The sequence below is a fragment of the Rhizobium sp. Leaf384 genome (assembly GCF_001424065.1).
GTDB lineage: Bacteria > Pseudomonadota > Alphaproteobacteria > Rhizobiales > Rhizobiaceae > Ferranicluibacter.
Window position 1 is genome coordinate 114694 of sequence record NZ_LMQE01000009.1, and the last position, 197152, is coordinate 311845.

At 63.1% G+C, this 197152-nt stretch carries 165 protein-coding genes and 5 pseudogenes (1 of these 170 cut by a window edge); 90 read left to right on the forward strand and 80 right to left on the reverse strand.

Features of this window, described 5'->3' with window-relative positions; all coding sequences use genetic code 11:
* Positions 1 to 129: the 3' end of a GAF domain-containing protein gene (locus ASG25_RS19915; RefSeq protein ID WP_062478414.1), read on the forward strand. Its footprint begins 387 nt before the window's first position; only the last 129 of its 516 coding nucleotides appear in the window; the start codon falls outside the window, past its left edge; it ends in the stop codon at positions 127 to 129.
* A 26-nt stretch (positions 130 to 155) separates the two neighbouring features.
* On the opposite strand, the gene ASG25_RS19920 is transcribed toward ASG25_RS19915, so the two are convergent.
* The gene (locus tag ASG25_RS19920; protein WP_062478868.1) at positions 156 to 1310 is read right to left on the reverse strand and encodes a fumarylacetoacetate hydrolase family protein; all 1155 of its coding nucleotides are present in this window, start codon (positions 1308 to 1310) and stop codon (positions 156 to 158) included.
* Between the two features lie 34 nt (positions 1311 to 1344).
* A complete protein-coding gene (locus ASG25_RS19925) occupies positions 1345 to 2235 on the reverse strand; it encodes a GntR family transcriptional regulator (RefSeq protein ID WP_062478417.1) in 891 nt (296 codons plus the stop codon).
* A 240-nt stretch (positions 2236 to 2475) separates the two neighbouring features.
* On the opposite strand from ASG25_RS19925, the gene ASG25_RS19930 reads away from it, so the two are divergent.
* The 4 genes from ASG25_RS19930 (at position 2476) to ASG25_RS19945 (ending at position 7432) form a co-directional block, all read left to right on the forward strand.
* On the forward strand, positions 2476 to 3495 hold the full coding sequence (locus tag ASG25_RS19930; RefSeq protein ID WP_062478871.1) for an aldo/keto reductase: 1020 nt from the start codon (positions 2476 to 2478) through the stop codon (positions 3493 to 3495).
* A 169-nt stretch (positions 3496 to 3664) separates the two neighbouring features.
* A complete protein-coding gene (locus tag ASG25_RS19935) occupies positions 3665 to 4669 on the forward strand; it encodes an ABC transporter substrate-binding protein (RefSeq protein WP_062478873.1) in 1005 nt (334 codons plus the stop codon).
* A gap of 119 nt (positions 4670 to 4788) precedes the next feature.
* A complete protein-coding gene (locus ASG25_RS19940; RefSeq protein WP_062478420.1) occupies positions 4789 to 6342 on the forward strand; it encodes a sugar ABC transporter ATP-binding protein in 1554 nt (517 codons plus the stop codon).
* A gap of 115 nt (positions 6343 to 6457) precedes the next feature.
* Entirely contained in the window at positions 6458 to 7432 is a 975-nt protein-coding gene (locus ASG25_RS19945) for an ABC transporter permease (RefSeq protein WP_062478423.1), read from the forward strand.
* A 537-nt stretch (positions 7433 to 7969) separates the two neighbouring features.
* Here ASG25_RS19945 and ASG25_RS19950 read toward each other — a convergent pair.
* From ASG25_RS19950 to ASG25_RS20000, 11 genes are all read right to left on the reverse strand, one after another.
* Positions 7970 to 9877 (reverse strand): hypothetical protein, encoded by a 1908-nt coding sequence (locus ASG25_RS19950; RefSeq protein WP_062478426.1) that lies wholly within the window; start codon positions 9875 to 9877, stop codon positions 7970 to 7972.
* Positions 9856 to 10980: a glycosyl hydrolase family 8 gene (locus ASG25_RS19955; RefSeq protein WP_162242210.1), complete on the reverse strand. Its 1125-nt coding sequence runs from the start codon at positions 10978 to 10980 to the stop codon at positions 9856 to 9858. The genes ASG25_RS19950 and ASG25_RS19955 overlap by 22 nt, the downstream gene beginning before the upstream one ends.
* On the reverse strand, positions 10973 to 13405 hold the full coding sequence (locus tag ASG25_RS19960) for a cellulose biosynthesis cyclic di-GMP-binding regulatory protein BcsB (RefSeq protein WP_062478432.1): 2433 nt from the start codon (positions 13403 to 13405) through the stop codon (positions 10973 to 10975). The genes ASG25_RS19955 and ASG25_RS19960 overlap by 8 nt, the downstream gene beginning before the upstream one ends.
* 23 nt (positions 13406 to 13428) lie before the next feature.
* Positions 13429 to 15639 (reverse strand): UDP-forming cellulose synthase catalytic subunit, encoded by a 2211-nt coding sequence (gene bcsA, locus ASG25_RS19965; RefSeq protein ID WP_082475713.1) that lies wholly within the window; start codon positions 15637 to 15639, stop codon positions 13429 to 13431.
* Positions 15640 to 16372: 733 nt separating this feature from the next.
* Positions 16373 to 17800, reverse strand: coding sequence for a gamma-aminobutyraldehyde dehydrogenase (locus ASG25_RS19970; RefSeq protein WP_062478439.1), 1428 nt, complete (start codon positions 17798 to 17800; stop codon positions 16373 to 16375).
* Between the two features lie 25 nt (positions 17801 to 17825).
* On the reverse strand, positions 17826 to 18641 hold the full coding sequence (locus tag ASG25_RS19975; protein ID WP_062478442.1) for an ABC transporter permease: 816 nt from the start codon (positions 18639 to 18641) through the stop codon (positions 17826 to 17828).
* A complete protein-coding gene (locus tag ASG25_RS19980; RefSeq protein WP_156379880.1) occupies positions 18631 to 19557 on the reverse strand; it encodes an ABC transporter permease in 927 nt (308 codons plus the stop codon). Before ASG25_RS19980 ends, ASG25_RS19975 begins: the two co-directional genes overlap by 11 nt.
* Before the next feature lie 32 nt (positions 19558 to 19589).
* Positions 19590 to 20588 carry an ABC transporter ATP-binding protein gene (locus tag ASG25_RS19985; RefSeq protein WP_062478445.1) on the reverse strand — a complete coding sequence of 333 codons (999 nt, stop codon included), beginning with the start codon at positions 20586 to 20588 and terminating at the stop codon, positions 19590 to 19592.
* Positions 20589 to 20736: 148 nt separating this feature from the next.
* A complete protein-coding gene (locus ASG25_RS19990) occupies positions 20737 to 21897 on the reverse strand; it encodes an ABC transporter substrate-binding protein (RefSeq protein ID WP_062478448.1) in 1161 nt (386 codons plus the stop codon).
* Between the two features lie 118 nt (positions 21898 to 22015).
* The gene (locus tag ASG25_RS19995; RefSeq protein WP_062478451.1) at positions 22016 to 22927 is read right to left on the reverse strand and encodes a LysR substrate-binding domain-containing protein; all 912 of its coding nucleotides are present in this window, start codon (positions 22925 to 22927) and stop codon (positions 22016 to 22018) included.
* Positions 22928 to 23006: 79 nt separating this feature from the next.
* The gene (locus ASG25_RS20000) at positions 23007 to 23504 is read right to left on the reverse strand and encodes a metallophosphoesterase family protein (protein ID WP_062478454.1); all 498 of its coding nucleotides are present in this window, start codon (positions 23502 to 23504) and stop codon (positions 23007 to 23009) included.
* Between the two features lie 121 nt (positions 23505 to 23625).
* Here ASG25_RS20000 and ASG25_RS22370 point away from each other — a divergent pair, with 121 nt between their 5' ends.
* The 3 genes from ASG25_RS22370 to ASG25_RS20010 all read left to right on the forward strand — a co-directional run bounded on the left by ASG25_RS22370 (position 23626) and on the right by ASG25_RS20010 (position 27087).
* Positions 23626 to 23802 carry a DUF2256 domain-containing protein gene (locus tag ASG25_RS22370; protein ID WP_082480403.1) on the forward strand — a complete coding sequence of 59 codons (177 nt, stop codon included), beginning with the start codon at positions 23626 to 23628 and terminating at the stop codon, positions 23800 to 23802.
* A gap of 305 nt (positions 23803 to 24107) precedes the next feature.
* A complete protein-coding gene (locus ASG25_RS20005; protein WP_244479455.1) occupies positions 24108 to 25631 on the forward strand; it encodes a GGDEF domain-containing protein in 1524 nt (507 codons plus the stop codon).
* Positions 25632 to 25779: 148 nt separating this feature from the next.
* A complete protein-coding gene (locus ASG25_RS20010; RefSeq protein WP_062478879.1) occupies positions 25780 to 27087 on the forward strand; it encodes an MFS transporter in 1308 nt (435 codons plus the stop codon).
* A 63-nt stretch (positions 27088 to 27150) separates the two neighbouring features.
* On the opposite strand, the gene gnd is transcribed toward ASG25_RS20010, so the two are convergent.
* The 5 genes from gnd to ASG25_RS20035 form a co-directional block, all read right to left on the reverse strand.
* On the reverse strand, positions 27151 to 28161 hold the full coding sequence (gene gnd / locus ASG25_RS20015; protein ID WP_062478460.1) for a phosphogluconate dehydrogenase (NAD(+)-dependent, decarboxylating): 1011 nt from the start codon (positions 28159 to 28161) through the stop codon (positions 27151 to 27153).
* A 129-nt stretch (positions 28162 to 28290) separates the two neighbouring features.
* The gene (locus ASG25_RS20020) at positions 28291 to 30114 is read right to left on the reverse strand and encodes a glycoside hydrolase family 15 protein (protein WP_062478463.1); all 1824 of its coding nucleotides are present in this window, start codon (positions 30112 to 30114) and stop codon (positions 28291 to 28293) included.
* A gap of 142 nt (positions 30115 to 30256) precedes the next feature.
* The gene (locus ASG25_RS20025) at positions 30257 to 30616 is read right to left on the reverse strand and encodes a hypothetical protein (RefSeq protein ID WP_062478466.1); all 360 of its coding nucleotides are present in this window, start codon (positions 30614 to 30616) and stop codon (positions 30257 to 30259) included.
* A gap of 117 nt (positions 30617 to 30733) precedes the next feature.
* Positions 30734 to 31057 carry a hypothetical protein gene (locus ASG25_RS20030; RefSeq protein WP_062478469.1) on the reverse strand — a complete coding sequence of 108 codons (324 nt, stop codon included), beginning with the start codon at positions 31055 to 31057 and terminating at the stop codon, positions 30734 to 30736.
* An 87-nt stretch (positions 31058 to 31144) separates the two neighbouring features.
* Complete coding sequence (locus ASG25_RS20035) at positions 31145 to 31735, reverse strand: 3'-5' exonuclease (RefSeq protein ID WP_062478472.1); 591 nt, start codon at positions 31733 to 31735, stop codon at positions 31145 to 31147.
* Positions 31736 to 31948: 213 nt separating this feature from the next.
* Between ASG25_RS20035 and ASG25_RS20040 the strand changes: the two genes are divergently transcribed.
* The 4 genes from ASG25_RS20040 to ASG25_RS20055 all read left to right on the forward strand — a co-directional run bounded on the left by ASG25_RS20040 (position 31949) and on the right by ASG25_RS20055 (position 34239).
* Positions 31949 to 32659, forward strand: coding sequence for a dihydrofolate reductase family protein (locus tag ASG25_RS20040; protein WP_062478475.1), 711 nt, complete (start codon positions 31949 to 31951; stop codon positions 32657 to 32659).
* A 15-nt stretch (positions 32660 to 32674) separates the two neighbouring features.
* A complete protein-coding gene (locus ASG25_RS20045; RefSeq protein ID WP_062478478.1) occupies positions 32675 to 33568 on the forward strand; it encodes a hypothetical protein in 894 nt (297 codons plus the stop codon).
* Entirely contained in the window at positions 33565 to 33861 is a 297-nt protein-coding gene (locus ASG25_RS20050; RefSeq protein ID WP_062478481.1) for a hypothetical protein, read from the forward strand. Before ASG25_RS20045 ends, ASG25_RS20050 begins: the two co-directional genes overlap by 4 nt.
* Positions 33862 to 33942: 81 nt before the next feature.
* Positions 33943 to 34239: a PRC-barrel domain-containing protein gene (locus ASG25_RS20055; RefSeq protein ID WP_062478484.1), complete on the forward strand. Its 297-nt coding sequence runs from the start codon at positions 33943 to 33945 to the stop codon at positions 34237 to 34239.
* Positions 34240 to 34304: 65 nt separating this feature from the next.
* Here the strand turns inward: ASG25_RS20055 and ASG25_RS20060 are convergent, their stop codons facing one another.
* The gene (locus ASG25_RS20060) at positions 34305 to 34679 is read right to left on the reverse strand and encodes a hypothetical protein (protein WP_062478882.1); all 375 of its coding nucleotides are present in this window, start codon (positions 34677 to 34679) and stop codon (positions 34305 to 34307) included.
* 266 nt (positions 34680 to 34945) lie between these two features.
* On the opposite strand from ASG25_RS20060, the gene ASG25_RS20065 reads away from it, so the two are divergent.
* Positions 34946 to 35131 carry a DUF3008 family protein gene (locus ASG25_RS20065; RefSeq protein WP_062478487.1) on the forward strand — a complete coding sequence of 62 codons (186 nt, stop codon included), beginning with the start codon at positions 34946 to 34948 and terminating at the stop codon, positions 35129 to 35131.
* A gap of 202 nt (positions 35132 to 35333) precedes the next feature.
* Entirely contained in the window at positions 35334 to 35888 is a 555-nt protein-coding gene (gene recX, locus ASG25_RS20070; protein WP_062478884.1) for a recombination regulator RecX, read from the forward strand.
* 205 nt (positions 35889 to 36093) lie between these two features.
* On the opposite strand, the gene ASG25_RS20075 is transcribed toward recX, so the two are convergent.
* Entirely contained in the window at positions 36094 to 36315 is a 222-nt protein-coding gene (locus ASG25_RS20075; protein ID WP_062478490.1) for a hypothetical protein, read from the reverse strand.
* A 178-nt stretch (positions 36316 to 36493) separates the two neighbouring features.
* Between ASG25_RS20075 and ASG25_RS20080 the strand changes: the two genes are divergently transcribed.
* The 6 genes from ASG25_RS20080 (at position 36494) to ASG25_RS20105 (ending at position 44531) form a co-directional block, all read left to right on the forward strand.
* Positions 36494 to 36850, forward strand: coding sequence for a hypothetical protein (locus ASG25_RS20080; protein ID WP_062478495.1), 357 nt, complete (start codon positions 36494 to 36496; stop codon positions 36848 to 36850).
* 141 nt (positions 36851 to 36991) lie between these two features.
* Entirely contained in the window at positions 36992 to 37912 is a 921-nt protein-coding gene (locus tag ASG25_RS20085) for a hypothetical protein (protein ID WP_062478886.1), read from the forward strand.
* A 166-nt stretch (positions 37913 to 38078) separates the two neighbouring features.
* Positions 38079 to 41552, forward strand: coding sequence for a response regulator (locus ASG25_RS20090; RefSeq protein ID WP_062478497.1), 3474 nt, complete (start codon positions 38079 to 38081; stop codon positions 41550 to 41552).
* Positions 41549 to 42388: a protein-glutamate O-methyltransferase CheR gene (locus ASG25_RS20095; RefSeq protein ID WP_244479456.1), complete on the forward strand. Its 840-nt coding sequence runs from the start codon at positions 41549 to 41551 to the stop codon at positions 42386 to 42388. Before ASG25_RS20090 ends, ASG25_RS20095 begins: the two co-directional genes overlap by 4 nt.
* A complete protein-coding gene (locus ASG25_RS20100) occupies positions 42385 to 42960 on the forward strand; it encodes a chemotaxis protein CheB (RefSeq protein ID WP_062478500.1) in 576 nt (191 codons plus the stop codon). Before ASG25_RS20095 ends, ASG25_RS20100 begins: the two co-directional genes overlap by 4 nt.
* A complete protein-coding gene (locus tag ASG25_RS20105; RefSeq protein WP_062478891.1) occupies positions 42957 to 44531 on the forward strand; it encodes a response regulator in 1575 nt (524 codons plus the stop codon). The genes ASG25_RS20100 and ASG25_RS20105 overlap by 4 nt, the downstream gene beginning before the upstream one ends.
* Before the next feature lie 22 nt (positions 44532 to 44553).
* Here ASG25_RS20105 and uvsE read toward each other — a convergent pair whose 3' ends face one another.
* A complete protein-coding gene (gene uvsE / locus ASG25_RS20110; protein ID WP_062478503.1) occupies positions 44554 to 45603 on the reverse strand; it encodes a UV DNA damage repair endonuclease UvsE in 1050 nt (349 codons plus the stop codon).
* Complete coding sequence (locus ASG25_RS20115) at positions 45600 to 46685, reverse strand: DHH family phosphoesterase (RefSeq protein ID WP_062478506.1); 1086 nt, start codon at positions 46683 to 46685, stop codon at positions 45600 to 45602. The genes uvsE and ASG25_RS20115 overlap by 4 nt, the downstream gene beginning before the upstream one ends.
* Before the next feature lie 204 nt (positions 46686 to 46889).
* Here ASG25_RS20115 and ASG25_RS20120 point away from each other — a divergent pair, with 204 nt between their 5' ends.
* The 6 genes from ASG25_RS20120 to ugpC (ASG25_RS20145) all read left to right on the forward strand — a co-directional run bounded on the left by ASG25_RS20120 (position 46890) and on the right by ugpC (ASG25_RS20145) (position 54310).
* Entirely contained in the window at positions 46890 to 47936 is a 1047-nt protein-coding gene (locus ASG25_RS20120) for a LacI family DNA-binding transcriptional regulator (RefSeq protein WP_062478509.1), read from the forward strand.
* A gap of 25 nt (positions 47937 to 47961) precedes the next feature.
* Positions 47962 to 49200: a sugar ABC transporter substrate-binding protein gene (locus ASG25_RS20125; RefSeq protein WP_062478894.1), complete on the forward strand. Its 1239-nt coding sequence runs from the start codon at positions 47962 to 47964 to the stop codon at positions 49198 to 49200.
* Between the two features lie 119 nt (positions 49201 to 49319).
* Positions 49320 to 50237 (forward strand): sugar ABC transporter permease, encoded by a 918-nt coding sequence (locus ASG25_RS20130; RefSeq protein ID WP_062478512.1) that lies wholly within the window; start codon positions 49320 to 49322, stop codon positions 50235 to 50237.
* 35 nt (positions 50238 to 50272) lie between these two features.
* Positions 50273 to 51166, forward strand: coding sequence for a carbohydrate ABC transporter permease (locus ASG25_RS20135; RefSeq protein WP_062478897.1), 894 nt, complete (start codon positions 50273 to 50275; stop codon positions 51164 to 51166).
* A gap of 22 nt (positions 51167 to 51188) precedes the next feature.
* Positions 51189 to 53150, forward strand: a complete 1962-nt coding sequence (locus tag ASG25_RS20140) for a beta-L-arabinofuranosidase domain-containing protein (RefSeq protein ID WP_062478515.1) — start codon at positions 51189 to 51191, stop codon at positions 53148 to 53150.
* A complete protein-coding gene (gene ugpC, locus ASG25_RS20145) occupies positions 53147 to 54310 on the forward strand; it encodes a sn-glycerol-3-phosphate ABC transporter ATP-binding protein UgpC (protein WP_082480409.1) in 1164 nt (387 codons plus the stop codon). The genes ASG25_RS20140 and ugpC (ASG25_RS20145) overlap by 4 nt, the downstream gene beginning before the upstream one ends.
* Positions 54311 to 54332: 22 nt before the next feature.
* Here the strand turns inward: ugpC (ASG25_RS20145) and ASG25_RS20150 are convergent, their stop codons facing one another.
* Both ASG25_RS20150 and ASG25_RS20155 read right to left on the reverse strand, forming a co-directional pair.
* On the reverse strand, positions 54333 to 54602 hold the full coding sequence (locus ASG25_RS20150; RefSeq protein WP_062478518.1) for a hypothetical protein: 270 nt from the start codon (positions 54600 to 54602) through the stop codon (positions 54333 to 54335).
* Positions 54603 to 54736: 134 nt separating this feature from the next.
* Positions 54737 to 55777 carry a class I SAM-dependent methyltransferase gene (locus tag ASG25_RS20155; protein ID WP_062478521.1) on the reverse strand — a complete coding sequence of 347 codons (1041 nt, stop codon included), beginning with the start codon at positions 55775 to 55777 and terminating at the stop codon, positions 54737 to 54739.
* Positions 55778 to 56102: 325 nt separating this feature from the next.
* On the opposite strand from ASG25_RS20155, the gene ASG25_RS20160 reads away from it, so the two are divergent.
* Both ASG25_RS20160 and ASG25_RS20165 read left to right on the forward strand, forming a co-directional pair.
* A complete protein-coding gene (locus ASG25_RS20160) occupies positions 56103 to 58055 on the forward strand; it encodes a GGDEF and EAL domain-containing protein (RefSeq protein ID WP_162242211.1) in 1953 nt (650 codons plus the stop codon).
* 259 nt (positions 58056 to 58314) lie between these two features.
* Positions 58315 to 61632, forward strand: coding sequence for a DEAD/DEAH box helicase (locus ASG25_RS20165; protein WP_156379881.1), 3318 nt, complete (start codon positions 58315 to 58317; stop codon positions 61630 to 61632).
* Positions 61633 to 61814: 182 nt separating this feature from the next.
* Here the strand turns inward: ASG25_RS20165 and ASG25_RS20170 are convergent, their stop codons facing one another.
* From ASG25_RS20170 to ASG25_RS20190, 5 genes are all read right to left on the reverse strand, one after another.
* On the reverse strand, positions 61815 to 63581 hold the full coding sequence (locus ASG25_RS20170) for an SLC13 family permease (RefSeq protein WP_062478533.1): 1767 nt from the start codon (positions 63579 to 63581) through the stop codon (positions 61815 to 61817).
* A 162-nt stretch (positions 63582 to 63743) separates the two neighbouring features.
* The gene (locus tag ASG25_RS20175) at positions 63744 to 65015 is read right to left on the reverse strand and encodes an ABC transporter substrate-binding protein (protein ID WP_244479457.1); all 1272 of its coding nucleotides are present in this window, start codon (positions 65013 to 65015) and stop codon (positions 63744 to 63746) included.
* A gap of 68 nt (positions 65016 to 65083) precedes the next feature.
* Entirely contained in the window at positions 65084 to 65911 is an 828-nt protein-coding gene (locus ASG25_RS20180; RefSeq protein ID WP_062478539.1) for a carbohydrate ABC transporter permease, read from the reverse strand.
* On the reverse strand, positions 65911 to 66831 hold the full coding sequence (locus ASG25_RS20185; RefSeq protein ID WP_062478542.1) for a sugar ABC transporter permease: 921 nt from the start codon (positions 66829 to 66831) through the stop codon (positions 65911 to 65913). Before ASG25_RS20185 ends, ASG25_RS20180 begins: the two co-directional genes overlap by 1 nt.
* Positions 66815 to 68008: an ABC transporter ATP-binding protein gene (locus ASG25_RS20190; RefSeq protein WP_062478544.1), complete on the reverse strand. Its 1194-nt coding sequence runs from the start codon at positions 68006 to 68008 to the stop codon at positions 66815 to 66817. Before ASG25_RS20190 ends, ASG25_RS20185 begins: the two co-directional genes overlap by 17 nt.
* Positions 68009 to 68379: 371 nt before the next feature.
* On the opposite strand from ASG25_RS20190, the gene ASG25_RS20195 reads away from it, so the two are divergent.
* Together ASG25_RS20195 and ASG25_RS20200 are read left to right on the forward strand one after the other, a co-directional pair.
* Complete coding sequence (locus ASG25_RS20195) at positions 68380 to 69060, forward strand: TetR/AcrR family transcriptional regulator (protein WP_062478547.1); 681 nt, start codon at positions 68380 to 68382, stop codon at positions 69058 to 69060.
* Between the two features lie 148 nt (positions 69061 to 69208).
* Positions 69209 to 70414, forward strand: coding sequence for a GGDEF domain-containing protein (locus tag ASG25_RS20200; RefSeq protein WP_062478550.1), 1206 nt, complete (start codon positions 69209 to 69211; stop codon positions 70412 to 70414).
* Between the two features lie 35 nt (positions 70415 to 70449).
* Here the strand turns inward: ASG25_RS20200 and ASG25_RS20205 are convergent, their stop codons facing one another.
* Positions 70450 to 71370 carry a LysR family transcriptional regulator gene (locus tag ASG25_RS20205; RefSeq protein WP_062478552.1) on the reverse strand — a complete coding sequence of 307 codons (921 nt, stop codon included), beginning with the start codon at positions 71368 to 71370 and terminating at the stop codon, positions 70450 to 70452.
* Positions 71371 to 71557: 187 nt separating this feature from the next.
* Between ASG25_RS20205 and ASG25_RS20210 the strand changes: the two genes are divergently transcribed.
* The 4 genes from ASG25_RS20210 (at position 71558) to ASG25_RS20225 (ending at position 75811) form a co-directional block, all read left to right on the forward strand.
* Positions 71558 to 72697 carry an MFS transporter gene (locus ASG25_RS20210; RefSeq protein ID WP_244479463.1) on the forward strand — a complete coding sequence of 380 codons (1140 nt, stop codon included), beginning with the start codon at positions 71558 to 71560 and terminating at the stop codon, positions 72695 to 72697.
* A 14-nt stretch (positions 72698 to 72711) separates the two neighbouring features.
* Positions 72712 to 73824, forward strand: a complete 1113-nt coding sequence (locus ASG25_RS20215; protein ID WP_062478558.1) for an FAD-dependent monooxygenase — start codon at positions 72712 to 72714, stop codon at positions 73822 to 73824.
* 337 nt (positions 73825 to 74161) lie between these two features.
* Positions 74162 to 74998 carry an alpha/beta hydrolase gene (locus ASG25_RS20220; protein WP_347360113.1) on the forward strand — a complete coding sequence of 279 codons (837 nt, stop codon included), beginning with the start codon at positions 74162 to 74164 and terminating at the stop codon, positions 74996 to 74998.
* 93 nt (positions 74999 to 75091) lie between these two features.
* On the forward strand, positions 75092 to 75811 hold the full coding sequence (locus tag ASG25_RS20225) for a gamma-glutamylcyclotransferase (protein ID WP_062478564.1): 720 nt from the start codon (positions 75092 to 75094) through the stop codon (positions 75809 to 75811).
* Between the two features lie 20 nt (positions 75812 to 75831).
* Here ASG25_RS20225 and ASG25_RS20230 read toward each other — a convergent pair whose 3' ends face one another.
* The gene (locus ASG25_RS20230) at positions 75832 to 76731 is read right to left on the reverse strand and encodes a LysR family transcriptional regulator (RefSeq protein WP_062478566.1); all 900 of its coding nucleotides are present in this window, start codon (positions 76729 to 76731) and stop codon (positions 75832 to 75834) included.
* Between the two features lie 113 nt (positions 76732 to 76844).
* On the opposite strand from ASG25_RS20230, the gene ASG25_RS20235 reads away from it, so the two are divergent.
* From ASG25_RS20235 to ASG25_RS22375, 3 genes and pseudogenes are all read left to right on the forward strand, one after another.
* Complete coding sequence (locus ASG25_RS20235; RefSeq protein WP_062478569.1) at positions 76845 to 77777, forward strand: VOC family protein; 933 nt, start codon at positions 76845 to 76847, stop codon at positions 77775 to 77777.
* A gap of 85 nt (positions 77778 to 77862) precedes the next feature.
* A pseudogene (locus ASG25_RS20240) lies at positions 77863 to 78462 on the forward strand (LysR family transcriptional regulator); the annotation flags it as partial.
* A pseudogene (locus ASG25_RS22375) lies at positions 78461 to 78703 on the forward strand (2Fe-2S iron-sulfur cluster-binding protein); the annotation flags it as partial. The pseudogenes ASG25_RS20240 and ASG25_RS22375, both read left to right, overlap by 2 nt.
* 153 nt (positions 78704 to 78856) lie before the next feature.
* On the opposite strand, the gene ASG25_RS20245 reads toward ASG25_RS22375, so the two are convergent.
* From ASG25_RS20245 to ASG25_RS20260, 4 genes are all read right to left on the reverse strand, one after another.
* Positions 78857 to 79996: a glycine betaine/L-proline ABC transporter ATP-binding protein gene (locus tag ASG25_RS20245; protein WP_062478572.1), complete on the reverse strand. Its 1140-nt coding sequence runs from the start codon at positions 79994 to 79996 to the stop codon at positions 78857 to 78859.
* Positions 79989 to 80876 carry a proline/glycine betaine ABC transporter permease gene (locus ASG25_RS20250; protein ID WP_062478575.1) on the reverse strand — a complete coding sequence of 296 codons (888 nt, stop codon included), beginning with the start codon at positions 80874 to 80876 and terminating at the stop codon, positions 79989 to 79991. The genes ASG25_RS20245 and ASG25_RS20250 overlap by 8 nt, the downstream gene beginning before the upstream one ends.
* Before the next feature lie 129 nt (positions 80877 to 81005).
* Entirely contained in the window at positions 81006 to 82007 is a 1002-nt protein-coding gene (locus tag ASG25_RS20255) for an ABC transporter substrate-binding protein (RefSeq protein WP_062478578.1), read from the reverse strand.
* Positions 82008 to 82339: 332 nt separating this feature from the next.
* Entirely contained in the window at positions 82340 to 82978 is a 639-nt protein-coding gene (locus tag ASG25_RS20260; RefSeq protein ID WP_062478581.1) for a TetR/AcrR family transcriptional regulator, read from the reverse strand.
* A gap of 123 nt (positions 82979 to 83101) precedes the next feature.
* On the opposite strand from ASG25_RS20260, the gene ASG25_RS20265 reads away from it, so the two are divergent.
* The 3 genes from ASG25_RS20265 to ASG25_RS20275 all read left to right on the forward strand — a co-directional run bounded on the left by ASG25_RS20265 (position 83102) and on the right by ASG25_RS20275 (position 87931).
* Positions 83102 to 85141 (forward strand): NADH:flavin oxidoreductase, encoded by a 2040-nt coding sequence (locus ASG25_RS20265; RefSeq protein ID WP_062478584.1) that lies wholly within the window; start codon positions 83102 to 83104, stop codon positions 85139 to 85141.
* Positions 85142 to 85673: 532 nt separating this feature from the next.
* Positions 85674 to 86786: a CaiB/BaiF CoA-transferase family protein gene (locus tag ASG25_RS20270; RefSeq protein ID WP_062478904.1), complete on the forward strand. Its 1113-nt coding sequence runs from the start codon at positions 85674 to 85676 to the stop codon at positions 86784 to 86786.
* A 26-nt stretch (positions 86787 to 86812) separates the two neighbouring features.
* Positions 86813 to 87931, forward strand: coding sequence for an ABC transporter substrate-binding protein (locus ASG25_RS20275; protein ID WP_062478587.1), 1119 nt, complete (start codon positions 86813 to 86815; stop codon positions 87929 to 87931).
* 10 nt (positions 87932 to 87941) lie between these two features.
* Here the strand turns inward: ASG25_RS20275 and ASG25_RS20280 are convergent, their stop codons facing one another.
* Together ASG25_RS20280 and ASG25_RS20285 are read right to left on the reverse strand one after the other, a co-directional pair.
* Entirely contained in the window at positions 87942 to 88796 is an 855-nt protein-coding gene (locus ASG25_RS20280; RefSeq protein WP_062478590.1) for an amidohydrolase, read from the reverse strand.
* Positions 88797 to 88885: 89 nt separating this feature from the next.
* Positions 88886 to 89683, reverse strand: a complete 798-nt coding sequence (locus ASG25_RS20285; protein ID WP_062478593.1) for an IclR family transcriptional regulator — start codon at positions 89681 to 89683, stop codon at positions 88886 to 88888.
* Between the two features lie 150 nt (positions 89684 to 89833).
* Here ASG25_RS20285 and ASG25_RS20290 point away from each other — a divergent pair, with 150 nt between their 5' ends.
* The 5 genes from ASG25_RS20290 to ASG25_RS20310 are packed head-to-tail and all read left to right on the forward strand — an operon-like array spanning position 89834 to position 94319.
* Positions 89834 to 90931: a Gfo/Idh/MocA family oxidoreductase gene (locus ASG25_RS20290; RefSeq protein ID WP_062478907.1), complete on the forward strand. Its 1098-nt coding sequence runs from the start codon at positions 89834 to 89836 to the stop codon at positions 90929 to 90931.
* 1 nt (position 90932) lies between these two features.
* Positions 90933 to 91382, forward strand: coding sequence for a MaoC/PaaZ C-terminal domain-containing protein (locus ASG25_RS20295; protein WP_062478595.1), 450 nt, complete (start codon positions 90933 to 90935; stop codon positions 91380 to 91382).
* 10 nt (positions 91383 to 91392) lie between these two features.
* Entirely contained in the window at positions 91393 to 92127 is a 735-nt protein-coding gene (locus ASG25_RS20300; protein WP_062478598.1) for an SDR family oxidoreductase, read from the forward strand.
* Positions 92128 to 92167: 40 nt separating this feature from the next.
* Positions 92168 to 93013, forward strand: coding sequence for a fumarylacetoacetate hydrolase family protein (locus ASG25_RS20305; RefSeq protein WP_062478601.1), 846 nt, complete (start codon positions 92168 to 92170; stop codon positions 93011 to 93013).
* A 28-nt stretch (positions 93014 to 93041) separates the two neighbouring features.
* A complete protein-coding gene (locus tag ASG25_RS20310) occupies positions 93042 to 94319 on the forward strand; it encodes an L-fuconate dehydratase (protein ID WP_062478604.1) in 1278 nt (425 codons plus the stop codon).
* Positions 94320 to 94405: 86 nt separating this feature from the next.
* Here ASG25_RS20310 and ASG25_RS20315 read toward each other — a convergent pair whose 3' ends face one another.
* A complete protein-coding gene (locus ASG25_RS20315) occupies positions 94406 to 95146 on the reverse strand; it encodes a DUF4336 domain-containing protein (protein WP_062478606.1) in 741 nt (246 codons plus the stop codon).
* 68 nt (positions 95147 to 95214) lie between these two features.
* On the reverse strand, positions 95215 to 96882 hold the full coding sequence (locus tag ASG25_RS20320; protein ID WP_062478609.1) for a methyl-accepting chemotaxis protein: 1668 nt from the start codon (positions 96880 to 96882) through the stop codon (positions 95215 to 95217).
* 788 nt (positions 96883 to 97670) lie between these two features.
* On the opposite strand from ASG25_RS20320, the gene ASG25_RS20325 reads away from it, so the two are divergent.
* Both ASG25_RS20325 and dgoD read left to right on the forward strand, forming a co-directional pair.
* The gene (locus ASG25_RS20325) at positions 97671 to 98447 is read left to right on the forward strand and encodes a FadR/GntR family transcriptional regulator (protein ID WP_082480417.1); all 777 of its coding nucleotides are present in this window, start codon (positions 97671 to 97673) and stop codon (positions 98445 to 98447) included.
* A 40-nt stretch (positions 98448 to 98487) separates the two neighbouring features.
* Positions 98488 to 99636 carry a galactonate dehydratase gene (gene dgoD / locus ASG25_RS20330; RefSeq protein ID WP_062478612.1) on the forward strand — a complete coding sequence of 383 codons (1149 nt, stop codon included), beginning with the start codon at positions 98488 to 98490 and terminating at the stop codon, positions 99634 to 99636.
* A gap of 69 nt (positions 99637 to 99705) precedes the next feature.
* On the opposite strand, the gene ASG25_RS20335 is transcribed toward dgoD, so the two are convergent.
* The 11 genes from ASG25_RS20335 to ASG25_RS20375 form a co-directional block, all read right to left on the reverse strand.
* Positions 99706 to 100149: a flavin reductase gene (locus ASG25_RS20335; RefSeq protein WP_244479464.1), complete on the reverse strand. Its 444-nt coding sequence runs from the start codon at positions 100147 to 100149 to the stop codon at positions 99706 to 99708.
* Positions 100150 to 100226: 77 nt separating this feature from the next.
* On the reverse strand, positions 100227 to 101027 hold the full coding sequence (gene rutD, locus ASG25_RS20340) for a pyrimidine utilization protein D (protein ID WP_062478618.1): 801 nt from the start codon (positions 101025 to 101027) through the stop codon (positions 100227 to 100229).
* A 47-nt stretch (positions 101028 to 101074) separates the two neighbouring features.
* Entirely contained in the window at positions 101075 to 101458 is a 384-nt protein-coding gene (rutC, locus tag ASG25_RS20345; RefSeq protein WP_062478621.1) for a pyrimidine utilization protein C, read from the reverse strand.
* A 38-nt stretch (positions 101459 to 101496) separates the two neighbouring features.
* Positions 101497 to 102237 carry a pyrimidine utilization protein B gene (gene rutB, locus ASG25_RS20350; RefSeq protein WP_062478624.1) on the reverse strand — a complete coding sequence of 247 codons (741 nt, stop codon included), beginning with the start codon at positions 102235 to 102237 and terminating at the stop codon, positions 101497 to 101499.
* Complete coding sequence (gene rutA / locus ASG25_RS20355; RefSeq protein WP_062478636.1) at positions 102234 to 103328, reverse strand: pyrimidine utilization protein A; 1095 nt, start codon at positions 103326 to 103328, stop codon at positions 102234 to 102236. The genes rutB and rutA overlap by 4 nt, the downstream gene beginning before the upstream one ends.
* A 492-nt stretch (positions 103329 to 103820) precedes the next feature.
* Positions 103821 to 103946, reverse strand: a complete 126-nt coding sequence (locus ASG25_RS23625) for a hypothetical protein (protein ID WP_277996177.1) — start codon at positions 103944 to 103946, stop codon at positions 103821 to 103823.
* A gap of 35 nt (positions 103947 to 103981) precedes the next feature.
* Positions 103982 to 104110, reverse strand: a complete 129-nt coding sequence (locus tag ASG25_RS23630; RefSeq protein WP_274533651.1) for a hypothetical protein — start codon at positions 104108 to 104110, stop codon at positions 103982 to 103984.
* Positions 104111 to 104276: 166 nt separating this feature from the next.
* The gene (rsgA, locus tag ASG25_RS20360) at positions 104277 to 105299 is read right to left on the reverse strand and encodes a ribosome small subunit-dependent GTPase A (protein WP_082480419.1); all 1023 of its coding nucleotides are present in this window, start codon (positions 105297 to 105299) and stop codon (positions 104277 to 104279) included.
* Positions 105300 to 105487: 188 nt separating this feature from the next.
* Positions 105488 to 105781 (reverse strand): hypothetical protein, encoded by a 294-nt coding sequence (locus tag ASG25_RS20365; protein WP_062478642.1) that lies wholly within the window; start codon positions 105779 to 105781, stop codon positions 105488 to 105490.
* Positions 105782 to 106134: 353 nt separating this feature from the next.
* The gene (locus tag ASG25_RS20370; protein ID WP_062478644.1) at positions 106135 to 106515 is read right to left on the reverse strand and encodes a DUF6481 family protein; all 381 of its coding nucleotides are present in this window, start codon (positions 106513 to 106515) and stop codon (positions 106135 to 106137) included.
* Between the two features lie 319 nt (positions 106516 to 106834).
* On the reverse strand, positions 106835 to 107044 hold the full coding sequence (locus tag ASG25_RS20375; protein WP_062478651.1) for a cold-shock protein: 210 nt from the start codon (positions 107042 to 107044) through the stop codon (positions 106835 to 106837).
* 389 nt (positions 107045 to 107433) lie between these two features.
* Here ASG25_RS20375 and ASG25_RS20380 point away from each other — a divergent pair, with 389 nt between their 5' ends.
* The 11 genes from ASG25_RS20380 (at position 107434) to glpK (ending at position 118948) form a co-directional block, all read left to right on the forward strand.
* The gene (locus ASG25_RS20380; protein WP_062478653.1) at positions 107434 to 107682 is read left to right on the forward strand and encodes a BrnA antitoxin family protein; all 249 of its coding nucleotides are present in this window, start codon (positions 107434 to 107436) and stop codon (positions 107680 to 107682) included.
* 127 nt (positions 107683 to 107809) lie between these two features.
* Positions 107810 to 108736 (forward strand): ribokinase, encoded by a 927-nt coding sequence (gene rbsK / locus ASG25_RS20385; RefSeq protein ID WP_062478656.1) that lies wholly within the window; start codon positions 107810 to 107812, stop codon positions 108734 to 108736.
* A gap of 63 nt (positions 108737 to 108799) precedes the next feature.
* Positions 108800 to 109561 (forward strand): DeoR/GlpR family DNA-binding transcription regulator, encoded by a 762-nt coding sequence (locus tag ASG25_RS20390; protein ID WP_062478659.1) that lies wholly within the window; start codon positions 108800 to 108802, stop codon positions 109559 to 109561.
* A 124-nt stretch (positions 109562 to 109685) separates the two neighbouring features.
* Positions 109686 to 111206, forward strand: a complete 1521-nt coding sequence (locus tag ASG25_RS20395) for a glycerol-3-phosphate dehydrogenase (RefSeq protein WP_062478664.1) — start codon at positions 109686 to 109688, stop codon at positions 111204 to 111206.
* A gap of 42 nt (positions 111207 to 111248) precedes the next feature.
* Entirely contained in the window at positions 111249 to 112331 is a 1083-nt protein-coding gene (locus ASG25_RS20400) for an ABC transporter ATP-binding protein (RefSeq protein WP_062478666.1), read from the forward strand.
* 10 nt (positions 112332 to 112341) lie between these two features.
* Positions 112342 to 113430: an ABC transporter ATP-binding protein gene (locus tag ASG25_RS20405; RefSeq protein ID WP_062478670.1), complete on the forward strand. Its 1089-nt coding sequence runs from the start codon at positions 112342 to 112344 to the stop codon at positions 113428 to 113430.
* Between the two features lie 3 nt (positions 113431 to 113433).
* On the forward strand, positions 113434 to 114300 hold the full coding sequence (locus tag ASG25_RS20410; protein WP_062478674.1) for a sugar ABC transporter permease: 867 nt from the start codon (positions 113434 to 113436) through the stop codon (positions 114298 to 114300).
* Between the two features lie 33 nt (positions 114301 to 114333).
* The gene (locus ASG25_RS20415) at positions 114334 to 115200 is read left to right on the forward strand and encodes a carbohydrate ABC transporter permease (protein ID WP_244479465.1); all 867 of its coding nucleotides are present in this window, start codon (positions 114334 to 114336) and stop codon (positions 115198 to 115200) included.
* Positions 115201 to 115210: 10 nt separating this feature from the next.
* Positions 115211 to 115492: a DUF2160 domain-containing protein gene (locus tag ASG25_RS20420; protein WP_062478677.1), complete on the forward strand. Its 282-nt coding sequence runs from the start codon at positions 115211 to 115213 to the stop codon at positions 115490 to 115492.
* A gap of 85 nt (positions 115493 to 115577) precedes the next feature.
* Entirely contained in the window at positions 115578 to 117299 is a 1722-nt protein-coding gene (locus ASG25_RS20425) for an ABC transporter substrate-binding protein (RefSeq protein WP_062478681.1), read from the forward strand.
* A gap of 155 nt (positions 117300 to 117454) precedes the next feature.
* Positions 117455 to 118948, forward strand: coding sequence for a glycerol kinase GlpK (gene glpK, locus ASG25_RS20430; RefSeq protein ID WP_062478685.1), 1494 nt, complete (start codon positions 117455 to 117457; stop codon positions 118946 to 118948).
* A 37-nt stretch (positions 118949 to 118985) separates the two neighbouring features.
* On the opposite strand, the gene ASG25_RS20435 is transcribed toward glpK, so the two are convergent.
* Positions 118986 to 119849: a D-amino-acid transaminase gene (locus tag ASG25_RS20435; RefSeq protein WP_062478916.1), complete on the reverse strand. Its 864-nt coding sequence runs from the start codon at positions 119847 to 119849 to the stop codon at positions 118986 to 118988.
* 194 nt (positions 119850 to 120043) lie between these two features.
* On the opposite strand from ASG25_RS20435, the gene ASG25_RS20440 reads away from it, so the two are divergent.
* The 3 genes from ASG25_RS20440 (at position 120044) to ASG25_RS20450 (ending at position 123059) form a co-directional block, all read left to right on the forward strand.
* Entirely contained in the window at positions 120044 to 120457 is a 414-nt protein-coding gene (locus ASG25_RS20440) for a VOC family protein (protein ID WP_062478688.1), read from the forward strand.
* A gap of 49 nt (positions 120458 to 120506) precedes the next feature.
* Entirely contained in the window at positions 120507 to 122216 is a 1710-nt protein-coding gene (locus tag ASG25_RS20445; protein ID WP_062478691.1) for a dihydroxyacetone kinase family protein, read from the forward strand.
* 141 nt (positions 122217 to 122357) lie between these two features.
* Entirely contained in the window at positions 122358 to 123059 is a 702-nt protein-coding gene (locus ASG25_RS20450) for an SDR family oxidoreductase (protein ID WP_062478694.1), read from the forward strand.
* 6 nt (positions 123060 to 123065) lie between these two features.
* Here ASG25_RS20450 and ASG25_RS20455 read toward each other — a convergent pair whose 3' ends face one another.
* From ASG25_RS20455 to ASG25_RS20465, 3 genes are all read right to left on the reverse strand, one after another.
* Positions 123066 to 123674: a pyridoxamine 5'-phosphate oxidase family protein gene (locus ASG25_RS20455; RefSeq protein ID WP_062478697.1), complete on the reverse strand. Its 609-nt coding sequence runs from the start codon at positions 123672 to 123674 to the stop codon at positions 123066 to 123068.
* Positions 123675 to 123715: 41 nt separating this feature from the next.
* Entirely contained in the window at positions 123716 to 124417 is a 702-nt protein-coding gene (locus ASG25_RS20460; RefSeq protein WP_062478699.1) for a DUF2161 family putative PD-(D/E)XK-type phosphodiesterase, read from the reverse strand.
* 177 nt (positions 124418 to 124594) lie between these two features.
* Positions 124595 to 125398, reverse strand: a complete 804-nt coding sequence (locus ASG25_RS20465; protein ID WP_244479458.1) for a GntR family transcriptional regulator — start codon at positions 125396 to 125398, stop codon at positions 124595 to 124597.
* A gap of 173 nt (positions 125399 to 125571) precedes the next feature.
* On the opposite strand from ASG25_RS20465, the gene ASG25_RS20470 reads away from it, so the two are divergent.
* The 7 genes from ASG25_RS20470 to ASG25_RS20500 all read left to right on the forward strand — a co-directional run bounded on the left by ASG25_RS20470 (position 125572) and on the right by ASG25_RS20500 (position 132693).
* The gene (locus ASG25_RS20470; protein WP_062478702.1) at positions 125572 to 126831 is read left to right on the forward strand and encodes an ABC transporter substrate-binding protein; all 1260 of its coding nucleotides are present in this window, start codon (positions 125572 to 125574) and stop codon (positions 126829 to 126831) included.
* Between the two features lie 155 nt (positions 126832 to 126986).
* Positions 126987 to 128114 carry an ABC transporter ATP-binding protein gene (locus ASG25_RS20475; protein ID WP_062478704.1) on the forward strand — a complete coding sequence of 376 codons (1128 nt, stop codon included), beginning with the start codon at positions 126987 to 126989 and terminating at the stop codon, positions 128112 to 128114.
* Positions 128104 to 128994: a sugar ABC transporter permease gene (locus ASG25_RS20480; protein ID WP_062478707.1), complete on the forward strand. Its 891-nt coding sequence runs from the start codon at positions 128104 to 128106 to the stop codon at positions 128992 to 128994. Before ASG25_RS20475 ends, ASG25_RS20480 begins: the two co-directional genes overlap by 11 nt.
* Positions 128995 to 128996: 2 nt before the next feature.
* Positions 128997 to 129887, forward strand: coding sequence for a carbohydrate ABC transporter permease (locus ASG25_RS20485; protein ID WP_062478710.1), 891 nt, complete (start codon positions 128997 to 128999; stop codon positions 129885 to 129887).
* 10 nt (positions 129888 to 129897) lie between these two features.
* Positions 129898 to 130395, forward strand: coding sequence for a GNAT family N-acetyltransferase (locus ASG25_RS20490; protein WP_062478712.1), 498 nt, complete (start codon positions 129898 to 129900; stop codon positions 130393 to 130395).
* A gap of 135 nt (positions 130396 to 130530) precedes the next feature.
* Complete coding sequence (locus ASG25_RS20495; RefSeq protein ID WP_062478715.1) at positions 130531 to 131295, forward strand: transporter substrate-binding domain-containing protein; 765 nt, start codon at positions 130531 to 130533, stop codon at positions 131293 to 131295.
* Positions 131296 to 131298: 3 nt separating this feature from the next.
* Positions 131299 to 132693 carry a GGDEF domain-containing protein gene (locus ASG25_RS20500; protein WP_082480423.1) on the forward strand — a complete coding sequence of 465 codons (1395 nt, stop codon included), beginning with the start codon at positions 131299 to 131301 and terminating at the stop codon, positions 132691 to 132693.
* Positions 132694 to 132727: 34 nt separating this feature from the next.
* On the opposite strand, the gene ASG25_RS20505 is transcribed toward ASG25_RS20500, so the two are convergent.
* The 3 genes from ASG25_RS20505 to ASG25_RS20515 all read right to left on the reverse strand — a co-directional run bounded on the left by ASG25_RS20505 (position 132728) and on the right by ASG25_RS20515 (position 135235).
* Complete coding sequence (locus ASG25_RS20505; RefSeq protein WP_062478720.1) at positions 132728 to 133054, reverse strand: hypothetical protein; 327 nt, start codon at positions 133052 to 133054, stop codon at positions 132728 to 132730.
* Between the two features lie 112 nt (positions 133055 to 133166).
* Positions 133167 to 134576: a HAMP domain-containing sensor histidine kinase gene (locus ASG25_RS20510; protein ID WP_062478722.1), complete on the reverse strand. Its 1410-nt coding sequence runs from the start codon at positions 134574 to 134576 to the stop codon at positions 133167 to 133169.
* A complete protein-coding gene (locus ASG25_RS20515) occupies positions 134573 to 135235 on the reverse strand; it encodes a response regulator transcription factor (protein ID WP_062478725.1) in 663 nt (220 codons plus the stop codon). Before ASG25_RS20515 ends, ASG25_RS20510 begins: the two co-directional genes overlap by 4 nt.
* Positions 135236 to 135365: 130 nt before the next feature.
* On the opposite strand from ASG25_RS20515, the pseudogene ASG25_RS20520 reads away from it, so the two are divergent.
* The 3 genes and pseudogenes from ASG25_RS20520 to ASG25_RS20530 form a co-directional block, all read left to right on the forward strand.
* A pseudogene (locus ASG25_RS20520) lies at positions 135366 to 135839 on the forward strand (DNA-binding protein); the annotation flags it as partial.
* A gap of 400 nt (positions 135840 to 136239) precedes the next feature.
* Entirely contained in the window at positions 136240 to 138132 is a 1893-nt protein-coding gene (gene htpG, locus ASG25_RS20525) for a molecular chaperone HtpG (RefSeq protein ID WP_062478727.1), read from the forward strand.
* A gap of 139 nt (positions 138133 to 138271) precedes the next feature.
* A complete protein-coding gene (locus tag ASG25_RS20530) occupies positions 138272 to 138622 on the forward strand; it encodes a hypothetical protein (protein WP_062478730.1) in 351 nt (116 codons plus the stop codon).
* Positions 138623 to 138631: 9 nt separating this feature from the next.
* Here the strand turns inward: ASG25_RS20530 and ASG25_RS22910 are convergent, their stop codons facing one another.
* Positions 138632 to 138802 (reverse strand): hypothetical protein, encoded by a 171-nt coding sequence (locus ASG25_RS22910; protein WP_156379883.1) that lies wholly within the window; start codon positions 138800 to 138802, stop codon positions 138632 to 138634.
* 176 nt (positions 138803 to 138978) lie between these two features.
* On the opposite strand from ASG25_RS22910, the gene ASG25_RS20535 reads away from it, so the two are divergent.
* Entirely contained in the window at positions 138979 to 140130 is a 1152-nt protein-coding gene (locus ASG25_RS20535) for a GGDEF domain-containing protein (RefSeq protein WP_062478732.1), read from the forward strand.
* Positions 140131 to 140243: 113 nt separating this feature from the next.
* Here the strand turns inward: ASG25_RS20535 and ASG25_RS20540 are convergent, their stop codons facing one another.
* Entirely contained in the window at positions 140244 to 140798 is a 555-nt protein-coding gene (locus ASG25_RS20540) for a hypothetical protein (protein ID WP_062478735.1), read from the reverse strand.
* 204 nt (positions 140799 to 141002) lie between these two features.
* Here ASG25_RS20540 and ASG25_RS20545 point away from each other — a divergent pair, with 204 nt between their 5' ends.
* From ASG25_RS20545 to ASG25_RS20570, 6 genes are all read left to right on the forward strand, one after another.
* Positions 141003 to 141830, forward strand: a complete 828-nt coding sequence (locus ASG25_RS20545) for a phosphogluconate dehydrogenase C-terminal domain-containing protein (RefSeq protein WP_062478738.1) — start codon at positions 141003 to 141005, stop codon at positions 141828 to 141830.
* Positions 141831 to 141938: 108 nt separating this feature from the next.
* A complete protein-coding gene (locus tag ASG25_RS20550) occupies positions 141939 to 142880 on the forward strand; it encodes a D-ribose ABC transporter substrate-binding protein (RefSeq protein WP_062478741.1) in 942 nt (313 codons plus the stop codon).
* Between the two features lie 70 nt (positions 142881 to 142950).
* The gene (locus ASG25_RS20555) at positions 142951 to 143601 is read left to right on the forward strand and encodes a DUF2291 family protein (RefSeq protein WP_062478744.1); all 651 of its coding nucleotides are present in this window, start codon (positions 142951 to 142953) and stop codon (positions 143599 to 143601) included.
* Entirely contained in the window at positions 143598 to 145172 is a 1575-nt protein-coding gene (locus ASG25_RS20560; protein WP_244479459.1) for a sugar ABC transporter ATP-binding protein, read from the forward strand. Before ASG25_RS20555 ends, ASG25_RS20560 begins: the two co-directional genes overlap by 4 nt.
* Positions 145169 to 146233 (forward strand): ABC transporter permease, encoded by a 1065-nt coding sequence (locus ASG25_RS20565; protein ID WP_062478750.1) that lies wholly within the window; start codon positions 145169 to 145171, stop codon positions 146231 to 146233. The genes ASG25_RS20560 and ASG25_RS20565 overlap by 4 nt, the downstream gene beginning before the upstream one ends.
* Positions 146234 to 146447: 214 nt before the next feature.
* Positions 146448 to 147284 carry an alpha/beta hydrolase gene (locus tag ASG25_RS20570; RefSeq protein WP_062478754.1) on the forward strand — a complete coding sequence of 279 codons (837 nt, stop codon included), beginning with the start codon at positions 146448 to 146450 and terminating at the stop codon, positions 147282 to 147284.
* 5 nt (positions 147285 to 147289) lie between these two features.
* Here ASG25_RS20570 and ASG25_RS20575 read toward each other — a convergent pair whose 3' ends face one another.
* The gene (locus ASG25_RS20575) at positions 147290 to 148189 is read right to left on the reverse strand and encodes a DMT family transporter (RefSeq protein WP_062478758.1); all 900 of its coding nucleotides are present in this window, start codon (positions 148187 to 148189) and stop codon (positions 147290 to 147292) included.
* A gap of 225 nt (positions 148190 to 148414) precedes the next feature.
* Here ASG25_RS20575 and ASG25_RS23275 point away from each other — a divergent pair.
* The 6 genes and pseudogenes from ASG25_RS23275 to mce form a co-directional block, all read left to right on the forward strand.
* Positions 148415 to 149044: pseudogene (locus ASG25_RS23275) on the forward strand (methyl-accepting chemotaxis protein); the annotation flags it as partial.
* A gap of 1102 nt (positions 149045 to 150146) precedes the next feature.
* Positions 150147 to 151334, forward strand: coding sequence for a HAMP domain-containing methyl-accepting chemotaxis protein (locus tag ASG25_RS23515; RefSeq protein WP_280136451.1), 1188 nt, complete (start codon positions 150147 to 150149; stop codon positions 151332 to 151334).
* A 129-nt stretch (positions 151335 to 151463) separates the two neighbouring features.
* Complete coding sequence (locus ASG25_RS20585; RefSeq protein WP_062478923.1) at positions 151464 to 152996, forward strand: acyl-CoA carboxylase subunit beta; 1533 nt, start codon at positions 151464 to 151466, stop codon at positions 152994 to 152996.
* Between the two features lie 66 nt (positions 152997 to 153062).
* Complete coding sequence (locus ASG25_RS20590) at positions 153063 to 155066, forward strand: acetyl/propionyl/methylcrotonyl-CoA carboxylase subunit alpha (RefSeq protein WP_062478765.1); 2004 nt, start codon at positions 153063 to 153065, stop codon at positions 155064 to 155066.
* 44 nt (positions 155067 to 155110) lie between these two features.
* Positions 155111 to 157291, forward strand: a complete 2181-nt coding sequence (gene scpA, locus ASG25_RS20595; protein ID WP_062478768.1) for a methylmalonyl-CoA mutase — start codon at positions 155111 to 155113, stop codon at positions 157289 to 157291.
* Positions 157288 to 157689, forward strand: a complete 402-nt coding sequence (gene mce / locus ASG25_RS20600) for a methylmalonyl-CoA epimerase (RefSeq protein WP_062478771.1) — start codon at positions 157288 to 157290, stop codon at positions 157687 to 157689. Before scpA ends, mce begins: the two co-directional genes overlap by 4 nt.
* Before the next feature lie 4 nt (positions 157690 to 157693).
* Here mce and ASG25_RS20605 read toward each other — a convergent pair whose 3' ends face one another.
* The 7 genes from ASG25_RS20605 to ASG25_RS20635 form a co-directional block, all read right to left on the reverse strand.
* Positions 157694 to 158119 (reverse strand): DoxX family protein, encoded by a 426-nt coding sequence (locus ASG25_RS20605; RefSeq protein WP_062478925.1) that lies wholly within the window; start codon positions 158117 to 158119, stop codon positions 157694 to 157696.
* 250 nt (positions 158120 to 158369) lie between these two features.
* Positions 158370 to 159695, reverse strand: a complete 1326-nt coding sequence (locus ASG25_RS20610) for an extracellular solute-binding protein (RefSeq protein ID WP_062478774.1) — start codon at positions 159693 to 159695, stop codon at positions 158370 to 158372.
* Between the two features lie 61 nt (positions 159696 to 159756).
* A complete protein-coding gene (locus ASG25_RS20615; RefSeq protein ID WP_062478928.1) occupies positions 159757 to 160584 on the reverse strand; it encodes a carbohydrate ABC transporter permease in 828 nt (275 codons plus the stop codon).
* A 50-nt stretch (positions 160585 to 160634) separates the two neighbouring features.
* On the reverse strand, positions 160635 to 161573 hold the full coding sequence (locus tag ASG25_RS20620; RefSeq protein ID WP_062478777.1) for a sugar ABC transporter permease: 939 nt from the start codon (positions 161571 to 161573) through the stop codon (positions 160635 to 160637).
* Positions 161566 to 162669 (reverse strand): sn-glycerol-3-phosphate ABC transporter ATP-binding protein UgpC, encoded by a 1104-nt coding sequence (ugpC, locus tag ASG25_RS20625; RefSeq protein WP_062478780.1) that lies wholly within the window; start codon positions 162667 to 162669, stop codon positions 161566 to 161568. Before ugpC (ASG25_RS20625) ends, ASG25_RS20620 begins: the two co-directional genes overlap by 8 nt.
* A gap of 147 nt (positions 162670 to 162816) precedes the next feature.
* Positions 162817 to 164328: an alpha-N-arabinofuranosidase gene (locus ASG25_RS20630; RefSeq protein WP_062478781.1), complete on the reverse strand. Its 1512-nt coding sequence runs from the start codon at positions 164326 to 164328 to the stop codon at positions 162817 to 162819.
* 114 nt (positions 164329 to 164442) lie between these two features.
* On the reverse strand, positions 164443 to 165372 hold the full coding sequence (locus tag ASG25_RS20635; protein ID WP_062478930.1) for a helix-turn-helix domain-containing protein: 930 nt from the start codon (positions 165370 to 165372) through the stop codon (positions 164443 to 164445).
* 273 nt (positions 165373 to 165645) lie between these two features.
* On the opposite strand from ASG25_RS20635, the gene zwf reads away from it, so the two are divergent.
* Both zwf and ASG25_RS20645 read left to right on the forward strand, forming a co-directional pair.
* Entirely contained in the window at positions 165646 to 167094 is a 1449-nt protein-coding gene (gene zwf, locus ASG25_RS20640) for a glucose-6-phosphate dehydrogenase (RefSeq protein ID WP_062478931.1), read from the forward strand.
* Between the two features lie 140 nt (positions 167095 to 167234).
* Positions 167235 to 168095, forward strand: a complete 861-nt coding sequence (locus ASG25_RS20645) for a lytic transglycosylase domain-containing protein (protein ID WP_244479468.1) — start codon at positions 167235 to 167237, stop codon at positions 168093 to 168095.
* A gap of 65 nt (positions 168096 to 168160) precedes the next feature.
* Here the strand turns inward: ASG25_RS20645 and kdgD are convergent, their stop codons facing one another.
* Complete coding sequence (kdgD, locus tag ASG25_RS20650) at positions 168161 to 169093, reverse strand: 5-dehydro-4-deoxyglucarate dehydratase (protein ID WP_062478784.1); 933 nt, start codon at positions 169091 to 169093, stop codon at positions 168161 to 168163.
* Between the two features lie 79 nt (positions 169094 to 169172).
* The gene (locus ASG25_RS20655; protein WP_062478787.1) at positions 169173 to 169928 is read right to left on the reverse strand and encodes a FadR/GntR family transcriptional regulator; all 756 of its coding nucleotides are present in this window, start codon (positions 169926 to 169928) and stop codon (positions 169173 to 169175) included.
* A 181-nt stretch (positions 169929 to 170109) separates the two neighbouring features.
* Between ASG25_RS20655 and ASG25_RS20660 the strand changes: the two genes are divergently transcribed.
* Both ASG25_RS20660 and ASG25_RS20665 read left to right on the forward strand, forming a co-directional pair.
* A complete protein-coding gene (locus ASG25_RS20660) occupies positions 170110 to 171543 on the forward strand; it encodes an aldehyde dehydrogenase family protein (protein ID WP_062478790.1) in 1434 nt (477 codons plus the stop codon).
* A 78-nt stretch (positions 171544 to 171621) separates the two neighbouring features.
* Positions 171622 to 172770, forward strand: coding sequence for a mandelate racemase family protein (locus ASG25_RS20665; protein WP_062478792.1), 1149 nt, complete (start codon positions 171622 to 171624; stop codon positions 172768 to 172770).
* Positions 172771 to 172773: 3 nt separating this feature from the next.
* Here the strand turns inward: ASG25_RS20665 and ASG25_RS20670 are convergent, their stop codons facing one another.
* The 8 genes from ASG25_RS20670 to ASG25_RS20705 form a co-directional block, all read right to left on the reverse strand.
* Positions 172774 to 173829: a dienelactone hydrolase family protein gene (locus ASG25_RS20670; RefSeq protein WP_062478795.1), complete on the reverse strand. Its 1056-nt coding sequence runs from the start codon at positions 173827 to 173829 to the stop codon at positions 172774 to 172776.
* On the reverse strand, positions 173826 to 174575 hold the full coding sequence (locus tag ASG25_RS20675) for a FadR/GntR family transcriptional regulator (RefSeq protein WP_062478798.1): 750 nt from the start codon (positions 174573 to 174575) through the stop codon (positions 173826 to 173828). The genes ASG25_RS20670 and ASG25_RS20675 overlap by 4 nt, the downstream gene beginning before the upstream one ends.
* A gap of 30 nt (positions 174576 to 174605) precedes the next feature.
* The gene (locus ASG25_RS20680) at positions 174606 to 175364 is read right to left on the reverse strand and encodes an ABC transporter ATP-binding protein (protein ID WP_062478801.1); all 759 of its coding nucleotides are present in this window, start codon (positions 175362 to 175364) and stop codon (positions 174606 to 174608) included.
* Positions 175361 to 176233, reverse strand: coding sequence for an ABC transporter ATP-binding protein (locus ASG25_RS20685; protein WP_244479460.1), 873 nt, complete (start codon positions 176231 to 176233; stop codon positions 175361 to 175363). The genes ASG25_RS20680 and ASG25_RS20685 overlap by 4 nt, the downstream gene beginning before the upstream one ends.
* A gap of 6 nt (positions 176234 to 176239) precedes the next feature.
* A complete protein-coding gene (locus ASG25_RS20690; protein ID WP_062478937.1) occupies positions 176240 to 177112 on the reverse strand; it encodes an ABC transporter permease in 873 nt (290 codons plus the stop codon).
* 37 nt (positions 177113 to 177149) lie between these two features.
* Positions 177150 to 178166 carry an ABC transporter permease gene (locus ASG25_RS20695; protein ID WP_062478804.1) on the reverse strand — a complete coding sequence of 339 codons (1017 nt, stop codon included), beginning with the start codon at positions 178164 to 178166 and terminating at the stop codon, positions 177150 to 177152.
* Positions 178167 to 178242: 76 nt separating this feature from the next.
* Positions 178243 to 179838 carry an ABC transporter substrate-binding protein gene (locus tag ASG25_RS20700; RefSeq protein WP_062478939.1) on the reverse strand — a complete coding sequence of 532 codons (1596 nt, stop codon included), beginning with the start codon at positions 179836 to 179838 and terminating at the stop codon, positions 178243 to 178245.
* Between the two features lie 349 nt (positions 179839 to 180187).
* A complete protein-coding gene (locus tag ASG25_RS20705) occupies positions 180188 to 187213 on the reverse strand; it encodes a hypothetical protein (RefSeq protein ID WP_062478807.1) in 7026 nt (2341 codons plus the stop codon).
* Between the two features lie 403 nt (positions 187214 to 187616).
* Here ASG25_RS20705 and ASG25_RS20710 point away from each other — a divergent pair, with 403 nt between their 5' ends.
* Positions 187617 to 189095, forward strand: a complete 1479-nt coding sequence (locus ASG25_RS20710; RefSeq protein WP_062478809.1) for an MDR family MFS transporter — start codon at positions 187617 to 187619, stop codon at positions 189093 to 189095.
* A gap of 54 nt (positions 189096 to 189149) precedes the next feature.
* Here ASG25_RS20710 and glf read toward each other — a convergent pair whose 3' ends face one another.
* The 3 genes from glf to ASG25_RS20725 all read right to left on the reverse strand — a co-directional run bounded on the left by glf (position 189150) and on the right by ASG25_RS20725 (position 193762).
* Positions 189150 to 190307 (reverse strand): UDP-galactopyranose mutase, encoded by a 1158-nt coding sequence (glf, locus tag ASG25_RS20715; protein ID WP_062478812.1) that lies wholly within the window; start codon positions 190305 to 190307, stop codon positions 189150 to 189152.
* 61 nt (positions 190308 to 190368) lie between these two features.
* A complete protein-coding gene (locus tag ASG25_RS20720; RefSeq protein ID WP_062478815.1) occupies positions 190369 to 191625 on the reverse strand; it encodes a hypothetical protein in 1257 nt (418 codons plus the stop codon).
* Between the two features lie 94 nt (positions 191626 to 191719).
* On the reverse strand, positions 191720 to 193762 hold the full coding sequence (locus ASG25_RS20725; protein ID WP_062478942.1) for a glycosyl transferase: 2043 nt from the start codon (positions 193760 to 193762) through the stop codon (positions 191720 to 191722).
* Positions 193763 to 194394: 632 nt separating this feature from the next.
* On the opposite strand from ASG25_RS20725, the pseudogene ASG25_RS23280 reads away from it, so the two are divergent.
* Positions 194395 to 194940 (forward strand): annotated as a pseudogene (locus ASG25_RS23280) (hypothetical protein); the annotation flags it as partial.
* Positions 194941 to 197152 lie beyond the last annotated feature (2212 nt).

Consider the following 197152-nt stretch of genomic DNA (forward strand, 5'->3'; position numbering starts at 1 on the left):
CTGCACGAGGCCGGATATTACACGCCCGAACGCGTCGCAGCCGCGGAGGCGCTGAAGCTGCCGGGCGCCGTCTGCATGCTGCTCGCCGCAGCCGGCCGCACCGAGAGCGACAACGTCGCCGTCGTCTGAGCACGCGCTCGTCGTCCTTCACGGCCTCAGAGCAGTCCGCGGACGGCGAGATTGCGCATGAAGGCCGAAAGCCCGAATGTCCATTCGGGGGACGTGGTGGATAAGGTGACGGTGTTGGTGAGCGTCCCGAGGTCCGGATTGGAAATCGTCACGACATCGTCGATCTTGTGCGTAAATCCTTCTCCGGGCATGTCGCGGTCCTCGACGGGTGCAAACAGCGTTCCCATAAACAGCATCAGGCCGTCGGGATACTGATGGTGGCGTCCGATGGTCTGGGCGACGAGGTCGAGCGGGTCGCGGCTGATCTCGCGCATGGTGCTTTTGCCGGACATCGCAAAACCGTCGGTTCCCCGGATGGCAAGGTCGAGGTCGGCCGTCCGGATGTCATCGATGCCATAGGTCGCGTCGAACAACCGGATGAACGGACCCAGCGCCGAGGACGCATTGTTGTCCTTCGCCTTGCCGAGCAACAAGGCCGAGCGGCCCTCGACGTCTCGCAGGTTGACGTCGTTGCCGAGTGTCGCGCCCTTGACGCGGCCCTGGCTGTCGACAGCCAGCACGATCTCGGGCTCGGGGTTGTTCCATTTGGAAATGGGATGTAGCCCGACGGATGCGCCCCAGCCGACGGAGGAGAGAACCGGTGCCTTCGTGAAGACTTCGGCGTCGGGGCCGATGCCGACTTCCAGATATTGCGACCAGATGCCTTCCTCGACCAGGGCCGCCTTTACGGCGACCGCTGCGGGCGATCCGGCTTTGAGATCGCGCAGGCTGTCGCCGATGATGGCCGTCACGCGGTCGCGCACCTTGGCGGCGAGCGACGGATTGCCGGCCGCCTTTTCTTCGATGACACGTTCGATCATCGAGCGTGCAAAGGTGACGCCGCAGGCCTTGATGACCTGCAGGTCGCAGGGTGCCAGAAGATGGAGGCGCGCCGTGTCCCGGTCGTGATCGCGGGACGAGGCGGCAATCTCGTCCAGACTGCCGAGAGGCTCGCCGTCCAACCCGTGGACACGCTCTGCCGGGTCGTCGCTCTCCAGCAGGTCCGTGACGGTCGGCACCTCGCGGCAGGTGATGTCGTAGAGCGCGCCATCGCGCACCGTGACGACCGCAGGGCCGATGCCCGGTCGCCAGACCCGGCCGATGAAGGTGCCCGAGCGGGGGAGGGAGAGGGCTGCTGGCATGGTCGCGTCCTTGTCTGTCATGGCGTCTTGTGTTTCAGGCTTCAGGCTGCTGGATCGATTGCAGAAGCGTTTCGCGGGCCGAGCGCAGATGCCGTCGGCAGGCCCGGTCGACCTTGGCAAGGTCGCGGGTTTTCAGGGCTGCGATGTAATCCAGGTGTTCTTCCACGGCGCGCGCATTGCGCTCGCGGTCGTTCGCCTTGTTCCACTGGTAGTGATAGTGGAAGACGATGGTGATGATGTCGTAGAAGTCGATGATGAAGCGATTGCTCGAGGAGCGGTGCACCAGAAGGTGAAAGCGTTCGTCCAGCTCGGAGAAATCGCGATAGCGCGTGTCGATGTTTGCCAGCATGTCCCGGTGCAGCGCGTCCATGTCGTCGAGATCCCGCCACGCCGGGTGATCTTCCGGAAGCGCGGCAAAGCCGGCGGCGGAGCGAAGCTCGAACATCTCGCGAATCTCCGTCAGCTCCAGTGCGAATTCGCGGGTGAAGCCTTTCAGAACCCAATGGCTGTTCGGCCGCTTTTCGATCAGGCCGAATCGGCTGAAGCGGATGAGGAACTCGCGGACGCTGGTCGTCCCCGTGCCGATATCGCGCGCCAGTTCCAGTTCGTTGATCTGCATGCCGGGTTCCGCGCCGCCGGCAAGGATCCGGCGCATGAAACTCCGTTCGATGATATCCGAGAGCGAGCTCGTCTCCTCGACGGGAAAGAAATCGTCCGGCTGCGGCGTCCGCAGCATCGCCTTGGAACGCTTGTCCCAGGCAATGATCTCCAGCGCTTTCAACCGCTCGAGAATGGCGCGCACCGTCGTGCGGCTGACGCCGAGCGTCGTTCCCAGCTCGAGCTCGGACGGAAGCTCTCCCTTCTCAGCAACGAGGGTCAGACACCGGTTGAAGGCGTCCTTGAAGACCGTATTCTGTTTCGCCATCCCTGTTCCCGATGCGACCGGACAGACATTCATCCTGCCCGGCTCGCCCCGCACCCTTCTTCTTTTGCATGTTGTGCGTCCTGTCCTGTCGTCTCGATCGACATGGTTTCACAGGGGCATGGACGCGTCCTCCGGGCTGCATAATACAAGTTGACGGAAAACTGTCTATTGTAGATAAAATAACAACGAGCAATTCGGTGCGCCATTTCTCACCAGACGATGCAGACGGAATTTTTTGCAATGAAAACACGCAAGATCGGCACCACGGACCTGTCCGTCACCGAATACAGCTTCGGCACCGCGCCGCTTGGCGGCATGTACCGAACCTGCCCGCGCGACACGGCGATGGAAACGCTGCAGGCGGCCTGGGATTCGGGCATGCGGTTTTTCGATACGGCCCCGTGGTACGGCTTTGGTCTCGCCGAGCGGCGTGTCGGCGATTTCCTGCGCGACAAGCCATCGGGGGACTATGTGGTGTCCACGAAGGTCGGGCGTCTCCTGCGTCCGGTCGCCGACGACCAGGTCCCCGACTTCGGCTTTGTCGACCCCCTGCCGTTCCAGACGGACTACGACTATTCCTATGACGGTATCATGCGATCGGTCGAATTCAGCTATGCCCGGACGGGGCTCAATCGGCTTGATATCCTGTTCGTGCACGACATCGGCGTCTACACGCACGGTGCCGAACGCAATGCCGTCTATCTCAGGCAGTTGTTCGACGGCGGCCTGAAGGCGCTCGCCGAACTGAAATCGAGCGGGGCGATTTCCGCCTACGGTCTGGGGGTCAACGAGGTTCCCGTCTGTCTCGACGTGATGCGCGAAGCCGATCTCGACTGCATCCTGCTGGCCGGCCGCTACACGCTGCTCGACCGCACGGCCGTCGACGAACTCCTGCCGCTGTGCGCCGCGAAGAAGACCTCGCTCGTCGTCGGCGGCGTGTTCAACTCCGGCATTCTCGCCACGGGTGCCGTCGAGGGCGCGCATTTCGATTACGGGCCAGCCGCGCCGGACGTACTCGCCAAGGTCGACGCCATGGAGAAGATTGCGGCCTCGCAAGGCGTGCCTCTCGCCGCGCCCGCGATGCAGTATCCGCTGCAGAACCCGCTGGTCGCGTCCGTTCTTCTCGGCACTGCCAAGCCTTCGAGCCTGACACGCAACATGGCGCTGGAATCCCATCGGCTTCAGCCGCAGGACTTCGCACCCTATGACGCGCATACGCTCGTCGCGCCCCCACTCGGCACGGATGCCGTGCGGGTCTGAACGTCCTGCAAAGAAGGGTGTGCGACGACGGGAAAGCCAGTTGCAAGTTGGTAGCTCTTGCGCTAGCGTCCGATCATAAAATGTTTTTTATAGATAAAGACCGTATCGCCGCGTCTTCGGTACGGTTGGAGGAAAACGAAACAAGACGCTGTTGGAGGAGAACAACACCATGACACTGCTGAACCACATTCTGTCGCGTCGCGCCTTTGCGCGTCGTTCGCTTGCAAGCGTTGCCGGCGCTGCCGTCATCGCCGCCATGATGCCCATGGGTGCCTTTGCCCAGAACGTCACCATTCCGATCATCGTCAAGGACACGACGTCGTTCTACTGGCAGATCGTTCTTGCCGGCGCGCGCGCAGCCGGAAAGGATCTCGGCGTCAACGTCCCGGAACTCGGCGCACAGGCTGAAACCGACGTGAACGGCCAGATCAGCATCCTGGAGAACGCCGTCGCCGGCAGCCCGGCTGCGATCGTGATCTCGCCCACGGAGTTCAAGGCGCTCGGCAAGCCGGTCGATGAAGCTGCCAAGTCCGTTCCGATCATCGGCATCGACTCCGGCGCCGACTCCAAGGCCTTCAGCTCGTTCCTGACCACGGACAACGTCCAGGGTGGACGCATCGCGGCCGACGGCCTCGCGGCAGCCATCAAGGCGGCGACCGGCAAGGAAGAAGGCGAGATCGCCATCATCACCAACACGCCCGGCGCAGGCTCGCTCGAGCAGCGCAAGGAAGGCTTCCTCGACCAGATCAAGAGCAAGTATCCGGGCCTCAAGGTCGTGGCCGACAAGTATGCCGATGGTCAGGCCTCGACGGGCCTCAACATCATGACCGACCTCATCACCGCCAACCCGAACCTCGTCGGCGTCTTCGCGTCCAACCTGATCATGGCGCAGGGCGTCGGGCAGGCGATTGCCGAAAACAAGCTGGGCGAGAAGGTCAAGGTCATCGGTTTCGACAGCGATGAGAAGACGGTCGGCTTCTTGAAGGAAGGCGTTCTGGCCGGTCTCGTGGTGCAGGATCCCTACCGCATGGGCTATGACGGCATCAAGACCGCGCTTGCCGTCTCCAAGAAGGAGAAGGTCGAGGCGAACGTCGACACCGGCGCCAACCTCGTCACCAAGGCCAACATGTCCGATCCGAAGATCGACGCTCTTCTCAATCCGAAGATCAACTAAAACCGTCGCGGCGGGGTGCTGCAGATGCGGAGCCCCGCCGTCCGTCGATTTTCTCGGTCGCGGCGCGCCTCTTTCGGGCGGCCTGCCGCGACCGTGCGCGACCTCGGAAGGAGTGCCGAATGACCGGATTGAACGATGTGAGCCACCGGCATGACGCGGAGGTGAAAGCCCATTCCGGCGGACCGGCGGCCAAGGGTGCGCCGATTCTCGAACTGCGCGGCCTGCAGAAACGCTACGGGACCGTCGAGGCGCTGCGGCCGGCCTCCATCACGTTCCTCTCGGGCGAAATTCACGCGATCGTCGGCGAAAACGGCGCGGGCAAATCCACGCTCATCAAGCTTCTGACAGGCGTCATCCGTCGCACCTCCGGCGAGATCGTCTGGTGCGGCCAATCGGTGCCGCTGGCGGATCCGACCGAAGCCATTTCCCGCGGCATCAATGCCGTTCACCAGGAAGTGGTTCTCTGCCCGCATCTGACCGTTGCGGCCAACATGTTTCTCGGCGACGAGATGGACCGGCGTGGCCTCATGCGCAAACGCGCCATGACGGAAGCCGCCCAGGCCGTGCTGAACGATCTCGGCTTCAACCTTCCGGCTGACGCGCTGCTCTCCGACCTGACGATTGGCCAGCAGCAGCTGGTCGCCACCGCCCGCGCGGCCATGCGCGGGACACAGTTCCTCATCTTCGACGAGCCGACGGCCTATCTGACGCGGCAGGAATCGGCACAGCTCTTCCGGCTGATCCGTCGCCTGCAGGCGCAGGGCGTCACCATCGTCTACATCAGCCATCGCATGGAAGAGGTGTTCGAACTGGCAGACCGCGTTTCGGTGCTGCGCGACGGCACCCATGTTGGAACGCGGCTGATCGGCGAAACCAACGACGCCGAGCTGATTTCCATGATGATCAACCGGTCGATCGAGCAGGTCTACCACAAGGAGACCCACCCGATCGGCAAGCCGATCATCGAAACGCGGGGCCTGTCCGGTCCGGGCTTCGACGATATCTCGCTCACCGTGCGCGCGGGCGAGATCGTCGGTCTCTACGGCCTGATCGGCGCGGGTCGCAGCGAGTTCGCATTGGGGCTCTACGGGCGCGAGAAGGTCACATCCGGCGAAATCCTGTTCGAGGGCCAGAAGGTCGATATCCGCAACGAACGCGTCGCCATGGATCTCGGCATCGCTCTGGCGCCGGAGAGCCGTCGCGACCAGGGCCTCTGCCTCAACCTGCCCATCGGCCTCAACATCAATCTGCCGGTGTTCGACCGGCTGTCGAACGGTCTGACGATCAACCGCAAGCGGGAGATCGCAAATGCCGACCGCCAGATCAGCGACCTGAAGATCAAGACGCCGACCCGGCGCGTGCTGGCATCCGCCATGTCGGGCGGAAACCAGCAGAAAATCGTGATCGGGAAATGGCTGAGCCACGGGGCCAAGCTTTTCATCTTCGACGAGCCGACCGTCGGCGTCGACGTCGGCACGAAGGCGGAGATCTACCGGCTGTTTTCCAAGCTTCTGGAGCAGGGCGCGGGCATCATCCTGATTTCGTCCTACCTGCCGGAAGTCTACGAACTGGCCGATACGCTGCACGTGTTCCGCCAGAGGCGGCTCGTGGCGAGCCACGGCTATCGCACGGCCTCGCACGAAGACGTGCTGACGCAGGCGATCGGCGTCTAGCTGCGCGCCCGACGCGGGATAGAAGAAACAGAGACCGGGACGATTGGCGAACGGGGTTCAGCCAACGTCTCCCGATACCGAAAAGACCGGACATGACGATGGGTGGAGGACAATCATGAGCGTAGAGACCACGACCGAGGCGGCACCGGTGCCGAAGAAGGGCATGAACATTCTGTTCGGGCTTACGCTTCTCGGGCTCCTCCTGTTCCTCTGGCTTCTGCTGGGCCTTTCGACCAACAGCTTCTGGACCTCCAACAACATCAGCAACCTGCTTCGGCAGGGTGCGATGACGGCGATCCTCGCTGTCGGGCAGACCTTCGTCATCATCACCGCCGGCATCGACCTCTCGGTCGGCGCCGTGGTCGGATTTTCGAGCGTGACGATCGCCTGGCTGCTCTCGCACGGCATTCCGCTCTGGCCGGCGATCGGCATCACGCTGCTCATCGGCGTGCTGATCGGGGCGTTCCACGCCTTCGGCATCGTGCGCATGGGCCTCCCCGCCTTCATCATCACGCTCGCGACCCTGACATCGCTGCGCGGCATCGGCCTGCTCATCACCAACGGCTCGACCATTTCGATCACCGATGAGAGCTTCGCCAACTTCTCCCGCGCGGATTTTCTCGGCGTACCTAGCCTGTTCTGGATGGTCGTGGTGGTTGCGATACCGGCGTACATCTTCCTGCATCTCAGCCGATGGGGCCGCTATCTCTTCGCCGTCGGGTCCAATCGCGAGGCCGCGCGTCTTTCGGGCGTCAATGTCGAGCGCACCATCTATCTTGCCTATATCCTGTCCTCGACCTGCGCTGCCTTCGTCGGCATCCTGCTTGCCTCGCGTATCGGCATCGGCAACGCTACGCAGGCGGAAGGCTGGGAACTCCAGGCAATCGCATCGTCCGTCATCGGCGGCACAAGCCTTTTCGGGGCGGTTGGCTCCGTCCACGGGCCGCTCCTCGGCGCCTTCATCCTGGCGACGATCAACAATGGTGCAAACCTGCTGAACCTCAATTCCTTCTGGCAGCGGATCATCACCGGCGCGCTGATCATCGTCATCGTCTATTTCGACCAGCTCCGCCGCCGAGGCTCCCGCTAAGTCGCCTGTCTGTCCACACCGGCGAGCTTCGGCTCCCCGGTGTGCCGGCCGCGTTGCTTTCCTTGCAAAGCTGGCGCGTAAGGCGAAGACGCAGGCTGCCAAGTCCTTACTTTGCCGTAGCCTAACCTGTTCAAACGAAGACGCCGCGACAGACGATCCATCCGTCTGTCGCGGCGTCGTCGTTTGAGCTGACGTCAGCCCATGCCGGGAGCGTTCGCTCCAGATGCGTGCCGTCAATGCCGATCCGCTTGTTCCTCTGACGGCGACCCCTTCCGCAACGACGTCATCTGCGGCAGCCGCCGTCACCGCTTCGCGGAACGACGAGATCTCAGATCGACGAAACGCGCAGTGTCGGGCGTTCAGCATCTACCCAGATAACCTTTGCCAGCGGACGACCGACGTTTCCGCAGGACCGTGCGCAATGTCGTCGCCGGACCGTAAGCGTTCGTTTGAAAGGTCTGCACCTAAAGAAAAACCCCGCCGCGGGGCGACGGGGTTTTTCTGTTTCGAGAGGCCGGGCGTACCGGGCGTTTGGTCTCAGGAGTCGGACCGCAGGTAGTCCATCAGGGTCTTCGGCTTGTTCGATGCGGCCTTGAGGCGCGCCTTTGTCGGCTTCTTCGCGACGTAGCGGGGGGTGTAGACCTTGAAGTCCTGGAGGGCCGTGAAGGTCTTGCCGTAGTTGACCTTGAGGGCCTTTAGTGCCGGACCATTCTTCGAGCGGGCTGCGAGAACGGCGAGACCGACCACGCCGCCTTCGGTCGGCTTCCATTCCACCGAGTTGGCAAACCAGGTCTTCGCGGTGGCCTTGTCGTTGCTTGCAAGGTACTTCCAGCCGATCGCCTGTGCACCGAGCGCGGATTTCTGCGCCGTGACGGTTTCCTGGAACAGGGCGTTCTCGGTGTCGTCCATGGCGATCGTCGGCTTGTTTGCCGTGAGATCGCTGGCGACGATCTCGATGTACTGGCGAGCAATGTCCGGCGACATCTTCATGTAGTGGCGGGCGAGCTTCAAGGCATCGTCCGTCTTGTCCATCTGCCGCAGCGTCAGGATCAGGCCCTCGATGCTCTTCGGATCACGCTTGAACCGGCTGGCCTGCAGGAACCAGCCATTCGCATTCGCCCAGTCCTTCTGCGAGTAGAAGTACCAGCCGACGAGGTTGGCATCCTCGACAGACGCATTGCGCTGGATGAAATCGACGAAGCGGGTGATCTCCTCGTTGGACGGCATTTCAGAGAAATCGCCGTGCTCGATGAACGAGCCGATCTGACGGCGGATGCCGTCGAAGCCGAGATTCTCGAACTCGGGATGGCCGTCCTGCGTCGTCCGGCCAAGGGCGAGGAGCGACGTGAAGCCAACCGGCGGAATGAGGAGCGAGGCCTTTTGAACGGTCGACAGGCGCATGGCCGGATCGTCACAGGTCGTCAGGATATAGCGGTAGACGTCGAATGCGTCAGCATAGCTGCGCAGGCGGGCGAAAGCTTCAGCAACGTTCCACTGAACCTGCATTTCACCACAGACCATCAGCGACGGCATGGCCTGGGCCGTGGAGATCACATCCTTCCAGCGGCTCTGGGCCATGGCGCCGTCGATCAGGCTGCGCGCTTCGCCGAGCTGCAGCTTGGTCAGGAGGTCATCGGACGGCTGCCATTTTGGATTGACGCTCTGTGCGCGTGCGATCCCGGCGCGAACGGCGGCGTAGTTGCCGGTCGCATAGATGTTCCAGAGCGGCTGCTCGTCGAACTGCGAGGCGGGCGTAAACAGGTCCTTCGGGGGTTGCCAGTCGGGGTAGAGATCCTTGAGGCGGCGCAGTTCGGCACCGACGCGCTTCAGGTCGCGCGTCGAGGCGTAGTAGCGAAGCGCCGAGATGTCCACGGACCCGGCGGTGGCCGGCGGTGTCGTGCCGGCTGCAGGTGCCGGAGCGGCCGTGGGAGCGAAGGGATTGACGACCGCAGACGCGGATGCCGGAACAGTGGTCGGGGAGACGCCAGGACGTCCGGCGTCGGCAGGGGCGGCAGACAGGGCGGCCGGAACCACGATGGCGGAGGGCTGTGCTGCGGCCGGGCGTCCCTGGCTGGCGGGCGCCGATGCAGCGTTGCGCAGGAACGGGTTGTCGCCCGGTGCTGCCTGCGGATTGACGGCGACGCGGTCTGCAGCCGGGGCGGTGCCTGCGGCCGGAGCGGCAAAGGCGCTGTTAACGCCGGACACGGCCGGAGAGGAGGCGGCGCCTGCAGGCGACAGCAGCGGATCGAGGGCGTCCAGCTTCGTTGCCGAACCCGGGGTTACACCCTGGGCCGAACCTTGGGGAAGCGGCAGGGCCCACGACATCTCCTGAGCGCGCAGGTCCGAATCGTCATTCCCGAGCGACTTTAGGACCAGTCCCGGATTGATGAGGAGCACGGCGGTTGCGGCAAGCAGCGAGAACTTCAGTTTTGACTTGGCAGACATGATGCATACCTCTCGGAGATGGCGATGATGCTCAGGAGATGGAGCGTGGATGGGTAATAGTCGGTGGGCTCGAAGGGGGGCAGGGTCGAGTCCTGTCCCGCCCTTCCAAGACCGCAGGAAAGAAGCGCGCTGACGGCGCGATAACCGGGGTCGGACATCGCCGTCATCGGGGCGGCGGTTGCCAGATCCATGACATGCATGACGTTGGCACCGGTCTCGTTCCAGCGCTTCTGCACACCCGTCAGAAGCGACAGCGGTGCAGCGCCGGACCAGGCGGTGTAGAGCGGCACCCGCACCGCCTCATAGCCGAAGGTGGCCGCGAAGGCAGGTGCTGGTTGCGGATGCGCGCCTTTCAGCGAAAGCCAGTCGGCCGGCAGGTTGCTGCTGCCGAAACGGCCTTTCTCGAGGAGCGACTTGCCGCTTGCGATCAGGTCGGCGGCCGGGAAGGACGGATCGATCAGCCCCAGTTCCTCGATGGCCGGGAAGATCCAGTACGACAGGTTCACGACGATGCCGGGATGCTCGGCGCTGCCGCCAAATCCCTGTGCCGCGGGAAGAAGCAACGTTCCGTAGGTCGCATCCCTGACCGTTGCCTTCGCCGTCAGGTCCTTGAGGATCCGGCGGGCTTCAGCGGTGTAGGCCGGCTCCTTCCACCGCGTCGCGGCTCGCGACAGGGCCCAGGCGATCAGCAGGTCGCCGTCCGAGGCATTGTTCGTATCGGCGACCGGTGTTGCCGTATCGGGGCTCCACCGCCAGGCCGAAAGAGCGTCCTCGCGAACCTGGAGGTGTTCCTGCGTCCAGGTCCAGAGGGCGTCGAAGGTCTCGCGATCGTCCGATGCGACCGCGATCAGCATGCCGTATCCCTGACCTTCGCTGTGCGACACGTTGCCATTCGACCGGTCGACGACGCGACCATTTTCCACGAAGATGGACTTGTACAGCCACCAGGCGCCGGCAATGTAGTCCACCGGCAGGAAGGTCTCCGCGTTCTTCACGCGGCTGGTCTTGTTCGCCGCCAGGCCGCTTGTCGGCAGCACGGCGGAGAGCAGGACGGTCATGGCTGCCGTAAGGCTCCATGTGACCAGGGCGAGCGGCTTAGCCATGATTGCGGCGTCCGGTCGCGAGAACCAGGTAGGTGCCGATCCCAAGCAGGATGGCGGCCGTAAGCAGGGCGAAGATATAGACGGCCGCATTGTTGGCCAGCCAGCTTGCCGTCACCAGGCGTATGTTGGACAGGCTCAGCGGCTGCGTCCGATAAAGCGTCTGGTTGGTCGCCAGCTGCTGATCGAGCTTGATGCCGGTCTCGGAGAAGGCCTGCACCGAGCCACCGAGCGTGTTCCACACGTTGAGATCCGTCAGTACATCCGTACCGGCGACGATGCCGTTGGCGCTCTTGGAGGCAACCACTGTCCAGAGTCCGCCGTTTCTGCCGGAGTTCTGAGCGATGACGAGGGTGGCTTCCGCCGTTGGAGAAAAGGCTTCCGGCTTGATCTCGTCGCCGAGGATCGCGCGAAGAGGGGCGATGTTGAGCTTGGAGAGCTCGGAGACCGTCTTCTGCCGGATCGCCTTCAGCAAGACGGCCGACTGCTCGATGGGGGCGGCGAGGAAGTTGCTGGCCGTCTGCGAGAGATCCACCGCCGTGCCGACGACGCTTGTCGTCATCTGGCGCTGGACGTCGCTCTGGGGACCGAAGTTCTCGAGAGCGGCAAACTCGTAGGGCGACGCGGCCGAACCCGCCATGTTGCGGATATTGACGAAGTCGAGGTTCATGCGGCTGACCAGTTCGGACGGCAATGTATCGTAGCCGCCGAACGCGATGAGGTTGGCCGTGTCCAGGGTCGGCAGCAGCGAGGTGTACTGCATCGGCTTCACCTGGCCCGAAGAATAGGCCATCTTGGCGACGAAGGTTGCCGCGGCGTCCATGCTCTGTGCGTTGTAGTTCGGGACCAGAAGCGTGGTCGCGGCCCCCTTGTCGCCTTCGAGCGGGGCCGGGAGACCCGAGGTGAGGGCGGCAATGTCGGGATAGCGGCCGACCCGCGCATAATTCGGGATATCCAGGTACGAATTGCCGTCGATCGAAAGGCGGACCGTCGAGGTTGCCTTGTCGACGGACTCGCAAGCCGCATCGAGCTTGGAGGGCAGCCGTGCTTCGACCTCGAGCGTGTTCTGGCCGGGGCGCAACGCGGTGAAGGGAATCGGCAGGCGCTGGTCGCGGATCGCGCCACCCAGCGGAGAGCTGAGCGGGATGTTCGCCACGACCTTGTCATTCGCCTTGACCGTCAGGACGGCATCCGGAGACAGCCCGCCGACATAGAGCGCATTGAGGTGGAAGCTCATGCTCGAATAGGCGCCAGGGTAGAAATCCGACGGCATGGTGAAGTTGACCTTCGACTGGACGAACCGGCCGTCGAAGGGCTTTGCCGTGTAGCCGAGATCCGCCAGGGTCACCTTCTGTCCGGGAACGAGGAGGCGGCCTTTCATGTTCGTCAGAGCGGCCAGTCCTTCCGGCGTGCCGACCGGGCGATCACGGGTCGCCTGCTGCACGAACAGCTGGGTCTTGGCATCGAGATCGGCGGCATCGAGACCGGCAATGATGAGGCGCTTGCGATCCGGCGTCGCACCGGCGGCGACGATGGCCGTCTCGCCGGAGGAGAGTGCCGGGGTGTCGTTGCCGAGCAGGGCCGCGACGTCCTTCACGGCGCCGACATAGATGTCGATACCGGCGCCCGTGCCCGGGGTCGAGCCGAACTCGACCTGGGGATGGTTCAGATTGCCGGCGATGGTCAGCGCCTGCACGACGTTGAGGGCGCGGTCGTAATCCGGCATCTGTGCGCCCTTGGGCAGAATGACGCGCAGGTTGGTGCGGCCTTCCCGGGTTCCGGCGAGCGGCATCAGGTCGATCATCGTGAGGTTGCCGGCCTCGGCCGACGGGAAGACGAAGCCGCTCTGGGCCGGGTCGATCTTGGTCCAGAGTTCGTAGGTCGCCTCGACGCTGCAGTCGACCCGGTGGCGATGGCTGGCGGAAAGGGCAACCGCATTGTAGCCCGGCTGGATGACGCCGGCCGGGATGTCGAACGTGACGCGGCGGGGATCGCCGGCGACGAGGTTGGTGGAGCCGATTTCGTGACCGTTGATCTGGATGGCGAGGTTCGACCGCTCCGGTGCGGCCGAAATGGCGGTCTGCAGCGTGAGCACCAGTTGCGATGCGCTCGACGCCTCGTCGGGACGGGCGAAGAAGGAGAGCCGGCGGCTCGCAAATTCACCGTCGAAGAAGAGATCATAGGAGCTGGCCGCAATCTTGCGCAGTGTGCCGCCGACGTCGGAGAGCTGCGTCGGCGCGGTTTGCGCCGATGCGGTGTTGAAGCGGAACGGGCTTGGAGCTGCCGGCTGTGCCGGCGGGGGTGCCAGCGCTGGAACCAGTGCTGCTGCCGGCGAGGGCGTCAGCGACTGGGCGAGCGCAGTGCTCGAGAGACCGGCCAGGAGAAGGGACGGCAGAAGCGCGAGGGCAAAGGTGGACGACTTGATCATGGTGATATCCTCTGGCTTTCCGGTCACGCGGCTTCGACGACGGGTTGCGGCTTTTCGACGAGCTGACGGCGGCGGCGACTTGTTCTCTCGGCGGTCGATTTGGACGAAAGACCGGCCGTGATGGCGAGGAACGGGCTGAAGATGGCCCAGCGAATGAGCGTCAGCAGGGCGACCGGGTAGGACCGGCGGTTCTGACGACCGTCACGCAGAGCGCGGGGAAGGTCGAGATCGGCAAGCATCAGGCTGGCGATCGCCGGGAAATGGCATGCCTCGGCGTCGAGTTCGACCACAAAGCTGCGGTGATCGCTGCCGGAGGGCTTGCCGATGAAGACGGGAACCGAAGGCAGGATGACGTTGGCAGGGGGATCGATGAGCAGCAGACGGCCGTACTCCCCGGCGCGCAGCGGTGTCGTCGCGTTCTTCTTCAGTTCGACGATCGCCTTTTCCGAGGAGATCTGACGAATGGTGACAGGCACCGTCTGATGACCCACTTCCAGTTCGGCTGCCCGTGCCGAGGGAAGGCTGATGCCGTCGGCGTCGTTCGGCTGTTCGGTGACGATGCCGAGGGCTGCGCCGGCGATGATCAGGTTGAGCAGGTTCCACGCGCCGGTGATGACGATGAGGTCACCGAGGGCCGGCTCCGTCTGATAGCGGTAGATGGCATAGGACAGAACCATTCCGAGGCCGGCGAAGATGGCGAAGAAGGGCCAGGCGAGGTTGGAAAGCTGGCGCTGTGTCAGCGAGACGCCCTTGTCGGTGACGTTGAACGTCGGCTTGCGCGGGTTGAGGAAGACGCTGACGATAGCCCGGACCAGGAAGACCGACTGGACGTATTCGTAGAGTTCGGAAATCCAGGGCCAGCGCATCTTGCCATAAAGGTAGTTGCGCAGGATCTCGGACGCGATGAGGTAGGTGACGGTATAGGCCAGGAAGTCTTCGGCCGATGCGTTGAAGATCTTCAGGTTGAAGAGAATGAACAGGATGGGCGCGACAAGGAACGTGGTGCGCACGAAGGGGAACAGCCAGAAGAAGCAGCTGGACATGTAGCTGAGGCGCTGGGGAAGTGTCAGGCCCTGCTTGAAGAGAGGGTTCTTCAGGAGAAGGATCTGGATCATGCCGCGGCACCAGCGCGAACGCTGTCCGATGAAGCTGGCGAAGGTTTCGGGCTGGAGACCGGTGATGAGGGGCTTGTCGACGTAGACGCTGTTCCAGCCGCGGGAATGCAGCTCGAGCGCGGTTTCGCAGTCCTCGGTGATCGTGATGCCGGAGAAGCCGCCAACCTCGTCCAGGGCTTCGCGACGGAGAACCGCTGCCGAGCCGCAGAAGAAGGAAGCATTCCAGCGATCCAGGCCCTTCTGGATCATGGTGTAGAACATCTCGTTCTCGGCGGGCATGTGCTTGTAGGTGCCGAGATTGCGCTCGACCGGATCCGGGTTGGCGAAGAAGTGTGGTGTCTGGACCAGGAAGAGATCCGGATCGTCGCTGAAATGACCGACGGTTTCGCGCAGGAAGGCGCGCTCGGGGGCATGGTCGGCGTCGAAGACCGCAATAAGGTCACCGGAGGTGCGTTCCATCCCGGCGTTGAGGTTGCCGGCCTTGGCATGCACGTTCTGGGCGCGTGTCAGGTAGTGGACACCGAGATCGAGGCAGAGCGTACGCAGCGCGTTACCGCGGTCGATGGCTGCCTGGGCGATATCCGGATCGGGGCTGTTGCGCTTCTGGTCGGTGCCGCCATCGTCGAGCAGGTACACCGTGAACTTGTCGGACGGGTAGTCCATGCCGGCAGCCGCAGCAAGCGTCAACGAAAGGATTTCGGCGCTCTCGTTGTAAGACGGTACGAACACATCGACAGTCGGCAGTTCGTCATCGGAAAGCTGACGAGCACGGGGGCGTTCGACCGGATCGGCGACAACGAACACGCTGATGAAGAACATGAAAATGCAGAACATCTCGGCGACGTAAAGCAGAATTCCCGGAATGAACGACAGGAGATCGTCGATTGGCGGAAGCGTGCTCGTGGTGCGCCAGTAAGCGTAGCGCAAGACGATGATGCTCGCGGTTGCCAGCGCAATGTAACGCAGCGGACCTGATCTGTTGAAGCGTGTAATAACGAAGAGAAACGCGATCGTAAGAGCAGAAACGAGCAATTGTACATCGGGGCCAACCGGCTGCAATACAAATGCAAATATTGCCGCCGCGGACGTGATCCAAATGAAGAGAGATAATATACGCATGACAATAACATCCTCTGGTTTACAATTTGGTAATTAATTTAAGACCAAAATCGGGTCAATATTTAAAATTTGACTCGAATACGAGGTGCGGTGTTATTTGGTAGGCGCTGCGCTTATTAATTATGCATTTACCATAATTATCGACCGGAACTGGCTCTAAGCGTGTCCCTCAGATTGATTATTTATGATGAGTACTCGTTATGCGGGAACTTGAATGTTAGAGTGCGGTAAACAAGATTGGTTAAAATCCGCGCTTTTGGCGGTCGGAACCGAGGGTTCCGCGCGGTCCGCCAGGAGCTCGCACGAGCCCGCACGGACCGCTCGCAAACGGGCCGGCCTTGCCGGCTGTTCGGGGAAGATCGATGGGGTGACCTGAACGGGTCTTGGGGAGAAACAACCGCTGATCGTGCGAAGGGCCGGCAAAAGCAGGGGCCAGTGGTTCTCGGCCGTGCGGCCCCGGCGACGGGTCCGATCGGCGGATTGGCAGCACCACGTCCTTGCATGTTAAATGCTTGATCGCACGCCATGCGCGACGATCCCGGCGCGCAACCGGGAGACCTGCGGGCGGGCAACGCCCGCCGGCGGTGGGGTACAGCAGTGCGCAGCCTCCGTCACGAGGCCAGGCAAACAGGACTGGCGGCGCGTTCAGAGGCGCAGCGGAGCACAGCCGGTCGGCGCTCCGCCCGGTCGCGCATTCCGTTCAGCCCCACCGGGAGGCTGCGTCTTACGGTTGTCAGCCGTGGGCGATCATGATGTGGCGCACGGCGGTGTAGTCTTCCAGCGCATACACGGAAAGATCCTTGCCGTAACCGGACTGCTTCAAGCCACCATGCGGCATCTCGTTGACGAGCGCGAAATGTGTGTTGATCCAGGTGCAACCATATTGCAGGCGACCCGCTGCCTGCATCGCACGCGAGATATCCTTCGACCAGACGGACGAGGCGAGGCCGTAATCGCTGTCGTTGGCCCAGCGCACGGCTTCCTCAGAGTCCGTAAACCGGGTGATCGAGACGACCGGGCCGAAGACCTCCCGACGGACGATCTCGTCGTCCTGACGGGCACCGGCAATGACCGTCGGCTGGAAGAAGAACCCATCGCCCGGCCCGCGCGCGCCGCCTGTCGTCACCTCCATGTGGCGCGCCTCGTTGGTGCGCTCGACGAAGCTCGAGACGCGGTCGCGCTGGCGGGCGGAGATCAGCGGGCCGATCTCGTTCTCCGCATCGTTCTCAGAACCGAAGACGATGCTGGAAACGGCAGAGGTGAGATCGGCGACCAGCTTCTCGTAGATCCCGTCCTGCGCGTAGATGCGGCAGGCGGCGGTGCAGTCCTGCCCGGCATTGTAGAAGCCGAAGGTCCGGATGCCGGCGACGACGGCGTCGAGATCCGCGTCGTCGTAGACGATCACGGGCGCCTTGCCGCCAAGTTCCAGATGCGTTCTCTTGACCGTCTTTGCAGCTGCGGTCAGCACCTTCTTGCCGGTCGCAATATCGCCAGTAATCGACACCATCGCGATCTTCGGATGATTGATCAGCGCATTGCCGACAGTGTCTCCGCGGCCGAGAATGATGTTGACGACGCCCTCCGGCAGGATATCGGCGAGAAGCCGCGCCATTTTCAACGCCGTCAGCGGCGTCTGTTCGGACGGCTTGAACACGACGGTGTTGCCGCCCGCAAGTGCCGGGGCAAGCTTCCAGGCCATCATCATCAAAGGGTAGTTCCAGGGCGCGATAGAGCCGACGATGCCGATGGCATCACGCCGGATCATCGAGGTGTGGCCCGGCAGATACTCTCCGGCGACAGGGCCATTCAGCATCCGGATGGCGCCCGCAAAGAACCGCCAGCAATCGACGATCGCGGGGATTTCATCGTTGCGCACGGCGTGGAGCGGCTTGCCGCAGTTTAGGGCCTCGAGGCTCGCAAAGCCGTCGGCATCCCGTTCAATCGCATCCGCAATGCGCAGCAGGTAGGTCGATCGCTCGGCGGGTGTCGTGCGCGACCACGTGACGAACGCGCGCTCGGCGGCGTCGACGGCCGCATCGATCTGCGCGTGTGACGCCTCCGCGAGCGACAGGATCCGGCTACCGGTCTTCGGGTTCAGAATCTGCTCTTCCACCTCGGTGCCCGGCTCGAAGCGCGCGCCGATCAAAAGGTCCGTATCCATGGTCGATCTCCTGTTCAGGTTCCGGTCATTTGCCCGCGCCGGCGATCTGGTCGCCATCGCGGGTGAGAAAATAGGCAGCGAGGATCGGCAGGAGCGTCACGAGCACCACGACCATGGCGACCACGTTGGTCACGGGGCGCTGCCGCGGACGGATCAACTCTTCCAGCATCCAGATCGGCAACGTCGATTGCTGGCCGGCTGTGAACGTGGTGACGATCACCTCGTCGAAAGACAGTGCGAAGGCCAGCATGCCGCCGGCGAGGAGCGCCGTCGCAATGTTCGGCAGAACGACGTAGCGAAACGTCTGGAAGCCATCCGCGCCGAGGTCCATCGACGCTTCCACGAGGGAGCCCGACAGGCGGCGGAAGCGCGCTACCGCATTGTTGTAGACGACGACGATGCAGAAGGTGGCGTGGCCGAGCACGATGGTGAAAAAGGAAAACGGTATATCCGCCATCGAGAACGCCGACCGCAACGCGATGCCGGTGATGATGCCGGGCAGGGCGATCGGCAGGATGACGAGCAGCGACACGGCTTCGCGGCCGAAAAAGGCCGCGCGGGAGACCGCGGCCGCGCACAGCGTGCCGAGGACCAGCGCGATGGCGGTGGCGAGGCTCGCCACTTTCACCGACAGCGTCAGCGCCGCCCACACATCCGGCCGGTTCCAGGTGACGGCAAACCATTCGAGCGTCAGCCCCGGCGGCGGAAAGCGATAGCTCTTTTCTTCCGTGGTGAAGGCGTAGAGAAAGATGAGCAGGATCGGCAGGTGCAGGAAAAGGAGGCCGAGGCAGGCGGAGATCTTCAGGGGCAGCGGGGCCCGATCGAGACGGTCAGAGCGCATCGAAAGCTCCCATGCGGCGGGCCGCCCAGAGGTAGACGCCCATGATGACGATCGGCACGACCGTGAAGGCCGCCGCAAGCGGCAGATTGCCTGCCGTGCCCTGCTGCGCATAGACCGCCTGGCCGATGAAGAGCCGGGAGGAGCCGATGATCTGAGGAATGATGTAGTCTCCGAGTGTCAGCGAGAAGGTGAAGATCGAGCCTGCAACGATGCCTGGCAGGGCGAGCGGCAGCAGCACGTGGCGAAAGGTCTGGCCGGGGCGGGCGCCGAGATCGGCCGAGGCTTCCACGAGGCTGCCCGACACGCGCTCGAGGGACGCCTGTATCGGCAGGATCATGAAGGGCAGCCAGACATAGACGAAGACGAGGAAGGTGCCGGTGTAGCTCACCGACAGCGAGTTTCCGCCGATGATGGGGATCGAGAGCCAGGCTTCGAGGAGCCAGAGCAGGTGCAGCTTGGCAAACAGCCAGGTAAGGATGCCCTCTTTCGCAAGGATCAGCTTCCACGCGTAGATCTTCACGAGATAGCTCGACCAGAGGGGCAGCATGACCCCAAGGTAGAATACGGCCTTCCAAACGCCTTTGGCATACCGCGCGGCATAGAAGGCGACGGGAAAGGCGATCACGATCGACGCCACCGTCACGCTGGCTGCCATCGTCACGGTGCGCAGGATGATGTCGAAATTGGCGTCCGAGAAGAGCTGCCGGTAGGTGGCAAGCGTGGGCTCATAGGTGACGAGCCCAGAGAAATCGTCGATCGCGAAAAAGCTCTGGGCGAGAAAGACCGCGAGCGAACCGAGATAGACCACGCCCAGCCAGAGGAGCGGAAGGCAGAGAAGCAGGGCGAGAAAGAGTTTCGGGTTCCGCCAGAGCATATCCGACAGGCTGCCGCGATCGCGTGGACCCGGCGTCGCCATCAAGCGTGTCCTCTGGCCCTCTGACGCCATGATCATCCGGCGTCCTCCATCACATGCAGATCGTGTCTGCCGAAGGCGAGGGTCACGCTCTCGCCCATGGCCGGGATCGGCGCGCCGCCTGCGAGCAAAGCCACGATGCGCTCACCACCGCAATCGAGCGTCACGCGGTTGACCGGGCCGAGAAAGCTTGTGGCGATCGGAATGCCGGTCAGGCCGAGCTGACCGTCGGTCGGTCGCCCGATCACGATCGACTCCGGTCGCAAACTGGCGGCCGGGGCGTCGACGCCCAGCCGCTGGCACTGGACGCGCGACAGCACATTGGAAGAACCGACGAAATCGGCGACAAAACGCGTCTTCGGGCGACGATAGATGTCTTCCGGGGTCCCCACCTGACGCACCTTGCCTTCGTGGAACACGGCCACCCGGTCGGCCATCGCCAGCGCTTCGCCCTGGTCATGGGTCACGAAGATGAAGGTGAGGCCGAGCGCTTTTTGGAGGCTTTTCAATTCCTCCTGCATCTGTTCGCGCAGCTTGAGATCGAGCGCGCCCAGGGGTTCGTCGAGCAGGAGCACGCGCGGTCGGTTGACCAGCGCACGCGCGAGCGCCACGCGCTGGCGCTGGCCGCCCGACAACTGGCCCGGCTTGCGCGCGCCGTAGCCGGGCAGGGCGACCATCGCCAAAGCCTCTTCCGCCGCCCGGCGTCGCTCGATCCTGCCCACGCCTTTGACCATCAGTCCGTAGGCAACGTTGTCGAGGATCGAGAGATGCGGGAAGAGCGCGTAGTCCTGGAACACCGTGTTGACGTTGCGCCGGTAGGGCGGCAGGCCTTCCGCTGTCTCGCCAAAGATCTCGATGTGCCCCGCGGTGGGTTGCTCGAAACCGGCGACAAGCCGCAGGCACGTCGTCTTTCCGGATCCGGATGGGCCGAGCATCGCGAAGAACTCGCCTTCCGCCACGGCCAGATCGACGCCATCGACGGCGCGGACATTGCCGAAATGGCGTGAGACGTTTTCAAAGAGGATGGCGTTCATGGGATATCCTGTTGAAGCCAAGACAAGACAATCACGCGGAGGCGCACCGGCCGTCGCGTCGCATCATGCTGCCGCCGCGCGTCTCACCTCCCCCGGCGGGAGGTGAGGTGGGCCAGAGAGTTGCCGCAGGTGAGGCGGCGCCCGCGACCTATCGGCCGCCGATGACGCCGATATAGTCGGAAACCCAGCGATGATAGGGCACGCACTCGCTCTGGCTGGCGCATTTGGCGACCGGCGTCTTCCAGAACTTCACCTTGTCGAAGTTGTCGTAGCCATTCGTCTTGCAGCCTTCGTCCGTCAGCAGGGCATTGCCCTTGCAGGCGGCTCCGACCGAGGGGTTCGCGCCGAACCAGGCGGAAACATCGCCCTGGACCTTTGGCGAGAGCGAGTGCTCCATCCACATATAGGCGCAGTTCGGATGGGCGCTTTCGGACGAGAGCATCGTGGTGTCGGCCCAGCCGGTCGTGCCCTCTTCGGGGAATACGGCAGCGATCGGCTGCTTCTCGGCCGTCAGCAGGTTGACCTGGAACGGCCACGAGCCGGAGGCGACGACGCCTTCATTCTTGAAATCGTCGATCTGGATCATCGCATCGTGCCAGTAACGACCGACCAGCGTGCGCTGGACGCGCAGGATATCGAGAGCCGCCTTGTACTGCTCCTCGTTCAGTTCGTAGGGATCCTTGATGCCGAGTTCCGGCTTGTGCGCCATCAGGTAATTGGCGGCATCCGCCACATGGATCGGCCCGTCATAGGCCTGTACGCGGCCCTTGTTGGACTTGCCGTCCGGCAGGGTCATTTCCTCGAAGACCACCTTCCAGCTCTTCGGCGCCTCACCCTTGAAAGCATCCGTGTTGTACATGAGCACGTTCGGCCCCCAGACATAGGGCGTGCCGTAGTGAACGCCCTTGACGGTGAACCAGTGGGCATCCTGCATGCGCGCGTCCAGCGTCTTCCAGCTCGGGATCAGATCCGTGTTGATCGGCTGTACGCGCTTGCCGGCGACAAGCCGCAGCGACGCGTCGCCCGATGCCGTGACAAGGTCGAAGCCGCCTTCATTCATGAGCGCGACCATCTCGTCGGACGTCGCGGCGGTCTTCACGGACACCTTGCAGCCGCTCGATTTCTCGAAATCCGTCACCCAGTCGTAAGCCTTGTCCGTCTCGCCACGCTCAATGTACCCGGCCCAGGCGACAATCGACAATTCGCCTTCCCCGGCGCCGAGCGCTTTCAAGGGTTCTTGTGCAAGGGCGGATGTGGCGAAGGCGAGGGTGACGGCGAGGGTGGTGCAGGACTTCAGGATGTTGATCATCTGTGGTCTCCCGGTTCGGCCGATCTTCGGCGCATGTGTTCCCGGAGCGAAAGGTGCCGCGCTTCTGCCGCATTCGCAAATTTATTAAACAGATAATCGGTATCGGTTTTTCCGAAACCTAGCCGCGTCCGCGAGCACTGCGCAGTGTTTCGACAATCCCGATGAAATCGCGTGCCGACTGCGGGAGGCTGGAGCCTTTTCGCCAGACCATGCCGACCTGCACGACAGGCAGGGCGCCGGAAACGTCCCGGCTTTCGATCCGGTCTCCTTCGAGCGACCAGGGGCGGTAGACGAGGTCGGGCAGAAGGGCAATGCCCGCGCCGGTGGCGACGAGACTGCGCACGGCTTCGACCGAGCGTGTGCGGAATGCGACGTGCGGCCGCGCACCGAGGGCGGTGAGCAGCTTGCCCGTGTTTTCCTCAATTTCGTCGACGGTGAGCATAATCAGCGGTTCCTGCGCGACATCGGAGATGGAGATGATATCGGCGGAAACGAGCCGATGGCCGAGCGGCAGCCAAAGCCTGTAGGGTGAGGTCTCGATGATCTCGGCCTGAAGCGCCATGCGGTCGCGCAGGTTGGAGATGACCATGACGGCAACGTCGAGTTCGCCGCCGACCAGAAGATGTTCGAGATAGGATCCATTGTCCTCGATGGCACTGACGTCGACCGCCGGAAAGGCCCGTCGATAGCGCGCCAGAAGATCCGACAGCACGTAGCCCGCCACCAGCGAGGTCACGCCCAGATTGAGCTTTCCGCTCGCGATCTCGGGAACCTGACTGAAGCTGCGGCGAGCATCCTGGACGCCGGCGAGAATCTTCGTGGCGTGGCGCAGAAACTGGTGGCCGTTATGGGTCACGTGCAGGCCGCGCGGATGCCGGTCGAAGAGGGCAACGCCGAGATCGCTCTCCAGCTCCTTGATGGCCTCCGTGATGGAGGATTGCGAGATCGACAGGTTTTGGGCCGCCCGGGTGACGGAACCCTGTTCGGCAACGGCGACGAAGAACTGAAGCTGTCGGAGCGTGAAGGCCATCTCGTGTTTATCGGGATGTCATCGCGGAATGGCAAGCCCGGTAAGATCGGGGCAGATCTATCGCCGCGGACGGCCGACCTCAGGGCACGGGCGCTTGTTTCGCAAGGAGGTCTGTCAGCGTGACGGGTCGGAGCGCGCGCGCGTCCACGCCGACGTCGAACTGCCGGGGCATGGGCTTCAGGCGCCCGTGCGAGTGGCCGTGGAGATCGATCGACTTCTTGCCCATCTTGTTCCAGGTGCGAAACGCATAGTGGCAGAGCACGAGATGATGACCATCGAGGATCATTTCAGCGTAGCTCTGGACGCTTGACCAACCCTTGGCGGATATCGTGGTATCCGGATCATTGTTGCCGATGACCAGATGTTTGCGGCCGTTCAGCGCGGCGAGCAGCTGCTCGCAGTCGCCTCCTTTCGCAATGACGTCGCCCAGGTGCCAGACCTCGTCGTCGTCTCCCACGACAGAATTCCAGGTCGCGATCAGCGCGGCGTCGTGGTCCGCCATGGTCGAGAAAGGCCGGCGGTCGATGCGCAGCACGCGCGGGTCGCCAAAATGCGTGTCGCTGGTAAAGTAGATCATCGGGGGAATCTGGCGCCGACCCGGCCGAGATCAAGCCTCGCACGCCGGGCGTTCCCGACAGCATAGGTCCAAGACGACATGGCCGCTTGACGTTCGCTCTTCATGCCACAGCTTTCGATCCATGAAGGAACCACGCTACACGAAAGCCCATCTGCCGCAAAAGATCTGCGCTGCTTGCGGACGGCCGTTCTCCTGGCGGAAAAAGTGGGCGCGCGACTGGGACAACGTCAAGACGTGCTCGGAACGCTGCAAAGGCACGTTGCGGCGCAAGGCTGCGACGGCCGCTCCCGACCGCTGACGGCTCAGATCGAAAATACTTACGTTCGCCGACCCTGACCTTTTGCAATCCTGCGTTCGTATTAGCGGCATCTTTAGGTTTTGTCGCCAAGCTGACGATCCCTGCAGCCAATGTCGAGACAAGACCGGATCCACAGCGTGATGTCTGCCGAGAGCAAGCGATCTGACGTCGCTCCGGATGCGAAGGCTCCGACGAGGGAGACCTTGGACGAGGCGTGGCAGATGGGATGCTCGGGACGGTCGACCCCGGCGCTCGAGATGGCATTGGCTGTCCATCAGGCATCGGGGCACCCCGACGATTCACATGTGCGGGCTCGCAGCGCACAGGATATCGCATGGTACTGCTTCCAGCTTGGCAAATCCGAGATGGGGTTGGACTACGCCAACGAGGCTGTCGTCATCTGGCGTCACCTCGCCGAGCCTGCCTGTGAAGCTCAGGCCCTCAGCATTCAGGCGTGGCTGCACATGGAGCTCGGCCAACTGGAAGAGGCCGTCGCGCTGGCGGCGGAGGCGCTGGATCTTGCCGACCAGTGCGGAGATCTGCGATCGCGGTCGCTCGCGATCAACGTCACGGGCGTGATTTTCTGGATGTCGCGTCAGCCGCCTTTGGCCATCGATTATTGCGGCCGGGCGGTGGCGCTGGCACGCGAAGCCGCCGACCGGAATTTCGAGTGCTGGTGGCTCATCAATCTTGGGGGATCGCAGGCGGAAGCCGCCTACATGGCGCAGGAAAGCGGAGACCGAGCGGGGTTCGAAACGTCCATCGCATCGGCGATCGAGGTGACCCGGCGGGCGGTCGGCCTTGCCCGCGCGCTCGACGATGCATGGGCGGAGCGTCTCTGCCTTGCCAATCTTGCCGAGTATTACAATGCGGCCGAAGACTTCGTCAGCGCCGAGCAGTTTCTGGCGCACTATCGCGGCATTGCGAACGAAGACGATATGCGCGGCGAGGGGCAGTACCTCGATATTCTCGGCCGGACGCTGATCTCGCTGCGGCGGCCCGAGGAGGCGCTGGTGCCCCTTCAGCGTGCGCATCTGCTTGCCACGCGGAGCGGCAATGTCGAAACGCTGATGTTCGCCTGCCTCTACCTGTCCAGGGCGCACGAGCATCTCGGCGCCTTCGAGCCGGCGCTCGATTTTCACAAACGCTATCACAGTCTCCATCAGCAGTTTACGGCCGAACGGACCCAGCGCAACGCGCGGCTCGCCGATATCCGCTACGAGACGAAGAAGTTGCGCATGCTGCTCGACACGGAGGCAGGTCGGGCCGCCGAGATCGCCCGATCGTTTGCAGCGCTGCAACAGCAAACGACCATGCTGACCGAGGCGGCAAACACGGACCCTCTGACCGGCCTCGGCAACCGCCGGCGGCTGGAGGCCGCGATGGACGCGATTGACGCGTCCGGCGAGGGCTACATGCTGGCCGTGCTCGACGTCGATCACTTCAAGGCGATCAACGACCAGTTTTCCCACCTCGTCGGCGATCGGGTACTGATTGCGCTCGGCGCCTTGATCAAGGGCACGTTGCGGTCGCCCGATCTTGCCGTTCGCTTCGGCGGCGAGGAATTCGTCGTGCTGATGGCCGGCGTGACGCTCGCGCAGGCCAGGAAGGCGTGCGAACGCATCCGCCTGACGATCGCCCGCCATGACTGGTCGTCGGTTGCAGCCGGACTTTCGGTCACCGTCAGCATCGGGGTCGCCCTATCGTCGGAGGGCGGCGTCTCGCACGAGATTCTCGAGATCGCCGACCGCAACCTCTACCGTGCCAAGCAGGCCGGCCGGAATAGGGTCATGGCCACCGCGCGGACCGGTGGATCGTCCGACCACTGACGTTCGAACGTGGGCGGGCACCCGATGTGGACACGCCATGCAGCCGGACTATCTCGGCCGCCCCCGCGTCTATACAGTCTCCTTCAACGATTTGGTGCCGCCGGGGGCCTTGGCCCGGGTTCAGGCACGACAAAGCAGGAATGACGATATGGTGACGATGGACGAAGCCTTGGATCGAGCTGGAACAGGACGGTTTCAGCGCAGGCTGCTCGGCGTGTTCGGCCTCGTCTGGACTGCCGACGCCATGCAGGTGCTGGCGGTCGGCTTCACCGCAGCGTCGATCGCCGCCACCTTTCAACTGACCGTGCCGCAGGCGTTGCAGACGGGAACCCTGTTCTTCCTCGGCATGCTGATCGGCGCCGTCGTTTTCGGCCGTCTCGCGGACCGCTGGGGCCGTCGGCGCGTGCTTCTGCTGACCGTTGCCTGCGACGCCGTCTTCGGGACGCTTTCCATCTTCGCGCCGGATTTCACGAGCCTGCTCGTCTTGCGCTTCCTGACGGGCGTTGCTGTCGGTGGAACCCTTCCCGTCGACTACGCCATGATGGCGGAATTCCTGCCGGCGAAAAACCGGGGTCGCTGGCTCGTCATGCTGGAGGGGTTCTGGGCCTTGGGCACGCTGCTGATCGCCCTTGCCGCCTGGGCTGCCAGCCTTGCCGGCGTGGCCGATGCGTGGCGCTACATCTTCGCGGTAACGGCGCTCCCGGCCATCATCGGCGTGGGCCTGCGGCTTTTCGTTCCGGAGTCCCCGTTCTATCTTCTGCGCGCGGGACATGGCGAGGAAGCCAAGGCCATCGTCAACCGCATGCTGGCCCTGCATGGAAAGCCGATCCTGTCCGCAGACGAGCGTCTGGTGGCCGCGCCCACGACGGTGTCCGGAGGCGTGTTTTCGCCCGAACTGCGCCGTCGCAGCCTGCTCATTCTCGCCGTCTGGTTCCTGGTCTCCGTCTCCTATTACGGCATCTTCACCTGGATGCCGGCGCGGCTTGCCAGCGAAGGCTTCGGCTTTGTGCGCGGCTACGGTTTCCTGGTGTTTGTCGCCTTGGCGCAGATCCCCGGCTATGCGCTTGCCGCCTTCGGCGTCGAGCGCTGGGGCCGACGCCCGACGCTGATCGGCTTCTGCCTTCTGTCGGCCCTCGGATGCCTGCTCTTCGTTCTGTCTCCCGACGATCTGCTGATCGGTGCCTCACTGCTTGTCATGAGCTTTGCGCTGCTGGGAACATGGGGCGCCCTGTATGCCTTCACGCCGGAACTGTATCCCACGGCATCGCGCGCGACCGGCATGGGGGCGGCAGGCGCGGTGGCGCGGCTCGGCGGTCTCGTTGCTCCGACCCTGATGACGGTGGTGGTGACGTTCGGGGTCGGGGTTGCCGTCGGCCTGTTTGCCGCGCTTCTCGTCTGCGCAGCGTTTGCGGCCCGCCTGATCGACGCGGAGACCCGTCAGGCGTCGCTCGGCTGACGGTGTATGAATGCCGGGGCAGGCCGTTCATAATCTGCCCGCCCCGTCATGGTGCCGTAACAATCAGCTTTTCGGCTTCTCGTGGTGGCCGCCGAAGGCAAAGCGCATGGCGGAGAGCAGCTTGTCGCCGAATTCGGCTTCGCCCTGCGAGGTGAACCGTTGGTAGAGCGCAGACGAGAGCACCGGCACCGGAACACCCGTGTCGATCGCCGCCTTGACCGTCCAGCGCCCCTCGCCGGAATCCGACACCCGGCCGCTGAAGCCGGCGAGATCGGGATCCGCCTTCAACGCGCCGGCCGTCAGGTCGAGCAGCCAGGAGCTGACGACGCTTCCGTGACGCCAGACTTCGGCGATGGCCGCGAGGTCGAGGTCGAACTGATAATACTTCGGCTGCTGCAACGGGCTTGTTTCCGCGTCTGCCGCGCGGTCGGCTTTGCCGGCATTGGCGGATTTCAGAAGGTTCATCCCTTCCGCATAGGCTGCCATCATGCCGTACTCGATGCCGTTATGGACCATCTTGACGAAATGGCCGGAACCGCTCGGGCCGCAATGAAGGTAGCCGCGATCCGCGGTCTTCATGTTTTCGCTGACCTCGCTCGCATCGACATCGCCGCCGGGCGAGAGTGTCGAAAAGATCGGATCGAGATGCCGGACGGCGTCGTCCGGTCCTCCGATCATCAGGCAGTAGCCGCGATCGAGACCCCAGACGCCCCCGCTCGTCCCGACATCGACATAGTTGAGCGAACGGGCAGACAGGCGCTCCGCGCGATCGACGTCGTCATGGTAGAACGAGTTGCCGCCGTCGATGATGATATCGCCGGGCACCATATGGGTGGCGACGCGCTCGAGGTTCTCGTCCGTGATCGCCGCCGGCAGCATCAGCCACACCGCGGCCGGCTTGGCGAGCTTCGACACCAGCTCTTCGACCGAGGCGGCCCCGACGGCGCCTTCGGCAACGAGCGCTGCGACGCTTGCCGGGTTGATGTCATAGACGACGCATTCATGGCCCCCGCGCAGCAGGCGGCGCACCATGTTGGCGCCCATCCTGCCCAGTCCCATCATTCCGATCTGCATTGGTTTGAAACCTTCTTGCTTCTGTCGCCGGTTGCTGGCGGCAAGCCCTATGTAGGCCGTTTCCCGCGCAAGTGAACACCCCTCCCGGTCCGGCCCGCTCTCGCGTCCGGCCAGGGATACTCCATGCTGTCAGGCACCCCGGTCGCGCGTGGCAGCCGGGGACGCGTCGGACCGCTCGTCGGCCGGTCCCTTGTGTCGCGTGAGGTTGAGGGCGGTGTTGATGATGCCGATATGGCTGAAAGCCTGCGGAAAGTTGCCGAGCATCCGCTTCTCCACCGGGTCGTATTCCTCGGAGAGAAGGCCGACATCGTTGGAGAGCGCCAGCAGACGCTCGAACAAGGTGCGCGCATCGTCCCGCCGGCCGATGAGGTTGAGCGCATCGGCAAGCCAGAACGAGCAGGCGAGAAAGACGCCTTCGTCGGACGGCAGTCCGTCGTCGGTGTCGCCTGTGCGGTATCGAAGGACGAAACCCTCGTGGGTAAGGTGCCGCTCGATGGCCTCAACGGTCCCGACATAGCGCGGATCGTCGGGAGGCAGGAAACCGACCATGCCGATCTGCAGGACGCTCGCATCGAGTGCCGTCGATCCGTAGGCCTGCACGAAGCTGTTGAGAGTGGGGTCGAAGGCTTTCGCGCAGACCTCGGCATGGATCTCGTCCGCCACCTTCCGCCATCTGCGGGCGGTTTCCTGATCGCCCATCTCGTCGGCCATCAGCGCCACGCGAATGAAGGCGACCCAGGCCATGACCTTCGAATAGGTGAAATGTTGCCGAGCGCCGCGCACTTCCCAGATGCCCTCGTCCGGATCTCGCCAGACGCGCTCGAGAAAGGGCATGAGGACACGGCCGATCTCCTGGCCACGCGGGTGCGGCGGAAGGCCGCCCTTCGCAGCCTGCATCAGCGCATCCGCAACCTCCCCGTAGACATCCAGTTGGAACTGCTCTGAGGCAGCATTGCCGATCCGCACCGGCTTGGATCCCTCATATCCGGGAAGCCAGTCGGCGTCCCATTCCCGCAGATTGCGCTCTCCTGCGACGCCGTACATGATCTGCATCTGCTCGGGCGCGCCGGCGACGGCCCGAAGGAGCCAACTGCGCCAGGCGCTGGCTTCCTCGTAGTAACCGAGCTTCATCAGTGCGAGGAGCGTCAGCGTGGCGTCCCGCAGCCAGCAATACCGGTAGTCCCAATTGCGCGTTCCGCCCAGTTTTTCCGGCAGCGACGTGGTGACGGCGGCAACGATTCCGCCGGTCGGCATGTAGGTGAGGGCTTTGAGCGTGATCAGCGATCGCTTGACAGGTCCCGTCCAGCCATCGACATCGGGGCACCGTTCCGTGAATTCGCGCCAGAAGCGCTCCGTTTCCTGAAGAGCGGTTTCCGGATCGACCCGTTTCGGACGTGGCAGGTAGGACGCGCAGGACGTCAGCACAAAGGTCAGCCGCTCCCTCTTCCGGACAGTGAAGCTGGAGGTCACACGACGGTCATCGCCTGTCAGTGGAACGTCCGAATGAAGGATCAGCATGTCCGGGCCGGCGATCGCCGTGACCACACCGTCCTCTTCGAACGTCATCCACGGCACGGTCTGCCCATAATCGAAGCGGGCCATGAACTCGAAATCGAAGGCGAGCGTGCCCTCGAGCCCTTCGACGATACGGATGATATTGCTCGCGCCATCGCGAAGCGGCATGAAATCGCGAAGGACGGCGACGCCGGATGCCGCTCTAAAGGTCGTTTCGAGAATCAGCGTATCGTCGCGGTAGGCGCGCTGCGAACCGATGACCGCACCGCTAGGCGCAATCTTCCATCGGCCATTTGTCTCGTCTCCGAGAAGAGCTGCCAGGCAGGCCTGCGAATCGAACCGGGGAAGGCAAAGCCAGTCGATCGAGCCGTCTCGCCCCACGAGCGCGGCGGTCTCGCAATCGCCGATAAGGGCGTAGTCCTCGATCCGTGTCGACATTCGGGTGTCCTTGGCCATTCCACGCGCGTCCGGCCAAGCTTTCGGCCGGCCGGGCCGTGTCAGCGCTAAACCATTGGCGCGGAATGGTCGAGTGCAGGCTCTGTGGCTTTCGGTTCGGCGTGCCCGAACCGCGTCCGGGGGCTTACGCCTCAGGCCTCCCGACCGGTCGCCCCTCCGTCTGCCACAGCCGGTGCACCGCATTCCAATCAGGCAGCGTCTCCGACGTGAAGCCGAGGGTCTTGCCGGTCGCAATCGAATCGAATGCCTTCATGGCCTGAAGATGCGCCCCGGCTACCAGATAGCGGCGCATCGCAGCTTCGTCGGTCCAGACCGTTCGCGTGTGATGGACGCCCTTGATGATGCGGGCGTCCGCCGCAAGATTGCCGGGCGCTTTGCGCGCCTGCATCATCGACCGGATGGCATGCCACCAGAACCGCGGCTGATGCCGCCAACCTTTCAGCTGGAGGCCGGTGATCGAGACGTAGACAGGCTGCGCGGTCATGATCTTCCCTTACGCCTCGAATGTTGCAGGACAATAACTCCAGGGAATATGAGGCCCGGGGCACACGAGCCCCGGGCGGGCTTCTCGGCTCGCACCTAGCGCACCTGCGGTGAGGTGTCAGTAGTTGCCACCGTCGCCACCATCCGGCTGGTGGGCCGGAAGGACCGGTTCGGGCTCGACCGTCGGCTGAAGATGCCGCAGCATGTCGGCCGCATGGCGAAGCTCGCGCTGCAATTGGTCCGGGGCCAGACGCTCTGCGTCGACGGCGGTGCGCTCCAACGCCATGGCTGCGTCGTTGTCGCTGATACCTTGCTGCAGCTGGAGATCCTTGATGTGCCGGACAGCCGTGTCGATCAATCGACGCGCCTCCTGAGGCTCCAGACTTTCTGCATCGTTCGACGCCGTCACCAGCGCCACGATCAATGCATTTACGCTCTCCATCCTGATCCTTTCCGGTCCCTGAACCCGCTTCCCGCGTTGCGATTGACCTTTCCGGACGACGTTGCCGAACCTAATGGGCGATGTCGCTCAGTTCTTGCGGCAACGACAGGCGTCATAACCTCCGGCGAAAAGCCGTCCGGCCTGCATGCCGATCCGCAGCGGCACGTCCCGGATATGGGCAACCTCAAGCGCGTTGGCCATGGCGATCGATGCTTCCGCGCAGATCGCCGCGTCCTCGGCGGCGTTGTGATGCCGGAAGGCCAGGCCCAGATGGCTTGCCAGGATGTTCAGGCGGTGGGAGCCGAGATGCGGCCAGACCTTCTGCGCCATCTTGACCGAGCAGAGATAGGAGAGGTCGGGATAGCTCGTCCGATAGAGATCCAGACAAGCGCGCCAGACGCTGAAGTCGAAGGCGGCATTGTGCGCGATCATCGTCGCGCCCCGGATATCGTCGGCAAACTCGTCCATCACCTCGGGAAATGCGCCGGCGTCCTCCACATGCTCCGGCCGGATGCCGTGGATGGCCACGTTGAAGGCGGAAAAGCGCATATCCAGCGGGCGGATCAGTCGTTCCTCGACCCGAACGACCCGACCATCCTCGATCCAGGCAAGTCCGACCGAGCAGGCGCTGCCGCGCTGCTCGTTGGCGGTTTCGAAATCGATGGCGATCGTCTTCACGTCCGGTACCCGTCTGCCGTTTCGCGCCACGCATAGGGGTTGGTGCGCGATTTGCAAAGGGGGAGGGGTAGGGCGAGCGCCTTCGACGTGCTCCGAGCTCTCATCACATGTCGCAGCGAGCCGACCGGGCCAGCAGGCGACGGGCCGCTCTTCCGCGCGCTCGATCAAGCCCTATCTATCCGCTTCAAATCCACCGAAAGGAACCGGAGCGCCATGAAGCCCTATGTCATTTGCCTGATGATCACCTCACCGGATGGCAGCCTCCACCCCAGCCGGTGGACGAAAAGCCCGGACGGAGAGCGGTCCGACTGGTCGGCGCTTTACGACAAGATCCACGCCCAGCATGCCGCAACGGCATGGATGGTGGGACGGGTAACCATGGCGGAGATGTCGAAGGCGCAGGCGCATCCGCCGACCGGCGCTATCGCTGCAAAACGTCCGCACCATTTCGCCCGACCCGGCGCCTCCTCCTTTGCCATTGCGCTCGATCCGGGTGGCAAGCTGCATTTTGCCGGTGACGAACTTTTTGGCGATCATGTCGTGGTGCTTCTTGGTCCTGACGTTCCGGAGTCGCATCTTGCCGAGCTCGCGGCCGACGGTGTCTCCTACGTCGTCTCGGAGACGCGGGAGATGGACCTCGGTGCGATGCTTGCACTGCTGGAACGGGAACTCGGCATCACCCGGATCCTGCTGGAAGGCGGGGCAAGCGTGAACGGTTCGATGCTGGCAGCGGGTCTGGTGGACGAGCTCAGCCTCGTCATTGCGCCGGCGCTCGAAGCTCGCGTCGACAGCGACAGGGTCATCGTGTTCGGCAAGGACGGACTTGCCGGCAAGGTCGAGCTGTCCCTGATGTCCTGCGACGTCCTCGATCATGGCGCTCTTCATGTCCGCTATGCCGTGAAGGCGCCGCGCGCGGAAGGATAGGACGAGTAATCCCCGATGATCGACGAGCCGCAGCAAACCGCGCCAGAAGAGAGCGAAACATCACCGGCACCTGTCGATGACGACTTGCCCGGCGGCGTGGTTTCCTTTCCCTATGACCGCATGACGGTGGACCAGTTCCGACATCGCTTTCCACGAGCCCGCTGGCGCTATGATATTAAGGCGTGGTGGGTCCCGGGGAAGACGGCGTCCCGTCGGATAGGCCGATGGCTGGCGGAACTGGAGGCGGAAGCGGATGCGCATGCCGACGCGCGCGGGCGCGATGCGTTCGACTTCGACCCGATTGTCAGCCCCTATCTCGACATCGGACGCGCCGGCTTCCAGATCCGCACGCCTTACTCGAGGACCGTGGTCGAGGAGCTGCGCGACATCCGCTTTTCCAGATGGGACGGTGATCTGCGTCTTTGGCATGTCCCGTTTCGCTCGTTTGAGGAGCTTCGCAGCCACTGGCCGGCCATCGAGGCGGCCGCGCGCCGGAGTGAGCCGGCGGAGCGCGCTCGGCGGGCCGAGGAACGCAAGGGCACGGAGGACGAGCTGAAGTCGAAAATGCGCTCGGCCGAGCGTCGCAAGCGCCGATACCCCCTGCCGGCCGACGACCTGCCACCGCTCGGCATGCCGGTGGCAATTTCCTACGGGATCGTCGTTTTCACGGATATCACTGGCGAAGTCGTCGATCCGGATCTCGTGACGGATTTCTATCCCGGCGCGTCCCAGGACGATGTTTGGGGTCTCTGGCGCGCGCCGATGCTCGATGAGCTCCTCTCGACGTGGCCGGCGAAGGCCGCTCCGGAGACCCGGCGCTGTTGGTGGCTGCCGACAATCGAGGAACTGCGGCCGGCACGCCGCGCCGCACGCGCTCGCGAGAGCACCGATACGGTGCGCAAGCGATGAAAGAGGACGATACCGCTTGGGATCTTGCAGCCGGGTTCGAAGAGGCTCTGGCACGCTTGCCGAGCGGCTATCTCGATGGCTGCTATGACGGAGAGCCTTGGAACGCAACCCTTCGCCGATCGGCCGATGGTCGGCGTGTGTGGCTGTTCGCAAGGGCGCTGAAACAGACGGATATCGTCAGCTTCAACCTCTATCGCACGCGCCGTGGCGGCACGCTCCTCAAGCCCTGCGAAATGTCATCGGCCAAGGTGGTCGCGTTCGTGATCGGTTTCAAGCCGTCGGTAAAATGCTGATTGTCTAACGGAACAAGATTGTTAGCAAAGGGTTATGCTTTCACAACAAACGCTTTAACAGAAACACAGGAGGACTGCCCCATGGACCATACCAATCACGTTCGCCTCTCCCCGACGGAACTGACCCCGGCCATTCTCGAAGGCGCGACCATCTATGGCGCCGACGATCATAAGGTCGGCAAGCTCGACCATATGCACGGCAGCGGAATGACCGGCAAGGCCATCATCGACGTCGGTGGCTTTCTCGGGATCGGGGCAAAGCCGGTCGCCGTTCCGTTGAGCGATTTGGAGTTCATGCGCGATGAAGATGGCGACGTCCATGCGGTCACCACCTGGACGAAGGATCAGCTCAAGGACATGCCCGAGCACCGCGATTGATCCGTCGTCTCTAGAACGGCAAAAGCCTGGCCATCGCGCCAGGCTTTTCTGCGTCTGAGATTCCGTTAGACGTCGAGAACGTCGACGAAAGCCTCGGGAAAATTCTTGCGGGCCAGCGGCTCGTTGAGCTTAAGAAGCGCCTGGTAGGACGCCGGGTTGAAGTCCCGTTCGGCCGGCAGGATCTCGCGCCCGAAGAGGCGGGACAACCGCTCGCCATCCAGGTTTCCACGCTCGAACGGCTCCGTACCGAAATAGTGCCAGAGCGAGTGCACGAAGGCGGTATCGGCAAGCCCGACACTCTTGTCGAGGGTAGGGTGCCGCCGCCATTGCCCGAGAACGGTTACCTTCGAATTCGCCCGGCGCAACGTGAATTGCCATTGCGTGCCCGACAGCCCCGCCGGAAAGCCGCGATGCTTCGTCATTTCCGGTATCTTTGCCATTCGTCTTTTGTCCAGCGCGAAGCCGGCCCTTTCCGTTTTCATTCGCTTGCACGTCACGATCACCGGGGAGCGCATGGCTTGGGATCGCTGACATTCGCCGCTCCATAACACAGCGAGGACTGCGGGAAAATCCGTTCCTCGCACGCTCGACCATTCGGCGGCTGCCGGTGCAGCGCTTGAAAGACGCGTTCCCATTTGCGTTGCGACATGCCGGGAACAAGCCATTGGCGCTCGCGTTTCGGGTTTTTTAGCCCAGGGAGCACGCAATGCCTGCCAAATCTCAATCCCAGCAGAAGGCCGCCGGCGCGGCACTTTCCGCCAAGCGCGGCGAGACGAAGAAGAGCGACCTCAAAGGCGCTTCGAAGAGCATGGAGTCGTCCATGAGCGAAAAGGAACTCGAGGAGATGGCGTCGACCAAGCGCAAGGGAAAACCGAGCCACGCGTCCTCCTGAAACGTAAATAGAGGCGAAGCCCGTTGGCGAGACCTCTGTGTCCTTTGACAAGAAGGACGGCTTTCCGGTTTATGGACGTGCAACGCTGCTGGATGTCTGAGCGGCGCACTCGACAAGGGTTGCGCAGTGGAGACGTTCGGCAGGATGTCCGTTGGCAAGGAGAGACGATCACGTGCGCAAAGGCGAAGACGAACGCGACGACATGGATGAAGATCCTCCGTCTTCTCCCGTTCCGACCCCGCGCATGCTGTCCTGGGCGCGCAACTCCGCAGCCTATCGGCTGGGAAAGCGCATGCACACGGAAAAGCAGTTGTCTCAGGCCATCGCTCGAAAAGCGCGAGAGAAGTTCGAAGGGATCAGCGACGAGCAGGTCGCGGCCCTGTCGGCGTTCGCCGTGGCTTTCGGCTACGACAACAAGGCTCTCGATGACGTCGCCTATGCCGAGGTCGCCACCCGATCCGGCCAGCAGAGCGGTCGCTCAAGGCGAGCCATTTCACAAAAACTCGTTCTCAAGGGCATCGACCGCGAGACGGCGACCTCCGCCGTTGCGGAGGTGGACGACCTCAAGGCTGCGATCGTTCTGGCGCGAAAGCGCGCTTTCGGCCCGTTCCGGAAAGAACCTCCGGACGAACGACGCAAGATGAAGGAGCTGTCCGCTTTTGCCCGTGGCGGGTTCAGTCTCGACCTTGGCCGAAGGGTCTATCACATGGACCGAGACGAGGCCGAGGCCATTCTCTTTGGCGAAGCTTCGTTCTAACCGGATCGGCGAAGCGGAAACGGTCGGAGATCACCGGGGGGAGCAAACCAAGCGTGGCGCTGACCAATCGCTATCCGGTCATCTGCCGGGGAAGTCCATGTCAGCGCCACGTCTATGGTCTGTCAGCTTAATGCGTTGGGGCGTGCTCTGTTCCCATGTCGATCGGGAAGATTCGCTCTGGACGACATGCCCCAGCGACCGCCCTTCAGGTATCCGACATGGAAGGCAGGTGGAGTTCAACCTCGCGGCGCTCGTCGTCGTTCATGGGCTCGACCTTTTCCTTCCAGAACGCCGCCGCCTCCGGGGCATCGTCTTCCCAGGCCCGGGTGCTGACGATGTTATCATCGACCTTTGCCTTGCGGCGTCCTCCCAGAGCGAGATATTCGTCGGCAATCTTCTTGGAAGGTGTTGTGGTCTCGTCGTCCATGATGCGATCCTTTCAACATGCAATGCCTGTCGTTCCGGTTTGCGTCCGCCTGGCCAACGATCCATGAGATCGTGCGCCGAACGCCCGGACCGGGTGGCTAATGCAATAACCGGCGGCCTGTCGATTCGTTCCGGTCAGGACATATGGGGCGAATGGAATACATCGGAAGGACATCGGTATGGTGATGCGCATCAGCGGCGAGGTGGACGGTCGCTATGCCCGGGTCGATGGCACATTGATCCCGATGGTCTCGACGGTCTGGCTTCGCGGCAGCATCTACGCCGATCCGTTCATGCCGCCGTGGCATGACGTGGCCAACCCGAAGGACCGGGAATTTCTGGTCGTCCTTCTGCAGAAGCGGCAAGTGGTCTTGACCGACGACGAGGCGCATCGCGACGACGACGGCGTGCTCTGCAAGCTCGCCCGAAAGAGCGTGCTCGGCCTTTACGCAATCAACGATCCGGTTTTCGCTCCGGATCGCGGCTTGTCGTTCACGCTCGGCCCCCGGATCGCGCATCTTTCCGCCGCGTCCTGACGCTCAGACGCAAACGATGGCCTCTTCTTTCTCGGCGTTCCCGGCCTATGTTCGGATCGTCAGGGCACAGAGCGACGAATGCCGGCGCAATGCGTTGCGATGGGGCTTCTCTGCCGCCTTTCCCTTTCGATGGAGACCGTGATGCCGAACGCCTCAGATCTTATGGATTATTCGGCACGCGACAGAAGCATAGCGATCAACAGCTATACGACCGTTCTGCGTCATCCGCAGGTGCCGCACGACCTGTTCGCCACCTATTGGCGCGATGTGCATGGGCCGCTGTGTGCACGTATCCCCGGGCTCGGGTTCTATGTCCAGCAGCATTTCAGCCGCACCCAGGACGCGCATCTCTGGCCGGCGATGAAGGACATTGCACGGTTTCCGGACTACGACCTGGATGGAGGCGTCGAGATCGGCTTCCGCAATGCCGCAGCCCAGACGCGCTTCAACGAGGCCTGCCCGATCCTGTTTGCGGACGAACAGAACATGTTCGCGGCGACGGTCGCGTATGCATTGCCGAACGGGTCGCGCACGCTGGTCGATCGCCTGCCCGAGGCGTCGCCGAATGCGGAGGACGATGCCGATCGAATCCATGTCCATTTCGGAGCCCGCCACGCGGACGCCGCACGCTTTTCGGATCGCATGACGGCCTTTGCCGAGGCCCTTGCCGCGTGCGGGCCGATTCTCAAGGTGCGCCTGCATCAGCCCGATACGTACGACAACCAGAAGCCGGCGCCGCCTGCACCCAATGTCGGCCATACGGTGCCGCCCGAGCGGCGTCTGATGGCCATGCTCGAACTTGCGTTTGCCTCACCGCTCGCGCGCCGCGCGGTCTATCATTCCGACGCTTTCCGGGCGGCTTGCGAAAGCCTCGGCGATGACGTTGCCCATGCAAGCCCGTTTGCCGTCAGCGGAGTCTACACCTATGTCCGCGATGACGAGTTGACGCTTGCGGGGCTGCGCGGCAGCCGGCCGGCACAGCTGATCGAGCGTCTGGGCGCGGTCAATCAGACGCGAGAAGACGTGCGCCATCTTCTGATGACGGGCAAGCTTGCGGACTGATGCTGCGAACACGGCCTGTCTTCCGAAAACACCTGTGAAACGGGCGCAGAGTTGATGACGCGGCGCGTTGTGCTGCCATGGTCTGGAATGGTACAGCGCGTTGCGCGAAGACCTCGTCACAACCCGTCGCCTGCCGCCGCCGCTCCCACCTCATGCCGAGAACCCGATGACCGATACCCAGCAGCCCAGAACATCGAGCGTCAAGCTCGGTCTTGATCCTGTCGTCGCGTTCAGCCTGGCGGGCGCATTGGTCTTCTTCATGATCAGCGGTGCCATCGCCTATCTCAACCTGCATACGCTGCGCGTCAACAACAACAGGATCGTCCACACCCACGAGGTGATCGTGGCTCTGGGCAAGCTTCTGTCCAGCACGCAGGATGCGGAAACGGGGCAGCGTGGCTTCCTTCTGACGGACAACGCCCGCTATCTCGACCCCTACAACGTCGCGGTTCTCGCGGTTCCGCGCCATCTGAACGATATCGCCCGCTTGGTGCAGGACAATCCGGCCCAGGAGCGGCGTATCGAAGCGGTTCGGCTCAGTGTCGAGGCCAAGTTTTCCGAACTGAAGGACACCATCGAGCTGCGCCGCACACAGGGGCTGCCGGCCGCGCTCGCCGTTGTCAATTCGGATCGCGGCAAGGCGGCCATGGACGCCATCCGTGCGCAGCTCGCCGAAATGGGCCAGGAGGAAACCCGCCAGCGCCAGCAGTGGCTGAGCGAGATGGACGACGCCTATGGCACCGCGCTTCTCAGCAGCGTTCTGTCCGGTATCCTCGGGATCCTGCTGACGATTGCCATCGGCGCCCTCATTCGCCGTGCGACCCTCGCGCGGCGGCGGGAAGAATGGCTCCAGGCCGGCCAGGTCGGGCTGAGCACGGCCGTCATGGGCGACCAGCGCACCGAACAGCTCGGCGACAGCATCCTGACCTATCTCGCCGATTATGCCGGCGCGGTCGCGGGCGCAATGTTTGTCGGCGACAGGGGCACGTTTCAGCGGTCATCGACCTACGGCGTCCCCGAAGGCGCAGACATTCCGCGGCAGTTCAAGCGGCGTGAAGGCCTTCTCGGTCAGGCGGCGGCCGGAGAAAAGGCCTTGCTGGTGTCCGATGTTCCCGATGGCTATCTCTCCTTCGGCTCCGCGCTGGGACGCGAGAAGCCGCGGCATCTCGTGATCTCGCCCGCCATCATCGACGGCGAGGTCAATGCCGTGATCGAGCTCGGCTTCCTGCACCCGATCGACGAGAAGGTGCTTGCGCTTCTGGAACAGGCCGCCGCCACCGTTGCTACCGCGGTGCGGTCGGCGCACTACCGCACCAACCTGCAAAACCTGCTGGGCGAAACACAACGTCAATCCGAGGAGCTGCAGGTCCAGAGCGAGGAATTGCGGGTCTCCAACGAAGAGCTGGAAGAGCAGGGCCGGGCGCTGAAGGAATCCCAGGCGCGGCTCGAGCAGCAGCAGGTGGAACTGGAGCAGACGAATTCGCAGCTCGAGGAGCAGACGAGACAGCTGGAGACACAGCGCGACGATCTGGAGCGTGTCAACGCCGCCGTCCAGTTGAAGGCGCGTGAACTGGAGCAGGCGAGCCGCTACAAGTCGGACTTCCTCGCCAACATGTCGCATGAGCTGCGCACGCCGCTAAATTCGCTGCTGATTCTCGCCAAGCTGCTGGCCGACAATTCCGAGGACAACCTGACGGGCGAGCAGGTGAAGTATGCGCAGACGATCGAATCGTCCGGCAACGATCTCCTGACCCTGATCAACGACATCCTCGACCTCTCGAAGATCGAGGCGGGGCATATCGATATCCGCCCGGAAGCCGTATCGGTCGAACGGCTGGCCAACAATCTCCGACAGGTCTTCGATCCCGTTGCCAGGAACAAGCAGCTGGAGTTTGCCGTCGAGATCGCGCCGGATTGCCCGGCAGTGATCGAAACCGATCTCCAGAGACTGGAGCAGGTGGTGAAGAACCTCCTGTCCAACGCCTTCAAGTTCACCTCGGCAGGCAGGGTGTCGGTCGCTATTCGGCGCGCTCAGCGCAGCGGCGGCGAGGGACAGATCGCGCTGTCCGTGACGGACAGCGGAATCGGCATCGCCGAGGATCAGCAGCGCAATATCTTCGAGGCGTTCCACCAGGCCGATGGCACGATCAGCCGTCGCTACGGGGGAACGGGCCTTGGCCTTTCGATCTCACGCGAGCTGGTCCGCCTGCTGGGTGGGGCGATCCATCTGGAAAGCCAGCCCGGAAAGGGCAGCACCTTCACGATCATCGTTCCGGAGACATACGATCCCGCGCGCGTCGCCACGCGGCAGCCGCCTGCCGCTGTTTCGGCTGCGCCGTCTCCGGTCAGCGTGCCCCTTCCGGTTCCCGCTCCTCTTTCCGAAGCCCGCGACGTGCCCACGGTTGCCCGGGCGCGTCTCGTGGAGGACGATCGGGCCGTGCCCTCGGACAACAAGCGCGTTCTCCTGATCATCGAGGACGATGTCACCTTCGCCGCCATCCTGCGGGACCTGTCGCGCGAGATGGGGTTCCGCACCCTTGTCGCCGGTACGGCGCAGGAGGCACTGGAGCTTGCCCGCCAGTTCATGCCGAGCGCCATCGTGCTCGACGTCGGCTTGCCGGATCAGTCCGGGCTTTCGGTTCTCGACCGGCTAAAGCGCGATGTCCAGACGCGTCACATTCCCATTCACATGGTGTCCGGCGACGACCATGCGGAGACGGCCCTGTCGCTGGGCGCCGTCGGCTACATGATCAAGCCGGTCAAGCGGGAACAGCTGGTCGAGGTGCTGCAGAAACTCGAAGCCAGGCTTTCGCAGCGGGTGCACCGCGTTCTGATCGTCGAGGACAACGACGTGCAGCGCGAAGCCGTCGCGCGGCTGCTGACCTCTCACGATGTCGAGACGGTCACGGCGGGAACGGCGGCAGAGTGCCTGCGGCTCCTGCAGGCTCAGACCTTCGATTGCGTCGTGCTCGACCTGTCGTTGCCGGATGCATCCGGCTACTCCCTGCTCGAGACGCTCAGCCAGGACAGCGAAAGGGCATTTCCGCCCGTCATCGTTTACACCGGTCGCGTGCTCTCGGCCGATGACGAGCTTCAGCTCCGGCGCTATTCCAAGTCCATCATTATCAAGGGCGCGAAGTCGCCGGAACGCCTCCTCGACGAGGTCAGTCTCTTCCTCCATCAGGTTGTCTCCGACCTGCCTGCGGAGCAGCAGAAGATGATCCGCAAGGCCCGGAGCCGCGACGCATTGCTGGAGGGGCGTCGCATTCTCGTCGTCGAGGACGACGTCCGCAACGTCTATGCGCTGACCAACATTCTCGAACCGCGCGGCGCGGTGATCGAGATTGCGCGAAACGGGCAGGAAGCGTTGGACGCGCTGGCGAAATCGGCGATCCAGCCGGGTGCTGCGATCGATCTCGTCCTGATGGACGTGATGATGCCCGTCATGGATGGCCTGACCGCGACGCGCGAGATCCGCAGGAACGCCCAGTGGAAGAAGCTGCCGATCATCACCTTGACGGCCAAGGCCATGCCCGACGACCAGCAGCGCTGCATTGAGGCCGGCGCCAACGACTACATGGCAAAGCCGCTGGACGTGGAAAAACTGCTGTCCCTCGTTCGTGTCTGGATGCCGCGATGAGCGAGCCTTCGATGGTGGAGAAAGTCGAGGACATCGAGATCCGCTTGCTCTTGGAAGCGCTCTATGCCCGCTATCACTATGATTTCCGCGGCTATGCCATGGCGTCGGTCAAGCGGCGGCTGCGCCAGGCCTTGGAGCAGCTCGGCGTCCCCACGATTTCCAGCCTGCAGGAACGCCTGCTGCACGACCGCGACATGCTGCCCCAAATCCTGGGCTATCTGACCGTTCAGGTCAGCGAGATGTTCCGCGATCCCGACTATTTCCGCGCGATCCGCGAACAGGTTATCCCGCATCTCCGGACCTATCCGTCACTGAAGGTCTGGGTGGCGGGATGCAGCCATGGCGAGGAGCTCTATTCCCTCGTCATCCTGTTCCGCGAGGAAGGGCTGGAAGACCGGACGCTGTTCTACGCCACGGATATCAGCCAGGAAGCTCTCGAGATCGCGGAAGCCGGCGTCTACCCGCTCGACCGCATGCAACTGTTTACGGAAAACCATCGCAGATCGGGCGGAAAGTCGTCCCTGTCGGACTATTACCAGGCCGCCTATGGGCGCGTGTCCTTCGACCGGACCCTGCGGCGTAACGTGGTTTTCTCGGATCACAGCCTCGTCACGGACGCCGTTTTTGGCGAAATGAACCTGATTTCCTGCCGCAACGTGTTGATCTACTTCGATCGTACCCTTCAGGATCGTGCGCTCGGCCTGTTCAAGGACTCCCTGCCGCGGAACGGCTTTCTCGGCCTCGGCGCCAAGGAAAGTATCCGCTTTTCCGATCATGCCGGCTCGTTTCGCGACTTCGTGCGGACGGAAAAGATCTACCAGAGGGTCGGCAAATGAGCGACGTCAGCCCGCAGGCCGTCGTCATCGGCGCTTCGGCCGGCGCCCTGGAGGCGTTGACGATCATCCTGCCGGCCGTGCCGGCCGACTTCCCGGTGCCCCTCATCCTCGTCGTCCATATTCCAGGCGACAAGCGCAGCGTCCTGGCAGAGCTTTTCCGGGCGAAATGCCAGATCCGCGTGCTGGAAGTGGAGGACAAGGAACCCTTGGTTGCCGGAACAGCCTATTTTGCGCCGCCCAACTATCATCTCCTCGTCGAAACCCCTAAGACGCTCTCACTGTCCAGCGACGACCCCGTCATGTTCTCTCGACCGTCCATCGATGTCCTGTTCGAAACCGCTGCCGATGCCTTCGGCTCAGCGCTTGTCGGTATCGTGCTGACCGGTGCAAACCATGACGGGGCGCGGGGCCTGCGCGCCATCTCGGACGCAGGGGGGCAAGCCATCGTTCAGGATCCTGCAACGGCCTTTGCGGCGGCGATGCCCGAAGGCGCCATTGCACGGTGTCCGGGCGCGCAAGTGATGCCGCTTGACGCCATCGCGGCGTATCTTCAGAAGGTCGTATGCGCATGAGCCCCGTTACGTTTCTGTTGGTGGACGACCTCGAGGAGAACCTTCTCTCGCTGGAAGCGCTGCTGCGTCGCGACGGGCTGCTGCTCCTCAAGGCGCGATCAGGCGATCAGGCGCTGGAACTGCTGCTGCAGCACGATGTGGCACTGGCTCTGATCGACGTGCAGATGCCCGGCCTCAATGGGTTCGAGCTTGCCGAGCTGATGCGGGGCAACGAGCGGACGCGCCGCGTTCCGATCATCTTCGTGACAGCCGGCAGCACGGACGGCCAGCGTCGTTTCCGGGGTTACGAAGCCGGCGCCGTCGATTTCATCCAGAAGCCGATCGAGACCGATATTCTGCGCAGCAAGGCCGAGGTCTTCTTCGAACTCTATCGCCAGCGCCAGCAGATCGCCGAGCAGCGAGATGCGCTCGAAGCCCAGGCAACGGCACTCCGCGAGGCCGACCGCCGCAAGGACGAATTCCTGGCGACCTTGGCGCACGAACTGCGCAATCCGCTGGCGCCCCTGCGCCATGGACTCGACGTCCTGCGCCGCAACCCGACCGGTGCGGCGGCGGAAAGCATCCGCGAGATGATGGACCGGCAGATGGTGCATCTGGTCCGGCTGATCGACGACCTTCTGGATGTTTCGCGCGTAAGCCAGGGAAAGATCGGTCTGCGCAAGGAACGCATCACGATCGACACGATCATCCAATCCGCCATCGAAGCAAGCCGACCGTTGATCGACGCTTCGCAACACCGGCTGACGGTCCGTGCGCCCGATGAGCCGCTCTGGCTGGAAGCCGATCCGACACGCATGGCGCAGGTGGTGGCCAACCTTCTCAACAATGCCGCAAAATACACACCGACGGGCGGCGAGATCGACATTGCGGTGCGGGCTGCCGATGGCACCGTGATCATCGACGTCTCCGACAATGGAATCGGCATACCCGAAACGTTGCAATCGGACGTGTTCCAGCTCTTTGCCCAGGTGGACGGCCATCTCGAGCATGCCCAGGGTGGGCTTGGCATCGGCCTTGCCCTGGTGCGCCAGCTCGTCGTCCTCCATGGCGGCACCGTCGAGGTGACGAGTGCAGGGACGGGGCAAGGGAGCCGCTTCACCGTTCGCATTCCGCTTGCGGCCGTCCCCGCTGTCGTTTCGGAACCGGAGACGGTCCTCTCGGTCGTTCCTGCACGGCCTGAGCCCCAGGACGAGCGGGACCGTCGTTCGCTGAAAGTCCTGATCGTGGACGACAATGTCATCGTGGCAGACGCGCTCGGATGGATGCTGGAGGACATCGGACATCAGTGCGAGTCCATCCATGACGGCCGCGAGGCACTCGATGCCGCGCGGCGCTTTCGCCCCGACGCCATTCTCCTCGATATCGGTTTGCCGGGCATGGATGGATACGAGGTGTGCCGCGCCCTTCGCCGCGACGATGCGTTCAAGACGACGACCATCATCGCGCAGACCGGTTGGGGACAGGACAAGGACAAGGCAAAGGCCCTTGAAGCCGGCTTTTCGCATCATCTGACCAAGCCGGTGCTGATGGAAGAGCTGGAACAGTTGCTGGACGGCGTCGTCGTCGCCTGACGTGCGCGTCGTCGCGGGCGGCTCAGGCACCGCTACCGGCATCCACCTCCTCGAGCACGGCCTTCTCTTCCGCCGCAAAGGCCTGATGATCCGACGCCGTCAGCCCGAAACGGGCGGCAACGTCCGGCGCATAGCGCAGGAGATCGGGACGGAGCCGAAGCAGTGCCAGATCCTTGGCCTTGGCTTCCAGCATCACGTCGAAGTCGAGCCCTTCGGCAATTCGCATGAACGTGGCAAACTCAAACGGGTTGCAAAAATCCGCGTGACCGGTGAAGACAGGTGCAACGTGACGGACGGTCTTCTTCCGCGTCGTCTTGTCGACGACAATCTGTTCGCGCAGCTCCGTCCGGGGTGACGAAAAATGCAGCTTGGGCTGCTGGCCCTTCGGCCATGTCCGCAAAATGGCTTCGAGCGTTGCGCGCATGTCTGCACGCTCCGGGTTCAGGCACCAGAAATGCTGGTGATCGAAGATCAGCCGGACCCCGGTATGCTCGTGGATCCAGAGAACGTCGGTGGCCGAGAAACGCAGGTCATCGTGCTCCAGTACGAGGCGGCGTCGAACCGGCTCCGGCAGCGTCTTCCACGTTTCCACCCACCGCGCCCGGCTCGTCTCGACATCCCCATAGGTGCCGCCGACATGGATGACCATGACGGCCTCCGGGCCGAGCTCCATCAAATCGAGCATGTCGGCCTGCGACGCGAGGTCGAGCACGCTTTTCGCCACGAGTTCCGGGTCCGGACTGTTCAGGACGACATATTGCGACGGATGGAACGACAGGCGGATGTCGAGTTCGCGTGCCTTAGCACCGATGGCCTGAAGCTCGCTTCGACTCTCCCGCACCATTCCATGGAAAGCCGGAAGGTCAGGATGGGTCGCGTAAGGCGCAAGATCCGAAGACATGCGGTACATGCGGATGTCATGACGATCGAGGTGATCGAGGATCGCGTCGACATAGCTGAGCGATATCTTCAGATGCGGCGCGTTGGCGTGGCGGCGCGCATCATTGCTCTTCAGGTCGTCCCGCGCCATCACCTTGACCGGGAAACCCAGCCTGGAAATTCGTCTGCTCATGCAAGGGCTCTCTTCTCTGTTTTATTTTCCGGACCGGTCGTCGCCACCTTCATCTCGGCGTCGAAGCCGAGCGTTTCCACGAAGAGGTTCCAGTCCTCGGTCCGAAGAGCCCCGCCCGAGGCCGCCCGATGCCCCTTTCCGTACTGCTCGTCGGCGCCCGGTGGCCGCACGGTCGCCAGAAACGCGGGCAGATCGGTGTCGCCGGACGACCGGGCGGCAAAGTGCACCCAGCCGGGCCGGTAGCCGGTGTTTGCAGCGATCACGACCGGCACCTTCAAGCGGCCGCTCCAGGTCTGCGCGATCACCGGATGGACCTGGCAGGGCGAGGAGATGGGGATGATCGCGACATCCCCGGCAAATCGCGGTGCCGCCTTGCGCGCCTCGTCGAGTTCACGCCGCACCTCGGCCTGCGCCGCCTGAAGGCGTGCCGTTTCTGGAAAGACACCGCTCAGCACGTCCTTCGGGCCGCTGGCCTTTGCCAGCAGTTCGAAGGCCGGCGTCGCGTCCCCGCTTGCGGAACGTCGTGGGGCATTGACCAGGGACACGGCTTTCCGCAGCGCCGTGATGCCGAAACGGCGTGCCTCCTCCATTTCCGGAAAACCGCTGCCGTCTGCCATGTCTCCGATGATGCCGATTGCGGCCAGCCAGAGGTCCGGCTCGGCATCACCGATGGATCGGGCGCATCGGTAGGCGAGAAGACTGGAGGTCGGGACGGGGTCGTCCTCGATACCGCTGATGATCGTCGCATGCGCGGGCAGGCCCGTGGGAACATGATGATCGATGAGGATGGCCGGCCATGTCGGCGGCAGCTGGTCCGAGACCCCAAGATCCGCAATGATGATGCCGGTGATTGCGCCTGAATCATAGCGGGCGTCGATCTCTTCGGCGAAGGCCGGTGCGTAGGCATTCTCGCCTTTCCCGACCAGGCGCACGCTGCAATCGACACTGTGACGCTCCAGCGCCTTTTTCAGAAGAACCCCGGCGGACAGGCCGTCGGCATCGTTGTGGCACGCGATGAGCGGGCGGTCGCCGAGACGTGCGAGGGCATCCGGGAAGAGGTCTGGCGACTGGATGCGGGTCATTCCCGGCCTTTCGATGAGGGCATTTTTCTTGACCGATCAACTCGCCTGCCACCGTTTTGATCCATCCGTAGCGGCATGCCCCATTCGGCGCTTGCCCGTATCCTGGAAACGCAATTACAAAAAAAGTTTGTGAGAAAACGTTTTCTCATTTGACGCAGTGCCTGGGAAAAGCTTTTCTCTCGTTACGAACGGGAGGTCGGCAGGATGCGGGGAAAGGGAGGACGTCAGACAATCCGCGATCTCGCGGCCATTGCCGGGGTAAGCATTTCCACGGCCTCCAAGGCGCTGAACGACACAGGACGGATGGGCGAGGAAACGCGCCAGCGTGTGAAGCGGGTTGCGCGTGAGATTGGTTTTCGGCCGAACGCCCTGGCGCAGGGTTTGCTGTCGAAGCGCAGCTTCACGATCGGTCTGCTGACGAACGACACGTATGGTCGCTTCACCCTGCCGGTCATGGCCGGGGTCTCGGAAGCTCTGGTCGATCGCGGCGTTTCCGTTTTCCTGTGCGCCATCGAGGACGATCCGGCGCTCGGGCAGGTGCATGTGGACGCCATGCTCGACAAGCAGGTGGACGGCATCATCGCGACGGGAAAGCGCGTGGACCGCAGTCTGCCGATTGATCTGACGGATGTGCCGGTTCCCGTGGTTTACGCCTTTACCGAGGGCGGACCGGAGAGTGTCTCGTTCCGCTCGGACGATGCGCACGGCGCAACGCTCGCCGTCGAATGGTTGAAGACAAACGGCCGGCAGCGGATCGTGCACGTGACCGGTCCAGAGGATTTCTTCTCGGTGCGCGAACGCAGCGGCGCGTTTCGGGCGACGGCCGGCGAGGGGGCGTCCGTTTTCTTCGGCGAGTGGTCGGAAACCTGGGGGCGAGATGCTGTCGAACGGATCTGGGCCGCTGCCGGCGAGAAGCCGGACGCGCTCTTCTGCGGCAACGACCAGATTGCCCGCGGCGCCGTCGACGCGCTTCGCGAGCGGGGCATTCGCGTGCCCGAGGATGTCGCGATCGTCGGTTTCGACAATTGGGAGATCGTTGCGGCGCAGATGCGTCCGCCACTGACATCGGTGGATATGGACCTGAAGGAACTCGGGCGCCAGGCGGGCCTGACCATTCTCGCTCTGGCGGAAGGCCTGACGGTGGAGCCGGGCGTGAGGACATTGCCGTGCCGACTGGTGGTTCGGCAATCATGCGGGGCCGGTGGCTCCGGCGAGGCGGGGAGCCTCGGAAACGACGAACAACGGCGCTGAGGAGCGCCATAAGGGAGGAATGACCATGATGAAACAGCTTCTTGCTGCGACGAGCCTGCTCGCGCTGTCCCTAACCCCGAGCTTGGCCGCGGCCGAGACCATCAACATGTGGGTGCGCACCGGCGTCGGCGACGCCTTCAAGAACGTCGTTGCCGCCTACAATGCCGGCCATGAAGACAAGGTCGAATTGACCGAAGTGCCGTTCTCGGAGCTCGTCCAGAAATATGCGACCTCGATCGCCGGCGGGCAGGCTCCCGACGCGCTGTCGATGGACCTGATCTACACACCGGCCTTTGCCGCCGCAGGGCAGCTGGAGGATCTGACCGACTGGGCGAAAAGTCTGCCCTATTTCAACGCGCTCTCGCCCTCGCATGTGCGTCTGGGCACCTATGACGACAAGATCTACGGGCTTCCTCTGTCGGTCGAGACGTCCGTCTTCGCCTGGAACAAGGACCTCTACCGCAAGGCTGGCCTTGATCCGGAAAAGGCCCCGGCGAACTGGGACGAGATTACCGCGAATGCCGAGAAGATCCGGGCGCTGGGCGATGACACCTACGGCTTCTATTTCTCGGGCGGCGGGTGCGGCGGCTGCATGATCTTCACGTTTACGCCGCTCGTCTGGGGCGCCGGCGCCGATATCCTGTCTGCCGACGGCAAGACGGCGACGCTCGATACGCCGGAGATGCGCAAGGCGGTGGATATCTACCGGAACATGGTCAAGAAGGACCTCGTGCCGGCCGGTGCGGCCAGCGACAACGGCACGAACTTCCTGTCGTTCACCAATGGCAAGATCGGCCAGCAGAGCCTCGGCGCCTTCGCCATCGGGACGCTCGTGACCGAACATCCCACGATCGACTTCGGTGTCACGCTCATTCCCGGCGTCAACGGCTCGCCGTCGTCCTTTGCCGGCGGTGACAATGTGGTGGTGACCAAGGGGACGACCAAGCTCGAGCCGGTCAAGGCCTTCATCCAGTACATCTATTCCGAAGAAGGCCAGAAGATCATGGCCAAGTATGGCAGCCTTCCGACCCGCGGCGACATCGCCGATCAGGTGCTGAAGGGGCTTGATCCGCGCATGGAAGTGGGCATGAAGGCGATCGCTGTCGCCAAGACGCCCTATACCCTGCAGTTCAACGACCTGATCAACAGCGCGAACGGACCCTGGGCGACCTTCCTGAACGCTGCAATCTTCAGCGACGACATCGAGGGCGCGTTCTCTTCGGCACAGTCCGAAATGCAGTCGATCATCGACAGCGGCCAGTGATCCTCCCCCTGGACGCCTGCGGGCGGAGGGGGAGATGCGCTCCCTCCGCCCGTTCTCTTCCATGACTGCGCCCGTCAACGATCCGTTGTCGGCCGGTCCGCGAATTGCGAGGTCTGCACATGACTGTTGTCGCCACCCTGTCGCGCCAGCCCGGGCGCCCGAGGTCACGATCGTCGGCCTGGCGTGGCCTGCTCTATATCGCGCCGGCAATGGCGCTGGTCATCCTGTTCTTCGTCGTCCCGGTCATTGTCACCGCCTGGATGAGCCTGCATGCCTGGCCCCTGATGGGTGCCCAGCGCTGGATCGGCATCAGCAATTACGTCCGCATGATCCATGATGCGCGGTTTCTGTCCGCGCTTCGCTTCACCGGGCTCTATACCGTCGTTGCGACCATCGCGATCTTCGCCGTCGCCTTTCCCCTGGCGCTCTTTGTCGAAAAGCAACGGCGTTTCGTCGGCGCCTATCGCACCGTCATCTTCCTGCCCGTTGTCGTCGGACTTGCCACCGCGTCTCTCCTCTGGGTGTGGCTTGCCAATGTGGACAGCGGCTTCATCGGACCGCTCCTGAAAGAACTCGGGCTTGTCGAGCGCAGCCCCAACCTGCTTGCGAGCTTCGACGCCGCCTTTCTGACCATCATCGTCATGGTTGTCTGGAAGATCGCCGGCTTCACCATGATCATCCTCCTGACCGGACTGCAGGCGATCCCGTCCGACATCGTTGAGGCGGCGCGCATCGATGGCGCGAAGCGGTGGCAGCGATTTCGCTATCTCACGCTGCCCCTGATGCGTCGGACGATCGCCTTGGCGCTGATCATCTCGGTGACGGGTTCGATCCTCGCCTTCGACCAGTTCTACATCATGACGGCGGGCGGGCCGCAGAACCGGATGATCTCGGTCGTCTACTACATCTTCAACCAGTCCTTCGTGTCCTTCAACCTCGGCTACGGCGCGTCGCTCTCGATCGTGCTGCTCGCCATTCTCGTTGCCATCAGCATCGTGCAGCTCTGGCTGCTGAAGGTCGGAGACGACAAGGCATGACCATGACGCAAAGTGCTTTCACCCTGGACCCGACCATGACGGACACCCGGCCAACCGATGCCGCGAATGAAGCCGCGAAGGCGGCCCGCGCGCGCCGAAGACGCAACGGCGCGGTCGCCTACCACGTGGCAGGTGCTGCCATCGCGCTCTTCTTTCTTGCGCCCTTCGCGATCGCGTTCCTCGCCTCGTTCCGCAGCGGTCCGGAAAGCATGACTCCGCCGCTGCCGCCCTGGCCGACAACGGCGTTCAGCCTGGACTCCTACCGCTCGCTCGATACGTTCGGTGCGGGCGTCTGGCAGCACACGCTCAATTCGCTGGTCGTATCGCTTGCGACCGTGATCCTGACCGTCGCCATCAGCCTGCTCGCCGGCTACGGCTTCTCGCGCTACCGCTTTCCCTTCAAGAACACGCTGTTCGTGCTGATCATCGCAACGCTGATGATCCCGTTCCAGTCGATCCTGACCCCGCTGTTCATCATCCTTGCCAAGCTCGGGCTCAACAATTCGCTCTTCGGACTGGTGCTGGTCTACGTCACGCTCCAGCTGCCCTTCTCGGTGTTCATGATGCGCAACGCGTTCGACGCCGTGCCGAAGGAAATCGAGGAAGCCGCGCGGATCGATGGGGCACGAGATCTGAAACTGCTCGTCCGGGTGCTGTTGCCGCTCGTCCTGCCGGGGGCCGCAACCGTCGCCATCTTCGCCTTCCTCAATGCCTGGAACGAGTTCCTCGCCGCGTTGGTGCTTCTCTCCAGCAATGACAACTACACGATGCCCGTCCTCATGATGGCGGTGCGTGCGGGCCGGCTCGGCGCCATCAACTGGGGCGCGGTCCAGGCCGGCGTTGTGGTCATGACCATCCCGTGCCTGATCATCTTCCTTCTCCTCCAACGCTACTACATGCGCGGCCTCATGGCCGGCGCCGTGAAATGAGCCTCTTACGAAAGCAAAAGCTATGGACAGCAACATTCACACTGACACTCAGGCCGGCAACGCACGTCGCAGGGATCGCAAGTTCCGGCCGTTGCCCGTCCCGAGCGTGACGCTCGGCGGCCTGTTCGGAGAGCGCCAGGATGCCATCTGCGCGACGACGGCCAAGACGCTGCTCGACCGCTGCGTGGAGGCGGGCATGCTGAAAGCCATCGATGTCAGCCTCCCGAGCCCCGGCGTCGTTCTTCCGATCCAGCCATGGGATGGTTCGACCCAGATGTTCTGGGACAGCGACCTCGGCAAGTCGATCGAGACGGTTGCCTATTCCCTGTTTCGCTCGCCCAACCCGGAACTTGAGGCCCGCGTCGATGCGATCGCCGACCTCTACGAGAAGCTTCAGGATGACGACGGATATGTGAACGCCTGGTTCCAGCGCGTGCAGCCCGGTCGTCGCTGGACGAACCTGCGGGATTTCCACGAGCTCTATTGCGCCGGCCATCTGATCGAAGGCGCCGTCGCCTATTACCAGGCGACCGGAAAGCGCAAGCTGCTCGACGTCATGGCGCGTTTCGCGGACTACATGATCACCGTCTTCGGTCATGGCGAGGACCAGATCCCCGGCTATGACGGTCATGAGGAAATCGAACTGGCGCTTGTCCGTCTGGCGCGCGTGACAGGCGAGCAGAAATACCTCGACCTTTCCAAATACTTCATCGACGAGCGGGGCACGGAACCGCACTTCTTCATCGAAGAAGCCAAACGCGACGGCCGCGAGGCAAAGAAGTTCGTCTTCCACAGCTTCGAGTACAACCAGTCGCACCAGCCGGTGCGCGAGCAGACCCGCGTGGTCGGACATGCCGTGCGTGCCATGTACCTCTATTCCGGCATGGCGGATATCGCGACGGAGTATAGCGATGACAGCCTGACCCAGGCGCTGGAAACGCTGTGGAGCGACCTTGTTACCCGACAGATGTATGTGACTGGCGGCATCGGCCCGTCTGCAGCGAACGAAGGATTTACCGACCCCTACGACATGCCGAACGAGAGCGCCTACAACGAAACCTGCGCTTCCGTCGGCATCGTGTTCTGGGCCGCGCGGATGCTGGGCCGGGGACCTGACCGCCGGTATGCCGACATCATGGAACAGGCGCTGTACAACGGCGCGATGGTGGGGCTGTCCCTGGATGGAACGCGCTTTTTCTACGACAATCCGCTCGAGAGTGCCGGCAAGCATCATCGTTGGACATGGCATCCCTGCCCGTGCTGCCCGCCCAACATCGCGCGGCTGCTCGCGTCGATCGGCTCCTATATGTATGGCGTCTCGGATGACGAGATCGCCGTGCACCTCTATGGCGAGGGCAAGGCGCAGTTCGAGACCGGCGGCGCCGGGGTCACGCTTTCGCAGGAAACCCGCTATCCCTGGAACGGAGCCATCCGGTTCGAAGTGGGTGTTGCCGCCCCGTCCCGCTTCGCGCTCTCGCTGCGTATTCCGGCCTGGTGCAAGGGCGCCATGCTTTCGGTTAACGGCACGCCCGTCGATCTCGATCAGGCGATGGTCGACGGCTATGCCCGGATCGAGCGGGAATGGTCCGACAAGGACGAGATTGCGCTCGACCTGCCGCTCGCGCCGCGGTTGTTGCGGGCCAACCCGCTGATCCGCCAGGATGCCGGTCGCGTTGCGCTCGTTCGCGGGCCGCTTGTCTACTGCACCGAGGAGACGGACAATGGAAACGGCTTGCAACGGTTGAAGATCACCGGCGAGCCCGCATCGGCCAGCGAACGGACGATGCCCGGTCTGGAACATGCCATAGCTCTCGAGCTTGCCGCCGAACGCGACGAGGACGACTGGGGCGAAACGCTCTATCGCGAGGCGCCGCCGGAAGCACGAAAGGTGACGGCGCGGTTCGTGCCCTACCATCTCTGGGACAACCGGGAGCCCGGCGAAATGCTGGTATGGATGCGCGACGGCGCGGGAGAGGCGAAATGAGCGTTGCTCAGGACACCCGCTCGCCGGTTGTTTCGGCGCGACCGACGGGCGGCCCGGAGGGCAGGGAGGGCGCCGCGACAGGCGGCGTCCGTCTGTCGGGGGTGAGAAAGTCCTTCGGCAGTCTCGACATCATCCACGGGATCGACCTGACGATTCCGGAGGGCGCGTTCACCGTCTTCGTCGGTCCTTCCGGCTGCGGCAAATCCACGCTGCTGCGCATGATTGCCGGGCTCGAGGAGGTCACGGATGGCATCATCGCGATCAAGGACCGCGACGTGACGGATCTCGATCCGTCGGACCGGGGTATTGCGATGGTTTTCCAGTCCTACGCGCTCTATCCGCATATGAGCGTTCGCGACAACCTCGCCTTCGGCCTGAAGATGGCAAGCACGCCGAAGGAGGAAATCGAGCGCCGCGTTGCAGCGGCGTCGGCCATCCTGAAGACCGACCATCTTCTCGACCGCCGCCCCGGACAGCTTTCGGGCGGCCAGCGTCAGCGCGTTGCCATTGGCCGGGCGATCGTTCGCAAACCGGATGTCTTCCTGTTCGATGAGCCGCTCTCCAACCTCGACGCGGAGCTTCGCGTCTCCATGCGCATCGAGATCGCGAGGCTCCACCGCGAGCTTGGCAACACGATGATCTATGTGACGCACGATCAGACGGAAGCGATGACGCTGGCCGACGTGATCGTGGTGCTGCGCGAAGGCCGGATCGAGCAGGTCGGGAGCCCGCGCGAGATCTATGAGAACCCCTCCAACAGCTTTGTCGCCGGCTTCATCGGCTCGCCGCGGATGAACCTCCTGAAGGCCAGGCAGGAGGGACGGAACCTGGGGCTCGCCGACGCAACGCTCGTCGCGCCGTTTGCCGCGGCGGCGCGGGCTTCCGGGACCGAGGTGACATTCGGCATCCGCCCCGAGCATCTGAGCGTCGGCCATGAAAAGATCGAGGGCCGCTCTCTGGAGGTGGTCGTCGATTTCTCCGAGTATCTGGGCGGAACGCAGTACCTCTACTGCCAGCTCTCGGATGGCCAGGCTATCACGGTCGAATATCGGTCGCCCGTGCCGGTCAAGCCCGGCGACCGCATCATCCTCTCGTGGGCGCCGGACTGGATCCGTCTGTTCGACCCGGCCGGAATGCGGTTACGCGCCGACGAAGCGTGATCGCAAGGATGGATCGGTACGCTTACCGGCGCGGCGGCTGAAAACGTTCCAGCCGTTTGACGACCTGGGTTTCGAGGTGGGAGAACTCACCTGCAATGGCTTGGGCCTCCTCGTTCGCCGTCACCGGCAGATGTACGATGCCCTCGAGCTTGTGCAGCAGTCGGCCGGCGAGGTGCCGTTCCTTGGCGCTGAAGACGTCGCCGCCATGGACCAGCAGGCACAGACTGTAGATGCGCCGGAGGGAATGTGGCTCCGACGCGAGGTTGAGCCACTGCGCTCTCGTAATATGCATTGAACCTCCAGGGCGAAGGGAGGGTGACGTATGCAGATCGCAAAGAGTTTCAGCCAGGCGTGCTGTTCCAGGTTCCGAAAGCCCAAAGTTTCGGCCGCAGATGCGGCCGAATGACGAGGCTGTGTCGAAAGCGCTTAGTGCGGCATATGGATCGTGCCGTAGATGATGTTGCGGTTCGCGCCGAAAAACACGCGCTTCTCGGCACGCTTCCCATCAAGGGACGCGTCGATGATCGACCACATCTCCGACTGCGAGCGCAGCAGCAGCGTCCAGTTCATCATTGTTTCCATGTAGCCGTCGTCGGGGACTTCCGTCGAGAAGTTGGCAAACAGGAACGTGCCGCCCGGTTTCAGCATCGAGAGGCACGTCTGCGTCAGCTTCACCGCCACCTTGTCGGCGAGATAGTCGTAGAGGCCCGCTGCATAGATCAGATCGAACTGGCCGAGGCTATAGTCGTTCTTCAGAAGCCCGCGAACGGAGCCGTCCATCGCATCGACCGGCGTTCCCTGAAAATTGCGCATGGTGCGCCCGACACTCAAGGGGTCCTGGTCGAGCGCGACCCAGCGCTTGAGGCGGCGCTCTCGCATGGCGACGGACGCTTCCGCTTCGCGCAAATGCCCGGCCGCCACCGCCAGCACCTCCGTCTCCGGTCCGCGGCTTGCCGCCGTTTCATCGACGGTGCGGGTTAGGAGATCGCGACGCTCCCGCACCGCGACGGCCGACGGCGCATTGCGCGTGTAGTCATACAGCGTACGCCCCAGCGGCGAGGCGGCTTCGACATCGGTCGCGATATCCGGATGGCCGTAGATGAAATCGATCAAGCTCGCATCGCCGGAATAGCCACGCGGCTTCTCGAAGGACCAGCGCGTGAACGGATCATTGTGGAAATAGGCCGCCACCGGGTGGTCCTGGACCATGGCAATGAGCTGCGGCCAGACGGCAAGATACTTTTCGCGGCTCTCGTGAAGCGAGCGGATCAGGCGCGCGATGATCTGGGCAGGGCTGCGATCCATCTGGATCTGCTGGGCGGCGACCTGCAGGATAAGGGTCATCTCGTCCCGGGCGATGCGGAGCAGGCGGTCGCTGACGGCGGCTCCCGATGGAAAAACCTGCCTGTTGGCAGCAAGAGGCGTGATCAGGCTCTGTCCGTCAAACGCGTCGATGGGTTTTTTCACACTACGTCCTTTGGTTAGTAGAAAGTTAACAAAACGCGTAAGAGATGACTCAAATTGTCTGGAAATGCATCGATCTTCGGCAAAGATGGTTAACGGCCGAAGCGTATCTTTACCGGACGGGGACGGGTGCGGCGGAAATGAAGCGTTAAGCTATTTTCACGAATGTTTTCTGGAGTGTCGGTAAGTCTGATAAAACGCTGGAACGACATGCCCGGAGTCGTCTTAAAGGGTCAGCCTTCGGGATGACCGATGACGACATCGGGCAAGGCAAGGAAACGGTGGAGGGTGCATGATGCACAGGTCGACCGACACCATCGAGTTCGGCATGTCGAAAGATCCGTTGAGACAGCCGAAGGTTGTTCTCCGCGATCTATACCGACGGCATGCCGAAAGCGCGCACAAGCAGTCGACCCGTCGGGGCCTCTGGGCCGCCGTCTTCGTCTATCTCGTCTTTTCCATCAGCGACATTCTGCTGATTGGCGACGTTGCGTTCTATTCGGTCACCGCCCGCTTCACGATCTCGTTCATCATGCTGTGTGCGCTGGAATTCCAGGTGCGCAGGCCATCCTCGGCGGATGCGATCGACAGCACGGCGGCCATCGCCCTGATCTTCGCCTATGTCGGTTGGCTCGTCCCGAGCATGATGAGCGAGCATTCGGTCGTCATGTCCTATTACATGGTTTTCGGCGCCATCTTCATGATGAGCGTGAACCTGTTCTTCAACTTCCCGTTCCGCATCTCCGTGGTCGCTTCGGGGATCATCGTGATGATCTTCCTGTCCGGTCTCGTCTGGTTCCCGCATGTCGGCTACAGCTACAAGTTCACCTTCGGCCTGTTCTGCATCTCCTGTTTCATCTTCACGTCGTATGTGAACTGGAAGCTGAACCAGGAGCGCTACAACGTTTTTCTGAACGCGCTGGAAGCCAAGGCGCAACATCGTCAGGCCGCCGAGCGCGGGGAAGCGCTGCTTCGGCTGTCGCACACCGACCCGCTGACCGGACTGGCCAACCGCCGTGCGATCGACAATCGGTTACGGGACATCTGGCGCGAATGGCAGCACGTCGGCCGGACCTTTGCCATCATCCTGGTCGATGTCGATTTCTTTAAGCGATACAACGACTATTACGGTCATCTCGAGGGCGACAAATGTCTCGTGATGGTGGCGGAGGCGCTACGCGGACTGGCCGAGCAACATAAGGCGTCGGTCGGCCGGTTCGGGGGCGAAGAGTTCATTCTGCTTGCACATGTCGCGTCCGAGCAGGAGACGGCCGACCTCTGCGAAGCCCTGCGCCGCGCGGTAGAGGACCTCGGGCTCCTGCACGAGCAGCGACGTGACGGGACGTCGAAGGTGACCGTCAGTGTCGGCGCCGCGTTCACTGCGGATCGGACATTGTCGAAAGTCGAAAAGGTCATCCACCAGGCAGACCGCGCGCTCTACAGCGCCAAGGCGTCCGGGCGCAATTGCGTCAAGCTTTTCCACATCAACGATCCGAACAACCGGGACGATGGCGAAAACATTGCCGCCTTGCTGAAGATCGCCGCACCGCAGGGCCTGGTCTCGATGGTCTACCAGCCGTTGCAGGACGTGACGACGGGCAAGACCTGCGGCTATGAAGCCCTGATGCGTCTGAAAATGTCAGACGGAGCCTTCATCTCGCCCTCCCTGTTCATCCCCGCAGCGGAGCGTTCGGGTGCAATCGTCGGCCTGGGCCAGTGGGCCCTGCGGCGCGTGTGCGAGGAATTGCTCGTAACCAATCTTGCGCCTGTCGCGAGCGTCAACGTGTCACCGCTCCAGTTGAAGACACCTGGATTCGTCGCCTTCGTGGCGAAGACGCTGGACGAGTTCGGGATCACCGGGGATCGCCTGGCATTCGAGATCACCGAAGGGCAGGATATGGAGATCCATTCCAGCCTCCTGCGCTGCATCAGCGACCTGCGCGCCCTCGGCATCAAGATCTGGCTCGACGATTTCGGCACCGGGTTTGCCGGTCTGTCCTGGCTGCGTCTGATCGACTTCGACTGCATCAAGATCGACAAGTCTTTCCTGCACGATTGCGATACCCGGCGTGGCTGCGCCATGCTCGATGACATCCTGCGGCTTGCGCGCAATCGCGGGGCAACGATCCTTGTCGAGGGGGTCGAGACCGAAGAGCACTTTGATCTTATGCACCGGCTGAAGATCGACCTCATGCAGGGCTATTATGTCGGCCGCCCGGCACCGGCCACGAGCCTGCGTCCGATCAGGCCGGCGCGCAAGCTGGCCGTCGTTTCGGGCTAGGTCGCGCGGTCCGGCGCGACCGGTGGTTCTGTTTCCATGTCCGTCGCCAAAATGGGGTGCACAACATCTCAGAGCGCGTTCGACAGCGCTCCAACGCGCTCCCAAGGCCGGGACATGCCGCCTCTCCGCACAAGTCATCCGCCGGCCATTTCCCATCGGAACCAACCACCCTCCGGCTGATTGTTCTGTCTGAGAAATGTGCTTTCCGCGGATCGGAACACATCGTGTTGAGGCCCGGTCGCGGGCCAAGGAGTAGGTGTTGCGCGTCACGGATTACACAGAAACCGCCATTCCCGTTTCACCCGATATCTCGCGCCTCTTGCCAAAGCCCCCGGCATCCCTGATCGCGGTCAAGCTGATGGAGCAGATTGAGGCCCTGCAGGGGCCGCTTGCTTATATCGCCCGAAGCGAAACGGCGGCTTCCAGTATCGTCGAGGCCGTCCGGAGCCTTGATCCGGATTTCGATGTTGTCTTCCTGCCGCCATGGGACTGCCTTCCCTACGATCGCATCTCCCCATCGCGCCAGTGCATGGGGAGGCGGATGGACGCGATGCGGGTCTGGTGCCAGTTCTCCCGGCCCGCACTTTTCGTCACGTCTCTTGATGCCGCGCTCCAGAAGATCCCGCCGCTGAGCGTCGTGAAATCCAGCTTCTTCGAACTGACGACCGTGGCGCGGTTCCCGCTGGACGCTTTCCGCAATTTTGTCGAGACGACCGGCTATGTCGAGGACAGCCTCGTCGATGAGCCCGGCGAAGTGGCCTTTCGGGCCGACGTCATTGACATCTTTCCAGCCGGGCAGTCGCTCCCGATGCGGATCCACCTTGATGGCGAGGACGGCATTGCCGAGCTGCGAACCTACGATCCGCTGACCCAGCGCACCGTCGTGACGCGGGAAAGCATGGTCTTCGGCCCGGCGAGCGAGGCGATCCCGTCCGGCAAGACGACGGGGATCGAGGGCACCTCGTCCTTTTCCGTGACGGAGCGCGGGCTGTTCCAGCTCTATGGCGAGCTGCAGACTGTGTTTGATCTGCTGGACGGCGTGCCGGTGATCCTTGCACCCGATCTCGATGCCCGCCTTGAAACCTATCTCGAGATCATCCGCGATGCACGGCAGGCAGAGGAGGATCTGCGCGGCCAGCGGCGCGCGTCCGAGGCTTCCCTCTATCTGGACGCGGTGGAATGGGTCGACCTTCTCCGGGCGCAGCCGTCAAGCGATCTGCCCTTTGCGGCCGACGACGTCCTGCCCGCCTTTCTGTCTGAGCCCAATCCGCGGCGGTCCGTTCTCACCTTTCTCACCGACATGCGCTCTTCCCACACGATCGTCCTCGCGGGCACGGGAAAACGCTTCGACGGATTTTGTCGGCGCGTCGAGCGTGCGCTCGGTTCGGATCTCGGCGGGATCGCGTCTTGGCGCGACGTTGTCGCGACCAAGCCGGGTGCTGTCTTGAAGCTGGAAACCGCGCTCGACCAGGGGTTTCTCGACGCGGCGGCGAAACGTATCGTCATCGCCGCCGCTGACATCCTCGGTCAAACCGCAGACTCCATGACGACGCGCGGGCTGGAAGAGCCGGACCTCACGCTCGGCGATGTCGTCGTGCATGAAGATCACGGCATCGGCATCCTCGAAAGCCTGGAAACGGTGGAGATCGACGGCGAGCAGCGCGATGCGGCACGGCTCGCCTATCACAACGGCGCTTCGCTTCTCGTCCCGATGGAAGAGTTCGGAAAGCTCTGGCGCTACGGTTCGACGCCGGAAGTGGTCAAGCTCGACCGGCTGCACACGGACGCCTGGGCCAGGAAGCGGGCCGCGATCGCAAGGGATGTGCGCACGGCCGCGAAACAGTTGAAGACCCTTGCGCGCGATCATCGGGCAAAGGTCGGGGCCATACTCGTGCCCCCGCCCGGAGCCTATGGAAAGCTGTGCGCCGCCTTCCCGTATTCGCTCACCGGTGACCAGGCGGCCGCGGTCGATGCCGTTCTGGCCGATTTGGCGTCGGGATCGGTAATGAACCGGCTGATCTGCGGCGATGTCGGCTTTGGCAAGACTGAAATTGCCCTTCGTGCCGCCGCCGCAGCGGCTCTTTCGGGCCATCAGGTGGTCCTGGTTGCACCGACCACGGTGCTCGCCCGTCAGCACTTCGGTGCATTCCAGCGGCGTTTCGCCGGATCGGGCCTGAAGGTTGCCATGCTCTCGCGCGTTGTCGACGCCAAGGAGGCAAAGGCGGCGAAGGCCGGGCTGGCGGCTGGGGAAATCGACATCGTCGTTGCGACCCATGCGGTGCTGGCCAGCGACGTCGCCTTCGCGCGCCTCGGTCTGCTGATCGTCGACGAGGAGCATCGCTTCGGAACGCGCGACAAGCAGGCGCTGAAGACGCTCGCGCCGCAGCTCCATACACTGACGATGTCGGCAACGCCGATCCCCCGAACCCTGCAGGCAGCGCTGGTCGGCCTTCAGGAGGTGAGCCTGCTGACGACACCGCCCATGCGGCGGCGTCCGGTAAGAACCGTTCTTGCGCCCGCCGATCGCGCGACGATGCGCGTCGCCCTGATGCGTGAGCACCGACGTGGCGGACAGAGCTTCGTCGTGGCACCGCAGATCGAAGATCTCGAGGGTCTGCAGGAAATGCTGGCGGATATCGTGCCCGAGCTCAGCCTTCGCGTTGCCCATGGCAAACGTCCGGCGGCCGAGATGGACGAGATCATGGTGGCGTTCGCCGAAGGCGACGGGGACGTCCTGTTGTCCACAAACATCATCGAAAGCGGGCTGGACGTGCCCAATGCCAACACGATCTTCGTCTGGCGGGCAGACCGGTTCGGGCTCGCCCAGTTGCACCAGCTGCGCGGCCGGGTCGGGCGCGGCAAGATCCAGGGCGCCGCCTATCTCCTGACGGCCCCGGACCAAGAGGTGACCGAGGAAACCCGGCGACGTCTCGCCACCCTGGTTGAAAACGACCGGCTCGGCTCGGGTCTGGCGATCAGCTTCGGGGATCTCGATCAGCGCGGTGGCGGCGATATTGCCGGTGAGGACCAGGCGGGGCACATGCGCGCGATCGGTGTGAGCCTCTACCAGATGCTTCTGGCTTGGGCCGTCGGGGGCAGCAAGGCGAGGGGACATCGCGATCTCGCTCTCAACCTCGGACTATCCGGCTCGATCCCCGAGACCTCTGTTTCGGACGCGACTGTTCGTCTCAACCTGCACGCCAAACTCGCTCGTGCCGCGACGATCGCGGAAATCGACGATCTTGCGGACGAGTATGAGGATCGCTTTGGCGACGTGCCCGCAGAGGTCACGCTTCTCCTGCGGCTTGCTCGGCTGAAGCGCAGGGCGGGTCGTCTCGGCATCACCAGGATCGATGCCGGCCCCCGCGCCATTGCGCTTGCGTTTGGAAAGCCGCCGTCAAAGAAGCTCGTTGCCGCGTTGTCCAAGCGGCAGACGCCATCTTTGCGCGAGGACAGACTGATCTTCGAATGCCCGACGGAAACCGCTCTGGAGCGGCTGAAGATCTGCGAGACCCTCCTTGCCAAGGTCGTCGCCGTGCGATCCTCCAAGCGTGCCGGCAAGGCGAAGACGGCCTGACGCACCGTCCGACCGCCCGGTCCGTAACAGTCCGGGCGGCGGGTTCTACCGATAGGGTGTCGGTAGACATGGCAGCAGCCTCGCCAGTTGGTCGGGCCCAGCTCCAGATCATAGCTTCTATCACGCCAAACGCGTGCGACCGCCTCCCGGCAGGCGATCGCTGGATTGTCCGCAGTCTCTGGTCAGATCGGCCAGAACAGGAGAAGCATGGGCACGCTGACGAGGACGACGATGATCGACAGGGGAAGGCCAAGCCGGGCATAGTCGCCGAACCGATATCCACCCGGGCCCATCACCAGCGTGTTGCACTGATGGCCGATCGGGGTGAGAAAATCGCAGCCCGCACCGATCGCCACGGCCATCAGGAAGGCGTCCGGCTGGAAGCCGAGCTTACTGGCGAAGGTCGCCGCGATGGGTGCCATCACGAGAACGGTCGCTGCATTGTTCAGAAACGGCGTGACGGCCATGGCTGCGACAAGGATCAGCGCGAGTGCGCCGTAAGGCGGTAGCAGTTCGGCGGTCCGGGACAGGACGTCCGCGATCACATCCGTTGTCCCCGTGGTCTTCAACGCGTCGCTGATCGGAATGAGCGCGGCGAGCATGATCAGGATCGGCGCATCCAGATGCGTATAAACATCGCGCAGAGGCAGGGACCGTGTCGCCACCATGAGGAAGGCCGCAGCGAAGAAGGCCGTGGCCACAGGAACACCGCCGAACGCCGTCGCCGCCATCGTCGCTGCCAGAATGAGAACGGGGATCAGGCCGTTGCGCACGCTGCCGAGGCGCATGTTGCGCTGCACGAGCGGCAGGCAGCCCCATTCCCGGAGAAGGTCCGGCAGTTTCTGCAGGTCGCCCTGGAGAACGATGACATCGCCGTTGCGGATCTTGATCTCACCGAGGCGTTCCGTGATCCTCTTGTCCCGGCGGCTGACGGCAAGCAGGTTCAGCCCCGTACTCTCGAACAGGGACAGATCCTTTGCGCTCAGGCCGATCAGCCGCGAGTGCTCACCGACGATGGCCTCGACGGCGCTGACCTCGGTCTGCGTGTCTTCGACGGTCTTGCGATCGGAGAGTTGCAGCTTCGCCTCGCTGACGATGCGATCGAGCGCGCTCTGCTCTCCCTCGATGATCAGGAGGTCGCCCTCGCGCACGACCGAGTCTGGCAGGGGGGTTCTCTTTTGCCCGGCGGTGTTGATGATTGCGGTGATCATCGCATCGCCGCCGGCGGGTTTCTGAAGCCGGCTGACCGACATGCCGATCGCGGAGGAGGGGGAAACGGCCCTGGCTTCCGTCGTGTAATTGCTGATCTTCAGCGCCTCGTCCATCGTGGCTTCCTCGCGGCGACGCTCCGGAAGCAGCTTGTAGGACACGGCCAGGAACACGGTTCCGGCGACCGCCAAGGACAAGCCGACGGGGGTGTAGTCGAACATCGTGAAAGGCTGCCCGGTAATCTCCTCGCGCACGCGGGACACGATGATGTTCGGCGACGTGCCGATCTGCGTCATCAACCCGCCGAGCAGCGAGGCGAAGGACATCGGCATGAGGAACATGGAGGGCGAAACGCTGGAGGCGCGCGCCATCTGAACGGCCACCGGTATCATGATGGCGAGGGCGCCGATGTTCTTGATGAAGGCCGAGAGAACCGCGACGATAACGACGAGCATGATGAGCTGCGCCCGTGGGCCGCGCCGTTCGGGGGAGAACCGGCGCAATGCCATGTCCATGACCCCGGACCGGGAAATGGCGGCGCTGACGATGAGCGCGCTGGCAACGATGATGACGATATCGTCGGCAAATCCCGTGAAGGCGGATTTCGGCGGAACGATGCCGACGACGATCGCGACCAGCAGGGCACCGACGGCGACCAGATCGTAGCGGTAACGACCCCATAGAAACGCGCCCATCATCAGGATGATGACGAGAAGAGAAAGCCATTGATTTGTCTGCATGTTGGCACCCCGGTGATGTCAGCTAACGTTCTGCGGGGCGATATGATGCATGCGGCCAAAGTTTATTCCAAAAGCGCCGGGGAGGACGTGAACCGGCAGGCTGGCTGACCGGCGAGCGCGCGCCCGCCGGTCGTTTTTAAGGGTCGATCATGGACGCCGAAGTTACTGCGATGCCATCACGCCGGCGACGTGGTCGCGGATCATCGGCAGGGCTGCGTCGGCCGTCAGCTTGCCGCGCTGCAATTGGTCGAGGATGGGCGCGACCCCCTTCCAGACGCCATCGGCCGTGTTGTTGGGATAGGCAAACCAGGGTCGTGCGGCAGGCGTCGAGGCGAACACCGTTTGGAAGTTCGGATGGTCTGCGTAGAAGCCCTGCAGCGCACTGGCGCTCTGCACGTTGACCGGCATGTAGCCGCTCGCTTTGGAAACGTCGGCCTGCACCGCGACGCTGGTCATGTATTTGATGAATTCCCAAGCCGCAGCGCGCTTGGCAGGATCGTTCGCCAGCACCATCAACGCGTTGCCGCCGGCCGGCAGCCCGCCTTTCTCAGCGTCGATCAGCGGGAAGCGGACGGTGCGCATGGTGAAGCGGTCGCCGATCGCCGTCTCGTAGGCGACCAGATCCGAAGGGGATTCCACCACGATGCCGATCTTTCCGGCGAAGAACTGCTGCTGGGCAGGCTTCGGATCGGCATAGACCGACATGCCGGTCTTGACCGCGATGTCCTGCGTGACGCGGAGCGCTTCCAGTCCGGCCTTGTTGTCATAGCCGATACCGGTGCTCTCGTCGTTGAGCATCCTGTCGCCGGCGCTCATCACCATCATCTGCCAGTACCAGTCATCGCTCAGTCCGCCGACCGAAAAGCCGATGCCCTGGACGCCATCGCCAAACTTGCTGATCTTCGCCGCAAGATCGATGACGCCGTCCCAGGTGCTCGGGAAATGGTCGATCGTGCCGCCAGCCTTTTCCACCAGTTCCTTGTTGACGTAGAGCAGTGGCAGCGACGCCGTAAACGGCATGGCATATTGCTCGCCGCCGACCTTTGCGAGATCAAGAATGGCCGGAGGATAGTTGGCGGCGGTCCAGGCCTTGCCCTCTTTCGCAAACAGCGGATCGAGCGATTGCGCATTGCCGCGATCCTTCATCACGTCGGCGATCGACGCGAGCGACGCGTAGGACGCTAGATAGACGTCGGGCGCCGTGCCGGTCATCATGCCGCGGATGACGGTCTGGTCGCCTGCGCTGTAGCTGGCCACCGGCGCCAGATCATGGATGACGATGTCGGGATGCGCTTTCCTGAACCCCTCGATGAGGGACGGCAGGAAGGGCAACTGGCTGTGATAGAAGTCCAGCGTGACGGAGTCCGCGGCAAGGGCCGGCGCGGTAACGCCTAGAGCCAGGGCCGCGGCTGTGAGGATGGCTTTCACTGTCATCGGTGGTTCCTTTGGATGAGTAGGGGTTGACGGTCGTCCCTGTCTGGCGCCTGCCGGACAAAGCCGCATTACTTGACGCCGGTCATCGTTACGCCCTGTACGAACCGCCGCTGTGCGGCGAGAAAGATCAGGATCAGGGGAGCGGTGACCAGGGTTGCGCAGGCCATCAAGGGGCCGAAACTGTCACCTCCCTCCTGGCCGCGGAAAAACAGGAGGCCAAGGGTCGGCGGCGCCAGATCGACGGATCGGATCACGATCATCGGCCAATAGAGATCGTTCCAGTGGAAGGTGATCGAGAAGATCGCGAATGCGGCGAGGGCCGGCATCATGGCTGGGAGAAGGATACGGATGACGATTTCGACCTCGCTCATGCCATCGAGCCGCGCCGCCAGAATGATCTCGTCGGGAAAGGACCGGATGAACTGGTGAAACAGGAAAATGGCGAAGCCGGAGGTGAGGTAGGGCAGCATGACGCCCGCATAGGTGTCGAGCATGTCGAACCTGGCGAGCACGATGAAGATGGGCAATGCCGTTGCTTGCGCCGGCACGGACAGGCTGAGGAGGACGATGGCAAAGATCAGGCGCCGGCCGCGGAACTCGAATTTGGCAAGGGCGTAGGCGCAGGTCACCGTCGTCACGATCTGCACCAGCAGGATACCGCCGGTCATGATCGCGCCGTTCAGCATGAAGCGGGGAAGGGGGCTGTCCAAGAGCGCGCGGGCATAGTTGTCGGCAATCGAGGCGAGGAGCGGCGGCGTTTCGTTCAGTCTGCCGAAAATCTCGCCGGGCGCCTGGGTGGACGCCCGCCACATCCAGACGAAGGGATAGATCATCACGAAGGCGACGCTGGCCAGAACGGCATGCGCGAGGATCGGGCGAACGGAGAAACGCGCCATCAGAAATGCGCCTTTCGATTGCCGAGCCAAACCTGCAGCAGAGAGAAGGTGCCGATGAGCACCAGATAGACAACGGTGAGCGCACTGCCGTAGCCGGCCTTGAGCGCAGTAAAGGTGTCGGTGTTGATCTTGTGCAGAAGCATCTCTGTCGCGCCGTAGGGGCCGCCATTCGTGAGCACGGCAACGGTATCGAACACCTGGAACGCCTGGATGCAGCTCAGCACGAAGATCACGATCGTCGTCGGCGCCAGAAGAGGCCAGGTGAGATAGCGAAGCCGGTCCCAGAAACCGTCCATTCCGTCCAGGGCGGACGCCTCTTTCAACTCGCTGGATATGACGGTGAGGCCCGCGAGGAAGAGGATCAGGTTGAAGCCGATCAAATGCCAGACGCCGATGATCGAAAGCCCGATCAGCGCCAGCGTGCCGTCCGCGAAGAAATCGACCGGCGGCAGGCCAAGGCCCGCCAAGAGGTGGGCCAGGGGTCCGATATGACCATTGAGGAGATAGCTCCAGACGATCGACATGGCTGTCAACGTGGAGGTGACGGGCAGGAAGAAGACGATCTCGTAGAAACGCCGGGATTGCCGCCGGGCGTCGAGCAGCACGGCAAGGTAGAGGGCGCCGAAGACCGAGATGGGCACGACAATCGCGGTGTAGATGGCGCAGTTGCGAAGCGCGCCCCAGAAGAACGGATCGGAAAGTAGCCGGGTATAGTTCCCCAGACCGACGACGTTCAGGGTCAGGCGTCCGAGACGGTAATCCGTGAAGCTGATCAGCACGACGACGAAAACCGGCGCAACCACGGTGGCGACGAGAAGGAGGAACGCCGGTGCCGAAAACACCCGCGCAAGCGTCGCATAGCTCACGGCGGCGCTGCGCAGCGCATCGTTGCCAGCCCGTGTATCAGACCGCGTGTTCACGACGGACCTCCTGCACCCGCCGCGACGGGAGAGGCAGTGCGCTGACTCGCCGCCCGGAGGCATCGAAGAAAAGGGCCGCACCCTCGGCGATCCCGAGCGGGATCCTCTCGCCCGCCGCTCGTCCCTGCCGCAACCGCGCAAAATTCTCCGGCCGAAGCTGGACGCGGATGGTTCCGGCGCCGATCTGCGCACCGTTACACCGGATGCCGACTTCGTTTCCGGTGAATTCGATCTGGTCTACAGGCAGCGAAAAGTCATGCCTTCCGTCATCGACCACGTGCAGGCGCTCCGGCCGAACGGCAAGCCGGTATTCCCCGTCCGGAAGACCTGCCACGTTCAGCTGCAGCGGAACGCCATTGACCGACACGGCGCCCAGCCTGACCGTTGCCGGCATTTCATTGATCGCAGTCGCGCCGACAAAGCGGGCGACGGACAGATGATCCGGTCGGTCGTAGATCTCGTGCGGTGTCGCACACTGCCGGATTTCACCGTCCTCCATGACGGCAACCCGGTCCGACATTGCCAGCGCTTCGCTTTGGTCATGTGTGACGTAGACGAAGGTTATCCCGGTGCGGCGATGCAGGTCGATGATTTCGGCACGCAAGTCCTGACGCAATTTCGCATCGAGATTGGACAGGGGCTCGTCCATCAGAAAGACGGATGGATGACGGGCCATGGCCCGGCCAACAGCGACACGCTGCCTTTGGCCGCCGGACAGTTGCGCCGGCTTTCGGTCGAGAAGCGCCGTCAGGCCGAGCGGTTCGGCCAGGTCGGCGACACGTCCGGCAATGCCCTTGCGGATGCAGCGCACCCTTGGCGATAACAGCGCCGCGCCCGGCAGTCGTTGCAGGAACGTGAGGCGCGACATCTCCAGCGGCACCGCCAGATTGCCGCGGACCGTCATGTGCGGATAGAGCGCGTAGGACTGAAAGACCATCGCAATGTCGCGGGCTTTCGGGGGCAGGGGCAGGATATCGCGACCGTCCATCAGGATGCGGCCAGCAGTGCAGGGTTCGAAACCGGCCAGGAGCCGCAACAGCGTCGACTTTCCGCACCCGGAAGGCCCTAGCAGCGTCAGAAACTCTCCTTCACGAATGTGAAGGTTGATGCGCTTGAGGACCTGGGTGCGGTCGAACCGCTTTTCGAGATCTCGGATGTCGATGGAATGACCTGCCATATGCATTTTGCTCTGTCTGGAAGCCTCCTTGCGGAGGACGTGGCCGTTCCGTCTGCATCGGGTGCCGCAGACACGTCCGGATCGGCCAAGCGCGACCGCACGGTGATCTGCAGGCATTGCCAGCATGGCATTCTCTAGGGCCGTTTGTTGACGCCCGGATGACAGCGGCGTTTTGGATAGGAAAAATTCGTAGTTCCTGCAGGGTGATAGCACCTGCAAATAACGAAGCGGTTACTTACCTTCTGCGGCAAGCCGTTGACTCGAGGGTGGAAAACCGCTCTATCTCACCCATGCGACGGGCTCGACACGGGTGACGTCCTCATGTCCTGTGCGGGATCTCGGGGACGCACAATCATCGACGAGAGAACGCCTTGACGGAAGAAAAGCCTGAGGAAGCGGCTGAGCAGCCTCGACGACGACACCCGCGAAGGCCCGATCTTTCCCAGACGCGCATCCTCGAGGCCGCCACGGCGGAATTTGCCGCGAACGGGTTGGCGGGCGCACGCATCGACGCCATCGCCGACCGGGCCGAGATCAACAAGCGGATGATCTATCAGTATTTCGGCAGCAAGGAGATGCTCTATCAGGCCGTTCTGGAGAAGGTCTACCGGGACGTCTGGGATGCCGAAGCCGCCCTGCACCTCGATGCGCTTCCTCCACGAGAGGCGTTGATCGCGCTGATCACCTTCGTGTGGACCTATTATCTGGAGCATCCGGAATTCATCACGATCCTCAACTCCGAAAATCAGCTGAAAGCAGCCTATTTCCGAAAGTCCCGGATCCTGCGGGACGGGGCTGCGACGTCCCAGCCGCTTGTCGATGATATTCTGCGTCGCGGTGAGCTCGAGGGCATCTTCCGGGCGGGTATCGATCCGGTGCAGTTGAGCCTGACCATCACCTCGATCTGCTACTATTACTTCACGAACCAGGCGACGAGTTCGCTGGTCTACGGCCAACGCATGATGACACGCGCGGCGCTGGAAAAGCGCCTGTCGTTCAATGTCGAAACGATCCTGGCCCTCGTCGCGCCCCCTGCGCCGTCTGCGGCCTGACAAGGCGCGAATGCACGCATAACGGCTGCGTGCGATCGTCTCTTGGCGGTTTCGGAGCCACGCAATCCCGATGGCGACCAAAAGCTTAACCTGTCGACGCTACAACCTCCGGTCAATGAACCAAAGTCAGAAGGGGCGTGGGGACACGATGGGGGCAAGCAATCTCGTGGTCTACGTGCCGCCGCTGTTGTTCAACATCGTTGCCGTGACATTCTTCTGTCTGTGGCGCGCCGGGTTGACGCCATCCTGGCACTGGGCAGCGGGATTTGCCCAGACCGCGCTTGGCTTCGTGCTGTCGACGTTCTCCCTGCACGCCCTGTTCGACGCGTTCAGTTCGGGCATGGTTTTCATCGGTGCTGCCTATTGCTACGGCAGCGGGCTGATGATCCATTTCGGCGCACGGCGGCACCGTGTTGCACGGCGGGGCCTCGTCGTCGTCTACACACCGATCCTGGCCTATCTCGTCTTCATCGAGCAAAGCCTTGTCTGGCAGCTGTTCCTGACAGACGCAGCTTTCGCCGTCCTCCTCGGGATCGCCGTCGTGACTGTCGTACCACGTGCGTCCCGCCGCATCGACATCGGGCTTGTGGCGGCGAGCACGGTCGTCGTGTTCGACTCGGTGCTTCGGACCACCTTCTTTACGTTCTTCACCGAGTCGAGCGACCAACTCGGCGATTTTGCCAATTCTGGCTACAATCTGGCGGTTCATATCTCCACCATCACCGTTTGCATGATCTTTCCGTTCACGGCCCTCGGCGCGATCGTCTCGAAGGCCATCGAACGACATCGCAACGACGCGGAGAAGGACCATCTGACCGGTCTTGCCAACCGTCGCGGCTTCGAGAAGGCGATCGAGCGAACCTTTGGAAGCGGCACGCCAAGCGGAACGGCTCTGGTCTTCGACATCGATCATTTCAAGCAGGTCAACGACACGTTCGGACACGCCACCGGCGACCGCACCATCGTCCTGCTGGCCGAAGTCCTGCGCCAGACGGTCGGAGCGTCGGGGCATATCGCAAGGACAGGAGGAGAGGAGTTCGTCGCTTATCTGCCGAGCGCCTCGCCGAGCGATGGCCTGGCGGTCGGCAATCTCGTCCGGGTGTCGTTCGAGCATGCGGACTGGGCGCGTCTCGGCATGGATCGCGCCGTCACCGTCAGCGCCGGAGCCGCACCGGTGACCGAGGGACCGCAGGCCCTCGACACCGCCTTCGACCTTGCGGATCGAGCCCTCTATGCAGCAAAATCAACCGGACGCAACAAGGTTGTCTCCAGCGAGCACAGCGCCCTTGCAGACGCGGCCACACAGAACATCATCAGCGCCATCCCGGCGCCCCGTCTGGCGGCGTCGTCCTAGTCATATCCCAGCGACGGGCCCTCGGGTCTGACTCATCAAGCGGATGGTTTGCTTCCTCGATCGGCATCGGCCGCCAGGGCGTCCTGCAGGGCCTGGACGAATACCCGCACCTTGGGCAAAACCAGCCGCGTGGTCGGGTAGACGGCCCAGATCGGCATGTTCTCGGGCGCGCCGTCGGCGAGCGTGACAGCGACAAGCCGGCCCGCCTGCAGGTCATCGCGGACGGCCCAGTGCGACAACAGCGCGATGCCTGCGCCCGCCAGGCAGGCGGCATGGCAGATGGCGATACTGCTCGACGAAAACCGCGCGTGAACGCGGAGATGTTTTTCCCGCGCACCGTCCGGCGCCGTCTCGTCACGCATCGTCCAATGACTGGTGCCGTTGAGCGGAAGGCAATCGTGCAGGGCCAGATCGCCCACAAAGGCCGGCTGGCCACGCCGTTGAAGATAATCGGGTGCCGCGACCAGAAGCCGCGGATTGTCCGCCAGCTTTTGCGCGATCAAGCTGTTGTCGCGCAGATGGGCAATGCGGATGGCGAGATCGATACCCGTCGCGACGAGATCGGGAAGCGTGTCGGTCACGTCGAGCGAGATGCGCAGCTCGGGATGATCATCCAGCAGACGGGGTACAAGCGGCGCCACGAATGCAAGGCCGAAGGCAGCGGATACCGAAACGCGCAGCAATCCGGCCGCGCCCCGGCCATCGGAGCGCAACCGCGATGTGGCTTCCTGCTCATTGTCGATGATCGACCGGGCATAGGGCAGAAACGTTTCGCCTTCCGGTGTCAGCGACAACGCGCGGGTGGTGCGGTGCATCAGCCGTATACCGAGCGACGTTTCGAGCGCAGCCAGCCGACGGCTTGCAGCCATGGCCGGGATGCCCAGCCGGCGGGCTGCTTCGGCAAGGCTTCCAGCGTCGACGGCAATGGTGAAAACGCGCACGTCATCCGTGTTCATTATATCGATTCTCGATATTCAGGCCGATCATTTAGGCAGACTAAAACGGAATGAGATTAAATTGTAGAAGGGGGTCAACGAAAATATACGGAGAGACTTCGAGATGGAAACTTTGCAACATGCGAAGGCATCACCCTTACCCGGTGACGGAACCGCCAAGGGAACCGATAGGCTCGGCCTGCTGGCCATGGCGGCCGCCAGCGGCATCGCCGTCGCCAATATCTATTACAACCAGCCGATGCTGGGTATCATCGAGGCGGAGTTTCCCGGACAGTCCGCTGCGACGTTGATCCCGACCGCGACCCAACTCGGGTATGCGCTTGGCCTGTTTCTGCTGCTGCCGCTTGGCGATATCCTTCATCGCAAGCCGCTGATTGTCGGTCAGTTTGTCGTGCTGGCCGTCGCCTTGGCCCTGGCGGCTATGGCGCCGACGGCCTGGACGCTGGTCATGGCGTCGCTTGTGGTTGGCGCCAGCGCGACGGTGGCGCAGCAGATCGTTCCATTTGCGGCGTCACTGGCAACCCCCGAAAAGCGCGGTGCGACGATCGGCACGGTCATGGCGGGCGTGCTGTCAGGGGTCCTTTTCAGCCGCACCTTGTCCGGCTTTGTCGGAGAGCATGGCGGCTGGCGTGAAATGTTCTGGATTGGCGTACAGCTGGCTCTGGTCGCCGCAATCTTGATGTTCGTGACATTGCCCCATCACCGGGCAACCTCCAGCATGGCCTATGGCAAGGCGCTCCGCTCGCTGGCGCATCTCTGGGCACGCTTGCCGACGCTGCGCACGGCGACATTCGTTCAGGCTGCTCTATTTGCCTCGTTCACGGCGTTCTGGACGATCCTCGCCCTCTACCTGCAGGGACCGCGTTTCAACCTTGGCGCCGATGTGGCAGGTCTGTTCGGCGTGGTTGGCGCGGTGGGCATCTTTGCTGCGCCGCTCGCGGGTCGCGTCGCCGACAAGCATGGCCCGTCCTTCGTGGTATGGGGTGGTGCTATCCTGACGCTGGTCGCATGGGTTGTGTTTGGTCTTTGGGGCGCGATTGCCGGTCTCATCGTCGGCGTCATCGTGCTGGATTTCGGTATCCAAAGCGCGCTCGTATCGAACCAGCACCTCATCTATGCGCTCGACCAGCAAGCCCGTAGCCGTCTGAACACCATCTTCATGACCGGCATGTTCCTCGGCGGCGCATTGGGTTCGGCAGTCGCGACCCTCGCATGGAGCGAGGGAGAATGGACCGGCGTCAGCATCCTGGGTGGCACGCTCGCCATCATTGCGCTTGTGGTTCTGGTCCTCGGCCGCAATCGCTCGATCGCTTCCTCCGGCAAATAAGAAAGGCGCCCATCATGAAAGCATTGCGTATTCGCGTGGTCGGCGGCTCGCTCGCGGGCCTGTTCACCGCAATCTTGTTGCAGAATGACGGCCATGACGTGGTTGTTTACGAGCGCTCCCACGCCGGCCTTGCCAGGCGCGGCGCGGGACTGGTGCCCCAGGAAGACGTCTTTCACATGCTGCGCAGGATCGGCGCCGATCATGCAGCCAATGTCGGCGTGATGGCCCGCGAACGGATCTACTTCAATGCTGACGGCTCGGTCGCCCAGGCGCTGTCGATGCCCCAGATGCAGATTTCGTGGAATTTTCTTTACGCGGAGGTTTTGGCGCGCCTGGAACAAGGGCGGTACCAGACAGGACGGGCCGTTCAAGCCGTGATCGATGCCGACGATGGTGCTACCATCGTGTTTGCCGACGGCTCATCCGAAAAGGCCGATCTGGTCATCGGTGCGGACGGGCTTGGCTCGGTCGTGCGGGCGAACCTCAACAACGACCGGTATAACCGGTATGCGGGTTACGTTGCATGGCGCGGATTGCTGCCTGAAACGAACCTTCCTTCGGGTTCATCCATCCTGATCGATCGTTTCGCCTTTTATATCCAGTCCGGCGTGCATATCCTCGGCTATCTGGTGCCTGGCCCGGACGGCGAAACAACGCCGGGACAACGGCGCTACAACTGGGTCTGGTATCGCCCCGTCAGTGAAGGCGGGCTCGCAAGCACCCTGACCGATCGTGATGAAACAGCCTACCCTTACTCGCTCCCGCGCGGCACTGTGGCCACAAGCCGGGTGGGAGCCTTGCATGCTGATGCGGTGGCGATGCTGCCGACCCCGTTCGCCCTCGCCGTCCAGGCAGAGGACACGCCGTCGATCCAGGCGATTTTTGACTACGCAGCTGAGCGCATGGTTGGACAATCCGTGGCGCTGGTCGGAGACGCAGCGTTCGTTGCCCGTCCCCATACGGCAATGGGTGTTTCCAAGGCTGCCGGCGATGCGATGTCCCTGCAACGACACCTGGCGCGCTCAAGCTCACTTCGAGACGGCTTGAAACGTTATCAGACTGAGCGGAAGCCCATAGGAGAGCAAAGCGTTGCTTATGGGCGACGGTTGGGCGACTCGGCACTCTAGTTGTCGGAGCATGCTGCCTCGGAAGGATACCTCCGGCCTTTCGGCCTTCCCCAGCAAAGCGACTATTTCATTACCGGCAATAAACTCGAAATTATTCCTGCAATTGTGATGGGGCACATCTGGCGGCAATATCAGGCTGTCAGACAAACACAGCATCGGCTGATGTTTCCAACACGAAATCGCAGGACGCGAGATGATCCAGCATATTTCTTCCATCACACGCAGAGGCGCGCTGGTTTCCGCCGGTGCTGCCGCAGCGGCTGCCGCACTTTTTCCTGCTTCCAGCTTCGCAGCCGAGACTGCATCCGCCCCCCATCCAATCGAAGGAAACAAGACCATGGCTTATGTAACCACCAAGGACGGTGTTGAGATTTTCTACAAGGACTGGGGTCCGAAGGATGCACAGCCGGTCGTGTTCCACCACGGCTGGCCGTTGTCCTCCGACGACTGGGACGCACAGATGCTGTTCTTCCTGTCGAAGGGCTATCGCGTCGTCGCGCATGACCGTCGCGGACACGGTCGTTCTGCGCAGGTGTCCGAGGGGCACGACATGGATCATTACGCAGCCGACGCATTTGCAGTGGCGGAAGCGCTCGACCTGAACAATGCCATCCATATCGGCCACTCCACCGGCGGCGGCGAAGTCGCTCGCTATGTCGCGAAGTTCGGCCAGCCCTCCGGCCGCGTCGCCAAGGCTGTTCTCGTCTCGGCCGTCCCGCCTCTGATGATGAAGACCGAAAGCAACCCGGAAGGCCTGCCGATCCAAGTGTTCGACGGTTTCCGCTCTGCCCTCGCCGCCAACCGGGCGCAGTTCTTCCGCGACGTTCCTGCCGGCCCCTTCTACGGCTTCAACCGGGCGGGCGCCACGGTGCAGGAAGGCGTGATCCAGAATTGGTGGCGCCAGGGCATGATGGGCAGCGCCAAGGCCCATTATGATGGCATCAAGGCCTTCTCCGAAACCGACCAGACGGAAGACCTGCGGGCAATCTCGGTTCCGACGCTGGTGCTGCATGGCGAAGACGACCAGATCGTGCCGATCGCAGACGCGGCCCACAAGGCAATCAAGCTTCTGAAAAATGGAACGCTGAAGACCTATCCCGGCTTTTCGCACGGCATGCTGACGGTCAATGCCGACGTGCTGAACGCCGATTTGCTGGCCTTCGTCCAAGCTTGATCGGCACCGGCGACGGGTGCGGCCTCCCACGCATCCGTCGCCGATCTAAACACAAGATCATCTCATCTTATTCCCGTCGAAGCAGGTAACGCGATGCTCAAAAAACCGAAAGGCCAGACGCGTGTACCTGTTGCCATGCAGCTCACGACAGACCTTGTTGCGAGAAGCATCCGGGTGGTCGACGACGAAGGCCCAGAACCCAACTGGACCCCCATCTCAACGCGACAACTCGATCACCTCGTTCGCACGGTTGAGCAGGAGGCTGGGGACGAGGGAATATGGGTTTTCGCCTACGGATCCCTGATGTGGAACCCCGGTTTCGACGTGTCCGCCCGTATGGAAGCCGTTGCCCATGGATGGCACCGTGCGTTCTCGCTCAGGATCGAGCGCCTGCGGGCCACTTCGGATGCGCCGGGCCTTATGTTGGCGCTTCGGCCGGGAGGGAGTTGTACGGGCCTCATCCTCAAACTTCCGTGTGCGAGCAGGAGGCAGGATCTGCGCACTCTTCTGGCGCGGGAGATCCGGTATTCGGAGGTGTGCGATATGGTTCGGTGGGTCACGGTCAGGACTGCTACGGGCACACGTCGCGCCCTGACGTTCTGGGCAAGCACGAAACAGTCTCAGCTCACGGAGAAAATCTCACTCGACGATGCTGCGGTGCTGATCGCACAGGCGTGCGGACCTGCCGGATCGTGCGCAGAATATCTGCATCGGACTGTGTCGGATCTGGTGGACCGCAACATCCACGATCGAAACCTGTGGCAGCTTCAGGAAAAGGTAGCCAGAAAGCTTCGTGCGATGCCAAAAGACTGAGCCCAGCTGTCAGATACGCGTCAGTCCAGCATTACCATGCGGGCCGCAACCTGTTCCTCAAAGAATTTCGAGAACGAGGCAATACGGGGCGGAAGCGCTTGGTACGGCGGATAAAAAAGCGTCAACCACAGGTCGGTCGGCGCCCAGCCCTTGAAGACGTGGATGAGGCGGCCACGTCTGAGGTGATCGGCAATATTGAAGCCCGGCAACAAGGCAACGCCTGCACCATCCGCGGCCATGTCCGCCAAGACTTCGCCGCTGTTGGCGCTGAAGGCCCGGCCCGCTGAAATGGAAAGACTCGATCCCCCGTCCGACAGCACCCAAGTCTCACGACGGCTTTCCCCGCTATAGGCAAGGCAGTCATCCGGCTTCAGCTCGCTGGGATGCTCCATCGCAGCGAACCGGCTGCCAGGTGCGGCGACGAGGATGCGTGGTACCACCCGAACCTTCCGCCAGATCGTGAACTTGTCCGAAGGCTGCGACGAAATGCGGATGGCGAGGTCATAATCGTCGTCAACGATGTTTACCAATCCATCGGACAGCGAGATCTCGAAACTCATCTTCGGATATCGCTCCTTGAAGCCTGAGAGGATCGGCGGCAGAACAGTCTTGCCGAACCACGTCGGCGCGCTGATCCGCAAGCGCCCTTCGTCAGCCTTGTGCGCGTTCATCACCTCCCGGCGTGCATCTTCCAGAGCTTTGACCGCGGGCTGTATCTGTGCGGCGAAGATTGCTCCGTCTGTCGTCAGCGATACCTGTCGCGTGGTGCGCACGAAGAGCTGCACGCCCAGTTCGGCCTCGAGTGCGGCGATGGCCCGCGTGACCGCCGCAGGCGTCATGTCCAGTTCGCGCGCCACTTGGGCAAAGTTTCGCTTCTCGGCGGCGAGCAGGAAGGTGCGGAGAGCTTTATAATCGTTCATGTCATTATTTCACACAGTGCAACTCATTCACAATGAATATTGCAATTCCGGTGAGTGATCAACAGGCGTAGTTTGCTCCCATCAGATCACATAGCGCCAAGGAAGGCATCGTCATGATCAAGGATATCAAGGGACTGCATCACGTAACCTCGATGGCATCGGATGCCCGTCAGAACAACCGCTTCTTCACGGACACGCTTGGCCTGCGCCGCGTCAAGCAGACGGTGAACTTCGACGACCCGAGCGTCTACCATCTGTATTACGGGGACGAAAACGGCTCTGCCGGAACGGTCATGACCTATTTCCCGTTCCAGGACATGATGCTGGGTCGTCCGGGTGTGGGTGAGGTCGGCGAGACACAGTTCTCCGTGTCGAAGGGGTCGCTGAAGTTCTGGCAGGATCGGTTCGCCGCGCACGGCGTCGACGGTCTGGAAACCGACACTGTCTTCGGTGACAACCGCCTTCGCTTCATGGGTCCGGATGGAGACAGTCTCGCGCTGATCGAATCCGCGAACGACACCCGCGCTCCATGGCTGGCCGATGGAATTCCCGGCGAAGCGGCCATACGCGGATTTGCGGGTGCCCGCTTCAGCCTGCACGACATCGCTGCGACCGAAGAACTGATCGGCTTCATGGGCTATCAGCGCGTCGAAAAGCAGGGCAATGTCACCCGTTTCATTATTCCGGGCGGCAACGGCGCGGATACGATTGATCTCGCTGAGTTGCCAAAGACTGCCTCTGCACGCCAGGGCGCAGGATCGGTGCACCATATCGCCTTTGCCGTGGATAACCGTGAGACGCAGCTGGAGGTGCGCAAGGCTTTGATGGACACCGGGTATCAGGTAACCCCGGTCATCGACCGCGATTATTTCTGGGCGATCTACTTTCGCACACCAGGCGGTATCCTGTTCGAAGTTGCCACCAACGAGCCCGGCTTCAATCGCGACGAAGACACCGCGCATCTCGGAGAAGCACTGAAGCTGCCGAGCCGATACGAGGAATTTCGAGACCAGATCCAGGCCAACCTCGTGCCGCTGGCTGCGTGACACGTCCCGTCAAACGAGTTGCCTTCGCAAGGGTTCGATCGACTTCGAGGCAATGGCCTTCGCGAGTTTCGATGGAGAAACGCCAATGGATCAGTTGGGAGCGATCAGAGCCTTTGTTCGCGTCGTCGAGGCGGGATCTTTTGCGAAGGCAGCGGACACGATGGGGGCGCCGCGGTCGACCGTGAGTAAGCTCGTTCAGGATCTCGAGACCAGCCTGGGCCTCAAACTGCTTGAGCGCACGACACGGTCGATCAGCGTAACCTCCGAAGGCAACGCCTACTACGAGCGCGCCATTCGCCTGATTGCCGATTTCGAAGACATGAACAATGAGGCCACGCGCGGGCGCCTTGCCACGCGTGGCAGACTTCGGGTTGACGTCGGAGGTACCTTTGCCAATGCAATTCTGATCCCTCGGCTGCCGGAATTTTACGCGCTTTACCCAGATATCGAGTTGCATCTCGGTGTCACGGAACGTCAGGCCGACATCGTCGAAGAGGGGATAGACTGCGTAATACGGGCCGGCGATCTACCCGGTACATCAATTGCTGCGCGGAAGTTATGCAGTGTCGAGATCGTCACCTACGCGACGCCGGGATATCTCGAACAACATGGCGTGCCGGCTGCTCCCTCGGATCTGGAGCAGGGTCATTTTTTCGTGCAGTATTTCTTCGCACGCAGTCTGAAGCAAACAGGGGCGCTCGATCGAGGTGGCCGGCGGACAAACCGTCCTCGGATGCGCAAAGAAGGCCGGCATCAAGGTCCCCTCGTCGTGCGCGACAGGCCTCTGCGGCACCTGCAAATCAAAACTTTTGAGCGGTGAGGTGGCCATGAACCACAATGGCGGCATTCGCCAGCGGGAAATTGACGCTGGCTTCTTCTTGCCCTGTTGCTCCAAGCCGCTGAGCGATCTCGTGATCGAGCGATAGAGCAAGACAACGTCGCCTCGACACGATGGATCGAGGCGCCAAGGTGGTCGCAGGCCGACACTGGACCCTGGAACCGCCTTGAGATGGCGTCCGGCAACGTAAACACCGTGCCGGTAGCAGGCAGGCCCAACATGAGAGAGCCTGCCTGGATCGTCAGACGATGGTTCTGAGCCGGAATTCCTCTTCAGTCGCCTCGGGCAGCGCCGATCTGCCGTCCTGCGTCGGCTGCCCGATATCATGCGCATTGACCATGGCTCCGGCAAGCTGGCGGAAGCTCACGGTTCCCACGGGTTGTCCCGTGGCGTCGACCACTGTGGCATCATCTTCGGGTACGCCGACGAGAAGGCGAAGGGCCTCTTCGATCGTCGTGTTGGAGGTGATCACGCGACCAGCGGTTTCATGGCTTCGGTGTGACATGTGCAGCGGTGTCATCACGGCTTCGACATGCACCACCCGACCGCGGTTCACCTCGCGAACGAAACTGGCCACATAATCGTCGGCCGGCCGGAGCACGATATCCTGGCTTGTTCCCTGCTGGATCACCTCGCCATCGCGCAGGATCGCGATCTGGTCACCGAGCCGCAGAGCCTCGTCGAGGTCGTGCGTGATGAACACGATCGTCTTGCGGATCTCCGCCTGGATGTCGAGAAGGACCGACTGCATGTCCATCCGGATCAGCGGATCGAGCGCGGAATAGGCTTCGTCCATCAGCAGAACGGGGGCATCGTTGGACAGCGCGCGCGCGAGGCCGACACGCTGCTGCATGCCCCCGGAGAGCTGGTTGGGATATTTGCTTTCGAACCCTTTCAACCCCACCCGTTCCAGCCAGCGCATGGCGGTGTCGCGCGATGTCGTGCGGTTGATCCCCTGGATCTCCAGGCCGAACATCGTGTTGTCGAGGACGGTTCGGTGCGGCAGGAGGGCGAACTTCTGGAACACCATGGCCGTCTGGTGGCGCCGGAAATTGCGCAGTTCGTCCGGCCCCATCGTCACCACGTCGACGCCGTCGACAAGAACTTCGCCGGCCGTCGGGTCGATGAGACGATTGATATGCCGGATCAGCGTGGACTTGCCGGAGCCGGACAGACCCATGATCACCTGAATGGACCCTGAGGCGATCTCAATATTGATGTCGCGCAGCCCCAGCACATGGCCGTGCCTGGCGTTGAGGTCGGTCTTGGTCATGCCGTTGCGCACCGCATCCACATGCGCAGACGCGTTCGGGCCGAAGATCTTGTAGAGATTGCGCACGGCAATGCCGCCGAAGGCTCTTTGAGCGAGGGCATCAGCCATGGACGATCTCCCGGTGCTTCTGAAGGCGTTTGCCGTAAGCCTGGCTGACGCGGTCGAAGATGATCGCGATGCCGACGATGGCGAGCCCGTTGAACATGCCGAGCGTGAAGTACTGGTTGGCGATGGCTTTCAGCACCGGCTGACCGAGGCCCTGGACGCCGATCATCGAGGCCACCACGACCATGGCGAGCGCCATCATGATCGTCTGGTTGATGCCGGCCATGATGGTCGGCAGGGCGAGGGGAAGCTGCACCTTGAGAAGCTTCTGACGCTCAGAGGTGCCAAAGGCATCGGCGGCCTCCAGCACGTCCTTGTCGACAAGGCGGATGCCGAGATCCGTCAGCCGGATCATCGGGGGGATGGCGTAGATGACGACGGCGATCAGGCCGGGAACGCGCCCGATGCCGAGAAGCATGACCACGGGGATAAGATAGACAAAGCTCGGCATGGTCTGCATGACATCGAGGATCGGATTGACGATCCGCTGAAACGTGTTGGACCGTGCCATGAAGATGCCGATGGGCAGACCGACCGCAATCGAGAGCACTGTGCACACGAAGATCATCGCGACCGTGCGCATCGTGTCGGTCCACATGTCGAAATAGCCGATGAGGAGCAGGGTGACGAGACAGCCGAGAACGATTTTGACGCTGCGGCTGGCAAACCAGGCGATGGCCAGGATGATCGCCGTGATGATCGGCCACGGGGTCTGCGTCATGAACCGATCTGTCGCAAGGAGGAAGCTTTGCAGCGGCGAGAAGAGGCTTTCGATCGCGTCGCCATAGGTGCGGGTAAAGGCCCGAAATCCCTCGTCGATGGCCTTTTTCAGATTGCGAAGCGCGTCGTCATCCATGTGTGGAAATGTGTAAAACCATTCCATGCGGGTTCCTTTCTCTGGAAGGAGCCGTTCGACGTGTTTTTCTTGTTCTGACGGCAAGCGGGAGGCGGCGCTGCCAGCACCAGCCCCAAGGGACTGGATGCAGGCATGCGCCACCCCATTGGACGGAGCTTAAAGGGCCGCTTCAATCTTCGCGGCCGCGTCGGCCGAAACCCACTTGGTCCAGATGTCCTTGTTTTCCTTCAGGAAATGCTTGGCGCCGTCTTCGCCGCTCGCCTGGTTGTCCGTCATCCAGGCCATCAGCTTGCCGATGGTGTCGTTGCTCCAGGAGCGCTTTTCAAGATAGGACATGACCTCGGGACCGGCCTTCTCGGAGAAGGGCTTGGCGACCAGGGTGACGATGGTATCGACCGGCCAGGCGTTCGGCTTCGGGTCCGGGCAGTCCGCAACGGTGTTGCAGCGTTTCCATTCGGCGGCGTCTGCGTTCACGCCGGCTTCCAGCTTGACCATCGGGTATTTTCCGAGCAGCGCGGTCGGGGCCCAGTAGTAGGCCGCAAAACCCTTTTCGCGTTCGTAGGCTTTGGCGATCGCACCGTCGAGACCGGCGGCGGAGCCTGTGTCGACCAGGGTGAAGTTCGCCTTTTCGCCCTCGAACGCCTTGAAGAGCTGCGTCGTCACAACCGTGCCGCCCCAGCCTTGCGGACCGTTGAGGATCGCGCCCTTGCTTGCGTCTTCCTCACTCGGGAACAGCTCCGGGTGCTTCAGGAGGTCGGGAATGGTTTTGATGTCCGGGTGCTTGTCGGCCAGGTATTTCGGTATCCACCAGCCCTGATTGCCGCCGTCGGGAAGCGGCGAGCCGACCTTGACGATGCGGCCCTCTTGCGTGCCCTTGGCAACGACATCGGGAAGCAGGTCGATCCAGGCCTCGGGCGCAATGTCCGGCTGACCCTTCTCTGCCATGGAGGTGATCGTGGGAACGGTGTCGCCGACCGTAATCTCCGCCTGACAACCATAGCCTTCGTTGAGGATCAGTTTGTCGAGATTGGAGATAACTTCAGCGCTTTGCCAGTTCATGCTGGCAATGGTGATGCTGCCGCAGTCGGCGGCGCTGGCGCTCGCCATGCCGAAGCCCATGCCCATCATCAGGCAGCTCGAAGCCAATAGTTTCTTCATTGTCGTTCCCCTTTGTTTTTAGCGGCAGACGCGAAAAGCGGGGCGCCGCGGACACCCGCTTCATGACGTGAAGGATCGTCTGTTCTTCCTCATCTCTTGCCTGGAGACCGTGTTCGCGGTTTCCAGCCATTCCTGCGTACCGTATCCTCCGCGAGGGCCAGCACCCTCAACCGGAGTAGGCAATGTGACGAACGTGCAGGGCAAACGACAGTCTTGCCGCGCCAACCGAAGACGCGTTTGGATCAACGAAAGCTGTAGCGCTGCCGAATCCCCGTCTCCTCGACGCTCGCTGCGTCCTTTAATGGAGCCGAAAGAGGCGGTCGCAAGAGCCATTATTCCCCCGATGCCGGTCTGTAACCGTGTCTCGCGTGAAAGCGATCAAGCTCCCGCTGCTGCACGTCCTGTCCCGTAAAAATCGAGATGTAATGGGGGATCCGCTTCATCCGCAGCGCGACCTCCTCGCGGGATTGCATGGAGATGTAGCCGATCTGCACGAGATAGGTCGTGCGCGCCCTGACATCGGCAGCGACCTCGTCATAGCCGAAACGGTTGAACATGCGGGCAAGCGCATTCATCCGTGCCGCATCGGCGCGCTGCACCTCAGCCTCGATATCGGGCGACTGCAGCGCCCAGCTGCGCACCGCAAATTCAAACCGCGCATCGAAGAGGCTGGCGTCGAGCCAGCAGTCGAACACGTTCAGCATCGCCTCGACCAGTGTTTCGGCATAGGCTTCAGACTGTTTGATGACGTTGCCGGTATTGGTGTCGCGCCAGCGGGCGATCAGCGCATCGAGCAGCGCTTCCCGGTCCTTGAAGAACCAATAGAAGCTAGTGCGCGATAAGCCGAGCTGCTTTGCCAGCGGCAGGATCCTGACCGAGTCGACGCCGGATTCCAGCAGTGATGCGTAAGCGGCATCGAACCACCCCTCGTAGGACCCACGCCAGCCGCTGTCGTTCACCACCTGCTCCATACGCTATGTTCGTAACAAAAGGTACAGCTGCAGACAAGAGGAATGTACATAGATGTTTTTAAAGTTGACACAGCTGTACATTCTCCGTACCGGTGATCTCGCAAGCACCACCGGAGCCGATGCATGTCCAGCGATCCCCTCCTGCAGCCCTATCAGCTGAAGCACCTGACCCTTCGCAATCGTATCATCGTGACATCTCACGAGCCCGCATACCCCGAAGACGGAATGCCGAAAGAGCGGTATCGGGCCTATACGGTGGAACGCGCGAAAGGGGGCGTGGCGCTGACCATGACGGCAGGATCTGCAGCCGTCTCGAAGGACAGCCCGCCCGTGTTCAACAACCTGCTCGCCTACAAGGACGAGATCGTACCCTTTATCCGAGAGATGACGGATGCCGTGCACGAGCAGGGTGCGGCGATCATGATCCAGCTCACGCATCTCGGCCGGCGGACGCGCTGGGACAAGGGCGACTGGTTGCCGGTCATCGCGCCCTCACATCAGCGGGAGGTTGCGCATCGCGCCTTTCCGAAAAAGCTTGAGGACTGGGACATCGCCCGTGTCATCAAGGATTTCGCCGACGCGGCAGAGCGCATGAAGGCGGGTGGCATGGACGGCGTCGAATTGGAGGCCTACGGCCACCTGATCGACCAGTTCACCTCGCCGGTGACCAACGAGCTCGACGGTCCCTACGGCGGCGCCTCGCTCGACACGCGCCTTCGCTTCTGTCTCGATGTGTTCAGGGCGATGCGCGCCCGGGTGGGCGATGATTTCATCCTCGGCGTGCGTTACACCGCGGACGAAGGTCTGCCCGGCGGTACGGGACGCGCTGAGGGCCTGGAAATCTCACGCCGTCTGCGCGACAGCGGTCTCATCGACTACCTCAACGTGATCCGGGGGCATATCGACACCGACCCGGGCCTGACGGACGTCATTCCCATCCAGGGCATGGCCAATTCCCCGCATCTCGACTTTGCCGGCGAGATCCGTGCAGCAACCCATTTCCCGACCTTTCACGCGGCCAAGATTCCCGACGTCGCCACCGCCCGCCACGCGATCGCAAGCGGCAAGGTCGATATGGTCGGCATGACGCGCGCGCACATGACGGATCCCCATATCGTGCGCAAGATCATCGAGAAGCGCGAGGACGACATCCGTCCCTGTGTCGGCGCAAACTACTGTCTTGATCGGATCTACCAAGGTGGCATGGCGTTCTGCATCCACAATGCCGCGACCGGTCGTGAGGAAACGATGCCGCACGCCATTCCGAAGGCGGAGATCCGGCGCAAGATCGTCATTGCTGGCGCCGGGCCCGCAGGCCTGGAGGCCGCCCGCGTCTCGGCGGAGCGCGGCCACGATGTCGTCGTGTTCGAGGCGGCGAACCATCCCGGCGGCCAGATCCGGCTCACCGCGCAGAGCGAGCGCCGGCGTGAGATGATGAGCATCATCGATTGGCGCATGGGCCAGTGTGAAAAACATGGCGTCGTCTTCCATTTCAACAGTTGGGCGGACGCTCACATGATCGCGGCCGAGTCCCCCGACGTGGTCATCATTGCCACCGGGGGGCTGCCGCATACGGACATCCTCTCGTCCGGCAACGATCTCGTGGTGTCCTCCTGGGACATTATCTCCGGCGACGTGAAGCCGGGTGCAAATGTGCTCGTCTTCGACGATGCCGGCGATCATGCGGGCCTTCAGGCCGCCGAGATCATCGCGAAAGCCGGCGCCAGGGTCGAGATCATGACGCCGGATCGTAGCTTCGCGCCGGAGGTCATGGCGATGAATCTCGTGCCGTACATGCGCTCGCTTCAGGCGCTCGACGTGTCCTTTACCGTGACCTACCGCCTCGAGGCCGCCGAGCGACGCGGCAACGCCATTGTCGCTCGGGTCGGAAGCGATTACGGAGGCGTCGCTCGGGAGCGCGTCGTCGACCAGATCGTCGTCAATCACGGCACGATCCCGCTCGACGACCTCTATTTCGAACTCCGCCCTGCCTCCCGGAATCTGGGCGAGGTCTCCTATGACCACCTGATCACGGGTCACGCGCAAACCCTCACACGAAACGCGGCCGGCACCTACCAGCTCTTCCGCATCGGCGACGCGGTTTCGGCAAGGAATACCCATGCGGCAATCTACGATGCCTTGCGACTGGCAAAGGACCTGTGAAGCGGCGGGCCCCGCAATGGGGCCGACCGTCGGTCAACAGTGACCTGTCTCGTCGCGGCCCCTGATACGGCATGCCGACCAAGCACGGCTTGGCCGAATCGCGCGGGTTTACGGCGGCTGTAGTCTTGGCGATTCCACGATCGCGAGCGTTTTAGCGGTAGCTCATGCCTTCGACGATCAGCGGCAGGTCATCCGGCGTCTGCCTACGCGGCTATAGCCGGCTTCATTCGCAGAGCATGCGTCTTGCAATCCCGAACCACATGTGAATACTATCTTCACATAAGAAGATTTTGTTTTGGGTGGCGTCTGGAGGGATCAGCGCTCGGGGGTCGGCATCTTTTGCCGGCACTGTTGGCCGGACACCGGAAACCGGCCGAACCTTCCGCCCCGGAAAGCCAGCCTCATGCGTGTTCCCCAGCCCCAGCACAAAGCCAAACCCCTGTCCGACATTCCGCCGACCCCGTTGCCATCGGCGACTGCGGCGGCAGGAGAAGACGTGCAACGCCCCTTAAGCCGGCTTCTGGTCGTGGACATGAGCCAGTTCCTCTCCGGTCCCTACTGTTCCCTTCGGCTGATGGACCTCGGGGCCCGCGTCATCAAGATCGAACGGCCGGATGGTGGCGATCTTTCGCGGCGGCTTTACCTCAGCGATACGGAGATTGGCGGTGATTCCACGATCTTTCATGCCATCAACCGCGCCAAGGAGAGCTTGGCGATCGATCTGAAGAACCCGGATGACCTTGCTGCGCTGCGCAAGCTCCTGCAGCGCGCGGATGTCGTCATCCAGAATTTCCGTCCCGGCGTCATCGAGCGGCTCGGGCTTGATTATCCCAGCGTGCAGGCGCTCAATCCCCGCATCGTGTTCTGCTCGATCAGCGGCTACGGCAATGAAGGGCCGTGGGTCTCCCGACCCGGTCAGGATCTTCTGGCGCAGTCGCGCTCCGGCGTGATGTGGCTGAACGGCGATGAAGGGCAGGGCCCTGTTCCCTTCGGGCTGGCGATCGGCGACATGCTGGCGGGCGCGGCCGCGGCACAGGGGATTCTCGCAGCCCTCGTGCGACGCGGGGTCACCGGCAAAGGCAGCCATGTCGAAACGAGCCTGCTCGAAGCTTTGGTCGACCTCCAATTCGAGGTGCTCACCACGCATTTGAACGACGGCCAGCGCCTGCCGAAACGGTCGAGTTTCCGGAGCGCGCACGCCTATCTCTCGGCACCCTACGGCGTCTACCCTGCGGCGGACGGCTACCTCGCCATCGCGATGACGCCAATCCCCAAACTCGCGGACCTGCTCGAGATGGAGGAGCTCGGCATTTTCCGGGACGACCCGTCCAGCTGGTTTACAGCGCGGGACGCCATCAAGGCGCTGATCGCCAAGCGCATATCGCAAAAGACCATCGAAGAATGGCTCGCAATCCTCGAGCCGGCCGATATCTGGTGCGCCAAGGTGATGGACTGGAAGGAACTCCTGGAGAGCGATGGTTTCCAGCATCTCGACATGTTGCAGACAGTCTCGCGCGACGACGGCGTCGCCATCCGCACCACGCGCTCGCCGCTCCGCATCGACGGCGTGCGCCCGACCTTTGATCGCGCTGCTCCGCGGATTGGCGAGCAGAGTGCGGCGATCCGCGAGGAGTTCGGCCTGTGAGTGGACGGCAGACGTTCCTCCGGGGGATGACCTGGAACCATCCCCGCGGTTACGATCCGATGGTCGCGTGCGCGCGCCTCTGGCAGGAAAAAACCGGCGTCGCCGTCCACTGGGAAAAGCGCTCCCTGCAGGATTTCGAAACCTATCCGGTGGAGGAACTGGCTCGGACCTATGATCTGATCGTCATCGATCACCCGCATGTCGGTCAGATCACCCGGGAAAACTGCCTCGTGCCGCTCGATGTCCCGGAGAAGGCAGCAGAGGCGAGGGCGCTCCGTGTCGGCAGTGCGGGCGTTTCCTTTTCAAGCTATGCCTGGGAGGGACGGCAATGGGCGCTTCCCATCGATGCGGCGACGCAGGTTCAGGCCTACCGCCCGGATCTGCTGGAAGCTGCACCTCCAAGCCGATGGGAGGAGGTGTTGGCGCTCGCGCGTCGCGGACAGGTTCTGCTGCCGCTTCGGCCGCCGCACAGTCTCATGAGCTTCTACACGCTGGCGGGCAATCACGGGACGCCCTGCGCTGTGGATGGCGATCAGCTCATTCCGCCGCATCAGGGCTTGGTCGCTTTCGAAGCGCTGCGCACGCTCGTTGGCCTTGTTCCCGAACGCTGCTTCGAGATGGACCCGATCGCGGTGCTCGAGGCCATGGCCGTGGCCGGATCGACCCATGTCTGCGCGCCCTTGATCTACGGATATGTCAGCTATGCCATGGCCGGCTTTCGCGAGAGTCCGATCCATTTCTGCAACATCCCTTCCGCGAGCGACAAAGGCCCCGTCGGCTCCGCGCTGGGCGGGACCGGCATTGCCGTTTCCGCTTTCTCGGCCTCCGTCCGGGACGCCGTCGACTTTGCCTACTGGATCGCAAGCGGCGACGTGCAGAGGGGCTCTTATGCACGGGCAGGAGGACAGCCGGGACACGCCGCCGCCTGGGACGACGACAGGGTGAACGCGGCGACGGCCAAATCCTATCGTGCCACACGAGCGACACTGGACGCGGCGTGGGTTCGCCCACGCCATGATGGCTATATGGCCTTCCAGCAGGCCGCATCGGAGACGATCAACCGCGGTCTCCTCACGGGGCTGCCGGCAGCGACGGTGATAGCCGATCTCAACCGCCTGTTCCGCGAGAGCTTCCGGACGCGCTAAATCCGGCGTTTCACGTCCGTTTGGGAAGGTCGAGGCTCCAGAGCTTCAGCGCGTTGCCGGCGAGCAGGGCGTGACGCTCGGTGTCGCTGCTCGTTGCGAGCAGCGCGTGCGTGGCGGCAACCCAGGTCGAGAGACTGCCCGCAAGCGTACAGACCGGCCAGTCGCTTCCCCAAACCACACGGTCCCACCCGAACTGCAGAATGGCGGTCTCCGCGTAGGGACGGATGGTCTCAACGGACCAGCTGTCGGGATCGGTATAGGCAATCAGCCCGGAAATCTTGCAGACGACGTTCGGCCGGCGCGCGACATTCTTCAGCTCATCCCGCCAGAGCGAGATGTCGCCCGAGCGGATATCGGGAACTCCACAATGGTCGAGGATGAAGGTGACATCCGGTGCGAGATCGGCGAGCGCGGCGGCGTGGCCCAACTGGCGTGGCAAGGTGCAGAGATCGAAGGTGAGGCCGCTACCGCCGAGCCGCTTGATGTTGTCACGAAAGACAGCGCTTTCCGACAGCTCGTCCGGCATGACGTGGAGGACGCGACGAAACCCTTTGACCAGCGGATTGTCGCGCTGACGCTCCAGCATGGCGGGAAAGTCCGCGTCTTCCGGCCGGCAGGCGGCGATGGCGCCGACGATCAGGCTCGTGGGCTGGCCCGCAAGCTGCCCGACATGCTGCGTTTCCGCCTCGATCTGGTCAGGCGCGACATCGACCTCCATGTGCAGGCTCGCGGCAATGCCGCAGCGGAGAGCCTCCAGCCGATAGGTCTCGTAGAGATAATCCCGATCGAGGGCCGGAACCGCGGACAGCCAGGGATAGGCAAGCGCCGTCTTGTCGATCAGATGAAGATGCGTGTCGATGATCATGAATGCTCCTCCCGAGCCTTGCATGCGAAACACTCTCACGGGCCGTCAGAGGTTTCAAATAGGAATGGATCTGCGCGAAGACATCCGGCTTACGCTTCGGGCGAGGGGTCGTGCTGGACGTCCGAACCGGCGAGCCGCGACAGTTCTTCGGCGGTCTTCTGCAGCAGCGAGATCGTCGTCGAGATATCCGGCGCCGTCGGCGCGTTGACAAGGCTGATATAGGGCACCGTGAGGGCCGCGATGCCGCGGCGGTCCGGGCCGAGGATCGGCGCCGACAGATTGAAGACCCCGGCCGTCTGCGCGCTTGCCATCATCTCGTAGCCGCGGGCGCGGATCTCATCCAGGCGCGCGAAAAACTCCGGCGTCAATGCGATGTCGTTCCGGCTCTTCACATGCTCGGAGATCATCATTTCGCGCTCTTCCTGCGGGCGGAAGGCAAGGAGGACGTGGCCGGAACCCGTGTCGAACAGGCTGATATGCGAGCCGACGCGAATGGAAATGCCCCAGTAATCCGGTGCTTCCTGCTGGGCAATCACGACGGCCGCGCCACGGTCGAACACGGCAAGCTGGTTGGCCTGCCGCGTCCGCTGGGCGAGATCGCGCATCAGCGGCGTGGCATAGGCCGCAAGACGGCGCGTCGGAACATGCAACTGCGCCAGCCCGAAGAGCTTGAGCGTCAGCGAATATCGGTCGCCATCGATGCGGGTGATATAGCCGCGCCGGACGAGACGATCGAGCATCCGGTAGAACTCGTTCGGGCTGCGGTTGAGTTTCTTGGAGATCTCTGCCTGGGTCAGTCCGCCATCGACACCGGCCAGGAGTTCGAGAATGTCGAGCCCCTTGTCCAGGGCAGGTGCGCGGTAGCGATCATCGTCTGCATCCGACATTCCGGATCCCCTATGAATACCGATTTCCATATACGAAGAACTTAGACGCGACAAAGCAAACTTGCAGCTTGACCGCCGCTGAAAACGCTGTTTGTATATGAATGAATTTCTCGCTGATGGGAAATGGCGCTGCTGGAGGGGTTTCCTGTGATGACCGAGCTCGGAGAGGGCAGCGTGCCCCTTGATCCCGCGAGCTTGCAGCAAGGGTGGCCGCAGCCAAGCCGCCCGCGTCCGATCGTGATCTTCGGCGCCGGCAGCATCGTCAACGATGCGCATCTTCCGGCCTACCGGAAGGCCGGTTTCCCCGTGGCGGGTCTCTACGATCCGGACGTTGAGAAGGCCCGCGCGATCGCGGCACGCTGGGATGTCGAGGTCTTCGCCTCCGCAGAGGAGGCTGCCGCCGTCGAGGGCGCGATCTTTGATCTGGCGACGCCGCCCGCAGCCCATGCGCGCATCCTCGCTGTGCTCCCCGAAGGGGCTTGTGCCCTGATCCAGAAGCCGATGGGTGCGGATCTCGATGCCGCGACCGGGATCCTTGATCTCTGCCGGCAGCGCAAGCTGCACGCTGCCGTGAACTTCCAGCTCCGATTCGCGCCGATGATGCTGGCCTTGCAGGATGCCATCCGGCGTGGTTTGCTCGGCGATGTCGTCGATATCGACGCCCATCTGGCGCTGTCGACACCCTGGAGCCTCTGGCCTTTTCTCAAAGGCCTGCCGCGTATCGAGATCGCCATGCACTCGATCCATTATCTCGATCTGGTGCGCGGACTGATCGGCGATCCCGCCGGCATTCACGCAAAGACCATGGGGCATCCCAACCATCATGTCGCGCAGACGCGAACGAGCGCGATCCTCGACTATGGCGATACGATCCGATGCACCCTGTCGATCCATCACGATCAGGACTTCGGACGGATGTTTCAGGTCAGCGAATTCCGCATCTGCGGCACGAAGGGTGCGGCCTATGTGAAGCTCGGGGTCAATCTCGACTATCCCAAGGGGGAACCGGACGAGCTCTGGATCTTTCCCGCCGGCGATGATCGCTGGATCGAGATCCCGCTTCAGGGCACCTGGTTCCCGGACGCTTTCATTGGCCGGATGGCGAACCTGCAGCGCTTTGCAAGCGGCGAGGACGAGACGCTGGTCGGCGCGGTGGACGACGCCTGGCGGACCATGGCGCTGGTCGAGGCGGCCTATCAATCCAGTGCGCAGCCGATGACGGCCGTGCGTCCGCTGCCGGAGGCCTGAGATGATCGAGCAGACGCTGTATTTCGAGGACTATGGTCTCGGCCACGCACGGATGACAACGGGGCGAACCATGACGGAGACGGATTTCGTGGTCCATGCCGGCCACACCGGCGACTTTTTCCCGCATCATATGGACAGCGAGTTTGCAAAGACCCTGCCGGGCGGACAACGGATCGCCCATGGCACGATGATCTTCTCGATCGGCATCGGAATGACGGCATCGCTCATCAATCCGGTCGCCTTTTCCTACGGTTACGATAGGTTGAGGTTCGTGCGCCCGGTGCATATCGGCGATACGATCAGGACCCGCGTGACGATCTTCGCCAAGGAGGACGATCCCAAGCGGGCGGACAGGGGCCGGGTCATCGAACGTTGCGAGGTGTTGAACCAGCGCGACGAGGTGGTGCTGGCTGCGGACCATATCCTGCTCGTCGAACGAAAACAGAAGTAAGGAGAGACCCATGACGACGACAATGACGGGCAAGACGGTGTTGATCACGGCCGCCGCCCAGGGGATCGGCCGGGCGACGGCTCTCGCCTTCGCCAAGGCGGGCGCGACCGTTCACGCGACCGACATCAACCTCGATATCCTCTCCGAGATCGCCAGTGAGCCCGGCATTCTCACGCACAAGCTCGACGTTCTCGACGAGGCCGCGGTCAAGGCGATCGTCTCCGACATCGGTGCCGTGGACGTGCTCTTCAACTGCGCCGGGGTCGTTCATTCCGGCTCGATCCTCGATATGCCGGACAAGGACCTCGACTTCGCCTTCGACCTCAACGTCAAGGCGATGATCCGCACCATCCGCGCCGTGCTGCCCGGCATGATCGCGCGCAAGGACGGCGCCATCATCAACATGGCCTCCGTCGCCTCCAGCATGAAGGGCGTGCCGAACCGCTTTGCCTATGGCACGACGAAGGCCGCCGTCATCGGCCTGACCAAGGCCGTCGCTGCGGATTACGTCGCCGCCGGCATCCGCTGCAACGCCATCTGCCCGGGCACGGTCGAAAGCCCCTCGCTCGAAGGACGCATGCGTGCCCAGGGCGACTACGAGACCGCGCGCGCCGCCTTCATCGCCCGCCAGCCGATGGGCCGGCTCGGGACGGCGGAAGAGATCGCCGATCTCGCCGTCTATCTCGCCGGCGCCACCTATACGACCGGCCAGGCCTACGCCATCGACGGCGGCTGGTCGATCTGACGGCCGCTCGACCCTTTCGTCAAACTGCAAGGATAACGCTATGAAATTCGTCCGTTACGGCGCCGAGGGCGCCGAAAAGCCCGGTCTGATCGATGCTGCCGGCGCCATTCGTGACCTCTCCGGTCATATCCCCGATCTTTCCGGCGGCGCCATCGATCCCGATGCGCTCGCAAAACTTGCCACCATTGATCCGGCATCGCTGCCGCTGGTGTCTGCCCGCGAGCGGCTCGGTGCCTGCGTGGCCGGCACCGGCAAGTTCATCTGCATCGGCCTCAACTATTCCGACCATGCCGCGGAAACGGGGGCGACCGTGCCGCCGGAGCCGATCATCTTCATGAAGGCGACATCGGCGATCACAGGGCCGAACGATGATCTCATTATTCCGCGCGGGTCCGAGAAGACCGACTGGGAGGTGGAACTCGGCATCGTCATCGGCCGCAAGGCCAAATATGTGAGCGAGGCGGAAGCGCTCGACTATGTCGCCGGCTACTGCACGATCCACGACGTCAGCGAACGCGCGTTCCAGACGGAACGCTCGGGCCAGTGGACCAAGGGCAAGTCCTGCGACACGTTCGGGCCGACCGGACCCTGGCTGGTGACGAAGGACGAGGTCCCCGATCCGCAGGATCTGCGCCTTTGGCTGAAGGTCAACGGCGAGACGATGCAGGACGGCACGACCAAGACCATGGTCTACGGCGCGGCCTATCTCGTGTCCTACCTGTCGCAGTTCATGTCGCTGCAGCCGGGGGATATCATCTCGACGGGCACGCCGCCCGGCGTCGGCATGGGCATGAAGCCGCCGCGCTACCTCAAGCCCGGCGACGTGATCGAACTCGGGATCGACGGCCTGGGTTCGCAGCGCCAGACTGCCCGCGCCGACGCCTGAACCTTCCTCCAATCTCTCCGGAGCCACCATGACCCGCATCACAGACCTGCGCGTGTTCGACCTGCGCTTTCCGACGTCCCAGAGCCTCGACGGCTCGGATGCCATGAATCCAGACCCGGATTACTCGGCAGCCTATGTCATTCTCGACACGGACACGCCCGGTCTGGATGGTCATGGCCTGACCTTCACCATCGGTCGCGGCAACGAGATCTGCTGCATGGCCATCCAGGCGATACGGCACCTCGTTGTCGGAACCGAGCTTTCCAATGTTCTGGAGAATCCCGGCCGCTACTGGCGGCATCTGACGAGCGACAGCCAGTTGCGCTGGATCGGCCCCGAAAAGGGCGCGATGCATCTGGCGACCGGCGCTGTCGTCAACGCGGTGTGGGACCTTCTCGCCAAAGAGGCGGGCAAGCCGGTCTGGCAGATGGTCAGCGAGATGTCGCCCGAAGAGATCGCCGACATCGTCGATTACCGCTATCTGACCGACGTCCTGACCCGCGACGAGGCGATCGATATCCTGAAGCGCGCCGAGCCCGGCAAGGCCGAGCGCATGGCCGTGCTGCGGAAGGAAGGCTACACCTGCTACACCACGTCGGCCGGCTGGCTCGGCTATGACGACGACAAGCTGCGTCGCCTCTGCCAGGAAGCGATCGACGAGGGGTTCAATCACGTCAAGATGAAGGTCGGGCGCGATCTCGAGGACGATATCCGTCGCCTGACGATCGCCCGCGAGGTGATCGGGCCGGATCGCTACCTGATGATCGACGCGAACCAGGTCTGGGAGGTCGGCGAAGCGATCGACTGGGTCAAGCAGCTCGCGTTCTGCAAGCCGTTCTTCATCGAGGAGCCGACGAGCCCCGACGATGTTGCCGGCCACCGCAAGATCCGGCAGGCGATCTCGCCGGTGAAGGTCGCGACCGGCGAGATGTGTCAGAATCGCATCATGTTCAAGCAGTTCATCGCCGAGGGCGCGATCGACATCGTCCAGATCGACAGCTGCCGCATGGGCGGCCTCAACGAGGTGCTGGCGGTCCTGCTCGTCGCCGCGAAGTACCAGCTGCCGGTCTGGCCGCATGCGGGCGGCGTTGGCCTCTGCGAATATGTCCAGCATCTCTCGATGATCGACTATGTCGCGGTGTCCGGCACGAAAACGGACCGCGTCATCGAATATGTCGATCACCTGCACGAGCATTTCCTCGAGCCCTGCGTGATCGAGAACGCCGCCTACATGCCGCCGACCCGTCCCGGTTTCTCGATCGAGATGAAGGCGCAGTCGATCGCGGACTACACGTTCAAGGGCTAAAGCGAAGATCGCGGTCAGCGACGGTCAGACCCGGGCTGCGCAAAGCCCGGGTCTGACCGTCGCGCGCTGGCGGCAACGCGATGGCGCTACAAGAGCCAGTCGAGCGAAGTGGCGAGCCGGGCAGCTGCGTTGTCTTCAAAACAGGCGCCATGCGCGAAAACGACGCGCTGGGGCGAGAGCGCGACCAGACGGCGTGCGGCGTTGCGCGGACCTTCGCCTTTTTTCTTGATGACGGACCGGAGATAGACGGGCGCGCGCCCGTCCGGCGCCGTGACGCCCGCGATACGCCCGATGATGCGGCCGGGCAGGGACAGTTTTTCGGGCTCCATGTTCTGGACAAGGTCCGTGAGGATCAGCGTCTCGCTGGGGCGATGGAAAAAGCACACTTCGCAAAAGCCGCCGCCGCCGTCCACGAAGATCTGTTCGATCTCGTCATCCCAAGGGGTCTTGCCATCGCGCGCAAGCTCGTGGTCGAGACGCACGGAGGAGCGCTTGACCTGGGCGCGGTCCTTCAGCCCGGGGGCCGCCCAGGCGACGGCGCCGGGAATGCGCGCCTGCCACTCCTCCAGAAATGTCCAGTGCGCACTGTTTGGCGCAACAAAATGGCGGATCGGCCCCAAGTCTTCCAGCTGCCGTTGAAGCATGGCAAAGAACTGCGTCGGCGAGTGGACCCAGAGGGAGCCGTCCCGGAGCCGCACGATCGTCATTCTGACGGGGAGCGGGATGATGCCCATAGCCATCATCGGGCCGCTATCGACGATCCAGACATTTTCGGCGATCGGCTTCGGCCGATCGAGCGGGGGATAGGTGTTCTGTTCAGGTGGCATGGCACAAACCTTTCTTTTTGCCACAACCGCCCATCTGCCAGCCGGTTCCCGGGAAACGGATAGGGCCGTCAGGCGACCCGGCGCATTCGGGGCTCGCTGTAGGTGAAGGCTGCGAGAAGCTGGCGAAGCGCCGTGGCCTGCGCCGCCAGTTCCACGCTGGCCGCGGTGCTTTCTTCGGCCATGGCCGCGTTTTGCTGGGTCGCCTGGTCCATGGCGTTGATCGCGATATTGATCTCCCGCAGACCCACGGCCTGCTCTTTGTTCGCCTGAACAATGGCGGCGATGTTGTTATCGATCAGCCCGACCTTGTTGACGATATCCCCCAAGGCGCGGCCGGTTTGTCCAACCAGCTCGACGCCGTTGCGAACGATCCCGTTCGACGCGGCGATCAGGGCGCCGATTTCCTTTGCTGCCTGCGCCGATCGCTGCGCCAGTTCCCGGACCTCCTGTGCGACCACGGCAAATCCCCGACCGGCCTCGCCGGCGCGGGCGGCTTCGATGCCGGCGTTGAGCGCGAGCAGGTTGGTCTGGAACGCAATCTCGTCGATGACGCCGATGATGCTCGTGATCGACTGCGAGGATGAGGAGATTTCGGCCATGGCCGAGATGGCCCGCTCGACGACCGCACCGGAATGCTCGGCGCTGCTCCGCGTCTGGATGACGAGGCTCCCGGCTTCCTGGGCGCGGCTGCTCGTATCGTTGACGGTGGTGGTGATCTCTTCGAGAGCGGCCGCGCTTTCCTCAAGGCTGGCGGCATTCTGCTCGGTGCGGCGCGAGAGGCTTCCAGCGTTCTGGCTGATCTCGTTCGAACCATCGGCGATGGCAGCGACGCTGATCCCGATGTTTTCCATCGCGCCGCGGAGTTGTGCGACGGAAGCGTTGAAGTGGTGCCGCAGATCCTCCATCGAGGGCACGAACGACCTGTCGAGCGTGTGGGTGAGGTCACCGTTGGACATCGCCTTCAGCGCCAGGCCGATCTCGGCAATGGCGCACATGCGTTCGGTGACGTCGGTTGCGAACTTGACGACTTTGCAGACCTTGCCGCGGGAATCGAGGATCGGATTGTAGGCCGCCTGAATCCAGACCTCTTTCCCACCCTTGCCAACGCGCACAAATTCGTTGGCGATGAATTCTCCGTCCGCCAGCCGGCTCCAAAAACCCTTGTACTCCGGTGTGGAAATGTAGTCCTTGCGGCAGAACATGCTGTGATGTCGCCCGACGATCTCGGTGAGCTCATAGCCGAGCGTCTTGCAGAAATTTTCGTTCGCCGTGATGATTTCGCCGGTCGGATAGAATTCGATGACGGCCTGCGAGCGCGAGATGGCGTCGAGTTTGCCGGCGTCCTCGATCGCCTTTTCCTTGGCAGCCGTGATATCCGCGGCTAATTTCACCACCTTGTAGGGCTTGCCGCCCTTCATCACGGGATTATAGGTCGCCTGGATCCAAACCTCGCGGCCGCCCTTGCCGATGCGCTTGTAGGCACCGGCGTCAAAGGTTCCGCTCGCCAGACGCCTCCAGAAGGCGGCATATTCGGGAGACGCCACGGTCTCAGGATCACAAAACAGGCTGTGATGCTTGCCGGCGATTTCCGCCATCGTGTAGCCCAGCGCACGACAGAAGTTCTCGTTCGCCCGCAGGATCTTTCCTTCCAGGTCGAATTCGATGATGCCCTGAGAGTTCGAGAGCGCGTCCGAGATATCGGATCCCCGTCCCGCGATGTGATTCAATCCAAACATGTGCCCCCACTCGTTTCTTGAATGTTCATGTCCTGGTCGGTGCGATGCTGCCCGGCACCGCGAACCGTTCCAGCTTTCGGTCTCTAGCGTCTGAAAAATGACGTCTTCCTGCCTGCCCGCATTCCGCTTGATCCCTGCCATCGTGATCCTTCGGCGGCGCGTGACAGACTTGCGGCCAAGGGCTTGAAAGACGTGGACGTCACGGGGATGCGTATCGGCCGTGACCTGGAAACGGAGCCTGTCGTTCCTATCGATCCGCGGAAAAAAACGCGGCTCATGTGCCTGCAGATGGTAAGCGCTGAAATGAGATGGTGGACAACGCCGATTACGACCGCGGCACCTGCAGCGGCGTCACGCAGGAAACGTGACATGATCGACATCCAAAACCTCAGAGTTACAATTGAACCAAGCCCCCTTGGCTCTCCGTAAGGTTGAACTTAATTGCCTAAGGGACCGTTAATTGCCACCTCCCGTTTTTGCGTCCACCGTTAATTCGCGCGAGATCGGCTGTTTCCTGCGACGATCCAGACCCGATTAGCGAGCCGTTCGCGTTCGGCGGCTCGGTTACGGACGGTCGAGGCGCAAGGCGCAGGCCTTGATGGCGCCACGTTCCTCCGCCATTCGCTCTTACCCTGCAAAACGCTATCATCATAATTCGAAGCGCTCTTGTATGATGATTGATTTTCTGCTGATGTCGCTGACATGCAGGTGATTTGACGGACAGCCTCATCGGGGAACGCGGGCCGTGCCCTTTGGCGGATCGAACCGAACGGATCGGGGGAAGCAACATGAGACGACCGCGCGATCGCATCGTGGTCCAGACGGAGACGTTGGCCGAGGATGGCTCGGTCAAGCGTCCGCGCGTGCAAGACAACGTGACGCGGTCCCTGGCCTCCGATATCTGCCGCGACGTGTTTCCCCCCAGTGGCATGCTGCCAACCGAAGGGGAGTTGTGTATCCGCTACGGCGTCAGCCGCACGGTGATCCGCGAGACGCTGAAGATATTGGCGTCCAAAGGCATGGTGCGCGGACGCTCGCGCATCGGCACGCAGATCTGCCCGCTCGAAGAGTGGAATTTGCTGGATCGGCAGGTGCTCGAATGGATCGGCCCCCGAATCTTCGATCTCGATCTTCTGCAAAGCATTCTCGACGCGCGGCGGGCGACGGAGCCGTTTGCCGCCGAGCTTGCTGCAGAGCGCGCCACCGTTCAGGAAATCGCGGACATCGAACATGCCTGGCAGCGCATGCAGGATGCCGAAGGCGATGTGGAAGCCTTCACGGCGGCCGACGTTGCCTTCCACACCAACCTCATGAAGGCCAGTCACAATCAGGTCTTCATGCAGCTCTCGAGCATTATCCAGGCTGCGCTGGAGTTTTCGCTTCACGCCTCTAACGATGCGGTCGACGCTCGGGGCGAGGCCGTGGACATTCATCGCGCCTTGATCGAGGCGCTGAGGGTGCGGGACAAGGCTGCGGCCCGGGCCTGTTCGTTGCAGATGCTGGATCTTGCGGCCCGCGATCTGGCAACAGCGATGCGGAAGCATCCGCGCCGTCCCTTGCCCTGAAACTCTCTTTCCACCCACCAGCAACCCAGAGACAGATGTCATGAAAATCACGAAACTGACCACGTATATTGTGCCGCCACGCTGGATGTTCCTGAAGATCGAGACCGACGAGGGCATCACAGGCTGGGGCGAGCCGGTGGTCGAAGGCCGGGCCCTGACCGTGCAGGCTGCCGTCCACGAGCTTGAGGACTACCTGATCGGCAAGGATCCGTTTCTGATCGAGGACCACTGGAATGTCATGTATCGCGGCGGGTTCTACCGCGGCGGCGCGATCCATATGAGCGCGATCGCCGGCATCGACCAGGCGCTTTGGGATATCAAGGGCAAGGCGCTCGGTCAGCCGATCCATTCGCTGCTCGGCGGCCAGGTCCGCGACAAGATCAAGGTCTATTCCTGGATCGGTGGCGACCGGCCGAGCGACGTTGCCAACAATGCGCGCGATGTCGTCGCCCGTGGCTTCAAGGCCATCAAGCTGAACGGCTGCGAGGAGATGCAGATCGTCGATAGCTGGGACAAGGTCGAGCGTGCGGTCGAGACCATTGCGATCATTCGCGAGGCGATCGGCCCGCATGTCGGCATAGGCGTCGATTTCCATGGCCGCGTGCACCGGCCGATGGCCAAGGTGCTGGCCAAGGAACTGCAGCCCTACAATCTCATGTTCATCGAAGAGCCTGTTCTGTCGGAAAACCGGGAGGCGCTCAAGGAGATCGCCAATCATTGCTCGACGCCGATTGCGCTCGGCGAGCGGCTCTATTCGCGCTGGGACTTCAAGCAGGTCCTCTCCGACGGCTACGTCGATATCCTCCAGCCGGACCTGTCGCATGCCGGCGGCATCACGGAATGCCGCAAGATCGCGGCAATGGCCGAGGCCTATGATGTGGCGCTGGCGCCCCATTGCCCGCTCGGACCGATCGCGCTTGCCGCCTGCCTGCAGGTCGATGCCGTCAGCTACAACGCCTTCATTCAGGAACAGAGCCTCGGCATCCACTACAACACGGGCAACGATATCCTCGATTACATCTCCAACAAGGAGGTCTTCCACTACGAGGACGGCTTCGTCTCCATTCCGCAGGGCCCGGGCCTCGGGATCGAGGTCGACGAAGACTATGTGATCGCGCGCGCCGCCGAGGGCCACCGCTGGCGCAACCCGCTGTGGCGTCATTCCGACGGAAGCGTCGCTGAGTGGTAGGGGCCTGACAGGAGGTCGCCGGAACCGTTGACGCAAGCGACCGCCGGTGCCCTTGGGTGTCGGCGGTCGTCAGACCTCGTGGTAGGCGCGGTCGAAATAGAGCAGCGCCTTCCCCTCAGCACGCGACGCCGTGGAAACCACGCGGCAGAACAGAACGTCGTGCGTGCCCTGGGCAACCGTGCTCTCGATCCGGCAATCGAAAGAAACGAGCGCGTCGTCCAGAACGGGGGCTCCCGTCGACAAGATTGACCAGTCGGCTGTCGCAAATCGTTCGGCCGCCGGTGTCTTCCCGCCGAAAAGCTGTGAAAGGCCTTGGTGGCCGGCATTCAGCGTGTTGACGCAGAGCACCTTGTTCACTGTGACGGCGTCATAGACCGAGGCAGAGCGGTTGAGACAGACGAGAAGCGTCGGCGGGTCGTCGGTCACGCTGCAGACGGCCGTTGCGGCAAAGCCGGTGCGGCCCCCCGGGCCATCCGTCGTGATGATGTTGACGGCGGCACCGAGCTTCGACATCGCACCGCGAAACGCGGCACGTCGGGCGTCGTGGTCGGAGATCTCCGCAAGGTCCGTGCGTGCGGACGCGGCCGTGTTCATGAAACGCTCACTTTCTCTCGGTTCGGGCCTGCAAGAAACTGCACCAGCCGCTGATTGAAGGGACCGGGATCTACAATGTTCACGGCATGGCCGCCATGATCGACGAGGTCCAGGATGGCATTTGGAAGACCATCGGCCAGCCGTTTCGAGCGGGTCCAGGGAACGAGGAGGTCATCCCGGCTTGCCATCACCAAGGTCTCGTGCCCGATGTCCGCCAGCCGGTTGTCGATATCGAAGGTGCGCAGCGCCGCGATGCGGCGCAGCAAATTGGTTTTGCCCTGAAAATGCGCAATTGCGTGCGCTTCGTCCGCGGCCATGCGGTCCGCATTCTCCGACATCCATACGGCGGGGTAGAGAAACAGGGGCTGTGCCTTGACGAAGGCCGGTATGCCGGACGCCTCCAGAAGCTCGATGCGGATGTCGAAGCAGCGGCCCGAATGCGGGTCGGCCTTGCTCCACGCATTGACAAGCGCAAGCCGACCGATACGACCGGGTTGGCGCAGCGCGATGTCGAGACCGATCAGTCCGCCCAGCGCGTGACCGACGAAGTCGACCTGATCGATCTCTTGCGCATCGAGAAGATCCAGCACGTCGTCGGCCATCGCCGTGATACCGCCCGTGGCCGGCACGTCGCCACCTGTGCGGCCCGTTCCACGGTGGTCATAGGTGACCACGCGGAACGTGTCCGTCAGGGCGGGGATCTGCTCCGCCCAGTAGCTGCCGGAGCCGCCGAGGCCGGAGGACAACAGAACGGTGCGGGCAGCCGCATCCGTCCGGCCGTGGATTTCGACATGCATGTCTTTGCTCTTCTTCCTTGCCACGCCGAAGCGGATCGCGTCTCTGCTCAGCCGATATGGGCGATGGTGGCGATCTCGATCAGGGCGTCCGGCTTGACGAGGCCGCACTGGATGCAGAAGCGCGCCGGCTTGTCGCCTGGGAAATATTCGGCATAGACCGCGTTCACGGCCTGATAGTTCGCCCAATCGGTGATGAAGATGTGGTTCATGGTGACGTCGTCCATCGTCCCGCCGGCTGTCTCGATGACCGACTTGATGGTTTCGAGCACATGGCGCGTCTGGGCGCCGGCATCACCGACGTGAACGACGTCGTTGTTCTTATCGAAGGGCAGGGTGCCCGACACATAGACGACGCCATCGGCAAGCGTGCCCGGTGAAAACGGAGCGATCGGCTTGTGCGTGCCTTCCGGGACGATGATGGACTTCGGCATGGGGACTCCTTGGACGGTGTGAAAAATGCGGGCGGGCGTCAGCGCGCCTCGGGCGCGGCCTGCGAGATCGCGCCACAGAAGTCACTGACGGTCGATACCCAGCCGAAGAACTTCTCGACATTGTAGACCGTCGCCTGCTGGATGAACGCCGGCCCGAGATGATGCGTCGCATCTTCCAGCATGACGCCGAAGTATTCCAGATGAAAGGCATCGCGCAGCGAGCTCTCGACACAGACATTCGTGGCAATGCCGACGAAGACCAGATTGCGAATGCCGCGGGCGCGCAGGACACTGTCCATGTTCGTGTTGAAGAACCCGCTATAGCGCGTCTTCGGCACGAGGATGTCGCCCGGCTGGGGCTGGAGGGCGTCGACGATCGCATAATCCCAGGTGCCCTTGGCCAGGAGCTGCCCCTGCAGCTCCGGACGCGCGCGCATCGTTTTCAGCGCATTCGACTTGTGCCAGTTCGGGGAACCCGGCCCGCCTGCCTCCACATAGTCCTTGTCCCACCCGTTCTGAAAGTAGACAACGAGCACGCCGGCCGCGCGCGCGGCGTCCAGCGTCTTCTGGATATTGGCGATGGTGCCCTTTGCCCCCGCAATGTCGAACCCCGCGAGGTCGACGTAGCCGCCTTCGGTCGAGTAGGCGTTCTGCATATCCACGACGACGACCGCGGTCTCGTTCGGCTTCAGGCTGATCGGCTCGGGCCGTGCAGGGACGGTCACGCTTTGAACGTGGCGGCGGGGCAGCTGGTAGCCGGCGGTAACGGTGCCGCTCATTGGGCGGCCTCCAAGGTCATCGTCACGGCGTCCTGCCGGCAGGCCATCAGCGGCTGGATGCGGGTCCCGAAGTCCTCGATGCCTTTGAGAAAGTCATCGAAGGTGAGCAGCACACCGCCGGTACCGGGAACGGTCGGCACTTCGTCCAGCAATCGGGCGACTGTCTCGAACGAGCCGACCAGTGTCCCCATGTTGATGTTGACGGCGGAAACAGGATCGGCCATCTGGCGGACATTCGTGTCTGTGCCTGAGCGTTTATCGGCGGCGCCCTGAACGCCAAGCCACTGGATCGCCTCCTGATCGGCGCCGGCCTTGTAGTGTTCCCACTTGGCGCGCGCGGCCTCGTCGGTTTCATCGGCGATGATCATGAAGAGAACGAAGGACGAGACCGGACGCCCGGTTTTCTCTGTTGCGGCGATCAGCCGCTCGGCGGCCGGAGCGAAAGCCTTGGGCGTGTTGACGCCGACGCCGAAACAGAAGTTGTAATCGGCATACGCCGCCGAGAAATCCATTCCGGCCGTGGAGGAGCCCGCACAGATGATCTTCATGTCGGCTTGTGGGCGGGGCGAGAGGCGGCAGTCGTCCATCTGAAAGAACTCGCCCTTGAGATCGCTCGTGCCCGTTTCCCAGAGATCGCGCAGGACCGTCGCATACTCTGCCAGATAGTCATATCGCCGGGAGAAGTACTCGTCGCCCGGCCACATCCCCATCTGCGAATATTCCGGACGCTGCCAGCCCGTGACGAGGTTCACGCCGAAGCGACCATTGGAAATGCTGTCGATGGTGGAGGCCATGCGTGCCACGATGGCCGGCGGCATGACGAGGCTTGCAGCGGTCGCAAACAGCTTGATGCGGGTGGTGACGGCGGCCAGGCCTGCCATCAACGTGAAGGACTCGAGGTTGTGGTCCCAGAACTCTGTCTTGCCGCCGAAGCCGCGCAGCTTGATCATCGAGAGCACGAAATCCAGGCCATATTTCTCGGCCTTCAGCGTGATCTCCTTGTTGAGCTCAAAGCTCGGTTTGTATTGCGGCGCGTTTTCCGACAGCAGCCAGCCATTGTTGCCAATCGGGATGAAGATGCCGATTTCCATGCTGCGATCCCCTCGTTGTTCGCGTGATTTCGGCCTCGCCGACCGGTTTCTGCGGCAAACCTGCAACGAAAAAAAAGAATGCACCAGAGAAAAATTTATCAAACAGTAAAAAATTTACCGTTTGATAAATAAATGCGCAAGTCGTTGGCAGAATGATGAAATTTTGAACGCGCCCAGCGCAATTCGTGGGCACGCTTGCGGATTCTCGATGCCATGCGCGATCGCTCGCAGGTCATCATCGACCTCGAGGCAGGGGAAACGGACAGGCGCAAACCCATCAAGTGATATCAGTGGTTCGGGAGAGAACGGGAGACCGACAAGCTGTGTTGTGGTGCTCGGGATTGGCAAGACGGACCTTGATCGGTAAACGCCTGGCCCTGTTTCAGGGCGTGCCTGACCGAGAGGAGTGACGTCCGATACTACGTGGCGACATCCATCCTCTCAGCCTTTGTGATCGGCCACGACATTGCGCGCGGCACGATCGTCAGCGTGTCAGCCCTTCTTGCCGGACGTCGCAGCCTTCACCTGGGAGCCCAGCGTGGGCGCAGGGGCTGCGGCCGCCTTGTCCTTCTTGGGCTTGCGGGTTTCCTTGTTGCTGCGAACTTGACCTTTGGCCATGGTGTCCTCCGAAAGTGATAGGGGTTTCGGCTGGCTTACCAGGCGAAGCCCATGAGCGTGCAGTAGGTGATGAAGATCAGCGACAGAGCGGGCGTCGCCTTCACGAGGAAGAGCGCCGTCTGGGATGTGACAGTTGGTACGAATGCGGTCGACGTGGAAGACATGATGTCCTCCTTTGCTTTGGGGCCAGGGTATCATGACCCCGAAGCGGCAGCGCCCGCATCATAAGCTGCCGAAGGTTTCATCTTGCGCCTAAATCGGTGAATTGGCAATGGGTTGCCGTCTGCGACAAGCGGTCGATCCCGGCGCTTTGGCGATCCGGGCGGCTTGCTAGTACTTCTTCTTTCGCAGGATCTTGTTGCCCTTCGGGCCGCTCGAGACGGGCGTCTTTTCGCGATTTTCGGCGAGGAGGCCACGCCAGCGTTCGAGGCGCCCGGCGTCCAGGCTGCCGTCCTTGATCGCGGCCTGCACGGCACAGCCCGGCTCGTGCTGGTGCGTGCAATCCCGGAACCGGCAGAGCGGTGCCAGTTCGGTGATCTCCGCAAACAGCGTGTCGATCCCATCGGTGACGTCGCTGACGTAAAGCGTCCGAATACCCGGCGTATCGATCACCCAGCCGCCTCCGGCGATCGCATGCAGCGAACGAGCCGTGGTGGTGTGCCGGCCTTTCGCGTCGTGCTGGCGGATCTCGCCCGTTTTCTGCTGCGCCGCGATTCCGGATCCGGCAAGCGTGTTGACGAGGGTCGACTTGCCGACGCCCGAGGAACCGACGAGCGCAACCGTTTCGCCCGGCCCGCACCAGGGCGAAAGCTTCTCCAAAGCATCCGGCGAGCGGGCATTGAGCGTGACGATCGGAAGATCGCGCTGCAGCGCGCGCGCCTGGGTTTCATAGGCCGCAGCATCGTCGACCGTGTCGGCTTTCGTCAGGACGATGACGGGCCGGGTTCCTGCCTGGTTCGCCATGATGAGATAGCGTTCGAGACGCGCCGGATTGAAATCTGCGTTGCAGGAGGTGACGATAAACAGCGTATCGACATTGGCGGCCGCGAGTTGCTGGCCATGACTTCCCTCTGTCCGGCGTTGCAGCACCGTCTCGCGCTCCAGCCGGCGCACGAAGTCGCCGGTCAGGGGAGAGGCCAGCACCCAGTCTCCGACGGCAAAGTCCGCCGTGTTGGTGTTGGGCGGCAGCTGGAGATCGGCCGGGCCATCCGCATCGATCACATCAATGCGTGCGCGGTGAACGGAGGAGACGCGAAGCGGCCTCAGGTCGATCTCGTCCGGCGACAGCTGATCGGAAAACGCTTGCGACCAGCCGAGAAGCCGCAGGCGGTCGGCGTCGCTAAAGACGGTCAAAGCCGCGTCCGCGGAAGTGTCGGCGATATCATGACCGGGCCCTTGGCGCTGGTGTTCAAATCAGGCGGATGCGCAGGCGCGCCGTGCCGTCCAACTCTATAGGAACGACCGAGGCCTGTCGGCAAGCCCTGTTGTCACGAGGGACACGGTGACCGGCGAGACAGACAACCGAACCGCCGACGCTTCGATCACTTGTTCTGGAGCAGCCAGATCTTGCCGGCCATCGTGATCTCATGCGGTGTTTCCAGCGGCGCGCTGTCGGACTCGACCGCCCGAAGGAAGCCCATGCCCCGAAGCTCGTCGAGCGTCGTGGTCGTCACGAACTTGATCTTCTGCGGACGCTCCTTGAAACGATCGGTTTTGGCATAGGTGATGGTAGCGTTTTCGTGCGTCCACTTCTTGGCCTCCTGCGGGAAGAGGTTGCCGTCCTTGGCAAGCTTCAATCCCCGGATCTGGGTCGGCGTCAGTGTCAGAGTGGTCATTTCGGGTCCTTCAAGTGGGATATGCGCCCATCCCACATTTATGGGCCACGATCTTCCGATCTCACGGGCACGGCAGTGTGCGGGCGGTTACCCGCCAATGAAAAGCGATCGCAGGCAGGCCTGCAGCATGCTGTCAGATCCGCCGCTCGCAGACGCTGACCGTCCAGACCTGCGGCCCGCCGGACTGTACCTTCAGCGGGCGCTCGGCTCCAGAGACCGCGATCGATCTGCGGGAACGCGGCATTTTGCCAGATCGGTTCAGGCCGAAAGCGGCTTTTGAACCCTTGGCATGTCAGGCTGTGGACATAGGGATGGCGGTGACAGGCACCGCCATCGGCCAATGCCGAGCCGTGTCAGCCCTGTCGGGCCTTGCGCGCCGCATAACGGCGGTCGCGTTCGGCCTTGCGGGCTGCCTCATCGGCGACCACGCGTGCAACGCGATCGTTGACTTCAGCCTGTTTGGCTTCGGCTTCCGCCCGCTCCGCGGCCTCTGCCGCCTGGGCTGCTTCCGCAGCCTCGGCCATCAACCGTTCGTTTTCGGCCTTCTTCAAGGCGTCGCGTTCGGCACGGCGTGCTTCTCGCGCTTTTGCCGTTGCTTCGCGGGCCGCAAGCTGGGCCTGCATTTCAGGATCGGTCGGCTTGGGGGCGGCAGCAAATTTTGCGAGAAGCTGCTTCTTGGCTTCGATCGCCGTCTTCCGGCGCTCGTTGAAGCCATTGTCGTTCGGGTGTCTCAACGTGTCTTCCTTGTTCTACTTTCTCGATGGCAGCCAGGCCGCCCGGTCTTCCGGCACGGATCGCATCCGTGACATCCCACACGCAGCTTGCCGGCAGTGGTGCCGGTCCCGAGGTGTCCCCGGACGTGGCTTGCCGGGCGCATCATGCCGCAAATCCGTGCGAACCGAAAGAACATCGTCGCAGGCTGGGTCGGAAATGCCGCCAGAAGGCTGCCAATCGTGCGGGTCGGCCGACGCAAAAAGGCCAGGCATCCGCCTGACCTTTCATTATCTCATGCTTCCCCTGCCGGTACATCCGCGGTCAAGGGTCGCGAAAGACTTAAGCTGCCTGGAGCGAGCCAGCGGACATCTTGCCCGACTTGCGGTCCTTCTCGAGCTCGAAGCCGAGCTTCTGGCCTTCGACGATTTCGCGCATGCCAGCGCGTTCGACGGCCGAGATGTGAACGAAGACGTCAGCCGAGCCATCGTCCGGCTGAATGAAGCCGAAGCCCTTGGTGGCGTTGAACCATTTTACGGTGCCTGTGGTCATGACAAACCCTTTCAGTGCAATATACGTTGCCCGCCATACGACGCATGGCAGGATTTTGTCGATTTTTGAGAGGGGATTTTATCACGAAGCGCGAGGCGCAGTAAAAAAACGATCTGCAAACAAAGTATCGATGTTGGTCTTATACGGCACGAGATACGGTTTGTCAAACGCGACCGGGGCGAATAGGCGCAGGCATACGAAAGAATGGCGAAGGAGGCCTGAATAACGTCCCGAAATACTATCGAAAATCTGCGCGCTGGCGCGCGTCTCGGCGGGCGGCATGTCCGCGAAATCGCTTGTGGACGTTTTCGAAATGGTGTCGATTCCCCGAGCGCGCGTTGGAAATACTGATAGAGTCGCGCTTTCCATTCGATACGAGGACGATACTGATGGCGATGACCCCCCGCCGACCCATGAGCGCCAAGGATGCGGCCGAAGCGCTCTTCAAGCCGGTCAAAAAGCCGGTTGCGCCGGCCGTCGAGCGTCAGCTCGTTCCGAAGATCCGGGAGATGGTCACGCTGAAGATCGACAGCGATGTTCTGGCTCACTTCCAGTCAGGCGGACCGGGGTGGCAGGAACGCGTCAACGCCACGCTTCGCGCCGCAATGACCCAGGCGGCCGAAACCCACAAAGACTAGCACTCGACGCGACGCGAGTGTTGGCCGCAGCGCGTCTGCCGGCGAGATCGGGGAGGAGAGCCTGATCATCCCGCGGGCCCGGATGTGAAGAGACAGCCATGGGGAGACTTTGGGTGAGGAGACAGGCGTGACGAAGACCGGCGTATCCATTCTTGGAATTTTCGTGGCCGATACGGCTTATCTCGCGGCCAGGATGCCCGTGATCGGCGAGACGATCCGCGGCAGCGGGTTTGCCGTCGGGCCCGGCGGCAAAGGCTCCAACCAGGCGGTGGCAGCAGCGCGCGCCGGAGCTGCGGTGTCCTTCATCTCGAAGATCGGCCGCGATACCTTCGGCGAACTTGCGCAAAAGACCTATGCGGAGGCGGGCGTCACGCCCGTCTTGACCGTCATGGACACGGAGCCGACCGGCGCTGCCTTCATCTACGTCAATGATCGCAATGGCGACAATGCCATCATCGTCTATCCCGGGGCGGCGGGCACGATCGCCGTCGAGGATGTCGAGGCCGCGCGCAACACGATCGAGACCTCCGCCGTCTTCGTGACCCAGCTGGAGCAGCCGGTCGCAGCGGCACAGCGTGCGCTCGAGATCGCGCGGGCTGCCGGCGTGGTGACCGTCTTCAACCCTGCGCCGGCCGAGACCTTTCCCGACGCGCTCTACGGTTTGAGCGACTATATCATTCCAAACGAAACCGAGGCGGCGGCTCTCGTCGGTTTCGGCATCGAGACGCTCGATGACGCGCGGCGCGCGGGCGATGCCTTGATGGCGCGGGGCGCAGGTGCTGCCGTGATCACGCTCGGCGGACGCGGCGTGCTTCTGCATACCGCGTCGCAATCGCTTCACCTCCCGGTTTTCACCGTCGGGCCGGTGATCGACACCACGGGTGCCGGCGATGCCTTCGTCGGCGGTTTTTCGGCCGCGCTCTCCGCCGGACGCGACCCCGTGGATGCTGTGCGGTTCGGCTGCGCCGCGGCCGGCATTTCCGTCACGCGGCGGGGCACGGCACCCGCGATGCCCGCTCTCGAAGAGATCGAGGCCGTTCTCGCCCGAGGATGACACGGCAGATTGTGCTTCTTTCGTTTTCCGCCTAGACTGAAAGAAACGAAAGGGGAGGACGCCGTGCTGCTATCGTCGCGCCAGAGCGAGATCGTATCGATTGCACGCGAGCAGGGGCGGGTCCTTGTCGAGGATCTTGCACTGCGGTTTTCCGTCTCGCCGCAGACGATCCGAAAGGATCTAAATGACCTCTGCGATGCGCGTACGCTGAACCGGATTCATGGCGGCGCCGTTTTCCCGCGGGGCAATGAAAATGTCGAATACGAAGAGCGCCGATCCATGGCCGCGCTGGAGAAGCAGGCGATCGGACGGGCCGCCGCTGCGCTCATACCCGACAACGCGTCGCTCTTCATCAATATCGGAACGACGACCGAGACGGTCGGTGACGCGCTTGTGGATCATGCGTCCCTGATGGTGATCACCAATAACATCAATGTCGCCAATCGCCTGCGCGTCTATCCGCAAATCGAGGTGGTCATTGCCGGGGGCGTGGTCCGGGGGTCGGATGGCGGCATCGTGGGCGAAGCGGCGGTCGATTTCATTCGCCAGTTCAAGGTCGATTTCGCGATCATCGGCGTCTCCGCGATCGATGAAGACGGCGCTTTGCTCGACTATGATTTCCGGGAGGTCAAGGTGGCGCAGGCGATCATCGCCAATGCGCGACACGTGATCCTCGTTTCTGATTCTTCCAAATTTGATCGCACGGCGCCGGTTCGCATCGGCCACATATCCCAGGTCGATACGTTCATCACCGATCGATGCCCGTCCGACAGCGTCCGCGCCATCTGTCGCGAGCATAAGGTCGAGTTGATGGAAACCGCTTGATCGCTTTACCGGGCACAAAGACGGAATCCGAACGGCTTTCATTTGACATTCGTTTCATTTTCGCTTTAGATACGCTTGTTTCGCAGATGCGCTTTTATGTTGCATTGCGAAAGGGGTGGAGAACATGGCAGGGCAGGAACCTTTCGATATCTTCGTCATCGGCGGCGGCATCAATGGCTGCGGCATCGCGCGCGATGCTGTCGGTCGCGGATACTCTGTCGCTCTTGCCGAGATGAACGATTTCGCGTCGGGCACATCGTCCGGTGCCACGAAGCTGATCCATGGCGGCCTGCGATACCTCGAGCATTATGAATTCCGGCTCGTCCGCGAGTCGCTGATGGAGCGCGAAGTGCTGTGGGCGATGGCCCCGCACATCATCTGGCCGATGCGCTTCGTCCTGCCGTTCCACAAGGGTGGCATACGCCCTGCCTGGCTCATCCGCCTCGGTCTTTTCCTCTACGATCACATCGGCGGCCGCAAGCTTCTACCCGCGACGAAGACGCTCGACATGCGGCGCGATCCTGCCGGCAGGCCCCTCAAGCCGCTCTTTACGAAGGCGTTCGAATATTCCGACGGCTGGGTGGACGACGCGCGCCTCGTGGTGTTGAACGCCCGTGACGCCGCCAATCGGGGCGCCGAGATCCTGTCGCGCAGCCGCGTCACCTCGGCCCGTCGCGAGGGGAAGCTCTGGGCGGTGGATATCCAGGAAGGCAAGGGCGGGCCCGTGCGGCGCATCATGGCGCGCATGCTGGTCAACGCGGCGGGCCCATGGGTCGATCGGGTCCTGTCCAATGCGGTCGGCAAGAATCAGGTTCACAATGTCCGTCTCGTTCAGGGCAGCCACATCGTCATCCGTCAGAAGTTCAACGACCCCCGGGCCTATTTCTTCCAGAACCCCGACGGTCGGATCATCTTCGCCATTCCCTACGAGCGCGATTTCACGCTGATCGGCACGACGGACCAGGATTTTACTGGCGATCCCAAGGATATCCGCATTACCGAGGCCGAAACGGAGTATCTCTGCAAGGCGGCAAGCGAGTACTTCGCCGAGCCGGTGCGCCGTGAGGACATTGTCTGGAGCTATTCCGGCGTGCGGCCGCTGTTCGATGACGGCGCGTCCAAGGCGCAGGAAGCAACGCGCGACTACGTGCTAAAGGTCGAGGGCGAAGACGGCGCAGCGCCGCTCCTCAACGTCTTCGGGGGCAAGCTGACCACCTATCGCCGACTGGCTGAACACGCGATCGAAAAGATCGGCGAGGCAATCGGCAACAAGGGGTCGGCCTGGACGGCCAAGAGCAAGCTTCCGGGGGGCGATTTCGCACCGACGGGGTATGAGGCGCAGGTGGCCGCGCTGAAATCCCGATCCCCCTTCCTGACCGATCGCCATGCCCGGCGGCTGGTCCGGCTCTATGGAACGCTGGCCGCCGAGATCGTCGGCGATGCGCCGTCGATCGAGGCGCTCGGTCGGCACTACGGCGCGGATCTCTATGGCTGCGAGGTTCGCTATCTAATCGAGCGGGAGTGGGCGCGGACGGCTGAGGACATCCTCTGGCGCCGGACCAAGCTCGGACTGAACCTTTCGAAGACCGAGGCGAGCGCGCTCGCGGACGACATGCAGGAATTGACGGCGCGCTGCGTCGCCTGAGGCTGCTCCAAGGAGGGAGCGCTGCAGGCTGGGAGGAACGACATGCTGGAACTGACCGATATCACCAAGGTCGTGGGAGCGGATACGCATATCCACCCGACGAACCTCGTGTTGCAGCGCGGTTCGCTGAACGTGCTGCTGGGGCCGACACTGTCGGGCAAGACCTCGCTGATGCGGTTGATGGCGGGGCTGGACAAGCCCACATCCGGGACGATCCGCTTCGACGGCAAGGACGTGACGGGCGTTCGCGTGCAGGATCGTTCGGTCGCCATGGTCTACCAGCAGTTCATCAATTATCCCGCCATGACGGTCTACGAGAACATCGCGTCGCCGATGCGAATTGCCGGCAAGGACGCGGCCACCATCGACCGCGAGGTCAAGAAGGCGGCCGAGCTGATGAAGCTGACGCCGTATCTTGCCCGCACGCCGCTCAATCTGTCCGGTGGGCAGCAGCAGCGCACGGCCCTGGCGCGCGCGATCGTAAAGAATGCAAGCCTGGTGCTTCTCGATGAGCCGCTTGCCAACCTCGACTACAAGCTGCGCGAAGAGCTTCGCGAAGAGCTGCCCAAGATCTTCGCAGCCTCCGGTGCGATCTTCGTCTATGCGACGACGGAGCCGGGCGAAGCACTTCTCCTCGGCGGCCATACCGCCACCATGCATCAGGGCACCATCAGCCAGTTCGGTCCCACGATCGAGGTCTATCGCCGTCCGGCCGATCTCGTCACGGCACGCACCTTCGCCGATCCGCCGCTGAACACCCTGTCCGTCGTCAAGTCCGGCGGCAGTTTCCTGCTGGACGGTGCGCCGCTTCTCCCGGTCCCCGCACATCTTGCGGGCATCGCGGACGGTCCGTGCACGATTGGTTTCCACCCCTACCATCTGTCGCTCGAGGGTTCATCGGAGGCGGCCGCCAGGCTGCCCGCGCGCATCATCATCAGCGAGATCGCCGGCTCGGAAAGCTTCGTGCACGTCGAATGTGCCGGCGCACGCTGGGTCATGCTGGAGCCCGGCATCCGCAACATCGAGCCGGACACGCCGATCAACCTGATGCTCGATACGCGTCATCTCATGGCTTTTTCCACCGACGGACGCGCCATCGACGGCCGTCTCGACAGAGCGGCGTGAGGAGACAGACATGGCCCGCATCAGCCTCGACCATATCCGCCACGCCTACGGCCCCAATCCGAAATCGCCTGCTGATTATTCGCTGAAAGAGGTTCATCACGATTGGGACGATGGCGGCGCCTACGCACTGCTCGGGCCATCCGGCTGCGGCAAGACCACGCTGCTCAACATCATCTCCGGCCTCGTCTCGCCGTCCGAAGGTCGAATCCTGTTCGACGGGCGCGATGTGACCAATCTGCCGACGCAGGATCGCAACATCGCGCAGGTGTTCCAGTTCCCGGTGATCTACGACACGATGACGGTCTACGACAATCTGGCTTTCCCCTTGCGCAATCGCCGCGTTCCGGAAGCCGAGGTCGATAGGCGGGTCAAGGAGATCCTCGAGATGATCGATCTGTCGTCCTGGGCAAAGAGGACGGCCCGCGGCCTGACGGCCGACCAGAAGCAGAAGATTTCTCTTGGCCGCGGTCTCGTGCGCAATGACGTCAGCGCCATCCTGTTCGACGAGCCGCTGACCGTCATCGATCCGCATATGAAATGGGTTCTGCGGTCGCAGTTGAAGCGCCTGCACAAGCAGTTCGGCTTCACCATGGTCTATGTCACGCACGACCAGACCGAAGCCCTGACCTTCGCCGACAAGGTCGTCGTCATGTATGACGGCGAGATCGTCCAGATCGGGACGCCGGCGGAGCTTTTCGAGCGGCCGCGACACACCTTCGTCGGCTATTTCATCGGCTCGCCGGGCATGAATGTCATCCCGGCGCGCATCGACGGGACGACGGCCGACCTTGGCGGCGGGCAGGTCGCCCTCGGCTTCCGGCCGGAGATCGCGAGCGGCGCCAAGGTCGAACTCGGCATCCGCCCCGAATTCGTCCGGCTCGGCCGCGAGGGCATGCCGGTGACGATTTCGAAGGTCGAGGACATCGGCCGCCACAAGATCGTCCGCGCTCTGTTTGCGGACCGGCCGATGGCGATCGTGGTGGAAGAGAACGGCGAGATCCCTTCGGAGCCGCGCATCACCTTCGATCCTGCCGCCGTCAACATCTATGCCGACAGCTGGCGGGTCTCCGATCCGTCTGTTGCCAACGGGAGGGCCTGAGCCGTGGAAAAGACCTGGAATAACAAGGCCTGGTTCATGGTGCTGCCGGTGCTGGTGCTGGTCGCCTTCTCCGCTGTCATCCCGCTGATGACGGTCGTGAACTATTCGGTGCAGGACACGTTCGGGAATAACGAGTTCTTCTGGGCCGGCACGGACTGGTTCATCCAGGTGCTGCACTCGGCGCGTTTCTGGGATGCGCTGCAGCGCAATCTGCTGTTCTCGGTCATCATTCTTTCGATCGAGATTCCGCTCGGCATCCTCATCGCGCTCAACATGCCGAAGAAGGGCCTCGGCGTGCCGGTCTGCCTCATCCTGATGTCGCTGCCGCTGCTCATCCCGTGGAACGTTGTCGGCACCATCTGGCAGGTCTTCGGGCGCGTCGACATCGGTCTGCTCGGCTACACCCTCGCCGTACTCGGCATTCCCTACAACTACGTCAACAACGTCTTCGATGCCTGGGTCACGCTGATCGTCATGGACGTCTGGCACTGGACGAGCCTTGTCGTTCTGCTCTGCTACGCCGGTCTGGTGTCGATCCCGGATGCCTATTATCAGGCGGCCAAGATCGACGGCGCCTCGCGCTGGTCCGTGTTCCGCTACATCCAGCTGCCGAAGATGAAACGCGTGCTGCTGATCGCCTTCTTGCTGCGCTTCATGGACAGCTTCATGATCTACACCGAGCCCTTCGTCATTACCGGTGGCGGTCCCGGCAATTCCACGACCTTCCTGTCGATCGACCTCGTCAAGACCGCCATCGGGCAGTTCGACCTCGGACCGGCCGCCGCGCTCTCCCTGATCTACTTCCTCATCATCCTGCTGCTGTCATGGATCTTCTACACCGTGATGACCACCAGCGACGCGCAGAACTGATCCGGGGAGGGAGGAGAAACCATGACCACCGCAATGTCCACACAGGCTGTTACCGCACCGGCGTCAACCACGGGAAGCCGCGCGTCGGCGCAGCCGACAGGCGTCAGCCTGTCCTGGCTGGTGCCCACGCTCTACATTCTCTTTCTGCTCCTGCCGATCTATTGGCTCGTCAACATGAGCTTCAAGACGAACACGGAGATCACGAGCACCTTCTCGCTCTATCCGCACCAGCCGACCTTGCGGAACTATGCGGTCATCTTCACCGATCCGTCCTGGTACAAGGGCTATATCAACTCGATCATCTACGTCGTTTTGAACACGGTGATCTCGGTGCTGGCAGCCCTGCCGGCAGCCTATGCCTTCTCGCGCTATCGCTTTCTCGGCGACAAGCACCTGTTCTTCTGGCTGCTGACCAACCGCATGGCGCCGCCGGCCGTTTTCGCGCTCCCGTTCTTCCAGCTCTACTCCGCCTTCGGGCTCATCGACACGCACATCGCCGTTGCGCTCGCGCATTGCCTGTTCAACGTCCCGCTTGCCGTGTGGATCCTCGAAGGCTTCATGTCCGGGGTGCCGAAGGAAATCGACGAGACCGCCTATATCGACGGCTATTCGTTCCCGCGGTTCTTCGTGAAGATCTACATCCCGCTCATCGCTTCCGGGATCGGTGTCGCTGCCTTCTTCTGCTTCATGTTCTCCTGGGTCGAGCTTCTGATCGCCCGGACGCTGACGACGACGGACGCAAAGCCGATCGCCGCGATCATGACACGCACAGTGTCGGCATCCGGCATGGACTGGGGCGTCCTGGCGGCAGCCGGCGTGCTCACCATCATTCCCGGCGCGATCGTCATCTATTTCGTCCGCAACTACATCGCCAAGGGCTTTGCCCTCGGCCGCGTGTAAGGAGACCGATATGAACTTCTCCTGGATGGCATGGACGCTACCGACGGTCCTGTTTTTCGCGACGATTCTCGTGCTGCTCATCGGCATGGGGATCTGGGAATATCTTTCGCCCGGCGGCAATCCGCGCGTCGGCATTCTGCGCTTCGAGACGACACGGGGCGACCGCCTCTTCGTGTCGCTGCTCGGCAGCGCCTTCATTCACCTTGCATGGCTGGGGCTCGTCGGCCCCAACGTGTGGTGGGCTCTTGCCTTGTCCGTTGTCTACGCCGTCGGCGTTTTCAAGCTGGTCTGAGGCATCTGAACGACACGGGTTTTGCCAGGGGAGGGTCCAGGGCACCGTGACTGCAATCGCAGAACCTTAAGAGGAGGACTACTCAATGCGACGGCACCTTTTAACAACGACGGCAGCCATGCTGCTGGCCCTGACCGGCTCCGCCTATGCGGGCATGGACGAGGCAAAGGCTTTCCTCGACGCCGAGATCGGCGACCTCTCGACGCTCACGCGCGCCGATCAGGAAAAGGAAATGCAGTGGTTCATCGATGCTGCGAAGCCTTTCGCCGGCATGGAAATCAAGGTTGTCTCGGAAACCCTGACCACGCACGAATATGAGTCGAAGACGCTGGCCAAGGCGTTCACCGACATCACCGGCATCAAGGTCACGCACGACCTGATCGGGGAAGGCGACGTCGTCGAAAAGCTGCAGACACAGATGCAGTCCGGCGAGAACATCTACGACGCCTATGTCAACGACAGCGACCTGATCGGGACGCATTGGCGCTACCAGCAGGTTCGCAACCTGACAGACTGGATGGCGAACGAAGGCAAGGACGTCACGTCGCCGACGCTCGACATCAAGGACTTTATCGGCACGTCTTTCACGACCGCCCCGGACAAGAAGCTTTACCAGCTTCCGACCCAGCAGTTCGCAAACCTTTACTGGTTCCGGTACGACTGGTTCAACGACGAGAAGAACAAGGCGGACTTCAAGGCGAAGTACGGCTATGACCTCGGCGTTCCCGTCAACTGGTCTGCCTATGAGGACATTGCCGAATTCTTCACCGGTCGCGAAATCGACGGCAAGAAGGTCTATGGCCACATGGACTACGGCAAGAAGGACCCGTCGCTCGGCTGGCGCTTCACCGACGCGTGGCTGTCGATGGCCGGCAACGGCGACAAGGGCCTGCCGAACGGTCTGCCCGTCGACGAATGGGGCATCAAGGTCAACGAGAAGTCTCAGCCGGTCGGCTCCTGCGTCGCCCGCGGCGGCGACACCAACGGCCCGGCCGCCGTCTATTCGATCGTCAAGTACCTCGACTGGCTGAAGGCATACGCTCCGCCGGAAGCGCAGGGCATGACCTTCGGCGAAGCCGGCCCGGTTCCCGCACAGGGCAACATCGCCCAGCAGATCTTCTGGTACACGGCCTTCACCGCCGATGCCGTCAAGAAGGGCCTGCCCGTCGTCAACGAGGACGGCACCCCGAAGTGGCGTATGGCGCCGTCTCCGCATGGCGTCTACTGGAAGGACGGCATGAAGCTCGGCTATCAGGACGTGGGGTCCTGGACGCTGATGAAGTCCACGCCTGAAAAGAACGCGCAGGCCGCCTGGCTCTATGCACAGTTCGTGACGTCGAAGACCGTCGACGTGAAGAAGAGCCATGTCGGCCTCACCTTCATCCGCGAATCGACCATCCAGGACAAGAGCTTCACCAAGCGTGCGCCTGAACTCGGCGGTCTCGTCGAATTCTATCGCTCGCCGGCCCGTGTCCAGTGGTCGCCGACCGGCACCAACGTTCCGGACTATCCGAAGCTGGCCCAGCTCTGGTGGCAGGCGATCGGCGATGCCGCCGCCGGCAACAAGACCCCGCAGGAAGCGATGGACTCGCTGTGCGCCGAGCAGGAAAAGGTTCTCCAGCGCCTGCAGCGCGCCGGCGTCCAGGGCGATATCGGTCCGAACCTCGCAGAGGAACACGATATCGATTACTGGAACAAGGACGCAGCGTCGAAGGGCAACCTTGCGCCGCAGCTGAAGATCGAGAACGAAAAAGAAAAGCCGGTCACGGTCAACTATGACGAGCTCGTCAAGAGCTGGCAGAAGTAGGCCTGAAACGCGAAACGACGGCCGGGACACGACACGTGCCCCGGCCTCTTCTTTGAAGGCTGGCCCTGCCTCTTCTCGCCGGGCCAGCCGCTTCTTCCAGCAAGGATGGTCGCACGATGGCGCATCCGGCACCGTCGATGGGGAGACGAGGACGCATGAGCGGTTATATCTTGGCGATCGACCAGGGCACGACATCGACCCGATCGATGATTTTCGACGCGAGCATGTCGATTGCCGGCGTCGCGGGCCAGGAGTTCCAGCAATACTTCCCGGACTCCGGCTGGGTCGAGCATGATGCCGAAGAGATCTGGGACAGCGTCCTTTCGACCAGCCGCTCGGCCATCGAGAAGGCCGGGATCGCTGCGACCGATATCAAGGCGATCGGGATCACCAATCAGCGCGAGACGATCGTCGTCTGGGACCGGAAGACCGGCGAGCCTGTTCATCGGGCCATCGTCTGGCAGGACCGGCGCACGGCGCGTTTCTGCGACGAGTTGAAGGCGCGCGGCCTCGAGCCGACGTTCACGCAGAAGACCGGCCTTCTGATCGACCCCTATTTCTCCGGCACGAAGCTCGCCTGGCTGCTCGACGCGGTCGACGGCCTTCGCGCGCGCGCCGAAAACGGCGAGGTGTGCTTCGGGACGATCGACAGCTGGCTGATCTACAAGCTGACCGGCGGGCGCGTGCATGTCACGGACGCGACCAACGCATCGCGCACGCTGCTGTACGATATCTCCGAGAACCGCTTCGATGACGAGCTTCTCGACATTCTTTCCGTTCCCCGTGCTATGCTGCCGGAGGTAAAGGATTGCGCCGCCGATTTCGGCGTGACGGACGCTGAGATCTTCGGGGCCGCGATCCCGATCCTCGGTGTGGCCGGCGACCAGCAGGCCGCCGTTATCGGCAATGCCTGCTTCGAGCCCGGCATGCTGAAATCGACATATGGGACGGGCTGTTTTGCGCTCTTGAACACGGGCGAAGATCGGGTCGTTTCGTCCAACCGTCTGCTGACGACCATTGCCTACCGGCTCGACGGCAAGACGACCTATGCGCTCGAAGGCTCGATCTTTATCGCCGGCGCCGCCGTCCAGTGGCTGCGCGACGAGATGGGCTTCATCTCGAAGTCATCGGAGGCCGAAGCGCTCGCCATGACGGCCGACCCGAACCAGCATGTCTATCTCGTCCCCGCCTTCACCGGCCTCGGTGCGCCGCATTGGGATCCGGATGCCCGCGGGGCCGTGTTCGGGCTGACGCGCGCGACAGGACCTGCCGAGTTCGCACGGGCCGCCTTGGAGAGCGTGGCCTATCAGACCTATGACCTCCTGGAAGCGATGAAGAAGGACTGGGGCGATAAGGGCGAACGCACGGTGCTTCGCGTCGATGGCGGCATGGTCGCGTCCGACTGGACGATGCAGCGGCTTGCCGACATTCTCGCCGCACCCGTCGATCGTCCCGTGATCCTGGAAACGACGATCCTTGGGGCCGCCTGGCTCGCCGGTTCGCGGGCCGGTCTCTGGCCGGATCGGGCCGGATTTGCCGATGCCTGGCAGTGTGATCGACGGTTCAAACCAGCCGATGACGACGGCGCCCGGCAGGCCGGTATCGACGGCTGGAAAGATTGCGTCGCCCGCTGCCTGACCCATCGCTGACCCGACAGAGACGGCCTCTGGTGGCGGACTTTCCCTGTTAGGTGACAGGTTCGGCGAGCGACAGGCGCTCGGCGATGTAGAGCGCGCGCATGCGCTCTGTGATCGGGCCCGGCTTCCCGTTGCCGACCGGCACACCGTCGATCATCGTGATGGGCAGGGCAAAATTGGTGGCCGAGGTGATGAAGGCCTCGCTGGCCTGTTTCGCCTCGTCCGGCGTGAAGGCGCGCTCCTCGACCGGGATCCCCGCTGCACGCGCGAGCTCCACGATGGTTGCGCGCGTGATGCCCGGCAGGATGGCATGCGACAGGGGGCGCGTCACGAGCGTTCCCTCGGCCGTCACGATATGGGCGTTGGCCGATGTCGCTTCCGTAACGAAGCCGTCTTCGACCAGCCAGGCATCCTGTGCTCCCTGCCGCAACGCCTCCATCTTGGCCATGGAGGGATAGAGCAGCTGGACCGTCTTGATATCGCGGCGTGCCCAGCGCTGGTCCGGAAGGGTGACGACCTTGATGCCGGTAACGTTGTACGGGTTGTCGAGCACGGCTTTCGCCTGTGTGAAGAGCACGAGCGTCGGCTTCGCCGTCTCCGAAAAGATGAAGTCGCGGTCAGCCGCGCCCCGCGAGATCTGCAGGTAGATCAGGCCTTCGTCGAGCGCGTTGCGCGCAACGATGTCATGGTGAAGGGAGAGGAGGGCGTCCGGCCCAAGCGGGCAGGAGAGGGCAAGTTCGCGAAGAGAGCGCTGAAGTCGGGCGGCATGGCCGGCATAGTCGATCAGCCTGCCGCCGATGACGGCGGTAACCTCGTAGACGGCATCGGCAAAGAGGAAGCCACGGTCGAACACCGAAACCTTGGCGTCGGCCTCTTCAAGCCATGTGCCGTCGAGATAGACGATTCTGTTCACGATCCGCGTTCCCTGCCGGCGCTGCGTTGATGAATGCGCCTGCCGGCAGCGATGCATTTGCGACCCCGCATCTGTCAAGCGGGCGCGCTGTATCAATCTGAATGCGTGTTGCCGCCCGTGCTGCAGCCGGTCCATAGTGCCAGGATGCGGCGTCGAATCGCGCGTCGCCTCGAACGACGGACAGGACGACTTGCATGCGCTCTCTCTTTCATCTGGCCTATCACGTTACGGATCTCGATGCCGCACGGCGGTTCTATGGCGATGTTCTGGGTTGCAGAGAGGGCCGATCGACCGAAACCTGGGTCGATTTCGACTTCTTCGGCCATCAGATCTCGCTGCATCTCGGCAAACCCTTCGAGGTCACGCGGACCGGCAAGGTCGGCGACCACATGGTGATGATGCCGCATCTGGGCGTCGTGCTCGCGCTGGATGACTGGTTCGAGCTGGCAGGCCGTGTCGAGAGAGCCGGCATCGCCTTCGACATCCCACCCGTGGTTCGCTTCGAGGGCGAACCGGGCGAGCAACGGACGATGTTCTTCTTCGATCCGAGCGGGAACCCGATCGAGGTCAAGGGCTTCAAGGATTTCGAGGGCGTGTTCGCGTCCTGACATTAAAGAACCTTGCCTTTCAACCCATTGCCCGCAGGAGGCGACCCGCATGACGACGATCTACGATCAGCCCGAAGACTTCGCCACCAGTGCGCTTGAAGGTTATGCCTCCGTCTACGGGCGTTTCGTGCGGGCAGTGAAGAGTGGCGTGGTCCGCTCGACGCCGCGGCCCGAGGGCAAGGTGGCGGTTGTCGTTGGCGGTGGTTCGGGTCACTACCCCGCCTTTGCGGGCTACGTCGGTTCGGGTCTGGCCGATGCCGCGGTCGCAGGGGATGTCTTTGCTTCTCCGTCCACGGCGGGCGTGGCGCGCGTCTGCCGTCTGGCGCATCGCGGCGGCGGTATCCTGCTCGGCTATGGCAACTATGCCGGCGACGTGCTGAATTTTGGCGCTGCCGCCGAGCGTCTGCGGAGCGAGGGTCTCGACGTGCGCGTGCTCCCGGTCACGGATGACGTGGCGAGCGGCCCGGCTGACGATCATCTCGCCCGTCGTGGAATAGCCGGCGACCTCATCGTCTTCAAGATCGCCGGCGCGGCGGCCGAGGAAGGACGCGTCCTCGATGACGTCGAGGCCGTGGCAAAGCATGCCAACGCCCGGACCGTCTCCTTCGGCGTCGCGTTCGGCGGCTGCACGCTTCCCGGCTCGGACGAGCCCTTGTTCACGGTGCCCAAGGCACAGATGGCGCTTGGCCTCGGCATCCACGGCGAGCCTGGGATCAGCGAAACCGCGATCCTTCCGGCATCGGCTCTGGCCGATCTCCTGACGCATCGCCTTCTGGCGGAGCGGCCGGCCGACTGCCACCGCGTCGCCGTCCTGCTCAATGGTCTCGGTGCCACCAAATACGAAGAACTCTTCGTTCTCTGGCCGCAGATTGCGGCCCGGCTCTCGGCAGCGCGACTGGAGATCGTGCGGCCCGAGGTAGGCGAGTTCGTCACCAGTCTCGACATGCGCGGTTGCTCGTTGAGCCTGCTCTGGCTCGACAACGAGCTCGAGCGCCTCTGGTGCGCCCCGTGTGAAACCGCCGTGCTGGTTCGCCGGGACGACCATGTCCTTGCGGACGTCCTCCCGGAAGAGGTGGAGGACATCTTGGTCTTTCCGCACGCGTCCGACGCGGCGCGCGTGGCCGGCCGCTGCATTGCCACCCTGATCGAGAGGTTGACCGACGTCCTTCACGCGGCAGAGGCGGAACTCGGACGGATCGACGCGCAGGCCGGAGATGGCGATCACGGGCAAGGCATGACGCGTGGCGCGACGGCGGCCCGATCCGCCGCGGATGCGGCTGTAGCGGCCGGCGCGGGTGCGCAAAGCGTTCTTGCCGCCGCCGCAGATGCCTGGGCCGACCGGGCCGGCGGAACATCCGGGGTGATCTGGGGCGTTTTGCTCCGTGCCTGGAGCACGGCGCTTTCGGACGACAAAGCCCTTGATGACGCCGCCGTCATCGCCGGTGCCCGGCTCGCGCTCGATGGCGTCATGCGGCTTGGGGGCGCAAAGATCGGCGACAAGACGCTGGTCGATGCCTTCGTCCCCTTCGTCGAGACGCTTGAGATGGTGTTCGGCGAAACGCGATCCTTGCAGCAGGCCTGGACACGCGCGGCCGCCGCCGCGACGACGGCTGCGGAACAGACGCGCGCGCTCACACCGCGCCTCGGGCGCGCCCGTCCCCTTGCCGAGCGCAGCATCGGCCACCGCGATGCTGGAGCGGTTTCGCTGGCGCTTTGCGCCGAAACGGTCGCCGCCGCATTGCACGATCCGCGGCCCTGAGCCGCCGGTAGCGCGCGTTCATGCGGCGTCGAGCGTTATGTCTTCTTCTGAAGACGTGATGACAACGATGAAAACCCACGTCATCCCGCATGCACGAGCGGGACTGACCGAAAACAACATCCGACTGGAAAGGCAAACACCATGACCGACAAGATCGCCATTGTTACCGCCGGTGGAAGCGGCATGGGGGCCCATGCCGCCCGCCGTCTGGCCGCGGACGGCTTCAAGGTCGCCATCCTTTCGTCCTCAGGCAAGGGCGAAGCCCTGGCAGAGGAACTCGGCGGTCTTGGGATTACCGGATCCAACCAGTCGAACGAAGACCTGAAGATGCTGGTCGATCGCACCATGGAGCGCTGGGGTCGCGTCGACGTTCTCGTGAACAGTGCCGGCCATGGCCCGCGTGCGCCTGTGGCGGATATCACCGACGAGGACTGGGTGCGCGGGATGGACGTGTACTTCCTGAATGTCGTTCGGCCCGTTCGGCTGGTCGCGCCCATCATGCGTGCGCAGGCATCCGGCGTCATCATCAATATTTCGAGCTTCAGCGCCGTCGAGCCCGACCCGGTCTTCCCCACGTCCTCGGTCTTCCGTGCAGGTCTTGCTGCCTATACCAAGCTTTTCGCAGACCAGTTTGCGGCCGACAATGTCCGGATGAACAACGTGCTTCCCGGCTTCATCGACAGCCTGCCGGAAAAGGACGTGTTTCGAGATCGCGTTCCCATGGGGCGATATGGCCGGAGCGAGGAAATCGCAGCGACCATTTCATTCCTCGCGTCCGAGGGGGCAGGCTATATCACCGGCCAGAGCATCCGCGTGGACGGGGGTATCACCCGATCGCTCTAAGAGGCTCTACCACATCGTGCGGGCGGCACGTGCTGCCCACTCGCGGTCATAGGTTTCCTTGTCGAAGCTTGCTTTCGCTTGCTTCAGAAGCTCTCCGGCGCTCGGCAGCATCGCGGGGTCGTGGAAACGCGCGGGGTTCCAGAGCTCGGACCGCATCAGCGCCCGGGCGCACTGGAAGTAGGCCTCCTGGATCTCGACAACGATGACGCTGCGCGGATGCTTGCCGTCCATCTCGAAGCTTTCCAGCAGGTCGGGATCGATCGAGACGGTGGCCACGCCATTGATCCGCATCGTGGTGTTGGATCCGGGAATGAGCAGCATCAGGGCGACGCGCGGATCACGAACGATATTTCTGAGCGAATCCACGCGGTTGTTGCCGCGCCAGTCCGGTAAAAGCAGCGTCCTCTCGTCCTGTACCCGGACGACGCTCTGCGCGTCGCCGCGCGGCGAACAGTCCATGCCTTCGGGGCCGATCGTGGAAAGCGCCAGGAACGGGGACGCCTCGATCATGGCACGGTAACCCGGCGTCAAGGCGAAGGTCACTTTTGCGATGGAAGCTTCCGAAACGCCGTCATAGATCTCGGCGAGCTGTTCGATCGTGCGGATGGTCGTCATAGTCAGTCCCGTCTTACCTTTGTGCCCCGTCTAGCATGCCTTCATGACAGTTTCCCGCCGTCTTCAGAAGAGCATTCTCCGTCTGCTGCATCGTCCATCTGCGGCCAGCGTTGCAAGGCCTGCAGGCCCGTCTCCGTCAGGTGGTAGATGCCGCGCTCGGCGCGTTCGAACCAGCCGTAGACATTGTTCTGCAGGATGGCCGCCGCCTTCGGGACTTTGGGCCGCATGTCCACCGGGCGCATCCGGCCGGCGCGGATTGCAGCGGCACAAAGGAGGGCCTGCTGCCGATAGGCGGTCATGACCGGCGCGCGCGCCCCGCCGCCGGCGGTCGGATCGCCCTGTCGCGCGCGGTGTTCCTTGACAAGCCGCGCCCGCCGCTTCGGGTTCGTCCGCGGCATGGGCGAAACGGCGCTTACCAGAACGCTGACAGCGCCGGTGTCCGCAACGCCCAGCATGCCGATGCCAAGCCTCCGGCAAAGATCGCGGTAGCGTTTGTCTGCCTCGCGTCCACGGCCTCTCGCCGAGATCCGAGCGGCGATCCATACCTCGTCGCAGACCGCCGCGCGATCGACGGCCTGAAGGATCAGTTCGAGATTGAAGGTCAGCTTCAACTCGCAGACAACCACGACGTCCGGCTCGCCCGCCCGCACGCCGACGAGATCACAGTGCGCAACCTCGCCCTTCACCTCGAAACCGAAGCTTTCCAGAAAATTCTTGACGGGGAGGTAGAGCGTCGTTTCCACGATGGCATTCCGGTGTGACCGCGGGCTTCTATCGCAGTTCGCGCGCAAGATCGACCCCTCGAACAGCCCGTGTCTTATGCATGTCGCCCGAACGTGTGCAGCGGTTTCGGGAAACGACATGCATCAAAACAAGACCTTGGAGCGCGTTGCGTGAGCCCCTTTCTCACGCAACGCGCTTCAGGACTGCGTCAAGGTCAGCGGATACCGCTCCGGGTGATGGACGAGTGCCGTCATGTTGATGGGTCGGTTCCGTCGATCGAACACGATCTGGTCGACGGTCAGAACGGCGGCCGGGTGATCCAGGTCCAGCCGTTCGGCCTCCCACGGCGTGGCCATGCGGGCGCTGAGCGTCGTGTGTCCCCGGCCGGGCTGGATATGGTAGCGATCCCGAAGTTCCGCGTAGAGCGAGCGATTGGCACCTGTCCAGTCGAGGCTGGCGAGCCCCGGCACCTGGGCTGCGGGCAGCCAGTCCGTTTGAATGGCCACGGGCACGCCGTCGATCAGCCTGACCCGTTTCAGGATCACAACTTCGGCGCCTTCGGGCAGGAACAGCGGCCGCGTGATTTCGGCTGCCGGCCTGTAGACCTGAACCTCCACCAGCACGCTCCCGGGCTGACGGTTTGTGGAAAGCGCGGTCGCCGTAAAACTCTCCAGCACCTGCAGCTCATAGCCGCGCGGGCTCAGCGTCACGTAAAGGCCTTTGCCCGGCTGGCTCTTGACCATGCCCTGGCGGATCAGGTCCTGGATGGCGTGGCGCACCGTGATCCGGCTGACGCCAAAGCTTTCCACCAGCTTGCGCTCCGATGGCAGCTTCCCGTTGTGCGGCAGGCGGCCGTCCTCGATGGCCCGCAGCAACGCCTCCTTGACCTGCTGATGCAGCGGCCGCGGATCATCGTGGCGCACCACGGCATCAAGCAGCGTATCGCCCTGCGCGCCGACGGGCGGCTCCATCACGATATCTGCTGCCTGACGGTTGCCCAACCGGATTTCCTTTCCTGTTTCGCACGACACTACAGAGAATGTCACAGGCCTGAAATATAAATTTCCCGGCCGATTGACATAACTGGTCATATCCAGTCCAATCGATCCTAGCGGCTAAAAAATCCATAAGAGCGACGCCGTCAGAGGACAAATCGAACAGGGGAACAACCGTCATGTTCAATCGAAAGCTTGCCTTCAGCCTCCCACTTCTCGCGCTTCTCGGGGCCGGCGCGGCACATGCAGAGACGGTCTCTGTCTTCTGCGCATCAACCGAGTTCGAGCTTTGCACAAAAGCCGCCGCCGCCTGGAAGGCGAAGACCGGGAACGAGGCGAAGATCAACAAGATGCCGGCGCTCCTGGACGACGCGATCCCGCTTTACCAGCAGCTGCTTGCCGCGAAATCCACCGACGTCGACGTCCTGTTCCTCGACGTCATCTGGCTCGGCATGTTCAAGAACAATCTGCTCGACCTTTCGACCCTGGTGCCCAAGTCCGATCAGGACCAGCACTTTGCCTCCACGCTGAACGCCGCCAAGCTCGACGGCAAGCTCGTGGCCATGCCCGCCTACATGGACGTCGGGCTGATGTTCTACCGCAAGGACCTGCTGGAGAAGTACGGCAAGCCGGCGCCCAAGACCTGGGAAGAGCTGACGGCCACCGCCAAGGAGATCCAGGACAAGGAGCGCGCCGACGGCAAGTCCGACATGTGGGGTTACGCGTGGCAGGCCAAGAGCTACGAAGGCCTGACATGCGATGCGCTCGAGCTGATCGGTTCGAGCGGCGGTGGCAGCATCATTTCCGATGACGGCAAGGTGACGATCGACAACCCCGCTGCGGCTGGCGCCTTGACGCTGGCAAAGAGCTGGATCGGCACGATCAGCCCCGAAGGTGTCCTCAATTATGACGAGGAGGCCTCGCGCGCGGTCTTCGAGTCCGGCAATGCCGTCTTTCACCGCAATTGGCCCTATGTCTGGGGCACGTCGCAGACCACCGGCAGCGCCGTCATCGACAAGGTCGGCATGATGCCGCTCCCGGTCGGCAAGGCCGGCGAAAAGTCGTCCGGCTGCCTCGGGCCGATGTATTACGGCGTCTCGAAATTCTCGACCAAGCCCGATGTCGCCGCGAGCTTCGTCGATTTCGTCACCGGCCCTGAGATGCAGAAGATGCGGGCTGTCGATGCCGCCTTCAACCCGTCGATCACGGCGCTCTACACCGATGCCGATGTCTTGAAGAAGATTCCGTTCCTCAAGGACAATCAGCAGGCTTTTGCCGACAGCGCCGTCCGTCCATCCGGCTATACTGGAACGAGTTACAACCGTGTCTCCCAGGCCTTTTATCGTAGCGTCCACGACATGCTGTCCGGCAGCAAGGAGGTCGAGAGCGGCCTGAAAGATCTGGCGGCCCGGCTGGAGAAGCTGAAAGAAAGCCGTTGAACCTCCCAGGACCGTCCTCCGTTCCCGGCGCCTGAAGGTCGGGGACGGAGGTGCGACAGCTTTCTCAGTCTTCCAGGGCGTCCACCCCTGCGCTTGACCACGGGCCCGTTGCGGCCCGGGGCGGCGGTGGAGCCCCGTCTCTGATCGGATCTCTCATGGCGTCCATCGCCCTTTCCTCCGTCACCAAGGCTTATGGCACGCATACCGTCATTCGTGGCGTCGATCTCCAGATTGCCGATGGCGAGTTCGTGGTTTTCGTCGGGCCCTCCGGCTGCGGGAAATCGACCCTGCTGCGTATCGTCGCCGGACTTGTACCCGCGTCCAGCGGGCAGGTGCTCATCGACGGCGAGGACGTCACGGACGTGCCCGCCTCCAAGCGCGGTGTCGCCTTCGTCTTTCAGTCCTACGCGCTCTACCCGCATATGAGCGTCGAGCGAAACATCGGCTTCGCGCTCGAAACCCTGCGGATCGGCAAGGAGGCAATCCGCAGCAAGGTCGAGACCGTTGCCCGGATGCTGAAGGTCGATCATCTGCTGGAGCGGCGCCCGCGGGAGCTTTCCGGCGGACAGCGGCAGCGTGTCGCCATCGGGCGTGCGCTCGTGCGCGAACCGGAAATCTTCCTCTTTGACGAGCCGCTGTCCAACCTCGACTCCGACCTGCGCATGGAGATGCGCATCGAGATCGCGCGGCTGCATGAGGACATCAAGACCACGATGGTCTACGTGACCCACGATCAGGCCGAGGCAATGACGCTTGCAGACCGCATCGTCGTGCTCAACCAGGGCTCGATCGAACAGGTGGGCACACCGCTTGAACTCTATCAGGCGCCGGCCAATCGCTTCGTCGCAGGCTTCATCGGCAGTCCGCGGATGAACTTCGGTCCCGTCCCCCTCGGCGCCGAAGCCGGCGGTTTTTCCCTGCCGGACGACCTTGTCGCGCATCACACGTCTCCCGGAAGCCGGCAGCCGGCCTCCATCGGCATCCGACCGGAGGCGCTTTCCCTCGTCGCGCCGGACGCGGGCCGCATGTCGGGGGTCCTGGAGCGTGTCGAAGATCTCGGCCACGAGCACTTCGCCTATATCAGGCTGGCCGACCAGAGCATCTGGGTCGTCCGCGTCGCCGGGCGGCCCCCGTTCGAGCGGCGTAACCAGCCTGTGGGCCTATCCTTTGCCGATGCGGACATCTTCGTCTTCGATTCGGAGGGGAAGCGGATGGCACATCGGGCGACCGTGCCGCAGGCGGGCCGGGAGGCCAGCGAAGGGGGGCTCGTTCATGAGCGCTAAGCTTGCGCGCCGGGAGCATCGCACGGCTTGGCTCTTTCTCGCGCCGCTGGTCCTCGTCATGTTGACCGTGGCCGTGTGGCCGCTGGGGCGAACCGTCTTCTTCAGCTTTACGGATGCCTATCTCGATGATCCCACCGTGTACGGCTTGGTCGGCATCTCGAATTTCATCGAGGTGATCAACGACCCTGCCTGGTGGTCGGCCGTTCGGAACACGCTGACCTTCGCCGTCCTCTCGGTGGGGATCGAAACCTTGCTCGGGCTCGGCATTGCCCTGCTGCTCAACGAGGCGATCCCTGGCCGCGGTCTGCTGCGGGCGGCCATCCTCGTTCCCTGGGCGATCCCCGTCGTCGTCGCGACGAAGATCTGGGAGTGGATGCTGAACGACCAGTTCGGCGTGTTCAACCGCATCCTGATCTCGCTCGGCCTGATCGACCACGGCATTGCGTGGACGGCGAGCAGTTCGCTGATCATGGGCGTGGTGATCTTCATCGATGTCTGGATGACGACACCCTTCATGGTTCTCCTGATCCTCGCCGGCCTCCAGACCATTCCCGGGGAGATGATGGAGGCGGCCGAAGTCGACGGCATTCCTGCCTGGAAACGCTTCTGGTCGATCACGTTGCCCCTGCTGAAGCCGGCCATCGGCGTTGCCGTGCTTTTCCGGTCGCTCGACGCGATCCGGATGTTCGACCTTGCCTATGTCCTTGCGGCCAGCAATCAGAATGTCATGACCGTCTCGATCTACGCGCGCGACCGGCTGATCAGCTTCCAGGAGCTGGGCGTGGGCTCCGCCGCGTCCACCTGGGTTTTCCTCCTGGTCGCGCTCGTTGCCATCATCCTCATCGGCGTTCTGCGCCTTGATCGTTCGACGGGAGATTGACCATGGCGCCAGGAGCTCTCGTGACATCGCCTGTCCGCATCAAGCGGCGTTCCTCTGCGCATTATCGGATGCGCCGCCAGATCCGCAGAGGCGGGCTCGGCATCCTCATTCTCCTTGTCCTCGCCTACACGCTGTTTCCCTATTACTGGGCGATCGTTTCCTCCACCAAACAGGGTGCCGAGCTCTACACGACCGCCTTTCTGCCGGCGCTGAACTTCGGCTACTATCGGCAGCTGTTCGACAATCCGGTTTTCATGGGATCGCTCGTAAATTCAGTTTTCGTGGCGACGGGGACGACGGTGGTATCGCTGGCGCTCGGCATCATCTCGGCTTACGCGCTGGGACGTCTGGATTTTCCGCAAAAACGGATCGTGCTGATGGCGATCCTGATGATCTCCATCTTTCCGCAGGTTGCGGTGCTCTCGGGCATGTTCGAACTCATCAATGCGCTTGGGCTGTACAACCGTCCGAGCGCCCTGATCGTTACCTATCTTCTGTCGACCGTCCCCTTCACGACCTGGATCCTCACGACGTTTATCCGGGAGTTTCCGCGGGAGCTGGAAGAGGCGGCACTGATCGACGGTTGCTCGCATTTTCGTATCCTCACGCGCATCCTGCTGCCGCTGATGGGGCCGTCGCTGGCCAGCACCGGCATCCTCGCCTTCATTCTCGCCTGGAACGAGTTTCTGTTCGCGCTCACCTTCATGTTGACGGACGAGAACAAGACGGTTCCCGTTGCTATCGGGCTGATCGGCGGAACGACGCGCTATGAATATCCGTTCGGCCAGATCATGGCTGCTTCGGTCACCGTGACACTGCCGCTGATCATCGTCGTACTCATCTTCCAGCGGCGCATCGTGGCCGGCCTCACGGCCGGCGCGGTCAAAGGATAGGACTTTTGCCATGGACATGCTCGTCAACCTCTACGATCTGAAGCCCGACGCCGTCCTCGACGAGAAGGTGGCGCGGGAAGGCGTCGTCATTCGCCAGGCCCTGCCGCCCGAACTTCATACGATCGCGGCCTGGATCGGTCCGCGCTTCGGCCAGGGCTGGGTCAGCGAGGCGACCGTCGCGATGATGCGCCAGCCGGTGTCCCTACTCGTTGCCGTCAAGAATGGGGAACTGGTCGGCTTTGCATGCTACGACGCGACCGCGCGAGGGTTCTTTGGACCGACCGGCGTGGACGAGGCGATGCGCGGGAAGGGGATCGGTCATGCGCTGCTGTTGAAGACGCTGCTTGCCATGTACGATCAGGGTTACGGGTATGGCGTCATCGGCGGTGCGGGGCCGACAGGGTTCTACAAGCGTGCCGTCGGCGCCGTGGTTATCGCCGGCTCCGAGGAGGGCATCTACAAAGGCATGCTGGCAGCGGCGCATGCGACCGGCATCGACTACAGCTGAGTTTGATACGGCGGAGGCCCAGTACGCTACCGTACACTTTCCGTTTGTGACATCCGTAAGGATCAATTTACCTACTTTCTGGACTTGGCCTTAACGGCCCTCGGCGATCATGCCCTCCGAAACGGGAGATCGATCATGATTCGCAGACGCATGCTTGCCGCGCTTGTTCTGGGCCTCGTCGCCGCTGGCCCTGCGCTGGCTGATGATCCTGTGCTGCGGATCGGAACGGAGGGAGCATATCCTCCCTTCAATTTCATCAACGAGAAAGGCGAGCTGGCCGGCTTCGATGTCGATATCGCCAAGGCGCTCTGCAAGGAGATGAAGCGGACCTGCACCTTCGTCGTCACGCCCTGGGCGGAGATCATCGAAGGGTTGGAGCAGAACAAATACGATCTCATGGTTTCGAGCATGGCCTTTACGGAGGAGCGCGCCAAGCGGATCGCCTATTCGCAGCCCTACTACCGGTCGCACGCCGTCTTCATCGGCGACCCGAAGAAGCGCCAGGACATCAGTCCCGAAGGTCTTGCCGGCGCGCGGATCACGGCCGGCAAGGGCACGATGCAGGCGCAGTACCTTGCCAAGGTCTATGCGGCCAAAAGCACGCTCGTGCTCGGAGAAGACCAGCCGGCGGCGCAGGCGATCCTCGAACAGGGGAAAGCGGATCTCATGCTCGGCGATGCGATCGAACTCATGAGCTTCCTGGAAAGCGCGGAAGGGTCGGCCTTCGAGTTCATCGGCGATCCCGTCACGAACGACTTTCTGCAAAGCACGGCACATGTCACGGCACGCAAGAGCGACACGGCGCTTCTGGACGAGGTGAATGCCGCCATCAAGAAGACCCGTCTCGACGGCAGCTACGAGCGGATCAACAACATCTACTTTCCGTTCAGCATCTATTGATCCATGATCTCCCTCCGCCCATCCCGGCATGGCCTGTCGATGCGACTTGTCGGCAGGATCGCCCTGCTGCTGGTCTGCCTCTATGCCGGGGCGGCAGCCGCCTATTCCGTCCAGTTCCTGAACGGCATCGAGCGGGATGCAACGACCGCCCGCGAGCAACAGATTCCGCTGATCTTGTCCCAGAACCGGAATGCGTTGAAGGTCGAGCGCGCGGCGTCGCTCATTCGCTCTGTGTATCTTGCCCATGACCGGAAGATCGAGCGGCAGATCCAGCTGCAGTTGCAGACCCTGTGCCAGAGTTTCACACTGGACGAGAACCAGACCCTGATCGACGGCGCGCGCGATATTGCGGCGTCCGTCAAGGTGATCGTCACCTCCCGCGAAGCCTCGCGCAGGCTTCGCGATCCCAACGCGGCGGCGGTCACGCCGGCGATCCAGGCGGGAATCCAAGCTGAGATCCTCAAGACGGACGCAGCAAGCGCCGAAGCCTACCAGCATGCGATGAATACGGCGGACCGACTGAGCGAGACGCTGGCGACGGACGCTGTCGCGCTCGCCGACAGCATGGCCTGGACGATCGGCAGCGCGGCGCGCGAGGTAAAGCTCGGCTGGACGCTGATCCTCACCTTGCCGGTCCTGTTCTTCGTGCTGACGCTCTGGGTCGTCAGCCGCCATGTGATGGCGCCGATCGGGGCCGCCGTGGCCCGGCTGGAAGCCATCAGCCATGGCAAGGCCGACCAGGACGCGCCCGCCAAACCTGTCTTTCACGAACTTGCAACGATTGCCGATGCCGTAGAGGCTTATGGCGCGCTCTCTACAGACCTGACACGCACCAACGCGTTGCTGAAGATCCTGTCGGACCGCGACAGTCTGACGGGCCTTGCCAATCGGCGGTCGCTGCAGGCGGTGCTTGAGTCAACGTTCGAGGCCGCCCGGGCGGGCGGTCCGGATATCGCCGTGATGATGATCGACCTCGACCACTTCAAGGTGATCAACGACACCTATGGGCATCATGCCGGCGATGCCTGCCTCGTCGCGGTCGCGGATGTCCTGCGCCTGTTCGAGGCAAGTGACGGGGCAACCGTCGGACGCTTCGGCGGAGAGGAGTTCGTGGCCGTCGTTCCCATGCGGAACAACACGTCGCTGATGGAGATGGCCGAGCGCATGCGCGTTGCGATCATGTCGCTCGATGTGCGCAGCGAGGACGGGCGCCGCATCGCCCTCACCACCAGCATCGGTCTATCGAGAATGGCGGGACGGGCGCTCGACGGGGCGCAGAGACTGGTCTCCGAAGCGGATGCCGGACTCTACCAGGCGAAGCGAGATGGGCGAAACCGTGTCGGCCCGATGGCGGTGCTTGCCGCCGATGGAAGCACCAAACGAAACAGGCAGGCCTGAGCCTGCCTGTTCAAAGCTGCAAAAGAAACGGCCGTTAGCGCGTGCGGCCATACAGCCAGGCGACAGCGGCGACAATCGCGGCGGCGGCCAGCGGTTTCTCGCGGATGCGACCCTCAATGTCGGCCATGTAGCCGTCTATCGATCCCTTGATATCGGAAGACGTTGACGCGCGACGATGTGAGCGCGCATTTCCGGTGAAACTTTCCGGGCCTGTCGTCGACGTGACAGCCACAGGATCAGAGGCCGGGAATGTGTCTTCCAGCGCCTTGTCCAGATCGCCGTCTGTCCCGCGGCGCTCACGATCGCCCTGTTCATTCTGCAGAGACCTGACGGCCGGCGAAATGTTGTTCTGGTTTACCATGATCGCTCCTTCGGTTCGCTATGCCCGATAACGGCTTTTCGCGAGCGAAGTTCCACAGACCGGCACGCCCAACGCCGGACGCTGGACGCCGGTCTTCCTGCGACGTCCGCTTCTATCCCCCAGGGGAAACGCTCGGCTGTCGGTCAGGCGGTGACGCAGATGCAGCTCGGGGTAGGCGAAGGATCACGGCCAAACCGCTTTCCGGGCGGTTTACGAGGGCGATCCCGCCGCCGTAGATGTCCGCAATCTCCCGGGCGATCGTCAGGCCGAAACCGTCGCCCTGGACGGTCTCGTCCATACGGATGCCCGGCAGGAACACGCTTGCCAGTTCGGCCTCCGCGATGCCCGGTCCGTCGTCCGCGATGCGCACGACAACCATGCGATCCTCGACGGCCGCTGAGATGGCGACCTCGCTTCGCGCCCATTTGAACGCGTTGTCGATCAGGTTGCCGAGCACCTCCTCGAGATCGTCCGAAGCGCAGGCAACCGCGATGTCGTCTTTGACCTCGCAGGTGACGTGGTGACCTTTCTCGGCGTGAATGCGGGACATGATCTGCAGGAGGTCGGCAAGGCTGGGCTGAAGCAGGGTCGCGGCAGCCATGCCCGCGCCGGACATCGTCTTGCGTGCCCGCGCCAGATGGTGGCGAATGCGCGTGTCGATCCGTCCGACCAGCTGGCGCATCTCGCCGTCAGGATCGTTGGTGTCATCCAGCGCCAGCGAAAGGCTGGCGATCGGCGTCTTCAAGCCATGCGCGAGGTTGGCGAAATGCAGGCGGGTATCGCTTAGGCGCTGGAGATTGACCGCGATCAGCCGGTTGATCTCGTTTGCGACCGGTTGCAGGTCTCTTGCCTCCACCTCCGGCAGCCTTTCCCGCGATCCCGCCGCGACCTGCGCGACATCGCGCGTCAACCGCTGCAACGGACGCAGGCCGAAGCGCACCTGCAGGAACGTGCCGAGGAGGAGGCTGATCCCGAGCACCGTCATCGCCGGTATCAGCCAGAACAGGGCCCTTTGCGCCGGATCGTTCAACGCGGACTGGGGCGCGGTCGCCGTGATCTGCAAAACACGATCACCGATATGCGCTTCGGCGGTCCGCACATGCAGATCCATCCCGCCATCCCTCGCGGCGTCGGGAAGCGGCATCGGGTTGGTGCCGGGACGATGGCGGTTGGGCACCGGGCGAGGAGGACGGTCGATCGTGCGGCCCGCAAGCGAGAGCGAGGTGAGCCGCGCGCCATGTCCGGTCACCTGCCAATACCATCCCGATCCGACGCGATCGAAAGGCGGCCCGTCGAGAGACGCGCCGAGCGCCGTGGATCCGTCGGGGGCAATGGACAGCGTGCCACGCAGGGCCTCGATCTGCGTGTCGAGCCGCTGGTCGATCTGTTCGCGCACGACACCTGCCACGATCCACCAAAGGATGCCCGCGGCGATGATCAGGATGCCGGTGACGAACAACATGGAGAAGGTAAGGAGGCGCGCGGCGATGGTGGAACGGGCGGGGAGGGATGGGAGCATCATGCCGCGGCCGTCAGCATGTAGCCTCGCCCGCGGACGGTCTCGATCCGTTCCGCCCCGATCTTCCGGCGCAGCCGGGCGACGATGACCTCGATCGAGTTGGAGTCGACGTCGGCATCGCCATCATAGACCCGCTCGATCAGCTCGCGTCGGTCGACGATGATCTCCTTGCGCAGGACAAGGCATGAAAGCACCCGCCATTCCAGTGCGGTCAGTTTCAGGGGCAGGCCATCCAGCTCGAAGGTGCCGAGCTGTGCATCGAAGACCAGGGGCCCGCACGTCACCAGCGACGCGGCATGGCCCGTAGCGCGGCGAACGAGCGCCCGCAGTCGCAGCACGAGTTCCTCGACCTTGAACGGCTTGGTCATGAAATCGTCGGCGCCGGCCTTGAAGCCGGCTACCTTGTCGGGCCATCCGTCTCGCGCCGTCAAGATCATCACCGGAAAGGTCCGGCCCGCATCCCGCCAGGCTTTGAGAACCGAGATGCCGTCCTTGCGCGGCAGGCCGAGGTCGAGCACCGCGATATCGAAGATTTCCGTGAGGCCTGCATGCTCTGCATCCTCGCCGTTGGTCGCGACATCGACGACGAAGCTTTCCGCGCGCAGGCTCGTGGCGATGCGTCGCGACAGATCGGCGTCGTCCTCGACCAGAAGAACTCTCATGAAACCGTTTCCTGCTGCTGATGCAGAGGACATAGGGCGCGCCGGCTTAACTCAAGCTGAACCGCAGGGTTCAGGCTGCCGGTGGGGCGGTCTTGCTAGAAGGACCTCGTCAACATCACAGGAGACGACGATGTCAAACGAAGAAACCTTGACCGCTGCCCACGAGCCGACCCACGCCGCTGCGCCCACCCCTGCCTCCCCGTCGCGTCGCAGGCGGACGCCGCGGCTGGCCCTCACCGGTGTGGCAGGCATTGCCCTCCTCGCGCTTGGTGTCGCCGGCGGTGCGGGTGCTATGAAGCTCGCCAAGTCGAGCATCGAGATGGCGCCGATGGCACCGGTCGCCATTTCCGCGATGCCCGACGGTGACCTGGTCACCATCAAGGGCCAGGTGGCCGAGATTTTCGGCAACAAGTTCGTGCTCCAGGACGCAAGCGGTCGTGCCCTGGTGGAAACCGGCCCTTCCGGCGAGAACGGAAAGCTCGTCAAGATCGATGAGGCGGTCAGCGTCCAGGGCCGCTTCGACGACGGTTTCCTGCATGCGAGCTTCCTGGTCCATCCGGACGGCAAGGTCGAGGCGCTGGGTCCGGCGGGCCGGCCTCCGCATCATGAGCATGGTCCGAAGGGGCTGCAGGGGCCGAAAGACGGGCCGAAGCGGGGGCCCGGTGCGCTGTCCGATGCCGGACCCGCGGGCGGCCCTGCCGACGCAGCTGCGCTTGATGGCCCCGCAGCCGGGAGGGCGCCTCCGTCCGGTGCGGCACCGGAGCCTGACGCAGGGCCCGGTGCCGCACCCGGAGACGCCAGCACTCCCCAGCCGCCGCAGCCGTAAGCGTCGCGCGCGGCAGACCTCGAAACACGAAAGCACGGCGTTCCGGGGCGACACCCCGGGACGCCGCCTGCATATTTTCCTGCGAAACGCGCGGATGCCCTTTGCAAGCATCTTGAATCTGCACGGAATCTTCGCCAACTGGTCGTTGAAATTTCGGTCATGACGGAGACGATGAGATATGACGAACCTTGATGCGGAACGCCCCGCCGAGAGCCATGTTTTCGAAGCCGACGTGTCGCGCCTTCTGCATATGATGGTGCACTCGGTCTACTCGGACAAGGACGTCTTCCTGCGCGAGCTGATCTCGAATGCGGCGGACGCCTGCGAGAAGCTGCGCTTTGAGGCGATCGCCGCACCACAGCTTCTGGGGAGCGATGCGGACAGCCGCATCACGCTGACGCTCGACGAGGACAACCGCCGCCTGATCGTGGAGGATAACGGCATCGGCATGAGCCGGGAGGAGCTGATCGAGGCGCTCGGCACCATCGCGCGTTCCGGCACGCGCGCCTTCATGGAGCGGATCGAAGCTAACAAGGCTGGCGAGGGCGCTCAGCTGATCGGCCAGTTCGGCGTCGGCTTCTATTCCTGCTTCATGGTCGCCGATCGTGTCGACGTCGTTTCGCGGCGCGCCGGGTCGCAAGAGGCGTGGCTCTGGTCCTCGGACGGGCAGGGCGCCTACACCGTGAGCGCGGTCGATCCTGCGGACGCGCCGGCGCGCGGCACGCGCATCACGCTGCATCTCATGGAAGATGCCAAGAGCTACGCCACCCGCTGGTCGGTCGAACGCATCGTCAAAGAACAGTCCGGCCATGTGCCCGTGCCGGTCGCGATCGTCGACAAGCCGGGCGAAGAACCCGCCCAACTCACCGACGGAACGGCGCTGTGGACGCGGGCAAAAAATGACATCTCCAAGGAAGATCACGCCGATTTCTACCGGAGCCTGTCCGGACAGTACGACGAGCCGGCCCTGACCGTGCACTTCCGGGCCGAAGGACGCCACGAATACACGACGCTGGCCTATATCCCCGGCGCGCAGCCGTTCGACATGTTCGATCCGGACCGCAAGGGCCATATGAAGCTTTACGTCAAGCGCGTGTTCATCACCGATGAGGCCGACGTTTTGCCGCGCTACCTGCGCTTCGTTCGCGGTCTCGTCGATACCGCCGATCTGCCGTTGAACGTCTCGCGCGAAATGATCCAGGAAAGTCCCATCCTGTCCGCGATCCGCAAGGGCGTTGCCAGCCGCATCATCACCGCGCTGGAAAAGCTCGCCGAAAGCGATGCGGAGGCATTTGGGAAGGTCTGGGAAAATTTTGGCGCGGTGCTGAAAGAGGGGATCTACGAGGATGGCGAACGGCGGACGCAACTTCTGTCGCTCGCCCGTTTCAAGACGACCGCCTCTTCCGGGGAGATCCGCTCGCTGAAGCAATATGTGGCCGACGCCAAGCCTGAACAGGCGGCGATCTATTACCTGACGGGCACCAGTCTCGAGCAGTTGAGAGCCTCTCCGCAGCTTGAGGGTTTTCGCGCGCGGGGCGTGGAAGTCCTGCTTCTTACGGACCAGATCGACAGTTTCTGGGTCATGATGGCCGGCGAGTTCGAAGGCAAGACGTTCAAGTCGATCACGCAGGGTGCTGCCGATCTCGCGCAGTTCACCAAAGCGGACGGGGAAACGGCACCTGACAACGCGCCGTCATCCGATGTCGCCACCTTCATCGCCTACGCCAAGGAGAAACTCTCCGGCGAGGTTTCGGACGTTCGCGCATCCGACCGTCTGACGGAAAGCGCCGTCTGCCTGGTGGCCTCAGAGGGCGGCTACGACCGACAGATGGAGAAGATCCTCCAGGGCGCTGGCCGTCTCGAGCTTTCGGCCAAGCCGATCCTCGAAATCAACCCGACGCACCCTCTCGTCAAGACGATTGCCGCCAAGGCTGACGGTGCTGCCCTGAAGGAGGATGCAGCTCTGCTCCTTCTCGACCAGGCGCGCGTCCTCGATGGCGACAAGCCTGCCGACCCCCGCGCCTTTGCCGAACGGCTCACGCGCATCTTCGAACGCGCGTTGCAGGCATGACGCAGTCTGCCGGCCTGCTGCTTTGCCGTGGGCCGACCTTCAGACGTTGCTAGGCGAATTTATGCCTAAATCAGAATGTTATTACTGAACAAAATATCGGACGCGGCGTTGAGGGGGGCATTCAACAACAGGATCTCCTATGAAGCGCCTTCTTCTTCTGACCGGATTTACCCTCTCGCTCGCTGCAGGCGCAGCTTCTGCTCAGGATACGCCGCCGCCGCCGCCCGCGCCGCCGGCAGCCGCCGAGGCCATGACGCCGCCACCGCCGCCGCCGGGTGGTCCGCGCGGACCGGAAGAGGCGATGCGGGGCGACAAATGGCACCGCGGTCCTGACGGCCACCGTCCGCCGCCGCCGTCCAAGGCTGCGCATTACCGCATCGAAACGGACGACGTGAAGATCGACCTGAAATGCGCAGACGACGAGCCCGCAAAGGCCTGCGCCGATCTGCTGATGTCGACGATCGACAAGCTCGGCGTTGGCAGGGACTGATGACGCAGGTCAGCCACGGCTGACAGAGACCATGGCGAAAACGCCGGCTCGGAACGCGTCCCAGCCGGCGTTTTCGTTTTTGCCGAACGGCATCCAAGGGACCATGAGGATCAGGTCGCCGTTGTTTTTCTGGTCCCAGTGTGGGCAACATCCGCTGGCCAGACCTTTGCCGTCTGCCATGGACAGGCCAGGCCGTACCGAAGGCGGCGGTTTTGCCCCGACGAATTTGTGCGTAGGACAATATGTTTACCCGCTGTTAAAGCGGGGTATCTAACGTCAGTACAAACGCACAAACGCGTCCGCGCGCGACCTTCGAGAGGCCACGGCGCCCTCGGGGATCAGCGGCCGGAACTGACATGGATCATTTTGCTTTTCTTCTACCGGTCATCTTCTGTGTCTTCGGGCTGACGTTCCTGTTCGTCGCATGCCATGAGCCGCGGTCGGCGCCATGGTGGGGTCTCGGCTACCTGGCCGCTGCTCTCGGTTTCGTCATGCCGATCCTGTCGACGACTTTTCCCGGGCCCTTTTGCGCACTGATCGCGGATACGCTTTTCCTGCTGGCTCTCAGCTTCTACGGGCAGGGGCTGCTAAGACAATTCCGGCGAACCCTGCCGATCGTCCCGCGCGTGGCAATCGTCGCGGTCGGCATCGTCGCCTCGGTCGTCTCGACGTTCGTTTTGCAAAACCCGACGCTCGCGCTTTCGGCCAATGATGTCCTGACCTCGCTCTGCCTCGGCGTGCCGGCCGTTGCCGTCCTTCGGCACGCGCGCGGCGCGGCGGAGCGGCTGCTACTCGCCGTGGTTTTCATGGTCATCGGCGACGCGCTGATCCGCAACGTCGTCATGATCGTTCTCAACCGCAATCCGGCCGACTTCGAAACGTTTCTGGCGTCGCCCTACGCCTTCTTTATGCACTCCACGAGCACGCTCATCGGCCTTCTGCTGGCCTTTGCGGCGCTTGGCTGCGTGACGTTGGAGGTCATCGGTCGCTACAAGGACGTGGCCGACCGGGATCCGATGACCGGTCTCTTCAATCGGCGTGGTTTCGACCGGCTCGCCGGACAGAAGACGCGCGCCGGCGCAGTGATCGTTTGCGACATCGACCACTTCAAAAATATCAACGACCGGCACGGTCACGCCGCCGGGGATGCCGTCATTGCCAAGGTCGCTCAGATCCTCGTCGACGGGCATGCGGGGGATGCCGTTCTCGCGCGTTTCGGCGGCGAGGAGTTCGTGCTGTACCTCCCCGGACTGACGGTCTCCGCCGCTGCCCATGTCGCAGAGGGTCTGCAGACCAGGATCGGATCGGCGGACTGGCCGCACACAGGGCCGGTGACGGCGAGCTTCGGCGTTGCCGAAACGCGCCTCGACGATCTCAGCATCTACGAGGTCGTGGCTCGTGCCGACCGCGCGCTCTATGGGGCGAAGCTGGCGGGGAGAAACCGGGTCTTCACGGAGGCCGGGCGACCCGCGGACCTGCATTCGGAAAACGCACGCGCCGTCGCCTGACCGGCGTCGCTCATGCATGTCGCCCGACAGCGTGCAGCGGCTTCGGGAAACGACATGCATCCAAACAAGACCCTTAAAGCGCGTCGCGTGACACCTTTTTGACGCAACGCGCTTTAGGGCGCGGCCTGTCGGCGCGCCTCGACAGCCTTGGCTGCTGCCTCCCGGATGTTGAGCCAGCGCGTGTGTTCCAGCGTCGCATCGGCCAGCGCCCGATGCACGGGTTGCGCGGGCTCGGTCTGCTCGATCATCTCTGCGACGAATGCGGCGATCTCGCGCCGCGTAAACGTCTCGTCCATGATGCTGCGCGCGTGCGCCAGAAAGACATCGTCGGATTTCGCAAGACGCAGGGCGTGCCGCGGCAAACCTCCGGCACGCAGCAATACGCTGAGCCATTTCCCATCCCAGGACGGCGCGCTGGCATAAAGGGCGTGCCCCTCGAGCGTTTCCATCATCTCGCGCGCGACCTCTGCGACGGGCGTCCCCTCCGCGTGGAGCCGGCGGCGCGTCAGGCCGTGAATGTGCTCCGCCTTCATAGACCAGTCCTGCCAATCGGGCGCAGGGCGGATCAGATGTGAGCGGGACGTACCGTCTTCAAAGACCCAGGCAACCTCTACGGGGAAGCTTTTCTTGCCGAGGGACGAGGCTTCAAAGTCGAGAAAGACGAGCATGTCATCGGTCCGGATACCAGGTGGCGCAAAACCAGGATGCTCCGGGGTTTAGCGAGATCGCCCGACGATCGCAAAGAGATCTTTGCTCAAAGGGCAACGCATAACCGCCATCCTCGCAAAGCTCCCTATGACATCATGTGAAATGATCATTGACTCATTATACCAGTTGCCCTTAGATGCGGTGACTAAACGGGATCAGCACACATGACATCGATTGCACTCTTCGGCGCCGGCGGCAAAATGGGCACAAGGCTTGCCCGCAACCTCATCGGCTCGCGCTTCGACATCCGCCCTGTGGAGGTGAGCGAAGCCGGTCGTGCGCGGCTCCAGGCCGATCTCGGCCTCACATGCCTTCCCGTCGAGGAAGCGCTCGACGGCGCGGAGGTCGTGGTTCTTGCCGTGCCGGACACGGCGATCGGCAAGGTGGCCTCGGGGATCGTCGACAAGCTTTCCCCCGGCACCATGGTCGTGGTGCTCGACGCGGCCGCGCCCTTTGCCGGCCATCTGCCGGAGCGCGCCGACATCACCTATTTCGTCACGCATCCCTGCCATCCCCCCATCTTCAACGACGAGACGGAGATGGCGGCGAAAAAGGATCACTTTGGCGGGATAGCCGCCAAGCAGCACATCGTTTCCGCGCTGATGCAGGGCCCCGAGTCGCATTATACGCTTGGCGAGGAAGTGGCGAAGACCATCTGGGCGCCGGTGATGCGGTCGCACCGGGTCACGGTCGAGCAGATGGCGATCCTCGAGCCCGGCCTGTCGGAAACGGTCTGCGCCTCGCTGCTCGTCGTCATGAGCCAAGCGCTCGATGAATGCGTCAAGCGCGGCGTGCCGGAACAGGCAGCGCGCGACTTCCTGCTCGGCCACATGAACGTGCTCGGCGCCGTGATCTTCAAGGAGGTGGACGGTGTGTTCTCGGATGCCTGCAACAAGGCGATCGAGTTCGGCATCCCCGCGCTGATGCGCGACGACTGGAAGAAGGTCTTCGAGCCCCAGGAGATCGCAGAGAGTATCCGGCGGATCACCTGAGACCGTCAGGCACGGCCGATGCTGCTCCGAAAAAGGGCAGCTTCGCTCAACCGATACGGGACCGCAGGGAGGCGGGCCCGCGCTACAACCAACAACCGGGAGGAACACATGACATTCACACGCGGACTGATCCTTGCTGCCTTTGCCAGCGCTCTTGCGCTCGGTACGGCCATGCCGTCCAGTGCAGCCGATCTCATCGCCATCATCACGCCGAGCCACGACAATCCGTTCTTCAAGGCGGAAGCTGTCGGGGCGGAAGCCAAGGCGAAGGAACTTGGCTATGAAACGCTCGTCCTCGTTCACGACGACGACGCCAACAAGCAGTCGCAGCTGATCGACACGGCCATCGGCCGTGGTGCGAAAGCCATCATTCTCGACAATGCCGGCTCGGAAGCGTCGATCGCCGCCGTCCAGAAGGCAAAGGACGCAAAAATCCCGTCCTTCCTGATCGACCGCGAAATCAACGCGACCGGCGTCGCCGTCTCCCAGATCGTCTCGAACAACTACCAGGGCGCACAGCTCGGCGCCGAAGAGTTCGTGAAACTGATGGGCGAGAAGGGCAAGTATGTCGAGCTGCTCGGTCGCGAGGCCGACTTGAATGCCGGCATTCGCTCCAAGGGCTACCACGACATCATCGACGAATATCCCGACCTGAAGATGGTTGCCCAGCAGTCTGCCAATTGGAGCCAGACGGAAGGCTACTCCAAGATGGAGACCATCCTGCAGGCCAACCCGGATATCCAGGGCGTGATCGCGGGCAACGACACCATGGCAATGGGGGCGATCGCCGCCCTGCAGGCCGCAAATCGCAAGGACGTCATCGTCGTCGGGTTCGACGGCTCCAACGACGTTCGCGACAGCATCAAGTCGGGCGGCATCAAGGCGACCGTGATGCAGCCGGCCTATGCCCAGGCCCAGATGGCGGTCGAGCAGGCAGACGCCTACATCAAGACGGGCAAGGGCCCGGCCGAAGAAAAGCAGCTGATGGATTGCGTGCTGATCAACGCCGACAATGCCGACAAGCTCGAGACCTTCGCGCTCAAGGATTGATCGCGCCTTCCTGAAACGGGCGGTTCGTCCTGGCGCACCGCCCGCACCTTTTTCATCCGGAGTTGACGGAATGCCGCGTTATCCCGCCGCTGCCGCGCTTTGCCTTGCCTCGGCCATTCTCATGGTCCTGCCCGGCTGCAAGATCATCAAGACGCCCACAGCCGAGGAGGCCGCAGAGGTCGCGAGCGGCGGGTTCAATCCCGAGCGGCAGGCGAGCGAACTCTGGGCGCCGAAAGTGGTGCCCTATCTCACGTCCAAAGCCGGCCCCTACGGCGAGGTCGCAGCGCTGATCGCATCCGATGCGGAGGCGGCCGCTGCCAAATACGGACACAAGGAAAAGGAGGGCAATGCCCCCTGGACCTATGCCGCCAAGGTTTCGGGGCGGATCGTAAAGGCCGAAACCACGTCCCGAGCGGCCACCCTCGACACGGATATCGACGGCGACGGCAAGGCGGATGTGCGCATCCAGATCGGTCCCGTCATCAAGGGAACGGCGATCCGTGACAGTCTCGACTTCGTCAGTTTCAACCAGTTCAAGAACCAGATCCAGTGGGCCGAATTCGGCAAGGCCTTCAATGCACACCTGAACGCGCAGGTGCTGCAGGCGCTGCCGCGCGACGGGCTGGACGGCAAGACGGTCGAGGCTGTCGGAGCTTTTCCCGTGCCGGCCAAAGGCCAGCTGCCGCTGCTGACGCCTGTTACCATCACGCTGGGCCCATGACGATGGCCCTCCAACCGACCATCAGGGTTGAGGACGATATCATCCTCGAACTGCAGGATGTGACGAAGGTCTATTCCGGCATCGTCGCAGTCAAGAATGCAAGTCTTGCTCTGCGCCGCGGAGCCGTCAACGTGCTCGTGGGCGAGAACGGTGCAGGAAAATCGACGCTGATGCGCATGATCGCCGGTGTCGAACGTCCCTCGCTCGGGCGGATTCTCCTCGATGGCAAACCGGTCGAGTTTCACTCTCCGGCCGACGCGCAGAAACACGGCATCGGCATGGTGTTCCAGGAGCTCAACCTCTTTGGCAACCTGTCCGTGGCCGAAAACATCTTCGTCACGCGCGAGATCGTCAGCGGATTGACCGGTATCGATCACAAGGCGCAGATCGCGAAGGCCAATACCTTCCTCGACCGGCTCGACGCGGGCATCCGCGCCGAGGCCATGGTCGAAGACCTTCCGATCGGTCAGCAGCAACTGGTGGAGATCGCGAAGGCCCTGTCGCTCGACACGCGCATCCTCATCCTCGACGAGCCGACCTCGGCCCTGTCGGCGGCCGAGGTGGATATCCTGTTCAAGGTGATCGCCGAACTCAAGGCACAGGGCGTGGCGATCGTCTACATCTCGCACCGCCTGGAAGAGCTGATGCGCATCGGCGACCATATCACCGTTCTCAGAGACGGACGGATCACAGGCCAGGCGCTTGTCAGGGACATCGATACCCGATGGATCGTCCGGTCGATGATCGGTTCGGATGCCAAGGATTTCGCGAAATCCGTCAATCACACGATGGGCGACGAAGCCTTTCGCGCCGAGGACATTTCGCTTGCGCGGCGGACGGGCGGGCTTGCGGTCGACCATCTTTCCATCACGGTCCGGTCCGGCGAGGTTCTGGGCATCTACGGACTGATGGGAGCCGGACGCAGCGAATTCTTCGAATGCGTGATGGGGCATCATCCGCATGCCACCGGCCGTATCTTCATCGATGGCGAGGAGATCGCCGCGCGCGACACGCCGACCCGTATCCGGCGCGGCCTCGCACTCATTCCCGAGGATCGGCAACGCGAGGGCCTGGTTCAGGTCTTGTCGATCGCCGCCAATCTCACGCTGGCGAGCCTCGACCGGTTTGCGCGCTTCAAGGTCCATATCACGGGTGAGCGCGAGCGTTCCGCGGTGTCCGAGGCGATCCGTGATCTCGCCATCAAGGCCCCCAATCCGGATTTCGAGGTGACCTCCATGTCCGGAGGCAACCAGCAGAAGGTCGTGATCGGCAAGGCGCTGATGACAAAGCCAAAGGTCCTGCTGATGGACGAACCAAGCCGCGGGATCGACGTCGGCGCGAAGGCCGACGTCTTCCGAACCATGCGCCGGCTAGCCGGCGAGGGGCTCGCCATCCTGTTTTCCACCTCCGACCTCGAGGAGGTCATGGCGCTGTCGGACCGCATTGCCGTGATGAGCAACGGTCGCATCACCACGATCCTGGATCGGGCGGTGGCGACCGAGGAGGCAATCGTGCAGGCGGCATCGATCGGGCACAAATCCATACAGAGCAGCGGGGACTTCGCGCCATGACGACGGCCACCACAACGACACCGGCAGCGACAGCAGACAGCGGCTCGCTTCTTCTGACGCTGATGAAGCTGCGCACCTTCATCGCGCTTTTCGCCGTCATCGCGTTCTTCTCGGCTTTCGCGCCGAATTTCCTCTCGGCCGCGAACATCATCCTGATGTCGAAGCACGTCGCGCTGAACGCGTTTCTCGCCATGGGGATGACCTTCGTCATCATCACCGGCGGCATCGATCTCTCGGTCGGCTCCATCGTCGGGCTCTGCGGCATGGTGGCCGGCGGCCTGATCCTTCACGGCATCGACCTCCAAATCGGCTATACCATCTATTTCAACATCGTTGAGGTCTGCCTGATCACGCTTGCCGTCGGCATCCTGATCGGTGCGGTCAACGGATTGCTGATCACCCGGCTGAACGTTGCGCCTTTCATCGCAACGCTTGGCACGCTGTATGTGGCGCGGGGCCTTGCGCTGCTTTCGTCCGACGGACAGACGTTTCCCAATCTCGTCGGCAGGGCGGACCTTTCGACCACGGGATTTGGCTTTCTCGGGTCCGGCCGGATCATCGGCCTGCCGGTGTCGATCTGGATCCTGATCGTCGTCGCGCTCGCAGCGGCCTATTTTGCGCGTTATGTCCCGCTCGGCCGCCAGATCTTTGCCGTCGGCGGCAATGAACGGGCGGCGCGCATGTCGGGCATCCGGGTGAACCGGGTGAAGATGTTTGTCTATATGTTCTCAGGCTTCTGCGCTGCGATCGTCGGGATCGTCATCTCGTCCGAGCTGATGGCGGCGCATCCGGCCACCGGCAACTCGTTCGAGCTCAATGCCATCGCGGCGGCCGTGCTTGGGGGAACCTCCATGTCCGGCGGGCGGGGCACGATCGGCGGCACCATCATCGGCGCCTTCGTTATCGGGATCCTGTCGGACGGCCTCGTGATGATGGGCGTGTCCTCCTTCTGGCAGATGGTCATCAAGGGGATCGTCATCATCGTCGCCGTCGTGGTGGATCAGGCGCAACGCCGCCTGCAGCAGCAGGTCGCCCTCATGCAGCTGGCCAAGAAGGGTTGACGGCTGCTTGAAGCAACCCGGCCCTGGCCGATAAAAATTGTGCGTTGCGAGAAGGAATGTCGACCAAACCGTCAGCCATGACTTTCAAAGATGTGTTTCCGGCGTAAAAAAGCGAGCGGGCGTTGTCCGAGGACGAGGCTCGCCTGCTGCCGATTGATGAAACCGCGCTTGCGGCGAACCCCGCAAGCCAAGCGCATCTGAAGGAGAGACCATCATGGGCTTTATCACCACCAAGGACGGTACCGAGATATTCTACAAGGACTGGGGTCCGAAGGATGCCCAGCCGATCATGTTCCACCACGGCTGGCCGTTGTCATCGGACGATTGGGACGCACAGATGCTGTTCTTCGTCTCGAAGGGCTTTCGCGTCGTCGCGCATGACCGTCGCGGCCATGGGCGTTCGGCACAGGTCGCCGACGGACATGACATGGATCATTATGCGGCCGACGCCTTTGCCGTCGTCGAAGCGCTCGACCTGAAGAACGTCGTCCATATCGGCCATTCCACAGGCGGCGGCGAAGTCGCTCGCTACGTGGCCAAGCATGGCGAGCCGGCCGGGCGCGTCGCCAAGGCCGTGCTGGTTTCCGCTGTCCCGCCGCTGATGCTGAAGACGGACAGCAATCCGGAAGGCCTGCCTCTCGAGGTTTTTGACGGTTTCCGCTCGGCCCTTGCCGCAAACCGTGCCGTCTTCTTCCACGAGGTTCCGGCAGGTCCGTTCTACGGCTTCAACCGCGACGGGGCGAAGGTGCAGGACGCCGTGGTGCGCAACTGGTGGCGCCAAGGCATGATGGGCAGCGCCAAGGCGCATTACGACGGCATCAAGGCGTTCTCGGAAACCGATCAGACGGACGACCTGAAGGCCATCTCGGTGCCGACGCTCGTGCTGCACGGCGAAGACGACCAGATCGTGCCGATCACCGACTCGGCCGAGAAGTCGATTAAGCTGCTGAAGAACGGGACCCTGAAGACCTACCCCGGCTATTCGCACGGCATGCTCACGGTCAATGCCGACGTGCTGAACGCCGATCTGCTCGCCTTCATCCAGGCCTGATACGTTCAAGCGGGCGAACGCTTGCGCCGGGGGCTCTGTCCCCGTCGCTCCCAGACGATGAGCAACGCGCTCGACGCAACGATCAGCAAGGCGCCAAGGAAGACATTGAGCGCCGGGATCTCCGCCCAGATGAGATATCCGTAGACGAATGCCCACATCAGGCCCGTGTACTCGACGGGTGCGATCGCCGATGCCGGGGCGTATCGGAAGCCGTCATAGAGCAGATATTGGCCGACAGCCGAAATGAGGCCGAGGACAAGAAGAAGGCTCCAGCCTGCCGCGTCCGGCGTCGTCCAGACCCAGGGCAGCGACAGCGCGCAGGCAAGGCCGAACAGGAGGCTCGTCGCATACATCTGTGTCAGGGTGGATTCGCTCCGGCTGACGAGACGTACGAGAATGGTGCTCCACGCCCAGCAGAAACCTGCGACGACGCACATGGCCGCCGGAACCAGGTTTGGGGAATGGGTGGGATTTGCGGCGACGACCACGCCAATGAAGCCGCCGATACAGGCAATCCAGCGGCCCACACCGATCGTCTCCTTCAAGACCAGGATCGACAGGAACATGACCATGATCGGCGCCGAGAAGTACAGCGTCGTCAGCTCCGCAATGCCGAGCGATCGGGCCGCATTGTAGAACAGCAGCCACGCCACCAGCATCAGGAGCGCGCGAAGCACCAGCGTCTTGCGATACGGGCTTTGCAGGGCGGACGGATGTTTGCGCACCCGCACGAGAACGCCGGTAATGGCAACGATGACGAGGCTGCGAAAAAACAGGATTTCCGGTACGGCATAGTCCGTCACCAGCCATTTGACGATCGCATCCTGCAGGGCAAAGCAGGCATATCCGCCCGATGCCAGCGCGATGCCCGTCAGCGGTCCCTTCGCGGTCGTGTCCGAACCCATGTTCGCCTCCCGTTGCAAACACCTCGGATGGACAGGCGTTGTGCACCGTCGCAATGGCAGGAACCGCCCTGCGCCGCAATGCGAAAGTATCTTCCCAGAAGAGAATGCCGCCAACGTCAGCCGACCCAGGGACAGTAAGTGTTTTATTATATTTTAATCCGCATCTGACAGAATGGCGCCGGGAGACACCGATCAATCGGTGCGCCCAGGGTAGGGGAGCCTTTCATGATCGATCGTCTGATGTCTCGGATCCGGATCCAGACCAAAGTGCTGGTCCTGCTCACGCCGTTCGTGCTGAGCATCACAGCCGTCGGGGTGACCGGCCTCTATACCTCTGGCCTGCTCCAGGGTCGCATGGAAATCTCCAATAGCGTTCTCCAGTCTTTGAGCGGTTTCAAGCAGGTCTTTTCTGCCATGTCTCGCTTCCTTCTACAGCCGTCGGCAGAGACGCATGACGCTGCGCGGAAGGAATTGAACGACGAGATCGCCAACCTGAAGACGATGGCGGACACGCTTCGCCGCGACACCGACGTTTCCCGCCTTGATAACGCCCTGTCTCAGTCGGCCAGCATCGCGACCAATATCGAGACGCTCTGGGGACTTCAGACCGACAGGGAGCGCATTTCGGCCGAGGTCGGGACAAGCACGGAGGAATTGCTTGCCGTTCAGGCGGCCGCCGGTAAGCAGGCTTTCGTCCTGCTCGCTGCGGCCAAGACCATAGAAAAGTCCGCGAAAACCAGCCTCAAGACGGCACTGCAGGTCGGCGTTCTCGGTTCAGCGACCCAAGCACTCGCCAAGCAGACCAGTGCAGCAGCAAGCGACGGGGAGCGTATCCAGGCCGTCAAGACGGGTCTTNCAGGTCGGCGTTCTCGGTTCAGCGACCCAAGCACTCGCCAAGCAGACCAGTGCAGCAGCAAGCGACGGGGAGCGTATCCAGGCCGTCAAGACGGGTCTTCCCGCCGTCGTCACCGCGCTCGACGCCACGACGAAAGCTCTGGGCAAGACGACGCTCCCTTCCGTCGATGCGCTGAAACCCGCCATCGCGGCGTTCGGCGACGCCGCGACGAAAGCTGCCACGGACCCGATGCTCGCCGGCGATCTCGTCGCCGCCGCGACCGCCTTCGATCGTGCGGGTGCTGCCATCAAGGTGGCATCCGACGAGGCGCTTCGCGACCAGGTCGGCGTTCTCGGTTCAGCGACCCAAGCACTCGCCAAGCAGACCAGTGCAGCAGCAAGCGACGGGGAGCGTATCCAGGCCGTCAAGACGGGTCTNGACGCCACGACGAAAGCTCTGGGCAAGACGACGCTCCCTTCCGTCGATGCGCTGAAACCCGCCATCGCGGCGTTCGGCGACGCCGCGACGAAAGCTGCCACGGACCCGATGCTCGCCGGCGATCTCGTCGCCGCCGCGACCGCCTTCGATCGTGCGGGTGCTGCCATCAAGGTGGCATCCGACGAGGCGCTTCGCGACGCGGTTTCGGGCCTTGCGGCGGCCGAAGGGGAAATCGCCAAGGCGGATCGCGTCGGCAACAAGCTGCGCGCCATTGTCGGCAATGCGAACCAGATCCGTGTCGTCTTCGCCGAACTGGCGGCTGTCCCGGACGACGCCGGCGTCAAGAAGGTGCAGCAGGCACTTTACGCCTATGGCAAGGAACTGGAGGGACTCGCAACCGCCGTTCCCGGCGATACGGTTCTGGCCGCGCTCCCGGCAAAGGCAAAGCCTGTCCTGTCGTCGCTGGAGGCGAACGCCCTTGCGCTCTTGGCGCTTTCGCAGAAGCAGCGATCGGAATTCGATGCCGCAGCCGCACAGATCGATGGCACCTGGACATTGCTCACGGATTTCGCCGAAAGCCAGAAGCAGAGCGCCGGCACCGAGCGTGAGCAGGCGAATACAATTTCGCTCGGCGCCACCCTGGTCGGCATTCTTATCGCGCTGCTCGCCGGCACGGCGCTGGTGATGACGCTGAAGGGGCCGATCGGACAGATCACCGCCGCCATGCGCCGGCTCGCCGATGGCGCGCTCGACACGTCGATCACCGGCGAAAATCGATCCGACGAGATTGGCGACATGGCGCGCGCCCTGTCGGTCTTCAAGGGCAGCGCTCTCGCCAAGCTATCCATGGAAGAACAGGCGGAAGCGACGCGCCGCGAGACGGAAGCGCACCGCTTGCACACAGATGCGGAGCGGCAGGAGGCGGCGCAGCAGGTCCAGTTTGCCGTGGAAACCCTGGCGCAGGCCCTGTCGCGCCTTGCACGGGGCGATATGAGCTTCACGATCGACACGCCGTTTGCCGCGCATCTCGATCGTCTGCGCAACGATTTCAACGCCTCGGTGGGCGGGCTGCGGGAAACGCTCGGGGAGATCCGGCAGATCTCCAGCGCCATCCATTACAACGGCCAGCAGATGACGGATGCCGTCGGCGACCTTGCCAAGCGGACGGAACAGCAGGCCGCAGCGCTGGAAGAGACCTCGGCCGCCGTCGACGAGGTTTCGTCGACCGTGCGCACCGCAGCCGGTCGCGCCAACGACGTTCAGGGCATCGTGCAGCGGGCCAAGCGCAATGCCGACAACTCTTCCGACATCGTGCAGAACGCGATCTCAGCCATGATGCGCATTCGCGAAGCCTCCGACAAGATCGGCCAGATCGTCGGCGCAATCGACGCGATCGCCTTCCAGACGAACCTTCTCGCGCTTAACGCCGGTGTCGAGGCGGCACGGGCGGGCGAGGCCGGGAAAGGGTTTGCCGTTGTTGCCCAGGAGGTGCGCGATCTTGCGCAACGGTCCGCCCTGGCCGCCAAGGAGATCGGCGGGCTGATTGCGAAATCCTCGGCCGAAGTCGCGACAGGCTCCCAGTATGTCGAACAGACCGGCAGCGCATTGATGGAAATCGCCCATCAGATCGTGGATATCGCCGGCCACGTCGATCATCTGGCCGGGTCGAGCCGCGACCAGTCCGCGTCGCTCGAATCCGTCAACGGATCCGTCAACCAGATCGACCAGATGACCCAGCAGAACGCCGCGATGGTGGAGGAAACCAACGCTGCCACGCTGCAGCTCGCCGAAGACATCGACCTGCTTGCCAGCCTCGTTGCGCGCTTCCGCCTGCTGGAGGCTGACGACACGCCTCACGCCCGGGCCGCATGATCCGGGCGGACGCGTCTGCGGTCCTGCGCAACCCGTCCCTGACATTCGGAATTCGACGGATATCGGTCGGCAAGAGTTCTCGGCGGCCGAAACTTCGCATAGAACGGATCGATGACGTTGGAGGATTCGATGCGGGACGTTCTGGTTGAGCTTGAGAAGCGCCGTTCGGAAGCCAGGCTCGGAGGGGGGCAGCGACGGATCGATGCCCAGCATGCGAAGGGCAAGCTGACGGCGCGCGAGCGGATCGACGTCCTGCTCGACGAGGGTTCCTTCGAAGAATACGACATGTACGTCACGCACCGCGCCATCGATTTCGATATGGCGGACCAGAAGATCGCGGGCGATGGGGTGGTGACCGGCTGGGGCACCATCAATGGGCGGCAGGTCTATGTCTTTTCCCAGGATTTTACGGTTCTCGGCGGCTCACTGTCGGAAACGCATGCCCAGAAGATCTGCAAGATCATGGACATGGCCGTTCGCAACGGTGCGCCGCTGATCGGGCTCAATGACAGCGGCGGCGCACGCATCCAGGAGGGGGTGGCCTCGCTTGCAGGCTATGCCGAGGTTTTCCGCCGCAATGCGGAAGTCTCCGGCGTCATTCCGCAGATCTCGGTCATCATGGGCCCCTGTGCCGGGGGAGCCGTCTATTCGCCGGCCATGACCGATTTCATCTTCATGGTGCGCGACAGCTCCTACATGTTCGTGACCGGCCCCGATGTGGTGAAAACCGTGACGAACGAGGTGGTGACGGCGGAGGAGCTGGGGGGCGCTGGCACGCATACGAAGCGATCCTCTGTCGCCGATGCGGCCTACGAGAACGATATCGAGGCGCTTGAACAGGTGCGGCTGCTGTTCGACTTTCTTCCGCTGAACAACCGCCAGAGGCCACCTGTCCGCCCGGTTCACGACGACCCCGCCCGGGTCGAGGCCCGTCTCGACAGCCTCATTCCGGACAGCTCCACCAAGCCTTACGATATGAAGGAGCTGATCCTCGCGATTGCCGACGAGGGTGACTTTTTCGAACTTCAGGAAGCCTTCGCCCGCAACATCATCACCGGCTTCGTCCGCATCGAGGGCGAGACGATCGGCGTCGTTGCCAACCAGCCAATGGTGCTTGCCGGCTGCCTCGATATCGACAGCTCCCGCAAGGCGGCGCGTTTCGTGCGCTTCTGCGATGCTTTTTCCATTCCTGTCCTGACGCTCGTCGATGTCCCCGGATTCCTGCCCGGCGTCGCGCAGGAATATGGCGGCGTCATCAAGCATGGTGCAAAGCTGCTGTTTGCCTATTCCGAGGCAACGGTACCGATGGTCACGCTCATCACCCGCAAGGCCTATGGCGGCGCCTACGATGTCATGGCGTCCAAACACATCGGCGCGGATATCAACTATGCCTGGCCCACGGCCGAAATCGCCGTCATGGGTGCAAAGGGCGCGACCGAGATCCTTTACCGCTCGGAGCTGTCGGACAAAGACAAGATCGCGGCGCGGACGAAGGAATATGAAGAGCGGTTCGCCAACCCCTTCGTCGCCGCCGAGCGGGGGTTCATCGATGAGGTGATCATGCCGCGTTCCTCGCGGAGACGGATCGCGCGGGCTTTTGCCTCGCTGCGCAACAAGCAGGTGACGACGCACTGGAAGAAGCACGACACGATCCCGCTTTAGGATTGCGCCCGAGGGCGCATTGCCGTGCCTGCCGCTGCCGACTGCCTATCAAGACTGGACGAGACCGTGATCAAGAAAATCCTCATCGCCAATCGTGGAGAAATCGCCTGCCGGGTCATCCGCACGGCTAGACGTATGGGCATCCGCACCGTTGCCGTCTTTTCCGATGCCGACCGCGAGGCGCTGCATGTGCGCGAAGCCGATGAAGCCGTGCATATCGGACCCGCCCCGTCCAGCCAGTCCTACATCGCCATCGACCGGATCCTCGACGCAATCCGCACGACCGGTGCGGATGCGGTTCACCCGGGCTATGGCTTCCTGTCCGAAAATGCCGCCTTCGCAGCGGCGCTCGACGCGGCTGGCGTGATTTTCATCGGCCCGCCCGTCGGTGCGATCAAGGCCATGGGCGACAAGATCACGTCCAAGAAGATCGCCGCCGAAGCCGGCGTCTCCACGGTGCCCGGCCACATGGACCTGATCGCGGATGCGGACGAAGCCGCGCGGATTTCGGGCGAGATCGGTTATCCCGTCATGATCAAGGCATCGGCGGGGGGCGGCGGCAAGGGCATGCGGATTGCCTGGAACGACGCCGAGGCGCGTGAAGGCTTCCAGTCCTCGAAGAACGAGGCAAAAGCGTCTTTCGGCGACGACAGGATCTTCATCGAGAAATTCGTGACGCAGCCGCGCCACATCGAGATCCAGGTTTTGGGAGACCGACATGGGACGGTGCTTCATCTTGGAGAGCGGGAATGCTCGATCCAGCGGCGAAACCAGAAGGTGATCGAAGAAGCGCCGTCACCGTTCCTCGATCCCGAGACGCGGCGCGCCATGGGCGAACAGGCCGTCGCTCTTGCAAAGGCAGTGAACTACCATTCGGCAGGGACGGTCGAATTCATCGTCGATGGCGCACGCAACTTCTATTTTCTGGAAATGAACACGCGGCTGCAGGTCGAGCATCCGGTGACGGAACTCGTGACCGGCCTCGATCTCGTGGAGCAGATGATCCGCGTTGCTGCAGGCGAAGCCCTGTCGTTTGCGCAGGACGACGTCACGCTCGACGGATGGGCGGTCGAGAGCCGCCTCTACGCCGAGGACCCGTACCGGAACTTCCTGCCATCGATCGGGCGTCTGACGCGGTATCGTCCCCCGGCCGAAGGCCCGACCGGTGGCGGATGCGTTCTGCGCAACGATACCGGCGTGACCGAGGGCGGCGAAATCTCGATGTATTACGACCCCATGGTCGCCAAGCTCTGCGCCTGGGGCCCGGACCGGCTGGCGGCCATCGACACCATGTTGCATGCGCTGGATGATTTCGAGGTCGAGGGCATCGGGCACAATCTCCCCTTCCTCTCGGCCGTCATGCAGCACGAGCGGTTCCGATCGGGCAACATCACGACGGCTTTCATCGCTGAAGAGTTTCCCGACGGCTTTCAGGGCGTCGAGCCGGATGCCGACGCGCATCGTGTGCTGGCGGCGGTGGCGGTCCTGGTGCATCAGGTGCTGCAGGAGCGTGCGGCGCACATCTCGGGCATTGTCGGGCATCACCGTCGGGTGGTGGCCAAGGACTGGGTGGTACGGTTCGACGACACCGAAATCGAGGCAACGATCGAAGCGCTCGGCGAAGAGACCTGTATCCGTTTCGGCGACGGCGGCATGCTCACGACGGCGGGCGTTTTCGTGCCTGGGGCCACCCATGCCCGCTTCGTCATCGGAGGCGAACCTGTCGGCGTCAAGATCGACCTGACCGGCTCGGCCATTCGCTTGCGCTGGCGCGGCATGGATGTGAAGGCGTATGTGCGCTCGCCGCGGGTGGCAGCCCTTGCACGATGGATGCTGCGCAAACTGCCGCCGGATACGTCCAAGCTGCTGCTCTGCCCCATGCCGGGTGTCATTACGGCGATCATGGTTTCCGCGGGCGAGACGGTCGAGGCCGGTCAGCCGCTGGCGACCGTGGAAGCCATGAAGATGGAAAACATCCTGCGGGCCGAGCGCCGCAGCGTCGTCAAGCGCGTGGCGGTCGAGCCGGGCACCAGCCTGGCGGTGGACGAGGTTGTGCTCGAATTCGAGTGAGGCAGGCGACGTCGATGGTCGGTGCAGGTATCGGGGACAGAGAGATGACAGACGGTCCGGAGAGCAAGACATCCGCAAGTTCTAAGACGCTGACGGACTGGCAAGCACTGGCCGAGACCGAACTGAAGCGGTCTCCCGACGGCCTCATGTGGCAGACGCCGGAAGGAATCGCCGTCAAACCCGTCTACACGTCCGAAGACATTGCGGGGCTTCCGCACCTCGGCTCTCTACCGGGGTTCGCGCCGTTCACGCGGGGTCCGCGCGCGACCATGTATGCCGGTCGGCCCTGGACCATTCGCCAGTATGCAGGCTTTTCGACGGCGGAAGCCTCGAATGCCTTCTATCGCAAGGCCCTGGCCGCGGGCCAGCAGGGTGTCTCCGTCGCCTTCGATCTTGCCACCCATCGCGGCTACGACAGCGATCATCCGCGCGTGGAAGGTGATGTCGGCAAGGCGGGCGTTGCCATCGACAGCGTCGAGGACATGAAGATCCTGTTCGACGGCATCCCGCTCGACAAGATCTCGGTGTCGATGACCATGAATGGGGCAGTCATCCCGATCCTTGCGAGTTTCATCGTTGCAGGGGAGGAGCAGGGGGTGCCGCGCGCGGCGCTCTCGGGCACCATCCAGAACGATATTCTGAAGGAGTTCATGGTTCGCAACACCTATATCTATCCGCCGGAACCCTCGATGCGCATCATTGCGGACATCATCGAGTACACGGCGCGCGAGATGCCCAAGTTCAACTCCGTTTCGATTTCCGGCTATCATATGCAGGAGGCCGGGGCGACGCTTGTCCAGGAACTCGCTTTCACGCTGGCGGATGGGCGCGAATATGTGCGGGCCGCGATCGCCAAGGGTCTCGATGTCGACGCCTTTGCCGGCCGCCTCTCGTTCTTCTTTGCGATCGGCATGAATTTCTTCATGGAGGCGGCAAAACTGCGTGCCGCACGCCTTCTCTGGTCGCGCATCATGGACGAGTTTGCGCCGAAGCAAGCATCGTCCCGCATGCTGCGGACCCATTGCCAGACGTCGGGCGTATCGCTCCAGGAACAGGATCCGTACAACAATATCGTGCGCACAGCGTTCGAGGCGATGTCGGCTGTTCTCGGCGGCACACAATCCCTGCACACGAATTCGTTCGACGAGGCAATTGCGCTTCCGACGGAATTCTCGGCCCGGATCGCCCGCAATACGCAACTCATCCTTCAGCATGAGACGGGCGTGACGAAGGTGGTCGATCCGCTGGCCGGCTCCTACTACGTCGAAAGCCTGACGGCCGAGCTTGCCGAAAAAGCCTGGACGCTGATCGAGGAGGTGGACGCCCTGGGCGGCATGACCAAGGCTGTTGCCGACGGGCTGCCCAAACGGTTGATCGAGGAAGCCGCAACGCGGCGGCAGGCAGCGGTCGATCGCGGCGAAGAGGTGATCGTCGGCGTCAATCGGTATCGCCTGGAAACCGAAGATGACCTCGACATTCTCGATATCGACAACGCCGCCGTTCGGGCGGGACAGATCCGCCGCATCGAGGAGACGCGCCGTCGCCGCAGCGTTTCGGAGGTTCAGGCGACACTCGCCACCCTGACAGACATTGCGCGGACCGGGTCCGGAAACCTGCTACAGGCAGCCGTCGACGCGGCGCGGGCGCGGGCCACCGTCGGCGAAATCTCGGAGGCCTTGCGCGTGGTCTTCGGCGATCATGCAGCCGAGCCTGTGGTCGTGAGAAACATCTATGGTGACGCCTACAAGGGCGATCCCGAACTGGAGACGCTGACCGCGCGGCTGTCCGCCGTCTCCGCCCGCATCGGCACGCGGCCCAAGGTGATGGTGGCGAAACTCGGTCAGGACGGCCATGACCGCGGCGCAAAGATCATCGCCTCCGCCTTTGGCGATATCGGCTTCGACATCCTCGCCGGGCCTCTGTTCCAGACGCCGGACGAGGCGGCGCAGATGGCGTTGGCCGAGAGGGTGCACGTCGTCGGCGTCTCCTCGCTTGCCGCGGGGCACAAGACGCTGCTGCCGCAACTGATCTCCGCGCTTCGAAGCAAAGGCGGCGGCGACATCATCGTGGTCTGCGGCGGGGTCGTGCCCCGTCAGGACTACCAGTTCCTTCTCGACCATGGCGTGGCCGCCGTTTTCGGGCCGGGCACGAACGTCATGGAAGCAGCCAACGCGATCCTCGACATTCTCGAGGGCAAGCGGCGAAACACGGGAGGCGAGGGATGATCACGGGATTGAACCATGTCGCGATTGCCGTTCCGGATCTCGACCGGGCTGCGGCGCAGTACCGCCGGATGGGCGCCAGCGTTTCCGGCGCGCAGGACTTGCCGGACCACGGGGTGACCGTCGTCTTCGTGACCCTGCCGAATACGAAAATCGAACTCCTGCACCCGTTGGGCGAGAATTCTCCCATCGCGGCGTTTCTGGAAAAGAACCCCTCGGGCGGCCTCCACCACATCTGCCTTGATGTCGATGATCTGGCGAAAACGGCAGAGGGTGTCGTGGCCGATGGGATCCGCGTTCTCGGCGACGGCCAGCCGAAGATCGGCGCGCATGGCAAGCCCGTGATGTTCCTCCATCCGAAGGATACCCAAGGTGCGCTTCTGGAGTTCGAGGAGCGGTAGGAGTTTAGGGCCTCAATCGCCCGCGACGTGGCCAGCGGACAAGACCCGCGGCACGAAGGGGCAGCCAGACAAGCACGGGCTGCAGAAGAAGGCGAGGCACGTGGTAGAGCCAGGGCAGGACACCGGCATCCGCCGCTGTGAGGCTGTCGATCGCATGCTTGATGTTGGCAGGGTAGACGCAGACGGCATAAAGCGCGAGGCCTATGGCAGCGGCCCGTTCTGTCGGGCGGAACCAGATACCGACCGCGCCGAGGAGCTCGCAAACGCCCGTCAGGGCGATCACCGTGCTTGGAAATGGCACCCAGTCCGGCGTGATCGTCAGGAACGGCGACGGCCAGGCCAGATGCAGAATGCCGGCGAGCGCATAGAAGATCGATAAGCCCGTCCGCACACCCTTCGGGCGTTCGCTGTTGCCTGTTGCTTCGTTCATTGCCGTAACGTCGTCCCGCGTTTCGTGCCGCATCCTGCGCGCTTTCAACGAATATAGGACATCAAACACGAATGACCCGCCGCTTCAGGGGAGGCGGCGGGTCTGACCGCGTCGGCAGGGAGTGTGCCGTCGAGGTCTAAAGTGCGTTGCGTGAAAAAGGATTCACGCAACGCACTTTAAGGTCTTGTTTGGATGCATGTCGTTTTCCGAAACCGCTGCACACGTTCGGGCGACATGCAGGAGGCGGTTGCTACAGGTTGGCGAGAAGGTCGTTGACGCGGCTCTCCATGCTGTCAAGCGCGGCATCGACATCCTTCTGGCCGGTGATCGCAGCGTTCATTTCCTGGCCGATGATGTCCTGGATCGCAAACTGGCGCTGGACGGTCGAGGGCAGGGCAACGCCGAGCGTGGCGATCGGCGCGACGGTGTCACGGTGTGGCAGGGCCTTGAATTCCGGCGTCTCGAAGACGGCCTTCACAGCCGGCAGATGGCCCGTGCGCGACCATTCGAAATCATTGTCCTTGAAGAACTTCAGGAACTTGCCGATCGCGGCCACTTCTTCGGGCGAGCGATCCTTTCGCGAAACGCCCCAGGCATGGCCGTCGGCATATTGGGCCTTCTTGCCGGGGAACAGCTGCGGATAGGGATAGACGGTATAGCCGCCCTTGTTGAGGGCGGTTCCTGCCGTCTCGGACGACGCAGTGTAGTCGCCGATCATCCATGTGCCATTCAGGTGAACGCCACCCTCGCCGGCGAGAAACGCGTTGATGCTGGCGGCGTAGTCCATATCCTTTGTCGTGTCGCCCTGGTCGAAGATCGCCTTGTACATCTCCAGGACCTTCTTGGCCTCCGGAGTCTTGAGCTTGACCTTGAGGGGATCTGCGAAGAAGTCGGAATCCTGCTGGAACAGGTAGGTGTAGAAATTCCGGGTATAGAGTGCCACCTCGTTGGCCAGGTTCTGTACGAAGTAGGGCTTGCCGGTCTTCTCGCGGAACTGCTTGGCCTGTGCCAGCAGTTCGTCGACGCTGGTCGGCATTTTCGGCGTGCCATCCGTGTTCACGAGGTCGGCCTGCTTAAACAGGTCCATGTTGATGTGGTAGAGCATGGTCCAGTTGTCGATCGGCAGGCCGTAGATCTGGCCGTCCTTCGTCACGCCGCTGCGGGCAGCGTCGGTAAAGTCGTCCGGCTTGACGCCGACGGAAGCCAGGACCTCGTCGAGCGGCATCAGGAGACCCTTGGACTGGTAATCCGACAGGGCCGAGTGGTGGATCGAGACGATATCGGGAGGATCGCCGGCCGCAAACTGTGCGGTCAGCTGGTCATAGCCCGGCCACTCCACCGTCGTCACGGAGATATGGACATCGGGATTGTCCGCATTGAACTTGTTGATCATCGAGGTGATGATCCCGCATTCGCCGACGGCCTTTGTTACGTCGGTATTGCTGCCGAAATCGGCATCGCAGGCGCCGAAGAAGCGCTGCAGGCTCAGCTCCGTCGCGGCAAATGACGGCGTCGCCGCCATCACGGCAATCGCCGAGGCCGCGGCCAGGATAGACGTCCTCCATACATGCATCATGCGTGTCTCCTCCATGTCATGATTGTGGGACCGGTCTCATCGGAGAGACCGGGCAGTCTGCTCATCGCACCGCAGCACCGGATACCGCGGTCACGATGTACTTCTGGAAAAACAGGTAGAGGATGAGGATCGGCGCGCTGGCGAAGACCGCCTGCGACATGAGAAAACCGAGCCCTTCGGATTGCGCGAAATTGGTCTGCGTCGAGGCGATGCCGACCGTCAGCGTGTACATTTCCTTCTTCGTTCCCGAGATCAGCGGCCAGAAATAGTCGTTCCAGACGCTGAGGAAGGTGAAGATCCCGAGTGTTGCCTGGGCCGGCACCGTCAGCGGCAGGAGCACCTTCCAGAAGATCTTGAAACGGCTGGCATTGTCGAGCAGCGCCGCCTCGTCCAGCTCTTTCGGGATCGCGCGAAAATACTGCGTCATCAGGAACACGCCGAAAGGCGCCGAGAGCCAGGGCAGGATCAGCCCCGGATAGGTATTGTGAAGTTTCATCCACGAGAAGAGCTGGTGGCGCGCGATCAGCACGGCCTGTTCCGGGATGGCAAGCCCGACGAGAACAATCACGAACAGGGCGTTGCGAAAGGGAAAGTTGAGCCGGGCAAAGCCGTAGCCGGCGAGCGAGCAGAGCACCAGCGTCCCCAGCGTCACGCCGCCGGACACGATCAGACTGTTGAGGATCCAGCGGAACACCGACGAGGTGGTGAGAATGTTGAGGTAGTTCTGGAGCGTATAAGGCGCATGGAACACGGCGTTCATGCTCGCCATCAGCTCCTTGTTGTCCTTCAGCGACAGGGCGACGACCCAGACGAGCGGCGCCATCATGATGACGGCGGTGGCGATCGTCAGCCCGAGGATGATGCGATCGCCAGTGCTGCGCCCGACCATCCCCGTGGGTCCGGTCGCGCCCGTCGGCGCGGGTGAGGCTGCCATCGCGCTCATGCGTCCTCTCCTTTTCGGCGTGAAACGACATACTGGATCATGGCGGCGACAAGGATCAGAGCGAACAGCACTTCGGAGGCCGCAGCACCGAGACCGAGGTCCCATCGCTTGAAGGCGGCGTCGTAGATGTACAGCACGAGTGGTGTCGACACATTGTTGGGCCCGCCATTCGTCATCAGCCGGGCCTGCCCGAAAAGCTGGAACTGCAGAACAATCTGGATGACGACCACGAGAACGAAGGTGCGCTTGATCGACGGAAAGGTGATCGAGCGGAAGGTCCGCCAGCGCCCGGCATTGTCCAGCGCCGCTGCCTCGTAGATATCGCCTGGGATTTGCTGGAGCGCGGACAGAAACAGCATCATGGGAAGTCCGATGCACCACCAGATCGTCGCAATGGCGATGGCGATCATCACCAGCTTCGGATCGGACAGGAAGGCCGGGGCCGTTGCACCGAACCATCCGTAGATCGTGGAGAGGAGCCCGAAGCCCGGCACGAACACGATGCGCCAGATAAGCGTGACGATGGTGACGGACAGAACGGACGAGGCGAAGAAGATGGTTCGCAGCACGGCTGCCGTGCGCGTCTGCCGGTTCAGCGCCAAAGCCAGGAGAAGACCGATCAGGGCGAGGGGCGGAACGGTCAGGAGGACGAAATAGAAGGTGTTGCCGATGGCTTTTAGGAAAATCCCGTCATTGAAGAGCCGGGTGTAGTTGGCAAGCCCGACGAACCGACCCGTGGAAAAGGCATCCGCCTTGTGCAGGCTCATCCACATGCCCCAGAACAGGGGGACGAGCAGAAGCAGAACGAAAAACAGCAGATAGGGCGCGACAAAGATGGCGTTGCGCCACAGCGGGGCGTTGACGTTCTGGATCCGCCGTCGCCCAGATGCCGTCTCGGCGACAGCGGCCTTGCCGGCGAGGGTCAGATCAGCCATGGCTGACGTCCTCCGCATGGCGGGCCCTGCCTTCCGCGTCGAACAGATGCGTCCGCATGCCGTCGAGCGAAAGCGCGATGTCGTCGCCGATAGCAACCCGGCTCATGCCGATATCTTCGGCAACGATCATGCTGCCGTCGCGGAGCCTGACATAGAGAAGGGTGCGGTCGCCGAGCCTTTCCAGAACCTCGACCCGGCCGGGTACCGTGTTCGGGGCGCCGAGCTCTGCGCGTCGAACGGCTTCCGCGCGGATACCAAGCGTCTGGTCCCCCGTGATTGCGCCGTCGGCCCGGATCGTGGTGGCAAGCTCGGCGCCATCCGGGAGAGCCGCGACGAGGAAACCGGCCCTTTCCGACAACGTGACCGGCATGAAGTTCATGGTGGGCGAGCCGACGAAGGTCGCGACGAACCGGCTTTCGGGCCGCAGGTAGATGTCCATCGGCGTGCCGATCTGCTCGATCTTGCGATTGTTCATCACGACCACCCGGTCGGCGAGCGTCATGGCCTCGATCTGGTCATGCGTGACGAAGATCATGGTCGACTTGACGCGATTGCGCAGCTGGGCAAGCTCGACGCGGGTTCGGACCCGAAGGGCGGCGTCCAGGTTCGACAAGGGCTCGTCGAACAGAAACGCCTTGGGCTCCTTGACGATCGCCCGGCCGATGGCGACGCGCTGGCGCTGCCCGCCCGAGAGCTGGCCCGGCTTGCGCTCCATCAGATGGCCGATTTCCAGCATGCGCGCCGCCTCCGCCAGACGGGCTTCGATCACGTCTTGCGGGACGTCGATGTTCTTCAGGCCGAAGGACATGTTGTCGGCGACTGTCATGTGGGGATAGAGCGCGTAGGACTGAAACACCATGGCAAGGCCACGCTGGCCCGGCGGCAGCGTATCGATCCGCTCGCCATTGATCGCGATCGTGCCCTCGTCGACGCTTTCCAGCCCGGCGATCATCCGCAGCAGGGTCGATTTCCCGCAGCCCGACGGGCCGAGAAAGACCATGAACTCGTTGGCCTTGACGGACAGCGAAAGATTATCGAGCACCGTCATCGCGCCATATCGCTTCGTGACGTTGGTGATTTCGATCTGCGCAGTCATGCAAGCCTCCCGCCGGCATCGTTCAAAACACAGGTCTGCATCCTATCCTCCCGGCGGTGGCGCGGGCTCCCACCCGACCTTCCGCCTGACTGCCGTCAATGTCTGTCGCGAACCGGGTTTCGACCTCCGTTTCGGGACCGCGTCGCGTCAGGCTTTCAACCGGATCATCCGGTAGCTGAGCGGTGCAATCGAAGCTGTGAGCCGCCCGTCCGAGAAGGCGGCGCCTTCGCCCTTGACCGGGACCACATTGTCGGGTGCCTCGGCCGTATTGGTGATCGCAAGGTTCGCATGCGCGATAGCCTGATCGTCGACGATCGAGAGCGCGCCGAATTCGAGCAACCCGACATCGAGATCGAGAGCTTCGCTCAAATGCCGGTTCACGAGAAAGAAGGTGATATGGCCGGAAGCTGCATCATGCACGGCGGAGACATCGAGATAGGGAACCGCTCCGACGTCCTCGACCGTATAGGTCGGGCTGTCGACCATCAGCTTGAGTGCGGTGCCGCGGCCGTAAACCGAGGCGTAGTAGTAGGGATAGAAGATCGTCTGGCGCCACGCGGGACCTCCCGGCACGGTCATGATCGGCGCAATGACGTTCACGAGCTGCGCGAGGCAGGCGATCTTCACGACATCGGCCCGATTGATGAAGGTGTTCAGAATGCAGCCGACCTGCAGGACGTCTTCGAAATTGTAGTCGTCCTCCAGGAGAGGCGGCGCCTCCGGCCAGCCGTTGTGACCCTCGAGGATCACCTTGTCGCGCTCTTTGGAATGGTACCAGACGTTCCATTCGTCGAAGGAGATATAAACGTCCTTCTTGGAGCGCTTCTTGGACTTCACATAGGCGATGACACCGGCGACCGTGCCGATATAGGTGTCGAGTTCCAGGCTGCGGGCGAGGTAGCTCGCCGTGTCCTTCGCCCGGTTCTCGAAATACATGTGCAGCGAGATGTGGTCGATCTCGTTGTAGGTATGCTCCAGCACCGTCGCCTCCCATTGCGGGTAGGTCGGCATGTGGGCGTTGGACGAACCGCAGACCACGAGTTCGAGCCGGCTGTCGAAGGCGCGCATGGCCTTCGCCGTCTCGTGCGCCAGACGTCCATATTCGTCGGCTGTCTTGTGACCGATCTGCCAGGGACCATCCATCTCGTTGCCCAAGCACCAGAGGCGGACATCGAAGGGGGCTTCGCGGCCATTGGCGCGACGCTTGTCGCTCCAGGTGCTTCCGCCCTCGTGGTTGACATATTCGAGAAAATTGCGCGCCTCGTCGAGGCCGCGAGAGCCCAGATTGACCGCGAGCATCATCTCCGTGCCGACAGTCTCGCACCAATCCGCAAATTCATGAATGCCGACCTGGTTGCTCTCGGATGTGTGCCAGGCGAGATCAAGGCGGACGGGGCGCGCCTCGCGCGGGCCGATGCCGTCTTCCCAATTGTAAGCCGATACGAAATTTCCACCGGGATAGCGGACGATCGGAACCTGAAGGTCTTTCACGAGGTCGATGACATCGCGCCGCATACCATCGGCATCGGCTGTCGGGTGATCCGGCTCATAGATCCCGGTGTAGACGGCGCGGCCAAGATGCTCGATGAACGACCCGTATAGCCGCGGGTCGATCTCCGAGATCGTGAATTTGCTGTGGGCGATAACCGTCGCCTTCATGCCGTCCTCCCAAGTAATTCATATTCCATGATATGTATCATGATTTAAGATGAATAAAGCGGAGCGAAGGCCAAGCGTCAAGCGGAAAGTGTTGTGCAGTGCGAAGGCCGCGCCCTACTTTTTTGTGCGCAGGCGCAGCAGGATATCCTGATCGTAATTGCCGAACCCGCGTCCGAAGATGTTGATTCCGCCGGGATGTTTCGCATCTTCGAGAACGCCGATCCGGAGCCGGATCGAATGATGGATTTCCAGCTTCAGATCAGCAAGCCGGACGTCCGAGATGCGCATGCCGTCGACATAGGAGCCTTCGTCATTGATGCGAAAACTCTTGAGTTTTCCGTATTGCGAGCCTTTCAGTTTCCACCAGTCAGGGGTGTAAACGCCTCTTTTGTCACCGAAATCCCCCGGAGATGTCCAGGTTGCCACGTCGATGCCATTGACGGCAAGCGTGATGTCCGACGGCCAGTCGGCGCTCGTTCCCGGCACTTCGGACGACAGCTCCAGAACGAATTCGAGTTCACGGATCTCCGTGTTTGCAAGGCGCGCATTGTTGGGGAACTGATATTCCACATAGCCTCGGGTGAACCAGATCAGACCCGTCTTCATGCGGTCGGGATCGAGGAACGTGCTGGGCACGTCGAGCAACCCGATGATGCCGTCGATCGAACAGAGCCCGCACGGCGCCGAGACCTCGAAGCTGGTGTAGAGGCCGAGCGGCATGGAGACCTCGATGGCGTCTTGTTCCGTTTCCTTGATATCGTTCTTCAGAACAATCAGGATCTCGTCGTAGAGCGCATGGCAGATCTTCTGGTTTCCCTTGCGGGCCTTGAGCGTTTCCGTGCGGATCAAGCCCGCGTCCCGCAGCATCTGGACATTGATAGAAACGCTGGATTGCGGGGACTGAAGCACATCCGCAATGTCGTTGACATTCATCGGGCCCTTGTTCTGCAGGAGTTTGAGGATCGATACACGGGCAGGAGAGGCCAGCCCTTTGAGCACGGCCTGGTTTTCCTCGGGGTCGACGACCAGAAAGTTGCGGCTCACGACAGTGCACTCCATGCTGACCCGATGCCTGCTCATTCATATCGATAGAACTGATTCAGTCAACGCCCGCGTTTCCCACTGTCCGGTAGGTGACGCGCGTCATGGTCGCCCTATCTCCTGCCTCGACCGCACGAGCCGCTTTTGCCTATGCTGTTGCGGCTGCGACCAGTGAAGGAGACCCGCGTGACCACACCGACAGCCCGCGTTCAGCAGACAGCCGATACGTCCTCAGGCGCCGCACTCGGCAATCTCGATCCGGCGCCGCCCGCCACCCTGGTGATTTTCGGCGCGACGGGAGATCTGACCCGCCGTCTGCTGGTGCCCGCGCTCATCAACATGGAACGGGAAGGCCTCATCAGTCCGTCCACGACCGTGCTGGGCATCGGCAAGGATGCGGGTGACGACGAGATGTTGCGGACGAGCCTCGAGACCTTCAGCGCGCAGCACGTCGGCGACGGCGACACCCAGCGTGCCGAGGCCTGGCAGAAGCTCCGCCCCAAACTGCGCTACCGCGCAGGAGACTTTACGGCGGATCAGATCTACACCGAGATTGCGGCCCAGATCACGGGCAATGCGGTGTTCTATCTCGCCGTGCCGCCACGCTTCTTTGGCGATATCGTCGAAAAACTCGCCGATCACGGCCTGACGAACGAAACCCATGGCGCTTTTCGCCGCATCGCGATCGAAAAGCCGTTCGGGCATGACGCCGCTTCGGCAAAGGCTCTCAACGCGCGCATTCTTGCAGGTGTCGCCGAGACCCAGGTCTACCGGATCGATCATTTCCTGGGCAAGGAAACGGTCCAGAACATCATGACCCTGCGGTTCGCCAACATGATGATCGAAAAGCTGTGGAACAGCGACAGCATCGACCACATCCAGATCACCGCCGCGGAGACCGTGGATGTCGGCACGCGCGGCAGCTTTTACGATGGAACGGGCGCACTCCGGGACATGGTGCCCAACCATCTCTTCCAGCTTCTCGCCATGGTGGCGATGGAGCCTCCGATCAGCTTCGACGCCGAAGCCGTTCGTGACGAAAAGGCCAAGGTTCTGCGCGCGATCCGCATCTATGAGCCGGATGACGTCGACACGAACGGCGTGCGCGGCGCCTATGTCGCGGGTACGATCGGCGACCGGGCGGTGCCCGCCTACCGACAGACGCCGGACGTGAAGCCGGGCAGCACCACCGAGACATATGTCGCCCTCAAGCTGATGATCGACACCTGGCGATGGGCGGGGGTGCCGTTCTATCTGCGCACCGGGAAGGCACTTTCCGTACGGGATACGGAGGTCATCATCACGTTCAAGCCGGTGCCATTCGCGCAGTTTCCCCGCCTGCGAAACGCGCATCTGCCACCGAACCGCATCGTCATCCAGATCCAGCCGGACGAAGGGATCAGCCTGGACATGCTCATCAAGCGGCCGGGCATCGGCGTGGCGGTCGAGCCGGCGGTCATGGATTTCCGGTATGCCGGTCTTTTCGACATCGGCCGCCTGAACGGCTACGAAACCCTGCTCTACGACATTCTGACAGGCGACCAGACATTGTTCCAGCGCGCGGATGCCGTGGAAGCGGGCTGGCGCGCGGTGCAGCCGTTCCTCGACCGATGGGCAGAAGGTGGCGAGCCGGCCCCCTATGCGCCCGGGTCGCTGGGACCGGATGCCGCAGCCGATCTTCTCGCCCGCGATGGCCTTGCCTGGCACGACCTCGTGACGCGGTGAGGCCCTTGACGGTGGCGCGACGGGTGGCAACGGAACGTGCACGCGCGGCCGGCCGTAGCCTGTGCGGTCGTATCACGGCCGGGTCCCTCCGCACGCTGCTGCTGGGCACACTCTGTTCGACGGGCTTTGGCGTTAGCGCTCTGTCGCAAACAAAAGAAGACCGGGATGCCGGCTGCCTCTACGAGGGTGGTGCGGCCGCGCCGCATCTCTGTATCCGCAAGGCGAGCTTCAACGCCGATCTCTGCCACGCGATCGAGCATTTTGCCCGCCGCTCCGATGTACCGCCGGACTTTTTCGCGCGGCTCCTCTGGCGGGAAAGCCTGTTCAACCCGGATGCCGTCAGCCCGAAGGGTGCAGAGGGCATCGCCCAGTTCATGCCGGCGACGGCGCGGCTGCGCGGGCTCGGCAACAGCTTCGACGTCATCCAGTCGCTCGACGCGGCAGCCGCCTACCTGCAGGACCTGCGCATGCGGTTCGGGAATTTCGGGCTCGCCGCTGCCGCGTATAATGCCGGGGAGGGCGGGCTTTCGCGCTTTCTTTCGACGGGCAGGCTGCCGCTGGAAACGCAGGATTACGTCTTTGCCATCACCGGCTATCCCGCCGAGACATGGAAAACCCGCGCGCCTGACGCGGCGGCGCCACCTCTCGACGCGGGCACACCCTTCGCCGATGCCTGCCTTGCTCTTGCCACCCGCCGCATCATTCGCGACCCCGTGCTCGTCGGATCCGCCGACTGGGCGCCCTGGGGCGCTCAACTGGCGGGACACTACAATCCTGCAACCGCGATGAAGCTTTTCACCTTGGCCGTCGCAAGGCTTCCGGCACCCTACAATGCCGAGCGCGCCCTGATCGTCCGCCAGCGCGGCGGCAATTTCGGGTATCGTCCGCGCTATGCGGCCCGGATCGGACGCGAGACGCGTCAAGAGGCGGACGCTCTCTGCGCCATCGTGCGAAAAGCGAGCGGTGCCTGCATCGTCCTGCGCAACACCCGGCACCGCTGATCCTTTTTCCGTCTCCGGCTTGCGCCCCGACAGTGACGGGGCGCCGGAAATTGCGCGTGGTGCGTTTATTCGGCCGCTTGCGCAGTGGCCGCCATGTTTCGATAGGGCTCGCAGAGCGCCTCCATCATCCGGACCTCCTCGGCCGTGAGATCAGTCAAGGGCGCGCGAACCGGGCCGACATCGAAGCCCATCAGCCGCACGCCCGCCTTGATGGCCGAGACGGCATAGCCCTTCTGCCGGTTGCGGATCTCCATGAACGGATAGAAGAAGTCGATCAGGATGCGGTTCGTGGTCTCGGTGTCACCCCGCCGGAGTGCGGTGTAGAAATTCTGCGCAAGCCCCGGCACGAAGTTGAAGACCGCCGACGAATAGGTCGTCACGCCTGCCCCGAGATAGGCATCCGCGAACAGCTCGGCCGTGGGCATGCCGCCAAGATAGGTCAGGCGATCGCCCATCGTCGCGGTAATGCGGCGCACAAGCGCGATATCGCCCGAGCCGTCCTTGAAGCCGACCAGATTGGGGCAGGCATCGCAGAGGCGCGAGAGCGTGTCGGCCGTCAGGATCGAATTGTCGCGATTGTAGACCATCACGCCGATGGAAACGGACTGACAGACCGTCTTGATGTGCTGGTAGAGGCCTTCCTGGCTCGCATCCATCAGATAATGCGGCAGAAGAAGAATGCCGTCGGCACCCGCCTTTTCTGCGGACGTCGCGATGGAGACGGCGATGCGGGTGCCGTAGCCGCAGCCGGCAACGATCGGGGTCGCGCCTGCCGAAGCTTTGGCCGCGGCAACGATCTCCGGGATCTCCGAAGGTTCGAGCGAGAAGAACTCGCCTGTTCCGCCTGCTGCAAACAGAGCCGTCGCATCGAAGCCTGCAAGCCAGCCGACATGCGCTTCGTAAGCTTCACGGTTGAAGAGCCCGTCTGCGCCGAACGGCGTCACCGGGAAGGACAGAAGACCGGCGCCGAGCGCACGCTTCAACTCAAGGGGATCCATGGACACGGGCAATCTCTCCAAACGCTGCATCTGGGAGAACACTAGTAAGAGATAATATCTCTGTCAATACTTGTATGATCTATGCTGCCGTCGATTGCCGCGAACTGCGCATCATGGCCCGATACCGCTGCTGGCTCCCTTTAAGATGATGGCGCATGGCATCGCGGGCCGCTGCCTCGTCGCGGTCCGCGATAGCCCGCGCGATGATCTCGTGTTCCTGCTGGATCTGCGACAGATACTCCGCCGATGTCGCGTCCGATTGATCTGCGCCAAGCAGCGAGCGCGGAATCATCTGTTCGCCGATCGCCTGGAGAAGCTCGCGGAAGCGCGGATTGTTGGTGCTGTCGGCGATGGCGAGATGAAAGGCGCGGTCGCTTTCGACGGTGGCCGTGCCCGAGGCAATCTGTTCGTTCATGACGTGCAGCGTTTCGAAGATAAGCTCCTGCTGCGCCGGAGAACAGCGCCCGGCCGCCAGTCCGGCCGCCTCGATTTCGATCGCGGCGCGCACTTCCAGCATTTCGATGATGGAGGAGACGCGAGTCGGATCGACGCCCTGCAGAGAGCCTTGCGGCCTGGCCGGCGCAGCAAGCACGAAGACGCCGACTCCGTGCCGCACCTCGACAAGCCCGTCCGCGCGCAGTGATGCGATAGCCTCTCGAATGACGGTTCGGCTGACCTGGTGTTCTTCCGTCAGGCCGCTCTCGCTCGCCAGTTTCTCGCCCGGTTTGAGCGTCCCCTCGGCAATGGCGGCGCGCAGTCTCTGGCTTACCGTCGCGACAAGGTTTCTGCCCTTTCGAACAGGCCGCTCGTTTGTGTCGTGATCCGATCTCTTCACGAATCCCCCGCTTCGCAAATGCAGTGTTTCCAGAGTCTTATCACGAAGCGCCGTTGCTCGGCGCAAAGTGCGGAAGAAATTTATTGACCGTCCACGTTGATCTTATAGGATGACATACGTCATTTATATTATAACTAGATGCATGCACCGTGAAGACGCATAGGCTTGGAGGAGCACGAACGTGACCATTTACCAGAATCTCATCGCCGGCGAGTGGGTCGGCTCACAGACGTCTCCCAACCTGAGCCCGTCGGACACGAACGATCTTGTCGGGCTCTACGCCCAAGCGAGCGCCGACGATGCGAAGGATGCCATCGCGGCTGCCAAGCAGGCGTTTCCGGCGTGGTCCCGCTCCGGCATTCTTGAGCGTCACGCGATCCTGCGAAAGGCGTCGGATGAAATTCTGGCCCGCAAGGAGGAGCTTGGGGCTCTCCTCGCCCGTGAAGAGGGCAAGGTGTTGCCGGAGGCGATCGGAGAGGTCACGCGCGCGGCGCAGATCTTCGATTTTTTCGCAGGCGAGGCTCTCCGTCTGACGGGTGAGACCGTCCCGTCCGCCCGGCCGGGGATCGGCGTCGAAGTCACGCGCGAGCCGTTGGGCGTCATCGGCATCATCACGCCGTGGAATTTTCCGATCGCCATCCCGGCCTGGAAGATTGCGCCGGCGCTTTGCTACGGCAACACCGTCGTCTTCAAACCCGCGGATCTCGTTCCCGGTTGCGCCTGGGCGATCGTTGATATCCTCAACCGCGCAGGCCTGCCCAAGGGGGTGCTCAACCTCGTCATGGGCCGCGGTTCCGTCGTCGGCCAGGCGCTGCTCGACAGCCCGGGTCTCTCCGGCCTCACCTTCACGGGGTCGACGGGCACCGGCAAGCGCGTCGCTCTTGCGTCGATCGAGCATAACCGCAAGTTCCAACTCGAAATGGGCGGCAAGAACCCGATGGTGGTTCTCGACGATGCCGATCTTTCGGTCGCCGTCGAGGCCGCGGCCAATTCCGGCTTCTTCTCAACAGGACAACGCTGCACGGCCTCCTCTCGGCTCATCGTTACCGAAGGTATCCACGACCGCTTCGTCGCGGCGTTGACGGAGCGACTGAAGACGCTGACGGTCGACAATGCGATGAAACCGGGGACGCACATCGGTCCCGTGGTCGACGAGCGACAGTTGAAGCAGGACACGGATTACATCGACATCGGCAAGAAAGAAGGCGCGCGACTGGCCTTCGGCGGCGATGTCCTGACGCGCGAGACGCCCGGCTTCTACCTGCAGCCGACCCTCTTCACCGAGGCCACGAACCAGATGCGCATTTCGCGGGAGGAAATCTTCGGGCCGGTGGTCAGCGTCATCAGGGCCAAGGATTACGACGAAGCGCTTTCGATCTCCAACGACACCCCTTTCGGCCTTTCGGCCGGTATCGCCACGACCAGCCTGAAGCATGCGACCCATTTCAAGCGCCATGCGGAAGCGGGCATGGTGATGGTCAATCTCCCCACGGCCGGTGTCGATTTTCACGTGCCGTTTGGTGGCCGCAAGGCGTCGTCCTTCGGTCCGCGCGAGCAGGGGCGCTATGCCGCAGAGTTCTTCACCGTGGTCAAGACCGCCTACACGCTGCCCTGAGCCTGAGCCTGAACTTGAGCCCTGCGCCCTGAGCCCAGGCGGCGCCCGCGTTCGCCATACTGTCCGAGGAGACATTTCGTGAAAATCGTCGACGTCCATGTGCGCGTCTTTGCTCACACCACCTATCGCCATCAGGACACGGCCGGCCATGCCCATCCCGGCCCCGCGCACCGGGTCAACCTCGCGCTCTTGACCATCGTCGATGACGAGGGTGGAGAGGGCTATTGCTTTGCGCCGCCCGAGGTCGTTCGCCCTCACGTCATCGAGAAATTCGTGAAGAAGGTGCTGATCGGCGCCGATCCCTTTGCGCGCGAGCGGCTCTGGCAGGAGCTTGCGCACTGGCAGCGCGGCAGTGCGGCGCAACTGACCGACCGGACGCTCGCGATCGTCGATTGTGCGCTTTGGGATCTGGCCGGGCGCAAGCTGAACATGCCTGTCCACAAGCTGATCGGCACCTATCGCGAGAAGATGCGCGCCTATGGCTCGATCATGTGCGGCGACGAGCTCGAGAACGGTCTCGCCACGCCCGAGGATTATGGCCGGTTTGCCGAAAAGCTCGTCGCCCGGGGTTACAAGGGGATCAAGCTCCACACCTGGATGCCGCCCGTCTCATGGGCGCCGGATGTCGCCATGGACCTCAAGGCCTGCGCCGCCGTGCGCGAGGCGGTAGGCCCGGACATCCACCTGATGATCGACGCATTCCACTGGTACACCCGAACCGATGCGTTGAAGCTCGGCCGAGGCCTGGAAGCGCTCGGCTTTGACTGGATCGAGGAGCCGATGGACGAGCAGAGCTCCATGTCCTACGCGTGGCTGTCGAAGAATCTCGACATCCCCGTCCTCGGACCGGAAAGCGCTGGCGGCAAGCACTTCAGCCGCGCGGAATGGATTGCGACCAAGGCCTGCGACATCCTGCGGACAGGGGTTCACGATGTCGGCGGCATCAGCCCGGCCATGAAATGCATGCATCTTGCCGAGTCCTTCGGCATGAACTGCGAAATCCATGGCAACGGTGCGCCGAACCTGATCGTCGCTGCCTGCTCGAAGAATGCCAACTGGTACGAGCGTGGGCTTTTGCATCCCTTCCTGGAGTACGACGATGGCTTCGAATATCTGAACGGTTTGGTGGATCCCATGGACGCGGATGGCTACGTCCATATTTCCGACAAGCCGGGGCTCGGCGAGGACATCAATTTCGACTTCATCAACGCGAACCTTGTGGCCTGACGATCAGAGGACGCGGTCGAGCCAAGCGATCGCGTCCTCCTGTGGCCCTACCGAAAAGACGTGTCCGCCCGGAACCAGCTTAGCCGTGAAGGCGCTCGGCACCCCGGTGGCCTCCCAGATCGTTCGCATCTGGCGAAACGCCTCGGTGGCAACGTCCTGGGGAAAATGCCGGTCATCGCGGCCGCCGAGGAACAGGGCCGGCTTCGGGGCGGCGAGCGCTGCAAAATGGGGGTAATCGATCCGGCCGGCGATGGGCGGATGCAGCATGTAGAAGGCCGACTGGCCGCGCAGCTGGTTGCTGCCCGCCTGCATCATCCCGGAACGGGTTCCCATCCAGCCAGCCGCGACGCAGGCCTTCACCTCGGCGGAGAGAGCCGAGAGCTGCCAGGCCCGGGCCCCGCCCATCGAAAAACCAAGGGTTGCCACCCGGTCTGGGTCGATCCCGTCGCAATGTCGAAGCCATGCCAACGCCTCGAGATCTTCCTTCAGAACCACGCCTGCAAGCGACTGCCCGACCTGCAGCAGATTTGCGGCCAAGGCCTGTTGTCCGTCATAGCCCGTCCCCGCGCGGCCGCCCCAGCCCAGGGCATCGACGCAGAGAACGCTGTAGCCGCGCTGCGCCAAGGCATTGCCGATATGGCGACCGCCGTAGAGACGCGCTGTCCAGTCAAGCGATGACCGGGCGGCCTCGGGCTCTTCGTCCGGCCGCCGAATGACCTTCTGCCGGCCGATCGAAAAGTAGGCACCGTGATCATGCAGAAGGAGGATGCCCGGCGTCCGACCTTGCGCCCGCGGGCGAAGCCGGTAGGCGTCCGCCGTCTCCCCGTTGGAGAACAGCATGCGGAGGTGGGCGCCGTGTAGCCCGTCATCGTCCCATTCGGCAACGACCGTCGCGGTCGGCAAGGCGATCCGCTCGATATCGAGCGCGCGGCGAAGGGCGGCACGCGTGTCTCGCTGCCAGGTCGCGACGTCGGTCGCACCGGCATCGAAGTTCCAGGCGAAGGCATTCTGATCTCGCAGGCGTTTTGCGAGATCCGGCATGTTGTCGTCGTCGATCATCCCCCGAGGCGCATACGCTCGATCATCCGGTCGCGGCTGACCGTCAGATGCTCGCGCATCGCCAGCCGGGCACCATCGATGTCGCGATGGACGATGGCGGCCAGGACGCGTCGATGCTCGGCATTGACCCGATTTAGATTTGCTTGAAAGACGGCATCCGCAACGGCGTGGCTCTGGAGACGCATGCGGGGCATCAACGTCTCGCCGAGATAGTTGAAAATCCCGAAGAAATGCTCGTTCTGGCTCGCCTTCGCGACGGCGCAATGAAACTCGAAATCGGTCTGGCTCTCGCGAAGAACGCGCTCGATGGCCGCGTCCATGGCGTCGCAGACCGCGGTCATGGCATCGAGATCCGACTGTGTACGGCGCTCTGCTGCCAGTGCCGCCGCTTCGGATTCGATGCCGATGCGCAGTTCGAGACCCTTCAGCTGGTTCTCGACCATCGTAAGCCGCTCGTTGGAAAGACGGAACGGTGGGATACCTGCGTCATCGCGCACGAAGGCGCCGACCCCATGCTGGATGGCGACAAGGCCACTTGCCCTGAGATTGGCAATCGCCTCGCGGATGACCGTTCGGCTCACGCCGAGTTCGTCGATCAGCACCTTCTCCGTCGGCAATTGGGAGCCGCGGGCGTACTCGCCCTGCCGGATACGCTCGGCAAGCGTGCGCACCACCTGCGAGCTCAACGTCTCCCGTCTGCGCGCGGCAGCGGGAAAGGGATCGGGAGCGTCGGCATCCATGGTCATCGTTCAGACCCCTCCAGAGGGCAGCCGTCGTCAGACGGCCTGGTCGTAGGCAAGACTCGCTTCGATCAGTTCACGGGCGTAAGAATCGCGCGCCTCGCCTGTCGAAAGGACCGAGCGATCCATGATTTCAACGACCCGCCCGTGTTGCATCACGGCAAGTCGTTCGCACATATGGTCGATCACCGCCAGATCATGGCTGACGAAGAGATAGGTGAGGTTGCGCCGTGTCCGCAGGTCGGCCAAAAGATTGAGCACCTCCGCCTGCACCGAGACGTCGAGCGCCGAGGTCGGCTCGTCCAGGAGCAGGATCCGCGGCTCGAGAATCAAGGCCCGCGCGATCGCCACACGCTGGCGCTGCCCGCCGGACAGCTCGTGCGGATAGCGTGCGAGAAAGGCAGGATCGAGCCCGACATCGGTCAGCGCGCGCTCCATCCGCTCCGGCTGCCGGTCCATGCGATGAATGCGCAGTGGTTCTTGTAGGGCCGTTCGGATCGACTGGCGGGGATGAAGCGACCCGTAGGGATCTTGAAACACCATCTGCACCATGCGGCAGTAGTCGGAAAAGGGCATAGCCTTGATCGATGCGCCTTCCATCTCAATCGTCCCGTCCCAGAGTGTCAGGAGGCGGGCGATGCAGCGCAGGATGGTCGATTTTCCGGAACCGGACTCGCCAACGAGCCCGAAGGACTCGCCGGCCTCGACGGAAAAGGCCACGTCTCCGAGAATCCGCCGCCTGGCAGCGCCGGAGCCGAGATCGATAGAAACGTTCCGGACGTCGATGGCGCTCATGGCTGGGTCCCCGTCAGATCGTGCAGCATCGGCTCACGGTTGAGCACGGGCAGCGGGCGGCGGCTTCCGCCGATATGCGGTTGGGCGGCCAGGAGCCCGCGGGTGTAGGGATGAACGCAATTCTGCATGTCCCGGGCGGCACGCTCTTCCACCACTTCGCCATGGCGCATGACCAGCACGCGGTCGCAGAAATTGCGCACGAGATTGAGGTCGTGGCTGATCATGATCAGGCCGATACCCTTGTTGGTCACGAGCTCGTTCAGAATGTTCAGCACCTGCATGCGCACCGTCACATCCAGCGCGGAGGTCGGCTCGTCGGCAATGATGATCTGCGGCTCGGGGATCAGCATCATGGCGATCATGATGCGCTGCCCCATGCCGCCGGACACCTCGTGCGGATAGAGGCCATAGACCCGCTCGGGATCGCGGATCTTCACCGCCTCCAGCATGGCAAGCGTCTTTTCGCGCGCCATCCGGGCGGAAGCCTTGTTGTGCACCCGATAGGCCTCGGCGATCTGGTCCCCGACGCGATGGACGGGATTGAGCGAGAATTTGGGGTCCTGCAGAATCATCGAGATCCGGCGGCCACGGATCGCGAGCATCTGGCGCTCGGTCGCGGCCAGAAGATCGGTGCCCTCGAAGTCCATCCGCGCAGCGTCGATCCGCGCCGTCGGCAGCAGCTTCAGCAGCGCCCGGCCGATGGTCGACTTGCCCGAGCCGGACTCCCCGACGATCCCGAGGCGCTCGCGCCCGAGGTCGAAAGAGACACCTTTCACGACCGGCGTGAAAGTGCGCCCGTTCCGGTAGCTGACACGGAGGCCTTCGATGCGAAGCAGCGGCACACGGTTGTCCATGTGGGGTTCCATCATCGCCTCCTAGTGACCCTGTTTCGGGTCGAGTGCATCGCGCAGACCATCGCCGAGCAGATTGAAGGCGAGGCTGACAAGAAGGATGGCTCCCCCGGGAAACGCGACCAGCCACCAGTTGTCGAGCATGTAGCGCCGGCCGGTCGCGATCATGGCGCCCCATTCCGGCAAGGGCGGTTGGGCGCCGAGGCCGAGAAAGCCGAGACCCGCAGCCGTCAGGATGACCGTCGCCATGCTGAGCGTCACCCGGACGAGAACGGAGGGCAGGCACATCGGCATGATCGACTTGATGATGATGCGCAGCCTCGACGCGCCCTGCATGCGGGATGCGGAGATATAGTCCGCATTGCGAAAGGTGAGCGTTTCTGCGCGTGCAAGACGGGCAATCGGCGGCCAGGCGGTCAGGCCGATGGCAATGATTGCATTTTCGAGACTGGCGCCAAGGGCGGCCACGAACGCGAGCGACAGGATGAGGCTGGGAAAGGAGAGAAAGATGTCGGTGATCCGCATCATGACCGTATCGTACCAACCGCCGAAGTAGCCGGCAGTCGTGCCAACCAGCAGGCCGAGCGGGCCGACGATGACGGAGACGATGGTGATGATCGCAAGGCTGATCCGCGAGCCGTGAATGATCCGGCTGAGCACGTCGCGTCCAAGCTCGTCGGTTCCAAACAGATGGCCGGCCGAAGGCGGCTGGAGCGCCTCGCCCAGATCGATCATGTTCGGCTCGTAGGGCGCTATCCAGGGCGCCACCAGCGCCGTTACGAGAAGGATGGTGATGACCACGAAGCCGAAGCCGGACGAGGGATTGGCGAGCAGGTCTTTCACGACGCGGAGAAGGCGGCTTCGGGCCGTGTAGGTCGTGCGGCTGGGCGTTGTCATGGCTGCAGTCCCGATATCAATGGAATTCATCGTCATGTCAGCGCGTCCTCGGGTCGAAGATCTTGTAGAGCGCATCGGACAGGAGATTGAGCCCGATGAAGATGACGCCCACGAGCAGGACACAGGTCATCACCGCATTCATGTCGCCCACCAGCATGTTGTTGGTGATGTACTGGCCGAACCCTGGCCAGGAAAACACGGTCTCGATCAGCACGGCGCCTTCGAGTAGGCTGCCATAGGCCAGCGCGACGATGGTCACGAGCTGGACGCGAATGTTCGCGAAGGCGTGATGCCAGACGGTGCGGCTTTTGGAGAGCCCCTTTACCCGCGCGGTCGTGACATATTCCTGGTTCAGCTGATCCAGCATGAAGCTGCGGGTCATCCGGGTGATGTAGGCCATGGAGGAATAGCCGAGGATGCTGGCCGGCAGCAGCAGGTGATTGACCGCGTCCCAGAAAACCTCCCAATCCCCGGCCAGCAGCGAGTCGATCAAAAGCAAGCCCGTCGTTTCCGGCACGAGGCCGATATAGTAATCCGACAACCGCCCGCCGCCGCCCACGAGATCGAGTGCCGCGTAGAAGACGATGAGGCCGATCATCCCGGTCCAGAAGATCGGCATTGAGTGGCCGATGAGCGTCAGAAACCGGATGACATGATCCACGGGCCTGTTGCGTCGCACGGCGGCCAGGATGCCCAAGGGGATGCCGAGGCCGGCCCCGACGATGATGGCGAAGGTCGCAAGCTCGATCGTCGCCGGCATGACGTGCAGGATGTCGTTGATGACGGGTTGTCCTGTGCGAATGGAAACGCCGAAATCGCCCTGCAGGAGATCGCCGACATACCTGAAGAACTGCTGGTACAGCGGCAGGTTCGCGCCGATCCGCTCTGCGACCATCTCGTAGGTTGCCCTGTCCGCCTCTTCGCCGACGATCGCGCGAACGGGATCGACCGGCATCAAGCGGCCGATGCAGAAGGTCAGGATCAGAAGGCCGACGAGAGTGACCACAATGGTCCCTGCCTGCCGGCCGAAAGCAGAAAATCGCGCGGTGTTCATGACTGCTTTTCCTTGCAATGCGGGAGGAGGTCGCGTGGGAACGGCGAATGCGATGTGCACGACGCCGCAGCGCCGTTCAGCGCTCCTTCGTCACCGTGCGCAACCGTGTCGACCAGGACGGATTGAGCACCAATCCCTTGATATCGGCGCGGTAGCCGACGCTGTCGACGACTTCAGCAAAGGGCTGAATGGCCGGAACGACGTCGGCGTAGTAGGTCTGGATCGCCTCGTAGTCCTTGACCTGCTTTGCCTTGTCCGTCTCCACGAGGGCCGCATCGACCATGCCGTTGATCTTCTCGTCGTAGAACGCCGTCCGCCAGCCCTGGAAATTGGTCAGCTTCGCCGCGTCGGCATTGTCCGGGTTGTAGACGATCGCGCGCAGATTGCTGTCCGGGTGCGGGAGCTGGCCGCCGCCGCCGCGGCCGACGAGCAGTTCATATTTGCGTTCGCGCATGGCACCATAGATCTGGTCCCCGCTTCCCGTGATGATGTCCGCCTTTATCCCAGCCTGCGCCAGCGTGGCTTGAATGGCCGTGGCCGCGTTCATGAAGGGCGCATCGGAAATCGCCCGGAGCGTCGTCGAAAATCCGTCGGGATAGCCGGCTTCCGAAAGCAGGGCCTTTGCCCTTTCCACGTCCAGCGTGTAGCCGGCATTGGGCAGGGCGCCGAACAGCCCGGCCTGGATCGGCCGATCCCGAAGGCGCCCGAAGTAGGGAAGGACGGTATCGTTCAGGCCCTGATAGTCAATCAGGTAGCGCAGGGCCTCGCGGACCTTGGGTTTCTGAAACTTCTCATCCTTCATGGAAACGGCGAGATAGTAGAATCCGCTTCCGGCATTCGTCTGGACCTCGACCTCCTTGCTGGCCTCCAGCGCCTTGAGGTCGGCGGCCGACAGGGAGAAGGCGATATCGATGTCCCCCTTCTCGAGCATCAGTCGCTGGCTCTGCGACTCCGCCAGATGCCGCATCATGATGCGCTTCATGCCGGGCTTCTCGCCCCAGTAGCTGTCGTTGCGATCGAGGATAACGCGCTCGTTGGAGCGCCACTGGCCGAGCGTGTAGGGGCCGGAGCCTGCGGAATTGTTGGTGAGCCACGCAGAGCCGAGATCTCCGGCCTTGTCGTGTTCCATCACGGTCTTGCTGTCGAGAACCGAGCCGGGCCCGACAATCCCCAAGGTCTGGACGATGATCTGCGGATCGACCTTCTTCGGCAGGGTGATTACGACCGTCGTCTCGTCGGGGGCGGTGAAGCTCTTGTCCGCATTGGCGGCGGTAAAGCCGTGCGTCTTCAGGAAGGAGGCCTGCGCCAGGTTGAGGGTCATCAGCCGCTTCAGGGACCAGACCACGTCTGCCGAGGTGACGGGATTGCCCGATGCAAAGATTGCACCTGATCTCAGTTTAAACGTGATCGCAGCGTTGTCGGGGCTGATGGTCCAGCTTTCGGCAAGCAGAGGATCGACCTGCGAGCGGTTGACGGCATTCAGAGCGACCAGGTTGTCATATATGTTGGCCAGAACTTGTACGGTCTCTTTGCCCGTGATGGCAGCAGGATCCAACGTCAGGATATTGCTCATGGAAAAGCCGACGACCAGCATGTTCGGCGGCGTTTCAGCCCATGTGGGGCTCGTCAATAACGTCGAGGCCACCAGAATTGTCGAAAAAAGTTTGCCCATGCGCTGCATCGTTTCCTCCACATGCTGCCTCCCAGCAGCATCATTCCCTCACTCTGGTCATAAGAGATATGACGTCACACCTCAACTGTCAATCTGTTTGAACGAGCGCGGTGCAATCGGAAAGTTTTCAAGATGAGAGCTGCGGCAAAGCAGGCCTGGTGCGGGGGAGGAAGGGTCGAACGGCATGCGTCGCCGTCGGCCCCGGCATGAGACGCTCGAAACGGTGAAGGCCGCGTTGCGGCGATCCCGCGGTAAAGCCGATGGGGATAACATCGACATCCGTCCCGAGACGGCTCAGGCAGTGCCGTCTTTCGGACACACTGCCTGGCCCTCTCGGAACGGCTGCCGATCAGATGCTCAGCATCGACATAATCAGCGACGCGCTGTCGTCGCCGGGCGCAACGGACGTCGCCGCTAGGTCGATCGACGTGCTCGTCGCGGCGGAAGCCGAAGCAAGCCGGGCGCTGGAGCCGGCAGGGGCCGGCTGCGCGTTGATGGCCACGTCGGTCAGGGCCTGCAGCTGGGCCGGCGTCATGCCATCGATCTGGCCGGGGGTGAAAGCCTCCGCTTGCGCGACCGTCAAGCCGGCGATCGCACGCGTGCTCAAGCCGGAGATCGCGCTGCTGCCGAGCGCGATAATGTGTTCGGGCGAAAGCTGGAGAAGATCGTCCGGGCCGAGCGCCGCCGCCTGCATCAGGCCGAACGCACTGATCTGCGACGTCGAGAGCATGCCGATCTGCGCCGGGGTCAGCGCAGTGACCTGGCTGTAGCCAAGCGCTGCGACCTGGCCGGTCGTCAGTGCCGCGATGGCGCCCGACGACAAGGTGGCGACGAAGGCGGTGCTCAGTCCCTTGATGGACGTCGGAGCAATCGCCGCGACCTCCTGGGTGGAGAAGGTTGCCAGTTGCGTGGTGCTCAGGCCCGAAAGGCCGCTCTGGCTAAGGGCAGCAATCTGGCTGCTGGTCAGCATGTCCACCTGTTCGGTGCTGAGGGCGCCGAGCTGCGTGCTCGTCAGCCCGGCGATGGTTCCCGTCCCCAGCGCGGCGATTTCCGAGAGGGTGAGGGCCGCAACGAATGTCGTCGGCAGGCCCTTCACGGCGGTGGATGCCAGCGCCGCGATCTTGCCGGGCTTGAGTGTCTCCAAGCTGTCGGCCGTCAGTCCCGAGAGCGCATCCGCGCTCAAGGCAGCGATCTGCGCGGTCGACAGGAGCTGCATCTGCGCCGGGCTCAGCGCGCCGGCGTGGCTGCTGCCGAGACCCGCGAGGCCCTTTGTGCTCAGTGCACCGAACTGACCATCGGACAGGCCCGATATGTCCGCGGTCTTCAGCGCGCCGACCTGGCTTGATGTCAGGGCGCCGACCTGCGCGAGGCTCAGCGCCTCGATTTGGCCGGACGTCAGCGCCGCGATCTGCTGGGTGCCGAGCCCCGAAATGCCGCCTGTGCTCAAGGCGGCGATCTGCTGCGGGGTAAGTGTGGCAAGCATGGATGACGACAGACCCGAGACGGCTGTCGAACTGATGGAGGCGATGTCGCCGGTGCTGAAACTGTCGATATCATCCTGACCGAGGGCGGCCAGCTGCGCGGCGTTGAGAACCGCAATCTGCGCACCGGTCAGAGCCTCCGCCTGTTCGACACCGAGCGCTGCGATTTGCGCGGTAGCGAGACCGGAAATGCCGGCCGTGCTGAGGGCTGCAATCTGGCGTGTTGAAAGTGACGCGATCGCCGCCGTGGAGAGACCCGCCATTGCTTGGGAGCCGATGGCCGCGATCTGTGCCGTACCGAGAGTGTCGAGGGCTTCGGTGCCGAGGGCCGCCAGCTGACGGGAAGAGAGACTGCCGATCTGGGCCGGCGTCAGAGCCAGGATCTGGTTTTCGCTGAAGCCCGTGAGCAGAGCCACAGGAAGCCCCGCGATCCCGCTCGTCGAAAACGCGCTCAGCTGGATCGCCGACAGGAAGGCAATGTCTTCGGTTCCGAGCGCTGCAACCTGTTTGGACGAAAGCGCCGCGATCTGCGCCGTCGTCAGCACTTCGATCTGGGAACCCTGCAGCGATGCGATCTGGCCCGTCGTCAGCCCAGACACGCCGGCGGGGCTGAGCGCCGAGACCTGCTCGTTGGAAAGCGACGCGATCGCGGTGGAGGAGAGGCCGGACATCGCAGCCGATCCAAGGGCTGCCATATCCGCGGTCGAAAACCCGTGGAGATCTTCAAGAGCTAAGGCCGCGACCTGGGCCGAGCCGAGTGCGGCGACCTGCGTCGGCGTAAAGGCTGCCGTCTGCTCTGCGCTCAGGGCGGCGATCTGCGCGCTGCTCAGCCCCGTCATCCCGTCGGGACTGAGAGCCGCGATCTGGTGCGGCGCAAGAACGGCAACCGAGGCCGTCGTAAGCGCAGCGACCTGCCGCGAGCCGAGGGCCGCAAGTTGCGCGGTCGTCAGGGCCTCCAACTGGTCGTTCGACAGCGCCGCGACCTGCGCGCTGCCAAGGCTGGCGATGGTGCTTGGGCTGAACGCTGCAATTTGCTCGCCCGTCAGCGTGACAAGCGAAGCGGTGGCAAGACCCGCAACGGCGCTTGGCGAGATGGCCGCGATATCGGTAAGACTGAAGCGGGCGAGACCGCTCGATGCGAGTGCCGCCAGCTGCCTCGAGCCAAGAGCGGCGATCTGCACCCCGTTCAAGGCCTCGGCTTGATCCGCGCTGAGAGCGCCGATCTGCGGGCTCGTCAATCCGGCGACGCCGCCGCCGCTGAGCGCGGCAATCTGCGTCGTTGTCAGCGTCGCGACATCGCTCGTGGCGAGAACGGCAACCTGCCGCGAACTCAAGGCTGCGATCTGTGCGGTGCCCATCGCCTGCACCTGGGTGCTGCTCAGATGCGCAATCAACAAGGTGCTGAGGCCGCTGATTCCGGCAAGGCTGATCGCGGCGATCTGATCGCTGGAAAGAGCGGCGATCGCCTGCGGGTTCAGGCCCGACATTGCGTCGGACGAGAGAGCGCCGAGGTTGCCCGCCGCAATGGCCTGGATATCGCCGGCGCCGAGGACCGCCGTCTGCCGGGCCGTCAGGGCACCCAACTGCGACCGCGTCAATGCCGCGATCTGGTCACTGCCCAGAGCGTCGACCTGGCGCGAGCCGAGCGCTGCCACGGCCGCCGTGCTGAGCGCAGCGATCTTGTCGGTGGTCAGCGACGCCATCGTGTCCGTGGACAGACCGACGACGGCTGCGGGATCGATCGCGGCCATTTCGCGTGTCGAGAACGTCGCCAGCGCATCGGACGAAAGGGCCGCCAGCTGGGCGGAGTTCAGTGCCGCGATCTGAATGCGGGTCAGAGCTTCCACCTGGTCCGTCCGCAGCGTCGCCAGCTGGCGGGTGGTCATGCCACGGATACCCGATGCGCTCAGAGCGGCCATCTGGTCGGTCGAAAGCGCGGCAAGGCTGTCCGTCGTCAGGCCGGCGATCGCGTCCGACGTGATGGCGGCGATGTCCTTGGTGGAGAACGTCGAGAGGCCGACCGACGGAAGGACCGACACCTGCCGGGAGGTGAGATAGCCAACCTGGGCACTGGTCAGCGCCTCCGCCTGGGCCGACGTCAGCACGGACATCTGCTGCGAGGTAAAGCCCGCAACCGCCGTGCTGGAAAGGGCCGCGATCTGGGCGGTGGAAAGAACCGAGACGCCGGACGTGGTGAGAGCGCCGATCTGGGCGGAACCGAGTGCGGCAACTTGACGTGTCGTCAGATTGACGAGCTGATCCGTCCCGAGGGCCATGACCTGCGCATTCGACAGCCCGCCGATCGCGCTGCTGCTGAGGGAGGCGATGCGTTGCGCGGCAAGCGCACGAAGATCTGCTGTAGTGAGGCCGCTCATCTGCTGCGACGTCAGCGCGCCGAGCTGGGCCGAGGTCAGGGCGGCCATCTGCGCATCGGTCAGCGCGGCAACCTGATCGGCGCTCAGCGCACTCACGGCCGCGGTCGTGATCACGGCAACCTGACCCGTGGAGAAGGCCGAGATCTTCGTCGAGAGCGCGGCGACCTGGCCCGGCGTCAGCTGCAGGATCTGGGACGGGGAAAGAGCGGCCAGCTGCGCGGTGGACAGCGCGGACGCCTGTGCCGTCGACAGTCCGGGCAGCGCTGCCGTGCCGAGCGCGGCGATCTGCTGGGTGGACAGGGCAGCAACGACATCCCGACCGAGGCCTGACAGCGCCTGGCTTCCGAGCGCCGCGATGTTGGCGGTCGGGAAAGCCGCGATGTCCTCGACCTCGAGGGCGCCCATCTGCGCAGCGCTCAAGATCTTGACTTGGGACACGGACAGCGCCGCGAACTGGCCAGACCCCATGGCCGCCAGTTGCGAGATCGTCAGCTTCGCCACGGCATCCGCCGTCAAGGCGCGGATCTGGGCCGTGGTCAGGCCTTCCATCACGTCGCCGCCGAGACCGGAGATGCCCGCGGGGCTGATGGCGGCCATGTCTGCCGTCGAGAACGTCGCAAGATCTTGGGGTCCGAGTGCGGCGAGCTGTCCGGCCGTCAAGGCACGGATCTGCGTGACCGACAGCGCCTCGACCTGTGCCGTGCCGAGCGCTCCGACCTGGGCTGCGGTCAAACTGGTGATGGCCGCCGTACCCAAGGCGGCGATCTGCGCCGTGCCGAGCGAGGCGATGACATCGGCACCGAGTCCGGGAATGGCGCGACCGCCGAGCGCGGCGATCTTGGCTGTCGAGAAGGCTGCGAGATCGCCGGCATCGAGTGCGCCGACCTGCTGCGCGGTCAGCTGCACGACTTGCCCGGTGCTCAGGGCCGCCAGCTGCGCCGTGCTCAACGCGACGATCTGGCCCGTGGTCAGGACGGGGACGGTGCTCGTGCCGAGCGCGGCCACCTGCGCGGTCGAAAGCACGCCGATCTGCTCGGACGACAAGGCGGCAACCTGTGTCGCACGCAGAGCTGCGATCTGTGAGGTGGTCAACGCCGCGATCTGGCTGGTCGTCAGGGCCGCAAGGTTGAGCCCCTGGACGGCGGAGGTGGTGATTGCGGCGACATCGTCCGCCGAGAAGGTGGCGAGCGACTCTTCGCCGAGGCCCGAAAGCTGAACGGCATTGAGCGCGGCCATCTGCGACGGTGACAGGGATTCGATCTGCGCGGTGCTCATCGCAGCCAGCTGGGTCTTCGTCAGGCCGGATATCTGGGCGGTCGTCAGGGCTGCGATCTGGCCGGTCGAGAGCGTTGCGGCCACCTCCGCCGTCAGCCCGGACAGTGCCGATTTGGAGATTGCGCCGATAACGTCCGTCGATATGGCGGCAAGATCGTCCGCACCCAGTGCGGAAAGCTGGAGCGCGGTCAGAGCCCTCAGCTGGTCCGTCGAGAGGGCGGCGACCTGCTCGGTCTGCAGGGCGTCGATCTGGGACGTGTTCAGGCTCGCGACGACGCTGGTGCTGAAAGCAGCGATCTGTGCAGCGGAAAGCGCGGCGAGCGTGTCGGTCTGAAGACCCGCAATCGCCCTGTTGGTCAGGGCGGCCATATCATCGGTGGAGAAGGTCTGGACCGCCGCCGTGCTGAGCACGGCGAGCTGTGCCGCAGAGAGTGCGCGCACCTGGACGGAGGTGAGGGCCTCCACCTGCTCCGTGCTCAACGCCGCCATCTGTTGCGTCGTCAGGGCGGTGGTCTGGCTCGAGGTCAGGGCGGCGATCTGGGCGGTGGACAGAACGCCGATGGCATCGGCGCGAAGACCCTTGATCGCGGATGTCGAAAGGCCGGCCAAAGCTGCCGTCGAAAAAGAAGACAGCGCGCTTTCGCTGAGCGCTGCAATCTGGGTCGATGTCAGCGCCCGGGTCTGGCTCGACGTCAGGACGGCCGTCTGCTCGGTGCTCAAGCTTCCGATCTGCTGCGTGGTCAGGCTTCCGAGTGCCTGAGAGCCGAGCTTGGCGATCTGAGCGGTGGAAAGGGCGGCGAACTGGTTGATCCCCCAGCCGGTGATCTGCGCGGCGCCGAGAGCGGCAACTTGCGATGGCAGCAGGGCAGCGAGGTGATCGGTGGTCAGGGCGTTGACCTGCGTGCTCGTCAGGACGGCGACGGTTGCCGTGCTGAGCGCCACGAGCTGGGCCGCAGACAGGGCGGCCACGACAGCGGTGCTCAAGCCCTGCACAGCCTTTCCGTTAATGGCGGCGATGTCGGTCGTGGAGAAATTGGCAATGTCGCCGGCATCGAGCGCAGCAAGCTGGGCCGTCCCGAGCGCCTTGACCTGCACAGGCGTCAGGGCCGTCAGCTGCGCATCGTTCAGCGCGCCGATCTGCGCACTGGTGAGCGCGCTGATGACGCTTGTACCGAGCGCGGCAACCTGAGCGGTGGTCAGTCCGGCGATCGCGTCGGGACGAACACCACCAAAGGCCTGGCCGGTCAGGACAGACATCGCCGTCGTCGACAGAGCGCCGATCCCATCGGAGGAGAGAGCGGCAAGCTGCGTCGAGCTTAGGGCCTTCACCTGCAGAGAGGAGAGGGCGGCGAGCTGGTCCTTGCCAAGGGCGGCAACCTGAGACGGCGCCAGCGATGCGAGAGACCGGGATGCCAGAGCGTTGATCTGGATCGTCGAGAGGGCTGCGACCTGCGCCGTGCCGAGCGTCGCCAGCTGCGTACCGCTGAGCGCGCCGGCCTGGCCGGAGGACAGGGCGGACAGCTGCTCGTCGGACAGCCTTGCAATCTGAAGACCGGTAACGGCCCGTGTGGTGATGGCGCCGATGTCGTCGAGCGACAAGACGGCGATGTCCTCGGCTTCGAGCGCGGCGATCTGGAGGGATCCGAGGGCCGAAACCTGTGACGAGGTCAGCGCCTCGACCTGGTCCCGGGTCAGGGCCGTGATCTGATCGGTTGACAGACTGGCGACGGCACCCGTGTTCAGCGCGGAAATCTGGTCTGTCGTGAGTGAAGAAAGCACATTCAGCTGCAGTCCCCGGATGGCGGAACTCGAGATCGCATTGATATCGGCCGTCGAAAAGGTCGCCAGATCTTCCGGGCTGAGGGCCGCCAGCTGATCGCTGGTCAGCGCCTTGATCTGGGCGGGCGTCAGGGCCTCTGCCTGATCTGCCGTCAGTGCGCCGATCTGCGCCGTGGACATGCCGCTCACCTGGGTCGAAGAGAGCGCTTCGATGCCCGCCTTGTGCAGAACGCTCAACTGATCGAGCGTCAGACCGACGATGGCCGCGCGGGAGATCGCATTCAGTTGCTCGGTGCTGAGCACCTCGACGTCCTCGACGTCGAGCGCCGCGATCTGGGTGGAGGAGAGCGCTCTGATCTGCAGCGTTGAAAGGGAGCTGACATCCTCCGTGGTCCAGGCGGCAACCGCGGGCGCAGACAGGGATCGGATCTGCGTGACGCTCAGGCCGGAAGCAATTGTCGTCATAGCATCGATCCCCGTTCGACGGGCACACGGTCGCTCGGTGCCCAATCTGCCTGCCAACAGGCAAAGCCATCTTCCGGACGCGCACGATCAAAGAGCCCGTGGACGCGACGGTTGCTTCATCGGGTATCGGCTTTGGCTTGCTTGAGCCTGATGCGGTCCGGCCATGGGAAGCGACGTCCAAGCGCAGCATGGTCCCGTCGCGTGCGAAAACCGTAAGTTTTACAGACTATCGGCCTTGACCGCCGGGGGTAACAGGTCCAGTTCAAGGCTGCGGGATCCGATCCCGACCGACGCCGCGCTGGCATGTTCCCTCGACATCCGCGCGCATGCATCGCGCGACTGACGGCCGTCCGACCGCCGAGTTTCTCCCATTGCGCCCCCGGAGGCGCTCCGGAACCGATTGATGAGTGAAAAACGGGTTCATCGCGGCCTCGTCGTTGCTGCAATCATGGCCAGCATGGCGATGATTGCGATCGAGGCGACAATCGTCTCGACCGCCATGCCGCAGATTGCCGCGCAGCTGGGTCAGCTCAATCTCTACAGCTGGGTCTTCTCTTCCTTTCTGCTGACGCAGACAGCCACCACCGTCGTCTTCGGCAAGCTGTCGGATATCTACGGCCGCAAGCCGATCGTGCTGTTCGGCATCGCTGTGTTCCTGCTGTCCTCGCTGCTTGCGGGCTTTGCCTGGTCCATGCCGTCGATGATCGCCTTCCGTCTGCTCCAGGGCGTCGGCGCCGGCGCCATCCAGCCGGTCGCCATGACGATCGTCGGCGATCTGTTTCCCGGTCGCGAGCGCGGCAAGGTTCAGGGCTATCTGGCAAGCGTGTGGGCGTTGTCGGCAGTGGTCGGTCCGCTGCTCGGCAGCTTCATCATCCACGCCTTGCCTTGGGCTTGGGTCTTCTGGATCAACATCCCCGTCGGCATCCTGGCCGCCTTCGGCTTCATGCGCTTTCTGCACGAGGAAAAGCAGACGCGCACGGCATCGATCGACATCCTTGGTGCCGTCCTCTTTGCCGTTTCCATCTCCGCGTTGATGGTGGCCCTGACCGAGGTGGAGGCCGCGACGCCGGTCTACACCATTGTTGCGGTGCTGGTGTTCGTCGCCAGCCTCGGCCTGTTTCTCTGGCAGGAGCGTCGTGCGGAAGCCCCGATGGTCGCGCCCGATCTCTGGCTGCGCCGGCCCATCGCGGCCTCCAACATCGCCATCTTCTTTGCCAGCATGGCCATCATGGGGCTGACGACGTTCCTGCCCATGTATGTCCAGACGGTGCTCGATCGGTCGCCGCTCGTCGCAGGCTTTGCATTGACGATGCTTTTGATCGGTTGGCCGGCCGGCGCGACCTTCGCGTCGCGCATGTTCCCCCGCTTCGGGCTCCGTCCGATCATGGTCGTTGCGAGCCTCGTCATTCCGGTCGGCGCCTTCATGCTCGTGCTGCTCACGCCCGACAGTTCGCCGGCACAGGCTGGTGCAGGCTCGCTGGTCATGGGTATCGGCATGGGCCTGCTCAACATTTGCGCGCTGGTCATCACCCAGGAGAGCGTCGGCTGGTCGCAACGCGGCAGTGCCACGGCCTCCAACGTGTTCTCGCGCAATCTCGGCAGCACGCTTGGCGCCTCGATACTCGGTGCCGTCCTCAGCTACGGCCTTGCCCATGCCGGCGGCATGGGGGCGATCACGCCCGAGCAGTTGCGCGGCCTGCTGGACGGAACGGCGGCTGCCGCCATCGACGTGACGCCCGTCCGCATGGCGCTGCAGGCAGCGCTTCACGTTACCTTCCTGGTGATGTTCCTGATGACGATCCTGATCGTTCCGGTCTGCCTCTGGGTGCCGAAGCTCCTCGAGCAGGACCATCCCGCAGACGCGGTCGAAGGCCGCGCCTGACTGCCCGCCGATCCCACGGCAACGGCCCGATCGGCGTTGCCGAAGCCCGTCGTCTCAGAGCGGGGAATGCAGGAAGGCGGGGACCGGCGCGTTTTCAGCGGTGTTCTTCAGGTAGAGTGCCGCCGTGTCCAGAGCTTCCCGGATCGTCACGTCCATATCGAGATACCGATAGGTGCCGAGGCGACCGACAAAGGTGACGGCGGTTTCCGCTTCGGCCCGCTCGATATACGAGGCGAGCAACTGCTTCTCCTCGACCAGCCGGATCGGGTAGAAGGGGACGTCGTCTTCGCCGCAAAGACGTGAGAATTCGCGATAGCAGACCGATCCCTTCGGGCTCTCCCACGGCGAAAAGTGCTTGTGCTCGGTGATGCGGGTGTAAGGCACCTCCGCGTCGCCATAATTCATGACCGCACAGCCCTGATAGTCGCCCTCGTAGGTAAAGCGCTCGAAGTCGAGCGTCCGATATCCCAGCCGGCCCATCTCGTAGTTGAAGTAGCCGTCGAGAGGGCCCGAATAGAAGACATGGTCATAAGCCTCGTTCTGCGCCTTGTCGAAGCGGGTCCCCAGTCGAACGGTGATGCCGGGGTGATCGAGGATGCCGGCCACCATGTCGGTGTAGCCGTTTTCCGGCATGCCCTGAAACCGATGGAAAAAGTAATTGTCGTCGTAGTTGAAGCGCACCGGAAGGCGCTTGAGGATGGAGGCCGGCAACTGCGTGGGCGAGCAGCCCCACTGTTTCTCGGTATAACCCTTGAAGAACGCCTCGTAGAGTTCGCGACCGACGAACCGCAGGGCCTGCTCTTCGAAGGTCTGCGGATCGGAAATGGTCTTGTCGGCCCTCTCCTCAATGAAGGCGCGGGCCTCGTCGGGCCGAAACGTCTTGCCGAAAAACTGGTTAATGGTGTGCAGGTTGACCGGCAGGGAAAACACCTGCTCGTCGACCGTCGTCTTCACCCGGTTCTTGTAGGGCATGAACGTCTGAAAGCGGTTGACGTAGGTCCAGACCTCTTCGTCATCCGTATGGAAGATGTGCGGGCCATAGACATGCACCATGACGCCGGTATCCGCATCGCGCTCGCTGTAGCAGTTTCCGGCGATATGGTCGCGAACGTCGAAGATCTCGACGCGGTAACCCGCGAGCGCCAGTTCCCGCCCGATGACGGCGCCTGAAAGGCCGGCGCCGACGATTGCAATTTTCCCGTTCCCGCCCATGTCGTGTCCTCGTTTTTTTCGTTCTTGGTCCGTGCCGCTCCGGCAAAGACATATCGCGTGATCAGGCCGCCGCCAGGTTGCTCCGCATCAAGGCGTCGTATCCATCGATCAAGCGATCGAGCGCAAGGCCGTTCTCCTGGGGTCCGAAGCTCAGATGGCTGACGGTGAAGTCGGAATAGATGGCCGTGGGGCGGTTCAGATAATTCGGCAGATCGACGGTCAAGGCATATTCATCATCGCATTTCGGCAGCGCCATGTGCACGAGATCCCGGCCCAGCCACGCGATGAAATTGATCGACTGCCGCTCCTGCCAGTCGATGACGGCGCTGGGCAACGGCAAGGATTTTTCCGTTTTGCTGAGGAAGTATTCGTGAAGCTGCATCGCGCGCTCCGCGCTCTGCCACAGGCTTCCACCAAAACCGCCCGGCGGACGCTCGAAGCGGCCGAGCGTGGCGGGGAGGGACCCGGCTTCCTGCTGCCAGTAGGCGCAGACGCCATTGTTGACGACATTGGCGGAGACGATGAAATAATGCGGATTGTCGCGGCGGAAGGCGATGAACTTGCTGAGATTGTCGAGATCGAGATAAACGACGTCGTCGTCGCATTTCAGGAAGACGGCGTCAGAAAATTCCGTCAGTCGCTTGGTATAGTAGCTGTAGGCCTGCCAGTACGGCGTCGTCTCGTTTTCGTTGCCGACATAGCGGCGGACCGGGCTCTGCACGTCGCAGAGTTCGAGATCGGAGCCCCAGCCGCCGCGCACCATGATCGAGGCACCGCCCGGCAGCTGGATATCCGGCCACGACCCGACCATGACGCCGTTGACGTGTAGCGTGGGAACGCCGGCGGGATCGAGGCTGAGAACGACATGGTTGGCGAGACCCGGCGACAGCACGCCGGGCGTCGATCGGGTCCAGAGCAGGGGATGGGTGTCGCGCGTGAAGCTCGTGAGGTCCCGCTCCGTGATGCGACGGAGCGCGGAATGCGTGTTGTTCCAGCCGCCGACGACGAGTTCGTAGGAATCGCTTGTCTTGTCGTGGGGAATGATTGCGATGTGCAGGTCGCTCTGGATCTTTGCCGTCGTGCGGAACGAGGACTGGCGGCTGACCGACCCCTTCTGCTGGTAGGACGCATTCGGCCCCATGAAGCGGACCGGTCCGAATTCCTTGGTGACCCAGGCCCGATCGTCGGCCGAGCGGGTAAAATCCCAGATGTGCCATTCGTCGATGATGCCCGCATCCAGCGCCTTGCGGATGTACTGGGTCAGGATCTCCATCCGCTGCTGGCGGCCGGCAAAGGTGACCAAAATCACGGGGTTCATGTCATTGCCCTCTCGTCGATATCATCAATTGTCGGCTGCGGCGTGATCGCCGGAGCGCACCTTCCGTCATCCGTCCCCCCGGACGGACGGCCTGTCAGTCGGTTTCGGTCCAGAACCGGGTATCCCGCGCAACCGGGGCATAGGCGTTCCGCTGCGCAAGTTCCTGGCGATAGCGCTCCCGGTAGCTCGCCTCGGTCTCGAACTCGATCGGCTCGGACAGAAACTCGACGCCGACTTCGTAGTAGATGTCGAGATTGTCGAGGCGCGGGACCGGGATTTCGCCGCGCTCGGCCTCGCCCTGCATCTGCCAGTACAGCGTCTCCAGACGGGCGACGAGAGCCGGGATATCGCGCAGGGCGCAGGTTTCTCGCTGCGCTTGCAGCGATTGACGGACGCTCGACAGGCTCTCGCGATTGTGCGCATAGCCGATCGCCTTGGCGACATAGGCATCCGGCGTTTCGCAGATCATCTCCGGGATGCCGGCGGCGTGGAGAATGCTGCTGCAGAAGCGCGAGGCGAAACCCTTGCCGCGGAGCGTGAGCACCGGCAGGCCCATCGTGACCGCGTCGGCCGCCGTGGAATGGGCGCCATAGGGGAATGTGTCGAGGAAAAGATCGGCCACGCCGATGCGGGCCAGGTGAAAGGCGTTGGGAGCCTTGGGCGCGAAGATCAGGCGATCCGCATCCACGCCGTGGTCGATCGCAAGCTGGCGGAGCCGCTGGTTGACCGGCTCCGAAGCGCCGAGAAGCCAGAGAACGCTTCCGGGTACGGCCAGGAGGATCGTCATCCAGCGCGAGAAACAGGCCGCCGTTGTCTTCTGGGAGCCGTTGAAGCAGGCAAACACGAAGGCATCGTCCGGAAGTCCGGCCTCCTGCCGCGTCGGGCGCGCCGCGATCTTGCGCTTGCGGTCCACCGGCTGGTTGCAGGGGATGCGCAGCACTTTTTCGGTGTAGTAGAGTTCGTTCTGCGGCGGGATGATCTGCTCGTCGGCGATGATGTATTGATGAACGGGGCTCGCCATGGTTCCGGGATACCCGCAGAAATTGACGATGACCGGGGCGGGGCGGTAGGCGAAGATCTTGGTGCGTGCGTGCTTGGTATAGCCGTTGACATCCACCAGAATATCGATGCCGTCGGCACAGATCTGCTTGGCGGCATCGAGGTCGCTCAGGGCCCCGATATCGTGCCAGTGATCGACGGCTGCCTGGATACGGGTCTGTGTCGCGTCGCCGGTGCGCGCCTCGCCGCAGTAGTAGGCGAACACCTCGACGCGTTCCTTGTCGTGCAGCTCAAGCACTTCGCTCAGCGCGAAGCCGACGGCATGGTCGCGCAGGTCGGACGAGACGTAGCCGATCCGAAGCCGCTCGGCCGTGCCGGATTTCTGGCGCGGAGATGGTTTCAGAATATCGCGGGCGTGGACGCGACCGACGAGATGCTTGTTGTAGCGATAGGCCTTCGCCATCTGGAAAATCGGGTCGTCCGTGTAGCAGGCGAGGGGGAGCGGCGAAAACGCTTCCAGGAGCTGCCGGTTCGTCACATATTCCGAGGGCGTGAGGATCGGCCATTTGCACTGGTGCTGGCGGGTCGACAGCCAGTGCTGCGCAGCCTCCGTACGGTCCGGCCGCAGTTCAACCGCCTGCCAGAGAATGGCTTCCGCATCCTCCAGAAGTCCGACGCTCTCCATGACGCGGCCGATGTGCTGGAGCGCCATCAGGCGGTAACCGATCTTTTCCGGCGTGATCTCCTGCGTCGCAGCGACATATTGCTGCCATTGCTGAACGGCCTGCGCGTTCAGGCCGCTGTCTTCATAGGTGCGGCCGAGATTGATGCGGGCCTGCCCCATCTGCGGCGAGATCTTCAGGCTCGCCTGGAGCGCATTGATGGCGCCGGGCATGTCGTCCATCGCCCGCAACGTGACGGAATAGTTGAAATAGGCGAGATGCAGGACCGGGCTGTTGTCGTTGAAGGCAATCCAGGTGCTGTAAAGTTTGGCAGCCGCAGCCGTCTGCTGAACGGTGTTCAGCTCTTCGGCGATCTGGAAGAGTTCCAGAAGCGAGAGCTGCTGCTGACGTGCGCGCTCGAGCGCCACAGCAAGCATCGACTGGTGTGCTGAGGCAAAGGTATTGTGCATAACCATGGACATCACATTGATCGTGGGCTCGAGGCCGCATTTCGGGACGCTGAGAGCTTGACAACTAGCGGCGTTGCCTTGCCTTGAGCTTGCGGCCGCAGCGCATCATAAATGTAAAACAGTCTTTCCCGGAAAGTCTTCTTGTTCTCGACAAGGCTGCGCCAAAGAATGCATACAGGCGCAATGAAAGCTCCACCTCCGCGCAAGTTTGTCAAGCTACCGACTATAGCGAGGTCTAAACACTTTCTTTATTCTGCGCTTTAACTGAAAATTAGAAGGTGGGGCTTAAAAATCGCGATGTGGGTTGTGTGCTATTTCCTCCCGCGGGATCTAGCGGCGTCCATAGGGGAAAATCAAAGACTTCGAATGTATTGATACCATAGGTGTGGGAAGCAGAGGTCTTACTCTGCATGCATGATGCCGCCCCCACGTCAGGCTCTTACGAGCCATGTTTCCAGATATTCTTTCCGCTCGAACGAGCGCCACCCTGTGCCTAGCCCATTGGAGCAGGCAGCAGCATCGGCGATCGTTTGAAGATGCCCGGCGCATCCAAGGCTCTGTGACGCGAGGCTTCGCCTTCCGCCGCAGGCATCGGAGAGGAACGAATATTAATCTTTGAACGATGAAGGCGCGCACCCATGACCTCGATTGTATCTTCACTCAGCGTTAAACAGATCCAGTCCCTCAATACGTCCACGATCGCGTCGTTCACGACCAGCGATGTGGGTGCACTGACATCGGCGCAGATTGCCGCTTTTTCATCCCAGCAGATCGCAGCCTTCACCACGGACGACCTCTCGGCTTTCAGCACGACGCAGCTTCGCGCGGTGTCGGCGTCCGCCGTCACGGGCCTGACCGCCGGCCAGCTCGCCGTCCTCGACAGCACCAAGCTCGCGACGCTCGTGTCCAGCCAGGTTGCAGCTCTCACCTCGGCGCAGGTCGCCTCTCTTTCCTCCGGCCAGCTTGACGGCCTGACGACCGCGCAGCTCGGCGCCCTGTCGTCTGCCGCACTGGCGGGCTTTGCCACCGAAGACATGGCGACCATCTCGTCSACCGAGATCTCGGCCCTSAGCGCCAAGGCTCTKGCCGGTCTTTCCACGGCMAACTTCGCCGTGCTGACCTCCACCCAGCTCGGCGGTCTGACGACGGCCCAGGCCGGCGCGCTCGGTACCGCCCAGATCAAGNGCCGGTCTTTCCACGGCCAACTTCGCCGTGCTGACCTCCACCCAGCTCGGCGGTCTGACGACGGCCCAGGCCGGCGCGCTCGGTACCGCCCAGATCAAGGCGCTGTCCACCGACCAGATCAGCGGCCTGACCACCGCCCAGATCGGTGCGCTCACCTCCGCCCAGATCGGCGCCCTGACCACGGATGGCCTTGCCTCCTTCTCCACCGACCAGGTCGCAGCCCTCAGCGCGGCTGCCGTCGCTGCCCTGTCGTCGGCCCAGGTCAGTGCCCTGTCCTCCACCAAGCTTGATGCCTTCAGCACCAAGCAGCTGGCGGCCCTGTCCACCGGCGCCGTTGCAGGCCTTGCGACCGAAGACATGGCGACCATCTCSTCGACCGAGATCTCGGCCCTCAGCGCCAAGACCCTCGCCAGCATCGCCACGGCCAACTTCGCCGTGCTGACCTCCACCCAGCTCGGTGCCCTGACCACCGCGCAGACCGGTGCCCTGACCTCCAGCCAGATCAAGGTCCTGTCCACCGCCCAGATCGACGGCCTGTCCACCGCGCAGGTCGCCGTGCTCACCTCCGCACAGATCGGCGCCCTGACCACCGACGGCATCGCCTCCTTCTCCACCGATCAGGTGGCCGCTCTCAGCGCGGCCGGCGTCGCGGCCCTSTCGTCTGCCCAGGTCAGTGCCCTCAGCACCACCCAGCTCAACGCCTTCACCACAACCCAGCTGGCTGCCCTGTCCTCGGCCGCCGTCGCCGGCCTCGACACCGACGACGTCGCCACCATCTCGTCYGCCGAGATCTCCGCCATCAACGCCAAGACGCTGGCCGGCCTCTCCACCGCAACCTTTGCCGCCCTCACGTCCACCCAGCTCGGTGGCCTGACGACCGCACAGACCGCAGCCCTGTCGACCGCCCAGATCAAGGCTCTCTNCACCACCCAGCTCAACGCCTTCACCACAACCCAGCTGGCTGCCCTGTCCTCGGCCGCCGTCGCCGGCCTCGACACCGACGACGTCGCCACCATCTCGTCTGCCGAGATCTCCGCCATCAACGCCAAGACGCTGGCCGGCATCTCCACCGCAACCTTTGCCGCCCTCACGTCCACCCAGCTCGGTGGCCTGACGACCGCACAGACCGCAGCCCTGTCGACCGCCCAGATCAAGGCTCTCTCCACCGCCCAGATCGACGGCCTGACCACGGCACAGATCTCCGTTCTGACATCGAGCCAGATCGGCGCGCTCAGCACCGACGGTGTCGCCTCGCTCTCGACCGATCAGGTCGCAGCCCTCAGCGCCAAGACGATCACGGCCCTTTCGAGCGCCCAGGTCGGCGCCATGAGCTCGACCCAGATCGGCGCGCTCAATGCGACCCAGATCGCAAACCTCGGCTCGGAAGAGCTGGCCGCCATGTCCTCCGACGATCTGGCAGCCTTCTCCACGGACGAGATTGCAGCGCTCAGCTCCAAGGCCATCGTCGGCCTGTCCTCCAGCGTCATCGCAGCCCTGTCCACCGACAAGATCGCCGCCCTCAACGCTGCAAGCGTCGGCGCCCTGTCGTCTGCCCAGGTCAATGCCCTGTCCTCCGCCCAGCTCGATGCCTTCAGCACCGCGCAGCTTTCGGCCCTGTCCTCCACCGCGGTTGCCGGTCTCGAAACGGGTGACATCGCAACGATCTCCTCCACCGAGATCTCCGCGCTCAACGCCAAGACGCTCGCCAGCCTGTCCACGGCCAACTTCGCCGTCCTCTCCTCCACCCAGCTCGGCGCCCTGACGACCGCACAGACCGCAGCCCTGACCGCAGCCCAGGTTCGCACCCTGAGCACGGCCCAGATCGACGGCCTGTCGACCACCCAGGTGGCGGTCCTCACCTCCGCCCAGGCAAGCGCGCTGACCACGGATGGCGTGGCCTCGCTCTCCACCGACCAGGTTGCCGTGCTGAGCACGTCCGCCGTCGCAGCGCTGTCGTCTGCCCAGATCGGTGCCCTGTCCTCCACCCAGCTCGGTGCCTTCAGCACCGCGCAGCTTTCGGCCCTGTCGTCTGCCGCACTGGCGGGCTTTGCCACCGAAGACATGGCGACCATCTCGTCSACCGAGATCTCGGCCCTSAGCGCCAAGGCTCTGGCCGGTCTTTCCACGGCMAACTTCGCCGTGCTGACCTCCACCCAGCTCGGCGGTCTGACGACGGCCCAGGCCGGCGCGCTCGGTACCGCCCAGATCAAG

Excerpts from the sequence above, each read along its gene's own strand:
- ASG25_RS20175 (WP_244479457.1), bottom strand. The coding sequence starts at position 65,015 with ATGACAGTGAAAGCCATCCTCACAGCCGCGGCCCTGGCTCTAGGCGTT.
- ASG25_RS20325 (WP_082480417.1), top strand. The coding sequence starts at position 97,671 with ATGAGACGACCGCGCGATCGCATCGTGGTCCAGACGGAGACGTTGGCC.
- ASG25_RS20090 (WP_062478497.1), top strand. The coding sequence starts at position 38,079 with ATGACCGATACCCAGCAGCCCAGAACATCGAGCGTCAAGCTCGGTCTT.
- ASG25_RS20675 (WP_062478798.1), bottom strand. The coding sequence starts at position 174,575 with ATGACCATGGATGCCGACGCTCCCGATCCCTTTCCCGCTGCCGCGCGC.
- ASG25_RS20055 (WP_062478484.1), top strand. The coding sequence starts at position 33,943 with ATGGACCATACCAATCACGTTCGCCTCTCCCCGACGGAACTGACCCCG.
- ASG25_RS20420 (WP_062478677.1), top strand. The coding sequence starts at position 115,211 with ATGAACTTCTCCTGGATGGCATGGACGCTACCGACGGTCCTGTTTTTC.
- ASG25_RS20415 (WP_244479465.1), top strand. The coding sequence starts at position 114,334 with ATGTCCACACAGGCTGTTACCGCACCGGCGTCAACCACGGGAAGCCGC.
- ASG25_RS19980 (WP_156379880.1), bottom strand. The coding sequence starts at position 19,557 with ATGGCGACGCCGGGTCCACGCGATCGCGGCAGCCTGTCGGATATGCTC.
- ASG25_RS19925 (WP_062478417.1), bottom strand. The coding sequence starts at position 2,235 with ATGGCGAAACAGAATACGGTCTTCAAGGACGCCTTCAACCGGTGTCTG.
- ASG25_RS19940 (WP_062478420.1), top strand. The coding sequence starts at position 4,789 with ATGACCGGATTGAACGATGTGAGCCACCGGCATGACGCGGAGGTGAAA.
- bcsA (WP_082475713.1), bottom strand. The coding sequence starts at position 15,639 with ATGCGTATATTATCTCTCTTCATTTGGATCACGTCCGCGGCGGCAATA.
- ASG25_RS19945 (WP_062478423.1), top strand. The coding sequence starts at position 6,458 with ATGAGCGTAGAGACCACGACCGAGGCGGCACCGGTGCCGAAGAAGGGC.
- ASG25_RS20480 (WP_062478707.1), top strand. The coding sequence starts at position 128,104 with ATGAGCGCTAAGCTTGCGCGCCGGGAGCATCGCACGGCTTGGCTCTTT.
- ASG25_RS20280 (WP_062478590.1), bottom strand. The coding sequence starts at position 88,796 with ATGATCATCGACACGCATCTTCATCTGATCGACAAGACGGCGCTTGCC.
- ASG25_RS20550 (WP_062478741.1), top strand. The coding sequence starts at position 141,939 with ATGACATTCACACGCGGACTGATCCTTGCTGCCTTTGCCAGCGCTCTT.
- ASG25_RS20040 (WP_062478475.1), top strand. The coding sequence starts at position 31,949 with ATGAAGCCCTATGTCATTTGCCTGATGATCACCTCACCGGATGGCAGC.
- ASG25_RS20010 (WP_062478879.1), top strand. The coding sequence starts at position 25,780 with ATGGTGACGATGGACGAAGCCTTGGATCGAGCTGGAACAGGACGGTTT.
- ASG25_RS20575 (WP_062478758.1), bottom strand. The coding sequence starts at position 148,189 with ATGGGTTCGGACACGACCGCGAAGGGACCGCTGACGGGCATCGCGCTG.
- htpG (WP_062478727.1), top strand. The coding sequence starts at position 136,240 with ATGACGAACCTTGATGCGGAACGCCCCGCCGAGAGCCATGTTTTCGAA.
- ASG25_RS20270 (WP_062478904.1), top strand. The coding sequence starts at position 85,674 with ATGAGCCAGTTCCTCTCCGGTCCCTACTGTTCCCTTCGGCTGATGGAC.
- ASG25_RS20310 (WP_062478604.1), top strand. The coding sequence starts at position 93,042 with ATGACCCGCATCACAGACCTGCGCGTGTTCGACCTGCGCTTTCCGACG.
- ASG25_RS20170 (WP_062478533.1), bottom strand. The coding sequence starts at position 63,581 with ATGCAGACAAATCAATGGCTTTCTCTTCTCGTCATCATCCTGATGATG.
- ASG25_RS20490 (WP_062478712.1), top strand. The coding sequence starts at position 129,898 with ATGGACATGCTCGTCAACCTCTACGATCTGAAGCCCGACGCCGTCCTC.
- rutC (WP_062478621.1), bottom strand. The coding sequence starts at position 101,458 with ATGCCGAAGTCCATCATCGTCCCGGAAGGCACGCACAAGCCGATCGCT.
- ASG25_RS23630 (WP_274533651.1), bottom strand. The coding sequence starts at position 104,110 with ATGTCTTCCACGTCGACCGCATTCGTACCAACTGTCACATCCCAGACG.
- ASG25_RS20095 (WP_244479456.1), top strand. The coding sequence starts at position 41,549 with ATGAGCGAGCCTTCGATGGTGGAGAAAGTCGAGGACATCGAGATCCGC.
- ASG25_RS20140 (WP_062478515.1), top strand. The coding sequence starts at position 51,189 with ATGGACAGCAACATTCACACTGACACTCAGGCCGGCAACGCACGTCGC.
- ASG25_RS20515 (WP_062478725.1), bottom strand. The coding sequence starts at position 135,235 with ATGAGAGTTCTTCTGGTCGAGGACGACGCCGATCTGTCGCGACGCATC.
- ASG25_RS20685 (WP_244479460.1), bottom strand. The coding sequence starts at position 176,233 with ATGATGGAACCCCACATGGACAACCGTGTGCCGCTGCTTCGCATCGAA.
- ASG25_RS20000 (WP_062478454.1), bottom strand. The coding sequence starts at position 23,504 with ATGATCTACTTTACCAGCGACACGCATTTTGGCGACCCGCGCGTGCTG.
- ASG25_RS20285 (WP_062478593.1), bottom strand. The coding sequence starts at position 89,683 with ATGTCGGATGCAGACGATGATCGCTACCGCGCACCTGCCCTGGACAAG.
- ASG25_RS20305 (WP_062478601.1), top strand. The coding sequence starts at position 92,168 with ATGAAATTCGTCCGTTACGGCGCCGAGGGCGCCGAAAAGCCCGGTCTG.
- ASG25_RS20250 (WP_062478575.1), bottom strand. The coding sequence starts at position 80,876 with ATGGAATGGTTTTACACATTTCCACACATGGATGACGACGCGCTTCGC.
- ugpC (WP_082480409.1), top strand. The coding sequence starts at position 53,147 with ATGAGCGTTGCTCAGGACACCCGCTCGCCGGTTGTTTCGGCGCGACCG.
- ASG25_RS20060 (WP_062478882.1), bottom strand. The coding sequence starts at position 34,679 with ATGGCAAAGATACCGGAAATGACGAAGCATCGCGGCTTTCCGGCGGGG.
- ASG25_RS20445 (WP_062478691.1), top strand. The coding sequence starts at position 120,507 with ATGACGACGATCTACGATCAGCCCGAAGACTTCGCCACCAGTGCGCTT.
- ASG25_RS20215 (WP_062478558.1), top strand. The coding sequence starts at position 72,712 with ATGAAAGCATTGCGTATTCGCGTGGTCGGCGGCTCGCTCGCGGGCCTG.
- ASG25_RS20505 (WP_062478720.1), bottom strand. The coding sequence starts at position 133,054 with ATGGTAAACCAGAACAACATTTCGCCGGCCGTCAGGTCTCTGCAGAAT.
- ASG25_RS22370 (WP_082480403.1), top strand. The coding sequence starts at position 23,626 with ATGAAGGAACCACGCTACACGAAAGCCCATCTGCCGCAAAAGATCTGC.
- ASG25_RS20560 (WP_244479459.1), top strand. The coding sequence starts at position 143,598 with ATGACGATGGCCCTCCAACCGACCATCAGGGTTGAGGACGATATCATC.
- ASG25_RS20400 (WP_062478666.1), top strand. The coding sequence starts at position 111,249 with ATGCTGGAACTGACCGATATCACCAAGGTCGTGGGAGCGGATACGCAT.
- ASG25_RS19935 (WP_062478873.1), top strand. The coding sequence starts at position 3,665 with ATGACACTGCTGAACCACATTCTGTCGCGTCGCGCCTTTGCGCGTCGT.
- ASG25_RS20615 (WP_062478928.1), bottom strand. The coding sequence starts at position 160,584 with ATGGTCGGGCGCAGCACTGGCGATCGCATCATCCTCGGGCTGACGATC.
- ASG25_RS19955 (WP_162242210.1), bottom strand. The coding sequence starts at position 10,980 with ATGGCTAAGCCGCTCGCCCTGGTCACATGGAGCCTTACGGCAGCCATG.
- ASG25_RS20125 (WP_062478894.1), top strand. The coding sequence starts at position 47,962 with ATGATGAAACAGCTTCTTGCTGCGACGAGCCTGCTCGCGCTGTCCCTA.
- rutD (WP_062478618.1), bottom strand. The coding sequence starts at position 101,027 with ATGCATGTCGAAATCCACGGCCGGACGGATGCGGCTGCCCGCACCGTT.
- glf (WP_062478812.1), bottom strand. The coding sequence starts at position 190,307 with ATGGGCGGGAACGGGAAAATTGCAATCGTCGGCGCCGGCCTTTCAGGC.
- ASG25_RS20295 (WP_062478595.1), top strand. The coding sequence starts at position 90,933 with ATGATCGAGCAGACGCTGTATTTCGAGGACTATGGTCTCGGCCACGCA.
- ASG25_RS20620 (WP_062478777.1), bottom strand. The coding sequence starts at position 161,573 with ATGGCTGATCTGACCCTCGCCGGCAAGGCCGCTGTCGCCGAGACGGCA.
- ASG25_RS20405 (WP_062478670.1), top strand. The coding sequence starts at position 112,342 with ATGGCCCGCATCAGCCTCGACCATATCCGCCACGCCTACGGCCCCAAT.
- ASG25_RS20160 (WP_162242211.1), top strand. The coding sequence starts at position 56,103 with ATGTCGAAAGATCCGTTGAGACAGCCGAAGGTTGTTCTCCGCGATCTA.
- ASG25_RS20565 (WP_062478750.1), top strand. The coding sequence starts at position 145,169 with ATGACGACGGCCACCACAACGACACCGGCAGCGACAGCAGACAGCGGC.
- ASG25_RS19920 (WP_062478868.1), bottom strand. The coding sequence starts at position 1,310 with ATGCCAGCAGCCCTCTCCCTCCCCCGCTCGGGCACCTTCATCGGCCGG.
- ugpC (WP_062478780.1), bottom strand. The coding sequence starts at position 162,669 with ATGACTGCGCAGATCGAAATCACCAACGTCACGAAGCGATATGGCGCG.
- ASG25_RS20045 (WP_062478478.1), top strand. The coding sequence starts at position 32,675 with ATGATCGACGAGCCGCAGCAAACCGCGCCAGAAGAGAGCGAAACATCA.
- ASG25_RS20605 (WP_062478925.1), bottom strand. The coding sequence starts at position 158,119 with ATGAACGAAGCAACAGGCAACAGCGAACGCCCGAAGGGTGTGCGGACG.
- ASG25_RS19990 (WP_062478448.1), bottom strand. The coding sequence starts at position 21,897 with ATGATCAACATCCTGAAGTCCTGCACCACCCTCGCCGTCACCCTCGCC.
- ASG25_RS20500 (WP_082480423.1), top strand. The coding sequence starts at position 131,299 with ATGATCTCCCTCCGCCCATCCCGGCATGGCCTGTCGATGCGACTTGTC.
- scpA (WP_062478768.1), top strand. The coding sequence starts at position 155,111 with ATGACAGACGGTCCGGAGAGCAAGACATCCGCAAGTTCTAAGACGCTG.
- ASG25_RS20030 (WP_062478469.1), bottom strand. The coding sequence starts at position 31,057 with ATGGAGAGCGTAAATGCATTGATCGTGGCGCTGGTGACGGCGTCGAAC.
- recX (WP_062478884.1), top strand. The coding sequence starts at position 35,334 with ATGGATGAAGATCCTCCGTCTTCTCCCGTTCCGACCCCGCGCATGCTG.
- ASG25_RS20470 (WP_062478702.1), top strand. The coding sequence starts at position 125,572 with ATGTTCAATCGAAAGCTTGCCTTCAGCCTCCCACTTCTCGCGCTTCTC.
- ASG25_RS20150 (WP_062478518.1), bottom strand. The coding sequence starts at position 54,602 with ATGCATATTACGAGAGCGCAGTGGCTCAACCTCGCGTCGGAGCCACAT.
- ASG25_RS20680 (WP_062478801.1), bottom strand. The coding sequence starts at position 175,364 with ATGAGCGCCATCGACGTCCGGAACGTTTCTATCGATCTCGGCTCCGGC.
- glpK (WP_062478685.1), top strand. The coding sequence starts at position 117,455 with ATGAGCGGTTATATCTTGGCGATCGACCAGGGCACGACATCGACCCGA.
- ASG25_RS20245 (WP_062478572.1), bottom strand. The coding sequence starts at position 79,996 with ATGGCTGATGCCCTCGCTCAAAGAGCCTTCGGCGGCATTGCCGTGCGC.
- ASG25_RS20365 (WP_062478642.1), bottom strand. The coding sequence starts at position 105,781 with ATGACCACTCTGACACTGACGCCGACCCAGATCCGGGGATTGAAGCTT.
- ASG25_RS23515 (WP_280136451.1), top strand. The coding sequence starts at position 150,147 with ATGACGCTGAAGGGGCCGATCGGACAGATCACCGCCGCCATGCGCCGG.
- ASG25_RS20440 (WP_062478688.1), top strand. The coding sequence starts at position 120,044 with ATGCGCTCTCTCTTTCATCTGGCCTATCACGTTACGGATCTCGATGCC.
- ASG25_RS20265 (WP_062478584.1), top strand. The coding sequence starts at position 83,102 with ATGTCCAGCGATCCCCTCCTGCAGCCCTATCAGCTGAAGCACCTGACC.
- ASG25_RS20540 (WP_062478735.1), bottom strand. The coding sequence starts at position 140,798 with ATGCTCGTCTTTCTCGACTTTGAAGCCTCGTCCCTCGGCAAGAAAAGC.
- ASG25_RS20065 (WP_062478487.1), top strand. The coding sequence starts at position 34,946 with ATGCCTGCCAAATCTCAATCCCAGCAGAAGGCCGCCGGCGCGGCACTT.
- ASG25_RS20135 (WP_062478897.1), top strand. The coding sequence starts at position 50,273 with ATGACGGACACCCGGCCAACCGATGCCGCGAATGAAGCCGCGAAGGCG.
- ASG25_RS20495 (WP_062478715.1), top strand. The coding sequence starts at position 130,531 with ATGATTCGCAGACGCATGCTTGCCGCGCTTGTTCTGGGCCTCGTCGCC.
- ASG25_RS20075 (WP_062478490.1), bottom strand. The coding sequence starts at position 36,315 with ATGGACGACGAGACCACAACACCTTCCAAGAAGATTGCCGACGAATAT.
- ASG25_RS20695 (WP_062478804.1), bottom strand. The coding sequence starts at position 178,166 with ATGAACACCGCGCGATTTTCTGCTTTCGGCCGGCAGGCAGGGACCATT.
- ASG25_RS20710 (WP_062478809.1), top strand. The coding sequence starts at position 187,617 with ATGAGTGAAAAACGGGTTCATCGCGGCCTCGTCGTTGCTGCAATCATG.
- ASG25_RS20085 (WP_062478886.1), top strand. The coding sequence starts at position 36,992 with ATGCCGAACGCCTCAGATCTTATGGATTATTCGGCACGCGACAGAAGC.
- ASG25_RS20610 (WP_062478774.1), bottom strand. The coding sequence starts at position 159,695 with ATGATGCATGTATGGAGGACGTCTATCCTGGCCGCGGCCTCGGCGATT.
- ASG25_RS20530 (WP_062478730.1), top strand. The coding sequence starts at position 138,272 with ATGAAGCGCCTTCTTCTTCTGACCGGATTTACCCTCTCGCTCGCTGCA.
- ASG25_RS20700 (WP_062478939.1), bottom strand. The coding sequence starts at position 179,838 with ATGGGCAAACTTTTTTCGACAATTCTGGTGGCCTCGACGTTATTGACG.
- ASG25_RS20235 (WP_062478569.1), top strand. The coding sequence starts at position 76,845 with ATGATCAAGGATATCAAGGGACTGCATCACGTAACCTCGATGGCATCG.
- uvsE (WP_062478503.1), bottom strand. The coding sequence starts at position 45,603 with ATGAGCAGACGAATTTCCAGGCTGGGTTTCCCGGTCAAGGTGATGGCG.
- ASG25_RS19975 (WP_062478442.1), bottom strand. The coding sequence starts at position 18,641 with ATGCGCTCTGACCGTCTCGATCGGGCCCCGCTGCCCCTGAAGATCTCC.
- ASG25_RS20315 (WP_062478606.1), bottom strand. The coding sequence starts at position 95,146 with ATGCCACCTGAACAGAACACCTATCCCCCGCTCGATCGGCCGAAGCCG.
- ASG25_RS20260 (WP_062478581.1), bottom strand. The coding sequence starts at position 82,978 with ATGGAGCAGGTGGTGAACGACAGCGGCTGGCGTGGGTCCTACGAGGGG.
- rutA (WP_062478636.1), bottom strand. The coding sequence starts at position 103,328 with ATGGAAATCGGCATCTTCATCCCGATTGGCAACAATGGCTGGCTGCTG.
- ASG25_RS20230 (WP_062478566.1), bottom strand. The coding sequence starts at position 76,731 with ATGAACGATTATAAAGCTCTCCGCACCTTCCTGCTCGCCGCCGAGAAG.
- ASG25_RS20670 (WP_062478795.1), bottom strand. The coding sequence starts at position 173,829 with ATGATCGACGACGACAACATGCCGGATCTCGCAAAACGCCTGCGAGAT.
- ASG25_RS20545 (WP_062478738.1), top strand. The coding sequence starts at position 141,003 with ATGACATCGATTGCACTCTTCGGCGCCGGCGGCAAAATGGGCACAAGG.
- ASG25_RS20190 (WP_062478544.1), bottom strand. The coding sequence starts at position 68,008 with ATGGCAGGTCATTCCATCGACATCCGAGATCTCGAAAAGCGGTTCGAC.
- ASG25_RS20225 (WP_062478564.1), top strand. The coding sequence starts at position 75,092 with ATGCTCAAAAAACCGAAAGGCCAGACGCGTGTACCTGTTGCCATGCAG.
- ASG25_RS23625 (WP_277996177.1), bottom strand. The coding sequence starts at position 103,946 with ATGGCCAAAGGTCAAGTTCGCAGCAACAAGGAAACCCGCAAGCCCAAG.
- ASG25_RS20105 (WP_062478891.1), top strand. The coding sequence starts at position 42,957 with ATGAGCCCCGTTACGTTTCTGTTGGTGGACGACCTCGAGGAGAACCTT.
- ASG25_RS20115 (WP_062478506.1), bottom strand. The coding sequence starts at position 46,685 with ATGACCCGCATCCAGTCGCCAGACCTCTTCCCGGATGCCCTCGCACGT.
- gnd (WP_062478460.1), bottom strand. The coding sequence starts at position 28,161 with ATGCAGATCGGAATGATGGGACTGGGCAGGATGGGCGCCAACATGGTG.
- ASG25_RS20725 (WP_062478942.1), bottom strand. The coding sequence starts at position 193,762 with ATGGTTATGCACAATACCTTTGCCTCAGCACACCAGTCGATGCTTGCT.
- ASG25_RS19995 (WP_062478451.1), bottom strand. The coding sequence starts at position 22,927 with ATGGCCTTCACGCTCCGACAGCTTCAGTTCTTCGTCGCCGTTGCCGAA.
- ASG25_RS20300 (WP_062478598.1), top strand. The coding sequence starts at position 91,393 with ATGACGACGACAATGACGGGCAAGACGGTGTTGATCACGGCCGCCGCC.
- ASG25_RS20220 (WP_347360113.1), top strand. The coding sequence starts at position 74,162 with ATGGCTTATGTAACCACCAAGGACGGTGTTGAGATTTTCTACAAGGAC.
- ASG25_RS20455 (WP_062478697.1), bottom strand. The coding sequence starts at position 123,674 with ATGACGACCATCCGCACGATCGAACAGCTCGCCGAGATCTATGACGGC.
- ASG25_RS19970 (WP_062478439.1), bottom strand. The coding sequence starts at position 17,800 with ATGGATACGGACCTTTTGATCGGCGCGCGCTTCGAGCCGGGCACCGAG.
- ASG25_RS20025 (WP_062478466.1), bottom strand. The coding sequence starts at position 30,616 with ATGACCGCGCAGCCTGTCTACGTCTCGATCACCGGCCTCCAGCTGAAA.
- ASG25_RS19960 (WP_062478432.1), bottom strand. The coding sequence starts at position 13,405 with ATGATCAAGTCGTCCACCTTTGCCCTCGCGCTTCTGCCGTCCCTTCTC.
- ASG25_RS20510 (WP_062478722.1), bottom strand. The coding sequence starts at position 134,576 with ATGATGCTCCCATCCCTCCCCGCCCGTTCCACCATCGCCGCGCGCCTC.
- ASG25_RS20585 (WP_062478923.1), top strand. The coding sequence starts at position 151,464 with ATGCGGGACGTTCTGGTTGAGCTTGAGAAGCGCCGTTCGGAAGCCAGG.
- ASG25_RS20180 (WP_062478539.1), bottom strand. The coding sequence starts at position 65,911 with ATGGCGCGTTTCTCCGTTCGCCCGATCCTCGCGCATGCCGTTCTGGCC.
- ASG25_RS20255 (WP_062478578.1), bottom strand. The coding sequence starts at position 82,007 with ATGAAGAAACTATTGGCTTCGAGCTGCCTGATGATGGGCATGGGCTTC.
- ASG25_RS20570 (WP_062478754.1), top strand. The coding sequence starts at position 146,448 with ATGGGCTTTATCACCACCAAGGACGGTACCGAGATATTCTACAAGGAC.
- ASG25_RS20425 (WP_062478681.1), top strand. The coding sequence starts at position 115,578 with ATGCGACGGCACCTTTTAACAACGACGGCAGCCATGCTGCTGGCCCTG.
- ASG25_RS20210 (WP_244479463.1), top strand. The coding sequence starts at position 71,558 with ATGGCGGCCGCCAGCGGCATCGCCGTCGCCAATATCTATTACAACCAG.
- ASG25_RS20100 (WP_062478500.1), top strand. The coding sequence starts at position 42,385 with ATGAGCGACGTCAGCCCGCAGGCCGTCGTCATCGGCGCTTCGGCCGGC.
- ASG25_RS20205 (WP_062478552.1), bottom strand. The coding sequence starts at position 71,370 with ATGAACACGGATGACGTGCGCGTTTTCACCATTGCCGTCGACGCTGGA.
- ASG25_RS20320 (WP_062478609.1), bottom strand. The coding sequence starts at position 96,882 with ATGTTTGGATTGAATCACATCGCGGGACGGGGATCCGATATCTCGGAC.
- ASG25_RS19950 (WP_062478426.1), bottom strand. The coding sequence starts at position 9,877 with ATGTCTGCCAAGTCAAAACTGAAGTTCTCGCTGCTTGCCGCAACCGCC.
- ASG25_RS19985 (WP_062478445.1), bottom strand. The coding sequence starts at position 20,588 with ATGAACGCCATCCTCTTTGAAAACGTCTCACGCCATTTCGGCAATGTC.
- ASG25_RS20080 (WP_062478495.1), top strand. The coding sequence starts at position 36,494 with ATGGTGATGCGCATCAGCGGCGAGGTGGACGGTCGCTATGCCCGGGTC.
- ASG25_RS20720 (WP_062478815.1), bottom strand. The coding sequence starts at position 191,625 with ATGAACCCCGTGATTTTGGTCACCTTTGCCGGCCGCCAGCAGCGGATG.
- dgoD (WP_062478612.1), top strand. The coding sequence starts at position 98,488 with ATGAAAATCACGAAACTGACCACGTATATTGTGCCGCCACGCTGGATG.
- ASG25_RS22910 (WP_156379883.1), bottom strand. The coding sequence starts at position 138,802 with ATGGCAGACGGCAAAGGTCTGGCCAGCGGATGTTGCCCACACTGGGAC.
- ASG25_RS20290 (WP_062478907.1), top strand. The coding sequence starts at position 89,834 with ATGACCGAGCTCGGAGAGGGCAGCGTGCCCCTTGATCCCGCGAGCTTG.
- ASG25_RS20705 (WP_062478807.1), bottom strand. The coding sequence starts at position 187,213 with ATGACGACAATTGCTTCCGGCCTGAGCGTCACGCAGATCCGATCCCTG.
- ASG25_RS20120 (WP_062478509.1), top strand. The coding sequence starts at position 46,890 with ATGCGGGGAAAGGGAGGACGTCAGACAATCCGCGATCTCGCGGCCATT.
- ASG25_RS20050 (WP_062478481.1), top strand. The coding sequence starts at position 33,565 with ATGAAAGAGGACGATACCGCTTGGGATCTTGCAGCCGGGTTCGAAGAG.
- ASG25_RS20690 (WP_062478937.1), bottom strand. The coding sequence starts at position 177,112 with ATGACAACGCCCAGCCGCACGACCTACACGGCCCGAAGCCGCCTTCTC.
- ASG25_RS19930 (WP_062478871.1), top strand. The coding sequence starts at position 2,476 with ATGAAAACACGCAAGATCGGCACCACGGACCTGTCCGTCACCGAATAC.
- ASG25_RS20395 (WP_062478664.1), top strand. The coding sequence starts at position 109,686 with ATGGCAGGGCAGGAACCTTTCGATATCTTCGTCATCGGCGGCGGCATC.
- ASG25_RS20535 (WP_062478732.1), top strand. The coding sequence starts at position 138,979 with ATGGATCATTTTGCTTTTCTTCTACCGGTCATCTTCTGTGTCTTCGGG.
- ASG25_RS20130 (WP_062478512.1), top strand. The coding sequence starts at position 49,320 with ATGACTGTTGTCGCCACCCTGTCGCGCCAGCCCGGGCGCCCGAGGTCA.
- ASG25_RS20380 (WP_062478653.1), top strand. The coding sequence starts at position 107,434 with ATGGCGATGACCCCCCGCCGACCCATGAGCGCCAAGGATGCGGCCGAA.
- ASG25_RS20020 (WP_062478463.1), bottom strand. The coding sequence starts at position 30,114 with ATGTCGACACGGATCGAGGACTACGCCCTTATCGGCGATTGCGAGACC.
- ASG25_RS20485 (WP_062478710.1), top strand. The coding sequence starts at position 128,997 with ATGGCGCCAGGAGCTCTCGTGACATCGCCTGTCCGCATCAAGCGGCGT.
- mce (WP_062478771.1), top strand. The coding sequence starts at position 157,288 with ATGATCACGGGATTGAACCATGTCGCGATTGCCGTTCCGGATCTCGAC.
- rutB (WP_062478624.1), bottom strand. The coding sequence starts at position 102,237 with ATGAGCGGCACCGTTACCGCCGGCTACCAGCTGCCCCGCCGCCACGTT.
- ASG25_RS20335 (WP_244479464.1), bottom strand. The coding sequence starts at position 100,149 with ATGTCGAAGCTCGGTGCCGCCGTCAACATCATCACGACGGATGGCCCG.
- ASG25_RS20630 (WP_062478781.1), bottom strand. The coding sequence starts at position 164,328 with ATGAAGGCGACGGTTATCGCCCACAGCAAATTCACGATCTCGGAGATC.
- ASG25_RS20275 (WP_062478587.1), top strand. The coding sequence starts at position 86,813 with ATGACCTGGAACCATCCCCGCGGTTACGATCCGATGGTCGCGTGCGCG.
- ASG25_RS20475 (WP_062478704.1), top strand. The coding sequence starts at position 126,987 with ATGGCGTCCATCGCCCTTTCCTCCGTCACCAAGGCTTATGGCACGCAT.
- ASG25_RS20200 (WP_062478550.1), top strand. The coding sequence starts at position 69,209 with ATGGGGGCAAGCAATCTCGTGGTCTACGTGCCGCCGCTGTTGTTCAAC.
- ASG25_RS20375 (WP_062478651.1), bottom strand. The coding sequence starts at position 107,044 with ATGACCACAGGCACCGTAAAATGGTTCAACGCCACCAAGGGCTTCGGC.
- ASG25_RS20555 (WP_062478744.1), top strand. The coding sequence starts at position 142,951 with ATGCCGCGTTATCCCGCCGCTGCCGCGCTTTGCCTTGCCTCGGCCATT.
- ASG25_RS20450 (WP_062478694.1), top strand. The coding sequence starts at position 122,358 with ATGACCGACAAGATCGCCATTGTTACCGCCGGTGGAAGCGGCATGGGG.
- kdgD (WP_062478784.1), bottom strand. The coding sequence starts at position 169,093 with ATGGATCCCCTTGAGTTGAAGCGTGCGCTCGGCGCCGGTCTTCTGTCC.